General features: G+C 32.3%; 200 protein-coding genes, 2 tRNA genes and 1 pseudogene (2 of these 203 cut by a window edge). 106 read left to right on the forward strand and 97 right to left on the reverse strand.

Annotated features, from left to right (window positions below):
• On the reverse strand, positions 1-1,562 hold the start of the coding sequence (locus tag D1816_RS07980; protein WP_118502096.1) for a M36 family metallopeptidase. 1,675 nt of this gene lie to the left of the window's left edge; 1,562 of the gene's 3,237 nt are visible here — the first part of the coding sequence; the start codon lies at positions 1,560-1,562; its stop codon lies off the left edge, out of view.
• Between the two features lie 658 nt (positions 1,563-2,220).
• On the opposite strand from D1816_RS07980, the gene D1816_RS07985 reads away from it, so the two are divergent.
• The 4 genes from D1816_RS07985 (at position 2,221) to D1816_RS08000 (ending at position 5,055) form a co-directional block, all read left to right on the forward strand.
• Positions 2,221-2,958 (forward strand): superoxide dismutase, encoded by a 738-nt coding sequence (locus D1816_RS07985; RefSeq protein WP_232517432.1) that lies wholly within the window; start codon positions 2,221-2,223, stop codon positions 2,956-2,958.
• Between the two features lie 87 nt (positions 2,959-3,045).
• Positions 3,046-3,612, forward strand: a complete 567-nt coding sequence (locus tag D1816_RS07990; RefSeq protein WP_118502098.1) for a superoxide dismutase family protein — start codon at positions 3,046-3,048, stop codon at positions 3,610-3,612.
• Between the two features lie 104 nt (positions 3,613-3,716).
• Positions 3,717-4,247 (forward strand): RNA polymerase sigma factor, encoded by a 531-nt coding sequence (locus D1816_RS07995; protein ID WP_066318404.1) that lies wholly within the window; start codon positions 3,717-3,719, stop codon positions 4,245-4,247.
• Between the two features lie 7 nt (positions 4,248-4,254).
• Positions 4,255-5,055, forward strand: coding sequence for an anti-sigma factor domain-containing protein (locus D1816_RS08000; protein WP_066318405.1), 801 nt, complete (start codon positions 4,255-4,257; stop codon positions 5,053-5,055).
• A gap of 132 nt (positions 5,056-5,187) precedes the next feature.
• On the opposite strand, the gene D1816_RS08005 is transcribed toward D1816_RS08000, so the two are convergent.
• The 6 genes from D1816_RS08005 to D1816_RS26195 all read right to left on the reverse strand — a co-directional run bounded on the left by D1816_RS08005 (position 5,188) and on the right by D1816_RS26195 (position 10,982).
• Positions 5,188-6,345 carry a hypothetical protein gene (locus tag D1816_RS08005; protein WP_118502100.1) on the reverse strand — a complete coding sequence of 386 codons (1,158 nt, stop codon included), beginning with the start codon at positions 6,343-6,345 and terminating at the stop codon, positions 5,188-5,190.
• 244 nt (positions 6,346-6,589) lie between these two features.
• Positions 6,590-7,075: a hypothetical protein gene (locus tag D1816_RS08010; RefSeq protein WP_118502102.1), complete on the reverse strand. Its 486-nt coding sequence runs from the start codon at positions 7,073-7,075 to the stop codon at positions 6,590-6,592.
• Between the two features lie 184 nt (positions 7,076-7,259).
• Complete coding sequence (locus tag D1816_RS08015) at positions 7,260-8,282, reverse strand: TonB-dependent receptor (protein WP_147405033.1); 1,023 nt, start codon at positions 8,280-8,282, stop codon at positions 7,260-7,262.
• 14 nt (positions 8,283-8,296) lie between these two features.
• The gene (locus D1816_RS08020; protein WP_118502106.1) at positions 8,297-9,586 is read right to left on the reverse strand and encodes a hypothetical protein; all 1,290 of its coding nucleotides are present in this window, start codon (positions 9,584-9,586) and stop codon (positions 8,297-8,299) included.
• A gap of 95 nt (positions 9,587-9,681) precedes the next feature.
• The gene (locus tag D1816_RS26190) at positions 9,682-10,287 is read right to left on the reverse strand and encodes a DUF4331 family protein (RefSeq protein WP_066318412.1); all 606 of its coding nucleotides are present in this window, start codon (positions 10,285-10,287) and stop codon (positions 9,682-9,684) included.
• A 20-nt stretch (positions 10,288-10,307) separates the two neighbouring features.
• Positions 10,308-10,982 carry a DUF4331 family protein gene (locus tag D1816_RS26195; RefSeq protein WP_118506231.1) on the reverse strand — a complete coding sequence of 225 codons (675 nt, stop codon included), beginning with the start codon at positions 10,980-10,982 and terminating at the stop codon, positions 10,308-10,310.
• 225 nt (positions 10,983-11,207) lie between these two features.
• On the opposite strand from D1816_RS26195, the gene D1816_RS08035 reads away from it, so the two are divergent.
• A complete protein-coding gene (locus D1816_RS08035) occupies positions 11,208-12,392 on the forward strand; it encodes an LETM1-related biofilm-associated protein (RefSeq protein WP_118502109.1) in 1,185 nt (394 codons plus the stop codon).
• A gap of 5 nt (positions 12,393-12,397) precedes the next feature.
• Here D1816_RS08035 and D1816_RS08040 read toward each other — a convergent pair whose 3' ends face one another.
• Together D1816_RS08040 and D1816_RS08045 are read right to left on the reverse strand one after the other, a co-directional pair.
• Complete coding sequence (locus D1816_RS08040; RefSeq protein WP_118502111.1) at positions 12,398-13,021, reverse strand: hypothetical protein; 624 nt, start codon at positions 13,019-13,021, stop codon at positions 12,398-12,400.
• A 4-nt stretch (positions 13,022-13,025) separates the two neighbouring features.
• Positions 13,026-13,520 carry an RNA polymerase sigma factor gene (locus D1816_RS08045; protein ID WP_066318420.1) on the reverse strand — a complete coding sequence of 165 codons (495 nt, stop codon included), beginning with the start codon at positions 13,518-13,520 and terminating at the stop codon, positions 13,026-13,028.
• 211 nt (positions 13,521-13,731) lie between these two features.
• On the opposite strand from D1816_RS08045, the gene D1816_RS08050 reads away from it, so the two are divergent.
• A complete protein-coding gene (locus D1816_RS08050) occupies positions 13,732-15,027 on the forward strand; it encodes an NAD(P)/FAD-dependent oxidoreductase (protein ID WP_118502113.1) in 1,296 nt (431 codons plus the stop codon).
• 8 nt (positions 15,028-15,035) lie between these two features.
• Here the strand turns inward: D1816_RS08050 and D1816_RS08055 are convergent, their stop codons facing one another.
• The gene (locus D1816_RS08055; protein ID WP_118502115.1) at positions 15,036-15,872 is read right to left on the reverse strand and encodes a GLPGLI family protein; all 837 of its coding nucleotides are present in this window, start codon (positions 15,870-15,872) and stop codon (positions 15,036-15,038) included.
• Between the two features lie 99 nt (positions 15,873-15,971).
• On the reverse strand, positions 15,972-16,784 hold the full coding sequence (locus tag D1816_RS08060) for a GLPGLI family protein (RefSeq protein WP_158597714.1): 813 nt from the start codon (positions 16,782-16,784) through the stop codon (positions 15,972-15,974).
• A gap of 205 nt (positions 16,785-16,989) precedes the next feature.
• Between D1816_RS08060 and D1816_RS08065 the strand changes: the two genes are divergently transcribed.
• The 8 genes from D1816_RS08065 to D1816_RS08100 all read left to right on the forward strand — a co-directional run bounded on the left by D1816_RS08065 (position 16,990) and on the right by D1816_RS08100 (position 23,511).
• Positions 16,990-19,143 (forward strand): TonB-dependent receptor, encoded by a 2,154-nt coding sequence (locus D1816_RS08065; RefSeq protein ID WP_118502119.1) that lies wholly within the window; start codon positions 16,990-16,992, stop codon positions 19,141-19,143.
• An 18-nt stretch (positions 19,144-19,161) separates the two neighbouring features.
• On the forward strand, positions 19,162-19,584 hold the full coding sequence (locus D1816_RS08070) for a DUF2141 domain-containing protein (protein ID WP_082832565.1): 423 nt from the start codon (positions 19,162-19,164) through the stop codon (positions 19,582-19,584).
• A 138-nt stretch (positions 19,585-19,722) separates the two neighbouring features.
• Entirely contained in the window at positions 19,723-20,346 is a 624-nt protein-coding gene (locus D1816_RS08075) for a M48 family metallopeptidase (RefSeq protein ID WP_118502121.1), read from the forward strand.
• A gap of 35 nt (positions 20,347-20,381) precedes the next feature.
• Positions 20,382-21,746, forward strand: coding sequence for a 2TM domain-containing protein (locus tag D1816_RS08080; protein ID WP_066318431.1), 1,365 nt, complete (start codon positions 20,382-20,384; stop codon positions 21,744-21,746).
• Positions 21,739-22,056, forward strand: a complete 318-nt coding sequence (locus D1816_RS08085) for a 2TM domain-containing protein (RefSeq protein WP_066318433.1) — start codon at positions 21,739-21,741, stop codon at positions 22,054-22,056. The genes D1816_RS08080 and D1816_RS08085 overlap by 8 nt, the downstream gene beginning before the upstream one ends.
• 17 nt (positions 22,057-22,073) lie before the next feature.
• Positions 22,074-22,373 carry a 2TM domain-containing protein gene (locus D1816_RS08090; protein WP_066318435.1) on the forward strand — a complete coding sequence of 100 codons (300 nt, stop codon included), beginning with the start codon at positions 22,074-22,076 and terminating at the stop codon, positions 22,371-22,373.
• A gap of 18 nt (positions 22,374-22,391) precedes the next feature.
• Positions 22,392-22,706, forward strand: a complete 315-nt coding sequence (locus D1816_RS08095; RefSeq protein ID WP_066318442.1) for a 2TM domain-containing protein — start codon at positions 22,392-22,394, stop codon at positions 22,704-22,706.
• A 49-nt stretch (positions 22,707-22,755) separates the two neighbouring features.
• A complete protein-coding gene (locus D1816_RS08100; protein ID WP_066318443.1) occupies positions 22,756-23,511 on the forward strand; it encodes a LytTR family DNA-binding domain-containing protein in 756 nt (251 codons plus the stop codon).
• A gap of 80 nt (positions 23,512-23,591) precedes the next feature.
• On the opposite strand, the gene D1816_RS08105 is transcribed toward D1816_RS08100, so the two are convergent.
• The 3 genes from D1816_RS08105 to D1816_RS08115 all read right to left on the reverse strand — a co-directional run bounded on the left by D1816_RS08105 (position 23,592) and on the right by D1816_RS08115 (position 27,055).
• Positions 23,592-24,974 carry a beta-propeller fold lactonase family protein gene (locus D1816_RS08105; protein WP_066318444.1) on the reverse strand — a complete coding sequence of 461 codons (1,383 nt, stop codon included), beginning with the start codon at positions 24,972-24,974 and terminating at the stop codon, positions 23,592-23,594.
• 430 nt (positions 24,975-25,404) lie between these two features.
• Positions 25,405-26,208: a 1-acyl-sn-glycerol-3-phosphate acyltransferase gene (locus D1816_RS08110; protein WP_066318445.1), complete on the reverse strand. Its 804-nt coding sequence runs from the start codon at positions 26,206-26,208 to the stop codon at positions 25,405-25,407.
• Positions 26,209-26,455: 247 nt separating this feature from the next.
• Entirely contained in the window at positions 26,456-27,055 is a 600-nt protein-coding gene (locus D1816_RS08115) for a CoA pyrophosphatase (RefSeq protein ID WP_232517433.1), read from the reverse strand.
• A 38-nt stretch (positions 27,056-27,093) separates the two neighbouring features.
• On the opposite strand from D1816_RS08115, the gene D1816_RS08120 reads away from it, so the two are divergent.
• Entirely contained in the window at positions 27,094-27,843 is a 750-nt protein-coding gene (locus tag D1816_RS08120; RefSeq protein ID WP_118506232.1) for a peptidylprolyl isomerase, read from the forward strand.
• A 58-nt stretch (positions 27,844-27,901) separates the two neighbouring features.
• Here D1816_RS08120 and D1816_RS25600 read toward each other — a convergent pair whose 3' ends face one another.
• Positions 27,902-28,063, reverse strand: a complete 162-nt coding sequence (locus D1816_RS25600) for a hypothetical protein (protein ID WP_158597713.1) — start codon at positions 28,061-28,063, stop codon at positions 27,902-27,904.
• A gap of 106 nt (positions 28,064-28,169) precedes the next feature.
• On the reverse strand, positions 28,170-28,895 hold the full coding sequence (locus D1816_RS08125; RefSeq protein WP_066318455.1) for an RDD family protein: 726 nt from the start codon (positions 28,893-28,895) through the stop codon (positions 28,170-28,172).
• 40 nt (positions 28,896-28,935) lie between these two features.
• Between D1816_RS08125 and D1816_RS08130 the strand changes: the two genes are divergently transcribed.
• From D1816_RS08130 to D1816_RS08155, 6 genes are read left to right on the forward strand one after another with little or no spacing between them, the layout of a single operon-like run.
• Positions 28,936-29,919 (forward strand): stage II sporulation protein M, encoded by a 984-nt coding sequence (locus tag D1816_RS08130; protein ID WP_118502123.1) that lies wholly within the window; start codon positions 28,936-28,938, stop codon positions 29,917-29,919.
• Positions 29,885-30,808: a glycerophosphoryl diester phosphodiesterase membrane domain-containing protein gene (locus tag D1816_RS08135; protein WP_118502125.1), complete on the forward strand. Its 924-nt coding sequence runs from the start codon at positions 29,885-29,887 to the stop codon at positions 30,806-30,808. Before D1816_RS08130 ends, D1816_RS08135 begins: the two co-directional genes overlap by 35 nt.
• Positions 30,801-31,535 carry a hypothetical protein gene (locus tag D1816_RS08140; RefSeq protein ID WP_118502127.1) on the forward strand — a complete coding sequence of 245 codons (735 nt, stop codon included), beginning with the start codon at positions 30,801-30,803 and terminating at the stop codon, positions 31,533-31,535. Before D1816_RS08135 ends, D1816_RS08140 begins: the two co-directional genes overlap by 8 nt.
• Positions 31,528-32,715 carry a DUF4350 domain-containing protein gene (locus tag D1816_RS08145; protein ID WP_118502129.1) on the forward strand — a complete coding sequence of 396 codons (1,188 nt, stop codon included), beginning with the start codon at positions 31,528-31,530 and terminating at the stop codon, positions 32,713-32,715. The genes D1816_RS08140 and D1816_RS08145 overlap by 8 nt, the downstream gene beginning before the upstream one ends.
• A 3-nt stretch (positions 32,716-32,718) precedes the next feature.
• Positions 32,719-33,711 carry a MoxR family ATPase gene (locus D1816_RS08150; RefSeq protein ID WP_066318467.1) on the forward strand — a complete coding sequence of 331 codons (993 nt, stop codon included), beginning with the start codon at positions 32,719-32,721 and terminating at the stop codon, positions 33,709-33,711.
• Positions 33,711-35,045: a DUF58 domain-containing protein gene (locus D1816_RS08155; protein WP_118502131.1), complete on the forward strand. Its 1,335-nt coding sequence runs from the start codon at positions 33,711-33,713 to the stop codon at positions 35,043-35,045. Before D1816_RS08150 ends, D1816_RS08155 begins: the two co-directional genes overlap by 1 nt.
• Before the next feature lie 76 nt (positions 35,046-35,121).
• On the opposite strand, the gene D1816_RS08160 is transcribed toward D1816_RS08155, so the two are convergent.
• The gene (locus tag D1816_RS08160) at positions 35,122-35,874 is read right to left on the reverse strand and encodes a polysaccharide lyase family 7 protein (RefSeq protein WP_118502133.1); all 753 of its coding nucleotides are present in this window, start codon (positions 35,872-35,874) and stop codon (positions 35,122-35,124) included.
• Positions 35,875-36,118: 244 nt separating this feature from the next.
• On the opposite strand from D1816_RS08160, the gene D1816_RS08165 reads away from it, so the two are divergent.
• The 3 genes from D1816_RS08165 (at position 36,119) to D1816_RS08175 (ending at position 38,550) form a co-directional block, all read left to right on the forward strand.
• On the forward strand, positions 36,119-36,652 hold the full coding sequence (locus D1816_RS08165) for a GNAT family N-acetyltransferase (protein WP_066318472.1): 534 nt from the start codon (positions 36,119-36,121) through the stop codon (positions 36,650-36,652).
• Positions 36,653-37,095: 443 nt separating this feature from the next.
• Positions 37,096-37,923, forward strand: coding sequence for a M57 family metalloprotease (locus D1816_RS08170; protein WP_082832566.1), 828 nt, complete (start codon positions 37,096-37,098; stop codon positions 37,921-37,923).
• 204 nt (positions 37,924-38,127) lie between these two features.
• Positions 38,128-38,550, forward strand: coding sequence for a DUF2141 domain-containing protein (locus D1816_RS08175; protein ID WP_066318473.1), 423 nt, complete (start codon positions 38,128-38,130; stop codon positions 38,548-38,550).
• A 100-nt stretch (positions 38,551-38,650) separates the two neighbouring features.
• Here D1816_RS08175 and D1816_RS08180 read toward each other — a convergent pair whose 3' ends face one another.
• Positions 38,651-40,153 carry a TlpA disulfide reductase family protein gene (locus D1816_RS08180; protein WP_118502135.1) on the reverse strand — a complete coding sequence of 501 codons (1,503 nt, stop codon included), beginning with the start codon at positions 40,151-40,153 and terminating at the stop codon, positions 38,651-38,653.
• Between the two features lie 531 nt (positions 40,154-40,684).
• Here D1816_RS08180 and D1816_RS08185 point away from each other — a divergent pair.
• The gene (locus D1816_RS08185; RefSeq protein WP_118502138.1) at positions 40,685-41,488 is read left to right on the forward strand and encodes a hypothetical protein; all 804 of its coding nucleotides are present in this window, start codon (positions 40,685-40,687) and stop codon (positions 41,486-41,488) included.
• 265 nt (positions 41,489-41,753) lie between these two features.
• Here the strand turns inward: D1816_RS08185 and D1816_RS08190 are convergent, their stop codons facing one another.
• From D1816_RS08190 to D1816_RS08200, 3 genes are all read right to left on the reverse strand, one after another.
• On the reverse strand, positions 41,754-42,323 hold the full coding sequence (locus D1816_RS08190) for a redoxin domain-containing protein (protein WP_118502140.1): 570 nt from the start codon (positions 42,321-42,323) through the stop codon (positions 41,754-41,756).
• A 113-nt stretch (positions 42,324-42,436) separates the two neighbouring features.
• A complete protein-coding gene (locus D1816_RS08195) occupies positions 42,437-43,489 on the reverse strand; it encodes a hypothetical protein (RefSeq protein WP_118502142.1) in 1,053 nt (350 codons plus the stop codon).
• 336 nt (positions 43,490-43,825) lie between these two features.
• Positions 43,826-44,479 carry a hypothetical protein gene (locus D1816_RS08200; RefSeq protein ID WP_118502144.1) on the reverse strand — a complete coding sequence of 218 codons (654 nt, stop codon included), beginning with the start codon at positions 44,477-44,479 and terminating at the stop codon, positions 43,826-43,828.
• A gap of 293 nt (positions 44,480-44,772) precedes the next feature.
• Here D1816_RS08200 and D1816_RS08205 point away from each other — a divergent pair, with 293 nt between their 5' ends.
• The gene (locus D1816_RS08205; protein ID WP_066318486.1) at positions 44,773-45,717 is read left to right on the forward strand and encodes a LysR substrate-binding domain-containing protein; all 945 of its coding nucleotides are present in this window, start codon (positions 44,773-44,775) and stop codon (positions 45,715-45,717) included.
• 94 nt (positions 45,718-45,811) lie between these two features.
• Here D1816_RS08205 and D1816_RS08210 read toward each other — a convergent pair whose 3' ends face one another.
• The 3 genes from D1816_RS08210 to D1816_RS08220 all read right to left on the reverse strand — a co-directional run bounded on the left by D1816_RS08210 (position 45,812) and on the right by D1816_RS08220 (position 47,505).
• Positions 45,812-46,009, reverse strand: coding sequence for a hypothetical protein (locus D1816_RS08210; protein ID WP_118502146.1), 198 nt, complete (start codon positions 46,007-46,009; stop codon positions 45,812-45,814).
• Positions 46,010-46,143: 134 nt separating this feature from the next.
• Positions 46,144-46,944 (reverse strand): TIGR00266 family protein, encoded by an 801-nt coding sequence (locus D1816_RS08215; RefSeq protein WP_066318491.1) that lies wholly within the window; start codon positions 46,942-46,944, stop codon positions 46,144-46,146.
• 105 nt (positions 46,945-47,049) lie between these two features.
• Positions 47,050-47,505 (reverse strand): DUF4442 domain-containing protein, encoded by a 456-nt coding sequence (locus tag D1816_RS08220; protein WP_066318496.1) that lies wholly within the window; start codon positions 47,503-47,505, stop codon positions 47,050-47,052.
• A gap of 155 nt (positions 47,506-47,660) precedes the next feature.
• Between D1816_RS08220 and D1816_RS08225 the strand changes: the two genes are divergently transcribed.
• From D1816_RS08225 to D1816_RS08250, 6 genes are all read left to right on the forward strand, one after another.
• Positions 47,661-48,113, forward strand: coding sequence for a DUF4870 domain-containing protein (locus D1816_RS08225; protein ID WP_118502148.1), 453 nt, complete (start codon positions 47,661-47,663; stop codon positions 48,111-48,113).
• A gap of 30 nt (positions 48,114-48,143) precedes the next feature.
• Positions 48,144-48,677 carry a hypothetical protein gene (locus tag D1816_RS08230; RefSeq protein WP_066318501.1) on the forward strand — a complete coding sequence of 178 codons (534 nt, stop codon included), beginning with the start codon at positions 48,144-48,146 and terminating at the stop codon, positions 48,675-48,677.
• 52 nt (positions 48,678-48,729) lie between these two features.
• Positions 48,730-49,065, forward strand: a complete 336-nt coding sequence (locus D1816_RS08235) for a PadR family transcriptional regulator (protein ID WP_066318509.1) — start codon at positions 48,730-48,732, stop codon at positions 49,063-49,065.
• Position 49,066: 1 nt separating this feature from the next.
• The gene (locus D1816_RS08240) at positions 49,067-50,815 is read left to right on the forward strand and encodes a PspC domain-containing protein (protein ID WP_118502150.1); all 1,749 of its coding nucleotides are present in this window, start codon (positions 49,067-49,069) and stop codon (positions 50,813-50,815) included.
• Between the two features lie 45 nt (positions 50,816-50,860).
• Positions 50,861-51,580, forward strand: a complete 720-nt coding sequence (locus D1816_RS08245; protein ID WP_118502152.1) for a head GIN domain-containing protein — start codon at positions 50,861-50,863, stop codon at positions 51,578-51,580.
• Positions 51,581-51,754: 174 nt separating this feature from the next.
• Positions 51,755-52,552, forward strand: a complete 798-nt coding sequence (locus D1816_RS08250) for a DUF4440 domain-containing protein (RefSeq protein ID WP_066318518.1) — start codon at positions 51,755-51,757, stop codon at positions 52,550-52,552.
• A gap of 84 nt (positions 52,553-52,636) precedes the next feature.
• On the opposite strand, the gene D1816_RS08255 is transcribed toward D1816_RS08250, so the two are convergent.
• Positions 52,637-53,389, reverse strand: coding sequence for a DUF5995 family protein (locus tag D1816_RS08255; RefSeq protein ID WP_233565234.1), 753 nt, complete (start codon positions 53,387-53,389; stop codon positions 52,637-52,639).
• A 232-nt stretch (positions 53,390-53,621) separates the two neighbouring features.
• Between D1816_RS08255 and D1816_RS08260 the strand changes: the two genes are divergently transcribed.
• Positions 53,622-54,485, forward strand: coding sequence for a GIN domain-containing protein (locus D1816_RS08260; RefSeq protein WP_082832567.1), 864 nt, complete (start codon positions 53,622-53,624; stop codon positions 54,483-54,485).
• Positions 54,486-54,740: 255 nt separating this feature from the next.
• Entirely contained in the window at positions 54,741-55,580 is an 840-nt protein-coding gene (locus D1816_RS08265) for a T9SS type A sorting domain-containing protein (RefSeq protein WP_118502156.1), read from the forward strand.
• A 76-nt stretch (positions 55,581-55,656) separates the two neighbouring features.
• Here D1816_RS08265 and trxB read toward each other — a convergent pair whose 3' ends face one another.
• Positions 55,657-56,625 (reverse strand): thioredoxin-disulfide reductase, encoded by a 969-nt coding sequence (trxB, locus tag D1816_RS08270; protein WP_066318526.1) that lies wholly within the window; start codon positions 56,623-56,625, stop codon positions 55,657-55,659.
• Positions 56,626-56,786: 161 nt separating this feature from the next.
• Here trxB and D1816_RS08275 point away from each other — a divergent pair, with 161 nt between their 5' ends.
• Both D1816_RS08275 and D1816_RS08280 read left to right on the forward strand, forming a co-directional pair.
• Positions 56,787-57,398 (forward strand): trimeric intracellular cation channel family protein, encoded by a 612-nt coding sequence (locus D1816_RS08275; RefSeq protein ID WP_066318528.1) that lies wholly within the window; start codon positions 56,787-56,789, stop codon positions 57,396-57,398.
• Positions 57,399-57,437: 39 nt separating this feature from the next.
• Positions 57,438-57,848: a hypothetical protein gene (locus tag D1816_RS08280; protein WP_118502158.1), complete on the forward strand. Its 411-nt coding sequence runs from the start codon at positions 57,438-57,440 to the stop codon at positions 57,846-57,848.
• Positions 57,849-57,927: 79 nt separating this feature from the next.
• On the opposite strand, the gene D1816_RS08285 is transcribed toward D1816_RS08280, so the two are convergent.
• A complete protein-coding gene (locus tag D1816_RS08285; RefSeq protein ID WP_118502160.1) occupies positions 57,928-58,449 on the reverse strand; it encodes a fasciclin domain-containing protein in 522 nt (173 codons plus the stop codon).
• Positions 58,450-58,550: 101 nt separating this feature from the next.
• Here D1816_RS08285 and D1816_RS08290 point away from each other — a divergent pair, with 101 nt between their 5' ends.
• The 13 genes from D1816_RS08290 to D1816_RS08350 all read left to right on the forward strand — a co-directional run bounded on the left by D1816_RS08290 (position 58,551) and on the right by D1816_RS08350 (position 70,163).
• Positions 58,551-59,126: an RNA polymerase sigma factor gene (locus tag D1816_RS08290; RefSeq protein ID WP_232517435.1), complete on the forward strand. Its 576-nt coding sequence runs from the start codon at positions 58,551-58,553 to the stop codon at positions 59,124-59,126.
• Positions 59,099-59,914 carry an anti-sigma factor gene (locus D1816_RS08295; protein WP_118502162.1) on the forward strand — a complete coding sequence of 272 codons (816 nt, stop codon included), beginning with the start codon at positions 59,099-59,101 and terminating at the stop codon, positions 59,912-59,914. The genes D1816_RS08290 and D1816_RS08295 overlap by 28 nt, the downstream gene beginning before the upstream one ends.
• A gap of 72 nt (positions 59,915-59,986) precedes the next feature.
• A complete protein-coding gene (locus tag D1816_RS08300; RefSeq protein ID WP_118502164.1) occupies positions 59,987-60,511 on the forward strand; it encodes a hypothetical protein in 525 nt (174 codons plus the stop codon).
• Between the two features lies 1 nt (position 60,512).
• On the forward strand, positions 60,513-60,965 hold the full coding sequence (locus D1816_RS08305) for a GNAT family N-acetyltransferase (protein WP_118502166.1): 453 nt from the start codon (positions 60,513-60,515) through the stop codon (positions 60,963-60,965).
• A gap of 78 nt (positions 60,966-61,043) precedes the next feature.
• Positions 61,044-61,976 (forward strand): PD40 domain-containing protein, encoded by a 933-nt coding sequence (locus tag D1816_RS08310; RefSeq protein WP_118502168.1) that lies wholly within the window; start codon positions 61,044-61,046, stop codon positions 61,974-61,976.
• Positions 61,977-62,069: 93 nt separating this feature from the next.
• Positions 62,070-62,450: a hypothetical protein gene (locus D1816_RS08315; protein WP_147405032.1), complete on the forward strand. Its 381-nt coding sequence runs from the start codon at positions 62,070-62,072 to the stop codon at positions 62,448-62,450.
• Between the two features lie 168 nt (positions 62,451-62,618).
• A complete protein-coding gene (locus D1816_RS08320; RefSeq protein ID WP_118502170.1) occupies positions 62,619-63,638 on the forward strand; it encodes a transporter in 1,020 nt (339 codons plus the stop codon).
• 53 nt (positions 63,639-63,691) lie between these two features.
• Positions 63,692-65,833 (forward strand): TonB-dependent receptor, encoded by a 2,142-nt coding sequence (locus tag D1816_RS08325; protein ID WP_118502172.1) that lies wholly within the window; start codon positions 63,692-63,694, stop codon positions 65,831-65,833.
• A gap of 54 nt (positions 65,834-65,887) precedes the next feature.
• Positions 65,888-67,150 (forward strand): PepSY domain-containing protein, encoded by a 1,263-nt coding sequence (locus tag D1816_RS08330; protein ID WP_118502174.1) that lies wholly within the window; start codon positions 65,888-65,890, stop codon positions 67,148-67,150.
• Positions 67,151-67,160: 10 nt separating this feature from the next.
• On the forward strand, positions 67,161-67,901 hold the full coding sequence (locus D1816_RS08335) for a PepSY domain-containing protein (RefSeq protein ID WP_199729934.1): 741 nt from the start codon (positions 67,161-67,163) through the stop codon (positions 67,899-67,901).
• Between the two features lie 231 nt (positions 67,902-68,132).
• Positions 68,133-68,558 carry a hypothetical protein gene (locus tag D1816_RS08340; RefSeq protein ID WP_082832568.1) on the forward strand — a complete coding sequence of 142 codons (426 nt, stop codon included), beginning with the start codon at positions 68,133-68,135 and terminating at the stop codon, positions 68,556-68,558.
• Positions 68,559-68,629: 71 nt separating this feature from the next.
• Positions 68,630-69,457, forward strand: coding sequence for an OmpA family protein (locus D1816_RS08345; protein WP_066318567.1), 828 nt, complete (start codon positions 68,630-68,632; stop codon positions 69,455-69,457).
• A 259-nt stretch (positions 69,458-69,716) separates the two neighbouring features.
• Positions 69,717-70,163, forward strand: coding sequence for a hypothetical protein (locus D1816_RS08350; protein WP_066318568.1), 447 nt, complete (start codon positions 69,717-69,719; stop codon positions 70,161-70,163).
• 145 nt (positions 70,164-70,308) lie between these two features.
• Here the strand turns inward: D1816_RS08350 and D1816_RS08355 are convergent, their stop codons facing one another.
• The 3 genes from D1816_RS08355 to dinB all read right to left on the reverse strand — a co-directional run bounded on the left by D1816_RS08355 (position 70,309) and on the right by dinB (position 75,015).
• A complete protein-coding gene (locus D1816_RS08355; RefSeq protein ID WP_066318570.1) occupies positions 70,309-70,566 on the reverse strand; it encodes a hypothetical protein in 258 nt (85 codons plus the stop codon).
• A gap of 176 nt (positions 70,567-70,742) precedes the next feature.
• A complete protein-coding gene (locus D1816_RS08360) occupies positions 70,743-73,769 on the reverse strand; it encodes a DNA polymerase III subunit alpha (RefSeq protein ID WP_118502176.1) in 3,027 nt (1,008 codons plus the stop codon).
• A 25-nt stretch (positions 73,770-73,794) separates the two neighbouring features.
• The gene (dinB, locus tag D1816_RS08365) at positions 73,795-75,015 is read right to left on the reverse strand and encodes a DNA polymerase IV (protein ID WP_118502178.1); all 1,221 of its coding nucleotides are present in this window, start codon (positions 75,013-75,015) and stop codon (positions 73,795-73,797) included.
• A gap of 545 nt (positions 75,016-75,560) precedes the next feature.
• Here dinB and katG point away from each other — a divergent pair.
• The 3 genes from katG to D1816_RS08380 all read left to right on the forward strand — a co-directional run bounded on the left by katG (position 75,561) and on the right by D1816_RS08380 (position 79,835).
• Positions 75,561-77,762: a catalase/peroxidase HPI gene (katG, locus tag D1816_RS08370; RefSeq protein WP_118502180.1), complete on the forward strand. Its 2,202-nt coding sequence runs from the start codon at positions 75,561-75,563 to the stop codon at positions 77,760-77,762.
• Positions 77,763-78,056: 294 nt separating this feature from the next.
• Positions 78,057-78,962: a M57 family metalloprotease gene (locus tag D1816_RS08375; protein ID WP_066318579.1), complete on the forward strand. Its 906-nt coding sequence runs from the start codon at positions 78,057-78,059 to the stop codon at positions 78,960-78,962.
• 426 nt (positions 78,963-79,388) lie between these two features.
• Positions 79,389-79,835, forward strand: a complete 447-nt coding sequence (locus D1816_RS08380; RefSeq protein WP_066318582.1) for an avidin/streptavidin family protein — start codon at positions 79,389-79,391, stop codon at positions 79,833-79,835.
• A gap of 192 nt (positions 79,836-80,027) precedes the next feature.
• Here D1816_RS08380 and D1816_RS08385 read toward each other — a convergent pair whose 3' ends face one another.
• From D1816_RS08385 to D1816_RS08415, 7 genes are all read right to left on the reverse strand, one after another.
• Entirely contained in the window at positions 80,028-80,849 is an 822-nt protein-coding gene (locus D1816_RS08385; protein WP_118502182.1) for an alpha/beta fold hydrolase, read from the reverse strand.
• 86 nt (positions 80,850-80,935) lie between these two features.
• Entirely contained in the window at positions 80,936-81,628 is a 693-nt protein-coding gene (locus D1816_RS08390) for a LytTR family DNA-binding domain-containing protein (RefSeq protein ID WP_118502184.1), read from the reverse strand.
• A complete protein-coding gene (locus D1816_RS08395; RefSeq protein WP_118502186.1) occupies positions 81,625-83,355 on the reverse strand; it encodes a histidine kinase in 1,731 nt (576 codons plus the stop codon). Before D1816_RS08395 ends, D1816_RS08390 begins: the two co-directional genes overlap by 4 nt.
• Before the next feature lie 124 nt (positions 83,356-83,479).
• Entirely contained in the window at positions 83,480-84,916 is a 1,437-nt protein-coding gene (locus tag D1816_RS08400; RefSeq protein WP_118502188.1) for an SBBP repeat-containing protein, read from the reverse strand.
• Positions 84,917-85,015: 99 nt separating this feature from the next.
• On the reverse strand, positions 85,016-85,393 hold the full coding sequence (locus D1816_RS08405; RefSeq protein ID WP_118502191.1) for a hypothetical protein: 378 nt from the start codon (positions 85,391-85,393) through the stop codon (positions 85,016-85,018).
• 82 nt (positions 85,394-85,475) lie between these two features.
• Entirely contained in the window at positions 85,476-86,009 is a 534-nt protein-coding gene (locus D1816_RS08410; protein ID WP_118502193.1) for a hypothetical protein, read from the reverse strand.
• A gap of 442 nt (positions 86,010-86,451) precedes the next feature.
• Positions 86,452-87,042 carry a hypothetical protein gene (locus tag D1816_RS08415; RefSeq protein ID WP_118502195.1) on the reverse strand — a complete coding sequence of 197 codons (591 nt, stop codon included), beginning with the start codon at positions 87,040-87,042 and terminating at the stop codon, positions 86,452-86,454.
• Positions 87,043-87,297: 255 nt separating this feature from the next.
• Here D1816_RS08415 and D1816_RS26200 point away from each other — a divergent pair, with 255 nt between their 5' ends.
• Positions 87,298-87,423, forward strand: coding sequence for a hypothetical protein (locus tag D1816_RS26200; RefSeq protein WP_255420556.1), 126 nt, complete (start codon positions 87,298-87,300; stop codon positions 87,421-87,423).
• Positions 87,424-87,462: 39 nt separating this feature from the next.
• Here D1816_RS26200 and D1816_RS08420 read toward each other — a convergent pair.
• From D1816_RS08420 to D1816_RS08440, 6 genes are all read right to left on the reverse strand, one after another.
• Positions 87,463-87,537 (reverse strand) — tRNA-Pro (locus D1816_RS08420).
• A 215-nt stretch (positions 87,538-87,752) separates the two neighbouring features.
• A complete protein-coding gene (locus D1816_RS08425; protein WP_066318590.1) occupies positions 87,753-87,959 on the reverse strand; it encodes a hypothetical protein in 207 nt (68 codons plus the stop codon).
• A 54-nt stretch (positions 87,960-88,013) separates the two neighbouring features.
• Entirely contained in the window at positions 88,014-88,163 is a 150-nt protein-coding gene (locus tag D1816_RS25605; protein WP_157766198.1) for a hypothetical protein, read from the reverse strand.
• 166 nt (positions 88,164-88,329) lie between these two features.
• Entirely contained in the window at positions 88,330-90,003 is a 1,674-nt protein-coding gene (locus D1816_RS08430) for a T9SS type A sorting domain-containing protein (RefSeq protein ID WP_147405031.1), read from the reverse strand.
• A gap of 185 nt (positions 90,004-90,188) precedes the next feature.
• Complete coding sequence (locus D1816_RS08435; protein WP_066318592.1) at positions 90,189-91,211, reverse strand: cytochrome d ubiquinol oxidase subunit II; 1,023 nt, start codon at positions 91,209-91,211, stop codon at positions 90,189-90,191.
• 2 nt (positions 91,212-91,213) lie between these two features.
• On the reverse strand, positions 91,214-92,515 hold the full coding sequence (locus D1816_RS08440; RefSeq protein ID WP_118502199.1) for a cytochrome ubiquinol oxidase subunit I: 1,302 nt from the start codon (positions 92,513-92,515) through the stop codon (positions 91,214-91,216).
• Positions 92,516-92,871: 356 nt separating this feature from the next.
• Between D1816_RS08440 and D1816_RS08445 the strand changes: the two genes are divergently transcribed.
• The 6 genes and pseudogenes from D1816_RS08445 (at position 92,872) to D1816_RS08465 (ending at position 97,257) form a co-directional block, all read left to right on the forward strand.
• Positions 92,872-93,624, forward strand: coding sequence for a hypothetical protein (locus tag D1816_RS08445; protein WP_066318596.1), 753 nt, complete (start codon positions 92,872-92,874; stop codon positions 93,622-93,624).
• Between the two features lie 101 nt (positions 93,625-93,725).
• A complete protein-coding gene (locus tag D1816_RS08450) occupies positions 93,726-94,451 on the forward strand; it encodes a hypothetical protein (protein ID WP_118502201.1) in 726 nt (241 codons plus the stop codon).
• A 123-nt stretch (positions 94,452-94,574) separates the two neighbouring features.
• Positions 94,575-95,822 (forward strand): hypothetical protein, encoded by a 1,248-nt coding sequence (locus D1816_RS08455; RefSeq protein WP_118502203.1) that lies wholly within the window; start codon positions 94,575-94,577, stop codon positions 95,820-95,822.
• Between the two features lie 263 nt (positions 95,823-96,085).
• Positions 96,086-96,163, forward strand: a pseudogene (locus D1816_RS26270) (hypothetical protein); the annotation flags it as partial.
• Positions 96,164-96,628, forward strand: coding sequence for a sensor histidine kinase (locus D1816_RS08460; RefSeq protein ID WP_118506235.1), 465 nt, complete (start codon positions 96,164-96,166; stop codon positions 96,626-96,628).
• Positions 96,625-97,257 (forward strand): response regulator transcription factor, encoded by a 633-nt coding sequence (locus tag D1816_RS08465; RefSeq protein WP_118502205.1) that lies wholly within the window; start codon positions 96,625-96,627, stop codon positions 97,255-97,257. Before D1816_RS08460 ends, D1816_RS08465 begins: the two co-directional genes overlap by 4 nt.
• Before the next feature lie 74 nt (positions 97,258-97,331).
• Here D1816_RS08465 and D1816_RS08470 read toward each other — a convergent pair whose 3' ends face one another.
• On the reverse strand, positions 97,332-100,649 hold the full coding sequence (locus D1816_RS08470; RefSeq protein WP_158597711.1) for a starch-binding protein: 3,318 nt from the start codon (positions 100,647-100,649) through the stop codon (positions 97,332-97,334).
• Between the two features lie 426 nt (positions 100,650-101,075).
• On the opposite strand from D1816_RS08470, the gene D1816_RS08475 reads away from it, so the two are divergent.
• From D1816_RS08475 to D1816_RS08495, 5 genes are all read left to right on the forward strand, one after another.
• The gene (locus tag D1816_RS08475) at positions 101,076-101,432 is read left to right on the forward strand and encodes a hypothetical protein (protein WP_066318602.1); all 357 of its coding nucleotides are present in this window, start codon (positions 101,076-101,078) and stop codon (positions 101,430-101,432) included.
• Positions 101,433-101,552: 120 nt separating this feature from the next.
• A tRNA-Pro gene (locus D1816_RS08480) sits at positions 101,553-101,627 on the forward strand.
• A 340-nt stretch (positions 101,628-101,967) separates the two neighbouring features.
• Positions 101,968-102,354 carry a type VI secretion system tube protein TssD gene (tssD, locus tag D1816_RS08485; RefSeq protein WP_118502209.1) on the forward strand — a complete coding sequence of 129 codons (387 nt, stop codon included), beginning with the start codon at positions 101,968-101,970 and terminating at the stop codon, positions 102,352-102,354.
• Between the two features lie 228 nt (positions 102,355-102,582).
• Entirely contained in the window at positions 102,583-103,035 is a 453-nt protein-coding gene (locus D1816_RS08490) for a hypothetical protein (protein ID WP_066318818.1), read from the forward strand.
• 20 nt (positions 103,036-103,055) lie between these two features.
• Positions 103,056-104,408, forward strand: a complete 1,353-nt coding sequence (locus tag D1816_RS08495; RefSeq protein ID WP_118502211.1) for a DUF5458 family protein — start codon at positions 103,056-103,058, stop codon at positions 104,406-104,408.
• Between the two features lie 350 nt (positions 104,409-104,758).
• Here the strand turns inward: D1816_RS08495 and D1816_RS08500 are convergent, their stop codons facing one another.
• Entirely contained in the window at positions 104,759-106,087 is a 1,329-nt protein-coding gene (locus tag D1816_RS08500; RefSeq protein ID WP_118502213.1) for a type VI secretion system contractile sheath protein TssC, read from the reverse strand.
• Between the two features lie 11 nt (positions 106,088-106,098).
• The gene (locus D1816_RS08505) at positions 106,099-106,527 is read right to left on the reverse strand and encodes a hypothetical protein (RefSeq protein ID WP_066318827.1); all 429 of its coding nucleotides are present in this window, start codon (positions 106,525-106,527) and stop codon (positions 106,099-106,101) included.
• 355 nt (positions 106,528-106,882) lie between these two features.
• On the opposite strand from D1816_RS08505, the gene D1816_RS08510 reads away from it, so the two are divergent.
• The 11 genes from D1816_RS08510 (at position 106,883) to D1816_RS08560 (ending at position 124,632) form a co-directional block, all read left to right on the forward strand.
• On the forward strand, positions 106,883-109,330 hold the full coding sequence (locus D1816_RS08510) for an AAA family ATPase (RefSeq protein WP_118502215.1): 2,448 nt from the start codon (positions 106,883-106,885) through the stop codon (positions 109,328-109,330).
• A gap of 569 nt (positions 109,331-109,899) precedes the next feature.
• Positions 109,900-111,741, forward strand: a complete 1,842-nt coding sequence (locus D1816_RS08515) for a type VI secretion system Vgr family protein (RefSeq protein ID WP_118502217.1) — start codon at positions 109,900-109,902, stop codon at positions 111,739-111,741.
• Between the two features lie 24 nt (positions 111,742-111,765).
• Positions 111,766-112,611, forward strand: coding sequence for a hypothetical protein (locus D1816_RS08520; RefSeq protein ID WP_118502219.1), 846 nt, complete (start codon positions 111,766-111,768; stop codon positions 112,609-112,611).
• A gap of 5 nt (positions 112,612-112,616) precedes the next feature.
• Positions 112,617-114,455: a polymorphic toxin type 15 domain-containing protein gene (locus D1816_RS08525; protein WP_118502222.1), complete on the forward strand. Its 1,839-nt coding sequence runs from the start codon at positions 112,617-112,619 to the stop codon at positions 114,453-114,455.
• A 31-nt stretch (positions 114,456-114,486) separates the two neighbouring features.
• Positions 114,487-115,041 (forward strand): T6SS immunity protein Tdi1 domain-containing protein, encoded by a 555-nt coding sequence (locus tag D1816_RS08530; protein ID WP_118502224.1) that lies wholly within the window; start codon positions 114,487-114,489, stop codon positions 115,039-115,041.
• A 54-nt stretch (positions 115,042-115,095) separates the two neighbouring features.
• On the forward strand, positions 115,096-115,695 hold the full coding sequence (locus D1816_RS08535; RefSeq protein ID WP_118502227.1) for a hypothetical protein: 600 nt from the start codon (positions 115,096-115,098) through the stop codon (positions 115,693-115,695).
• Positions 115,696-116,018: 323 nt separating this feature from the next.
• Positions 116,019-119,153, forward strand: coding sequence for a carboxypeptidase regulatory-like domain-containing protein (locus tag D1816_RS08540; RefSeq protein WP_118502232.1), 3,135 nt, complete (start codon positions 116,019-116,021; stop codon positions 119,151-119,153).
• A gap of 27 nt (positions 119,154-119,180) precedes the next feature.
• A complete protein-coding gene (locus tag D1816_RS08545) occupies positions 119,181-121,271 on the forward strand; it encodes a DUF5689 domain-containing protein (protein ID WP_118502234.1) in 2,091 nt (696 codons plus the stop codon).
• An 83-nt stretch (positions 121,272-121,354) separates the two neighbouring features.
• Positions 121,355-122,059 (forward strand): type VI secretion system tube protein TssD, encoded by a 705-nt coding sequence (gene tssD / locus D1816_RS08550; RefSeq protein ID WP_118502236.1) that lies wholly within the window; start codon positions 121,355-121,357, stop codon positions 122,057-122,059.
• 3 nt (positions 122,060-122,062) lie between these two features.
• Positions 122,063-123,763, forward strand: a complete 1,701-nt coding sequence (locus tag D1816_RS08555) for a LysM peptidoglycan-binding domain-containing protein (protein WP_118502238.1) — start codon at positions 122,063-122,065, stop codon at positions 123,761-123,763.
• Between the two features lie 11 nt (positions 123,764-123,774).
• On the forward strand, positions 123,775-124,632 hold the full coding sequence (locus tag D1816_RS08560) for a hypothetical protein (RefSeq protein ID WP_118502240.1): 858 nt from the start codon (positions 123,775-123,777) through the stop codon (positions 124,630-124,632).
• A 56-nt stretch (positions 124,633-124,688) separates the two neighbouring features.
• On the opposite strand, the gene D1816_RS08565 is transcribed toward D1816_RS08560, so the two are convergent.
• The 26 genes from D1816_RS08565 to D1816_RS08685 all read right to left on the reverse strand — a co-directional run bounded on the left by D1816_RS08565 (position 124,689) and on the right by D1816_RS08685 (position 151,430).
• Positions 124,689-125,783 (reverse strand): hypothetical protein, encoded by a 1,095-nt coding sequence (locus D1816_RS08565; protein WP_118502242.1) that lies wholly within the window; start codon positions 125,781-125,783, stop codon positions 124,689-124,691.
• A 17-nt stretch (positions 125,784-125,800) separates the two neighbouring features.
• Positions 125,801-128,467, reverse strand: coding sequence for an OmpA family protein (locus tag D1816_RS08570; RefSeq protein WP_118502244.1), 2,667 nt, complete (start codon positions 128,465-128,467; stop codon positions 125,801-125,803).
• Positions 128,468-128,473: 6 nt separating this feature from the next.
• Positions 128,474-128,968 (reverse strand): DUF4280 domain-containing protein, encoded by a 495-nt coding sequence (locus tag D1816_RS08575; protein ID WP_066318860.1) that lies wholly within the window; start codon positions 128,966-128,968, stop codon positions 128,474-128,476.
• Positions 128,969-128,980: 12 nt separating this feature from the next.
• Entirely contained in the window at positions 128,981-130,159 is a 1,179-nt protein-coding gene (locus D1816_RS08580; RefSeq protein WP_118502246.1) for a LysM domain-containing protein, read from the reverse strand.
• Positions 130,160-130,173: 14 nt separating this feature from the next.
• Positions 130,174-130,872 carry a hypothetical protein gene (locus D1816_RS08585; RefSeq protein ID WP_118502248.1) on the reverse strand — a complete coding sequence of 233 codons (699 nt, stop codon included), beginning with the start codon at positions 130,870-130,872 and terminating at the stop codon, positions 130,174-130,176.
• A 9-nt stretch (positions 130,873-130,881) separates the two neighbouring features.
• Complete coding sequence (locus D1816_RS08590) at positions 130,882-131,571, reverse strand: DKNYY domain-containing protein (RefSeq protein ID WP_118502250.1); 690 nt, start codon at positions 131,569-131,571, stop codon at positions 130,882-130,884.
• A complete protein-coding gene (locus D1816_RS08595) occupies positions 131,550-132,623 on the reverse strand; it encodes a hypothetical protein (RefSeq protein ID WP_118502253.1) in 1,074 nt (357 codons plus the stop codon). The genes D1816_RS08590 and D1816_RS08595 overlap by 22 nt, the downstream gene beginning before the upstream one ends.
• A gap of 52 nt (positions 132,624-132,675) precedes the next feature.
• A complete protein-coding gene (locus tag D1816_RS08600) occupies positions 132,676-133,083 on the reverse strand; it encodes a hypothetical protein (protein ID WP_118502255.1) in 408 nt (135 codons plus the stop codon).
• Positions 133,084-133,121: 38 nt separating this feature from the next.
• Positions 133,122-133,673, reverse strand: a complete 552-nt coding sequence (locus D1816_RS08605) for a hypothetical protein (RefSeq protein WP_118502257.1) — start codon at positions 133,671-133,673, stop codon at positions 133,122-133,124.
• An 18-nt stretch (positions 133,674-133,691) separates the two neighbouring features.
• Entirely contained in the window at positions 133,692-134,729 is a 1,038-nt protein-coding gene (locus D1816_RS08610) for a hypothetical protein (protein ID WP_066318877.1), read from the reverse strand.
• On the reverse strand, positions 134,716-134,886 hold the full coding sequence (locus tag D1816_RS25610; protein WP_157766204.1) for a hypothetical protein: 171 nt from the start codon (positions 134,884-134,886) through the stop codon (positions 134,716-134,718). Before D1816_RS25610 ends, D1816_RS08610 begins: the two co-directional genes overlap by 14 nt.
• A gap of 3 nt (positions 134,887-134,889) precedes the next feature.
• On the reverse strand, positions 134,890-136,719 hold the full coding sequence (locus tag D1816_RS08615; protein ID WP_066318879.1) for a type VI secretion system Vgr family protein: 1,830 nt from the start codon (positions 136,717-136,719) through the stop codon (positions 134,890-134,892).
• A 129-nt stretch (positions 136,720-136,848) separates the two neighbouring features.
• Entirely contained in the window at positions 136,849-137,625 is a 777-nt protein-coding gene (locus tag D1816_RS08620) for a hypothetical protein (RefSeq protein WP_066318886.1), read from the reverse strand.
• Positions 137,622-138,338: a hypothetical protein gene (locus tag D1816_RS08625; protein ID WP_118502259.1), complete on the reverse strand. Its 717-nt coding sequence runs from the start codon at positions 138,336-138,338 to the stop codon at positions 137,622-137,624. Before D1816_RS08625 ends, D1816_RS08620 begins: the two co-directional genes overlap by 4 nt.
• A 12-nt stretch (positions 138,339-138,350) precedes the next feature.
• Entirely contained in the window at positions 138,351-138,746 is a 396-nt protein-coding gene (gene tssD / locus D1816_RS08630) for a type VI secretion system tube protein TssD (RefSeq protein ID WP_066318893.1), read from the reverse strand.
• A 38-nt stretch (positions 138,747-138,784) separates the two neighbouring features.
• Complete coding sequence (locus tag D1816_RS08635) at positions 138,785-139,648, reverse strand: TssN family type VI secretion system protein (protein WP_066318894.1); 864 nt, start codon at positions 139,646-139,648, stop codon at positions 138,785-138,787.
• 20 nt (positions 139,649-139,668) lie between these two features.
• Positions 139,669-140,577: a hypothetical protein gene (locus D1816_RS08640; protein ID WP_118502264.1), complete on the reverse strand. Its 909-nt coding sequence runs from the start codon at positions 140,575-140,577 to the stop codon at positions 139,669-139,671.
• A gap of 26 nt (positions 140,578-140,603) precedes the next feature.
• The gene (locus D1816_RS08645) at positions 140,604-141,185 is read right to left on the reverse strand and encodes a C40 family peptidase (RefSeq protein ID WP_066318898.1); all 582 of its coding nucleotides are present in this window, start codon (positions 141,183-141,185) and stop codon (positions 140,604-140,606) included.
• Positions 141,186-141,767: 582 nt separating this feature from the next.
• Positions 141,768-142,355: a C40 family peptidase gene (locus D1816_RS08650; protein WP_157766205.1), complete on the reverse strand. Its 588-nt coding sequence runs from the start codon at positions 142,353-142,355 to the stop codon at positions 141,768-141,770.
• A gap of 170 nt (positions 142,356-142,525) precedes the next feature.
• Positions 142,526-143,044, reverse strand: coding sequence for a type VI secretion system transmembrane protein TssO (locus tag D1816_RS08655; RefSeq protein WP_066318901.1), 519 nt, complete (start codon positions 143,042-143,044; stop codon positions 142,526-142,528).
• Between the two features lie 38 nt (positions 143,045-143,082).
• A complete protein-coding gene (locus D1816_RS08660; protein WP_118502266.1) occupies positions 143,083-144,243 on the reverse strand; it encodes a hypothetical protein in 1,161 nt (386 codons plus the stop codon).
• A complete protein-coding gene (locus D1816_RS08665) occupies positions 144,233-145,252 on the reverse strand; it encodes a PKD domain-containing protein (protein ID WP_118502268.1) in 1,020 nt (339 codons plus the stop codon). The genes D1816_RS08660 and D1816_RS08665 overlap by 11 nt, the downstream gene beginning before the upstream one ends.
• Before the next feature lie 11 nt (positions 145,253-145,263).
• The gene (locus tag D1816_RS08670; RefSeq protein WP_118502270.1) at positions 145,264-147,105 is read right to left on the reverse strand and encodes a type VI secretion system baseplate subunit TssF; all 1,842 of its coding nucleotides are present in this window, start codon (positions 147,103-147,105) and stop codon (positions 145,264-145,266) included.
• Positions 147,106-147,109: 4 nt separating this feature from the next.
• Positions 147,110-147,541 (reverse strand): GPW/gp25 family protein, encoded by a 432-nt coding sequence (locus D1816_RS08675; protein ID WP_066319006.1) that lies wholly within the window; start codon positions 147,539-147,541, stop codon positions 147,110-147,112.
• A gap of 226 nt (positions 147,542-147,767) precedes the next feature.
• Positions 147,768-150,080, reverse strand: a complete 2,313-nt coding sequence (locus D1816_RS08680; RefSeq protein WP_233565233.1) for a S41 family peptidase — start codon at positions 150,078-150,080, stop codon at positions 147,768-147,770.
• A gap of 123 nt (positions 150,081-150,203) precedes the next feature.
• Positions 150,204-151,430, reverse strand: coding sequence for an AraC family transcriptional regulator (locus tag D1816_RS08685; RefSeq protein WP_118502274.1), 1,227 nt, complete (start codon positions 151,428-151,430; stop codon positions 150,204-150,206).
• A 169-nt stretch (positions 151,431-151,599) separates the two neighbouring features.
• On the opposite strand from D1816_RS08685, the gene D1816_RS08690 reads away from it, so the two are divergent.
• Positions 151,600-153,216, forward strand: coding sequence for a T9SS type A sorting domain-containing protein (locus tag D1816_RS08690; protein WP_118502276.1), 1,617 nt, complete (start codon positions 151,600-151,602; stop codon positions 153,214-153,216).
• A gap of 120 nt (positions 153,217-153,336) precedes the next feature.
• Here the strand turns inward: D1816_RS08690 and D1816_RS08695 are convergent, their stop codons facing one another.
• The 3 genes from D1816_RS08695 to D1816_RS08705 all read right to left on the reverse strand — a co-directional run bounded on the left by D1816_RS08695 (position 153,337) and on the right by D1816_RS08705 (position 161,498).
• Entirely contained in the window at positions 153,337-154,056 is a 720-nt protein-coding gene (locus tag D1816_RS08695) for a hypothetical protein (protein ID WP_118502278.1), read from the reverse strand.
• A 3-nt stretch (positions 154,057-154,059) separates the two neighbouring features.
• On the reverse strand, positions 154,060-158,043 hold the full coding sequence (locus tag D1816_RS08700) for a carbohydrate-binding protein (protein WP_118502279.1): 3,984 nt from the start codon (positions 158,041-158,043) through the stop codon (positions 154,060-154,062).
• Positions 158,044-158,531: 488 nt separating this feature from the next.
• Positions 158,532-161,498 (reverse strand): carbohydrate-binding protein, encoded by a 2,967-nt coding sequence (locus D1816_RS08705; protein WP_118502281.1) that lies wholly within the window; start codon positions 161,496-161,498, stop codon positions 158,532-158,534.
• 290 nt (positions 161,499-161,788) lie between these two features.
• Between D1816_RS08705 and D1816_RS08710 the strand changes: the two genes are divergently transcribed.
• Both D1816_RS08710 and D1816_RS08715 read left to right on the forward strand, forming a co-directional pair.
• On the forward strand, positions 161,789-162,010 hold the full coding sequence (locus tag D1816_RS08710) for a hypothetical protein (RefSeq protein WP_066318930.1): 222 nt from the start codon (positions 161,789-161,791) through the stop codon (positions 162,008-162,010).
• A gap of 91 nt (positions 162,011-162,101) precedes the next feature.
• Positions 162,102-162,539, forward strand: a complete 438-nt coding sequence (locus tag D1816_RS08715; protein ID WP_066318933.1) for a hypothetical protein — start codon at positions 162,102-162,104, stop codon at positions 162,537-162,539.
• 14 nt (positions 162,540-162,553) lie between these two features.
• On the opposite strand, the gene D1816_RS08720 is transcribed toward D1816_RS08715, so the two are convergent.
• The 9 genes from D1816_RS08720 to D1816_RS25615 form a co-directional block, all read right to left on the reverse strand.
• Positions 162,554-179,221: a gliding motility-associated C-terminal domain-containing protein gene (locus D1816_RS08720; RefSeq protein WP_118502283.1), complete on the reverse strand. Its 16,668-nt coding sequence runs from the start codon at positions 179,219-179,221 to the stop codon at positions 162,554-162,556.
• A 984-nt stretch (positions 179,222-180,205) separates the two neighbouring features.
• Entirely contained in the window at positions 180,206-180,385 is a 180-nt protein-coding gene (locus D1816_RS08725) for a hypothetical protein (protein ID WP_066319662.1), read from the reverse strand.
• 316 nt (positions 180,386-180,701) lie between these two features.
• Complete coding sequence (locus tag D1816_RS08730) at positions 180,702-181,535, reverse strand: mechanosensitive ion channel family protein (RefSeq protein ID WP_118502285.1); 834 nt, start codon at positions 181,533-181,535, stop codon at positions 180,702-180,704.
• A gap of 95 nt (positions 181,536-181,630) precedes the next feature.
• Positions 181,631-182,791: a DUF3095 family protein gene (locus D1816_RS08735; RefSeq protein ID WP_118502287.1), complete on the reverse strand. Its 1,161-nt coding sequence runs from the start codon at positions 182,789-182,791 to the stop codon at positions 181,631-181,633.
• Positions 182,792-183,101: 310 nt separating this feature from the next.
• A complete protein-coding gene (locus D1816_RS08740; protein WP_082832608.1) occupies positions 183,102-183,779 on the reverse strand; it encodes a LytTR family DNA-binding domain-containing protein in 678 nt (225 codons plus the stop codon).
• Entirely contained in the window at positions 183,776-184,801 is a 1,026-nt protein-coding gene (locus D1816_RS08745) for a sensor histidine kinase (protein ID WP_118502289.1), read from the reverse strand. Before D1816_RS08745 ends, D1816_RS08740 begins: the two co-directional genes overlap by 4 nt.
• A 23-nt stretch (positions 184,802-184,824) precedes the next feature.
• Positions 184,825-185,517: a hypothetical protein gene (locus D1816_RS08750; RefSeq protein ID WP_147405127.1), complete on the reverse strand. Its 693-nt coding sequence runs from the start codon at positions 185,515-185,517 to the stop codon at positions 184,825-184,827.
• Positions 185,518-185,548: 31 nt separating this feature from the next.
• Positions 185,549-187,876, reverse strand: coding sequence for a TonB-dependent receptor domain-containing protein (locus D1816_RS08755; RefSeq protein ID WP_118502293.1), 2,328 nt, complete (start codon positions 187,874-187,876; stop codon positions 185,549-185,551).
• A gap of 297 nt (positions 187,877-188,173) precedes the next feature.
• Entirely contained in the window at positions 188,174-188,323 is a 150-nt protein-coding gene (locus D1816_RS25615; protein WP_157766219.1) for a hypothetical protein, read from the reverse strand.
• A gap of 297 nt (positions 188,324-188,620) precedes the next feature.
• Between D1816_RS25615 and D1816_RS08760 the strand changes: the two genes are divergently transcribed.
• The 19 genes from D1816_RS08760 (at position 188,621) to D1816_RS08850 (ending at position 207,936) form a co-directional block, all read left to right on the forward strand.
• A complete protein-coding gene (locus D1816_RS08760) occupies positions 188,621-190,903 on the forward strand; it encodes a TonB-dependent receptor domain-containing protein (RefSeq protein ID WP_147405080.1) in 2,283 nt (760 codons plus the stop codon).
• Positions 190,904-190,945: 42 nt separating this feature from the next.
• The gene (locus D1816_RS08765) at positions 190,946-192,058 is read left to right on the forward strand and encodes a PQQ-dependent sugar dehydrogenase (RefSeq protein WP_118502297.1); all 1,113 of its coding nucleotides are present in this window, start codon (positions 190,946-190,948) and stop codon (positions 192,056-192,058) included.
• A complete protein-coding gene (locus tag D1816_RS08770) occupies positions 192,059-192,526 on the forward strand; it encodes a cytochrome c (protein ID WP_118502299.1) in 468 nt (155 codons plus the stop codon).
• 237 nt (positions 192,527-192,763) lie between these two features.
• Positions 192,764-193,582, forward strand: a complete 819-nt coding sequence (locus tag D1816_RS08775) for a hypothetical protein (protein WP_118502301.1) — start codon at positions 192,764-192,766, stop codon at positions 193,580-193,582.
• Positions 193,583-193,715: 133 nt separating this feature from the next.
• The gene (locus D1816_RS08780) at positions 193,716-194,798 is read left to right on the forward strand and encodes an anhydro-N-acetylmuramic acid kinase (protein WP_118502303.1); all 1,083 of its coding nucleotides are present in this window, start codon (positions 193,716-193,718) and stop codon (positions 194,796-194,798) included.
• A gap of 86 nt (positions 194,799-194,884) precedes the next feature.
• Positions 194,885-195,493 carry a uridine kinase gene (gene udk, locus D1816_RS08785; protein WP_066319636.1) on the forward strand — a complete coding sequence of 203 codons (609 nt, stop codon included), beginning with the start codon at positions 194,885-194,887 and terminating at the stop codon, positions 195,491-195,493.
• A 148-nt stretch (positions 195,494-195,641) separates the two neighbouring features.
• Complete coding sequence (locus D1816_RS08790; protein WP_232517453.1) at positions 195,642-195,890, forward strand: septum formation initiator family protein; 249 nt, start codon at positions 195,642-195,644, stop codon at positions 195,888-195,890.
• Positions 195,883-197,247 carry a methylmalonyl-CoA mutase subunit beta gene (locus tag D1816_RS08795; protein ID WP_118506236.1) on the forward strand — a complete coding sequence of 455 codons (1,365 nt, stop codon included), beginning with the start codon at positions 195,883-195,885 and terminating at the stop codon, positions 197,245-197,247. The genes D1816_RS08790 and D1816_RS08795 overlap by 8 nt, the downstream gene beginning before the upstream one ends.
• Positions 197,248-197,334: 87 nt before the next feature.
• On the forward strand, positions 197,335-197,961 hold the full coding sequence (locus tag D1816_RS08800) for a hypothetical protein (protein ID WP_147405081.1): 627 nt from the start codon (positions 197,335-197,337) through the stop codon (positions 197,959-197,961).
• Between the two features lie 122 nt (positions 197,962-198,083).
• Positions 198,084-200,216: a methylmalonyl-CoA mutase gene (gene scpA, locus D1816_RS08805; protein WP_118502305.1), complete on the forward strand. Its 2,133-nt coding sequence runs from the start codon at positions 198,084-198,086 to the stop codon at positions 200,214-200,216.
• 73 nt (positions 200,217-200,289) lie between these two features.
• On the forward strand, positions 200,290-201,171 hold the full coding sequence (locus D1816_RS08810; RefSeq protein ID WP_118502307.1) for an SDR family oxidoreductase: 882 nt from the start codon (positions 200,290-200,292) through the stop codon (positions 201,169-201,171).
• Positions 201,172-201,312: 141 nt separating this feature from the next.
• On the forward strand, positions 201,313-202,077 hold the full coding sequence (locus tag D1816_RS08815) for a ParA family protein (protein ID WP_066319620.1): 765 nt from the start codon (positions 201,313-201,315) through the stop codon (positions 202,075-202,077).
• A gap of 6 nt (positions 202,078-202,083) precedes the next feature.
• Positions 202,084-202,992 (forward strand): ParB/RepB/Spo0J family partition protein, encoded by a 909-nt coding sequence (locus D1816_RS08820; RefSeq protein WP_118502309.1) that lies wholly within the window; start codon positions 202,084-202,086, stop codon positions 202,990-202,992.
• A complete protein-coding gene (locus tag D1816_RS08825; protein WP_240338686.1) occupies positions 202,982-203,620 on the forward strand; it encodes a DUF5683 domain-containing protein in 639 nt (212 codons plus the stop codon). The genes D1816_RS08820 and D1816_RS08825 overlap by 11 nt, the downstream gene beginning before the upstream one ends.
• Positions 203,621-203,650: 30 nt before the next feature.
• Complete coding sequence (gene dapB, locus D1816_RS08830; RefSeq protein ID WP_066319617.1) at positions 203,651-204,355, forward strand: 4-hydroxy-tetrahydrodipicolinate reductase; 705 nt, start codon at positions 203,651-203,653, stop codon at positions 204,353-204,355.
• Between the two features lie 51 nt (positions 204,356-204,406).
• Entirely contained in the window at positions 204,407-205,978 is a 1,572-nt protein-coding gene (lepB, locus tag D1816_RS08835; RefSeq protein WP_118502311.1) for a signal peptidase I, read from the forward strand.
• A 36-nt stretch (positions 205,979-206,014) separates the two neighbouring features.
• Positions 206,015-206,638, forward strand: coding sequence for a WbqC family protein (locus tag D1816_RS08840; protein WP_118502313.1), 624 nt, complete (start codon positions 206,015-206,017; stop codon positions 206,636-206,638).
• Complete coding sequence (locus D1816_RS08845) at positions 206,638-206,946, forward strand: DUF6122 family protein (protein WP_118502315.1); 309 nt, start codon at positions 206,638-206,640, stop codon at positions 206,944-206,946. The genes D1816_RS08840 and D1816_RS08845 overlap by 1 nt, the downstream gene beginning before the upstream one ends.
• A 228-nt stretch (positions 206,947-207,174) precedes the next feature.
• Positions 207,175-207,936 carry a M949_RS01915 family surface polysaccharide biosynthesis protein gene (locus tag D1816_RS08850; protein WP_118502317.1) on the forward strand — a complete coding sequence of 254 codons (762 nt, stop codon included), beginning with the start codon at positions 207,175-207,177 and terminating at the stop codon, positions 207,934-207,936.
• Between the two features lie 14 nt (positions 207,937-207,950).
• Here D1816_RS08850 and D1816_RS08855 read toward each other — a convergent pair whose 3' ends face one another.
• The 7 genes from D1816_RS08855 to D1816_RS08885 all read right to left on the reverse strand — a co-directional run bounded on the left by D1816_RS08855 (position 207,951) and on the right by D1816_RS08885 (position 214,265).
• The gene (locus D1816_RS08855; RefSeq protein WP_066319597.1) at positions 207,951-208,970 is read right to left on the reverse strand and encodes an endonuclease/exonuclease/phosphatase family protein; all 1,020 of its coding nucleotides are present in this window, start codon (positions 208,968-208,970) and stop codon (positions 207,951-207,953) included.
• A gap of 10 nt (positions 208,971-208,980) precedes the next feature.
• Complete coding sequence (locus tag D1816_RS08860; protein WP_118502319.1) at positions 208,981-209,877, reverse strand: rhomboid family intramembrane serine protease; 897 nt, start codon at positions 209,875-209,877, stop codon at positions 208,981-208,983.
• A gap of 1 nt (position 209,878) precedes the next feature.
• The gene (locus D1816_RS08865) at positions 209,879-210,631 is read right to left on the reverse strand and encodes a rhomboid family intramembrane serine protease (RefSeq protein ID WP_118502321.1); all 753 of its coding nucleotides are present in this window, start codon (positions 210,629-210,631) and stop codon (positions 209,879-209,881) included.
• Positions 210,632-210,638: 7 nt separating this feature from the next.
• Positions 210,639-212,519, reverse strand: a complete 1,881-nt coding sequence (mutL, locus tag D1816_RS08870; RefSeq protein WP_118502323.1) for a DNA mismatch repair endonuclease MutL — start codon at positions 212,517-212,519, stop codon at positions 210,639-210,641.
• Positions 212,519-212,860, reverse strand: coding sequence for a riboflavin synthase subunit beta (locus D1816_RS08875; RefSeq protein WP_317041854.1), 342 nt, complete (start codon positions 212,858-212,860; stop codon positions 212,519-212,521). The genes mutL and D1816_RS08875 overlap by 1 nt, the downstream gene beginning before the upstream one ends.
• A gap of 72 nt (positions 212,861-212,932) precedes the next feature.
• Positions 212,933-213,436, reverse strand: coding sequence for a 6,7-dimethyl-8-ribityllumazine synthase (gene ribH, locus D1816_RS08880; protein ID WP_118502325.1), 504 nt, complete (start codon positions 213,434-213,436; stop codon positions 212,933-212,935).
• A 55-nt stretch (positions 213,437-213,491) separates the two neighbouring features.
• Positions 213,492-214,265, reverse strand: coding sequence for a tol-pal system YbgF family protein (locus D1816_RS08885; RefSeq protein ID WP_066319587.1), 774 nt, complete (start codon positions 214,263-214,265; stop codon positions 213,492-213,494).
• A 136-nt stretch (positions 214,266-214,401) separates the two neighbouring features.
• On the opposite strand from D1816_RS08885, the gene D1816_RS08890 reads away from it, so the two are divergent.
• Genes D1816_RS08890 through D1816_RS08900 form a run of 3 tightly spaced genes read left to right on the forward strand, consistent with a single transcriptional unit; the run spans position 214,402 to position 216,247 of the window.
• Complete coding sequence (locus tag D1816_RS08890) at positions 214,402-215,508, forward strand: DNA replication/repair protein RecF (protein ID WP_066319586.1); 1,107 nt, start codon at positions 214,402-214,404, stop codon at positions 215,506-215,508.
• A complete protein-coding gene (locus D1816_RS08895) occupies positions 215,505-215,951 on the forward strand; it encodes a lipocalin family protein (RefSeq protein WP_118502328.1) in 447 nt (148 codons plus the stop codon). Before D1816_RS08890 ends, D1816_RS08895 begins: the two co-directional genes overlap by 4 nt.
• Positions 215,951-216,247, forward strand: coding sequence for a DUF721 domain-containing protein (locus tag D1816_RS08900; protein WP_066319581.1), 297 nt, complete (start codon positions 215,951-215,953; stop codon positions 216,245-216,247). The genes D1816_RS08895 and D1816_RS08900 overlap by 1 nt, the downstream gene beginning before the upstream one ends.
• 107 nt (positions 216,248-216,354) lie before the next feature.
• Here D1816_RS08900 and D1816_RS08905 read toward each other — a convergent pair whose 3' ends face one another.
• The 3 genes from D1816_RS08905 to D1816_RS08915 form a co-directional block, all read right to left on the reverse strand.
• The gene (locus D1816_RS08905; RefSeq protein WP_147405082.1) at positions 216,355-217,794 is read right to left on the reverse strand and encodes a hypothetical protein; all 1,440 of its coding nucleotides are present in this window, start codon (positions 217,792-217,794) and stop codon (positions 216,355-216,357) included.
• A gap of 214 nt (positions 217,795-218,008) precedes the next feature.
• Entirely contained in the window at positions 218,009-219,415 is a 1,407-nt protein-coding gene (locus tag D1816_RS08910) for a hypothetical protein (RefSeq protein ID WP_118502332.1), read from the reverse strand.
• 397 nt (positions 219,416-219,812) lie between these two features.
• Positions 219,813-220,985: a hypothetical protein gene (locus D1816_RS08915; RefSeq protein ID WP_118502334.1), complete on the reverse strand. Its 1,173-nt coding sequence runs from the start codon at positions 220,983-220,985 to the stop codon at positions 219,813-219,815.
• Positions 220,986-221,161: 176 nt separating this feature from the next.
• Between D1816_RS08915 and D1816_RS08920 the strand changes: the two genes are divergently transcribed.
• From D1816_RS08920 to D1816_RS08930, 3 genes are all read left to right on the forward strand, one after another.
• Positions 221,162-221,683 (forward strand): RNA polymerase sigma factor, encoded by a 522-nt coding sequence (locus D1816_RS08920; RefSeq protein ID WP_066319572.1) that lies wholly within the window; start codon positions 221,162-221,164, stop codon positions 221,681-221,683.
• Between the two features lie 109 nt (positions 221,684-221,792).
• Positions 221,793-222,698, forward strand: a complete 906-nt coding sequence (locus D1816_RS08925) for a FecR family protein (RefSeq protein WP_066319571.1) — start codon at positions 221,793-221,795, stop codon at positions 222,696-222,698.
• A gap of 4 nt (positions 222,699-222,702) precedes the next feature.
• Complete coding sequence (locus tag D1816_RS08930) at positions 222,703-225,255, forward strand: FecR domain-containing protein (protein ID WP_118502336.1); 2,553 nt, start codon at positions 222,703-222,705, stop codon at positions 225,253-225,255.
• 74 nt (positions 225,256-225,329) lie between these two features.
• On the opposite strand, the gene D1816_RS08935 is transcribed toward D1816_RS08930, so the two are convergent.
• Together D1816_RS08935 and D1816_RS08940 are read right to left on the reverse strand one after the other, a co-directional pair.
• Positions 225,330-225,749: a nucleoside-diphosphate kinase gene (locus D1816_RS08935; RefSeq protein ID WP_066319568.1), complete on the reverse strand. Its 420-nt coding sequence runs from the start codon at positions 225,747-225,749 to the stop codon at positions 225,330-225,332.
• Positions 225,750-225,918: 169 nt separating this feature from the next.
• Positions 225,919-226,953 (reverse strand): alkaline phosphatase D family protein, encoded by a 1,035-nt coding sequence (locus D1816_RS08940; protein ID WP_118502338.1) that lies wholly within the window; start codon positions 226,951-226,953, stop codon positions 225,919-225,921.
• A gap of 151 nt (positions 226,954-227,104) precedes the next feature.
• Between D1816_RS08940 and D1816_RS08945 the strand changes: the two genes are divergently transcribed.
• The 3 genes from D1816_RS08945 to D1816_RS08955 are packed head-to-tail and all read left to right on the forward strand — an operon-like array spanning position 227,105 to position 229,809.
• Positions 227,105-228,112 (forward strand): bifunctional oligoribonuclease/PAP phosphatase NrnA, encoded by a 1,008-nt coding sequence (locus D1816_RS08945; protein WP_118502340.1) that lies wholly within the window; start codon positions 227,105-227,107, stop codon positions 228,110-228,112.
• Positions 228,109-228,660, forward strand: a complete 552-nt coding sequence (gene gldI, locus D1816_RS08950) for a gliding motility-associated peptidyl-prolyl isomerase GldI (RefSeq protein WP_066319560.1) — start codon at positions 228,109-228,111, stop codon at positions 228,658-228,660. The genes D1816_RS08945 and gldI overlap by 4 nt, the downstream gene beginning before the upstream one ends.
• 12 nt (positions 228,661-228,672) lie before the next feature.
• A complete protein-coding gene (locus D1816_RS08955; RefSeq protein ID WP_066319558.1) occupies positions 228,673-229,809 on the forward strand; it encodes a peptidylprolyl isomerase in 1,137 nt (378 codons plus the stop codon).
• 87 nt (positions 229,810-229,896) lie between these two features.
• On the opposite strand, the gene D1816_RS08960 is transcribed toward D1816_RS08955, so the two are convergent.
• Positions 229,897-230,686, reverse strand: partial view of an aminoacyl-histidine dipeptidase gene (locus D1816_RS08960; RefSeq protein WP_118502342.1) — the 3' portion only. Its footprint extends 671 nt past the window's final position; the window shows 790 of its 1,461 coding nt (coding positions 672-1,461); its start codon lies off the right edge, out of view; it ends in the stop codon at positions 229,897-229,899.

Below are 230,686 nucleotides of genomic sequence, written 5' to 3' on the forward strand. Positions count from 1 at the left end.
CCTATATCTGCATAATCTGTATTATTAATAGATCTGTTTGTAGAATATCTTGTAGGACGAATTCCTGCTCCATCAACTGGTTGCCCTAAAACGTAAGGTCCAACTCCTCTACCATCGGTTCCTCTATCTCCTGCTTTCATAGTAAGCATTAATCCGAACCAATCAGACCATCCTTCTCCCATTTGCTCAGATCCACCAAGTGTATTAGAATTTCTACCACCTACTAATCTTGTAGAAATACCATGACCATATTCATGCGCAATTATAATATTATCGAAACTTCCGTCTCTTCCTGGGTTTGTTCTATTCCATAGGAACATTTGCATTCTTGGATTACTTCCATCAGGTGGTGTACCAAAATTAGCATTATTTGTTCCGCTTCCATCTTGTGCATCAGCATTTACAGAATCACTTCCTGATCCACCATTACCGTAGTTATTTTCTTGAAAATTACCACTAGCTTCATCAAAACCATACTGATACCATACATCATGCATAATATTGTTCCAGTAAAATAAGTTGGTAATTGAAGCATCTCTATAATTACTTGGTGCCTGGTTTAAATTTACTGGGAAACTAAAATCTAAACTACTGCCTCCACTTGGTGAAAAACCTGTTCCGTTATTTCCATTACTATCATCTTGAGCCCAAACATTATTACCTCTAGTAATAGTAAACTCTGCTCCTGCACTACCATTTGTATCATGCCATCCAAATGGCGAAGCTGTTGTATTTGCAGGATCTGTTACTATAGATCTATTTCCTTCATCAGGACTTCCTAATGGCATTGCATAAACGTTATATGAATCTGGTGCCAATGCCGCTGTAGCCGCTTTAGTTAAAGGACCTATTTTATTAGCATCAATTAGTACTGATTCGTTATGGTCGTGAGATTCATGACCAGGTGCATCAAAGTTACAAGAGATTACCCAGTTGTTTTCATGAAGTATTTCATTAGTAGAAATATCAACATAACTATCCCACCAGTTTTCTCCTCCTTTTTCATATAAGTTTACATTCCAAGCAAGGCGTAACTCATTATTATGATATACATAAACCTGCTTAGCTGTAATTGCTTTTTCATCTTCTGTTATCCCAGAATTTTTAAATTCAAAAACATCATTTCCGTTTTTTTGGATAACTGCTTTTGAAAGACTTTTTGGTTGAGCAAGATTATGCATTCTTGCCACAACTCCAATTGCCGTTTCTGGTGTACTAGAAGATTTAGCCGCTACTACTTTAGAAGCTGCATCTTGAACAAATTGATTTATTGCATAAGTAACTTGTCCATTTTCTACAGAAACTTTATATGTTCCGTTTACAATTGGTGTTCCATTAAGGTACTGTGTAATATAAGCATGAACTAAACCTGGTTTTAAGGATGATGCTGTACTTGTGATTTTAAATTCTGAATAATCATTAGTAGTTGAAGATTTTGCATCGTTAGCTGCGGCAGCTTCTGCTTTGAAATGGTTAAGGACAGCTGTTTCTATGTCCTGTTGTGCAAAAAGTGTTTGTCCGATTAAAAGAATTAATACGGCAAACGAGTAGACTTTTTTCATAAAAATTAGTATTTGAGTTTGTGTATAACAAAATTAAAGAAAATCTAATGATATTTAACAATCACTGAGAAAGACGTATTAAATTACCATAAATTAACACATACATTGAACTTTTTTTATTAATGTTGTTAAAAAAACAACAACGAGTCTAAAAATACCTATTAACTACTACCAACACTGGGCTAACTCAAATAATCAAATCCATAATATTCAGAATGAGGTATTTAAAATAATAATTATCCCTTTTTTGTATTACGGTAAACCTGTCGAATTAAATTTTAAAAAAAATTTAACTAACGTTAGTTCAGGGTATAAAAAAACTTGAATTTGATTAACAAAAAGAAATAAAGTTTAAACAAGATATTCAGAAATTCATATCCGTAAATATTACACTTATTTAAGAAAGGTAACAATCAAAAAGTTTAGGCGAATACGTTATCTTATAGACTAAAAAACAATCATAAATTCTTACGTTAAGATCAACCAATTTTTTTAGTTATTAAACAATCTAAAGAAAATATCAATCAATAATAAGAATAGAACTATCTAAAAAAAGAACTTGCAATCAAATATATTATAAACTTTAAATAAGATTTTTTAATCTTTGATGTTCTTTAATATAATATGTATTTTTAAATATCACTAAATCTCTTAAATAATGGACAAACGTAAATTTCTTAAAACTACAATAATCGCATCAACAGGTATGGCCGCCGTTCCTTCGATGGTTTTATCGTCATGTACATCTACAAAAAAAGAAGAAAATAAAAGCGAAACTGTACCCGTGGTTGCTGAAAAAGCTTCATCTGTATTTACACTACCTAAATTGAGTTATGGATATGATGCTTTTCCAGATACTATAGATGCAATGACAATGGAGATTCATCATTCAAAACATCATCAAGGTTATGTTAACAAATTAAACAAAGCACTTGAAGAAAGCGCTAATACAAGTAAAGATATTACCGATATATTAAGAGGTAAAAACCTTTCTGCAGGAGTAAGAAATAATGGTGGCGGACATTTTAATCATTCTTTATACTGGGATATTTTAACCCCTGGAGGAAGCATGTCTGACGCCTTTAAGGAACTTATTATTAAAAACTTTAATTCTATAGAAGCCTTTAAAGGTGAACTTGCAAATGCAGGTAAGAAAAGATTTGGATCTGGATGGGCATGGTTATGTCAAGATACAGATAAAAAGTTATTCATTACCTCAACAGCAAATCAAGATAATCCTTTAATGACAGTTGCCGAAAAACAAGGACACCCAATTCTAGGAATTGATGTTTGGGAACACGCATACTATTTAAAATATCAAAATAAAAGAGGTGATTACCTCAATAATATTATAAATATAATAAACTGGCAAAAAGTAGAAAGTAGAATTCTGTAAGTCCTTATTTAGGTAATTAATACCGATTTAAGATATAAAATAATTAAATTGCATGTAAAAAGTAATATTTATAAGCAATATTGGATTATGAAAATCGTAAAATTAATATCATTTATCTTTTTAACCCTTATTTTAGGTTGCAAAGGAGAGAATAAAAAGGAAGTTACTAATCAAGAGACTGATATCAAAAAGTCGAATACAATTGAAAAGATAGAAATCAATTTAACATCTAAAAGTAATAGTAATGTTACTGGTAAAATTTCTTTTATTGAAGAAGAAGGATTAGTAAATATGGTAGCAGAATTAACAGGACTTAGTGAAGGTGAACATGCTATCCATATTCATGAAAAGGCAGATTGTTCGTCTCCCGATGGTAAATCAACTGGTGGACATTGGAATCCTTCATTAAAACCTCATGGTAAATGGGGAGCTAAAGAAGGTTATCACGCTGGCGATATTGGAAATTTTAACGCCGATGAACATGGTCATGGAGTAATCAATTTTTCTACTAACGAATGGTGTATTGGTTGTGACGACGATAAAAAGAATATCCTTGGCAAAGCTATTATTGTTCATCAAGGCACAGATGATTTTACTTCTCAACCTTCTGGCGCTGCAGGAAGTAGAGTAAGTTGTGGAGGAATAATCCAGTAATCTATTCTTTTTACTAAAAAATATAAAGAGGTTGCTTTTTACAACCTCTTTTTTGTTTTCTTAAACGAAAACAGTATCTTCCCAATCTATTGTAGATAAACCGAATGCAACCCACAGCACTAATCATAGCTTTACAGAATAAAGATCAAAATGCTTTTAAAAGTATATATGATATGTACTCTGAAAATGTATATGGTATTATTAATACTATTTTGAAAGACGATACTCTTTCTGAAGAAGTACTGCAGGATGTATTTATAAAAATTTGGAATAAAGCTCCTTTATATTCCGAAAAAAAAGGTCGGTTCTTTACTTGGATTCTTAATATAGCACGAAATGCTGCTATTGATAAAACAAGATCTAAAAGTTATAAAAACACAACACAAAACCTTACCGTCGATTCTTTCGTAGATATACTAGAAGACAAAACTAACTTTGTTAGTAAAATTGATAGTATTGGGATCAAAAAATATATTCAATCTTTAGAACCGATTTGTAAAAAAGTAATTGATCTTTTATTTTTTAAAGGATTTACTCAAAAAGAAACGGCTGAAGAATTGGATATTCCTCTGGGGACGGTTAAGACGAGAAATAGAATTTGTATTGATAAACTAAAAAAAACATTGGAAGTATAGGCTATACATGGATATTAAAGCATACATATCATCTGGTATTTTAGAATTATATGTCTATGGTTCTCTTTCTGAAAAAGAGAACGAAGAGGTATATAAGATATTGCAAGAATATCCTGAAGCTGTTGAAGAAGTTGAGCGTATTGAAAAAACACTGCAACAATTATCAAGTGTTATGGCTTCTCCTAATGTAAATTCTTTATACCATAAAATTGAGTCACAACTAGAAGAATCAACAGATAAAAACACTGTTATACCAATTAATCGTTCATCAAAAAATTGGGCTGCATATATTGGTTGGGCTGCATCTGTTGCTTTATTAATTGGATTATTTATTCAATTTAATAAAAATCAAAAATTGCAACAGCAAGTTGTAACTAATCAAATAGAACAAAACTTACTTGAAGGTAAAATAAATGTAGCTGAAGAGGATCTTTCTAAGGTAAAGTCCCTATTAAATGTATTACGAAACAAAGATATTATACAAATACCTTTAAAAGCACAGCAGGTTGACCCTAGTGCTTATGCAGCCGTATATTGGGATAAAGAAAAACAAGTGACATATATAGATGTTGCTGGATTACCTACTCCTCCACCTGGCAAAGTATACCAAGTATGGTCATTAAAATTAGACCCTCTTACACCAACTAGTCTTGGAGTTTTAAATAACTTCTCTGAAGATGATCAAAAAATCTTTAGTCTTAAAAACACCAATGCATCGGAAGCATTTGGTATTACCTTAGAACCCGAAGGTGGTAGTGAATCGCCTACTTTAGAACAATTATATACCTTAGGAATAATTGATTCTTAAATCTTTTTACGTTTACTAAACTTAGAAATACATTTTAATTTTAATAAAAAAAAACAGAAGCAAGATTTATATTCTTACCTCTGTTTTAGTTTTTAGTATCTATGTTTTAAGGAAACTTTTCCTTTGTTTGTTTTAGTTACTTACCTCTGTAATTTTAGCTTCACTATTCATATAGATATTTGTACCGGTAAGCTTATCGATTTCAAAACTATATGTTGTTGTTGGAGTATCAAATTGCTGAGAAACATTATTTGGAGTTGTAAATCTAAAAGCTCCGTAGTTAAAGCTCAATTCACACATTTCATACCCAGCATCTAACTCATACTTGATCCTTAATTTTGTTTCACTAATAGAAGATACATTAATACGCCCTACCTCGGTACTATTACTTATATCACAACCATTAGGATTGGTTAAAATCTCGATATTAAAACCTCTTTCTCCTTGACCTGCTATAAAGCCATATGCTAAAAAAGTATTGAAAACGTCATTTTCACATATACCGCAAGCATCATGATATCCATACGCCTGAATACACTCAGCTTCGCATTTTTGAACACAGTATTCAAAAGATCTCACCCAATCTTTATAATAAAAACATCCTGAATAATAAGAATAATAATACTCTTGAGTCAAGTTTTTGTTATACGCAAAAGCAGAATAAAGACAATTACTATCTTTATCATAAACTTTAGAGTATGCTACGATCTCAAAACAATCTAAATTGATTGAAGATAATGGTATTACATAAGTAGCTTTTTTTGTTCCTCCGAAATAGTAAGGAAAGGCTTTGAAGTTAAATTTCCATAATTTTGGAAAACCATTAGAATAGAAAGGTATATTTCCTTTTTCCCCAATATATAGGTATACCTTTTTCATAAACTTATTCTTGTCTGCTTTAAAAGTAAGGTATAGATTTTCATCATCATTAGATACAATAACTTTACCTACTTTTTTCTTGTTTTGCCCAACTAATAAAGGCATCACTTTAGATTCTTTACATCTTAGATTTTTAACATCACTCTGCGATAATTCAGAAGGTTTAAGTAATGTATAATCATAATTCCAGTATCCTTTTTGATTAGTTTCAGTAAGTAATGGAGCTTCCTCTTCTTCTGCTCTTTTTTCATCACCTTCTAACCCTTGAGAACCATCATTTTCTACAAAATCCGGTTCGGCAACAACGCTTTCTGGTTGTTGTTCTGTAATATCACTTTCGTCTTTACTACAAGAAGAAAAAGCTAAAAACAAAGCGATTAAACAATAATGTAATATGTAATTTTGTTTCATAATAAAAAATTAAAAAGTTTAAATTGTTTCCCTAAAAGTTCAGCAAAATTAAAAAAAATTAGGACTTGAAAAATATTTCATCTTATTTCATAGTAAATAAAATAGTGGATAACATCTTTAAACTTCAAGTTGTACTCAACATCGCTTCAGACAAACACTAACTGTTTTTAAACATTTTCTTGAAAAACTAAAGTTTACTTAAATAATTATTTGATTTTTAACAAAATAGCACCATAAAACACTTTTAATGTGTTTCTATTTTAATCGGAATTTTCCCCAATTTATACGTGTCAAAAATTTCAATAATTTCTTTATTGTTTATAAGTTTTACATCAATTTGTTTTAAAACTTCTTCTTCAGACATCATAGATCTCATTAAGATCAGTTTAAATCCTTCTTTTCGTTTTTCTAATTGATCATCTCCTCTATTTTTTGAAGAAAACTCTTTATATGAATCGGCCATAGCTAACCAAATTTCAATTTCATTATCTGGATGTTGATCTCGTTTAAAATTTGTTATTGTTTGTTCTAAAGAAACCGGATATACTTCTCTAAATGTTTCATGAATTCTTTTTATGCTTCCCAACTGCTTTTCTGTCAATTTTTCGTGTACTACAGATTCCGGAGTTAATTTTTCGATTTCAATATTTTGATACTCCGAATTTCCTTGTTTTGTATTTTGACAAGCTATTAAAAGGAATATGGAAACTATAAACAACAAACTTTTCATTGTATACTTTTTTTAAATTAGTGTACATCTAAAATAGTAATTGCTAAGTTCGAACTTATTTTAGTGATTATTAGTACAACCATAAATAAATATTCATAAAACGAAAAGCTTGTTCACCCTATTATGAACAAGCTTTTAACAAACATCAAAAAATAAAACTCAAAATTATTATATTAAAATACCTTTAAAAACTATAGGTTATTTGCGCCTCTATTAAAAATGGCCTGTCTTGAAGTATATACGTTTCATCTGTAGTCTCTAATGCATCTGTTAACCTTGCCGAAGTAGCAACTAATGGATCTTCCCATTTGGTATTAAAAACATTCTCTAAAGTAACTCCAAACTTTATAGCTTTGATGGTATACTCTAATGTAATATCATTAACCAGATATTTATTGGTATTTTGATTATCTATAGCACTAATATTGTCAAAATATCTATATCGCAATCCTCCTGAAAAATTCTTATAGTTTTCTATCATTATTCCTCCTTCTATACTTAATTCATTTACAAAAGAAGGTTTATTATTCTCTAACCCAACAATACCTCTAGCAAAAATCATTTTAGAATCAATAGATAACCATTTATTTAGTTGATATGAAGCATTAAAATCTATCCCCAATCTTTGATCATCTAATTCTAAATTTGCAACATCCTGATCATCAATATATGTGTATCCATTATTTAAATTAAAATACCAAACATTAGCACCTATCAAAATTTGATGAGAAAGCACTCTGGTTACTCCTAACTCTAATCCATATGATCTTGCTATTGTATTAGTAGTTGTGGCTACATTGTTATGACTATATAATCCTAACCCTGAGTTTAGAGATATCGCAAAGTATTCACCTGGCATAAAAACTATATTAGTTTTAGGTAAAATGATCATATTAGATGAGTACTCTGTATCAAAATCATTTTCAACATATTCAAAATAATCTACTTGCAACTTTGGAATAATATTAAGTTTTTTATTTCTAGAGTTATTATTGTTTAACTCGATTGTATTGGTTCTAAAACCTAATATGTTAGTATTTACAATATCAAATGGTCTTTTTTCAAATTTATTAGCATATAACTCAATTTGGAAATCATGAAAAATATCTACAGGTATTTCTAGGTTATGTTTTTCTTCTGTTATCATCTGGGCATATCCCAATCCAGATGTAAAAAACAACATTAGTAGTATACGAAACTTTTTCATCAGACCTTCTTTTTTTAGAGTTTTGCTATTTTCTGAGATAAAACAGGTCCCAACTCGTAAGCGCTTTCTATTAATTCTTTTTTGATTGTATTTACTTTATTTTGAAATCCATTTGTTTTGTAAATTTCAGCGATGTGATACTGCGTTTCAGGTTCAAATGTTTTACCAATAATAAATTTTTCTGCTATCTCTAAAGCTTTTTCATGTTCTCCTTTTAAATTCAAAATATGTGCTTTTAAATCGTAAGACTGTGGAGTGGGTCTGTTATCAATTTCTTCTTCGGCTATTTCTAAAGCCTTATTAAAATCTTGATATTCCTCTGCCAAAAGCATTGCATTGTATGTATTATACATTTTACCATATCTCTTATCAGCAATTGCATATTTATACCCTATAAGATTTCCTTTTTTTGTTAAATGATCTTTTTGAAATTCTGCAATTTCAGCTTTTAATAAAAAGTAATCTGGACTTTGATACGACTCTGTAACAGCATCTATAATTCTTAAAGCTTCTTGTGGATTATGTTCATATGAATAAATGATCCAAGCAATACCCTTCATTGCATAGGCGTTAGATGGATCAATTTCTAATGTTTTTAGATAATAATCATATGAATCCTTAATTCTACCAGCATGACCATAGTAATCAGCAAGGTTTGTGTATGACCATAGCATTAATCCTTTCTTGTTACTCTGCTCTGCGATTGTTTTAGCTTTTTCCATATTGCGTATCGTTGCGTCCAGATCACCTTTGTAATCGTTCCATTTAGCTAACCGAATTAAAAAGTTATACTTACTTTGATCGGCTATTTCTTCTAAGTATTTTTTAGCTTCATTGTATTGACCTAACTCCATAGAAACATCAAACAGTACCATTTTTGCCGATGCATTTGGATTTAGAATATAAGCACCTTGAGCAGCATTTTTTGCTTCTTTAAATCGATGTTGTGAAATGTAATTTCTAGCTAATGCTAGTAAGTATCCTTCTTTTTTGATGGCAGCTACTTTTACAGATTTAACCAATACCTGCTCTGCTTGCTTTAAAAATTGAATATTTCCAGTTGACTGAAACATCTCAGAATATACACCAGCTACTGCAATCATCGCCGGTAATTGTATACTATCTGTTTTTATTTTTGTGTTCCAAAAATTTAATTTCTTATTTGTTTCATCAATATTTTGGTGATTATTGTGCGATAAATATTTAACATAATCATTTGAATTTGTAACTACTTGACTCGGTTCTTGGCATGAAGTTGTAATTGCCACAAGTAATACGATGCAGATATAATATATAGGTTTCATTTGTTTTGTTTTTTGAAGTTACATTTACCCCTGCCACTTAATAGCGTACATTTTGCAAAATCCGTAAAATGACAGAAGGCAAGTATTTTATTAATTTATAAACTATGAGGAGCTTCTAAATAAGGAAATACGTTTAACGGTGTTTCTCCAGCACTACTCACACCATCGGTGACTAAGATTGGTAAGTCTGGTGTACCATCATTATCAATATCCTGTCCATTAAATCGATCTCCATTTTGACCACCAAATATTAGTATTAAAGAAATATCAATAACATCATCGGTTAATCTTCTACCTGTCAAAATATTAGTTCCATCAAAATATGTAGTTGGCGCTCCCGGAGCTACCTGTAATACATCAGAAGCTAATATTGTTGTTAGCGTTGTGGCATCTAATCCTAAAATGTTATTTTCATACTCAACACCAAATGCCGCGTGTAAAGCTACCGCCTGATCTAAAAATAAGGGTTGAAATTTTGCTCCTTGTTCTGAAGGAACTGTGATATTAAAATCATCCTTAATTGATGAACTTCCACTTAATACAGTATTGATACCTGGTCTCCCCATTTGATCTTCTTGTTCAAAAGTGCCACTAAAATCTAAAGGTTCAGGTCCTGTTGTATTATCGTCGTTTCCGCAACTCATTAAACTTGTTAGTAAAACAAATACTGCTATTATATTTTTTAATTTATTAAGTTTCATAATCTATATTTTTATTTTTATTATTGTTTTCTTTTAGCCTCTACCCAAGCATTAAACACCTCTACTCCTGTTCCTGCAGGATGACTAAATGTCCCTCCTAGTAAAGAATTAGGTACTTCTACAACAATAGACAGCACATTTGTTTGGTCAAAATCATCATTCCCAGGATTATTAAATCCGCTTGGTGCCATACCACCTATTACCTGATTAAATTGACTAAAATCAAAAAAGAACGGATCTTCTCGCAATCCCGCGAAATAAGAAATTCCATTATCAGAAGAAGTAGTTGCATTTGCACCAGAACTGATAGCAACTTCGCCTAAGTATTGAGTTTGATCATTAATTGTACTATTTAAACCAGTGGCAGAAGGTTGATAAGGTCCAAAAAAGTACATAACTCCATTTCTTGGTATAGCCTGAATTATAAGATCTTCTACGAGATCACCATTATTATCTATGTTTATTTCAACCAATACATTTTCGTCAAATGTAGCATCATTACCCGCAGGCGCTAAAGAGCTTTGTACGTTTGCTACAAAAACTGTATTATCAGGATTTGCAGCCTCAAAAGCATAAAAATCTGTGATATCTGCAGTAGTTCCCGAAACTGCTGGAGCATCTAGATGATCAGCTGCTGTTAAGACTACCCCAATACAAAGCAGTCCTCCAATAATAAATAAGTTTGTTTTTTTAATCCGTTTCATTTTTTTAATTTTAAAGTTTACAGCAATATCTACGAGAAGAAATATCTAATGGTTTTTATTTGATTGTTAAATATTTGTTAACACAAATTCTTTCTAAAATTTATACCTTGAAACTTAGTTAAATGAGAAGTAACCAAATCCCCAACGATATGTAAACAAATTTTCGGTAAAGCATTTGATGAAATAAAACTAACTTTGTAACAAACAGTATCGCCTATGAATCCATCAACTCTAGGTTGGATTGATAAATTTCTACGAGAACAGGAAGAGAACAAAATACTCTATTCTATATCTCTTGATAGGTTGTATCTAGATTTAAAAAAAGCAGGATTTATTTATGGTACTTCGATTGAGACTATATTACCGCATAATCCTAGTATTACATACTCTGAAGAAGAGCGTACTAAAATCAATTTGTTTACTGCATTAATTGTTACGTACCACGATACTATAGAAAATGGAAGTAAAGACGATTGTATTGATGCACTGATTCATTTTTACGGTTTTTTAGATACCAAAAAATCATTATTTTCATTTGTTAACGCACTTACAACTAGTAAAAGTGAAAAACTAGAAAAAATCATTCATACTAGAATTCAAACCAATGAATCTATTTTCAAGAAAAACTTTAGCCATTTACTCACTAATGCATTACTTTTTATTGATATTCTAGCTTTTGAACATTATCTGATTCATGATAAAGATCCTATAGAATATGCTGCTAAGTTAGAAGAAACCCTAACAAACACTGTTTTTTTAGCCTTAAATTCTAAAGAAAAAAAAGATGACTATGATGAATTATTGGTAAAGTTATTTGCTTCTTCTGTTCGATATACTAGTGTTTCGACAGAAGAAGAAGCCAGTTTTGATCATATAGACCTTGATGAGTATACCGATGATTTAGAGAAAAGGTATATTCTTGATCTTACTTGTCTCGCGGTGTGGAATGATATAAAATTAGATAAAGGAGAGCAGGACTTTATTTCTGCACTGGGAGCAGAACTTACTTTACCCAATAGTCTGGTTCTAGACTCTCTTAAGGATGTATATACTTTTATAGAAAATCATAAAGAGAATATTACATTTTTTAATTATTCACATCCAGCGTTACATTTCTATCAACAGACTTCAAGAACAGTAAGTGTTTTGATTCTTAGAAATAAAAAACGTCTTATAAAAGAAATTTCTGAAAGTAAAGACCTTATGATTTTATTAGGTCAATCTGCTATGAGAGACTTATCTAAAGAAGAAAAAAAACAAGTAAAGCAGCAATTGCTTGATATTTGCAAAACGATTCCTTCTTTAGCAATATTTATATTACCGGGGGGTAGTCTTTTGCTTCCTTTATTAGTAAAGTTTATTCCTCAATTACTACCCTCTGCATTTAACGAGAATAAATAGTCTTTTTACAATTCTAGTTTTTCAAGTTCATTGTAGTTATTTTTAAGTCTACGCGTTAAGATGCCATAAATCAATCTATAGAATAAGGCTATAAACGCAATTGCAACTGCCATAACAAAGATTGTAATTGCTATTACTAAGAAAACTGGTATATCTTCATCTGCAGACTGTTGTGAATATGTATCTGTGAAAAAGGTTAAATACCCTACTATACTCATTGTAGTAATGACAAGAAAACTAATATTTACCCAAATATAATGTCTAACCGTCTTGCGTGTTTTTAAAATATTTTGCATTAATATTTTAGCAGAATCTGTTGTTTTAATCCTTTTATAATTGAGATAAAATCGAATGATAAAATAAATTAAAATAGAATAGGATAACACTGTTGAAACGATAGAAAACCCTTCTAGTCCTTGAACTTCTAAACCATCATATTTGCCACTAAGTCTTACGGCAATGTCAATTGAAGCCCACAATAAAAATTCTAATACGCTAATAACAAAAATCCATTTCACGATTGAAGAAGATTTTTTCAATATCATTTGATAAATTTCTTCAAACGATAACCTAGGAAGGGCGGCTTCTTGCTTCTGCCAGTCTTTTTTTAATAATTCTAATTCATCCATGGGGTTATGGGTTTAATATTTTTTTCAATTTTGTCTTAACTCTATTCATTTTCACTCTAGCATTTACCTCGCTTATACCCATAGTATCAGCGATTTCTTTATATGATTTATCTTCTAAATACAAAAAAACCAAAGCTTTTTCTATATCATTAAGCTGTTTTACAGCAGCATACATTAATTTTAATTGTTGCTCTACTTCATCATCGTACTCTTCTGCCTTAATTCTAAAATTCATCGTATCAATATCCGTCGTCTTAAGACTTCTTTTTGATCTACGATATAATGTAATAGCCGTATTTAAAGCCACTCTATACATCCAGGTACTAAATTTAGCATCTCCTCTAAACTTTGGATAAGCTTTCCAGAGCTGAATTGTAATTTCCTGAAACAGGTCATTATGCGAATCCTGATCACTGGTGTAAATTCGGCAAACCTTATGAACAATATTCTGATTTTGCTCAAGGTTCGTTACAAAACTATGTTCTAATTCTTTATTCACTTTAGTTAGTTACATCTTATTGGTAGTTCAAAAAACAAATATGTTACAATCAAAACTAAAATTTATTATTCTACTATATTTTTCTTCATTAACAAAAAAAATAACTACTTCAAATAATACTATAATTTAATATATAAAAACAACCTTTTTTTAGGGTATATAACTTTATCATTTTACCTTTGTCTGAGATGAATAGCATAAAAATATATAGATGAATATTCCTTTCACTAATTTACCCAGATTAGTAATTATTGGTGGTGGTTTTGCCGGAGTTGCCTTAGCAAGAAAAATGATAAAAGAAGATGTGCAGCTTGTTGTTATAGACCGACATAATTATCATACCTTTCAACCTTTACTTTATCAAGTATCTACTGCATCTCTAGAACCCGATTCAATAGCCTATCCTTTACGTAAAATAGTTAAAAGAGGTAAGAATACTTATTTTAGAATGACCGAGGTAGAATCTATCGAACCCGAAACGAAAAGAATACATACATCTATAGGGTCTATTAGTTATGATTATTTAGTAATCGCTACCGGAGCACGCACAAATTTCTTTGGTAACACCAATATTGAGAATAATGCAATGCGCATGAAAAACCTACCGCAAGCATTAAATTTACGTAGTTTGATGCTTGAAAACCTTGAGCAAGCTGTTATTACTACTGATCCGGAAAAAAGAAAAGAATTATTAAGTTTTGTTTTAGCAGGTGCTGGTCCTACAGGAGTAGAATTGGCAGGTGGTATTGCCGAATTAAAACTAAATGTATTACCAAAAGACTATCCGGACATGGACTTTAGTGCAATGGAAATTCATTTGATAGAAGGTGCTAGTCGTGTATTACCACCTATGAGTGAGCATGCTTCAAATAAAGCTTCAAAATTTTTATCAAAACTTGGGGTACATATTCATCTAAACACCCAAGTAACTAATTATGAAAATAACTTGGTTAGCACCAATACTGATGTAACGTTAAAAACTGCCACCTTTATTTGGTCTGCTGGAGTTACCGGAGCTCCTGTTCAAGGAATTAATGCTTCTTCTATAATTCCTAGGGCTAATCGATACAAAGTAAATGAGTTTAATCAAATAGAAGGTTATGATGATGTTTATGCGTTGGGTGATATTGCCTTAATGGAAACCAAAGACTATCCTAAAGGGCATCCTATGGTCGCACAACCTGCTATACAACAAGGAAGTCATCTCGCCAAAAACCTAAAACGCCATTTTAAAAATAAACCGATGACTCCCTTTAAATATTTTGATAAGGGATCTATGGCTACTATAGGTCGTAATAAAGCAGTCGTCGATTTAGGAAAATTTCGATTTGGTGGTTTTTTCGCTTGGTTTGTGTGGATGTTTATTCACTTATGGTTTTTGGTAGGTTTTAGAAATCGTTTTGTTACTTTCTTTAATTGGACCTATAATTACATCAACTATGATAAAGCAGCTCGATTAATCGTGAGGCCTTTTAAGAATAAAGACTATAGTCGAAAGAGAGTTTAGTGATAAAATCAATTATCTTCAAAAAATAATTTCGACGGTAAATCTATAAACTCTTGTCGAGAGACTTTATCTCCTTCAGATGGAGGAATTATTGGTATGGAATCTGATAAATAAGAAATTCTATCAAACTCAACATGCTTTTTTCCTTCTTTCAATTCTAAAATAAGCCCTGGTAATCCCCAATATCCCATTGGCCCCTCATTTTTATCTATCATTTTGGTATACCATGCCTCAATTAGTGTATCTTGTTTTTGCAATGTAGCCTTGTAACAGACATATTTACCTATTTTTTTTCTGTCTTTAGTAAGAACCCAATTGGGTTTTATAATTGCTTCTTCTATTAAAAATGATCTTCTTCGAAAATCAAACACATACGCTCGAATAGCACTGGTTTTATTCATTCGATCCAAATCTTTATAAACTATTTCAGAATTATAAAAATTAATAATAAACTTCTTTATAACCTCTCCTGAGCTGGTAGTAACTTGTTTAGATATTGTATCATTCTGCACTTTTTCCTGTGGATAATACAAGGATCTGTTTTTGTCGATTCTTAAAACTGTAGTGAATCTATATTCTGGTATATCTTCTAAAACAAAATCATATTTCTTATATTCTTCCATCTTTTTTCTTATGGAGTCAAAACTTCTTCTTGCCTCTACATATAATGAGTCAGGATCATTTTCTGGTAAAGCCATTTCACTTAGTTCTACCCTTCCCATATACATAGAATTCTTCTTTTTTGATTTTGCGGGAACCCTTTTTTCTTTATAAAATACAGTTAATTGTTGCGCATTCGAAGATAATGCTACTAAGGCAATAATTAGTGGTAGTATTTTTTTCATGATTTAATTGATGATGAATAATTATGAATTGGTTGATGCATATAAAATCTTCTGTGGAATTTAAAAAAATAGATAGTTACTTTAAATTTATAATCTGGTTTAGTTTTCCATAAACTGTAACATAGGTAAATCATCGATATGATCTCTTGTCACTTTTTCTCCAACACTTGGTGGTTTTACTATAAAACCATCTAGATCGAACACAACTTTATCCAATAAAATATGTGTGGATCCATTTTTGATTTCTAAGATAAGTCCCGGCAACCCCCAAAAACCTATTGGGCCAGATTTTATGGGAATATCTTCGGTATACCATACTTCTATTAGTTTTTGATAAAGCTCTGTATCACGAGAAGTTATATATTCATGTGCTTCATTAGGGTTTTCTAGAACTGCTTTTTTACAAGAGTATCTTCCGATTGTTTTTTTTTCATTTTTAAAAATCCACTTTTGAGAAACCAGTTTCTCCTCGACTAAAAAATCCTTACCGTACGCATGCTCTGTAGACACTTTTAACTTAGCATCCAAATCCATAAAAGTAATTGTATGATCCCTTTGAGCAACTTCTCTAGAAATCACAGTCTTGCCTTTTTCACCATATGCAATAGAACTATTTATAGTATCGTCCCATATTTTTTTTTGCGGATAATGAATAGATTTTTGTCCTTTAATTCTTAAAACACTAATATATTTAAATAACGAAAACTCCTTTTCATGTTCTTTGGCTTTTTCTTGCATTAGAGTACTCAATTCTTCACCCCCAATAGCTTTGATTCTATATTGGCTATGTCTAAGCTTCTGGTAGTCCGACTTTCTTTTTTCCTTATAAAACACTGTTATTTCTTGCCCTACACCGACAAATGACATCAATAAAAAAAACAACAATGAATTGATTTTTAGAGCTTTAACCATGACCATCTATCTAACTTTTATTTTGAACTAAAAAATTAGTTAAATATACCGTCTTTTCAACTAAAGGCTTAGTTAAAATTAATTTTTATTTCACAAACCCACTTTTGCAATCCATCCATGTTTTTCTACAATTCGGTATATTTCAATTTCTGTTCTTCTTCATTTACAAGACTTTTGACTCATCAATCAATACAAATTCATATCGATGAGACGAACATTAACTTTAGCTTTTACCCTATTTACATTGCTTTCAAATGCGCAAACAACTATAACAGGAAACGTAATTGATCCTTCTGGAACGCCAATTCAAGGAGCTAATATTTACCTAGATGGCACATATGATGGTGCTTCTTCTGATGAAAATGGATCATTTTCATTTGCCACTACAGAAACAGGAATTCAAACATTAATTATCTCCTTTCTTTCATTTGAAACATTTTACTTGACAACAGAGCTTACCAAAATGTCTCCTTTAGCAATCACTCTAAAAGAAGATGTTAATTCGTTAGGAAGTGTAATCCTAAATGCTGGAACATTTGCTGCAGGAGATAATAGTAAGGCATCTGTTCTTACTCCTTTAGATATTGTAACTACTGCCGGTTCCAACGGTGATTATATTGCAGCCCTACAAACATTACCAGGAACATCTAATGTAGCCGAAGATGGTCGACTTTTTGTTCGAGGTGGAGATGCCAATGAAACCAACGTTTATATTGATGGGTTACGGGTTTTTCAACCATTTTCGGCAACTGCTAATAACATTCCTACTCGCGGACGTTTTTCTTCGTTTCTTTTTGAAGGAACCAATTTTTCAACCGGAGGTTACTCTGCAGAGTACGGAGATGCGCTCTCTAGTGTTTTACTACTAAATACAATTGATGAACCTGATCAGGAAAAAACAGATCTTCAATTTATCAATGTTGGCCTAGGTCTTGGTAACACACAAAAATGGAAAAAAAACTCACTAAGTGTTAATGCATTCTACGTCAATTTAAAACCATATCAAGATATTATTGAGCAGCGTGTAGATTGGATAAAACCATTTGAATCTTTAACCGGTGAAGCTGTATACAGACATCATTTTAAATCTGGTACACTAAAGGTTTATGGAGGACTTACTTATACTGATTTTAAACTTATACAAGAAGATATTAATACTCCCGAAGGGATCAACCTTAATCTTAAAAATCGTAATTTATATCTAAATACGTCATACAAGGGATCTTTAGGTAATGATTGGACAATAACAGCAGGAACAAGCTTTGCTAATGATCATAATGACATCTTATTTGTCACTACAGATGTAACTAATAATGAAAATAGTTTTCATGGGAAATTAAAGTTAAGAAAACGGTTTAGTAATAGGTTTAAACTAAATTTTGGTGCAGAACAATTTTTAACTTCTTTCTCTGAAGAAACAGAAAATCCTGATTTTGGTGCTTTTCAAACATCTTACGATAATAATAGTACAGCTCTTTACACCGAAGCCAATATATTTTTTAGCAAAAAACTGGCACTACAAACCGGTATTAGAGGAGTTCATAATACATTATTAAAGTATACAAAAATTTCGCCAAGAGCCTCCTTAGCCTATAAAACCACATCCAAATCACAAGTATCATTAGCTTATGGCGACTTTTATCAAGCTCCACAGCAAGAAGTCCTAAAATACAATTTTGATTTAGAACCTGAAAAATCATCGCATTATATCTTAAACTATTTATATCAAAACAATGGAAGAACTTTTAGAGCAGAAGGGTATTATAAATCGTACGACGGACTTATTAAATACGATACAAACTCTCCTATGTTTAATAGCGTATTTAATAACAATGGAGATGGTTATGCCACCGGTATCGACATCTTTTGGCGTGATAACAAGTCAATAAAAGATCTTGATTACTGGGTAAGTTACTCATATCTGGACACAAAAAGAGATTATAGAAATTATCCGGATCGTGCTACACCAAATTTTGCCGCGAAACATAACCTTTCACTTGTTACAAAATATTGGATTGGTGATTGGAAATCTTTGTTAAGCACAACATACAACTTTGGTTCGGGCAGACCATATAATAATCCAAATGAAACTCTCTTTCAAAATCAAAAAACAAGAACGTTTAACACACTCAATTTTAGTTGGGCCTATTTAATAAGTCAACAGAAAATTCTTTATTTCTCTGTTTCCAACGCTCTCGGCTTTGATAATGTTTTTAACTATCAATACGCTAATACTCCTGACTCTAATGGAACTTTTTCAAGAAAAGCGATTAGACCAACGGCAGATCGGTTTTTTATTCTGGGCTTCTTCTGGACTATAAGCGATAACAAAACAGATAATCAATTAGATAATTTATAACCTTAAAATTAAACAAATATGAAAACCAGAACACTAATTTTTCTTCTTACTGTCTTAGTAAGTTTTCAAACAATTACAGCTCAAAAATCAAAAAGCAATATTGCAGTTACCATCACTAATATAGACTCTGCTGATGGCACTATAAAAGTTGGTTTATACAAACAAAAAGAGAATTTTCTAAAACAACCATATAAGGCGCTTAGTATTAAAGCAAAAAAGGGAAAGGTACACGTAGTATTTGAAAACATACAACAGGGAGAATATGCAATTTCTTTATATCATGATGAAGACGACAATCAAAAACTAAATACAATTATAGGTATCCCAACAGAACCTTATGGAACAAGTAACAATGCTAAAGGTAAGTTTGGACCTCCAAAATGGGAAGATGCTAAATTTACATTATCTGACAAAAATGTAGAACAATCGATACAATTATAACAGTGTAATAGTAACTATTTTGATAAACCGTAGCATAATTACAGTTCATCTAAAAAAAAATACACTTCGGTCAGAAATACTATAAGACTCGCATCTTATACATGATCTTTATACTATAAAACTAAAACAAAACTAATTATGAAAACAATATTAATCCTTCTAACGTTTTTTACGTTTACAACAATGACCTCACAAAATTCCTATGAAAAAGGAATGTCAAAGGCTTTTGAATTATGGGGAAGTCAAAAACCGGATGAAGCAATTAACCTTTTTGAACGTATTGCCAAGGCAGAAAAAGAAAATTGGATTCCATATTATTACGCAGCACAAGTTCATATCATAACTACCTTTGGAATTAAGGATGCAGAAGAAATAGAGTCTCGGTTAAAAAAGGGGCAAGATTTTCTAAACGAAGCCAGAACATTCTCAAAAGATAATGCAGAAATTTTAATTATGGAAGCCATGCTAAATACTGCTTATGTAGCCTACAATCCATCAGTTTATGGTATGACACATTCTGCCAAAGTTGAAGAATTATATCAAAGAGCTAAAAAGTTGGATCCCGAGAACCCGAGAGCTACTTTAAATCACGCAGAATGGAAAATGGGAAGCGCCAAATTTTGGGGTAAAGACCCTAAAGCCTTTTGTCCCGAAGTAGAAAAAGCTATCTTGTACTTTGAAAAAGAAGCAAATAACAATATCCCTTTTTATCCGAAATGGGGTATGGATCAAGTGACTAGAATTCAGCAGAATTGCAAATAGAAAATAACATTTAAGACAAATACCCAATAAATTACATGAATGTAGGTATCCTAAAATTAGCGAAAATAAGTATCATTATTGCCATAATTATAGATCTGGTATTTATCTTATTTAGAATAGGTACACCTATAACTTGGTTAGGGGAACTAGAAAACTTATCAATACATTTTATGTTTTCTTTTGCATTAACCTCTGTAAATGGCTATTTCTTTTATTTTTTGGATCGTTGGTATACATGGGAAAAACACCCGAAAAAAAAATTATGGTATGGCGCCATAGGATCCATTATACTAACAATGATAACCTTAGCAATAGTACGACTACTATTAATCGTAGGTATTTATGGAAAACCTTTTAATAAGTTTATAAAAGATGAAAAATTAGATTTTTACATTATAGGATTTGTCATCACATTGGTTGCATCACTTTTTTTTCATGCATTTTACTTCTTTAAAGAGTTACAAAAGCAAAAAATTACAGAGCAAAAAATAATTGCGGGTACCGCTTCTGCAAAGTTTGCCGCTTTAAAAAATCAATTAGACCCACACTTTTTGTTTAATAGCCTAAATGTGCTAACCTCTCTTATCGAAGAAAATCCAAGGATGGCACAGAAGTTTACTACTTCATTATCCAAAGTATATCGCTATGTATTAGAGCAAAAAGACAAAGAGTTGGTAACGGTAGATGAAGAATTAAAATTTGCAAGAACGTATATGACATTAATACAATTACGATTTGAGGACAGTATTGTATTTGACATACCCGACAAAGCCACTAATGCTGATGCTAAAGTAGTACCATTGTCACTTCAAATTTTACTAGAAAATACGGTAAAACACAATGTCGTAATGCCAGAGAGACCTTTGCACATTAAGATCTACGAAAAAGATAATTTTTTAGTGGTAGAAAACAACCTTCAACCTAAAGAAGTTATCAAACAAAGTAGTGGTGTGGGATTAGGAAATGTAATGCAGCGATACGCATTACTCACTAAAAGAAAATTTTCAGTATACAAAACGGAAGATGCCTTTATAGCAGAACTTCCCATATTAACTAAAAAAATAAAATTCGCAGATATGCAAGTTTCACAGACCATACAAGATATAGAAATGGCAAAAAGTTTAAAATATGAACGTGCCAAAGAACAAGTTAAAAAAATGAAAGAATTTTATGGAAACCTGATAGCATTTTGTATTGTTATTCCATTCTTGGCTTTCTTGAATTATTATACAACTAGCTTTAGATTTCCATGGGTACTATTTCCTATTGCAGGATGGGGAATTGGATTAGTATTTCATTATGCTGAAGCCTATGACAGACACCCCATTTTTGGAAAAGATTGGGAAAAGAGAAAAATAAAGAAATATATGGACGAATCTAAAAACTTTTATAATGAATAATTTAGAAGAAAAACGCGTATATGAATCTGCCAAGAAAAGATTAAAAGAAGAAAAAGGTTTTTATGTACATGTTGGTGTATATATTACAATTAACATAGTTAGTTTCATCTTTTTTATGACTGCGTTTGATACTGATTTTCCTTGGGTATTTTGGGTTAATGCACTTAGACCCTTATTATGGGGACTAGGATTGTTAGGTCATGGTCTTTGGACGTTTAGAAGAAATATTAAGTGGTTTAAGAACTCAATATATAGTAAACAATGGGAAGAGCGCAAGATTAAAGAACTCATGAAAGATGAAGATTTTTAACTTTTAAAGCTATTACAATGGAAAACTTTGAACAACAACGATACGAAAAAGCCAAAAAAAGAGTAGAAAGAGAAAAAGGCTTTTATACACACTTTACAATCTATTTAGCAATTAACCTGATATTACTAATTATTAATTCTAATTTTTTGAATGAAGGATTTAGTAATTTCTCACAATGGTGGTTATACATTACACCAATATCATGGGGAATAGGCCTATTGTTTCACGGGCTATCAGTTTTTGCTAAAACCCCTATATTTAATAAAAAGTGGGAAGAAAAAAAGATTAAAGAGTTAATGGATAAAGATGAGTTTTAAACTTTAAAACATGAGGTTATGAGAAATTTTGAAGAACAAAAACGATATGAGCGTGCTAAAGATCGCGTAATAGAAATAAAGAAATTTTATAATAATTTGATTTCTTATATATTAATAATTGGTTTTTTAGCAGGAGTAAATTATTATTCAAGCGGAGAAAACTGGGATCACCCTTGGTTTCTCTGGGCTGCACTGGGTTGGGGAATTGGTCTAACTATTCATGCCATAAAAGCTTTTAGAGTTAATCCTATGTTTAATAAAGATTGGGAAGAACGTAAGATTAGAAAATATATGGAAGAAGAACAAGATAATCAAAAACAACTTTGGGAATAAAACAAACCAAACCATTACTTAATTTAATAAAAACAATGCATATATACTTATGAATGTAATCATCATAGAAGACGAAAAACCAGCCGCAAGACGTCTTAACAGAATGCTTGGTGATCTTAATATTAATGTACACACCATGCTACATTCTGTACAAGAAGCTATAACATGGTTTAATACCAACAAACATCCAGATCTTATATTTCTAGATATTCAATTAAGTGATGGATTATCTTTTGAAATCTTTGACGTGATTAGTATTAAAAGTTCGATCATATTTACAACAGCCTATGATGAGTATGCGCTAAAAGCATTCAAACTAAATAGCATCGATTACCTACTTAAACCTATAGACGATGAAGAATTAGAAGCTGCGGTTATTAAATACAAGGAACAAACCCCTCAAAAACAACAAATACAGGTAGATTTTGAGGATATCAAAAAACTACTGGTTAACCCTATGGATCGTACTTATAAAAGACGATTTACAGCAAGAGTTGGACAACATCTAAAAATATTCTCTGTAGAAGATATAGAGTGTTTTTATTCTGAAAACAAAGGGACATACCTACATACCAATGATAATCGAAATTATCTAATTGACACTACTTTAGAAGCATTGGATGAAGAGTTAAATCCGCAACAGTTTTTTAGAGTTAGTCGAAAATTTTATATCAATATCAATGCTATAAAAGACATTATTTCTTATACTAATTCTAGGTTACAAATAAAACTTAATAGCTTTAATGAACAGGAAGTAATTGTAGCCCGAGAGCGTGTTAAAGATTTTAAAGCCTGGTTAGAGTAAAAATAAAAACCAAGAGGAAAAACAGCACCTCTTGGTTTTTTTGGAAAAATAATTGTTTGCGTAATTCTAACAATTCATTTTTATATAGCGACGATACCTTGAGTATTGGTATCTGGAAGATTCCCTGATTCTTCTCCAATAAACTCTAAACTTTGTCCATTAACTCTGTAGATTCCTATAGTTCCATCTAATCCAAATAATTGGTATAGAAACTGTCCGTCGTCAGAAATCCACATGTCGATCCATCCATCGGTTCTTGCAAAAGCATCCGGTCCGTTATCTGCTCCACCTGTTCCTGTTCCAACAGCAGCAGTTTGATCGATTAACTCTACTACTCCATTATCAAAACTGTATGATGCTAGACCTGCTTCGATTGCATTCGACACAAAAAATGTATTGCCATCTGAAGTAAAATCTAACCAACAAGCGGTTCTTCCTGTATTACCTTCTCCTGATCTTACATCTAAAGTGATTGGTGATAAACTACCATCTCCCTGAATTTGCCATGTAGATACTGATCCATCTTGTAAAGCAGGAAATGCCGGAGGTGTACCATCTGGTTGAAATTCTCTTGCTTCTGTAACTACTACATAGTTATTTCCTACGATTTGAAACCCAATTGCCGAAGGAAGGTTTCTTCCTTCTGTATTGCCTCTTAATGTAGACGTTGCAGCAGCCACTTGGTTTGCTGATAACGTCCCATCTCCATTTACAGCATAAACTACAATCTCATCTTCACTACCAGAAGCTAATGCTGCTGCTCCAGAATTAATAGAAGCTACCACTAACCAATTCCCATCAGGAGAAAACTGAACTGCAGAAGGTCTGTTTGCTAAATTTCTTGTTGATCCTGCTATTGCAGATAAAGATCCGTCTTCTAATAACCAAAATCCTGTTACTGTTCCTTGCTGTTCTGGTTCACCACCCGCTAAAAACTCTTGACGAGTAATATTAGATACATATACTATTCCCTTTACTCCATTTGCACTTCTTGCTGAGTAAGCAATACTATTTGGCCCTACTGCTCCCGTTGCTACAGGATCTCCAGCTTGTTCTAGAGAAAAATCATCCTGAATATTAAAAGAAGTTATGGTGTTACTACCTGCGTTTACCGCTAGTAAATTTTTATTATCATCTGTTTTGGTAAGCGCATATGCCGAAATAAGTGGATCTAATCCTTCTCCTCCATCATAATCACCTCCATTTCCACCAGTAAACACAGGCCCTATTGGGGTTAAAGTTCCATCTGCATTTCTACCGTAAGAAATAATTGTATTAGGCCCTTGTATATTTGTTCCTGCAACCTGTCCATCACCATTTGTCATAGCATATACTGCTCCAACAAAATCATCATTGTCTCCACCACCATCGCCTCCTCCTCCTGGGAAATCATCATCTTTACAAGAAGTATATGTGAATGCTACTGCCAAAAGTGTAAACAGACTTAGTCTTAAATTTTTCATTTTCTTTTTTTTTGAGTTTTACGTTACTGTTTAGAATACCCAATAAGTTAATTTGTATACCATTTTTAAATGTTTTCTAAAGAAAACGTTCAAAACTTATAAAGTACTTTACACATTTCTAATTTGGCCAAATAAGATATGAAGATCAAGAATGTGTGAATTTTACTATTTAGTTTTCTTGACTAAGAGTTGGTACGTAGGTTAAAGAACAACTTACAACAAAAAAATGTTATATAAATTTTAAGAAAGAATAATAAAGAACAAGAAACATAGCTAAACCATTAGATATTAAATATTTAACTCGAATAATAAAATTCTAAAGAAATCATGATTCACCACAACATTTGTGATAAAATTAACTTTTCTATAACTAAATTGTAACAGTAATTATGTTTTGCAAATGTTAGCTATCTAACAAAAAAACAGTGGATTAGTATTCCCACTGTCTCTTTTTGTTTAGTTCTTCTTCAGCTTCTAATTCTTCCTGAGGAATTACTTTTAGGAAAGATGAATGTTGTTCGATTGCAAATTCTAATTTATTAACGATATCATCAATAGAATCATTTTCGTAATCAATATCTAAAGGTTCTTTGATCACCATTGATTGTAATATTCCACGTTTTTTTATTCGAATACCTTTTTTATCAAAAGATCTTCTAAAACCATCTATCACAATAGGAATTACAACTGGTTTATATTTTCTTATAATATGTGCTGTCCCTTTTCTAATGGGTTTAAAAGGCTTTGTAGTACCTTGAGGAAAAGTAATAACCCAACCGTCTTCTAAAGCTCTTGAAATATTGGTAATATCACTCATTTTTACTTGGCGGTTGATTTCTTTTCCTTTCTCTCTCCAAGTACGTTCTACAGTAATTGCACCTGCATAAGCCAAAATTCTTGCTAAAAGCCCTGCCTGCATAGTTTCTTTTGCAGCTACATAATACAAGTTCATTTTAGGCTGCCATAAATATCCCACGTTTTTAATAGAATCTGTACGACCGCTTAAACTAGCATTAAAAACATGAAACATAGCTACTACATCTGCAAAATAAGTTTGATGATTTGACACAAATAATACTCCACGCTCAGGAAGATCTTTAATAATTTCACTTCCTTCTATCTGAAGCTCATTAAAACCACGATAACGCCTATGCGTCATGGTTCCCATAATTCGGATGAGCCATTTTTTTAAAAATAATATATGTCCAAAAGGATTTCTCTTAAACAATCCCATAAATAAATTTAATTTGTCACTTATATATACAAAACAAGTAAACTTAATGCTTGCACAATTTGTGCATAGTTAAGGTTTTTAATAAAAAAACATTCGTGTTTTTAAATCTTTTTTTTAAAACCGAATCTCTAGACAACCTGTAACAACCTGAATAATAAATATTTTAGCATTCATTTTTAACATCCAAGAAAATTCTTCTGGAATGTGAAGAAGGTTTTAAACGAACTAATATAGTAAAGATACAAAATCATTGCACTATGGTCGTATTCAAAAACACTTTAAGTTCACTTAACATCATTGCTGTTGCACCCCAAACGACATAATTATTTAGCGTAAAAGATGGTACTTCGATGTTCTTTGCATAGGATGTGGTAAGAATTTGTGATGTTACATTATCATCATTTAGTAAATCTGTCAATTTTACTTCTATCACATCCGCCACTTCTTCTTTTTGTAATATAAAATTTGGTCTCTGCTCTACAACACCTATGAATGGAAATACCCAAAAATTAGAAGGAGGTATATATACTTTGGTTAACGCCTTTAAAACGTCTACATCATTTCTAGGAATGCCTATCTCCTCTTCTGTTTCTCTTAAAGCAGTCTCTGTATAATTTAAATCAAAAGGTTCTACTTTTCCTCCTGGTAAGGCTATTTGTCCTGAATGGACTCCTTCATATTTAGGTCTTAAAATTAAGGCTATATATGTTTCTGTTTCTTTTGGATAAAAAAGCATCATTACTGCTGCTTTCCTAGGGTTTCTTTCTTCTATATTAAAATTATTTAACTCCTTCATACGTAACTCTGGCGCCATAATAAAATGAGAAGATTCTCCCGGTACTGACATTTTCTTTATTTTTGGAATTAATTTTTTAAATGTTTCAAATGTCATTTACTCGATCTATTTTTTTATTAGCAATCTGTCTTCTGGTATTCTCTAATTGTGAAGATACACAATCTAAAAAAAATAAACAGGAAACAAAAAAAAATGAAACTAACGAATCTAAAGGCACTACTCCTAAAAAACAACATCAAGAAAAAGGAAAGAGTACTGATAATCAAATAGCAGAATCAGAAAAAGAACCGTTTAGACTTACTAATAAAAATCTAAAAGAATTTATGATTAACTATGGAAAAGAGAATCCTGAAACCATGGTTAGAATCAAAACTAAATATGGAGATATTGACATCCAGCTTTATAACAAAACTCCTATTCATAGGGCTAATTTTATTTATCTAGTAAAAGAGAAATACTTTGATGAAACTTTTTTTTACCGGGTAGCAAAAGGATTTGTTATCCAAGGTGGTAATAGTGATCGACAGCAAATGGCCAATAAACGATTTGAAATTGGAGATTACACTATACCTCAAGAGCCTGTTAAAGGGTTAACTCATAACCGTGGGGCAGTAGCTTTATCAAAACAATGGGTAGATAACCCTTCTAACCGCTCCACTCCTTTCGAATTTTTTATTGTTATTGCAAAAAAAGGAGCGCATCATCTTGATGGAGAGCACACTATTTTTGGAAAAGTTATAAAAGGAATGAATGTAGCTGATAAAATATCTAATGTTCCTGTAGATGGCAGTGAGTGGCCCAAACAAAACATATTTATAAAAGCTGAAATTTTAAAATAATTAAGATATTTAGAACTATTAAAAAAAGAAAAAGCGGACCGAAGTCCGCTTATACTATTTAACATGGAGAAGCTATAGTTTCGCATTGGCATGTATTTCTTGTTCCTACATACCATTTTACTCTATCCTTATACGGTCCCATAGGATGCGCTAAACCTCCTTTTAACTTTGCGATTGCCGTTTTGTTTAATGCTAAGTTTTTAAAATTCTTTTTCTTCATGATATAAAAATTTATGATTTATACCCTTATATCAATCAAAAGAAAAATTGTTACCCAAAAATTACAATAAAATCAATTTACTGTATGTATTGTCTACAGTAGTATCTTAAATCTTTTGCGTGTAGTAATTAAAATCTTTTAAAACAACATCTAAAAATTGTTTATCATATAGCTCTGATTTTACATCAAGAACTTCTTCTACTTTATTTCGCAATTCGGTCATCGTTCTAAAGTCGTTAGACTTTACGGCAATGCGATATGTTTCTTTAATAAGGCGAACATCCTTATCCGACAATTTAGTTACATTCAAAAATTTAGGCTGGTATTCTTCTTCTACATCTTCCAAAATAGTATGTGAAATCTTAACTTTTTGCTTTGTACTAATAACAACCGTACCTGCTGCTGCATCCCCTACTCGTTGATGCTTGTTAGAAAACAAAATACTTAAAACGCCTATAGATGCAAAAAACATCCAAATATCAACTAATCTCAACATCCACCTTATCATATAATTACTCCAATGCGCTGGTAATCCATCAACCCGAACCACTCTTGTTTTAACAATCATTTTACCTACTGTTCTACCATTAAAAATAATATGCATATACAATGAATAAAAGGATATTGGCAGAAATAATAATGATTGTATACCAAAGACTGTCCAATTATCACTAAATGCCATACCCAGTAAGCTAGTGGCAAATTCTACAATTAACAAATACAACCATAATATTGCTGCATCTATTAAAAATGAAAGCATTCTTTCTCCTATACCTACAGTTTTGTATGCTAGGTTTACATTTTGAGTAGTATTGATCGCTAAATTTGCCATTTACAAGTAAGTGATTATCTTTATCCCTAAAATTCGATAGATGCGGGAAGCAGCTTTTGTGAAGCAAAATAAGGAAAAATGGGTAGCTTTTGAAAAAGCTATAACAGAAAATTTAAAGATTAGTCCAGATCATCTTGCTGATTATTACATACAGCTAACTAATGATCTATCTTATGCCCAGACCTATTATCCAGATAGTAAGACACTTTTATACCTTAATTCTTTAGCATCGCAAGCACATCAAAAAATATATCGTAACAAAAAAGAAAACAAGAATAGAGTCGTATCCTTCTGGAAAACTGAATTCCCTTTATTTTTTTATCAGCATCAAAAAACATTATTCTACACCTTCATTATTTTTGGCGTTGCATGTTGCATAGGCATAATTTCTGCTCTTAATGATGCTTCTTTTTTACGATTGATATTAGGTGATGCTTATGTAAATGAAACATTAAGTAATATCGAAAAAGGCGATCCTACAGGAATTTATAAAAGTGGTAGTATGGTAGGATCATTTTTAGGAATTACTATCAATAATATTAGAGTAGCCTTTCTGGCTTATGCCTTTGGTGTTATAACTTCTATCGGAACTGCATATATACTTTTTAGTAACGGAATAATGCTAGGAGCCTTTATGACTTTTTTCTATAACGAAGGACTACTTTTTGAAGCTTCTAAATCTGTTTGGCTTCATGGAACAATAGAAATCTCGGTAATTGTAATAGCAGGTTGTGCTGGACTTGTGATGGGTAATAGTATTCTGTTTCCGAAGACATTCTCTAGAAGAGTTTCTTTTATGAAAGGTGCTAAAGATGGGTTAAAAATTGTAGTAAGTACAATACCCTTTTTTATTATTGCAGGATTTATTGAAGGATTTATTACAAGATATTCTAATATGCCCGTATGGCTAGCAATGTTTATTATTTTTAGTTCATTAGGACTCATTATTTTTTATTACATTATATATCCAATACTTTTAAATAAAGCGAATGAACGACAACTATATAGAATTAAAACAGCGTAGAGATCTTGGAGAAATTATTTCTACCTATTTTGATTTTCTTAAGCAAAATATAAAAAGCTTTACAAATGTATTTATAGCCTACAATGGTATATTTATTTTCTTACTATTAGGTGCAAGTTATCTCATGGTAACAGGTTTTATTGGTGTTTTTAGTAGCGAATCCGGTTTTGGTAATTCAACAGAAACAGAATCTAATTTGCTTATTGGACTTGGGTTTATACTTTTCTTTATGGTTTTTATAGCCGTAGCTGCATTAAATTACAGTCTGGCATCTTCATATATTATAAGTTATAATAAAGAAAAAAAAATCATTGATAACAGAAAAGATGTTTGGTCAATAGTGGTTAATAATTTAGGGCGAATCATCTTATTTATTCTTTTGCTAATTGTTATCTATATCGCATATAGTATTGTCAATTTTATTATCAGTATCATTCCTGTACTTGGATTCTTTGCCAGTGTTGTATTAAGTCTTGGGATATCATCATGGTTGGGGATATCATTTATGGTGATGCTATCTGAAAATAAAAGCCCAGGAGACGCATTAGGAGAAGGATGGGATTTGGTAAAAGACAATTTTTGGAAATGTATTGGCAGTAACTTTGTTTTAGGAATTCTTGTCGGAATATTAATACTGTTAATCCTCACAATCCCAGGTTTTATCGTTGGCATCTATACATATCACATTGTAGAAAATGGATTTGATTTTGAAAACTCTATTGTTGCTAAAATCATATTTACCTTTGGTCTCTGTGCTTTACTCGTTGTAATGGCCTACTCGCAATCTCTATCACAGCTTGTTAATGGTGTGCTTTACTTCTCTTTACATGAAGAAAAATATAATATTCACACTCGTGAGAAAATAGATCAAATTGGAGCTGGTGAATAAAAAATTATACTACATATTCTGTTTAGTTTGTATAACTCAAATTAGTTATTCATTTCCTGAGACTCAAGATTCGCTTGTTGTTTCAATTGATACTAGTTCATTAACTATCGATGATTTTTCTGATCATCTTAATGAGAAATATAATGGAGATGAATTTAACTATGATACCGTAGAAGGTGAGGCTCAAAACTTTCTAGCCAGAGCTATTGATTGGTTATTTAATGGTATACGCGATATCTTTGGAATAAATGTAAACCCAGAAGTAGCAAAATTAATTGAAAACATTATCTATTTTTTATTAATTGGAGCAGCTATCTATTTTGTAATACGTGTACTTACTGGTAAAGATGCCGTATCATTTTTTAGAAACAAGGATAATATGGTAGCACCAATTAACATTAGTGAAGAACATATCGAAAATATTGACCTTAACGAGCTTATTGCTAACGCTATTTCAGAAAAAGACTATCGCTTAGCCATACGATACATGTATTTAAAAGCATTACAAGATTTATCAATTAATAAAATAATTGATTATCATTTTGAAAAAACGAATACCGATTATTCCAGAGAAATTAGTGATACTACATTAAAAAAGAATTTTAATAGAGTCTCTTATTTATATGATTATATCTGGTATGGCGAATTTGAACTAGACGAAGAAAGGTATTATAGTGCTAAAAAATCATTTGATCAATTACAAACAAAAATGAACAACCTTGGATAAAAAATCAAGAAACATATTACTATTGTTTGGGGTTGCATTATTAACCATCATTATAGTCGAAATTACAAGGCCTAAACCTATAAATTGGAAATCTAGCTACACTTCTGTAGACAAAATTCCTTTTGGTAGTTATATCCTATACAATGAACTCAAGGACTCTAAAAAGGATAAAGCCGTGCATCTAGTTTCTGAAAATCCTTATCAATTTTTAAGTGACTCTAATTACAATCAAAACTCGGCTTATTTATTTGTAAACTCTTCCTTTAATTTTGATAAAAGGTCTTATGAAAAACTTATAGAATTTATCCAACAAGGTAACGATGTCTTTATTGCTGGGCGTTCTTTCGGAAATTTCTTAAAAGATTCTTTAAAAATAGAAACAGATATTGATTATCAAATAACTGAAGAAGAAATCACACCTACTTTCTTTTCAAAATCGTTACAAAAAGATTCATTACCAACATACAAAAAAGGTGTTTACAAAAGTGTTTTTAAGAGTTTTGACACTACAAAAACTACTGTTTTAGGGCATTTTAAAAATGACGAAGAGGCTCTTAACCAAGTAAACTTTATAAAAATCTCAGAAGGAAAAGGTAATTTATTTCTAAATACGCTTCCACAGGCCTTTTCTAATTATTATATGTTAAAAGGTAACGATCATTACGCAGCCACAAGTCTTGCTTTTTTAGAAGATCAATCTGCCATATATTGGGACGATTATCTTAAAGATGGTCGTAAAGTAATCGACTCACCTATGCGATTTGTACTTAATCAGGTACCCTTGCAATGGGCTTATTACTTGTTGATTTTTGGGTTACTCGTATTCGTGATTTTCAGAGGTAAAAGAGAACAACGTATTATTCCTGTTGTAGAACCCTTACAAAACACATCGATAGAGTTTGCTAAGACCATAGGAGATCTTTATTTTCAGCATAAAGATTACAGTGATATCATATCTAAAAAAATCACCTATTTCTTAGAAAAATTAAGGAGTCAATATTATCTAAATACCAATGAGCTAAATGCTGAGTTTATTGATAAATTAGCAGTAAAAAGTAATCACTCACTTGAGGATACGAGACGATTAATTGACTTGATTAACACATTAAAAGGAAGAGCCACTCATAGCGAGGCCGATCTAATCGAATTAAACAAAAGAATTGAAGCATTTATACTATAGATTATGGAAGAAACGAATGAAAACCCTATAGAATTTAACAGTCGAATAGATCTAAAAAATCTGCAAGATGCCGTTCAACAAATCAAAGACGAGTTAAGTAAAGTTATTATCGGTCAGCATGATATGATAGAGCTTTTAATTATCTCTATTCTAGCAGATGGTCATTCTCTAATAGAAGGGGTTCCTGGAGTTGCAAAAACAGTAACTGCCAAATTACTTGCTAAAACAATGCAAGTAGATTTTAGCAGAATTCAATTTACTCCAGATTTAATGCCTAGTGACATTTTAGGGACGTCGATATTTAATGTAAAAACTTCTGAATTCGAGTTTAAAAAAGGTCCAATATTTTCTAATATTATACTAATTGACGAAATTAACCGAGCTCCTGCAAAAACACAAGCCGCAATGTTCGAAGTTATGGCAGAACGCCAAATAACTATAGACGGGATTGAAAATAAAATGCAAGCTCCATTTCTTGTGTTTGCTACACAAAACCCAATAGAACAAGAAGGTACATACGCCTTACCTGAAGCACAATTAGATCGATTTCTTTTTAAAATAAATGTGGGTTATCCATCAGTCGAGGAAGAAGTTAAAATACTTGAAGGGCACCATCACAGAAAAAGTGCCGTGGCTACCGAAATGATTAAACCTATTTTAAACGCAAAACAAATAGCTGAATATCAGGAGATCATTAAAAGTATTATTATAGAAGATAATTTATTAAAATATATTGCCTCTATTGTAAATAACACACGTAATAACGGAAACTTATATCTTGGAGCTTCGCCTAGAGCTTCAATTGCCATTATGAATGCAGCTAAAGCTATGGCTGCTATAAATGGTAGAGATTTTGTTACCCCAGATGACATCAAAAAAGTATCACCTTCTGTACTAAGACATCGAATCATACTAACTCCAGAACGCGAAATGGAAGGGTTTACTGCAGAAAAAGCAGTTATGCAAATTATAGAAACAATCGAAATACCTAGATAGTGAAAGTCTTTTTTAAAAGTTTATACTTAAAAAAAACATTCTTTACCGCATTCTTTTCAATAGCGGTATTATTCATTGTTTCCTATTTTTTTGAAGATCTATTGGGAGTTGCTAAACTATTATTCTATATTCTATTAATACTACTAGTTTTTGATATACTTCTGGTCTACAGAAATAAACTGGGGATACAAGCCAATAGGATTTTACCCGAAAAGCTATCCAATGGTGATCAAAATACGATTACACTTTCGGTAATTAATAGGTACCAATTTAAAAGTAAAGTATCTATAATTGATGAACTACCTATACAATTTCAACAAAGAAATTTTGGGATTACTGCCATATTAAAACCATCGCAAGAGCGAAAATTCACATATACTGTACGCCCTACAGAGCGTGGAGAGTATCATTTTGGAAACCTTAATATTTTTTCTTCCTCCTTAATTGGTTTTATTGCTCGAAAGCAACAATATTCAACAGAGGCTATGGTTCCAAATTACCCCTCTTTTTTGCAGCTTAAAAAATATGAGTTTGTAGCTTTTACAAATAGATTAAAATTATATGGATTAAAAAAAATAAGAAGAATAGGCCATACACTTGAGTTTGAACAAATAAAAGAATATGTATCCGGTGATGATGTACGAAACATCAATTGGAAAGCTACCGCCAAGAGAAACCATTTAATGGTTAATCAATATCAGGACGAGAAATCACAACCTATTTATTCTGTAGTCGATACAGGAAGAGTAATGAAAATGCCATTTAACGAGTTAAGCTTATTAGATTATGCTATTAATGCAACGCTGGTTATTTCTAATATTGCTATTAAAAAACAAGATAAAGCTGGAATGTTTACTTTTTCACGTAAGGTAGAAAACACTGTTGTAGCGCAACGTAGAAAAAGTCAAATGAGTCTAATACTAGAAACTTTGTATAATGTAAATACTGATTTTGCTGAGTCAGACTTTGCAAGGTTATATATTGACATTAAACGAAGTATCACACATCGAAGTTTATTATTACTATATACTAATTTTGAAACATTAGATGCTTTACACAGACAGCTCCCCTATTTACAAGCTATTGCAAAAACACATTTATTAGTTATTATTTTCTTTGAAAATACAGAACTTAAGTCTCTATTAGACATACCGGCAATAACAACGCAACAAATTTTTGAAAAAACAATAGCCGAAAAATTCGTGTACGAAAAGAAAATGATTGTTAATGAACTAAGTAAGCATGGTATACATTCTATTCTTACGGCTCCTGAAGATCTTACTATAAATACAATTAATAAATATTTAGAAATCAAAGCTAGAGGATTGTTATAGACGAATAAACAATCTATAAGTTTAGCAAAATAGAATAATTTATTTTGCTAAACTTATGAAAAGTGAATTCTAAGAATTACCAACTTATATTGGAAATTTTTGAATGTGATTGTCCACTTTTTTGATTGTAAGCACCGGTTTTCCAATAAAATTTACCATCCCAACCATTTTTTTCTACCGTAAAACTAAAGTCTTTATCTCCTCCCTTTATTGTAACAGTACGCTTATTAAAAGTAATTTTAAATGTTCCTGATGTCCCATCTTTTAATCGATGTGTTTTATTCTTAGCACCATTCTTTGTTCGGTAATCAGCTTTAAAATAGCCATTTCCTTTACTATCACCATGGTACTCTATTTTTAAAGCTGGGCCACTACCAATATCATTATGAAGCTGCATAACAGTAAATCCGCTATGTTTTTTACCCTCTCCAACAACTTGAACCTTGGCTTCAAATGTTTTTTTAGCATCTTGACTAAATCCATTTTTATACCTTAATTCAGAACGATTTGACTTACCTTTTGCTTTAAAAACCAAAACATTCTTAGAATCTCTAGAAAAACTAGCGTCATCGTGTGTGATACCTTTAAATTTTTCACTGGGTTTATTCGATTTATCTTTCGCTGGTTTCCCCATCTGTAATTTTGCTTTATCTACTGTCTTTCCTGAGACTTTAGCATTTACAGAAAGTTCACTAGATTCTGGTTCATCAATAGGGTCATCTTTAGAACAAGAAAACGCAAGCAATAAGAATGCGGAAATTAAAAAAAACAAACTCGACCTAAAGAAATTACTGGTTTCATTTTTGATTTTTACATTTTTAATCATCATTATTTAAAAGTTTTAAAAGTTAACATGTCCAATATGAACATATTTACCTCTATAACAAATAACTATGAATCCACCCTATCATAAAACTATACTAAACATTGTTAAACAATCATAAGACGCTAACGGTTGATCTTATGTTAAGTGTCCATTTATGCGACTAAAATCAATTTTTATGATCTAAATCATAATATTCATTAATTTTAAAACCATCAATTAGAAAATACTACAAAATAGATCATCAAAAATGACAAAAAAAACGGATACACAACATATCATACGAGAAGCCAAACCTAATGAATATCAAAAAATTGGAGAACTAATGGTTACTACGTATTCACAGTTAAAAGATTTTCCGAACCAACAAGAAATACCTGAATATTATAAAATGTTGACCAACATTGGTGAATTAACCAAAAAACCCAAGGCTAGGTTACTTGTTTGCGTTTCTTCTACAAATGATATAATGGGCGGTGTTGTATACTTTGGAGACATGCAATATTATGGATCAGGTGGTAGCGCTACTAAAGAAAAACAAGCAGCTGGATTTAGATTACTTGCCGTAAGTCATGATTTTAGAAAAAGAGGAATAGGCAGACTATTGACAAAAGCTTGCATCGAAATTGGAAAAACAGAGAAACAAAAGCAAATAATTATACACTCTACTAAGGCTATGCAAATAGCATGGGATATGTATGAGAAAATGGGCTTTACAAGATCTGAAGATTTAGATTTTACTGTAGACAATCTTATTGTTTTTGGGTTTAGACTTTATCTGTAGGTTTAATTGTTTTCAAAAACATAACCAGCAACCACGTTTTCTAAGTACACTATTTCTATCATTTTTAACCAAAACATTAGAATACCTTGTTAATTTAACAAAATGTAATGTTAATTTTTGTTAGTAGAAGTTAAAATTTTATTGTTAAACCTCAAGTATATTGAATGTAATCACATTCAATTTTAACATTTTTACCGTACATCTTGCAAGACAATCAAATTTGATATTTATAACTACCTAAATAATCTAAAATCAGATATATAATTCTTTTAATGTTTATTAATAAACAAATGCAATTCTATTCTCTTCTATGCTATAACAGTTTTATAAAAAAGGTTTTACCACACCCCAAACCTCCTGTGTTTACTGGAGTTTGTTAAAATTTACTTTTATTTTTTTATATACATTCGCTGCCTTAATACAAACTCTTAATATAAAAAATTATGAAAAAAAATGTTTATTACGGCTTTTTAGGATTAGCTATCGCCGGACTGGTTTCTTGTCAATCAGAACTTGAAGACGGACAGGATAACCAACAAGCATTACGTACTTCTCAAATAGAATCTTTAGGATTTAGTTCTGAAGGAATGTATAATGCTACTATGGAGGGTAAATCAGGTATCGTAGTCGAAGGTGATATATTTTTAGATGATTCTATGATTAGTAATCTTTTAGGTAATGATAAAGGTAGTAATGATGAAATTCAACAAAAACATTATGTTACTCCCAATTTGTTACCCAGAAATAGAGATGTCACTATCGATGTATATTTAGATTCTTCTTACGGGTCTAATATGGTTGCTGCATTTAATGAAGCCCTAAGTCGATATAATGAATTGAACTTAAATGTTACCTTTAGAAGAACTTTTAGAGAACGAGGATCTGATATAGCCATACTTTCAAGAAACATTCCTAATACTCCTCGAGGAGGTACTGTTTTAGGAAGAAGTGCTGGATTTCCTAGAAATAGTAGACCGGCAACACCAATCACTTTAAACTCTCGTATATTTGGTGGTACTAATGTTCCTGCCGACACACCTACTGTAATTGCACATGAAATTGGTCATGCTATTGGTTTCCGTCATACAGATTTTGCCGATCGTTCATTTAGTTGTGGTGGTGACTTTGATGCCGAAGGTAGAAGCGGCGCATTGTTTGTTCCTGGTACTCCTAGAGGTGCAGAAGCAGGTTCTTGGATGCTAGCTTGTAGTAATGGTAGTGATCGCCCATTTACAAGATCAGATAGAACTGCTTTACAGTTTGTTTACTAAAAAGCAAAACCAACATATATAATTTTAAAAAGAGTGGAAATTGTTCCACTCTTTTTTTATGTAACTCCTAATTGTGAATAGTTAATCACATTTCATCCTATTAAAACGACAACTCGGTAGTTTAGATTGGGCAAAAGCTTCGTATTTATAGACATTTGAATCATCAAAATAAAACAAATTCTATACATCAAAACTTAATATATTATGAAAACTATTGCCTTATTAATAGCATTAATGATTTCAAATTTTATTCTTCAAGCTCAAGAAGAAACCAAAGGAATAACTATTACTGTAACCGTACCAAATGTAACTAGTTCTGAAGGTGAAGTACTATTTGGCCTGTATGATGAAAGTACATTTTTAAAAGCCGCTCCTATCCAAGGTGAAAAAAGTAATATTGTAGATGGAGTAGCTACCATCACATTCAAAAACGTCCCTAAAGGAGTATTTGCGATTTCTTGTTTTCATGACAAGAATGGTAATAATAGAATGGATTTTGAAGATAATGGAATGCCTAAAGAAAACTATGGTATATCGAACAACAATATGAGTTATGGTCCCCCAGTATGGCAAGAAGCTAAATTTGAAGTGAATTCTGAAAATTTAGAAATGGAAATTAGAATGTAATATCAATTAAAAAAAGAGGTTGCTTAAAAAAGTAACCTCTTTTTAATTTATGTTGTCAATAAATGTCAATAATGTTCTTTCATAAGAATTTTATTAAAGTTTAGCTTTGTTCTTTTACAATACCTTTACTCACAAAAAGTTTCTTTAATCTCATATCTGAAGGTCTGGGAGCACTACTAGAAACAATATTTCCATCAGGATCTATTAGTATAAATTTTGGAATAGATTTTACAGCATATGATTTTATAAAATTAGAGTCAAAATCATGATCTGCTAAAAGTTGTATACCTCTTAATTGTTCTTTGTTTATATATTTTTTCCAAACATCACGATCTTCGATTTTATCAACCGAAATACTCACAAATTCAATAGTGCTATTTTTATATTCTTCCTCTAATTCTTTCAAATAGGGAATTTCCCTTTTACAAGGTACGCACCAAGTAGCCCAAACATCTATATATACATATTTACCTTTAAAGTCTACAAGACTACTCGTTCCTCCCAAAACATTTTCATAATTTTCAAAAACTGGTGATGGATTACCTACTTCAATCTTTTTTGCTTCTTTAATCACCTGTTCTACAACATTTATATAATTCTTGTCAACACTATTTTTTAGATAAAACTGTCGAAAATTTTCTCGAAATACTCCTGTACTCCCATTTATCCCAGTAATACTAGTTTTATAGAGATAATATTCTCTAAGAGGTGGGTAAGTAAAAGAATCTAAAATGAAAGTTTTATAATAGTATTGATTGGGTAGAAAAAACCTTTTATTTATAGTATCTGCTCTTCTATTTTTACTGGCATAGTGTCTCAACTTATTTTCTATAATGGTATTAAGCACTAAAGATTCTCCAAAAAACAATATAGAATCGTTAATATTAATGTCCTTATCCACTATCGATTTTAAACTATCGATTTTCTTCTTAGGCAATTTATTTCTAAACGTTTCTTTACGAAGACTATCCATTTTTTTTCTAAACTCAGGTTGTCGCATTTCATCTCCTTTTGCTTGACTAATCATGAATTTAGCCTTCTTAAATGCGTCTTGATTAACGCCATAATTATCAGCATATGTTGTAAGTGCTAACACCGGAAATACTTCTAGCTTTTTACGTTCGGCACTAACAAAATTATTATCAAAATCAGAACTATTAAGTAGACGTTTAAGCTCTTCAATTTCTGTATGAATATCTTTTTTGTAATCCTTCAAATTCTTTTTGATAAGGTCATCAAAAGCACTTGAAGTAGTTTGGTATCTATCATAAATCAATTTTGATTTTTGTAAAAAGTTATTTTCTTCGGCACCGATACCATCAAAAAGAACCTTATCCCCTTGAATCTTCATTTTTAGATCAAAACCAGGCGAGATATAAATCACAATATTATTAATCGTGTAATACCCTTTTTTAAGACTATCGGAGCTAATGACAAATTGATTTTCTTTATTTAACAGAACTTCCTTAGAAAAGTTTCCGCGTTTATCAAAATTCACAAAATTTTGATCTATTTTTTCTATTGTACCAGCTATACTAATTTTTTCTTGACTACATGAAATTAAGCCAATAATCAAAACTAAAAACACACTTCTATAAAACATAATTTTTCTTTTTTTTAAGGCGACTAATTTAAACTAAATAATTAGTTTGAACTAATTATTTAGTTTAAAAATATTGTTTACACAAAAATGCACCTCAAAAATCATCACAAACGTCACTATTATCCTCGTTAAAAGTTTTGAGAGTAATTTTAAACTCTTCTAATTTCAAACAATACAACACTACGTTTTCACAAGAACAGAATGTTAAAGAAAATTATCTAACATACATAAGGAGATACAAAATCATGCATGAGCCAACGTATGAACGAGTTATAACATTATAAATGGATAATATTTAATTTAAAAAAATACTTGTATAAAAAAGTAGGGTAAATACGTTTTAAAATGTTTTTAATTAATACAAAAAAACTGTCATGATTACTTTATAATAGAGACTCAATAATAGATATAAACTAAAATAAGATAAAAGAAACTGATCAATCTATCTACTCAAATTACCTTTCAACTCTTAAATTTGCGCGCCAATAAAATTACAACTACACTCTTTTCAACCTAAAAAAACCAGACATTATGAAAACCATAGTTTTTGAATCACAAAAAACTATTCTATTAAGAATTCCTCTTATAGCAATATTGATTTTTAACACCAAAATGCTAGCGCAACAAGAAACCATAAAAACGACTCGAATAGCTAACAAATTAACAAGACTTTATAAAGAAGTGATTGCCAATGATTATCAAGTAAGAGAAACCGAAATTAACAACTTAAAACGCCTTTTAAATACCAATACTGTAAGGTTCTCTAAAAAAGAAACCATATTAATGTCGATCGTATTATCTATTGGTTTAGGTAGTTTGATAGTAGTTTATTTAAGAAAGCGAAAAAAACTAAGAGCTATAAGACATAAAAATAGAAATCAAGAACTTTCCCCTTATAATGAACATATCAAAGCAGAGCAACTTTCTGCTACACTTATTGCTCAAGAAGAAAAGATAAAAAAGTTAGCAGAGTATAATAATGAACTCTTTGAAGTAATAGAAAAGAGCGCACCTCAAGATGTAGAAAAAATAAAACAGGATATTGATCAATTGCTTAGCGATCTCAAAATAGATTCTATAATACCTCATAAAACCGAAAAACCTCAAGAGACAAAGCATAGTAGGCTGTTATATGTGTTAAAACAAAAACATCCAAGTCTTTCTAAGACAGATCTAAAACATTGTCTTTTTATATACATGCAGCTTTCACTAAAAGAAACTGCAGCATTACTTCATGTAACTATTGCAACAGTAAAAAGTGGTAGACATCGAGCAAAAAACAAAATTAATCTCAATCCTAATAGTAAACTAAGAGAATACTTAGATCAAATATGATTAATTTTATTTTTTAATTCTTATTGGTTAAAATATAAAGAGCCACTCATAAATATATACAACCCCCTATTACCCGAAAAATAATAGCATATACATCTAGAGCAACTCTTTACTATACAAACTAATTCTGTTGTGAATTACAATTTTCTAAAGTCTTTTCTTTTTACATTCTTAATAGATAATTTTCGCTTCTTACTATTATAACAGATTGCTTCTAGAAGGATGAGAAAAATAGATTCAAAACAAAATATTTTTAACTTGCCTTTTAAACTTTAAAAACAAAACTTTCTAGGTCTAGCTTTGTATTTATGATCCCTACTCGTACAATATTATTTTTTTCATCTAATAGATAAGTTGTGGGTGTAGATTCGACTTGGTAATCATTGATCACTTTGATAGTCCCCACTAATTGCACAAAACTATACTGATTTTCTTTAGAGTGTTTTTTTAAATCTTCAACAGTAATCCCTTCTTCAATAACAATTACATCAAGATTTGTATATTCTTTCGAAAAATTGTGTAGCTCAGGATAATACTCTTTGCAATAGTTACAGTCTTTAGATCCAAAGACTAAAATTTTTCTTTTTTCGTTAGAAAAATCATTAAGACTAATTATTGCACCTTCTTTATTAAGCAATTCAAAATTTGGTGCTGGTGGTTTATCTATACTGGTTTCTGTATAAACATTATTTGTAAAAGACAGAGATGCAACTTTATCTTCTAGTGTTTCTATTTTTACTAAAGCCGTATCTAAAGAGAACTTCATTATCACCAATAAAATGATACAAGAAATTGTTACAGTAGCCAGAATCCCAGAAATAATATTTGATTTCATGTTTTCTTAGTTAAAAATTAAAGAGCTGTCCTAAGATATTTTAATCCCCCTTTGCCCCAAAAAAGCAAGCACATCCAGAACAACCCTTTAATAAAAGTTGGTTTTATGAAGTTTTATAAATTTCTACAGTTTTCTCTTTTTTTCGAATACCTCCAAAAAGTACTTTTTACCTTATAGGTTTGTTTTGGAATATTTCTAAAATGATTTGGGAAAGCTTTCCAGATACTATTTCTCTCAAAAACGGTTACTGGATCCTTACCAAATGGCTTTACATATGTTACATTAGCATCTCCAAGGATATGTACATCTAGGCTATAATTTCTTTCTTCCTCTCTTTTTTCAGCTATAATTCTAAAATCGCAACGTTTACCCTTAGGTACTACATCTCCATTTTGCCAATTAATAACATCTGTTCTACTTTCTTTTTTAGTTCTTTTTGTGTTGATTCCACTTTCAAAACCTATTTCGGTACCAAAATCAACTCCAGCACCCAAAAATTTAGATGATACTTTAAAAGTTAGTTTTGCATTTACTTTATTGGTAAATTCAAGAGATTCTTCTGTAGATCTTTCATAACTGTACGCTCTACCACTTAGTGTAACAGCTCTATCCCTGCGTCCTCTTTCGTTTATTACTTGTAATGTAAATGGCCCTTGAATGGTACGAACTTTAGCTCCTCTTACTTCTTTTCTTCGTAACTCCCAAGTTGCGGGGTTTTCGCTACCCTTACATTGTGCAAAATATTGTGGGCGATGCGGAAAATTATACCAAGAACATATATTTCTATTTTCATGTCTAAACGTCCAACTCATACCACCTACGAATTGTCTTTGATCTCTTCTCCATTTTGGAGCTTTTGTAGTATATCTTGCCATGGCTTGTTGCTCATCAGAGCCACTCATTCCATTATTATTCAAATCTCTACTAGTCATAACTCTACGAAAATGACTGTTGTTCTTAGCATTATTGAACCTAGTAGCTCTTAATTTTAAATACTCCTCTTCAGAAATTTGATCTCCTGACTTTGTGATGACAAAAGTGTTTTCGGTGTCTAAGGTTGTATCAATAAGAGTCGATTCTGTTGGAAGTGTTTCTTCGGTTTGTTTTTCACAGGATACAATTATTAATATTGCTCCTACTAAACTTATTGGTTTTAAGATTTTCATAATTTTAAGTTTAAAGATTTAATAAATAAAATTAATTATCAAGTTGATCAACGTGACAAATCTATTCTTTAGACAGGAAGAAAAATAAATTTTTGGGTATGCAAAAGGTTGGCAAAAAGTATGCATTTTGCTAGAAAAGGTTGGCAAAAAAAGTTCTTTACGCTAAACAAAAACTTAACTTATGGTTAAACCCTACTACTACTTAAATTAAACTAAACTATTGAAGGAAAATTATTTGAACATATTTTTCACAAGGTGTCTATAAAAAATCTAGTTTATAGTTTAGACGTATATATAATTTGGTAAATCATGGTTGCGAAAGATAGGACTCCAGGACTAGTTCATCATCAGGGATTTAACATGTGATTTAAAATTTGAAACATTATTCTTAAGAATTTTGCTTCGAACTTTGCATCGTATTGTTTGTACTTCTGAAATTTGCATTTGAAGCGTTTTTGCAGTTTTATCTTCAGGTATTTCTAAATATAAAAAAACACAATGCTGTATCTCGGCATCAGAAAAATTTGGATATAAAGGTCGTAATTGGTTTGCTATAATATCATGAAAAGGTAAATAGCTTATTTTTTTTTCTTTAGGTTTAGATTTTAAACTATGCTCATGAAAACCTGTTACCATATCGCAATTTGCTGCCATTTTAGTTTCAAAAAAATGCCCTAACGCTCTTCCTCTTCCTGACTTAATAAATGCAAGTTCTTGTTTTTGTTTTTTCAAAAGTACATCAGCAATTTTATTTTCTAGCTTATACTTTTTTATTTTTTGATCTCTCTTTTTAATTTCTGTAGAACACCATAGAAATAAGCCTAACAAACCTATTACTAGTATTGGTAAAATTATAAAAAACACAAGCTCTGTATTGTGAGAAAGTCCAACTATCTCATAGCTATGATAGTCTCGTTCTTTAGGAAAAGAAAGAGTATTTGATACTCCTTCTAAATCAGATAATATATAATCATTTAAAGTAAGTGACATTTGGATATACGAATTTGTGTTATAGTTTAAGCCTAATTACTTATTATATAACAATCAAATTCGGGTTTACCCTACTCATTAATGGGTAAAATATTCATTACTTTACCATAAGGATTACATTATTTAAACCTTGACAATTAAAACTACTACTATACACTTAATCCAAAATAGTTCCTATTTTAGGTTACAAAAGATTATTTACTTAATAAAATAGATAAAATAAATTTTTACCACAACCTTAATAGTTTTAACTAATAGCTTTATTATTTTTGTGATCCAAAAATAGCACAACTATGACCATAACTCAATTAAAGTATGTATTGGCGGTAGCAGAACATAAAAACTTTACTAAAGCCGCAGAGAAAACTTTTGTAACACAACCTACATTAAGTATGCAGATTCAAAAATTAGAAGATGAATTAGACATTCTTATTTTTGATCGTAGTAAAAAACCAATTGCCCTAACAGAGGTAGGAAGTAAATTAGTGCATCAAGCTCGAAATATTGTAAATGAAAGTGAACGAATTCAAGATATTGTTGATCAACAAAAGGGATTTATTGGAGGTGAGTTTAAACTAGGAGTTATCCCGACGGTAATGCCTACTCTATTACCTATGTTTTTAACTAATTTTATTAAGAAATATCCCAAAGTAAAACTTAAAATAGAAGAACTTCATACAGAAGCTATAGTAGAACGGTTACAAGACGGTCATCTTGATGCGGCAATTGCGGCAACTCCATTAGAAATAGATACAATAAAGGAACGTGTTTTGTATTATGAACCTTTTGTTGGATATGTCCCTACAAATCATAGGCTAAGTAAGAAAAGTAAACTTGACACTGCCGATCTTGATATTGATGATATGTTACTTTTAGAAGATGGTCATTGTTTTAGAGATGGGATTCTTAATTTATGTAAAACAAAAAGAAGTTATGATGAAGATCATTTTCAATTAGAGAGTGGAAGCTTCGAAACCCTGATAAAATTAGCTAATGAAGGATTAGGAATGACATTGCTCCCCTATCTACACACTTTAGATATTAAAAATACAGAAAAAAGCAATCTTCATTACTTTAACGAACCATCTCCTGCAAGAGAAGTAAGCCTTATTTTTAACAAGAGTGAATTGAAAATGCAAATCATAGAGGCTTTACATAACACAATAGCCGGAGTTATAAAAGGTGCTATTACTTTTCAAAATGTAGAAATTATTAGTCCTTTGGCTAAAAACTTATAATAGTTATTCTGAGTCTTGGGTAAAACCTTAAATATATTAGATACTAAAAAACTACAATTATTAAAAAAGCGACTCGAAAGTCGCTTTTTTTATGTTATTGATTTAAATAAATTAAACAAGATTGTAATTCTGGTTGTTTCACTGTTAGTGATTGAATCCAAATCTTTAGTTCTTCAATTTCATGTGGAAGTAATCTGTTTAGTGCTTTCAGTACTTCCTTTGTAAAAAGATTAACATCAAAACTTACTTTTCTAAGGATCGTCTTGGTATAATCAAACATAGCTCTAGCCATATATCAAATAGGGGTTTAAAATGTTAGGTTTAAACAAGTAATTGTAGGAATAAGCTTACTGTTTTTAAAGTTGTTTACCCAAATATAGTGAAACATATCTAGAAAAAAAGTGTTTTAGCGCTTATTTAACATTGCTAAAAACTATTATCGCCATCTAGAAGGTCTCCTAAACCACCTAATATACTACCTTCTCCTTTACTTTTGCCCCCACCTCTTGGAGCTAAAGCTAGTACCCTATTTGCTAATCTACTAAAAGGTAAAGACTGTATATATACTACTCCTGGTCCTGTAAGTGTTGCAAAAAATAAGCCTTCGCCCCCAAAAATGGTATTTTTTATACCACCTACAAATTCGATATCATAGTTTACACCTTTAGAGAATCCTATAATACACCCTGTATCAATTTTTAAGCGTTCTCCTGCTTGTAATTCTTTTCTAGCTGTGGTACCACCTGCATGTACAAATGCCATACCATCACCTTCTAGTTTCTGCATGATAAACCCCTCTCCACCAAATAATCCTCGTCCTAGTTTTCTAGAAAACTCTATGCCAACAGAAACGCCTTTTGCAGCGCATAAAAAAGCATCTTTTTGACAAATAAATTTTCCGCCATAATTAGTTAAATCTATAGGTATTATTTTTCCTGGATATGGTGATGCAAAACTTACTTTCTTTTTTCCTACAACTTCATTGTAAAAGGCTGTCATGAATAAACTTTCTCCTGTTAAAAGCCTCTTCCCCGCTCCAAAGATTTTGCCCATAACACCTTTGTCTTTATTCGAGCCATCTCCAAAAATGGTATCCATTTTAATCCCATCTTCCATCATCATAAAACTACCAGCTTCTGCTATAACCCCTTCTTGTGGATCTAATTCTATTTCCACATATTGCATTTCTTCACCTATAATTTCGTAATCGATTTCGTGTGCTGTCATACTTTTTACTATTTACTATAAATTGATTTATGAATATTTACTTTATGAGTAAACAATACTTCAATTATGTTACACATTCTTAAACGAACCTTATAACTTACTTGATTAATGCTTCACTTTCACTGTCCATTCAAAATTAAAAGTTGATACTACTACTCCCTCTTTATTTGTACCAACTGCTTTCATCCATACAGTCTGTCCTTCTCCAGTCTCAATAGTCTTTTTTATTGCATCTGCCACTAAATGGCCATCGTTGCAGACAAATGTTATTCTACCCGTTGCTTTTTTGGTAAAACTCGCATTATTATTGGCTACTAACATTGATATTTTTTTTCCACTATTACGTATATATCCTGTAACTAGAGCTCCTGTCGTTAATTCTGCGGCCATACCTTGAACTGCCCAGAACATAGAGTTAAAAGGGTTTTGATTTATCCACCTATGCTTTACACTAACAGTACAGTTATCTCTATCAATACTTTTTACACGCACTCCGCATATCCAAGCAGATGGTAATTTTAGAAATAAAAAGGTATTTAACTTACCCGGAGTAATATTCATGATTTTCTAATTTTAGTTATTACAATATAGGCAAAAGAAACAAGCATCAAAATAATTCAAAATCTTAAAATTATGTTAAATTATGGTACTATGTTTTGCATAATACCTTTTTTTAACCATATATTTGCATAAGAAACTATTATATACTTTTAAAAATGTTAGACAACAACCACAAGAATATAGCCACATTTATGCATCTAGGTGCATTTTCAAAGTATTTTATTCCTTTTGGAAATTATATAATTCCAATACTTTTATGGACAACCAATAAGGAAAAATCAAACTTTGTAGATGAGAACGGTAAGGAAGCGATTAACTTTCAATTAAGTATTTTACTATATACCGTAATATTAGGAATGCTCTCTTTTCCATTCTTCATTTTTAATGTATTTGGTGACGCTTCTGTATCTGACCTCTTTCATTTCAATGATTTTTCAATCAATTTATCTGAAGAAGGAGGATTTAGAACATTAATAGGAGCTTCTTTTATAGGTATTATAGCCTTGGTTGGTTTTTTCTTAGAAATCATTTTTATTATTACCGCTGCGTTAAAAGCTAATAAAGGAGAGTCATATAGATATCCTCTTTCTATAAGGTTTATTAAATAATAGTAAAAAAACGAAACACAACATACATAAATGAACCCTTCTATCAACATAACATATATTTTAACAACTCTTTTTGCAGGAGTGGCGTCTTTTTTCTTTCATGAATTAGCGCACTTTGTAACGGGCAGTTTATTAGGATATGAAATGGGTATGACATTAAACTCTGCCTATTTAATAGAAGGAAAGTATTCGACCGTTTGGCACAATCAATTGGTTAGTGCAGCAGGACCAATTTTTACGATATTAACCGGCTTTCTATTTTTTTATATTATCAAAAAAACGAAAAACGTGTATTGGTACCCATTTCTATTTTTTGCCTTTTTATTCAGGTTAATGGCAATGATCGTATCTATAATTAACCCTAATGATGAAGCAAGAATTAGTGAGTGGTTAGGCTTAGGAACGTGGATACTGCCATTATTAGTTAGCTTTACACTATTTTTTCTAGTCATTAAGACATCAAAAGAACAGAAATACTCTGTAAAATTTAATCTCATCAATTATCTTTTAGCATCTGTATGTATTGCAGCTGTTGTATTCTCTGATCAATATTTTTTTAAATAACCATCAAACATCAATCAAAAAATGAACAGTTTAACCTTTAAAAATTAGTTTTATGAAGATCGAAAACACAAAAGCGCAAATGCGCAAAGGTGTTCTGGAATATTGCATACTTTCTATCCTCAAAGACGATGATGCTTATGTAGCTGAAATTTTAGAAACCCTAAAAGATGCAAAGATGCTTGTTGTAGAAGGTACTATATACCCCTTACTTACAAGATTAAAAAATGCAGGATTACTTAGCTATAGATGGGAAGAATCAACATCTGGACCACCACGCAAATATTATGGATTAACAGAAACAGGAAAATTGTTTCTAAAAGAATTAAATACCACTTGGAACGAATTACAAAATGCTGTAAATCTGGTAACCAAACAAAAAAAGAAGTAAAATGAACAAGACAGTTAATATAAATTTAGCAGGTATATTTTTTCACATAGACGAAGATGCGTATCTAAAAATGCAACGCTATCTTGATGCCATAAAACGCTCCTTTACAGATTCGCAGGGTCGAGATGAGATTATTGCTGATATTGAAGCTCGTATAGCAGAATTATTTAATGAAAAAATAAAAGACGAAAAACAAGTCATAGGTGTCAAAGAGGTAGAAGAAGTGATCACCGTAATGGGACAACCCGAAGACTATAGATTAGATGAAGAAATATTTGAAGACGAACCAAGCACAGCTAATCAAACGCCTAAAACATCTAAACAATTATTTAGAGACACAACCAACTCTTATGTAGGAGGTGTAAGTTCTGGACTATCACATTATCTTGGTATAGACCCTATTTGGATTAGATTAGCGTGGATATTATTTACTATTTTTTCTAGTGGTGCTTTTGTCCTTATTTATGTGGCCTTTTGGATATTTGTTCCCGAAGCAAAAACTACATCTGATTTTTTGGCAATGAAGGGTGAAGCCGTAAACATAAGTAATATCGAAAAAAAAATCAAGGAAGGTTTCGATGGAGTGGCTGATACCGTTAAGAATGTAGATTACCAAAAATATAGTAACAAAGTAAAAAGTAGTTCTACAACATTTTTTGATGCACTAGGAGATGTGCTACTCTTTTTACTCAAGATTTTTGTAAAATTTATAGGTATACTACTCATTATAGTATCAGGAATAACATTAATTAGCTTATTTATTGGTCTATTTACAGTAGGAACATTTGGATTCATGGATATGCCATGGGTAGAATATTTTGAAGTAGGTAGCCACCCAGAAGTACCACTATGGTTACTATCGTTACTATCATTTTTTGCTGTAGGAATTCCTTTTTTCTTTTTATTCATTCTTGGACTAAAGATCTTAATCAACAATTTAAAATCTATCGGAACAGCCGCAAAGCTTGGATTATTAGGAGTTTGGATATTTGCAATAATAGGATTAATTATAATAGGCATTAGACAAGCAACACTTGAAGCGTATGATGCCGAAGTAATTACAGAAGAAAAACTGTTACCGATCACGCAAAGCGATACACTTACGATCAAAATGCAAAAGAATAGTCGATATACAAGACATTTACAACACAGGCATGATTACAAAATTAAGAGAGACAATCAAGGGAATCGAGTAATCGTTACTCAAGATATAGAGATATACTTAAAACCATCTAACAGAAATAATAATGTAGGCATTAGTATCGAAAAGAAAGCCGAAGGAAGGTCATATGAAGAAGCCTCTACTAGAGCCGAAGACATTAAATATTCCTACGAAGTAGATGATAAAACTTTATTATTAGACGGTTATGCGATTACAGAGTATGCTAATAAGTATAGAGATCAAGAAGTTAAAGTGATACTAACATTACCCGATGGAGTAACCATTTTTGCAGATGATAATACATCATCTTATAACAACTCCTGGAAGTATGATGATTATATCACTATTGATAATAAAGAAGAAAAGTATTTACAAATAATTAACGGAGAATTAGTATGTGAGAATTGCCCAGATGATGAAAACGAGTGGAAATATAAAGAATCAGATGATGATAGTGTAAATATTAATATCAACACAGATGATTCTGATACTAAACTTAAAATTAATGAAGAAGGAGTGCGACTCAAAAGTGAAGAAGTAGATATTAAAATAGACGAGAACGGAATAGACATCAAAACCGATAATTAAATTAATCAAAAAACGAACAGTTCAATCACATTAAAACACACAATTATGACAACGCTAGCCAAAATTTTAGTAACCTTATGCTTATCATTAGCATGTTGCTCCTGTAATATCACTTTTAATGGTATTAAAGGTGAAGGAGAAGTAGTAAAAAAAGAAATAGTTATTAATCAAGATTTCGAAGCTGTAAAAGCAAGCAGAGGATTAGATGTAATACTTATCAAGAGCCCGGATAAAAAAGTAGTCGTAGAAGCAAATGAAAATCTTCATAAACATATAAAAGTAACTGTAGAAGGAAATACCTTGATTATTACTTCTGACAAGAATATTTATATGGCAGACGAAAAAAATATCTACGTATCTTATGATAAACTAAACAAGGTTCATGTTAACAGTGGCGCAAGTGTTGCTTCTGAAGAAACAGTTGTTCAAAAAGATCTTGATCTAAGTGCTACTAGTGGTGCTGATATAAAATTAAAGATCAAAGCAGAAACTGTTGTTACATCTGTAACTAGTGGTGCTATGATTGGTCTTACAGGAAAAGTAAATAATCATAAAGCTAATGCTACCAGTGGAGCAAATATGCGTGCAGAGGATTTATTAAGTTTAGTAACAGAAGCAAAGGCTACCAGTGGGGCTAATATTAGAATTCATGCAAAAAATGAATTTACCGGAAAAGCCACTAGTGGAGCCAATATTATATACTATGGTAAACCTGAAAAAGTATCCGAGGTGGATAACTCAGGTGGAAATGTAAGAAGACAATAAAACCTAACAACCTAACCAATCAAATTAATCAACCACAACAACTATCCAATCAAAACTAACTGTCTAGAAAGTAACAACTAATCAACCAATCACTTTTTAGGCAGTTTTCTTTTTAATACAACATCAAATCAAAAAAAGACCTCATCAGTCTATATCAATCAAAAAACGAACATTATGATAGCAACTACACAAGCTAAAAACATAATCTTATTATGTTTATTTATAGTATTATCAAATAACCTCCTAATTGCTCAATCACCTTCTAATACAGATACTGACTCTGTAAAAAACACTATTTTAAAACTTGATCAAGAATTCTGGAAATCATATAACACATGTGATATAGAAACTTTTAAAACATTTTTTATACAAGATTTTGAGTTTTATCATGATAAAGGTGGATTAACTGCTGGGTTAGATCATATGATGGAGCTTGTAAAAAGTGGGTTGTGCGGTAGTGAAAACCCTAGAGTCAGAAGAGAAGTTATAGAAGGATCTGTAAATGTATATCCTTTACGAAACTACGGTGCGATTATAAGTGGTGAACATCGTTTTTACATTACAGAAAAAGGAAAAAAAGAAAGATTAACAGAAGTTGCAAAATTCACTCATGTCTGGCAGCACAACGATAAAAAATGGAAAATGACCCGAGTTTTAAGTTATGATCATCAACCTGCTCCACAAAATACCGATAAAAAAGAAATCTCGGTAACTGATGAGATTTTAGCACAATACCTTGGAACGTATCAGGCTCCTAAAACAGGAACTGTAGTTGTATCAAAAAAAGATAATTTATTACAAATTACGGCTGGTAAGATGGAAATGATCGTATATCCTCAATCAAAAAATCTATTTTTTCATAAACAAAGCCCACTTACCTTTGAGTTTGTTAAAGATGCTCAAGACACAACAATCAAATTTATTGTTCGCGAAAACGGAAACATAGCCGAAGAAGCAAAAAAAGTCAAGTAATCAAAATGTAACTATTTTCAGGTTTGAATTTATAGATAAGAAAACAACCTATTTTTATCTATAAATTCAAACCTGAAAATAGTATTATAGATTTAATGTATTAATTTTATCTTTAACAGTCCCACGTTCTCCTAATCTTACAATCATAAGTATTATTTTGACTACCAATCCCGGGGCATCGATTATATTCCCTTTTTTTGCCACCTTATAATCTCGTTCTTTAATAAGTTCTGGAATATTTTCATCTATAGTATTTGCCATTTTTACAGCAAAATCCCACGCACCATCTCTTGCTAATTTCATACTAAAATCCACTAAAAAATCATCTGCCTTTCGTGTTAGTTTTAATATCTTCTTTAAAGTAGGCCAAATTTCTGCTAAATCATTCTCTACTTCGTTAACCAATGATGATAAAATATCATTAATTTTATCAAAATCCCCTTTTAGATCTTCAATAGTACTTGTATTAGAAATCTGGGCAGCAGCAATACCCAAATCAAGGTTAATATGGGCATTAATTCCTACCAATAAATGTTGTAACACAATCGGCCAATACATTTTAGACAATGTAAATGCTTTTGTCCAACTCATCGTTATCTCTTTATCTTCTTGATAAGCAAAATAAGCTTCAAGATACCTGTTCGCAAATATCACATCTAACTTTTCCATTCTTGGGCCATCATCAAAAAAATCATTTTCGATTCCTTCTTTTACTTTGATCGTCACTTTTCTATATAAAGCTGCAAAATATCCCAATGGATTATTATCGGTCTTTGATTGAATAATGATATCTTCTAAAATAACAATAACATCATTTATGGTTTGTGCTGGTATCACGTTACTTATTGGTTTTGGTTTTAATACGTTTATTAAATATACGCTCTTTACTTTTGTTTTTGTACATGTATAATTTTCTAAATATCAAATATGAGATACAAAATCCTTAATTCTCACACTGCGATGCAACTTTAATTAAGTATATAAGTCTTTTTTGAAAAGAAATTTTACAATAAATCATATACTTAAACTTCAAAAAAATTGTTTATTAGCATACAAATCTGATATAAATATGAAAACGTCAATGTTGTTATTAGGTTCTCTTTTATTTATAGGGAATGTTTATAGTCAAAAAGAAAAAATTAAAGGCAATAAAATTGTTAATACAGAAGAAGTAGCTATAGAAGGTTTTCATACTATAGAAATATATGACAATTTTGAAGTCGCTATTGATGAGAGTAGCGATAATCAAGTTCGAATTGAAGCCGACAGCAACCTACACGAACATATACAAGTTACTGTTCAAGATAGTATATTAACTATTACGTCTGATAAAGATTTACGTCGCGCAAAAGCATTAAATATTGAAATTTTTTATGCTTCAGACATAAAGAAGATAACGCTTTATAATAAAGCACATATAAAGTCATTATCCACAATTAATTCTGGCGAATTAACTGTAGAGGCAAATGATAACACCGAAGTTTTTATAACCGCAGATGCGGGCAAATTATCTTGTACTGCAAACGGGAAATCTACAATTGAATTTCATGTGACGGCAAAAGATGTCGTTTATCAGATAAACGATAATGCAGAAGCTAAAGGAATAGTAACTACCGATAATCTGAAAGTCGATTTATATCAAAAAGGATCGGCTAAGCTTGAAGGTACAGTGCAATCCATGTTGCTAAGAGCCGATAATGAAACTGACTTTTATGGTGAAAAATTAAGCAGTACTAAAACCTCTTTAATAGCAGAAGGTTCTAGTGATTGTTATATTTTGGTAAACGAAGAAGTTATCATAGAAGCTACCGATAAGACTGAAGTTTTTATTTTAGGTGAACCTACTACCACTACAATTAAGGCATTCTCAAACGAGGCTACATTATTTAAGAAAAATGTAGATTATGTTCCTAGTAAGCTTAGATTAAACTAAAAACACACTATTAAAATCTTAATAAGACCTCATTTTTCAACCATATAACTTACACATTTATTATTTTTAATCACTTCGTAATTACTAATGAGGTAGTATGAGTTTAATACGCATAGATAGCTCTATACAAATCATTTTCATGCACCATGCATAATCAAAAGTATTAAAAGCATAAACTGATCAAATAATAAGAAATTTTCAGCTCTATAATTTTGTATTTTTAAGATTCTAATTTTAACTCTTAAAACCAAAATCATGAAAAAAATTTCAATCCATTTATTGGTAACATTTTTTATGCTTACTAGTTACAACAATCTGTTTTCTCAGTGCACCAGTTGTTCCTTGAGTGGTCCATCTGAAATAAATTTAAATCAAACCAGAACTTTTTCTACAAGTACATTAAGTGGCGCAAATTATTTTTGGTCAACAACAGGTGGATTAACAATAGTAGGAAGTAATACTTCGTCTTCTGTTTCTGTAAAAGGCACTACCGCAGGTAGTGGTAAAATATGCGTGACCAGATATAAAAATGGATCAGAGCCTTGTTGTTATTGTAGAACAATTAACATTAAACCACCTTGTACTGTCCCATCTGTATCCATAGCTCAAGAACCTTTTGGTTGTCAAGGTGATGTATTAACTTTTAACGCAGTTCTAAACCCGTCAAACGCATCTGGGTCTTATAATTGGAATGTTTCTTCTGGAGGGACTATCATTGGTTCAAACTCAAATAAAACGCTTAATGTACAATCTTCTACCAGTTTCGGGTTTAGTATAAGTTTGACCTTTACATCAACGTGTAACAATACACAGGTTAATGCTTTTACATTAGCTCAATTCTTAGATTGTGGTTTTATTATTTCACCTAATCCATCAAGTGACATGTTAATAGTTCAACCTACTACAGAAAATGATAAAGCAACAAAACCATATTCTGTTGAAGTCATAGATCAAAACGGAGAAGTACAATTAAAGGCAAAAGTTAATAAAGATAATAACCAAATAGACATCAGTAATTTACCAAATGATTTATATTTTGTTAGGGTTGTCATGAATGGAAAGGTCATAAAAACGACTAAATTGATTAAAAAATAACAATTGAAAACCTATTAAAAACAACACCCATCAAGTTTTAAAACCTGATGGGTGTTTTATATTTCTATAATTCTTCTTAAGCAGAAACTTCTTCGCTAGTTTCTATAGTTGCCAAATATCGTTCTGCATCTAGTGCCGCCATACAACCGGTACCAGCAGCAGTAACTGCTTGTCTATATTCTTTATCCTGCACATCACCCGATGCAAATACACCTGGAAGATTCGTTTTAGTAGATTTACCCTCGGTAATAATGTACCCAGTATCATCCATGTCTATCTGTCCTTTAAAAATATCTGTATTTGGTTTATGCCCAATCGCAATAAATAATCCTGTAATCTCAATTTCAGATTTATCTCCAGTTTGATTATTTACCATTCTTAATCCTTCTACAACCTGATCCCCTAAAACTTCATCAACTTCTGTATTATATAATACTTTAAGGTTAGGTGTATTGTTTACTCTATGTTGCATTGCCTTAGACGCTCTCATATAATCTTTACGCACTAGCATAGTCACATTAGAACAAATGTTAGCTAAATACGTTGCTTCCTCAGCTGCAGTATCCCCTGCTCCAACAATAGCAACATCTTGTCCTTTATAGAAAAAACCATCACAAACTGCACAAGCAGAAACACCACCACCTCTTAATTTTTGTTCGCTAGGTAGACCTAAATACTTTGCCGTTGCTCCTGTAGAAATAATAACTGCTTCAGCTTCAATCTGCTTAGCATTATCAACAGTAACTTTATGAACTCCTCCTTCTTCTGTACTAAAATCAACAGCAGTCACCATTCCAATACGTACTTCTGTACCAAAACGTTCTGCTTGTTGTTGTAATTGTACCATCATGGTAGGGCCATCAATTCCTTCAGGATATCCGGGGAAATTATCAACTTCTGTAGTGGTTGTTAATTGTCCTCCTGGTTCCATACCTGTATACATAACAGGTTTAAGATCAGCTCTAGCTGCATATATCGCTGCAGTATATCCTGCAGGTCCCGATCCTATAATAAGGCATTTTATTTTTTCTATTGTATCAGACATATTGGTATCTTTTTGTATGATGTAAAAGTAGCAATTTGATCATAAACCTTACATTAAAGTTATTAAGAATTATTATTACTCTATAAAGTTGAATGATTGTTTTTTTCTTAACACGTAATACTATTAAATTTATACCCAAGAAATTAAGTCATCCCATAATTATGTCGTTTTTTAATGTATTAGATATTTTAGGTACTATAGCTTTTGCCATTTCGGGAGCTTTAAGTGCAATGAATAGAAAGTTAGATCTTTTCGGAATATTTATAATTGCCTTTGTCACCTCTATAGGAGGAGGAACAATACGAGATGTACTAATTGGCAACACTCCTGTATCATGGATGGAAAATACTATAAATTTATATTTAATTGGATGTGTGACCATAGTAGCTATTATATTTAGAAACAAACTAGATTATCTGAAAAAATCGTTATTTTTATTTGACACTATTGGGTTAGGTGTTTTTACAATAATTGGTGTTGAAACTGGAATCATGGCAGGTTTAGAACCTATTGTCTCAATTGCTTTGGGAGCTATGACCGGTTGCTTTGGTGGCGTATTAAGGGACATTTTATGTAATGAAATCCCCGTTATCTTTAGAAAAGAAATATATGCCACAGCTTCTATTGCAGGAGGAGTTTGTTTTATGGTGCTATATACATTAAACATCACTCAAAATAGTATCTATATAATAACAACATTACTTATTATTAGTATTCGGCTATTAGTTGTAAAATATAAAGTGTCATTACCATCATTTACGGTACAAAAATAAAAATGATGTATCATGTGAGTTGGATATTAACAATCTAGTATGGAAGAACATAGACAATTAAATGATTTGGATTTTAAAGAGCAGTTTAAAAATACAATTTTAGACCCAACTCTTTTTTCTCACGAAGCGCATATTAGATTAGCTTGGATTTATATTACAAATTATAATGTAGTTACAGCTTGTGAATTAATTCCTGGGCAGATATTAAATTTTGCAACCAAGCACGGTGATCCTGATAAATTTAATGCCACAGTAACTATTGCTGCAATACATATTGTAGATCATTTTATACAAAAATCAGAATCTTTAAATTTTCAAGATTTCATTGCCGAATTTCCAAGGATTAAATACAACTTTAAAGAGCTTTTAAATTCTCATTATGGCTTTGATATATTTACATCTAAAAAAGCTAAATTAAACTATATTGAACCAGACATATTATCATTTTAACGTAATCTCTTGCCTTAATACCTATAAAAAAGCGCCATTTATAATGACGCTTTTTCAAAATTTCAATTTTGTATTCTAATTATTTAGGCATTACGACATCACTAATCACATGGATTACACCATTTTTTGCCATAACATCAGTTTTTGCAATTTTACTATAGTTACCATTTTGATCTTTTAACCATATTTTACCATCTTTTTCTAAAACCAAAACCTTCGCTCCTCCAAGAGTTTTTAATTCTACTTTGCCTTTACCCTTCTTTAGGGCACTAACCACATCACTAGCAGTGATTTTACCAGCAATTACATGATAGGTAAGTATCGCTGATAATTTTTCCTTGTTTTCAGGTTTTAATAAAGATTTTAATGTTTTTGAGTCAATCTTACCAAAAGCATCATTGGTAGGTGCAAATACTGTAAAAGGTCCTTCACCTTTTAGGGCTGTAACCAAATCAGCAGCTTTTAGGGCTGTAACCAATGTAGAAAAATCATCTACAGATACAGCTACATCAACAATATCCTTATTTGTCTTTTGAGCGGATATAGTTTGTGTAAATACAAATAATATAATAGTCGAAATAATAAAAACTAATTTTTTCATGATATTTATTTTAATTATTAAACAATTTTAAGCGCGCTTTACATATTCATATACACAAGTTTGATACGTTTGGATGAGGTTGGCATATTTTTTTCTTAAATTTGAGTAATCCCACCGATAAAATGCAAGATAATTTAGGGCTCATAAAACGATTACAAAATCAAGATAGCACTGCGCTTTCTAGCATATATGATCAGTATTCTGGAGCTTTGTATGGTGTAATTTTGCGTATCTGTAAAAATGAAGAACAAGCACAAGATTTACTTCAGGAAACATTCTTGAAAATCTGGCAAAAGGCTCATCAATATGATCCTCAAAAGGGGAAATTTTTTACATGGTCCTATCGAATTGCAAAAAATATATCGTTAAATGCGATGAGAAAAACTTCTAAACTCATCCAAAACGAAGATTTAAGTGTATATGAAAATAAAGAAGTTAATGAAAACCAAATAGATATATTACAACTAAATGGTTCATTAAAGCTCTTAGACCCTCATCATCAAAAAGCATTAGAACTTGTTTATTTTAATGGGCTTACTCATCGGGAAGCACACAAAGAAATGGATGTGCCCTTGGGCACCTTTAAATCTTACATTAAACAGGCATTAAAAAAATTGAGAGAGACATATCAAAAAGAACTCTTTTTATTGTGGATAATACTAGAAAAGATGATATGATGGATAGGAATTCTATAAAAGATACAGGAATATTAGAACAGTATTTGCTAGGTGAGCTATCAGATAAACAAATGACTGAAGTCGAAAATATCTTAAAGCAAGATCAAGAATTGCGTGAATATTTTCTGGCTATGGAAGATGATTTTGAAAAATTAGCTATCGAAAATGCTATCCCGCCTCCTATCCATATAAAAAAATCATTATTAACTGCTGTGGCATCACCTAAAACTTTAGATGATTCAGATAAAGTAATCTCTATCAAAACAAAAGATAGACGTTCTATCTACATGACTATAGCTGCCAGTTTCGCTTTATTATTTGCCTTAAGTTCTGGTTGGTTATATAATCAATGGCAAACTACCAGAGACACAATAAAAACTGTTCAAAATCAAACAGTTGATTTTCAAAATCGTATTAACACTCTAGAAAATCAATTAAATGAAACAAATAAATGGTATACAGCAATTAATACTCCTAATACCATACAATTAATATTAAAAGGAAATAAAATATCTCCTAATTCTACTGCTATTACTTATGTAAATCATACAGAAAAGACAGTTATATTAAACGCTAAGGGGTTGGTTAAACTAGATAAGAACAAAACGTATCAGATGTGGGCAGATGTGGATGGAGAAATGATAGACATGGGCATTGTAGCATCTAATCAAGATATGATCGCCATGAAATATATCGATAATGCCGCCTCTATAAATATTACAATAGAACCGGCCGGAGGTAATGATCACCCTACTGTTGAACGTTTAATTTCTAATGTATTTCTATAATTTATAGGTCAACCCCTATAAATACTCACATATTTAGTTTTAATATGTTTTAATTTTTAAATATACTGACTAATGAAAAATATACTTTGTATTCTACTTTACTTTACGATTAGTATTTCTTTACATGCGCAAGAAACTAAAAAATACCTGAAGAAGGTTTCATCATTAGATACTACATTAGCAACATTATATGATGTAATTTCTGGTGAAAAAGGCGAACAACGAAATTGGGAGTTGTTTAAATTTTTATTTGCTCCAGAAGCAAAACTTATCCCTTCAGGAAAAAGTAAAGAAGATATTTTTAAAGTCAGGTATCTATCTCCTGATGAATATATAAATACTTCCGGAAAGTGGCTCTTAGAAAATGGTTTCTTCGAAAAAGAAATACATCGAACCGTAAACACATTTGGAAATATTACTCACGTTTTTAGCACTTATGAATCCTTTAAAAGCAAGACTGATAAAAAACCTTTTATGAGAGGCATTAATAGTATTCAATTATTAAATGACGGCAAACGGTGGTGGGTTGTTAATATTTATTGGACTCAAGAAACCAAAGAAAATCCAATTCCAAAAGAATATTTATTAACTCAATAAAATGAATTTTAGAAAAGCTACTATAGCCGATGTACCTATAATTGTGAAAATGATTGCCGATGATGAATTAGGTAAATCCAGAGAGAACTACAAGAATCCTCTTCCTGAACAATATTTAGAAGCTTTTCGAGCCATCGATATTGATCCCCAACAAGAACTTATTGTTGTAGAAAATCAAAACGCAGAGGTCATCGGTACTTTACAATTAACCTTTATTCGATATTTAACGTATCAAGGAGGGATCAGAGCACAAATTGAAGCCGTTAGAATACGAAAAGATCAAAGAGATAAGGGTATCGGAAAAAAAATGTTTGAATGGGTTATAGCAAGAGCTAAACAAAAAGGCGCCCATTTGTTACAACTCACATCAGACAAAAAACGTCCAGAGGCTATACATTTTTATAAAAAACTAGGCTTTAGATCATCTCATGAAGGCATGAAACTTCATTTCTGAACATAACTTTATAAAAAAATTAATATGTGATTTAGGAAAAACGAGTTAAATTCCGATCGTCATCAATCAAAATAAATCATGAAAATAATTAGTACTAGTTTTTTAATTCTTGTTTCATTATTCTCTCATTGTCAAGAGATTTCTAAAGTTCAACCGTTTTTACCAGAAATCATTTCTAAATTTCCAACAGTTAGAGATATTACGATTTCTCCTTCGCAAGATGAAATTTATTTTACTGCGCAGGGGTATTCAGGAGAGCTTTCTACTATTATAAAAGTTGTAAAAAAAGGGGATCAATGGTCTACTCCAGAAGTAGCTCCTTTTTCTGGTCAATATCGTGACCTTGAAGCTATGTTTTCTCCCGATGGATTAAAATTATATTATGTTTCTACACGCCCATTAGATAATCAAAGCACCGAAGCTAAAGATCACGACATATGGTACATAGAACGATCTAGTAAAACTGCTAAATGGTCTAAACCAAAAAACTTAGGAAGCCCAATTAATACTAAAGACGATGAGTTTTATCCTTCTGTAGCTAAAAATGGTAATTTATATTTTACAAGTACTGCTTCAACTTCTAAAGGAAAGGATGATATTTTTATGAGTAGTAAAAAAAATAATCAATATACAAAACCAGTATCATTAACCAGTACTATTAATTCTGAAGGGTATGAATACAATGCCTATGTTGCTCCAGACGAGTCGTTTCTACTATTTGGAGGCTATAAACGTAATGATGGTTTAGGTAGTGGCGATATATATATATCCTATAAAAATAAAGATGGTGATTGGGAACAAGCCAAAAACTTAACTAAAGAAGTAAACTCGGACAAAATGGATTATTGCCCATTTTACGACATAAAAACGCAAACGCTTTACTTTACCAGTAAACGAACAGCTCTCAAAAAACAACTTAATCAACCTAAGACTATAAAACAACTACTCGAAATGATGAATTCATATGAAAATGGTTTAAGTAGAATATATGCTATTCCCATAAAATTTTAATTGTACCAATAGTTAAGTTTACTAGTACCTTATTTACTTTTTTTGCTTAAAAAACAATCAAAAAATTGTATTTTTGCAGGAAAATAAGACCTCTTGCTAAGATTTCTATTTTCTATATTATTATTTGCCTCTTTTGCTATACGGCCAGCTATTCAACTTAGCACGGTTATGTATTATCAGCTTAATATTAATACTATAGTAGAAAAGTATTGTGTAAATAAAGAAAGACCAAAACTAAATTGTAATGGTAAATGTTATTTAATGAGTCAAATGAAGGCTAAAACGCAGCCAACATCAGAAAACTCAAATGCCATTATGATAACAGAAGCATTTATTCCTTTATTTTTTCAAGAAAATACATTTCAATTAGAAAATGTAATAACCAACTTCATAATTATACACAATTGGAAATTAAAACATTTTAATGTTGCTGAAATTTCTAATACCATAGATCACCCTCCCCAGTACCTATAATTTCTTACCTAATTTTCAAAAATTTACTTTGATCAATTTACAGATTCAAAGCATAACTCAATATAATTACTTTCAAGAACTACACTTCTTGTAGTTACTTGAACTATCAAGTGGTGCTTTTAATATAGTAGAATTACTATCTACTTGATACTATATATCATTAAACTAATGAAGAAATATATTTATGCCCTATTTATAGTGGCTACCCATTTTTTTTACGCACAAGAAGAAAATACTAAATGGACTGGTTCAAGACCAGACGGACATGCTCCCATTTCGGTTATGGGAGATCATACACATGGTAAAGGTGAAGTAATGTTTTCATATCGCTATATGTATATGAACATGGAAGACCTAAATAGAGGTAGTGAAAATGTACCCTTCTCAAATGCATTGCGTCCCAATGATGTATACATGGTAACACCTACAAGTATGCCTATGAATATGCATATGCTAGGAATGATGTATGCACCTAGTGATAAAATTACCTTGGTAGCTATGGTAAATTATCTTTCTAGTGAAATGGATCATATCACTGCTATGGGAGGCACATTTACCACAGAATCCTCTGGATTTGGTGATACAAAAATTTCTGCTCTATATAAATTTTTCAATAAAAACAAGCAGCAATTACACGCTCAGGCTGGTATTTCTATACCTACAGGAAGTATTGATAAAATGGACATTATTCCTGCATCAGCTCCAAACCAAGTCATTCTACCCTACCCTATGCAAATTGGTAGTGGTACATGGGACACAGAACTAGCATTAACGTATTTAAAACAATGGAACATAATTTCATATGGCGCCCAGGCTAGAACTACATTACGCATTGGAGAAAATGATAACGAATATCGTTTAGGTAATAAATACAGTTTTAATAATTGGTTAGCAGTTAAAGCTGCAGACTGGTTAAGTTTTTCTGGACGAGTAGAATTGGGTGCCATCGACAAAATTGAAGGAACTAACCCAGCATTAAACCCAATGATGGTGATTACGGCAGATACTGCTAATTCTGGTATGACCTATGCAAATGCAGGTTTAGGCCTTAATCTTTATGCTTTTAAGGGATCTCTAAAAGATTTACGTCTTGGTTTCGAAGCAGCACTCCCATTATTTCAGAATATGAATGGTGTTCAATTAAGGACTAAAGAAACATTAACACTAGGGCTTCAATACGCCCTATAATCTAAAAAAATAATAAAGTCCATGTTTAAAAGGACTTTTTTACAGCATTTAAAATGAAAAATATATCAGCTTTTGCTATTGCTCTATTCATAGGAGTATATAGTTATGCACAACAATCATATGAAGAAAAAGTAGCGGATAGTGTAGCTCTGGACGAAGTTTTGGTAACCTCGGCAAGCAGAGAAATTCAGAAACGATCCGAAGTTCCTGGATCAATAGCTACACTAAATGCTAAAAGTATTAAAGAAACAAAAGCCTTTGGTATTGATCAATTGGTCAATCAAGTTCCAGGTGTATTTATGTCTACATCAAGAGCAGCAAGTAACGAACAACATTTTATGGCCGTTCGCTCTCCTATCTCAACAAAAGCCTTATTCCTTTATTTAGAAGATGGATTACAAATTCGCCCAACATCTGTATTTAATCATAATGCTTTATTAGAGATGAATGATGTTTCTTTTGGACGTATCGAAGTTTTAAAAGGACCGGCATCCAGCATTTATGGTAGTGAAGCTATCGGAGGAAGTTTTAATTTTATTACTAAAAACCCTACAGAAAAACTAAGTGGTAGTATTGGGTTTCAAACCAATGACTTAGGACTAACCCGTTATGAATTCGAAATTTCAGATCAGGTAAGTGATAAACTTGGTTTTTATCTAGGTGGGCAATACGGGCAAAGAGAAGACGGACTAATAGAGCATAGCGATTATGAAAAATTAGCCGTTACCTTAAAAACAGTATATGAATTCTCTCCAACAATCAAATGGACCACTGTTTTTGATATTGTGGATTATCGCTCTGATATGACAGGCTCATTAAGTGAAAATGATTTTAATGGTGGAAACTTTGAAAGTGACCAAACATTTACAGAAAGAGAAGCTATTTCTTTTAGAGTACGAAGCACAGTAGATAAATTCTGGGATGATACCAACAAAACCTCATTTAACTTTATTGTTAGGGATAATAGAATGGATCAAAACCCATCATACAGAATACGACAATTTCGAAATCAAGGACAATTAACAGGCCTTGGTTCTGGAGAATTAAACTCTAATCGTTTTAAGAGTTTTGTAGGATTAGTACAACATAAATTAGATTTCAGTTTTGCTAACTCCTCTTTAATTCTTGGAGCTACAGCAGATTATTCTCCTCAGGATTATAGTGCCGAAACCCTTGATATTATTGTAGATCCAGATACTGGTAGAAATATTGATTTTACTCTTAACTCTGGAGATTTTATCCTAAACTATGAAGCTAACATCTTTAATTACGCAAGTTTTCTTCAGTATGAAATATCGCCTATTGATGCTTTAAAAGTTACCGCAGCACTTCGATATGATGGTTTTGAATACGATTATAACAATCTCGCCGATGGTATTGTTGGTGTAGATGATGCCGTAGATAATTTTAATAATCTAACTCCTAAATTGGGTGCTAATTATAATTTCAATACTAAAACAGGTATCTACGCTAATTATTCTCAAGGGTTTACACCTCCACAAGTATCAACTCTTTATCGTAATCGAAATGAACTTAGAGGAATAAAGCCCAGCCGTTACAATAATTATGAATTAGGTGGTTATTTTACAGTTCCTTCAAAATTAAAAGTAGATGCCGCTATCTATGTTCTTGAAGGAGAAAACACATTAATAACTTTGCGTGATGAAAACGATCAGTTCTTTAATACAAATGCAGGTAAAACCAGGTCTTATGGTGTAGAATATGGCGTTACCTGGTATCCTACAAAAGAGTTATCCTTAACACATAATGGTAGCTATGCAATGCATCGATATGTTGAGTTTTTTGATAGTGGAATTGATTATTCTGATACCGATAGAGAGACCGCTCCTAACCTTTTAGGAACTTCATTACTAACATACCGCAAAGACTTTGAAAATCATTTTGGTTTTAATGTTACTGCCGAACATGAACTTGTAGGATCTTATAATACTAGTTTTGAAAATCAGATAGATAATCAAGATGGCACTTTTGAAACTGCTGAATATGATGGCCATAGTGTTTTTAATCTAAGAACAACTATTTATTATAAAAGCTTCGAAATATGGGGGCATGCACTCAATGTTTTTGATGAGTTATATGCTGCTAGGGCTTCTTTTAATCGATTTAGAGGAGAAAATAGTTTTACAATCGGAAACCCAAGAGCTTTTCACTTTGGGGCCAAGTATAATTTTTAATAAACAACACTAACCCTACAGGTTTTTATAAACTGTGGGGTTAAAAAAAAGATTATGAAAAAAAACGAAAAACTAAATCAATGGCTTTGGAAATGGCATTTTATAGCAGGACTTATTTCTCTTCCATTTATTATTATACTATCTATTACAGGAGCAGTATATCTTTTTAAAGCAGATTACGAAAAGCCAAAACAACTACAGATTAAAGAAGTAACCATACAAGGAAAACCCATACCGTTACAAAAACAATGGGAAATCGCTAATACCAATGCTCAAAAAAAACCAAACAGTATGGTATTATCAACCTATAAAAATCAGGCAACTCAATTTGTATCTGGACGTTTTGGAGGAAAAAGCAGCCTATATATAAACCCATATTCTGGTGAAGTAACTGGTGCTATTACTGCTAAGAAAACCGATATGTATAAAATTCGAAAATTACACGGGGAATTACTAATGGGATCTTTTGGCACTAAAATCATTGAGTTAATAGCCAGTTGGATGATCGTATTGATCATTACTGGAATATATGTATGGTGGCCTGCGAGAGGATGGAATTTAAAAGGTCTTTTTATTCCGCGAATAAAAGCAGGTAAGAGAACTTTTTTTAGGGATTTTCATGCTATTTCTGGGTTTTGGATTTCTGGTTTATTACTACTCATTTTAGCTGGTGGATTACCTTGGACCGATGTTTTTGGTTCAAACTTCAAACAAGTACAAAAAATGACCAATACAGGATATCCTGTAACATGGGAAGGTCGCCAATTAAAATCTAAACCTAGCGGAGAACCAATGACTTTGGATCAAATGGTTAATACCGCAACAGCATTAAAATTACCCGGAATAGTAACCTTGCATTTCCCCAAACACCCTAAGGCTACTTTTAGCGTATCAAATCTAAATCCATCTGATCTAAACAGTCAAAAAAAAATACATTTCGATCAATATTCTGGTAAACAAATTTTAATCAATGATTGGCAAGATGTTGGTATACTTATGCGAGGTCGTATGTGGGTTATGGCATTTCATCAAGGAGAATTTGGTAACTGGAACTGGTGGTTACTCTTTTTTATTGCCATAACATTGGCTGTAATGAGTATCTCTGCTTTAGCTTCTTACTTACTTCGAAAACGTAAAGGTTCTTTTGGAACTCCAAAAATCCACTCTAGATTTAAAGTTGGATATGGTGTTATAATTGCTATTATGGTTCTTGGTATACTATTTCCTTTATTTGGTATTAGTATAATTGCTTTGCTCATCTTTGAATATGTAAAAAAAGTAAAAAGAAATAAAAGTATAGCAGTACAATCTGCTTAATTAACAATATATGACAATAAAGAAAAGTAGAATCGTACGATTAACCCGAAAATGGCACCGATACCTTGGTGTTATTTTAGGAGTTCAGTTTTTATTATGGACTATTGGTGGGCTATATTTTAGTTGGACAACTATTGATGAAATTCGTGGGGATAATCTAAAAAACGAAGTTCCCATATTATCAAAAGATGTAAATTACATTACTCCTACAAATTTTATCAAACAATATTTTAATAGTAGTGATCGAATAACCTCATTAGAATTAACTACTGTTTTAGAACAACCTGTATATCGTATTACGTTTATTAGAAATCACAAAAAGAGTGTAACTCTAATAGACGCCATTACCGGAAAAATACGAAAACCTTTACAAGAAAAAGAAGCTATTCTTGTTGCCAAGAATACCCTAAATGTAGTTGCAGAAATTAAAGATATAGAATACTTAAAAACAACTGGGAATCATCATGAATATCGTAATCGCCCTTTGCCAGCTTATGCGATTTCATTTCAAGAACCCGCAAATACGACCATATATGTATCTACAGAGTATGGAAATGTACAAACATTTAGAAATAATCAATGGCGCATATTTGATTTCTTATGGATGCTTCATACTATGGATTATCAAGAAAGAGATGATTTTAACAACGTAGTATTAAGAGCATTTTCACTTTTCGGAATTTTTACCATTTTATCAGGATTTGGGCTATACCTACTAACATCAAAAACATTTAATCGTAAAAAATCATAAACAACAAAAAAATAAAACATATGCTAACTTACATTTTAATTATAGCGATTCTATTTTGCGTTTTTCAGATCATCTTACAGAGTTATAAAATGAATCAAATAGGTAAACGATACAAAGAAGTTAAGCAACAACAAGATAAAGAAAAGTAATATCTTTACCTTTTATTAAAAAAACAAAATCTTGGTCTAGTATAGCTGTATTAGACAAATTATTTTTGAAAAAAATATTATTATGAAATTACCTATTATATATACTTTGGTATCCGCAGTAATACTACTAACGTCTTGCAATCAACTCTCTAAAGAAGAACAAGAATTTGATGCAATTATGGAAAATGTAATTATAGTTCACGACGAAGTGATGCCCAAAATGACTGAACTAAGTTCTTTAATCAAGAACTTAGACCCCAAAATTGATACTACTGCTGTAGGAAAATCTCATGCTAAAGCTCAGCAGGATCTTAAAGATTCTTATGATTTTATGATGGAATGGATGAGAGATTTTAGTGAGAAGTTTCCGCATACAGAAGAAAAATTAAGTCCTGAAAAAATGGCTTCACAAATGAATCTACTTAAAAAAGAAGAAATTGAAGTTAAACAATTAAGAGATCAAATTAATACCAGTATTGCTAATGCTAAAAGCTTATTAGAAAAGTGATGACATCCCTTTGTTTTGTTATTTATAAAAAAGTTTTACTTTAGCATCTGCAACAAATCATATCATAACCGATGAAAAAATTTATTTTATTAGCCGCAGTAATGCTTATTTCAACCTCTTCTGTATATAGTCAGAAAAAAAAGGATCTTCTTGATGAAATAAACAAATTAAGAAAAGAATTAAAAACTACAGAGGGTGAATTAAACGACTCACGCAAAAAAGAAAAAGCTACAATAACTCGTGTTGAAACTATGGAAGCACAAGTTAAAGATCTTAAGGAAACAAATGCTTCTCTTTTAGCTAATATGGGAAATTTCACAGAACTTTCTAAAAAGAAAGCTCAAAACCTAGAAACCTCATTAAATAGTCTTCAAGAAAAAGATAAACAGCTTAAAACTATCAATGATGCTATTACCAAAAGTGATTCTACAAAATTAGCTACACTAACTGTTCTTAAAAACGCATTAGGAGATCAAGCGAATGCTATTGCTGTTAAAAACGGAAGTGTTTTAATAACACTAGCTAATACTGTCCTATTTGGTGATAATGATAAAAGCTATGCTGTAAGCGCAAAAGCAAAAGGTATCCTAGGTAAAATAGCAACTGCATTAAATGCGAAACCAGATTTAAAAGTTATTGTTGAAGGTAACAGTAACGCTCTTAATATTAAAGACAAGAGTATCACCGATAACTGGGATCTTAGTGCTAAACAAGCCGCTGCAGTAGTTAGAACTTTACAAAATGATTTTAAAGTAGATCCAAAAAGAATGGAAGTTCTTGGGAAAAGTGAATATGGTTCTCAAAGTATCGAAACTGCAACAAGAATCATTATTGATGCAAAATTTGATGAATTTTATAGTCTTGTAAAAGAGAACATGAAAAACGGGTCTAAAGAATAATAACATAATAAATACATTATATATGAATCCGATCAAAATGATCGGATTTTTTTATTCTCAAAATAACATTTAATCTTATAAACTGACTATACCAACAGTATAACCATAAATACTATACCTTTAAATCAGTAGTGATTAATTTGTTAGTTTTTATAAAATTAAGAGTACGTTTTAAAGCTATCACAAAAGCGGATCAAAACAATCTAATTTCATTTTTTTTTCGTAACTTAATGAAATACAGACCATAAACCTCTCAATCATGAAAACCTTATTATTGATTCTATTCGGGATGTGTTCTTTTCTAACTTTTATACAAAAGAACGATACCCCCTCTACCGAGCCGTATAACCTTGAAGGTGTTTGGGAACTTAAACATCAATTCCTTTATGAAGACAATCAAATAACAGATACCGTTTTTAACCAAAATGGGTATCGCCAGGTAAAAATGTATAGTAAAGGAAAAGTGATGTGGACTCGATTTGATCCTAAAGATAATAACGAATGGTTTGGATATGGCACATATACCATTAAAGGTAATATTCTTGAAGAACGCTTAGAATATGCCTCTGGACCAATGATGAAGATTGTAGATACAACTCAAGTATTTAGGTTTGAAATAGTAATGGGATCTAATTCATATCAACAAATTGATATCGATGAGGAAGGACATCATTCATTAGCCGAAAATTATGATATGATTAAGTAAACTACCCTGGGGCATCTATTAGAAAAATATTTTGATTTAAAGATAAGTCTCTATTAGTAGTTACATCTCGATTATCGAGTAAAAAACAATCTGCAAGTATTATTACGATCAGGATGAAAAAATGAATAGGGCATATATCGTGTCCTTATTCGTTTTTTATATACCATCTAGATCCTTTTCTTATATATTCTAAATTATCTAATTTTATAGATCTTGTTAATTTAAAAGCATCTAAAAATATCGTTTCTATACTAGCTATTGTTTTTGGTTGTTGGTGATTATTGAAAGAAAAAACTCCCTTATTTAATACCAAAACATTATTTCTATGATCTCTGATTTGTATACAATGAGCTACCAGAGCTTTTTGTATATATTCTTTAATCATATTCTCATCAATTTTCATTTTATAATAACTATTTACAATTCTTGTCTTCCCTTTTAATGCAGAAGAGCAAAATTACTAATAGTTATAAATTAAAAGCTGTGGAAACCCATAATTATCAATTTTTTACGATTAAAATCTATAAAACATAGTGTAACTTAGTTTAATAAAGACCTCATCATCTAAATGGTATATTATTATCTTAACAATCTAAATGATTTTACTTGTTCTTCTGGTAATTCTTTACGGTTATAAGTAGTATCAAATCTAGGGTCAGATACATATGGCATGCGTTCTTGTTTCAAAACTTCGATACTTAAAAAATCAAATTCAGAAACTACTTTACCTGTAATACGATAGATTCCTTTTCCTCTAAAAGGGTATCTTTTGGCCACCGGCGGAAAATGTACCGTATCTATCCATTCTCCTTTCTGATCCAAGAATGTTCCAAAAAACATACGATCTCCTTTAGCAGTACCCGTATTTTTAACCGTGACTAAATATCCATAAATCACAATAATTTTGTTTAGATATAATTCTAAATCCGTACTCACCAAATTACTTGTAGTTGGAGATTCCAACAATATAAAAGGGTCATACAGTGTGAAATTTAAGAGCTCTAATTGATCAAAAGCACTTTCTAGCTTTGTAATTGTAAATTTAGGTAGTGTAAAATCTTTACTATGTATTTTAAAAAGTTGCCCTTGAGATTCATTAGCCGCAATATGATTACATTTATAATGAGCTTCCCATAACAAACTTCTTTTATCTTTTCCTAAGGTTCTAAATGCATTTACACGAATAAGAATATCCAATTGCTCTATAGAAAGTGGTACACGCTCCATAAAATCATCAAGCGTTGTAAATAAGCGATGTACTCTAGCATTCATGATTTTTAACATTGTTCGCTTCTCAAGACCTTGTAAATGCTGAAAACCTAAATAAATTTCTTTTTTAATAATCGTAGTATCTATTGAACTTGTATTGATACAAGGAGGATAAATTATTGCACCGTGTATTCGTGCCTCATGCAAATATGTTTCTACGCGATAAAACCCTCCTCCATTATTAATTGTGGCTACCATATATTCTAAAGGATAATAGCATTTTAAAAATAGACTTTGATATGATTCTACTGCATAAGATGCAGAGTGCCCTTTGGCAAAAGCATATCCCGCAAAACTTTCTATCTGGCGCCATACTTCAAAAATTACCTCATCTGCTTCTCCTTTTTCTCTACAGTTGGCTATAAATTTATCTCTTACAGCCTGAAATTCTTCTCGTGAGCGATATTTACCACTCATTCCTCTACGTAATACATCGGCCTCTCCTAAATCAAGTCCTGCATAATGATGTGCTACTTTAATTACATCTTCTTGGTATACCATTACACCATAAGTATCTGGCATAATATCCCACAATACGGGGTGAGCTTGTTTTCTACGTTCAGGATTTTTGTGTCGCAAAATATATTCACGCATCATTCCGCTTTTTGCAACTCCTGGACGTATAATAGAACTTGCAGCTACTAGTGTTAAATAGTCACGTACTCCTAACTTTTTTAATAACATACGCATGGCAGGAGATTCTACATAAAAACATCCAATACACTTAGCCTTCTCGATCATTGCATTGATTTTTGCATCTTTAAAAAAAGGTTTTGCATTATGAATATTAGGTAAGATAACATCTGGGTGGTTTTCTTTAATAATGGCAATAGCATCTTTTATTTTTCCTAGTCCTCGCTGTCCTAATATATCAAACTTATATAGCCCAACATCTTCGGCAATATGCATATCAAATTGAACTGTTGGAAATCCTTTAGGCGGTAAGTGGGTTGCCGAAAAATAATGAATAGGTTTCTCTGAAATAAGAATTCCAGCCGCATGAATACTAATATAATTAGGTTTTCCATGTAAATATTGGGCATACTGAAGGACTAGTTTTGAGAGTTGATCTAGTTTCTGTATATCATATTTACCATCACTTAGCTTATCTATTTCGTGCTTAGGCAATCCAAATACTTTTCCTAATTCTCGTACTGCTCCACTATGTTTAAAAGTTACATAAGCTCCTAATAGTGCCGCTTGTCCTTTATTTCCAAAAGTTTCAAAAATAAAACGTGTTACATCTTCTCGATCCCAGGTAGAAAAATCAATATCAAAATCTGGAGGACTAGCTCTATATAGATTCATAAAACGTTCAAAATATAAATCCAACTCTATGGGATCTACATCTGTAATCTCTAGTAAATAAGCTACAATACTATTGGCTCCGCTCCCCCGACCTACATGATAATAATCTTTAGATTTTGCATATTGAATAATTTTCCAATTAATTAAAAAAAAGCTTACAAAATCTTGTTGTTTAATTAATTTTAGTTCTTTTTTTAAACGTTCTCGTATCTCATGAGTTATATCATTTCCATATCGATTAGGAAGCCCTATTTCACATAATTTAACTAGTTTTTTATAATCTTCATCGACGCTATTAAAAACTGTCTTTAAGTTTTGGTTTTTTCTATTCTCTAAAAAATCAAAACCAATAGTACATTCTTTAAGTAATTGTTCTGTATTTTGTAAAATATGAGGATACTCTCCAAAAGCTTTTCGAATAACCTCTAAGGGGTACATTTTATCTTCTGGACTACCTTGTTGGGATACTGATAATTTACTTAACAATGTATTTGTATCTATCGCACGCAACAACCGATGTGTATTAAAATCTCGTTTATTTCGAAACGTAACCGAATGTAGGACTACTAATTTATGTTTAAACTCACTAAGTTTTGAAAACCGTAATTTATTAATATCATTAAGCCCTACTCCTATATACTCATGAGGTAAAAAGGTAAGCTTATCCAATGCCAATAACTGCTCAAAAGGATAAATTACAATACTGTGCTTAAATGCTGGTGATTCTTCTGGAAAAGCTATACTCTCATGTAAATGTGTAGAGAGAAAAGTATTAAGTTCCTCAAAACCTGCATTATTTTTAGCAAGACAGGTGTAGCATTGTTGAGCATCATTGCGAAAGTCAATCCCTACAATAGGCTTAATATTATATGAAGGAGCTTTTCTGATAAAGTTTAGACATGCAGAGGTAGTATTAATATCTGTTAAAGGAAAACGATCACAACCATACTCTTGAGCCATTGTCAATAGTTCTACTTCTGATATGGTACCATAGCGTAAACTATAGTAAGAATGGTTATTTAGGTACATTTTTTATATTTTATAATATAATTGTTTATTGAGTTCTATGTGCTAGAACAATAGGTGGTTCTCCATTAAAAGGGTTTGTAAAGTTTCCGATAGTACGTGCTCCTTCTCCCATAGTAGCCGCACGCATAATACTTCTATCTCCATAGCGAGTTCGTATGGCATCCATAGCTGTGTATAAGTTTACCGTTTTCTTTTCATCATCAAATAAATTAATTTGATATGTTCCTGTAGTTAAGCTACTATACCGTACTCCTACAAGACGTATTAATAGTCTTCTGCTAAATAGTGTATCAAAAAGCTGCATCACAACAGGTATTAAATGATGATCTGCAGAGGTATAAGGTATTTTAAGTTGTTTTGAATAGGTCTGAAAGTCTGAATATCGAATCTTAACGGTCACGCAAGAAGTAAGTTTTCCTCCGCGTCGTAACTGAAAAGCCAGATTTTCTGCCATAGCTGTAATTGTGGTTTTAAGTGTAGTAATATCGATAGTATCCTGACCATAAGTACGTTCACTAGAAATTGATTTACGCTCATGATATGCTACTATAGGAGTATGATCGATTCCATTAGCTCGTTGCCAGATCATACGGCCGTTCTTACCAAATACCGAAGTCATCATTTCTACAGGCATCTGTTGTACTGCATGAACATTTTTAATCCCCATATTACAGAAAGTACGATAGGTCTTCTCCCCTACCATTGGTATTTTTTTAATTGATAAAGGTGCTAAAAATGCTTTTTCGTAACCTGTATCTACTTTTAATTGATTATTTGGTTTTGCTTCATTAGTAGCAACTTTAGAAACGGTCTTATTCACCGATAGCCCAAAAGAGATGGGCAAGCCTGATTCTCGAGTAATTGTATTACGTAATTCTGAAGCAAACTTATAGCATCCAAAAAAACGATCCATACCTGTAAGATCGGCATAAAATTCATCTACACTAGCTTTTTCTAATACAGGCACTTCACTTTGTAAAATTTCTGTCACTTGTTTAGAAAATTTAGTGTAAGTACCTGCATTACCTCGTATGTAAATAGCATTGGGACAAAGTTGCCTAGCCATTTTCATAGGCATTCCAGAATGCACACCATATGCTCTGGTTTCATAACTAGCCGCACTAACTACTCCTCGGTCTCCAGTTCCACCCACAATGACAGGTTTATTATTTAACCTGCTATCTAAAAGACGTTCACAAGAAACAAAAAAGGTATCTAGATCAAAGTGTACGATGGTAGTATTCATAACGATTCCTTTTTAAGTGTATAAACTTTTATTTCCCTATGTTAAAGATGCCATATGCTCGTACTATCATGAGATACTATTATAAACCAATCAGAAAATATTTTTCCCGGATATTTTCTAAAATCTATGACAGTATTATTTATAGATTTTGAGTTAAACAATTTAGACTTTCCTTAACATTACAAAACTACTATAAAAAAATGAATTAATGGAATTATTCCTAAATTTAGGAATAATTCCATTATCATGATTATTTATAAAACCATAACTATTTCTTAATAGAGGTATCAATAGCAAAATTTTGGTTTGACTGTACGCCAAATCTTTTGTATTTTGTTAGGGATTCTTTGTTTTAATAGAAGGATAATGATCTAGAGAATTGTAAATCAAGTACATATTTACAATTTCCACACCTTATGATAGAGATCATCTATAGTAACCTAATTTAAATATATAACAAATCTATAGAACTAAACATGTATTTCAGTAAGTTTGGTTATATCAAAACGTAAAAATCAATAAACGTCAATAAAATCAATTTAAACATGGATAATCATCACAGTCACCAAGGGGGTGATATAAGCAATTGCCCATTTATGGGAGGTACTCAAAGACAAACAGCTGGGAACGGTACGAGAAATCGTGACTGGTGGCCTAATGAATTAAAGTTAAATATCCTTCGTCAAAATGCTACTAAATCTGATCCTCTAGGAGAAGATTTTGACTATGCAGCTGCATTTAATAGTATTGACTTTGCAGAGCTTAAAAAAGATGTAGTAGAATTAATGACGACATCTCAAGATTGGTGGCCTGCAGATTACGGGCATTACGGTCCTTTTATGGTACGTATGGCTTGGCATAGTGCTGGAACTTATCGTGTTGGTGATGGTAGAGGAGGCGCAGGTTCTGGAACACAACGTTTTGCCCCGTTGAACAGTTGGCCAGATAACGGAAACTTAGATAAAGCACGTTTATTATTATGGCCTGTAAAACAAAAATATGGAAACAAAATCTCGTGGGCAGATTTAATGATTCTTGCGGGTAACTGTGCTATGGAATCTATGGGGTTCAAAACTTTTGGTTTTGCTGGTGGTCGTGAAGATGTTTGGGAGCCAGAACAAGATATTTATTGGGGATCTGAAACAGAATGGTTAGGAAATGAAGAACGTTATGAAGATGGTGATCTAGAAGGACATTTAGGAGCTGTTCATATGGGATTAATATATGTAAACCCAGAAGGACCTAATGGAAACCCTGATCCTGTAAAATCTGGTCAAGATATTAGAGAAACATTTGGTCGTATGGCCATGAATGATGAAGAAACTGTTGCGCTAACCGCTGGTGGGCATACTTTTGGTAAAGCTCATGGGGCAGCTGATCCAGATAAATATGTAGGCGCAGAACCAGCAGGTGCTCCTATTGAAGAAATGAGTACCGGGTGGAAAAACACATTTGGTACAGGAGTTTTAGATGATGCCATTACTAGTGGTCTAGAAGGTGCCTGGACTCCTAATCCTATACAGTGGGATCATGACTATTTTGATGTACTATTAAACTATGATTGGGAATTAACAAAAAGTCCAGCAGGTGCACACCAATGGACACCAACAGCGGCATCTAATGCTAAAATGGCACCAAAAGCCGGAGACGCATCTGGAAAACAAGCATTAATGATGACTACTGCTGATATGGCGCTTAAAGCAGATCCTGCTTATTTAGAAATTTCTAAACGTTTTCATAAAGATCATAAAGCTTTTGAAGATGCTTTTGCTAGAGCTTGGTTTAAATTAACACATCGAGATATGGGACCTAGAGCTTTATATTTAGGACCAGAAGTTCCTAAAGAAGAATTAATCTGGCAAGACCCTATCCCTGCAACAAATAATAAACTAGGTGATGCTGATATTGCTTCATTAAAAAAGATGATTCTTGCTTCTGGACTTACTGTATCACAATTAGTAACTACAGCATGGGCTTCTGCTTCAACTTTTAGAGGTTCTGATAAACGTGGTGGAGCTAATGGTGGTCGAATTCGTTTAGCACCTCAAAAAAATTGGGAAGCTAATAACCCTCAAGAACTTGCTAAAGTATTAGCAATATATGAAGGTATACAAAATGATTTTAACGGTACCGTTTCTATTGCTGATCTAATTGTATTAGGAGGATCTGTAGGAGTTGAACAAGCAGCAAGTAATGCTGGTCATAATGTGAGTGTACCTTTTACCCCTGGAAGAGGTGATGCTACACAAGAACAAACAGATTTAGAATCTTTTGCACATCTTGAACCTAAAGCAGATGGTTTTAGAAATTACTTGCAAAATAATTTAAGCCTAGCAGCAGAAGAATTACTGGTTGATCGTGCACAATTATTAACACTTTCGATACCAGAAATGACAGCTCTTGTTGGAGGATTAAGAGTAATAGGTGCTAATTATGACGGTTCTAATCATGGTGTATTTACCGATAATGTTGGTGCCCTTTCTAATGATTTTTTCGTTAATCTATTAGATTTTGCTACAACATGGGCAGCGACCTCAGATAATGATGCAATATTCGAAGGACGTGATCGTAAAACAGGAATCGTAAAATGGACTGGAACCAGAGCAGATTTAATTTTTGGTTCAAATACCGAACTTAGAGCTGTTGCCGAAGTTTATGGTTCTAATGATGCTAAAGAAAAATTTGTACATGATTTTATTGCAGCATGGACAAAAGTAATGAATCTTGACCGTTTTGATTTGGCATAAATCAAACAGAACAAGATCAACATATAGTTACTGTTTTAAAAAAGGTGGTTCCAATTTGGACCACCTTTTTTATTTTTCATGTTGACTAGTATTAAATAATTTTTACTAGTTTTTATTAGATCAAATTTACCATTAATCGAAACCGAGCTAACCACTAAATTAATTTCAGGAATTTTCAAGTAACACAATATAAATGCACCTTAATGAAAAGAGAATAACACTTCATACATATCACGGTTTTTTATTTTTTGTAAAACTCTAGTTTTAACCAAATTAATTTAAAACCATACTACAATGAAAATCAACTTATTAAAAACTCGCTATTTACTAATGGCAACATCTTTTTTATTAATCCTTAATTCTTGTGAAACAGAGGATACTATAAATCAAGAAGAGATGAATACAACTACTATAGCACTAAACGAAACACAACTTAATGCATTAAAACTAAATGGCATTACTCCCGAAAGTAATATTGTAGAAGAATTTAAAGAGACTATTCTTGGAGAATCTATCGAAGGTTTATTAATATCGGATAACTTTATTTCGTACAAAGAGCTGGACCAGATGATAGAAAACACAGATCAAAAACTATTCTTTAATAAAAGTAGAATAACCTTACCTAAAAAAGGTAAAAGAATGATCACTGTTGGTGTGGTTACTTCGGGTTCGCAAGGTTTAGACAATAAACAACGAAATGCAGCACAAACAGTAATCCATCGTTATAAATCATTAAACTTGAAAAAAATAGATTTTAGAATCTTAATTGGAGTAAATAATTTTGGAAATACACGTCCTGACATCGTTATCATATCTAGTGATAGTTTTACTAGTGGTGGTTTTGATGGTAGAGCAAGATTTCCTGAAAACGGAAACCCAGGAGATCTTATTGGTATTAATACAAGAACACAAGGGTCTAATTGGCCACAATCAGAACTTGTATCTTTAATTATGCATGAACTTGGCCACGCAATAGGGTTTGTACATGCAGATTATAAAACAAGAAGAAGTTGTATTCCTTTTGGTTTAGAAGATGCAGGAGATTTTAGTGATAACCAAGTAGATTTAATCCCTGGTACTAACTCTAGTGGCGATTATATCAATTCTATTATGAGAGCATGTAATTTTTATGCTATCGGTGATTTTACTGCAGAAGATAAAAAAGCTATGAGAAGAGCCTATAACGGACAATCTTTTTAATAGGTACACATTCATACCATTTGTGATCCAAATTAAATAACAAATTTATTAAATGCCCCACTAATTTAATCCAAAATTAGTGGGGCATTATTATTTCATATAGTTAATGATACGAAGAGTTTTATCATCACAATTTTCTACTTCATAATATACAACTTAGACCATAAGTTTCTTAAAATTAAATTTCAATTTAAAAAGCAAAAAAACCAACACCTATAATATGGAAAACGCGTATCACCAAAGTCACTTAAACATCAATAAAATAAGGGTATACCGGTGCAATAAGATGAAATATTTTTAAGGGAATTTTCCCCTAATTTAGTATAAACCTTATGAAACACAAATCAAGTAGCTACAGATAGTTTTATTACGTAAGAAAAATCCAAAACCCGATTTAAAATTAGTAATAATTAAATATCAAGAAAGATGATTGAAAATTTAGATAAAATTGAACAATATATTGATAATACTATCGGAACTGCAATACGAAGCTATAACCCGATGATAAAGTCTGATATCTTTGGCCCGATATATGGTCATTGGGAAAGTGAAGCTGGATCAAAATTATTTTTAGCATCACAAGGAAGCATACTACATGGAAGCTTTACCCGAGAAGGAGGAAGACCTCGCAGATTATTAGGTACCATTGATAATCATCAACCTATAAAAGACAAAGGTTTAGCACTATCGTTTTCTGTCTATTGGCCATCTAACAATGACCCAGAATACAGATCTGTAACTTCGTATACCGGTCAATTTCATCCCACAGAAAATAAAATAACAACGATTTTTTTATTAGCAAACGAAACTATCCCTAGTAAAGATTATGCCTCTGTATTTGTTGGGAACGATGTTTTTACTCGCATAAAATAGATACTATACTACAAAAAAATTGCTATCCTATTATATAGTTAGTATTTACAAATAACCCAAATAGTACGAATTCTTGTAGTGTTCGATCATACAACATTATGTGTGTCTGTTGTATGATTTTAAAAAAAGCCTTAAAAATTATAATTTTTAAGGCTTTTCTACTATTATTTAGAGTAAGTGCTTAGAAAATTTTTAAAGATTTGTTAACTTATACAGTTGTATTATCTCTTTTATCACAAGTTCTGGGCTTTTTTCCCAAATTTTATGATCAGCACCTTTTGCTACCACATAATTATGATTGGACTGGCGACCAAAATCTTGTAAACACTGTACCCAATTTACCTTATCCTCTTCTGTTTTTAGGGTATTGGCATCGGGTAAGTTTTCTGCAACAATTAACGTTAATGGCATCTCATTGGTAATAAATCGTGTAGACATATAGGTTGCGATAGTTGGGAGATTTTGCAATACATAATACAAGCCCACCCTATGTTGTTTTAACATTGCCCAAACATCTGCGGGGAGACTATTTTTATAATCAGAAGCCCACTCTTTTGTCATCAAACATGGTGTTGCTGTATCTATAAAAACCGCTCCGTTTATCTTATTCTTATTTATCTGTGCAAATTCGGATGCATAAAACCCGCCAAACGAATGCGCTACTAAAAAATAACTTTCACCATATCCAAGCTGTTCAAGTATCTTGTCTAAGTTTTTGACCTCTCGTTTAAAGGAAATTTTAGTAGTATCTATTTCACTTTTTCCTAGGCCTGCCCTATCGTATGTTATTAAGGGAGCTCCTGTTGCTTTACTAATGTTTTGTAAAAGGGGTTTCCATACGCTACAATCATTACCATTACCTGCTTCAAAAAGAATGGGTGTGCCCTTACCCTTTATGATTTCAAAATGTAGTTTGTACTTGTCAATGGTAATAAGTGTATCCAAGGTCTGGGATTGACCTTTATTATGAATTAATAGTATTAGCAATAGCAGTAGGTAAACTATTTTTCTCATGATTTTCCTTTTTCAAGGAAGACGATTCATAGGTTGTATTGTTACATTTAAGTTTTTGATAGTATACGGTTGTAACAAGTTTTATATCAATAATTATTTAAGAAGAATTCTTTATACATCGTTCGACTTAATGAAACTATTTTACCACTTGTTAGCTCTAAACTATATTTTCCTCCACCATGTTTAATCACTTTTTTTATTTCGGTTTTTTTAACAATATAAGAACGATGAATTTTAATAAAATTATCAGGAAGTATTTTTATTAGTTTTTCTAAATTTTTGTCATGTAAAAAGGAACCTCCATTTGTAGTATATATTTCAGAATAATTTCCTGAAGCTTTAATAAATTCAATATCTTCAATAGTAATTAAACTAATTACTCCTTTAGATTTAATAGTTAGATACTTTAGTTTTTCACGATATGTACCGTTACCATTTAAAAACCTGTCAACAGCAACTTTGAATCGTTTTTCTAAAATAGGTTTACTTATGAAATCTAAAACACCAAAGTCAAAAGCAACAGATGCTTTTTCTTTGTTTGCTGTAATTATAATTGTTTGAAAGGATGATGACGTAACTAATTTTAATAGTATAAAACCATCTTTGCCATTTAAATTAAGGTCAAGAAAGAGCAAATCATATACTTCCTCAGTAATGCAATACTTTGCGTCTTCTAAAGTATATGATATTCTAACCTTACAGTCAGGTAAATACTTTTTTGTTAAATCGGAAACGCGTTCAGCAACAAGAGTAACGTCTTCTACAATTAAGACTCTCATAAATCATGTTTTATTTCAATAATAGATTCCCAACCATTTTTAATTTTATTCGAATATAGTTTCCATTTTCCTGGATAACATTCTTCTAATCTAGCTTCGACATACTTTAAACCTGTACCAGAAGTATGTGCTAAATTTGTTGTATTTATATTGCTATCATTAAAAAGGTGATACAATATTGAACTTGATGTTTCTTGCTTACTTAATTTAAAATTAGCATTTTGATTACCTGAATATCCATGAGTAATTCCATTTTCTACTAAGGTATGTATAACTATAGGAGGAATCATTTCATTACCATTAATTCCATTTACCTCCATTTTATAATTGGTCTTTTGTTGGATGCTCATAATTCTAAGATGTACTTTACATATTTCAATTTCTTGATTTATCGAAACAAGTTTCTTTTTACTCATCATAGATAATAAATGAAACTCTTCTGATAACGCTTCAATCATTTTATTTGCAATTTCGGGTTCTTTTGATATCAATTGTTGCAATGACATTAAAGAATTTATTATAAAATGTGGTAAAATGCGCTTTTGCAAAAATTGGTATTCAAGACGTTCTAGCTTAAGTTTTGCTTCGTTAAGTGACTTTGTTTTAGATAGTATTCCTTTTGCTGAAATGAAAATCATGACTAGTGCAAAAATAACCACACCAAGACTATCTAATTTATAAACTATAGATGTAATTATAAAATTGCTATGTACAAAATCGTAATCTTCAATAACATTACGATCGTCCAAGTAATTGAGGAAAAATAATACAAATAATGATGATGTAATAATATTTCTATTTTTTTCTCCTTTTAACGAAGTAAGTAAACTTATACTAAAAGGTAACAGGCTGAGAGCGATGACAATATTTATACCCGTCAAAGCAGCAAAAATATAAACTGTTATGAAAGCTAGAATTGAAAGCAAAAGAATTTTCTTTTCATATTTATACTCAAAATATAAGATGAAAAGTAATATAAAATAAGTACCATATTCTAAAACACTTCGAAGAGTATAGCTATGAATAAAAGAAGACGCTGGGACAAAGCCATTCCAATAAAGCACTTCATACCCAACTAACAAACTATTAATTAAAAATAGAATTGTCAAAAAGAGAAATACTTCTTTTCGATCTAATGAAAAATAGAGAACTAGGTTTATAAGTAAGAAGAAAATAAACATGCCCAACAGTAAAATTGGTGCTGTCGTCATCACAGCTGTATGTTTTTGAAATGCTTCTAAACTACCAATAGATAAATCTCTAAAAATGGCACCTGTTTTATTCTTATAGTTCGTAAATTCTATTTCAATTTTGTTATCTCCATCTACCAGATATTCTTTTGGGATTCTTTTTCTTACTAAGTTTTCACCTTCAGTTTTTGCTTGAGATAGGTTTTCAATTATCCCATTTCTAAAAAACAATTTACCGTTTAAATAAAGCGTTGCAGCATTTATATTAGTTCGAAATTCTAACCAGATATCACCATTATTAATAGTCGCTTCAGTAATTTCAAAATCCAGTGTTACATACCACAATCCTTTCTCTTTGCTTACAATATCATAAATACCTATGGCATTCTGTTTATCGGCTAGAAATTGCTTTGTACTATCTTTGTATAGAGTAGCAATATTAAATGTACTTAAATCAATGATACTCCCAGAATATTCGGGAATATCATTGACCGATGTTACATTTAAAAATAAACTTATTATTAAAAATAATTTCAATTTTATTTATGGATTAGGATTCGATTTTCTGATAAAGTTACTTTTTCTATATTTATTTTATAGGATTTTTATTTCGTTTACTTGGGTTGAAACTTTGACACTATGTTACTTAGGAGACCTAGTTCTATTTATATTTTGGAATCATAAAACGAGCAACAACTATATCAAATCGACCGCCTGGAATAAAAGTATCTTGTAACGAGTTTATCGTTGGAAAATCTATTGAACCTGATCCTCCTGAAACTGTTAATGAGCCATCAACTCCCATAGCAATACCTTCAAGAAAATCTCTTCCTTCTCCACCTAATAAAGTGGAATAATGGAGAAATGATCCGCTCGAATCAAGCATTGTAACAAATGCGTCATCACGACCACTAAGTATGGTTTCTTGATGACTAACTATTGGGAAATTTTTGGAAGCTGTATACCCTATAACAAATGCATTTCCTTTCTTATCCACTACAAGGTTTCTAGGGTTATCTGCTTTATCTCCTCCCAAATAAGTAGAATATAAAATCGCTCTCTTTTGTAGATTTAGTCTTGTCACAAAAGCATCTCTAACCCCTCCTAATTCAGATTGAAACGCACCAGTTGTAGTTGGGTAGTCTGATGAGTTTGTAAATCCCAACAAAAATACATCTCCTGAAGGATCAAGATCAATAGCGTAGAGTCTTTCGGTTTCTTTTCCTCCCAAATAAGTAGCAAAATTAATGACTGATCTATTTTGGTCAATTATAGCTAAAAAAGCATCATCTTCTCCTTTGTTTTTGTCTTGGATAGCATTTTTAAGAGGAAAATTTGATGAGTTGGTTGTACCGGCAATATAAAGTTGACCAGCATTATCCAACTTGATTGCATAACCAATATCATCCCCCGATCCGCCTAGATAAGTTGACCTTAACATTTTTCCATTAGAATCAAAGGTTACAACAAATACATCTATTCCGCCAGCCGATTTTGATTGTAAAGCTCCATTAGCGGTAGGGAAGTCACTAGACGCAGTTCGTCCGACAATATGAATTTTACCGTCTTGATCAATGGTGATACCTCTGCCATCTTCATCTTTACTTCCTCCAAGAAAAGTTGACCAAATTACTTTTCCTTCAGGATTAAGTTTAACTACAAAAGCATCACTCTTTCCTCCAAACTTGGGTTGAAACCCGTTCGAATGTATTGGAAAATCAGACGAATATGTAGTGCCAACTGCATAGATGTTACCAATAGAATCTGATACGATACCCTGAACGGCATCCCATTTTGATCCACCAAGATGAGTTAAGTAGTTTACCTCTTTTCCTTTATTGTTTAGTTTTACAACAAAAGCATCCATCCCCCCGCTAAGTGTATATGGGTGTTTATCATCACCAAGTAAACTTACCGAATTTGAGTGACAACCTAAGTAGGTGTTTCCAGTTGGATCAACAGCAACAACATCTGCATCATCGGTTCCAATGTTGCCATAATATGTCGAGTAAAGGATTGAAGGTGACAATTCTTGACTATATAACTCATTTTTTGAAAAAATTAGAATAGTCATTACCGTAATTAATAGTTTCTTCATGATTATGATTTATTTTAAAATCAAAATTAATTACAAAGGTTCTATTTATTTAAGGGTAAATGATGAAGTGCACAAGGGTCGTGTGAATATCACATAAGGTTATTCTATAAAAAAATATAAAAGAGCGATCATAAAAATTATCCCTATTATATACGTCCATATCTTATTAGAATTCTCATTTTTTATGATATGTGAGTTTACTTTTTTCTCTATATTACTTTTTGATTTTTGCCTCTTAGTATTTTTAAAATCAAAGGTGATTTTTTCTCCTTCAATAAATTCTCTCTCAATTATTTTTATAACCGAGTTATCATAATAATCGGGATTCTTTTCCAAATTTTCGATAATTTCTTTAGCATCTTTTAAGCCGATATTCGTAATACTCCTAATGTGAACAATAGTTTGCAGTTTGCTTTTAGCTATTAATTTAATTAAATCTTCTTTAGGAAACTTTTTATCATTTATCTTAATATCCATTTAAATCTTATATTTTGTTACAGACAGTCTCCTCTACCATCAATCATTTCAAACACTGTTTTATAAATAATTATATCTCAAATTACTCATTAACCTTTTTCCATTTTTCCCAATTAGGTGATGTTTTTTGCCATAGAGGTTTAGCTTCTATATTTAATCCATGATTTGGATAAAGAACATACCATGTTGATGACCTATACCTATCCTTATCACCTCCAACTAAGGTGTCTTGCATATAATTTGTCATTATGCTAGTTGTATATCCATTCGTTCCAGCAATACTTGTCCAATGATTCTGCGTTCTAAATCTAATTTTAAGAGAATCTCCATCTATTCGTGGTGCTTGACCTAGTATTGTTTTAATTTGAGCAAATACCTCTTCTCCTTCAAAAATAGTTAAGAAGTCTGCATCTGCAACATGTTCTACCCGATTACTCCCCCAACCTATCCTAATTGGATATCCAAGTCTAACTGCATCAATTAGTTTTGATTTGTCTCCAAAAATTGTTTCTCCATTTTCATCATTCTGAAATACTTTCTGCCATCCGGTGTTGGAATTATCAGGCTTTTGACAAGAACAAAAAAGAAGCAGAATTACACTAAATAATCGAGTCATTTTTTTTCGTTTTAGTTAAGTCTCTTTATAATTATTCTATATCTCTTCTTTTTAAAAATTCAAAAAAGTGATTGAAGTATCAAATTTAATCATTCTTAATCAAATGTTGTCTTGGGTTTTAAGTATAGGTAATGGTGAGTATACACTGTGTCTTAATACAATGTTATTAACTTTCTAAGTTTCATTATCAAACATTTTATTCAACTGCCATTCAGCAACCTTTTGAATCCTTAGGATTCTATTTGCTAATTCAGGATTGTATGAGCTCCTTTTATTATCAAAGCCAATCCAGTCAGGGAAATGAAATTTTGCAAGTTTAAACATTAGTTTATTGAAGTTTTTTGGTCCATAACTTGCTATTTTACTTGAATCTCCAACTATTAAGCAAATACAAACCGAATTGAAAATCTGCCGTAACTGTAATTATAAATTTTATGTTTTTTTAGTAATAGTTTTTGTACTTAACGTCAAATCGACCGTTTCTTATTTTAACTATATTACCTTCTGGATCAACACAGTCAAACCAAAACGTCCCAGATAGAATTTGTTTGTCTTGATCTAGTTTTATGATATTTAACTCTCCAGCAGTTTGATTTGTTGTTGCATAATTAGTCCATCTTCGAAAATCATTCCCATATTCGTTCGTTACAAGGTCTCCAATCGTCTGATAATCGGCGTTTAACACTCCATGCTCTTGATTTCCAAAAGTATAGACTCTTTCTGTTAATGGCATATCCGATAAAATTCGTTCAATCGTAATTGATTGACTTAAAACCTCATTGTCTGCAAAAATTGAAAACCAATATCCGTTTGGCGCATCCAGATTAATGAATACATATTGCGAAGTTAATTCGGGAATAGGGTCATTTAAATTAAATCCACTCTCTCTCGGTAGAAAGTTGACCCCATCGATAGTGCAGCCAAATGTGTTTTTTCCTTCAAAGGTTAATTCTGGCAATGGCGAACTAGTACCGTCATCATCATTAACACAACTTGATAAAACAATAATAAATAGTAAAATCATTTTTCTCATAGTATTTGATTTTTAAAGTTACATTTAACGTTATGCGTAAGAATAGTATGAGATTAAAAACAGTAAGCTTTCAATTAAGTATCTAGTCAAAACTTTTTATTTTGTCAATTATTTTTCTATTCTAAAACCCATTTTTTTAAATTTGGTAGTCGTTTAAAACGAAAAATAATTTTGCGAATTAGCACTTATTTGCTATATACTTCTTTCTTTTTTATTTCTCATCGTGAATATATTTACATTTATGTGAACTTCTTTATGGCAAACCACAATCATGGCTATAGTGAAAGAAGTTTTATCAAAACACAACAAGATTTCTATGTATTACATTTTGATAATCAAAATAATACTATTAGAGAAAAAGAAGAAATAGGAAACGTATAAAAATAAAAAAACTCCCTAGATAAAGGAGTTTTAAAACTGTCGGGTAGAGAGGATTCGAACCTCCGATCTCTGGTCCCCCAGACCAGCACTTTAACCGGACTAAGCTACTACCCGAAATTGGATTGCAAATATAATTTTTTCTCGCTATTTAGTAAAACGCAAAGGTTTCTTTTTTAATTTTTTTATACCTCATCACTATCCCGTCTCTTCTAAAATATACAACCACAAAAAAGCTCCGGAATGCATCCCAGAGCTTTTAATGATATAGGACCATATCCTATAATCTAAAGTAAAAAGACTATCTAACCTTTTAAGATAATCTTTGCATATTAAAATGCAAATGCTGCTAAGTCAGAACATATAAGTTGCGCTGTACATGTTTTTAAATTAAGATGCCAATTACATCCTTCTGGTGGTGCCGCCAAAGGAAATCTACAATCGTTAAGATCGTTCATTGGTAATCTGTCTAATCCCCCTTTTATATCTTTTTGTTGTGCTCTATTTAGTGGTTTCCCTATTTTTTTTAAATCTTTCATAAGTCCTAATTTTAGTAATGTTTATTTTTTGCCCTTAATCTTTACGATATCTTATTAGTGGATATCGTCTGTAGTACCTGTTAATGATCCTAATTTCTCGATAGCTTGTCTTTGTCTTTCGATTTCTGCAATTGCTGCTAATATGGCTAAACCATCGATTCCACCATTAGTTTCTCTTAATTCTTTGTTTGTTAGATTTTTCATTTTGATTGAATTTTAAATAGTACGCTTTGTATTGTTTCTTATTTTAATCTGGGGTAAAACTAGCTCGAAGAAATCTCAAATTCTGAGACAGCATAAAAAAAAGCAGTACGATGTACTGCTTTTATAATATATAAAGTGAATAAAATTAGGTAGTCTACGACTTAAATTATTCTACAAAGATTTTTTTAGTAAAACTTGCGTTAGAGGCGCTATTCGCTATCTGAACAAAATATACTCCTGATGCTACTACCGATAGGTCTATGGTATTGTTTCCTTTATTCATAGCACCTTGAAGAACCTTTTTACCCAAAACTGTAAAAACAATATAATTTAGTGTATCATCACCTATATTAGAAACAAAAAGTTCTCCTTTGGTTGGGTTAGGAAACAAAACAGTTTCTTTATTAGGTTCTTTTACGATCTCGGTATCACAAGCAATCACACCTGCATTAACTTCTGACAACATATTTAGCACTATACAGCCTGTATTTTCTGGATCCAACCAATCGGATAAACGTGTATCACTTGTAGTTCCAAAATCCCATGAAGTAGCAAATCTCCCGTAGTAATCATGTAAATCATTATCATTGGTTGATGCACATGCCGCATCTCCCCCATATAATTGCCCTATTATTCTTCCATTTTGGTCAAATAATGCAGAACCAGAAGATCCTCCTTCGGTAACGCCTTGCTCCCAACCTAGACCAGCATTTGTAATATCCCAAGTTTCTGCTTCTGGTGTAAACCCACCAGCATTTTGTCTTATCTTGGTAACGCCGCTATCATCTCTGCATACTTTCATGATATCACCACTAGGATGGTGTATACCTACCACATATGTTGGCGTATTATCACTCCTATCCCATCCAGCCCATTCTAAATCCCAAGCATTATCTAATCCTCCTGTTATCTCAATTAATTCGAAATCAGATTCTTGGTTTTTTGCCAAAACTTTTGATCCACTAGTTGTATAGTAATTACTAGGACCATTATCTGTACTACTTGTTTCTGTTGCACATACTGTATTGGTGCTTATCCAATTAAACCTGAAAGACCAATTTGCTTCATTTCCGCTACAGTGATTAGCAGTAAGAAGATAAGGAGCTTTATTATTACTCGTATTGTTTATTAAAGTTCCTGTACACCAATCACTCCCATTATTTAATATTAAGGCTACGGATTTTTTAAGTTTATTTTTTAATGGATCAAAATCAGATCCTATTGAACAATTAACATCTAAATTACAATCACCAGAATCGTTTAGTCTTTTTTGATGAGCTTCAAAATTACTTACACTTCTATATCCGTGAATGACAGAACCTATATGAAAGCTACCTAGCCCTTTTACTTTAGCTGGTATATAATATTCGATTGTTATTGTATCTCCGTCGGCAATCCAGGTTCCTAAAGATTTATTTTCATTATTCATCCTACTGGTATAGGCGCCTAAAGTGAAAGATTTATCCTGATTATATAGGTAAACCTCTGCTCCATCTGCCAACTCAAAAGCATCAAAAATAAAATTTAACGTATGAGCTCCAGGAGATTTAATAGTAATTCTCCAAATTTGATCTCCATTAGGTAGTTTTTCTATAACTCCAGAGTTCTTAAGATCTAAATCAACATTAAATTCATGTCCAAATCTAAAAGGTTTAGCACTATTTAAGTCATTTATAGCATCTTCTGCTTGAAGTTTTTTAAGATCAAAAGATGGCATTTCTACTACAGGAATATTTCTATTCAGTTTCATAGAAGAGCTTCTGGGGACTCCGTTTGTAACTTGACCATTAGTAATTAAACACCCAAGTAGGACTGTAACACAAAGAATAATTCTTTTCACAAATATTGATTTAATATTAATTAATCTACGCTAAAGATTTACATTCCAAAAACTACTTGTCCCTTAACAAAACTAGAGAATTAATTCTAAAAACCAACATACTCCAACACCTAAAAAAATGTTTTATAAAACTTAAATTTTCAATATGGTATTATAATCTTACAAAAATATCCAAATCCATACGGCTACTTTCTTTCTAAGATTTTGATCATTTTAAAAGATTTAAGAAGATGAAACAGTCCTGGTAGGATTACTGCACCTCCTATTAATAGAGAAATTCCAAGTACCTTGATTACACTATCAGGGGCAATATTATCTAATAAGCTTATGCTACCAGTGGTGGTTATTATAATATCTGGAAAGTGAGATACCATAGCCGCCAATAAAATTAAAAACACTTGTAATCCTGCAAAAAACCGACTCCAAACTTTATTACCACTATTAATCGTTTTCCATAATGGAAATAATAATAATCCCGAAATAGCCACCAAAATAATAGTCCATGGATTTTTTATAAAATCTTGCACAAAAACATTATCTGAAAAATATCCATAAACAAAAGTTAGTAATCCCACTACAAAAACAACTATTGTAGCTATGGTAGCTTTTCTTACATAGATATTTTCGTTACCCTGCTCTGCTTCTCCTATTAATAGTACGGCTGATAAAAATGCACATAAAGCGGCAAAAAACAATCCAACCAATACACTAAATACATTAAGCCATGAACCAATAAAGGCATCATAAAAAGTTAAACTACTTATATCTGCTTCTAGTGGTATTTCTCCACTAATCAAAGCTCCAAATACAATTCCTAAAAATATTGGAGTAACAAAGCTTGAGATTTTAAACAAGGTGTCATACAATTTTTGTGAATCGTCTATAATCGCATCATAATGTCTAAATACAAAAGCAACGCCACGTAATGTAACTCCTAATAAAACAATAGTAAGAGGTATGTGTAGATAAACAACCAAGACATTGTAATATGCGGGAAAAGCGATCCACAAAATTACGATAAGGATAATAATCCAGATATGATTTGCTTCCCAAACGGGGCCCATAACACGATAAATTGTTTTTTTGGTAATCTTTTGATTTTCTTCTGAAGAAAAAAGTTCTACAATACCTGCTCCATAATCGGCACCTCCCAAAATAACATAGAGATACAACGAAAATATAAGAAAGAATAAAACAACATATAACATACTTAATGATTTGAATGATTTAACACTCTTATTTGTCGTAGCATTAACCAAGTTACTGCAACAGAAAGTGTAAGATAAACAACGATATAGGTATAAAAACTAACCACAATACCTGGCATTGGAGTTACTGCATCTTTTGTTCTCATGATATTATGAATGATCCAAGGTTGTCTACCCACCTCTGTAACGATCCAGCCTGCTTCTAGTGCTATAAATCCCATTGGTGCCAATACCACAAATAATAACCAGTATTTGGTATTAGAGAGCCACTTTTTCTTTTTTAGCGATACAAAATATAATAGCCCCGCTAAGAGTAGCATTGTACCTATCCCAACCATCACCTGAAATGCATAGTGTACCATAGCTACATTAGGCCGTTCATCTTCTGGAAAATCATTAAGTCCCTTTACTTCTGCATCAAAATCTCCAAAAGCTAAAAATGATAACATCCCCGGAAGAGCAATTTTATATTTTACTTCTTGCGTTTTATCATTTACTACTCCTCCAATATACAAAGGAGCTCCTTTTTCAGTATTATAATGTGCCTCCATAGCTGCTAATTTTACTGGCTGCCTTTCTGCAATATCTTTTGCAGAAATATCACCACTAATTGGTTGTAGTATCGCGGCCACAGCTCCAAACGTAATTGCTATTTTAAATGCTTTTTTATGCAGTGCTACTTTTCGATTTTTATATACTTGATATGCATGAATTCCTGCTACGGCAAAACCTGTAGCAGTAAACGCTGCCAAGGTCATGTGAAGTGCCTGAGTAAACCAAGCCGGATTAAGCATCGCCTGCACCGGATCTATATTAAGAAACTCGCCATCGATATAATCAAAACCAGTGGGAGAATTCATCCAACCATTTGCTGCCACAACTAATATCCCCGAAGCAACTCCTGAAACACCTATTATGATCCCCGTTATCCAATGGAAACGTTCTGGTAATTTGCCCCAACCGTAGAGATAAAATCCTAGGGCTATTGCTTCTACAAAAAATGCCGCCCCTTCTAATGAAAAAGGCATTCCTATAATAGGCCCTGCATGTTTCATAAACTCAGGCCACAAAAGTCCTAATTCAAAAGATAGTGCTGTTCCTGAAACAGCACCAGTTACAAAAAATATGGCTACTCCTTTTTGCCATGATTTGGTAAGGGTAAGATATACTTGATCTCGAGTTTTTAACCACTTGTAATGAGATACTACCATAAAAAAAGGCATTACCATACCAATACAAGCAAAAACAATATGAAATATAAGGGTGAATGCCATCTGAAGTCTTGCTGCATCAAGGTTTTCCATAAATTACTTTTTTAAGTCTTTTAATTCTATAAAGGTACTATTAGACATTAGTATAGTAGGTAACATTAGTTACATATGTCTAAAAAAAGATCATTTTCCCGGAAGTTTCTTTTATGTCATAAAGATACGATCTAAACGTGGTTTTTTAAAGAAAAAACAGTGTTGTTTTATAGGCATATCAATAAACTTTTATCGATATGCCTTTTATCGACCTAGGGAAAACCCTAGGTTTTAAACTCTAGGTTTCACCCTTACAAATAAATAATTGATTACCAATAATTTAGCAACAACAAATTTGTACATATAGGATTTCGAAAACCAATTAAAAAAAGTAAATAATCTTAACATTAATAAATATGAAAAATTTTAGAAATCAAAGAATCATAGCATCCTTAATCCTAGGAGTATTATGTATTACTTCTTGTGAAAAGTCAGAAGATGTTATCACAAAAGAAACCATCGAACTTAATGACGAAGGGTTTAGAAGTGAAACCGGTAATAACGATCTAATTTTAGATGTTAAAAATGAAGATGTCCAATATCCCGTATTACATATGAGTTTTGATAAAAGTATTAGCAAAAAAGAGGCAGAATTCCAATGGAATGAAGCTATTAAAGAGTATTTAAAAAAGAATCCGATTAAAAATACTAAAGGATCTGCAAGCGATTGGCATTACTGGATACAAACTGAAACAGGTGATGAACTCTATAATCAAACAGATGGACTGGCTAGAGCAAAAGTTTCATTTAATACAAGTGCCGGGAATCATCATACAAGTTATGTTGATCTAAATAATGGAGATGATCGAAAATCAGGGCAATGGGACTATTATTTTTTTAGAGCCTCAATAGTAGGACAGCTTGTATCTTGGGTAGAAGCAGAACATGCTCATCTAGAACTTACTGGTACTAATGGTTGGGTTGTTAAAAGTTTTTTTGTAAAAATATATCCAGGTGATCAAACTGGATATGCATCTTCAACTCTACAAGACGGTGTATATGGATCGTTTATATTGTCTTCACCTAATATTTGGCTAGATAATGATTATCTAAATACATGGGATAGATATAATACTGGAAACGTTGGTATTGGACGCGTTATCTTTTAATAACAAAACAAAAAAGTGTATCTAATATACCTTTTTTTTAAAGTAAAGAGGTTTCAAAAAAACCTTGTAAAAATAAAAGTACAATCTTAAAACTACATATTATGAAAACAACAATTTTTAAATTATCGACAATAGCACTGGTACTAGTAATAATATCTACTGCTTGTGAAAAACCAGAGGAAATAATCCATGAAGAAACTAACATAATAAATGATGAAGGGTTTAGAAGTAAAACTGAACATCATGATGAAGAATTAAGTGAACAACAAGAGAGTATACTTCCTTTATTGCATATGAGTTTTGACAATAAAATGAATAAAGAAATAACCGAACTTCATTGGAATGAAGCTGTTAAAAACTTTTTTAAAAGAAAAACTATGCAAAATAAAGTAAACGGCACTATAGTATATTTTCAAATATCTACTCAAACGGGTAATCATCCCTATAATAATACAAATGCAATTGTTCAGGCCTCAGTAGATTTTGATCATGATTTTGGAACTTATAATTCTGGGTATTTAACTTTAAATAATCCAAATAATGATAGAGAGTTAGGACAAACAGATCTCTACCTTCTTGGTATTTGTATCCCATATACAGGGCTATCGTGGATCGAGTTAGAACGAGCAAATATAAGATTACAAGGAGAAGATGGATGGTTTATAACTTCTTATAACGTTTCTTTACTTAATAGTAACCAAGTTTTTCCTGCTTCAGGAAGCTCCTTCATTTCTACAACACCAAATACATGGTTAGATAACATTACCAATACGGGCTGGGATTATTACAACACTACGTCTGTAGGCCTAGGTACACTACTTTTATGATTTCAACACAAATAGGAGGATGTCAAATACTTGACATCCTCTTTTAAACAAGAAGAAACATTCATTATAACAAAGATTTGTACCTTTAGATATGAACCTTTATCATTAACCTAACCATTGGTCATGAAACCAATATTACTATATATCTGTTCTCTTCTATTTCCTTATATCTGTACTATATCTGCACAACATAATAATGATATAGATACCTCATCAGTTAAAAAAAGATTAACCTATCAACTGCATGAATCTCTTAACCAAACTAATTTTGAAAACGCATTAAAAATTACCGATAGTCTTGTTGAATACGGCATCCAAAACAACGATAGCTTATTTATAGGGTATGCATACAGCGCAAAGGCAACTATATATAGATTTAAACAAGACCTTTCTACAGCTAAAATGCATCTAAAAAAAAGTATCAAAATCTATAAAAAATACCGTAGGTATAGCCATCTCGTAGAACTAAATACGCAACTCGCAAATACATTAAGAGCAGAAGGAAAATTAGATTCATGTTTTTATGTATTAAATACAAAAACACAACAATATATCTCTGATAGCACATCTAAAAGTAGTTTAAGGTACTTTTATAATGCAAAAGAAGTGGCCTATTCTAACATAGGAAGAATTGACTCTGCCGTATATTATATTTTTAAGCGAATAGCAATTGTTGATACAAATGATTATTATAGACTTGGAACGCCACACTCTACATTAGCCCGAAATTTTTATAAAGTAAACGATCTACAAAAAGCCTTAATACATACAGATAAAGCTTTAGATTATTTTGCTAAGACTAGCTATAATGTAGATCGCACGATTTGTCAAACATATATCCTAAAAGCTTCTATTTTACTAAAACTAAAACGATATAAAGAAGTAGCATCTTATATCTCTAAAACTCAGGGATTACTTAAAAAAAAGGATGTTCCCCGTTATAGAATTCAAATAGAAATTTTAAGCGCTAAGTTATATTGGGAAACAAAACAATTTGAAAAAATCCCTTCTTTAAATACTAATCAAATCGAAAACGAAGAAATACCAAATCATACTTTGTTTGATCTATACCTAACAAAACTTACTCAAGATATTACATTTAAAAACTGGAAAGAAGCCGATATTCATCTAAAAAAACTAAATATTCTCATAGCTACTATAAGTGATTTACATCTTAAACAGTCTTTTTACAAATTATCCTCTATCTATTGGGTCGAAACAAGAGATTTTAAAAAAGGATATGAAGCGCAACACAAATATCTTGAAACAAAAGAAAAGATTACGACTCAACAACAAACCTATATGGCCTATGATCTAGATCAAAAATATCAAGTCACAAAAAAAATAAAGAAATCATACAGCAGAATCTGACGATACAAAAGCAAGAAAATCAGTTATTAAAAACAGAGAAACATCAAACCTATTTAACACTATCTATAGTATCAGCTATACTAGGTTTCTTTTCTTTATTATTTATTTACCAACAGCGACAAAAAATCAAAAACAATGAAATACTAGTATTACAACGTCAACAAGAAATTGTAAAACTAGAATCTTTAATTAATGGAGAAGAAAAAGAGCGTAATCGTATTGCTCAAGATCTGCACGACGGTTTAAATGGTGATTTAGCTGTAATCAAGTACAAAATAACCTCGTTACCATCATTTACATTAAATGATACAGAAAAGACAATTCATAAGGAAACCATAGAGATGCTTGATAACACAGTAGAACAGGTGCGCAGAATCTCACACAACCTATCCCCTGCTTCTTTACAAAACTTTGATTTGATAGAAGCTATACAACAATTTTGTAATACGACAAACAATACAAATCCATTACATATAAATTTTCAATACTTTGGAAACCAACTAATTCTTGAAAAAGAAAAAGAAACGGCCATATATAGAATCATACAAGAACTCGTTCATAATATTATAAAACATGCTAATGCCAGCGAAGCTTTAGTCCAAATTAACAAACATGAAGATTTCGTAAATATTATTATTGAAGATAACGGTAACGGATTTGATCTATCTGCAAAAAGTAATGGAATAGGATTACAGAATGTAAGATCCAGAATCAATTTTCTTAATGCTAATCTAGATATTGTTTCTAACCAAAACGGTAGCACTTTTACCATTGTACTTGACCTCAACAAAATATATAAAGCATGATAACAGTTTCAATTTTAGATGATCATACAATGGTATTAAAGGGATTAGAAATAATGCTCAAGGATACTACCGATATACAATTAATTGCCACTTATACTAAAGGAGAGGAATTGCTAACCAATATCATCAATATGACACCAGATGTAGTACTTCTGGATATTAACCTACCCGATAGTAACGGAATCGAATTATGCAAAGCTATTACTAAACAATATCCCGATCTAGCCGTGATTGGTTTATCAAACTATAATGAAACAGGGTTTATAAAAAATATGATGCGTAACGGTGCCAAAGGATATTTATTAAAAAATACTTCTAAAGAAGAGTTAGAGCTTGCTATCAAAACCGTATACTCTGGTAAAACTTATCTACCCAACAATCTTAAAAATCAATTATTGAATGAAAGTATTGGTATAACCACATCTTCTTTTATTCCTAAACTCACCAGAAGGGAAAAAGAAGTATTGCAATTAATCGCCAAAGAACATACCACTGAAGAAATTGCAAATACACTTTTTGTTACAGTTAAAACTATCGAAGCACATCGTAGTAACTTGATTCAGAAACTAGGTGTACGAAATACTGCCGGGCTAGTTAGAGTAGCTTTTGAAAAAGGATTATTAGTCTAATAATCAATCTATACTACTAAAACACCTACTATGTTATTAATACAATAGTAGGTGTCCTCTATAAACAACAGGTCCTATTTAACCAATTTAACTATTTGCGTACCATTACCAGATAGTACTTTTAAAATGTACATCCCTTTGGGTAAATCAGAAGTATCTACTATAACTGTAGATGCTCTAATAATCTTATTGGGAATTATAGTAGTTCTTTTTCCATTTAATGTATACAGCATAGCACTTACAGGTTTTTTATTTGTATCGCCAAAGAAAGACAATGTTAATGTATCACTAAATGGATTAGTTAAAGGCTTTACCAAATTAATGTCATTACCCGCAGCCACTTTACCATCTGGACATTCCCTCGGACAGGTATCAAACCATCGGTCATCATACCAGCCTGTTGTCGTTCTACACAGGTCATCGGTTTGAGCACCTCCATTATCATTAAACACAATCCCAACTTCAACATTTTGATCTATAGTTATTGAATACCAAGAAGTTCCTGGAATAGGGCTCATTGCTGTACCAGGCCAAGCCGGAGCTCCCGCTATTGGACCATTTATATTTTTATCATATATATAAATAAAAGTACTTCCCCATGTTGGTGGTTTCTTAAAATACACCTTAAATGAAGTATCTATAGTATCAGGACAATCGCCAGAACATATATCTGTCCATTGATTATCATACCAACCATCGCTAGTTCTAAACAAATCATCTGTTTGAGAACCTCCGTTATCGTTAAATACTATTCCAACTTCAACATCTTGATCAATAGTATAAGTATACCAAGGAGTAGAATCTAAAACTGTCATTTGTATTCCTGGCCAGGCAGGAAATCCAGGTAAAGCCGAATTTGTATTCTTATTAAAAAGATAGATATATGCTGTACTCCAAGCATTTGGTTTCTTGAAATTCACCGTATAACTAGATGTGTTTTGGGTTATGGTATATGTTTTAGTAATAACATTAGAACTTCCTACACTATTTATTGCAATTGCATTTACCTTTGTAACACCTGGTGTATTTATAGAAAATGTACCTGTATAAAGAGTACTATTCGCATCAGGTAAAGCGTCTCCTAAAGTGTAAAATATATCTCCAGAATTTGTAGCACTCATAGACACATTTACACTACCAATAACCGTGCTTGAATCAGGAGTTATGGTAAGTTCAGGTTTCCCTGTTGCAATTGGACATTCACTTGAACATGTATCGGTCCATTGGTTATCATACCAACCTTCTTTTATTCTAGTAAGATCATCGGTCTGTTCACCTCCATTATCATTAAACACAATACCTACTTGAAAATTCTGGTTTATCGTATGTGTAAACCAAGGTGTATTCATTATTTCTTCCATAGCGATTCCTGGCCAATCAGGAAATCCAGGTATCGCTGCTCCTGTATTTTGGTTAAACAAATAAATAAAAGCTGAAGACCAACTTGCTGGTTTTTTAAAATATACATCAAAAGGACCACCAAATATATAACCTCTAGTTAGTATTTGAGATTGGTTCCCTTCTGAATCTATAGCGATAGCTCTAATCGTAGTAGTTTCACTAATTCTAAATGGAGTAGTATATAATGTACTAGATGCCGATGGAGTTGATCCATCTTCGGTATAAAATATATCTATTGTCGCACCATCTACTGAAGAAGAAGCTGTCATTGTAACATCAATTGGATTTGTATTAAAACCAGAATCGGGATTTATTGATAAACTTACAGACTCTGTAATACTTAATGGTTTTGCGATTAAAACCAGACCAAAAGCAGTGTCGAAAGTTACATTTCCTCCTGATACTGTTGCGGTTTTTTCAGAAAAATAATCTTGTAGCACTGTACCATCTGGCCACATACCAAAGACATTTAACCCACCTGTAAAATCACCATCAAGTCCGGTATATACAAGTGCTTTATCAGTAATTCCTGATGCATTATATTCCCTCTTAAATGTATAAGGAGTATCCTGTAATTTGGTATGTTTACCTGCGCCCACCGAAACATGTTCTCTTCTAAACTTACCTATTTTCTGGAAATGTTTTAGCGTTAACGCTGCCTTAGAATTTGGATTCCCTAGTTCATTAAAGTTCATATTAGACCGTAATGTAGCATCTCCAAATGCTCCTCCACCAGGAGTTAATGTTCTTGCGGTTTCATCACCATAATAAATTTGTGCCGGTCCGGGAGTAAGTAACAATTTAGTACCTGCTTCAAAAGTTCTAGTACGATTTCTATCAAAAACTTCATTAGTATCATGGTTTGCTAAAAAGTTCATCGCGCTTTTACCATTACCTAACTGATTTTGTAATAAGTTATCATATTTACTAAATATGCTTTCTAAGCCATCATTAGCATTAAATCTAAACTCAAAATTGATAAGATTTTCGAAACCATTATCATAATAGTCTACATTAAACCCATCTCCTGTAAATCTTCTCCCCATGCTAGGAGCCATATAATTAAATATTTCTCCTGTCATCCAAAAATCCAGATCATCTATTTTTTTACTTGGATTGTTATTTTTCCACTTTTTTAAAGCTTTAATACCTTCTTGTTCTAATTCTTTCCAAACAAATTCTTCTACATGTTTAACAGTATCTACTCTAAACCCATCTACTCCATATTCTTCTACATAATCTGTAAGCCATTTTATAATATAATATCTCGGAGCTCTTGGATACCCCGTACTATTGAAAAAATCATTTAACTCTGCCTCTTCCTGTTGTTTTCTACCCTCTTGATCCCATTTATTAAGCAACCAACTTGGAACCGAAACATTAGCATTAGATTCTGTTCTGATATCTGGTAAATTATCTACTAACTCACAAGGAATATTACCTCCAGGACCTTGAAAATTGCAAGTAGGTTCTCGTCGTACCCATTCATTAGGCCATGATTCATCACTAGAATTATCAGGTCCAACATGGTTTAAAACAACATCCATAATTATGCGAATGCCATGATCATGAGCTTTATCTACAAAGGTTTTAAAGAGCGCATCTGTTCCTAAATTACGATCTATAGTTGTCCAATCTTTTGCCCAATAACCATGAAAAGCATATCCTGCTCCGCCAATAGAACCATGTATATTTTCGTAAGGAGGTGTTACCCAAAGTGCATTAACTCCCAGGTCATCAAAATATCCGCTGTCAATCTTATTAATCAAACCTTGAAGATCTCCTCCTTCGTAATTTCTTAGTGGTGGACCATTTCTCTGTCTACCATAAGAAAAATCATTAGAAGTATCACCATTTTCAAATCGATCTGTTAAAACAAAATAGACTGTAGCGTTCTCCCAAACAAAGGGAATATCCCTATTTGATTGAGCCAAAGTAATTTTAGGTAGACATAAAACAAGTACAAGCCCTAAATAGAATAATTTTTTCATGACATATTTTAATTTGTTGGTTAAATAAGTAAACATTTGATAATCTGTTTTTTAAAAACACTAAAACGTTGTAATAAAGGTTTCAAAAAAAAATGATCTTTTAGTTAAAAACAGTTTGTCTATTTTTCACGCAAACGTTTGAGTGTTAATAAATAATTAATAATTACGTTAAAACCTTACGACATTTATAATAAAAATGATATAAAAATATTAATATGAAAAACTTTGTTTGAAATTATAAAGTCATTACTATTCACGTCAAAAAAATTATAATATGACAATTTAGTTAGCATATAAATTTTAATTTTTAAGGAAAAATTGACATGAATTAAGGCAAAAACTACATTTTAATAACAGCATTCCTTGCGCATCTTTGTACCCATAAATGATTCAAACTAAAAATTAATCTAAAAATTTAAAGAACCTATGGAAAATACAATCGAAAAAAATCTGAAACACGTTCACGAATTATTATCTAAAGGAGCTTTTATAGAAGCTATGGATACTTATCTTCATGATGATGTAGAATTAGTTGAAGCCAATGATGCTCCAAAAAAAGGAAAAGCATTTAATTTAAAATTCGAGCAAGATTTTATAGATAATCAGTTACAAGATTTTGTAAGATATGATGTTAAAAACTACGCCATTAATGGTAATCATTCTTTTTATGATGCTGTGATGGAATTAAAGTTAAAAGATGGAAGCACTATGCTTTCTGAACAAACAGTAGTTACAGAATGGAAAGATGGAAAAATTTATAGAGAACGATACTATCACGCATAGAAACACTTATTTCTAAGTCATTACAGACCTTCGAAAAATATATTCATTTATTATTCTAATTAGTTATGAAAATTAAATGATTTACTTATATTTGCACCCTCAAAAGGAAAACCTACACTTCGGGGTGTAGCGTAGCCCGGTTATCGCGCCGCGTTTGGGACGCGGAGGTCGCAGGTTCGAATCCTGCCACCCCGACTAAATAGAACCGTTTATTATCATATGATATAAACGGTTTTTTTGATTCTGAATCTTTAGACATTGTAAAAGTATTATTAATCTTTACTAATTTTTTAACTACTTGTTAAATACAATCACTCCTACAAGTACGAATTTAGAAGTCTAAATAAATTTACAGTAACAAAAGTGTGTTTTTAATCGTGATTTCACTGTCTTTTATCTAAAATAAAGAGGTCGCAATATTAAATATAACTTGTTGGTTTTGATGCATTAAACTTTTTAAGTAAGTTTGTTATTGGCATTGTTGCCGTTATATAATTTTTAATCTGGTAGTATTTACCACAAAAACAAATTTATTATGTCTTTTAAAGCTAAATTAAAAGTAGGAGGTCAAGAGTACAACGTATTAAGTTGTACCTATGCCCTAAATCAAGAAACTGATGCAACAGGGAGACCTTCATCTGTAACACGTGGAGGTAAAATAGATCTTGTTATAGAATCTAGTGATGGTACTGAAATGTTCGAATGGCAATGTAGCAGTTTTGAACGTAAAGATGGCTCTATCACTTTTACAAAAAGGGATAACGATGCAACCCTTAAAACAATTAATTTCACCGAAGGATACCTAGTAAAGTTTAAAGAACAATTTGATTCTACTGGATCAAACCCTTTAACAACAAGCTTTTGTATTTCTGCAAGAGAAATCGAATCTGGACAAGGTAAACACATAAATGAGTGGAAATAATTATCAATCATTCTTTTGATAATTTTGATCTATCTGTAAATTTTTAACATTTATAATAATTTAAAAATATACAACTCAAGATCAATCTAATTAGTTTGATTTTGAGTAACAGATAATTCTCATAAAGAGGGTGTTTGAATTTTTCAATCACCCTCTTTTATGTTTTTTCAATAGTTTTGGATATATTAGCAGTATACTCGAAACTCAATAATCTTAAATTTTAAACATATGGCATCAAATAACGTAGGTATTGGTGGAAATGTATTGGATAACGATGCTAGTGAAGCATTAAATGAAATACCTCAAAATAGAACACTTGTAGCCGGGAAACTAACTCCAAATACTCCTATTAAACCAGAAGCAATAGAAGGTTTACGAACTGTTGATGAAGTTTTTGATCATTTTTCTCCTGAGTTAAATCTTCAATTTGAAGATAAAGAAGGTGGTAGTGTTAATGAAACAATTCAATTTGATAATCTTGGAAGTTTCGGAAAAAAAGGAATCACTCAAAAAAGTGATTTTCTAAAAGGCCTTGAAATTGAAAGTGAACAATACAAAAAAATCATAAAGCAACTTAAAACGAATAAAGTACTTAAGCAGGCATTACAAGATAAGGATGCAAAAGAATCATTGGTCACCACATTAGAAATGTTGATCGCTGAACTTAGTGCTGCTAAATAATTTTATATCCGTAGTTATATATGGCAAACACAGAAAAAAGTCAGGAAAATTTACAGGAAAGATCGTATCTAGAAAGGATTAAAGAAAAATCAGATGCTCTAGCTAAATATGGAGGATTTGATCTTTTAGAATCTGCTATAGATGATGTTCAAAATTTAAACCCTGAGCGAAAAGCTAGGAGAAAAATTTTTCTTACTGAAAATAACAAAAAGCAAGACAGAAGTGATCTGCTTAAAGTTTTGGAATTATGGAAAGACACACTTAAAAGTGATGGGGATGTCTTAGATATGATAGAAAAAGCAGAAGATAGTGCTCAACAATCCAAGACTGTATTAAAGAAAAATCTAAAGATTGCATTAGATGAAACGAGAGAATTAGAATCTTCGTACAGATCTGTAGCTCTTTTTTATAAAAATACCGACATCGCTGCTATTAAGAATGTGACTATTGTTAATGCAGAACTCGAACAATTAGCAGATTTAGATAACACCCGCTTTTTCGATTATATAAGAGAAGAAATTGTTTCAAAATATGATCGTTTAGATTTAAGAGATAACTACTCTCTTTTGGTTATCCCAGGATATCTGGGATCGAAATCGGTAGTCGATAAATGGGGTAAAATGGCCTATGGAAATAAACTAACCTTAGTAACCGATTTTGCACACTTAGATGAGCCCGATGATGTTATGGAAATGTTTGAAAGTGCAAATCTAGCTAGTGGTGATGCGTATCTCTCTAATACTATTATGACTTGTAATTGGTTAGTAGGAAGAGAAAAAGAAGAAGAATTAGGTGAAGATGAAAGTCTGTATGTACCGCCATCAGGCGCACTTGCAGGAACGCTTTACAAAACATTAATGTCTCAAGTCGCTGCAGGTAAAAAACATGGTGGTCTAAGCGAGGTTGATGCTGTTAGATTTGATCTTAAAAAGAGTGAAATTGCAACACTAGAAGGACTTGGTCTAGTACCTATGGTTAATGAGTACGGTAAGGTTATGGCTTTTTCTGCCAAAACTCTTTTTAATGGTGATAATATAGGACTACAAACCTACTCTGTGGTACGTGTATTTGACTATATATCTAAAGTACTTATGGACTTTCTAAATAGAAGAGCTTTTGAGAACTTTAATACAACAACTAAAAATGAAATATTAAAACAAATTATAAAATTTTTAGATGGTGTAACTGGTCCTGGTAAACTTATAGAGAACTTTGATATTAAAAGGTTTGCTCAAGATGATATTGAAAAAGATAAAATCCATGTTGATATTCGCTTAAAGCCCTATTTTCCTGCTAAAAACTTTTTGATACGTATGGACGGTCAAAAAGGAGATGAAGGTACCGAATGGGACACAGATTACGAAGAACAATAGTAAAATGCAACTATTTTTTGGCGTAAAAAACGCCGTTAAATGACATTTTACATTATTTTATAGAAAAACCACTATAACCTATTTAATGTTTTCAAAAAGAAAACGAAACTGGTTATAGTGGTTTTTTCATATTGTATATTAACCTTAAAACCTATCTCAAATAACAAATTAAAATAGACATACTATACTATAAAGATTGATTATTAAGATTACTTTTAGTCACTACTAAAATTATATTCTTTCAAGCTAAAACTCTTTTAAAGTGTAGTAAATAAACATCTTTTAATTTCACATATTTCATCTGTCTTACTCTTATACTACAGGCTTATTTACTATACTAGAAAATATTATTAAGAACTTTGAAAATAAAAAGACTCCCAAACATTTCCTTCCCCACCTACTTTTCCATCCATACGTATCAAAAAGTTTTTAGCAGGAAAATAAGGTTCCATGTGTACATCTAGATGAATACGTCTTTTATCCTCGGTATCGCGTTCTAGTCTTTTTATTGAAAAACTCTCTATAAGCTTATCCGGCCCCGTATTATTATCTAGAAACTTCACTATTTCATTCATGATTTCTCTTCTAGTTTGCGTATTGAAATTTTCAAAAGTCCTCCTATTTAGATAGTCCATAAGTACTTTGGATACATAATCAAATACACGTACCACAGAATACGTTTGCAAACCAAGATTATCGCCGTTAAAAAGAGTTTTGGCAGAGAAGGCTATAATTTCTCCATTTTCATAAAACATAGGAATCAGTCCTAAACGCTCTAATACTGCTAAATCATTCTTTTTTAAGGCAAATCGAACACCATCTACACGATTTAACACTCCAAATTTATTTCCAGCCGATGCTTGTGATATTTGAGCACTATAAATTTTACCTGCCAAAGAAGTAGAAGGAGGAATATATAAATCATCACTCTCATTAATATTATCATATTTACTTCTTCCTACCAGCCAATTACAAGTCATAATAGTATTGGATAAAAATACATCTGATTTTATATGATTTGCAGATTCAAAAAACTCAACAATGTCATCAGGTGTATCAAGATGCTCAAAATCTGTAATTAGAAGAACTTTATTATTATGCACCATTCCTGACCACTTCTCCAAAACTTTATTATCCCCTAAGTACCCAGGTATAACCAAAAGAGAGTAATTTTCTCGTAAATCGAGACGATCATAAGCAGAATTAATTTCATTTTCAACTGCTTCAAAATAAGAGGTATCGTCTAAATCTTTAATTTGGTCCAGATCCGCATTAAGAATCGTAAGGTTATGAACTTCTTTTTCCTTAGCATTGTCATAAAATAATGCCGTTGACGTATATGATTTTTCGAGATCTCTTATAGATGTTGCGGTTATCTCAAGGTTTTTATTATAATTAACCGAAACATCCGTCATTCTACCAGATATATAATTCAAAACCTCTGATACACTCTTATTGTTTTCAAGAGCTTCTTCCCAAAGATCTAGAATAACCAGAAGATCTTCTCTAGAAGCTTTATTAGCAATAGAATTTAGAAAATTAGCCTTAATCTTCTTTTGACTTGGTCTAATCGAAGATAATTCTGGAATAATCATCTCCAAAAAATCAAAATCTATCACATTAGATTTCGGGGTTTCTACACCTTCAATATTTATATTATTTGAGATTTTATTATGCATTATAAGTTGTACTAGCTAGCGTCTTTAATTTCCTTTTTTAACTCCTTAATCATCTTCAATAAAGTTGTTTTTGATTCTGTATCTTCTATTATTTCGCCAAGAGATTCTTGTTTTTTAAAGGTATTAGCTATATTAAAATATGCTGTTTTTTTATATTCTAATCTTTTAAGATATTCACTTCGTTTTGCTATTTTCTGTATATCAAAATCACCAAGACTTTTAAATGCTATTGTCTCGCCAACCATATTTCCATCGATACCTTCAAAAAGAACATTTACATTAGGCTTAAAATATTTAAATACCGCTTCTATATCCTTAAGTTGATAAGTCATCTCTGGTCTTAAGGGTGACACATCGGTCAACTTCTCTATTAACAATGTTCTATTTGGAGGGACTTCCTGAACTCCTTCTTTATTTTTAGAATCAAAATTGATTGCCATGCTTTACTACTTTAATATTCTCTAAATATAATTGATTTGACCTAATAAAAATCCGTTATCTATAAAATATCTATCAACATATTTTAGTCGATTATTATTGTAAACGAATGAATTACCTAAGTTACTAAGCAATCTATTTTTACTTTGAAATGTACATGTAGAACTGAAATCAATTCACTATTTTTAGTGGCAAAAAAGTTTTTTCATTTAAAAACAAGTTAAATCTCATCTCAAAGATTTAAAAATCAAATGACTAAAACAAAAACGTATGGTTAATTTAGTAACAATCAAATAACTAAATTGTTTCCATATCATAAAAGTAGAAATTAATTTATTGATTCACACACCATCCACAATGCAAGAAATAGATAAAGCATTACATATTGCTACGCAAATTGCCACTGAATATCAACATGAAAATTATGGAGCTGCTCATCTCATAAAATCTGTTTTACATAAAGACTTTGCACTAATGCGTTTCTTATTTAATAATGACATAGATGTTCATTTTATTGATGAATGGGCAGATGTTCATTTAGAAAGTTATCCAAAGCGATCGCATCACCATAAAGATATCACTGCCGATACTTATGCAAATACTATTTTAGAAGAGGCTGAGGATGTAAAGTTAAAACTTAATAAGGACGAAGTAGATTTGTTATGCATTTTTATTGCTGCTATTACTCCAGGTGTGGGGTTTAGTTTTGATCAATTAAAATCTCTTCCGGTTTCGCATTCGCAATTAACCGCAACTCTTAGTAGTCAAAAACCTGTATCGAAACTTAAGAATTCAAAAAATGAAAATTCCTCATTAGGAAATGAAAATTTAAGTAAGTTCACAACGAATAAAGTTACAGAGGCTACAGAAGGTAAATATGATTTTATTATCGGTAGAGATCGGGAATTAAAACAGATTTCTGAAATCTTAAACCGAAAGTCAAAACCCCATGTCATTATATTAGGTGAATCAGGTGTTGGAAAGACTGCACTTATAGAATACTTTTCTGCCGCTATACATAATAAAAATATTGTGAGTAGTCTTCAAGAAGCTTCTATTTTTGAAATTAATACCGCTTCATTATTATCTGGAGCCTCTTATAAAGGTGAAATTGAAGATCGAATACAAAATATCTTTAAAGAAGCTAGAGCCTATGAAAAGCCTATTATCTTTATTGATGATTTTCATACGCTTCTCGAAGATAAATCTTCTAATAAAAGTATAGCCAATAGCATTAAATCTGAACTTAATGCAGGTGCTGTTACACTAATCGCAGCAACTACCTCTGAAAATTACAGAAAATTAATTGCTGTAGACGGCGCTTTGGAAAGAAGAATGGAAGCCATTCATATCGAAGAACCTAATGATGAGTTAGCCTATAGGATTTTAAAAAATAATGCTGAGATTTATACAGAGCATCATGACCTTTCAATTTCAGAAGAAGCCATAAAGGAAACAATACGGTTATCTAAACGCTATCTTAAAGAAAAAAGTCTTCCAGATTCGGCAATAGACTTAATCGATAGAACAATGTCTGCTATCAAAGTATCTCAACAATCGTTACCCGGCGATATCGAAGCACTAAAAAAAGAGTTTGAAAGCTTACAAGTGGGATCTGAAAAAAAATCTACAGAACAATTAATTGAAGAAATAGATTGGTTCTTTATATCATTAACCAATAAAATAAGTCCAATTGTATTGGATCAATATCTAGACGAAAACCCTCTTGATCATAAAAGCTTAGATAAAAAGAAAGAAAGTATTATTGCCGTATTAAAAAAGATTAAAATACATGCCGAAAAAGATAAAAATGAAGTAACTGAAGAAGATCTTGCCGCTATGGTATCAACTATAACTGGGATTCCAGCAGGAAAAGTACAGACTCAAGAAAGAGAGCGTTTGCTTGAAATGGAAGATACCTTAAGAAAACGAGTGATCGGACAAGATATCGCAATCAAAACAGTTGCTGATGCTATAGTTGAATCAAGATCTGGATTATCCAAACCCGGACAACCCATAGGTTCTTTCTTTTTCTCTGGTCCAACAGGAACAGGAAAAACTGAACTTGCAAAATCGTTAGCAGAATTTTTGTTTAATGATGAACATGCAATTATACGCTTTGATATGTCAGAGTTTAAAGAAGAACATTCTGCTGCATTATTATATGGCGCGCCTCCGGGTTATGTAGGGTATGAAGAAGGTGGTGTACTGGTAAACAAAATAAGAGAAAAACCATATTCGATTGTTCTTTTTGATGAAATCGAAAAAGCGCATCAGTCAGTTTTTGATGTTTTCTTACAGATATTAGACGAAGGAAAACTAAATGACCGTCTCGGAAAAGAAGGGGATTTTTCTAATGCTGTGATTTTATTTACTTCTAATATTGGTTCTGACTTCATTTCAAAGACTATGGAAAAAGGAGAAGTACCAACATCTAATCAACTTACCGAGATTATGGCCGATTATTTCCGTCCTGAATTCCTGGGGCGTATTACAGAGATTGTTCCATTTGCCCCTATTTCTGAAAAAATAGCTGTTTCTATATTTAACCTTCATTTAAAGAAAGAATTACTTAATATGGCAGAACGTCTAGGCATAACCTTAAGTATAGATGAAGAAACAAGAAAACATCTTGCGCTTAATGGATTTTCTCCAACATATGGTGTTCGCCCGTTAAAAGGAGTAATACGAAACCAATTAAAAAGACCACTAGCTAAAATGATTATTTCTGATGCTATTAAACCACCACAGACAGTACAAGTAAAACTTAAAAATGAAACGATAACTTTCGTTCCCGAAGACTAGTATGCCAATAAAGTATTTGCTAATTTATAATTTGTTTTTTCTAAGTACACACATAACAACGTATACTTGAAAGAAAAAACCGATTGATTATGATAAAATACAACAAATCATGTTTTAGTTTTTTTACACACTACAAACACCTAATAAACAAATAAGTATATTAAATTAAGGTTGCTTAAATTTATAAATATCAAGAACATTACCTTGTAACACATTACCCTTTTTTGTAAATTTAAAAAGCAAAAGTAAATCCTCTAATCAAGGATTTATTTTTGTTTTATATCTATAATTTTAAAAAGTAATATGGTGATGTTGCGGCAAACTCAATATACATACTCTATAGAAAAGTTCAGACGATATCTTATTCTATAGCTGTCTAAAAAGAGATAATAATATTAATAATTTACCAAAAAGTTGAATACTACTTATATCATACCTACGTTTATTTTAACAGAAGGTTCTGGGTATAAACAGATAAAGTGTTCTATATTCATATAATCATTTCAAGTATATTGGGAATTACAACGCATACGGAAGACATTTTTCTTAATTTTTAAGCATCTTTATATATGGCTACAAATACAAACGTACAAATCTATATAGGAAATAAATCTATACCTGTATTTAAAAGCTTAGTACTAAATCAAGAAATAGATGCGCATCATGATTTTGAACTCATCTGCAGAAAAGACGTTTTAGAAAATACTACTTCAGAATTTTCTGGTGAAAGCATTAATTTTCTCGGAGAAATTTTCTTGTTACAAATTGAATCCGTCAATGGGTTTTCTGACAATGAAATCTTAGAATTTAAAGGTATTGTAACCTCTATAAATACCGTAAAAGGATTTTATCAAAAAACAGGAGATCTAATACACATTCTAGGAAAAAGTTCTAGTATTATTACCGATGATGGTCCACATTACGCATCTCATCAAGAGATTGATCTTTCTGAAATTTTAGAAAAAACTTTTCAAGGATATAATCAAAAGGCATTACAATTTCAATTTTCGCCAAAAAAATTAGCTCCAATACACTATAGTGTACAGCAAGAAGAAAGTTCTTTTGAATATGCAAGTAGATTGGCAGCTCAGCATGGAGAATGGTTTTACTATAATGGGACTCAATTAATTTTCGGAAAACCAGAACAAAAAGATCCAGTTACCCTAAAATACGGTTATGATCTCTTAGAATTATCAACGCATTTAGAAACGATCCCTAACAGCTTCAAATATTTCACTAATGACTATTTAAATGACACTTTTCACGAGGTCAAAACAAAAGAAATAACTTCTAACATTAAGGGTTTAAATACTATCGTTAGCAAAAAAAGTGCGCAATTATATCATAAAGAAACACAGGTTTTTGTGCGGGCTCATGATGACCCCCAAATGAAATCAAGAATTGATGAGCAAGTATATCAACAAAAGCAAGCTGCCGAGATCAATCAAGTAAAAGTAAAAGGAAGAAGTAGTAACCCGGCTATTCATATCGGTAGTATCGTACAGATAGAGGGAGAAGTATCCTCTTACGGTAATTACAGAATTACTAAAGTAACGCATACTTGTAAAGAAAATGGTAGGTATGAAAACATATTCGAAGGAGTTACAGCCAGTATAGATGCATACCCAAAGACCTCGTTAGAGGCATTTCCTAAAAGCAAATCACAAACAGCAGTGGTTGTAGACAATGTTGACCCAGAAGGAATGGGGCGTGTAAAAATTCAATATGCATGGCAAAAAGAATCAGGAGAAACGTCTCCTTGGATACGACAGGCGAGTCTTGCAGGAGGACCAGGACAAGGAATGTACTTTGTGCCAGAAAAAGGAGATGAAGTTATTGTAGGCCATGAAGGAGGAAATGCAGAATCACCTATTGTACAAGGAAGTGTAACCAACGCGTCATCTGTACCAGAGAGTTTTAAAAGTGGTAACAACCATTTAAAAGCTATAAAAACAAGAAGTGGAAATCAAGTAACGCTTAATGATGCCGATGGAAGTGTCACTATAGCCGACCCTAGTGGTAATACTATAATTATGGGAGGTAATGGAGAGATTACTATCAATGCCCCTAATAAGATTACCTTCTCCTCTACCAATATTGCGATTGAAGCTAGTAATAATGTTACTGTTAATGCAGGAAGTAATATTGATGCGAGTGCAAGTAGTAATATGAGTATAAGCGCAGGGAGTAATTTTAGTGCAAAAGGAGGTTCTAAAGCTTCTTTAAAAGGGAAAACAACTTCTATATCAGGTAAACGGATTTCTATTACAGCTTCGATAATGGCAAATATACAAGCTGGAGCTGCATTAACTTTAGCTGGATTAACGATAGGTATAGCGGCTGCGGCTGCGGCTAAGGTTTTTGGACGAAAAGTGTTTATAAACGGTGATAGAGTAGAAATTAATAAGTAATTAGCTTTTTAATCGTATGCTAATATGGTAGTACAAGAAAAGGTTTTAAAAGACCGAAATAGAAATACAGTTTTTTATGACATTGAAACTTCTACTTCTGTCAAGTCCTTAGAAGAAATTAGAGAAAATACATTAAACTCTAAAGTTTCTAAACGCTTTATTGATAAGAATGATTTTGGCTACTTATATGAAGTCAATATTCTTAAAAAAAGTCAATCGAACAATCAAGGTTTTAATGAGATGGAAGAGTATTTATCTAGGCTTCAAAAAAACTTATTGATTTATACCAATGATACTGGGTCAATTACATCAATACCCAATATAGGCGAAATAAGAGAACTCTGGGAAGATTGTAAATTCGAATTTAAGAAAGAATTTAAAAATATTCATGATATTCATAATATCGTCGAAAGGATGGATAATATAATGAAATCAAAGAGAGGTTTTCTAGAGGTTTTTTTGCAGTCAGAGATTGGAACACTACTTTTTCCTGGGTTCTATTCAAGGACACTCCAAAACGACAAAGCATTACTTCAACGAAAATTTTTTCAAAATTTCTTTGGTGCATACACCTTACCAATTTTATTGGAAACTCAGATAATCATGCCCGATAATATTAAAAATAAACTAATAAAAGTAGTTAGAACAGGTTCTATTGAATGGCAATTTTTTGAAGAAGAGGAGGTGAAATCTTTTTTTAGAGAAATTTTAGAAGATTATCCTTATATAAATAGGTTCGATGCTTTTTATTCCGAATTATATGATATTAATAATAAACATCAAATTACTAATGCTCTTCAACTCTTATATGTTAAAGTAGGTGATATTTATTCTATTGACAGAAAAACCACTATGATCTTACAAGAATAACGACTATGGGTATAAAGAAAACCGTTCCAAAAAACATTAAGTTAACTTGTCAATTTGGGAATACGAAAGCTTCATTAATAGTAGACAACCCTAAAACCACGATCAAAGGATTAGATCTTGGTACAGAGGCCGATATGAATATCACAAGTTTTGGTACATGTAGTCGTCCTGGTATGGCACCTTGTCCTTGCGTGCCAGAACCAAAGACGTGGGTTAATTTATCAGACCCAAGTATAGTTTGTTCAGGTAAACGATTATTAACACATGAAAGTGAACTTTTTTGTGCCAAAGGACCTATTTTTATAAGTATAGATCTTACACCTCCTAATGAATCTCATGATAAACCTAATGCAGTAGACAATTTAAAAAGTAAATGGAATAGTTTTACTGATAAACTTACTGCTCCTATAGAAAATGCAAGCAAAGCAGTATCCGATAAAGTTTCAGGTGCATTTGACGCAGTTAAAGAAAAAAGTGGTGAATTACTTGATTCTGCCCGCTTAGCAACTACGGATCTAATGGAGGACACTGCTGAATTTGCCGGTAAAGTTTCAGATGCATATGTCGAAAACGTTCATATACCTCTTGGGGACCATATGGGTAAAATGGGTGAAGGAGGAAAAGCAATGGCCGAGGATTTTGTAAATTTTGCAGATAGAAATGGTTGGGGAAATGGAGCTGAAGCAATTGTAGATGCTGGTGCTAATCTAAGAACTGTAGGATATTATTTTGCCGAAAGTGCAGCAGATACAGTAATAGGAGTTAAAGATTTAGCTGTAGGGGTTGTAAAAACAACCGCACACTATGGTCTTAATCCTGAAGACATCATTACCGATGCAAAATCAGGAGCGCAATTTGTAATGCATAATGGAAAAAAAGTAATGGTAGAGTCCTATCGACGATCTGCTATGAATGCTGCCTTGAATAACGAAGATTGGCAAGCCGCAATGAACCATGATGCAGAACTTTTGGGGTTAGCAAAAGATGGTGTTGTTAATTGGTTCAAAAATGCTACCGCCGAGGATTATCAAAAGTTAGCCGGTAAAGGTGCCTTTACACTATTAACAATGTTTGGTGGTGCTGGAGGAGCTAAAATAGCACAAGCCAAACAAAAATATGATGCTGCAAAAGCAACAATGGCTAATGTTGACAATACGGCAGAGATTGGATCTAATGCTTTAAATGCTGCAAAAAATGTTGGACAAAAAAAAGGTAATGGAGATACAGTATTAAAGGGAAGTCAAAAAACACCAGAACAAATCAATGCAGAAAAGCAGAAGATATTAGATAAAAATGAAAAAGAGCAAAAAGAAAAATTAGCAGCTGTTAAACGGATGAAACAAATAAAAGCTGAACCTTTTAATCGTAATGCAAAACATGATCCCGTAGAATTTGAAAGACAGCTTAAAGGTCAAGAAGAAGGTATGAACAAATTGACTGTTGATGAATTTATTAAAAACAGAGATGCTTATCTCGAAAGAGCTAAAAACGGTAAAACAGGAAGATCAACAGAAGGTAGCGCAGCTCAAGAACGTTATAGAGAACAAGCGCGTCAAGAAAAAATAAAGGAATATAGAAGCCAAGGGTATACCAAGTCAGAAGCGAAAAAAAGTGCTGATAAGTATATGTCTGATAAAGACGCTCTGCACGACCCTGACCAAGTTGCAGGTGGTTTTGGACACAACGTTACGGGCATGGGACATAGCGGCGTAAACCGAAGCCTAGGAAAACAATGGAGCACAAGAATCGACCCTATTGATAAAGAGATAAGAAAACAGGCCAAGAATATGACACAAGCCGAACGGGAATCTACCTATTTAAATATAGTTTTACCCGGGGGGTAATAGATAAATTAGTAATTTTAGAAAAAAAACAATGTTAGATTTACTCTTAGAAAAATATCCCGAGTACACCATTATACAAAAACCAGAATCAGATTTTATTGCAAAATATAAAGAGACGCTACCAGAAAAAATATTACAATTGTGGTCGAACTATGGCTTTGGCAATTATATGAATGGTTATCTTAAAGTAGTCAATCCAGAAGAATATGAATCAACATTACTAGACTCATATAACCCTGTATACAAAAGCTCTACAGTATTGTTTGCTACAGGAATGGGAGATTTAATTGTATGGGAAAACGATTATCTTGTGCTAATTAATTATAGATATAATAAATCAAAAGCCATAGAATCGGGATTTAATTATTTTTTAGATGATTTATTGGATAATGAATCTCTAGAGGAAGATTTATTATGGAAACCATTTGAAGAAGCAAGAGAAAGATTAGGTCCACTCGCATATGACGAATGTTATGGTTATGTTCCCTTATTAGCTTTAGGTGGCGCAGAAAAAGCCGAAAATATGCAAAAAGTAAAAATAAAAGAGCATATTGCTATTATTAGTCAATTAGCGGGCAAAATATAATAGTAAAAAAATAAAATCAACAGTAACGAATGGCGAATAGAAGCATATAAAAAAATGAAAACCTATTATAACGATACACTTAGAAAAGTAACTTTTGAAAATAAATCAGTAGATGTCTTAGGTGCTACAGATTATTTTAAGGTATTATCAGATCATAAGGAATCATATATAGGTTTTATTGATGTATATGATGATGTTACTATTTTTAAATGGATTTCGAAAGATAAGTGGTTGATTGATCATCCTGTAGTTCCTGAAACATTGCATCGTCAACGATATGCCACTGCAACAGAGTGTATAGTTTTTATAGAAAAAGTCTATAAAGAATATGATGTTTCAGGTTTTAATGGGTTTGAAGAAGTGCCTGTAGAAGAATTTACTCTTGACGAAATGTTAGTTTTTAAAGCAGAGGATGAAGCCTTATTACGAGAAGAAGAGCTGCCTACAGAAATGTCTCCTATTTCTGAACCAATTAAACAACAAAAACAATTCTCTACTCAACCCAAGAAAAATCAAAAACAATCTTTTGTTATCGGTAAACAACTAGGATCTAAAAAAAGCCCCTCGTCTCCCACTCCTATTGACTCTAAACCGATACATGCTAATTCAAAAAAAACAAAACCGTCTGATGATACTAGTTTTTTTCAGCTTTAGAATTCTTTCTTTTAATGATTTATTGCCCTAATCAAAATAAATTATAACAATTTAATCAGTTTTATGTATTAAAATAGCGTATTGTAACGTTTATAAAGTTCAGGGAATTACTTTTTAAACATTAAAACATTTTTATGAGCATCAAAAGCATTTATTATAATGATTTTTATATATTTAACCCCGTTTTTGGAAACCACTATTCTACCCTACTAGTTTTTAAAAAAAGCGTATACCAGCGTTGTGAGCTCGTATACTAATTACAACTATTTTAAGTCAATTAATTTTCACTTATTTGATTCACACAAAATAAAAAAAGCACTTAAATGACAAGATTTTTTTACTCACTTTTATGTATTAGTATTTTTTGTTCAGGTTGGTCTCAGAATGCTTCCGTAAAAGGAAATGTAATCGATAGCAAAACCAGAGAACCTGTTGCAGATGCACTCGTAATGATTGAAGGTACCGAGACACTTCAAAAAACCAATGTTCTGGGGGAGTTTTTACTAGATGAAAATGTTCCGATAGATAAAATAGCAATAACCATTACAAAAGATGGGTATAAGCTAAGAAGATTTAAGGTTCAAATTGTAGAGAATAAAGCTGCAACTATAAAGGATATAAATCTATTTCTTGAAAAACCAGGGGCTTCTAAAAAAGGGAAAAAAGAAAAAATAACATTCTCTGGCACGGCACTTACAGGAATTATTACAGATAGACAATCAGGAGAAGTAATCTCTGAAGCACGAGTAAGTATTGTAGGAACTTTTAAGACTACAAAAACAGATAGTGAAGGACGTTTTGCATTTGCTAGTAATGTACCTCCTGGGCCAAGATTGATTGAAGTCTCTAAAGATGGGTATGGCTCTAAAACTTATGATGTATTTATTGCCAATGGAAAAGTAGCAAATATCGATGGGATAACTTTAGGTAACGATATATATGATATTGAGAACTTACAAATCAACACCTTTTCTGAAGACCAATTACTAGCAGAAAATGAAGCGATTCGCAACGGTTCAAGATTTTATCAATCGTCTAATGATATCTTCTTAAAAACAGCTGCATACCAGTTTAGTTCATCTTTTTTTAATGTTAGAGGACAAGACGCTTCTTCTGGAGAAGTTCTTATTAACGGTGTTTCGTATAACAATGTTTTTGATGGTGCTCCAGAATGGAATACCCTAGGCGGATTAGAAGAAGTTACTCAAAATACAATGCTAAACTATGGATTAACGGCATCAAAATATGCCATTGGTGGAACTTTAGGAAGTCTAAACATTAACACTAGAGCTTCTCAATATCGTAAAGGTGGGAAATTATCATATTTTTCTTCAAATAGACGTTTCTCACATGGCGTAAATGCTACATATGCCACCGGAATGACAGAAAAAGGATATGCAATTGCAGTTTCTGCAACAAAACGAACAGCTTTTGATGAAGGTTATTTTGATGGTACTCCTTATGATTCTAATTCGTTTTTCATTAGTGCAGAAAACAAAATAGATGGAAGTAACACCATTAATTTTACTGCATTTTTTACACCAACCGAACGAAGCGGAAGATCTGCAAACACTCGTGAAGTTTTTGGGCTTAAAGGTAATAGGTACAATAGCTTTTGGGGATTACAGAGTGGAGAGATTAGAAATGCCAGAAAACAAAACGTATCACAACCTCTTTTAATGTTAAGTCATTATTTAAATGCAGGAACCAATCTAAAATTATCAACAAACCTGGCTTATAGTTTTGGTACTAAAAGAAGAAGTCGTATCGATTTTCAAGGAGCAAATATAAATAATACAGGCGCTATTATTCCTTCTCCTGGCATAAACCCGGATCCAACACTTATTTCAAGATTACCGAGTTTTTTCCTTCTTGATGCTGATAATCCAGATTTTGAAGGCGCTTTTACTGCGAGAGAAAATTTTCAAAATGACGGACAAATTGATTGGTTCAACCTTTTTGACACTAATAGAAATAGTGGTTTAGAAAACGCTATCTACGCATTATACGAGGATGTTCAAAAACAATCTAATCTCACCATTAATACTATTGCCAATATTACTGTTAATCAAGAATTAACCATAAACGGTACATTAAGATATTCGCGACATACACTGAATAATTTTGCCGAAATTAAAAGTCTATTGGGCGGTCAAGGATATCTGGATGTAAACACTTCAGAAGGAACAGGAAATAGTATACAGTCGGATTTACAAAATATTAATCGAATTGTAAGAGAAGATGATGAATTTAGATACAACTATGACCTCAACAAAAGTACTTTTCAATCTTTTGTACAAGGAGTATATAAAACAGAACAGTTTAGTGGTTTTCTAGGCGTAGATGTATCTTACTCTAAAAATCAAAGAGAAGGGAAATTTCAAAATGGTGCCTCTCCTAATTTATCTTTAGGGCCTGGTGAAAATTATAATTTTTTAGACCTGGGAGTAAAAGGAGGATTAACGTATAAGATAAACCCTATACAAAAAGTAAGTTTATCTGGACTATATACATCAAACGCCCCAGAATTAAATACTATATTTCTTAATGCAAGAGAAAGTGATAACCCAAGAATGCTTCAGGGGTCTATTGCCAACAATGATTTAGTAATAGGGTCTGAACTTATTGACATTAATAAAGCTAATACCATAGCCATTGAAGGTCGATATGAATTTAACAACTCTTTTCTAAAGGCAAACGTTTCGGCATTCTATACCACAGTATCCGATGCTAGTACAAATAATTTGTTTGAAGGAAACACCATTAACACTACTTCTTCATCATCTATCCAAGAAGTACTAACAGGTATTGATACAAGGTCTATGGGTGTCGAGGTAGGAATACTTTATAAGGTACTGCAAACATTAAGTGTAAAAGGTGCGGTTGCCATTGGTGACTATACGTATACAAACAACCCGCAATTACAATATGTAATTTCAGAAACTAATGTTGTTGATTTAGGCGAAACTTTTTTAGAAGGACTTAATTTTAATAATGCCCCTTCCAATGTTTATTCCTTAGGATTTGAATATCGAGCCCCTGATCAATGGTGGTTTGATGCAACTGCTAATTATTTTTCTAATCAATACATTGCTATTAACCCATATTTTAGAACACAAGACTTCTTTTTGGATACTGATGGTATTGTCTTTGAAAATTTTGATACTGAAAGTGCTAAATCACTCTTAAAACAACAACAACTTGATGATTACCTAATGATTAATTTATCCGGTGGAAAAAACTGGGATATTAATGATAATGGTACTTATATCGGTTTTAAGCTAGGTATAAACAATATATTAGGAGAAAATCACGATATAAGAGGATATGAACCTACAGGACAGTTAAAATACAATACTCGCTTAGAAGATTCGCAACGTGAACGACCAATATATGGAAATCGATTTTGGAAAGGATACGGAGCCACATACTTCGCTAACATTTATTTTAGATTTTAAAAACACACAAATAAAAAACGCTTCATTATGAATAAATATTTTTTAAAACTCTTACCTCTACTAGGTATTCTGATCATTACCGTATTTTCGTGTAAAAATGATGAGGATATAACCATCCCAGATACTGGTATTGTGACACCACCGGATCTAGAACCTAATGTTGACCTAACTTTTGTAAAAAACCTGGACGACGGAACAATTATTGATTTTAACACCGTTCAAAACAATGGTGAACTTATTACTTCAGGTTTTATAATCTCTAGTGATGTTGCTGATAATATTAATAACCAAATATACATACAAGATAAGGCTGACAATGCAGAGAGCGGTGTTGTAATAGACGTTGCTTTAAACGATATTTATCTCACTCATGCGATCGGGAGAAATATTATCCTTAAGCTTAATGGCTTGGGAATGCAAAAAATTGACAATGCATTACACATAGGAGTATTAGAAAATGGAACCCTAAGTCCTATGGACAGTGATGATTTTAAAGAATTTGTTTTTCGTACTAGCACATTAGAAACTATCGTACCTAAAAAGTTAACTATTAATGAAATTCTACAAGCATCAGAATCAACAGATGAAGATGATGATATCTCTACTATCTTAGTAAGTATTGATGAAGTACAGATAGTAAATGATGAACTAAGTTCTTCCTATGCTAATCCAGATAATAATGAGACAGTATTAAGAACGCTTATAGGTTGTACTGATAATAAAAACATAGTACTACAAAATAGTGGTTTATCTAATTTTAAAGCCCTTCCCTTCCCTACTGAAAAAGGAACAATAACAGGAATTCTTACTAAGGATGTCTTAACCATCAGAGATACCGATGATGTAAACTTCACAGAATCTCGTTGCGGTACTGGGCTAGAAACTACAACAAACATAACTATTGCTGATGTTGTTGCAGAAGCAGATGGAACTAATCTTGTAAAATTTGATGATGTTACTTTTGCTACTGTACAATCTGGAGATGATCCGGTATTTACTGGTTATGCCATTTCTAGTGATGCAGAAAAGAATATTGTTAATGAGTTATACTTACAAGCAAGTCCAGAAAATCCAGATGCTGGAATTATAATTGACTTTGCTGCGGTTAATCTTTTTGAAACGTATCCTATTGGGCAAAAAGTAAGTGTAAACCTAAGCGGATTAGGGATGCAAATGGTAAATGGTAATTTACATATTGGAAAACTGAATACTGCAGAGGATGCTATAGAGCCAATTACACCATCTCAAACTACTTTTAATGAAGTAGTTGCTCCGTCAGATGATCCAGCGTTTACAATAGTTCCTACTACAGTTACTATAGAACAAATTGAAGCTGGCACTTTTATCCCACTTACATTAGTACAACTAGTAGATATGCAAATCGCAGCCGATAATCAAGGACAAACTTTTGACGGTGATAAAGAATTACTTAATTGTACTACCAAAACAAAAGTTACGCTAAGAAATAATGCTACTGCCAATTTTGCATCAGAAACATTACCAAATCAACAAGGGGTTGTTACAGCTATTATTGCTCAAGACCCAAGTATACCTTACTTGGTGATAAGAGAAACGACAGACCTTAACTTCACTGCGGCTCTTTGTCAAGAAAAAGAAATTTTGATCGATGAAGATTTTCAAGGCATAGATACGGGAGATATCGGATTTGATATCGCACTAGATGGATGGGTAAATGCCAATAGTAATTCTAACATTTTTATTAGATGGACAAGTAATAACAATAGTGATAATATTTTTGCTGAAATCCTAAATGGAGGTCCCACAGATCAATATAATGCTTGGTTGATTACTCCAGAACTTACTATAGTAACCGAAAGAACACTTACGCTTTCGTTTGACATTAATGTTAATGATAGAAATAGTGACAATCTAGAAGTACTTATTGTAGGACTAAATGGTAATGTTATCACCGAACAAACTATTATAAATGATATTGTTCCCCAAAACAATACAAGCGGATTTACTCCTATTGAGACAACTATTACCATACCCGATGGTCAAGATACCTTTAGAATAGGGTTTAGATACAGAAAAAGTTCTGGAACTCCTTCTACAACCGAATATCAGATTGATAATCTTAAGATCGTAGAGCAGTAAAGTACTGATACAAATCTCCCCCATGTGTAAACTTGGGGGAGACTTGTTATAACCATCAACCTATGTATAAAACCAACATCTAAATGTCTTTTAAAGCAGTACTCTATATCGAAAATCAAGAACGTATACTCATTAACAGTGAGTTGGTCTATTCTCAATTGGCAGATATTAATGGTAGACCCACACAATTACCAATGGGTGAGCCACTACATCTTGTATTTCCTTCTAATGCACAAGACGAGCTGTTTTATGAATATATGTTTGCACCAAATCGTATGTGTAAAGGTTATATTCGTGTTTTTAAACGTGATGGCTTGCAAAAAGATTTTGATATTGAATTTGCTAACGCACATATTATTGGATTAAAAGAACACTTTTCATCTACTGGCAAGGAACCAATGAGCATGGCACTTACAATTTCTTACGGAATTAGTAGAGTTAAAGGAGTTATTCATGAAAAAAAATGGAATCCTAGTAATCCGTTTAAAATATCCAGTGCTACTCCAATACAACGAAAAACAACACTAGAACCTACTGTAGAAGATGGATATTTTACAACACTAAAAGGAGATAGAATTCCTAAAAGTGAGTTAAAAACAGGTATCGAAGTGTATTATGTGCTAGAGACTCAAAATGCTATAGGAGAATTTATAGACCTTGACCTTGCTGATGCCGAAAATGATTTTAAATATAATGGTGAGATAGTACCTAATGATGTTCTAGAAGATCTACAAATTACCGGCAATAGCCAAAAAATAAAATTAGAAGTAATCAGACAACAAAACTAAGCTATGCCTATTGTAAGTTTTAAAAAGTATCCTCATGTTACCCTAACTACTCCTCCATTAAAAATCTTACGGCCCAAGATTAACAATGCTTATTTTGCAGAAGCCAAAATCGAAGATGTAGAAGTAACTAGTACTACAAAAAAGAAACCCGAAATTTATACCGTTAAAAGTGGTGATACGCTAGGTAAAATTGCTACAAAAAAAGGAGTTACTATAGCCGACATTATAAATAGTGATACGCAAATTACTGAAGCTAATAAAAATGATATCACCATAGGGCAAAAAATTACTTTACCCACTAATGTTGCCTCTAAAGAGACTAAACAAAAAATCACTTTCACTAAAACTAATACAGGTACTATAGGCAGTGATCTATACGTTATTGTAGAAACAGAAGATTTTCAAGGTTACAATGTGAGTATTAATATCAAACAAGGTAAAGAAAAAGGGATCGAGGAGCAAGACAAAGCAATCATGCTTAAAGATGATCAGGGTGCATATAATACCAAAGTCATTACTGCTGTTGGTGGGATGTGTGACACCGAGTATACCAACAAAGATGACTTTGCCGATATGGCTATTTTTAAAATAGTAATTGATAGTAGTGATGATACCAAGAAAAAAGCATGGACTGATGCATTAGAAAAAGCTAAAGATAAAAAAACATCCTTATATATTCTGGCAGATGCCCATACTCTCGATGGTCAAGAAGAAATGAATATTAATTACTTTGGCGATACCGAAGAAGGCGAAATACGAGGCGAAAAAATAACAAATCGTTGGTTAGATGTAGATGGAAGTTGGTTTGAGGTGAAGAATGGGTGTAAATTTCCAATAACGCCTGAGCAATTATTAGAAATTTTTCCTGAGTCTACAAAAAATAGAAGAGAAGAAGTAGCTAAAGCTATTAACACATACAGTGATGAATTTGAAATCCATAATCTTGATCGAATGTCACATTTTCTTGGTCAAATAGGAACAGAGACTGGACAGCTAAAAGCTTTACAAGAAAATTATAATTATTCTGCAAAAAATATTTATAATACTTTTTTGAGAAATGTATTAGTTGATCATCCTACAAAAGATGATAAATATACATTCAAATATCATGACCTTATTGATGGATATGATGTAACTTTAGAATGCGAATATGATAATCCAACAACTAGTAGTCAAAAAAGATATGGTCACAAAAGAGATGCAAATGATCCTATTGAAGTTACAAGGGTCTTATTAAACGGAAAATATGTTGCTTCATGGGATTATAACTCATTTAAAGATTTGTATACTATAAAATCTTCCTATACACAAAGTAAAACACTATTTGATTATGTCTATGGCTGTAGAATGAATAATGGCAAAAAGTCTACAGAAGATGGTTCTGATTATTTTGGGGTTGGTTTTATACATCTTACAGGTAAAGAAAAATATAAAGCATTAGATGATAAATGGAAAGAATTATACCCCAATGACCCAAAGGATTTTATGGGGGATGATATCTCCTTGTTAAAAACAAATGTGGATGTGGCAATTAAAGCCTCTATGATCATCTGGGGGCATGTTCAAAATGGGACTAACAGTAAAGCAGATCAAGGCAATAATGATTCAGCAATAAAGAAGGTTACCAAGGATGTAAATGGAGGTTATAATGGATTAGCTATGCGAAAACAATTTACTAAAAAAGCATATGAAGTTCTAGATTAAAAAAGATTCAAATGAAAAATATCACTTATCTTAAAATTATTTTTTTTTCCCTAACATTATTCTCTTTCTCTTGTAAACAGAATAATTCTAGCGATCAAGAGAATGAAGAACCTGTTACTAAAGTCATAAAAGAAAATATAAGTCAGGTAACACAAAAAGAACCTAAAACAACTATCACAGATTTTCAAGGGATCTGGGAAAGTTTTTCTTATTATTTAGAACATGAATCAGAATTTAAAGACTTTAATAAGAATAAATATTATAAAGTAATTAAGGGGAAAGAAACCTTAAATATTACTTTAATAGATGGTAACAAGGATAGCTTAGAAATTTACAGAGGGTATTTAGGTTTTTGGGATTCTTTTGACTCAACTCTATTGTCTAGCGAAAACTCTTTAAAAGAAAATCTAAACGAGTCTGGAAAATTTTTAGTTCGTTTTAAAAAAGGCTTAAAGGAATATAATAAAGAAGATGTTGAAACAAGTACAAACTTTAGTAGGTATTTTGAAATTACCGAAGTTTTTGATGATGATTTTAATTATGATAAAGAACCTGAGAAATTTAGTTTTAAAACCTTATCCGGAATACCCGAACATATTTTTAGCGCTTTAAAAAAGAAATCAAAAGATGGAGTAAACTATATTGAAGAATACAATATAAAACAGTACTCTTCAAAAATTAAAGTTATTACTGAAAAAACGTTTTTTCATAATGAAAAGTCTAAAAACTCTAAAAGGAAGGCTTTTCTTGTAAAAAATGATATTGCTTATCTTGAAGAAGAATTTGATGATTGGGTAAAAGTATATTTTGATGGTAAAATTATATCATCAGGCTATTTAAAACGTGCTGATATTGAAATTTTGAAATAACCAAAAGCTATTGTAGCTTTTGGTTATTTCAAAATATACTTTCTTTCTTTATTATTTTAAATAACCGTAAACCCATCTCCTTTTTCCTTACGTTGAAAACGGAAATCAAGAAATATAACATCTTTAGGGTCTTTCTTATTTTTTAATCGTATCACTCCTTCACTATCAGCTTTGTGTAAAAACATCACCAATTTGCCATAGGCTTGGTATTCTAATTTAAAAGTTTCAAAAAACAATGGTTCTACTTCATAATCTTCATTAGTCAAAAGGTTTACAAACTCCTTTTCTCGTTTTGGTTTCTCATCTTCTTTATATAGTAAACAGGTTGTGATCAATTCTTCTCTTTCCTTAACTAATTCTAAATATCCCGCTACATCTCTTTCTTTAATGATCGTATGTACTTTTTTGTAGGCATTAAACAACTCATTCTCAAGATCTTCTTCTTTATCCTCGAACTCCTCTTTAAGATTAACAGATGCTCTCCAACCGACTATATCAAAAGGAACCTCGGCAGTAAAGGTACTACGCCATTCATAAACCGGTAACCCCTCTAATGGTGCTGGTTCTTTGGGTTCATATTTACCGTCAAGAGCTACTTGATCTGCATAATCATATTCAGAAATCCATTGCTCATCACTTTGACTAAGCTCTATCCCATTATTCCCATTCATTTTTTCATTATATCGTTTGGTTCTTAGATCTCTATTAAGAAAATAATAAAATTCTAATCCCATATAACCTTCTTTTGCAGGGAAAACTTGCAATCCATGCCTAGGATACATTAACACCCGTACTTCATGCTCACCACTAGTTAATAGTAATTGATTCATATCATGTGCTCCCGTGGCACCTCCTCCTCCTTTGGTTATTGGCCCCATTAACTTGAATAAAGAAACATCATTAACAAATACTTCATATTGACAATTTTTACTTCTTAAATAAATACGATTGGTACGATGTTCTGTAATAGTCGTATCGCTTGGTATAGGAAATATCTTTTCCTGGGTTATATTATTCTGCATGGTTGTTCTGTTTTTCCAAAAAGGTTCTTGTTGTTGTATTCTGGCTTTTATATCTTTTGATGGGCTTTGTTTACACGAAATAAACACCAGTACAGTGTATAACATTATCCATCTTGCAATATGTTTCATTTTATATATATAAAAATTTATAGTATGTATATTTTATCTGTTTTTAAGGGTTCTGGTTTCAAAAAAGGCTCTTCTTTATTGCCAAACTCAACATAACGCTTAAATCCTCCTACAGTTGCTTCTGCTTTAAAGGTGAAAATTAGTCCTGAAAAACCAACTTCGGGCTCAGCATATAATCCTTTATCATCTGCATCAACCTTTACTTTAGCAGCAAAATGGGCATCTGCCTTTGCTTCTGCTCTTAACTCAAGTTTTACTTCCATAATTCGATATTCATAAGTTACTGCAAAATGAATTTCTGCCGTAACTTCTATTCCCATCTTAGCTCCTAAATCTAACACACCACCTTCAATTCCGGACAAACTATTAATTTTTAAAGCCTGAAAGTCAAAAGTCAATTCTCCATAAAATTTAGCTTCAAACGTCATTCCGCCATTTGCTAAACCAAGAACTACATCTGCACCCGCAATCATAGCCCTAATAGCAGGATGCATACGACCAGCAATAGCCAGCAGATCCAGAGTAAAGCTTGCGCCTATTAATGGTGCCGCTTTAAACTTTAGTACTCCAACAGTCGCTACCTTAGTTTGATGCGGGGCTTTACCCTGTTCTAAAAACCACTCGATATTTGCATTTAATGCCGGTGCCTTGACCTCAAACATAAAAGGAGGACGAGAAGCCATACCTTTTGCTCTTCCACCTAACGTATCTTTAACTTTATCTGCCATCTCCTTGTATTTTACCATGGCATTGATAACAGTTCTTAGTTTTTCTGCAAACTCAGTACTTATTTCTACATTTTGTTTGTCTTCATTCCATTTTGCATCAAGTTTTAACCCAAATTTACTAAGCATCTCCGGACTGTTCTGCATCCTTCTACTTTCAATACCAGATGCAGTGGCTCTAGATTGTGCTTGCCTCATTTCACGTCGTATGGTCTGTACATTGCTATCCATAGGATTACTCCTACTATACTCAGGTAAATTAGCATGTGTATATGCTGCCGCATGTGAAAAATTAAATGATAATTGAAAATTCCATTTAATATCAGGATAAGCTTTTAGAAGTATGGCAGCATCATTCTTATCAGAATAATACCTACAGCTATGAATATGAACTTTATAGACAGCGGCAGAATCCATTTTTCTTTCTGCAGTTCCCACTTTAATCAAATTCCATTTTGGCCAAATATACTGTATGGGGCCCGGATTTGCCGCAGATAATGTAGATTGTATTGGAAATTGTAATGATGCTCCAGAGCCTTCAAATTTCCTTGCATCTGGAGATTTGATCATGATTTTGTTTTCATGCTTATCATCTTCTCTATAACAATCTGTTGTATCTAATTTTATCGTATCAAGAGTAATCATTTTATCACTACTTGGTGCTATTGTTTCAAACACAACAGGGTTTGCACCATGTCCAGCAAAAGAAAACGAAATATCGACTCTACGAGAGTTTACATACTCTGGATCATTTTTTCGACTAATATCATCAGGACTCTCTGCATTTAATTCTCCTAATCCTAAACTTATAATTCTACCCGCTTCAAGTCCTCCTTGTACAAAAAAGTCTTTGACTGCATCACTACGACCTTGTGATAATTCTTGATTAATTTCTATGCTACCTATGGCACAGGCATAACCCTTCATAGTAATTTGGGTACCTCTATTATCTAACAAAAACCCTAAAACATTATTGACAATATCTTCTGCTGCAGGATTAATACTAGCATCATTAAAATCAAACAACACGCTACGTGTTATGTCTTCTGTAGTAGTACTAGGATTCTCAAGAATTTGACCATCTTTAAAAACAGGTATCGCATCAGTAGTTGTTTTTCCATCTTTAACAACTGGGATTGTGATTTGAATTTCTTCAAACTTACACGGTTCAAAACGTTCTGCATTAACTTCTGGTTGATAAATTTTGGTAGGCGTAATATTGGTAGAGGGTTCTGCTACATTACGAGCCATTTCCTTATCTATTCTTAAATAACGTGCGTGTACATCATCGTCATGCTCATCAAACACAAGGTTTCCCCCTCCATCTTTTACTTGTATATAAAATTCTTGTTGATCTCTCCAACTAGACACTTTAGCCATCCACTCATTGGTGTTTCCTATAAAATACAGTGCTTCTCCGTTGACTACTCGTATATTTTGTTTACCTCCTATAAGTTGATCATATCCTAATTGTCTACTATAGATCTCTATCGATACTGTTCCACCATTAAGTCCTTCGGTATCTAACCACAAATACACTTTGTTCCCATATTTTATTGGGTTTTTTCTAATATCACTTCCTTCTGGTTCTGCTCGCCACTCACTTTTTTTAATTAATGGCTTAGTATACCCATTAACATATATCTTATCACTGATACTATCAGCTCTTAAAATATCAGAAGTACTGGCTTCAATAACATAGGAATATGGCCCACACAACTTTTTTTTCATGGTATACCCAAATGTACGTCCTGGCCTTCTCGAATCTATTGCCGTTGGAACTACTCTAAGAAACCAATACAATTGCTGATTTAATGCTTCTTCTGCAGTTGCATCTGACCATTCTACAACTCCAAAGGTTACCTCCTCATCTGGTTTTACAGTAACAGAATTTTCGGTAATGTTATAACAGGAATCAGTTCCTCCTATTACACTAATTTTATTTACGTTTGCTGCCATTGTATATTATTTTGCTCTTACCGTTATACCTTCGCTTGATTGTTCTGGGTTTCCTATATCGGCTGGATTGACCATAGGATTAAGTTGTGCTTGCGTATCTTCATCTGCGTTATCCATATTTTGTTGACTTGGTTGTGCTATTTGCCCATGATTTGAAATCTTTACACATGGTGCTCCTGCAATGGCACAAGTAGCTTTACTATCTTCTGTAATAATGTTTCCTCCATTTTTTAAAATCACATTTTCATAAAAACCTGTCCATTGTGTAATTGCGGGTTGACAAGGTTTATAACTACTTCCTGTGGGTTGTAGTTTACATTGTCCAAAAGTTTTATTTTGAAAAGGTTGTCCTAATTCTAAGGTAGTACCAATTAGTTTTTGGCTGCCATCTTTATCATTAGCATATTCATATTGGTGAGAATCCACCTTTAAGGTATCCGGAACAAAACCAAATTGACACTCGCAAAGTGCTCCTTGTACTACAACATGTTTTTCACTCATAATTTATATGTTTTATGAAAATAATGACTTCCAAAATGATTTCTTTTTATCGTCGTTTTGATTTTCTTCTTCGATAAAATCAGATTTTTTGTTATTATTTATGTTTGGTTGGTTATCTAGCATTGATACACTTATAGATACAGATTTAGGAATATCTAAATCTAAATTACAATTAACATAAGCCGATTGTATGCTATGTGTATATGGCTCTAGAAAATACAACGCTCTATATTGTCCTTTTGTTGATTCATTACGTTTTGTAAACGAAGGGAAATTAGCTTTATTTCTAAAATCAGCTTTGCTTCTTTTATCAAAACACTTTCCTTTCATTTCTATTTTTATACGTTTATTTTGAATGAATTCTATTGCTTTTTGATCTACTTCATATTGCACTGGTTTCGTATTAGGCACAATAGGAAACTCAACTGCATTTTTTATTCCGGATTTGGTATTATACGATTTGTAAATTACATTAAAATATGTAGCAAATAACCAATCATTTTTAAGAGATTTTAATAAATAATCTTTAGTTAGTAATGATGCCTCAAAGAGCTGAAAATATTTTTCTGCAATTTCTCCTTTGTAATATTCTATTTTTTTGGTTTTTTGCTCTCTCCATCTAGTCAAAATCTCTTCGTAATTATAAATATCAGTAATCAAACGATTAGCATCAACTTTTAAAATTATCGGATACAATACGGCTGTACAACTTAGTGCTAATTCGTCTGCAATCAAATCTGGTTCTTGATCATTTATAAATGTTTTTGAGAAACGATCGATGGTAACATATCTATTATTTTCTTGATCTACTGGATGAAAATGGATACTAACCTTATAACTTATTGTTGTAGCCTCATTACTTCCTGATTGTATTGTTTTTAATATCCCGTAATAAACCTTCTCATCTTTAACCTCGTAATGCAGTCTTCCTCCAAAGGAAACGCTTAATAATTTTGGATCTGCTTCATTTTCGTTCAACCAAACTTCTTTTCCATTTTTTACTCCATATCCTTTTGGAGGTAAAATAATTTCTAATAAAAAATCTGGTAACCTAGTATCTATTTGATCATAGCTATTGGCTTTTTTATTATGATATTCTTTTAATTCTTTAATATCAAGACCATTTTCTTCAGCAATAGACTCTAAAGTATCTTCGTGTTTAACCTTATATGTTCTATAGATTGTGTTCAAGATGGTTATATTATTTATTCTAGATTTTTAAAATATTTGTTTATTATAGAGTCTCTACTATTAATCTTTATACTTTCAAAATTTTCTTTAAAGTCTTTTGGAGATAGTGCTTCACACATAGAATATACTTTCGTAGAATCTATACCTAATGGTATCCCATTTACTTTAATAACCTTAAACGTGGAGACAAAATCAGTTTTAATTTCTTTACCATTTCTAATACAATATATTTTATTTCCATCACTCAAATATTCGTTAGTATCATCTAATATTTTTGAATTTCCCGAATTTAAATCTAGTACTCTTACCGAGGGTATGTAGGCATCATTAGAAATGTAATAGATATTGCTTTTATCTTTATAAAGTGTATGATCCAAAATTGGTTTATACGATTTTATATCTATTATTTGATCAATTGGTTTTTTTAATATTGCGTCATAAAGGAATACACCTTTTACTACCTTTTTAATCTTGTTATCGACTAGCTTTGACTCATAATAATTTGCCCCTAAATATGTATTATTTTTATAAGAGTATAGATTATTTTGAATATTCTTTACTTCATTAGCCGGCAGTATTTTTGAGTTAGATGTATCATCACTTTCAATAAAAAAAATAGCTGTTTGGTTAGATAGATTCATGCAATTACCCGAAAAGAATAACATTCCTAATAAACTAACTATTACAAATTTGTTTTTTAATTGCTGTATCATCTATTTATATCATTTTTTAGAAGAAAAGTAACGTTTCTTCAACTCTTCCTTATTATCCCAAAAAAACTTTGTATCAAATTGTTTAAAATTCATTATTAATTGTCCAGAATACAAATGGTTTTTGTCCATTCCTATAGTGCTCTCCCATTCAGAATTAGATTTACTAACATTTACAGTCTCAAAAGTATCTAAATCAACACCTTTCAGTTCTTCTCCATACCAATATATCTTATCTTTTATTTGTACATAAGCTCCTCCCAAAATTGTATACTCATCACTATTCGCTACTTTATAAAATTTTGGCTTAGAATACAAATATTGGTATACATAGATATTCTTTTTATCCTTAAAATAAGTCAAAATAGGATTGCTTCTATAATATTCGTTATTTATTTTATCTTTTTCATCATTGTATAAAACATCAAAACTACTAGGGTCAATTACATCAGATATTTTTTTACTTTTATCATCATTTATATCATATATATAAGAATAAAAAACAGAATCATTTTTTATGTAATATTCTTCTTCTTGACTATTTGACAATTTATTATAATTAGGCATCTTGAAAAGAAATGCTCCCAAAGTATCATGAACAATAAAACTTTTATTCTTAATAGCATCCTTTTTTTGTCCTACACAAGAAGGTAAGGTTAAAACTATAAGGATGAATAAAATTACTTTTTTTGTATTTTCCATAATTGAGTTTCTGTTGAGTCCCAATGTTGGGTTGATTTTCTTCTATACCTGTTCAAACAAGTATTTGCAAATGTCCAACTAGTTTGTTTCCTAACTCCTTCTCCTATTTCTTCTAGCACTCCTTGAGAAGAAGTTAAACCATGTTGATCGTAAATTTTGTATTCTGCACTGCAAGGGTCCCTATAATCAATAACTAATAATAGTGTATGAAAGCCATTCGTGATACTAAAATAATACACATGAAACCCTGGTTTATCTTTTATATCAGAAATAAAACTATCATAAAAAGCCTGCTTATCTTCATCAGATAAAGTTATTATACTATAACGTACTGTTAAATAATTTGCTCGCGCCTCAGCTTCGTCTTTTGAGTTATTAATTTGTTCTCTTTCTGTATGATTAATAGCATACTTATTATATGACCAACTTGTTTTTACAAAACCAGAAGATTTTATTGCGTTTCCACGATCAATAGCCGTTAAACCTGAAAAACTAATACCACTTACTTGTGCATGTGTTCCTCTTTCTACTGAGTAAAAATCAGTGGTATTATTTAACAATTCGGACAATCCTCTTTCAGCAGCTTGCATACAATAATTTTCGTCATATTCTGAATGAGTGCCTTGATCTGCAAATGGTTTTATATATTCATTTTCCTGAACTAATCTAGTATTTTCTGCTTCTGTAAAAACATCTTTTCCTCTTTGTTTTGAAACTACCTTTACTCTTCCTGTTTCTTTACCATTCATCTTTGTAGTGATAAAAAAATCTCCTTCACTTTTGGCGGTAATATTTGTCAAGATAACGTCTCCTCGTTCTACACTCCATGAAGATGTGGTTAATTCCATTTCTTCTTCAGAATATTCAAACGTTAAATCATATGATGTTTCAAATTTAAGCCAACCTCCCGCTTCTCCTTGTATTTTAAGACGTGCTAACATTCGTTCATTTGGATACACTATTATTTCTGTGATTTTATCACATTCGAAAATAATACATGGTATTCTATCAATTTCTGTTACTTCTCCAAACTGAACATTGCACTCTGCCATTGCTTACAATACTTATACTGTTATATGAATTTTTATTTTGTTATTAATAGAATTATTTACTTTCAATCATCACTAAAATCTCATCTTTTTTTGATTTATAAAAAACAGTGTCATTTCTTATCTGTTTAGTATAAGTTTCAAATTGCTTTGTATCATTAAAAAGTGTATCTATTTTATATTGGTTTAATAACAAAGTATCATTTCTTAAATCCTCTATTGTATATTCTAAAAAACCTTCTGATCTATTTTCTAAAACTATCTGTAATCGTTTATTTTTATAAAAACTGTGTGTTTTTATATTTATTCTTCCAAAAGGTGACTGTATAAATCCATTAGGGTTGTACATATAGTCTTCTGATACAAGATGGCCTTTTATTATTTCCGCATTATTAATAGACTCATAACTATAAAAAGTTATACTAATAAGAACGAGGATGTATAATTTTATTTGGATTCTCATCTCCTTCACATTTTCTAAGCTCAATTAATATGTAATTGTCATTTCATTAATTTCTTTGTTTTCAAAATATTAACCACATATTCTTCCATTTTTTCTGTCATTTGCCCTAAAAAAAGACACGGATCTTTTTCTATTTCTTCCTCAAATACTTTCTCGCAACCTTCTTTTTTAAGTTTTATATTCTTCGTGTTTAAGCTAATTGAAATATTCTGTATGATTAAATCATTAGCATAGAAGTTAATAATCACATCGGTATTTGTATCGAGTGCATAAGAATTAGTGAATTTCTTTTTAATAATTTTAAAAAGTTTACAAGTTTCATTTTTAGTTAAAATTGCTTCTCCTATTTTTTTAGAAAGAGTCTTTTCATTATCATCTAATGCACTTAGATTAGTAGTAGTCTGTGGATTCATTAGAGCATCAGATAGCGAAGACTTTGGCATACTAGATGTTTTATCTGAAACTTTGTAATAAGAAATAATAGCTTTATCAAACCCTTCGTTTTTGAAAAAACTTAAATCAGAAAATTGTTGTGCACAAACCTGAGATAAAATCGAAAATAAAAATATAGTAGTTAAAACCTTTTTCATTATTTAATATATCTGATTTTAAGGGTTCATATCAATAAAACCTTGGATTGTTGTTTTATCGTAAAGTCCATAATCACCTGCGTCAACAGTAACATTTAGATGATTTTTATAAAAATTCACATTCTGCATCGTATTTGAACTAATTACAAAAGAAGGTGTAATTTCTGCATATGTAGCTGGGAGAGCGGCATATACATTAATACCTGCTCTGTAGGCTAAAAACGCAGCATATACACCATTAAACTCTTTAGCTGCGAGAAGTTTTATTTCCTTAAAAGTTAAATCTATTTTTGATGTAACATTAAAACTTTTTCCCAATCTATCATTTAATATTCCAACCAAGTCAAGGGACTCTCCACTTGACGTTACAAAGTTAAAATGATCAGGAGGGTAGCTAAAAACAACATCATCCTCAATCAAACTACTACTGTAATTAGAGTTTCTTCGTATTCTTGAGAATAAAGCATTAGCCGCTATAGGGAAACTACAACCCCAAATTTTTAAATAACCAATTGAATTCATTGCTATTGTAAAATTACTACTTACACTAGTTGTATCATCTATTCGCATGTCTATATCAACGGCTCCTGTAGAATAAGTATTAGCTAAAATTGGTCCATTCCAATAGGCATGCGAAAAAATATGCATTTCCATCAAAGATTTTGGATGAGTTGTTCCAATTTCAAGAACTACATCATAAATTGTATTTTTGGTTATGTAATTAGTTTTTCCTAAATCGTCAAAAGTATGATGACTTGGATAATTGGATTTTGTTATTTCGTCGTATTGAGTAACAGTCTCAGTAACTGCACCTTCATCTTTTTCAATTTTGGTAATTGTTCCTGGTAATATATCTATAACATAAATGATTTGAATTTCTAAATCATTAGCTAATCCATCAATTCTTTTTTTTTCATCTAAAGCATAACTATTAAATGACCATATATCATGATAATCTAATCCAGAAACCAAAACATAATGTTTTACTGGTTTTTTGACCACTTGCTCTCTGTCAAAATTTTCAACTTGCCCAAAAACAACATTATGCCCCGCCATTACCGATCACTTTTTTATTACTACTTAAGTTTATATCACCACTTAAGGCATCAACAATGACCTTGTTTGCATTTTTATACAGCTTACCTCCTACTACTGCATTATAGCTATCATTAACTATTACTTTATAATTTTTTGCTTGTCTTGTAATAGCCATATCCTAAAATAATTTACTTTTCTCTGTACTATTAATATTTACAGTTTTTGAACTTTGTAATGTCATATTTTCTTCTGCACTAAATATAGACACCTCTTTAGCGTATTCATCTGAGGTTCCTGATTGTCTGCTATAATCCTCATCTACAATATCATTTCTGGTATCCGACATTTCGGTCATATCACCTGCTGCATTAAGGAGCATATCTTTATTTGCCACAACAGATACATTTTCACCCGCCGTTTCGCTCAAGTTTGCTCCCGCACTTACTGATATATTTTTACCTGCTGTAATATTTATATTTTCTCCTGCATTAATATTAATGTTTTTTAACGCATTAATAGTAATCGTTTCTCCTACTGTATCTATAGTAAAATGATTTCCTTTTTTGTCTGTAATGGTAATAAATTCTCCTCCATCGGCATCATTCATTTCGATTGTATGTCCGCTACGTGTGCGTATAGCTTTGATATCATTTACATTTGTTTTAAAGCTTCCTGCACTGGCATTACCATGATATAAACTTCCCATCATATAAGGACGTTCTGCATTTGCCCCTTCAAAACCTACCAATACTTCTTCACCTAATTCAGGAATAAAATGAAACCCCTTATCACCTCCACCATGCGGTGTTACAACTCTAATCCATGGTGTTGTATTACCTGTAGATTGTTGCCACGGAAATTGTACTTTTACTCTTGCCAGTCCATCTGGATCTGCATTATCTGTTACTATAGCTGTTTGGGTATCACTCTTTGGAATCGCCTCAAAATTAGTATCCGGAAATACATCCATATCAGCACTTACTGCTTCAAAACTATTATGGTATTGCCCATTTTCGTTATTATGGTGACACACCTTAATAACCCTATATCGTCCATGGTTGGCTTGGTCTCCTTTTATGTTAATAATACTACCTATATTAACTCCTGGATTATCGCTATTTCCTTTAAGACGTACTTGTTGTGACTCTACAGCTTTTTTCTGTTGTTCTACATGCGTATCCATTCGTTGTTTGAGCTGTGGATCATTAAAACCATTAATCCAAACATTGGTTTCCTTGGCATATAATCTCTTACTACGTTCGCTTACAAAACCATTAAATCCATTTACTCCAGTAGCAACTTCGGAGGTTCTTTTCTCATGCTTCTCATCGGTGAGATAGTCATTCGTAAAGTAGTTGAACTTATTTGGTAACGGTATCAAATCCAGAGAAAAGCTCTGTAAATCGTGACCATAGGTCAAAACAATATCTTCTCCGTCTTCTGGGCTACCAAATACTATTTTTTTACCATCATAATATAACCACTCGCTATATTGCATTGCTAACCTACTCGCATACTGCCAGTTACTTTCTTTATGTTGTACGGAGTAATGTATAGTACTTGTATTTTGCGGGCTTATTGTTGTACTTAATTTTGAAGTATCATAACCTTCCAACGTATCTGATAAAATGTCTGATAAAGACTTGTCCAGATGTGAGCTATAATGTGGGCCGTCATCACATAAAACTGTTGGACTCTCGGCTTTTACGATGACAATATGCTCACTATTCGCTCCTTTTTTATTTGCGACCGAAGTAACAACTCCTTTAAATTCTAGCTCTTTATATCCAGAAAATTCACTTAAAGAAGCCACTTGTATTGTTAGCACCTCGCCTAAGTAATTTTTGGTAGTACTTGATAATTCACCTCCTAAATTTTCGAGAACATCAGTCCTACACTCTAATTGCAGGAAATGATGTGCATTAATCCCTTGATCTAAAACAAAACGTTTAAAAGACGTAATAGGAGTGTTTCCTATAAAAATCTGTGTGTGTGATTGTAATGCCATAGGTCTATTATTATTTTATAAATCTACGTTCTTTGTAGATTAACGTTATTGTTTATTCTGCTACTCTTAAAAACCCCATCTCTTTATCTTTTTAGTATTCTAAGGACGTGATCTCTTTTTTTCGTCTTTTCAGTTAGTCTTTACAAATGTTCCATTTTTATAAACTAATTTTTTGTATTTACCAGTTGTTTTCATGACACCAGTATCTTCTCCTTCATGAACTAATGGCGTAAGTTCAGGGTAAAACAATTCTTTAGTAACCGAATCAAACTTCAAATTTAGCGTGTCCCTTCTTCCTATATTAGTATAAAATCCTTTGGAATTTTCAAAGCAGTCTGAGCAAATTCCTTGAGATTTATTATTAAAATGAATCACATGAGATGACAAAAGCCTACTAGATGCACAAACTAATTGCGTATTAAGTGTTATATACGCCTTATCGTTTAGTTTATGAACCTTATATGGGTATGCTCCGTTATCTTCTGAGAACTCAATATTTTCTTTACCAACAAAGTAATTTACATATAAACTATCTTCATACTTATATCTGTAAAAAGATTTGTATGAATGGTGACAGCCATTGTCTAATATCTCCCATGAAATTAAAATGAGCTTATTATCCTCTGATTTAACTGTAAAGAAATCATTTTCATTTAGTGCATTAAATAGTTCGTTATTTAAGTACTGTGAATTTTCTAAAATTTCTATTAATTTTTTTTCAAAAGTAAAAAGTGTATGACCTCCTTCTTTATGTTGTGCTCTCTTTTGTTTATAATCGTCATGAAGTTTTCTTAAAATAAGAACATCTTCATTAAGGTTCAAAGTATGAGGTAATACACTCTTTTTTGTAGTACAGAAATTTACCCCAGTAAAAAGTATCATAAATAAAACGAGCGCACTTTTCATTTTGAAAAAATATTATAATGTTGAATATACCTCCAAGCCGCTATTCTTTCTAGAGCTTTAGTTCTTATTTTAGTTCTATCGGACGTTTTCAAATAGAAAATATCATAACTTTTTAACTCTTTTATCCTCTGAAATGCTAATTCAGGTCTTTGATAATAAAAATAGATCCAAAAACCCCATTCATCCTCTGTTGGTTTTATATATTTTAATTTTTTCCAATCTTTTTCAAATCGGTCAGCTCTTTGCTTTAAAACCGCTGCCATGGCCCATATAGCGCTTTCTAAGTTTTTAAAATTAGCACTATAAACTGTTTCTTTACCAAAAGCTTCATCACGTACTTCTTTAACGCTTTCAAATTCATCACCTTCATTATACGTTTTAGGTAAATATCTTTTTAAGTTTGGCCATTCTTGAGGATCTCCAAAAAAATCTAAACCAAGATTTTGAAAACCACTCATTTTTTTATCTGTAATTACTTTCCCGTTTTTATAGTTATTTAAATCACTTAAATAAATCCATCCTAGACCCTCTCCAGCAGCTATAGTAAATAAATATGAAGGAGGTAAATCTACATCTTTTGCTATTTTCTCTATTATCTCAACTACAGGGGCTTCCTTAGGTTCATCGGCATAACCTCCCCAAGCATTTACATAAACATCATATATCTCTTGTATTTCCTTTTTCCGCTCAAGTTTAGATTTTACCTTACCCATATTGCTATAGTTTTAAGCTATCTCTGGCCAATTATTTTTAAAAACTGTTCCTTTAATTTTCATTTCTTTTGCAGAAATTAATAATTGTGTCTGCATAGGTTGAGAGTTCTCTGCATTGAAACGTTCTTTATAGTTCAAACAATAAGCATCTTTAAATTCTACCTTTTTAAGGCTTGCCATATTCTCTCTTTTAAAAAAGGTAATTGTACCACTTTTGGTCATGTTCGGTGAAACCATCCATTCAAGAAAATCAACTCTTCCTGTAGATTCAATTAAAATTTTAATTTGCCCTCCTCTTGGATTTTCAGCAGGGCGTCCATTATAATCAGCACCTTGAGTGAATTCAAATGTACAATCTAGTACATTCATTTCAATTTCTTCTATGCTCAGTTTCGATAAAAATGACATGATCTATAGCTTTTTAATTAAAATATTATTTTCAATAATTAAGATTTTACACGTTGCACAACGATATTATTATCTTCTCTTATTTTATTCCATTGCACAGTTTTATTAGCATCAATATGTCTAATAGAATTCCACCAACGTGGTTTAAAGTAAAAAATCCAACCTGTTACGCTTCCATCTTTTTCTAAAATATCTATTTTATCCTCGGGATGTAACTCATTATAATCATCTACAAAAAAGTAGAAAAGTCTACCAAACTCCATCTCTTCCGGTGCCTTAACTTTAAAACGGCTAATTTCTTTGTCTCCATATTTTTTCTCAAACTGAAAACTAATGACTAGTGGATTATTAAGTTCACTACTTTTAGGTTCTTTAATATCTTTATTTATAGGGTAAAACCATTTTTTATAAACAGGAACTGGTATTAACGCTGCAAATTCATACATTTTTAATGTTAGTAATGGAATTATAAAAGTAAGACCAGCACTGGCATATAGAAACACGAACGGTTCCCTAAAGCGACCTACAACATACACAAAGGCAAGCAAAGCAATACCTACAAAAACTAAGGTACATACTACTTCTCCGAAAAAATCAGATTTCGTTTCCGAGAGTTCTTTAAAATATGTTCTTAAGACAAAAATGTGTCCAATACCTAATATAAAGAAAATCAATTCTGTTCCTACATAACTATTTAAAGGAGAATCATTAAGTATTTTATCATAGTTTAATAACCCTGTTAATGCAAATAGCACCAAGAGTATGATTATATAAATAATAGCTTGTACTTTATTCTTAGAAAAAGTTTTACGCACTTTTGAAACCAAAAGCATTAGTAAAGAGCTTACCAAAAATAAGATGATACTTAATTTAAAAATATTACCACTTAATAAACTTGTCATAGCAATTATTATATTTTTATTTATAACTGGGTAGACATACCCAAAAATGATCCTTTTGTTTGATCAATTATAAATCCTTCTTTTTTATTAACTTCAAAATTAGTTTCGATTTCAAACTCTACTGGAATGAAATATTTGTAAAAAACCAATACAAAATCAAGCAGGCCTTGTTTTTGTAAAAATTTTTGAATTTCATTTTTATCATTCGGCATTATGGTAACAACTAATAATGGTTGTTGTATTCTTAATTTTTCTTGATGTAAAACAAAGTCTACTCCTAATCGGTTGTCAGAAAAAGCATTTGTTTTTATTATTCTAGTTCTAAATGTTTTTTTAAAACGAATATTCGTTTCCAATATTTTCTCTAGTCCTAAAAAAGTTAATTCCAAATTTCCTGAAATTTGGTGCGCATACGGAAGTAAGCGTATTAATTTAGATGCATATTTCTTTGGTATTGACGAGTCAATTTTCCAAAAATCTAATAAAAATTTATCTTTTAAACTGGTAAAGTTTTGCTCTATAGCTTTCTCATTTTTTTCTATTTTCACTCTTTGATGAAATAATTCATTTTCTATTGGTGAAAATAAAAGCCGTGCATCTGTTTCTTCTTTTTTTTGTTGTTTTCTAAAAGAAGGATATGAACTACTATCTGATGTAGGCGTATGAAAAACACCTTCAGGAAGAAGGTCGTATATTCCATTTCTAGCTAAATTAAACTGCAGTAAATCTTTATGCTTTTTAGGATGCACCAATTTTATATCGGTTACATCTCTTCTATATGATCTATTGAATGTGCTTTGATTTGAAATTACTATATCCTCTTCAGAAACAGAAGTTTTTTCTTCTATTTCCGACACTAAAACTTCTGCTTTTAAATCATAAAAAGCATTGTTTAGTTCTTCATGTATATCGTAAATTTCATTCTTCATTTAACTTCTTTATATTTTCGAGGTATTTATAAATCCACTCTTTTTCCTCCTGCTACAAAATATTTAGACCAATGTGGATCATTAATATTACTTACTTTCACTCCTGACGAGCCAACTTTTCCTTTATAAGAAGTCGAATGCACGAACTTATTATTTTTCAAAAATATACCTACATGGCTTATTTTCACTTCATTTTTACTCTGAAAAAAAACAAAATCCCCTTCTTGTAAAAACTCTTTACCTCTAAATCTTTTAATAGCTCTAGATTCAAACTGTTTTTCTGCTGTTCGTTCTATATATTTATCAAATACTTCTGTATATAGTAACTGAGTAAAAGATGAACAATCAATACCATCACTAGTCTCTCCTCCTAACCTATACGGTGTATTAATCCATTTATCAATAAAATGATAAAGCTCTACATTTTGTAAAGAATCTGGTTTAATATTAAGTAATTTACCATATTTAATCTGCACTGGCAATAATGATTTTTCTACCTTAACATCATCATAAACGACCACAATATCATCTACTGAAGATTTTGAACCTCCACAACTTGTAAAAATGAAAATTAACGATACGACTCCCACTAATAACCTTATACTCATTTTTAAAAAAAATTAAACTATTATAAAAAAACGTTTCTTGATATTTTACATTAAACTATCCAACCAATTGATAGATTTAATAAAACATTATTTCTTAATCTTTTAAGAAATTAAATATCAAAAAAGTAATTTTAAAATTATATTTCACAAAAACACAGAAAAAAACTTAGAAAAAGCTTATCAAGCATTTATTCTAATTTTCTTTAAGCAAAACCAATGTTTTAATACAACCTCTCCTTATTACTTAAAAAGAGTTAGAATCACTAGTGTTTGCGCACGTCAATAATCTAAAATTACATGTGGGGATAGAAATGTACAAATCAAAAATACGAATTTCTATTTTATATACAATAGCCTCTTATTGAGTTATTTCAATTAACATAAAAATTAAGTTTTTTTTTAGAGTTATTAATCTACATCCCTACAAAAGGCGAGATATTTAACTTAATTTTCACATTATCAAAAATGAAGATAATTTCTAAAAAGAAAAGACCTTAATCTTATAAGATTAAGGTCTTTTCTTTTTATGTGTTTAAAACTATGAATCTACAGAAATTTCTATCTAATCATAGCCTGAATTTTTTACATATCTAATCGCTTTCCTCCTGCTACGAAACGCTTTGTCCAATAAGGTGAATCTAAATTACTTATTTTAACACCTCTTGCTCCGCTTTCACCTTTATAGTATGTGGCATGAACAAAATTATTGTTTTTAAGAAATACTCCTACATGATTAATTTTTGCTTTGTTCTCGGCTTGAAAAAATATAAAATCTCCTTCCTGTAAAAATTCCTTACCTCTAAATTTCCTTATAGACCCCGATTCAAATTGTTTCTCTGCAGTACGTTCTATATATTTATCAAATACCTTGGTATACAATAGTTGTGTGAAAGATGAAGCGTCTATTCCATCTTTGGTTTCTCCTCCTGATTTGTATGGAGTATTTATCCAATCATCTATAAAAGTATAAAGCTTTACATTTTGTAAAGAATCTGGTTTAATATTTAACAACTTACCATATTTAATTTGAACTGGTAATAATGCTATTTTTGGAACAATTGAATCATAAGTTACTACAATATCACTATCCTGAGTGGGTTTTACTCCTTTACAATTTACTGATGTTACTATTACTAATACCAACATCAATCCTAATAAGCGTGTAATCATAATATTTTGTGTGCTAAACATATACGGCTTTAGGTAATATCTAAAGCCATTTTAATCTTTATTTTTAATTCTAAAACTTTTTAAAAATACAAATTTATACTTTATCCAAAGCAAACAAATATTATTTGATAAAAACCCTACCGAAAAGTTTATTTCAGATTCTAGTTTTTCTAACGGCGTCGATTTGAGGTAATTCTTAAGATTTGTAAATCTCTTTCTGTTTCCTTGAGTTTTTGTTCGGTTTTTTCTAACTGAATTTTACATTCTTCGATATTCTTTTTATCGTTTTTTCTAGAATACAACTCTTCTTTTGTTTCTTTGATTTTAAGGAATGCTTTTACAACATTTGTATACATATCATATCGATATGTTGAATCTTTTCTTGGAATTGACTCTTGCATTCTCGATAACTTACCATTTAATTGAGAACCTAAAAAAGATACATTTTGCCCAGGAATATCAAGAGAATCGAGCATGTTCTTTATAACCTTGATTTCACTTGCAAAACCTTCTTGGAATTTGACTTCTTGTTCTGCTATTTTTACTCGTTCTCTTAGTAATTCTATTTCTTTTTGTGGCACTCGATAATTAAAAAAAACAGTAACCATTATAGTCGCTGTTACTAAAACAAATAGAAGTATAAATTTTATAAAGCTAGATCGACGTTCTTTTGTGTTTTTTGGTTTCATAAAAAGTATTATCTTTTTTTAAAATATGAAAGGTTATTTTATACTGGTCCGTCAAAAAATCGACGGCGTTTCTTTATAGGTTTTTCTATATTCTTGTCTTCTTTTACGAACACATCTGCCATATTTTTTTTACCTATATATTCCAGTTCACTTAATTTTTTAAACAAGGTATTCATAAGCATTGTAAATTCTGATGCTTTTTGAATTGATGTACTAATATCGATATGAATATATTCTAAATTAATAACTTCTTGTAAAACATTTTCAAACTCCCCCTGATTGGTACCACACCATTCTGTAAGGTAATTTAGAAATTCTTCTTTACCAGCATTAATATGAACATCAAGACTTCCTTTTATTATTCTTGCTAAATTCATAACTTTTAAAATCATTTCTACCGGAGGCTCATATTTATCTTTAATACGATATTCTGAAATAATTCCTTTTAAGTATACTAAAACATCATTAGACAATATCAGCGCCATTTTTGCCAAATCATTGTTTTGCTTATTCTGATAAATCTTCTGAACGATATGAGTATTATACAATTCCATTGCATTAAAGAAAGCTCCTATCTCGGTAAAAGTATAACGTAATTCTGGATGGCTTTGTATTGATGTACAAGGAGGAATAAAATCATCTACTAAAATCAACTGATTATTCTCTAGAATCACTTTTCCCACAGTAATAGAATTATACCCCACTTCATTTACATTCATTGCACTTTCTGGCACGAGTGAAATATTATATTCTGATATTACATAAGGTTTTCTTGCAGGTTCTTCATCAGGATCTGCAAAACCAATAGCAACTCTATTATATGGATTAACTGATACTACAATATACCATAAACTGTGCTCTTGATCAATATTAAATCTATTTTGAATAATGTAACCAGATTGTTCTAAATAAGCATTTACGGCTTCATTGATTATGATTTGCCCACCTCCTAAGGTAACGGCAAAACACTTATTTAAAACTACAACAAGTGTTTCTTGTCCGTCCATAGATACCGAGAGATTTACAGGCTGCTCGTTATTGCTCTGATCCGGTAATAGTCCAAAATTATTTTGATGAATATAATTACTATTAATCATCATAAGTTGCTGAAGCATGGAGTTCTCTAAATCTATAAAATGATCTTTATTGATTTTCATTCCATCTGCCCAATGCACTCTATATTTATGTTCAAATCCCATCTTTTATCTTTTTTAGCAAACTCTTTTTTGTAATAACACTCATGTTTTGGATGCAATTAGATCCTTCATTTCTAAAAATAGTTAGTTGCAATATCTTGGTTCTTTTTCTTTGTATTTTATAACAAAACTTTAAAAAAGTTGTGCTTTCGCCGTTAACAAGTATTGGCTTATTAATTTCATCACAGAAATAATCCATAAACTCTTTTACGTCTGCTTGTTTTTTTGAGAGTAAAACTAATTTTTGTTTAAAAGCCGATTCGCTTATATATGGTGCTTTCTTTAATTTATCTTTATTTTTTTGATCTTTATCACGTTCATACTCTATAGTATCCCACATTGCTATTTCTATTTCACCTCCTCTAGTAGTCCTAATTTCTTCTTCTTCTACTTTAGCATATACTTTTATTATTTTATTGGCTATATGAGTCGTATCTTTATTTATAATTAAAGAAATTGTCCTTGGCCCAGGCTCACCCTCGTAAGTATAAGAGGCTTTTTGTGTAGTTGCATCTGCTTCTGCATTATCACCAAATCGCCACTCCCAACTGTATGCTCTTTTTGTACTATCAACTACTGTTAATAGTTGTCCAATTTCAATACTTTCAGGAATATGATCTAGATTAGGAATTTTACTAGGATCTCTTATTATTTTCTTTGCTCGTATTGTTATTTTCTTTATTGTTTCACAACTATTGTTAACTTTTAATTTAACAACATATTCTCCAGGAGTTTTATAATTATGAACTACTTCTTTTTCATTTGAAATCAAAGTACTATCTCCTAAATCCCAATCCCATTCTTCTGCTTTTTCTGTAAGATCAGTAAATCTAATAAATTCTCCAACGCGATATTCTTTCCCTTTTATATCCATCATAACGCTTTCGCAAGGAAAATCAGCATAAAATCTATATGCCAATGCAGTAGAAGAAATTAAAAATATTATTACCAATAAGTAAATAACATTTTTATCTATATACGTTGTCAAACTTTCATTTTTATTTGCTTCCATTTGTACTCGGATTATTCGTATTCATCTTTGATAACAATCTTAAAAGGAAAAATATTAACTGCCTGTTTTTTTAAGGTGGTTAATAAATTCACATTCATATATTCCCACTCATATGGGTACAAATTTACATCTTTACTAGGTGTCATAATAATTTCTATACATTGTATTAAACCTTTATTAAGTGAAATACTTGTAGTAAAACCTTTTTTAACCTCTACTTTTTCAATATTCTTGCCATATAATTCGTAACATACCGCCTTAATATCTTCTTCTGTTACTATTTTATTTTTTGTTAAAGATATTCTCCTATACGCTTGTAAACGTTCTTCCATAGTAAGATTACTACTCCCTCCAAAACTTGAAGTAACTAAATAGCTACTTTTAGACTTTAAATTTGAACCTTTATAAATATCTAGATTTTTACCCGACTTGATATGATTGGCGTCTTCTCCGTTAGTTGTCCAATAGGTTAATGAAATACTTTCATTTTTTGAAAATGGATTGAGATACACATAATTCTTGTATACTGAATCATCTGATATTTCCTCTATTTTTTTTTCTAACAGCGCTATTGTTTGATTTAATGAATTAAGGTTGTTCTGTAAAAACTCATGATTAAAAAAGGTAAAAGCGGCACTCTCATCTTTTAACAATTCTAAAAGATTTATAATATACTGTCGGGCTTCTCTAGAGTCTAGTTTACCAACATTAGAATTTCTAATAGAATAACTTCCTTTATATCCATTATCATTATTCATATGCTCTAACTTGTAGCTCTCTCCGTTAGAGTTTTCTATAGATTTTATTTCTAAAAAAGGATCTTCAGAAAGTACCGGAATAATATTTATGAAATTCTTTAATTGGTACGTCAAATTATTAGACTTTCGATTAAGTACAGGAAAAGTATTAATGGAGCAAAATAATTGTTCTAAAGACTTTACTCCTAGAACACTTGAAAATTTTATTTTTATCCATTTTAAATCTTCTTCTATGTCTATATCATTTTGAGCTTTTTTAAGCTCATGTATTTCTGGAAAATCTGGGAAATCGCTAATTTTCTTTTGAGACTGAATTGTTACAAAATGTTTTTTATAAAATTCATTTACTTCAACACATATATTATTAGTCTTGCTAGCGGTTCCATTAAAAATAGCATCAAGATCAATTTGATCTATCTCATTGCTATTATAATATCCATCAATAACTTCTAGTTTTTGTTCTCCCACATACCACGATGCATTGCGCAAATGATGATAAAAAAGTTCACCATCTGTAATTCCTAAATATTCAAAATAGAACGACACATCTTTAATATCAACATTTTTATGATCAGCCTCTATTCCTAAATATAAAGTATCATTTTCTAGGGTTAATTTATTATCAAAAATTTGAGCAAGTTCTTTGGTCTTTTTCTCTGGAAATGAAAAGATTTTATTACTGGTAATTAAAGATTTCACTCTAGCATCAACGAGCTTGGTCTTTTGAGTCGGCGAAAAGAAAATATTCTTTTGCTTTCCTGATTTACTTTCAACTTGTCTTTCTTTATAATATAATTGGTTCTCTGTAGAAATGATTGTCTCAGGTTCTATTGATTCGCAGTACGCTATTCCGTGTGCTGGCTTAGTCGTATATGCAGTAAGAGGAGTCATTAATTGAATGAGTCTTTCTGTAATGCGAATATGTGAATCATCAATTTCTCCTGAAAGTTTTTCTAACTCTGAGGCACAAGCTGAAAGCAGAAGAGATATTAATGGGTCAAAAGAATCACCTATCTCATTAACAGGAACATCCCAAAGGCTAGCCGCCTTTTTCATCATACGATTCTTTATATACTCTTTTGTATTCTTACTCATGTTTTTAATAGGATAATGGGGCTATATAAAAGTATTCATTATAATTAAAGTCTTCATTAGTTTTTCGCACAACCCCCTTAATCAATACATATACTCGTTTTTTAATTCGACTCTTTTTCTGTTTATTATGAATTTCTTCTTGTTCTATATCAACCTGTATCTCAATTCCCATAAGTCTTTTTTCATATTGTTTTATAGACTTTACTAGAGAGTCAGAGATAATCACCCTTAGTTTATTATCAGAAGCAATATTATTAAAATCGACATTCCAAATAGCACATCCAAAAAAAGAGTCAAAACTACATTCACCAAACCGTGTTGTCATTATAAGATGAATATAATTAGCAATAGAATCTTGAATACTACAAGTATCAATAGGCTTATTTTTAATAAGAGAAATTGAATTTAATGGAAGAGTATAATATTTATATTGCATTTTCATTTAGATATAACAAATACATTATCAAAAAGATATTATTTGCCGATAATATAAAACACTAATTATTTAAGAAAAGCAATATAAAACTATTTTCTAAAATCAACTAAATCAAAACTTACAATCAATGAAATTTAATTTAATTTTATAGTTTTTGTGCTATTATCTAAAATAGTAATGTATAAAGTTCTTGACCTTCTTTTATGAAAACATAGATCAATGCTATTTATCTTGTTTTAATCAAATTTAAAATTGCATTTAACTCTGTATCGATATTATTCAAATAATCCTGTGGATTTTTATCAATTTCAATATCTGGTTTTACACCGCCATCAATAGCTATTGTTCCTGTTGGCACATACATATTTATCACAGGAATATCTAACTCTATTTTAGTATTTGGTAATCGTAAAAAGAACATATAACTTCCATTTGTACCCAATTGATTACCTCCAGTTTCCTGACCTACTAAAGTTATATTATCCATTTGTTTTGCATACATAGCCATTAGGTGTGTTGCAGAGCTGTTTGAAGCATCTATCATTAAAAAAACTTTACCTTGATAACCATTTTTTTTAGGTTTCATTGTGGTTTCTGCTAAAGAATATTTTTGCTTTAAAAAATATCTACCCTTTTTTTGTGATGCTATTTTACCATTGAAATTATATGGAAATTCATCCCAAGTATTCATGTAATTTCTAAATTTGGGAGGGATTTTTAGATAACGTACCGAAGATTGCATCGCATTTACTTTAAATGGCTTTTGTATAACGCGTTCTAAGAGATATTGACCAACAATTCCTTGTCCTCCTTCATTACCACGAATATCAATAATAAAATTTGAAATCGACTTTTTATTTAATTGTTCAAATACATTATCAATAAAATCTTTCCAATCAAATTCATTACGGTGTACAGCAAAGGATTTTATAGATAGCTTTGCCGTTTGATTATTAATGATTTCAAAATTCCATCCATCTCTTAAAGATGTATTTATTTTTCCGTAACGTGCTATAAGCTCCTTAGTTCTATTAGTTTTAGATGTAGCTTTAACTGTAGTCTTTATTTCTCTACCTGTATTTGTGTCTTTTAATACAAGTTCGAATTCTTTTTTGCTTCCAAATTCTATTGAATAAAAAATATCAAACATAGAAAACTTTTCTTCTCCTGTGACAGTTAATCTTTCTAGTTTTTTTTCATAATTATTACCATCTGATGTAACATATGCTGCTAATTTTGACAGTATTTGGTTAGTAGTCACATTATTTATACGTATAATTTCTAAACCTTTCTTTACTTTTAAGTTTTCGGAAGCATTCTTATCAATAAACAAACGATTTTCTATTCTATTAAAAGTAAAGGGAATTTTATCACGTTGGTAAAAATTCACTTTTTCCATAAGTCCACCTTGATTCCAAGGATTTGTAAATGTATGACTACATTTAATTTTTGCAGCAAACTTAGATATCTCGCCATAAGAATTAGTTAGTGTTGGCTTGCTTTTTATTGCCATTTCTAGACTTTTAAAATCCTTTTGTAACGCTAAAGAATCCCTATATTTATATAGATTAGGATGTACGTACTGAATAATCTCTTTTAAGATAGCTATATCCTCATCGATTTGCGCTTCTGTATAGATTAATTTATTAATTTGCTGTTGATTATAACAGGTAAACTCATTGTAAATATAATTTTGCACTACGGGTTCATTTTTAAACCAAAGCACTCTGGCATCTGAGCCTTTCAGTTCCATATCGCCATTAACTAAAAACTTAAATTTCACATTATTTTTTGAAGTCTTAAAATGTATCGAGGTTTCATACACACCATCTCCATCATTATCATTAAGCGTATAATCTTTAATTTGAGACAATGGCTTTACATTGCCCCTTACTGTAACTGTTTTTACATCTTGTATTTTTTTAGTGTCTAGCCTTAAGGTCACTATCCTTTCTTGTGCTGTACCTGTAAAAATTGTTAATCCTATTAGAACATGAATAATAGTTTTTTCTTTACTCTTAATTTTAGTAATTGTTGTAGTTAACAACCTATCATTCTTAAGTTTTCTAGCTATAACATAATCAAGTCCTAATCTACCAGATCCCATAATTAAACAGTAAAGAGCAACCCAAAGAAACCCTATCGCTGGTAACATTGCCCATAAACCATTATGCCACTGTTGAAAGAAAATAGCAACAAGCATAGTACACATTATAAAAAAAGAAGAAACTCTAGTTTTAAATCCAAATACCAAGAATAATGCTCCTATGGTTTCTGAAGCTGCTGCTAACCATGCAAAAAGTAAAGGAAAAGTAGCAAAAATACCTCCAAATTTAGACACATCCTCAACAAACCAATCAGACACTTGAAAAAGAGTAAGATTAGATGCTACTGGTGACCACGGCACACCAAATTTTGAGGCTCCAAAATCAAACGCTAGAATAAGACCACAAAATATTCTAGGTATTGTAATGATTATATCATTTAATAGATTTGATTGTGTATTTGTTTTTGTAAGTTTTTCTAATAAAAATCTCATAATATATGTTTTTGTCATTTGATAGTTCAAAAGTCGTGAGAACATATATTTAAGACGCTTCAAATCGTACTGATAGGGTATCACCCACGATTTGAGACGTGTCATTTTATTAAAAAAATAGACTTATACCTGTGTTTTTAGGTATTCTGAAGGAGACTTATTCGTCATCTTTTTAAATGCCCTATTAAAGGTAGCTTTACTATTAAAACCGCATTCATATGCAATTCCAAGAAGAGATAATTGTTTATGATGACCTTGGGCTAATTTGGTTTTAAATTCTTCTACTCTATATGCATTAATAAAATCGTTGAATTTTAAATTAAATCCTTTATTAATTGTTTCAGAAAGTTCTTCTCTTGAAATGGTTATCTTTTTAGAGAGACCTATTAAAGTTAAATCAGGTTCTAAAAAAGGTTTATGTGTTGCAAAGTACTCCTCAATAAACTCTTTTCTTGTTTTTAATTTATTAGATAATTCTATATTCGTTTGAACTATATTATCTTTTTTAATCTCGAGTTTATTTTCTTCTTTTAAGAAAGAACCTATTTCTACCCCCATTAATTGTGTCAAATCAGTATAATACCCTTTAATGCCAACATAAATTATCACTAAACCGGATAAAAGATAATACCACCATTCTTGAATCCAACTAAGGTTTACAATAGTTGAATTTACAACCGTTTGAACACTATTGTATACATAAAGAATCGTATAAGCTATCAAAAAATTATATAACCAATTAAGCTCTATTTTATACGTATTAGAGAAAAAATGATTTATTTTTTCTTTGTAATTATACAGTAATTGAAAAGAAAGAACTAGATAAATCAACATTTGAAACATTGATAAAAGTCCAACTATAGGATCTAAAAATTTCCATTGAAAATTAACAACTAAATACCCGTTTTGAGCAGCACTAAATCCAGGTAGATTTGCATCATAAACTAATATGATAGTTTTAATTATTATCAACAATATAATAGGTATAAAATGTAATAAATGTTTCTTACTAAACACCTTTTTAGGATTAGTTATGGATACAAAGTAGAAATATATCAATGGGGCCAATGCCAATGATAAGTTTATAAGATAGTAGTTAATCTTTGTGTTTTTAAAAGTATCATACCACCCAAGAAAACCAATTGTATACGTAGTTTGATGATAACACGTCAAAAATAAAATAAGCGCTAAAAATAAATCCGAAACATTTCTTTTTCTATAATATCTATTCAATAAAAAAAATGTAAAAGCTACTCCTTGTATAGAAAGCAATAACAATGGTGTACTATAAATATTAAAATCCGGAAACATTAAATTATTTTCTATCAATTTAATGTATAAAATTAACATTTAGAAATAAATACTATCACCTCCTGCATATTATTAAAGATAATTAGAGTATTAACTAACTAATCGCCTTTGTCCAGTTTTTGTCTAGTTGTTTCATCATGATTTACATAGACAATTTGTTAAGTTAGAAACTTAGATCAGTCAGAAACTAACTTAAACACAAATAATCATGAAAACAAAGCAATTATTTAAAATGCTAATGTTATTACCTCTATTTACAGGTACATTTGCACAAGACTGGAAAAATGTCCCTATTCCAGCAAATCCAGGAACTGGTAAAGTATGGCAAATTCAAAACCAACATTCTGACGATTTTAATTACAACGGAAAAAATGCTACATTTAATTCCAAATGGTTAGATAACCATAGAGCAGGATGGTCTGGTCCAGGCGAAACACAATTTAGTGCTAATCATTCAGCTGTTACTGGTGGAAATTTACAAATCAAAGCAGGTAGAGTTACTAATATTCAAGGAAAAACCACATTTTGCGGTCATGTTACTACCAAAACCCCTGTTATTTATCCTGTATTTACAGAAGTTAGAATGAAATGTAGTGGTATTAACCTTTCGTCTAATTTTTGGTTATTAAGTGCTGATGATGTAAACGAAATTGATGTCACTGAAACCTATGGAGCTGAAGATTTTGCTGGTAGAAGAATGGCTACTAATTATCACATATTTCAAAGAAGTCCATTCTTAGATTTGGCTAATTCTCCAAAAAGTTATGCCTCTAATGGCAATGTACCTTTAAAAAATGACTACCATAGGTTTGGACTTTATTGGAAAAGTGCTACTGAGTTTGATTTCTACTTTGACGGGGTTTTAGTACGAACTTTGAATAGATCTAATGATCTAAAAGATCCCAGAAATCGTTTTTTTGATCAGGCTATGCACTTGATATTAAACACAGAGTTACACAGTTGGAAGTCTAATGCTGGAATCCGACCTTCAAATACAGAGTTGAATAATAACGCTATCAATACATTATATTTCGATTGGATTCGTACATATAAGCCTATTGTTGATACTACTAACGATGTTACAATTCCTGATGGTGTATATTATATAAAAAAAGCCAGCTCAAATATCTACTTGAAAGCTACTGCTGCTCTAGGAAATACCATAAGTATTAATAATAATACTGAACAAGCTACACAATGGAAATTTACCAAAGTAGGGAATAGCGAATACTCTATAAATTCTGTAGCGTATCCACAAGGAAGACTGGAAGTACCTTTTGGTAAAAAAGGAAGAGGAGTTAAAATTGCTACAACGAACTGGACTGGTTCTGCAAGTCATATTATTTGGAAAGCCGAAAAAGTAGGTAATAATTATATCTTTATCCCAAAGCATGATCCATTACATGCATTAGATATCTGGGAAGGTAATAGCATCGTTCATACCTGGAACAAGAACCCTGGTAACAGTAACCAAGTAATCTCCTTGATCCCAGTAAATAAGATCTCTAACCAAGAGAATACTATACCCCAAAACCTTATTACTAATCACGAGCATACTTCTAGAAATCAAATTACTGTTACAAAAGATAATTCCATCTCAAAAGCTTTGACAATTTTTCCCAATCCAGTAAAGAATATGCTGTATCTAAAAGAAACCCCAAAAGAAACGACTCAGCTTCGGGTAACAAATCTAAAGGGTAAATCAGAAATCATAAAGAAGACCAACACTAATACTCTAGACGTATCCCAATTAAATCCGGGTGTTTATGTTCTTAAAATTACCACACCTTCAGGTGAACAAGAGGTAAAATTTGTCAAGGAATAACTTGATGAATTCGTATATTTAGTACATTCAAAGACCTCATAAAAACATTAAAGTTTATGAGGTCTTTTTTTATTATAATTATTATGTATAATTTTTATTCTTATATCAAAATCGAGAATATTAAAGTGTTTTAAATGAAAAGGCTTGGGACTCTGTCTCATTCCCGAATGTATCTTTGGTTACTACTTTCCAATAATATGTAGTAGCCATGTTAACCGTATTAGGAATTTGTATACTTAAACCTGTAGTAGGTAATAATGTCTCTGTTTCATTTTCTATAAATGTTTTACTTGTGCTAAGGTGTACTGTATAACTCTCAATATCATCTTCATTATTTATGAGCTCGCTTTTTTCCCATTCCAAAAGAACACCCACAATGGTTGTAAGTTCTATTTTATCTTCTGGAGCTATTAGTTTTACAGGAAGTGGAGCAAAGTTTGTTTCACCTTTAGCCGAGTTATAAAAAGTCCATTCATCACTTACTTCTTTTTTTGTTCCTCGAATAGAAGTTACTGTCCAAGAATAATTCGTGTCTTGTTTAAGTGTTATTTCACCTTCATTAGTTGTAAACGTCTTTTTTTCTACTGAGTTCGGTATTACGCTTGTATTTGTATATGTAACTTCATATGAAGTTGCATTTGGAGCGTTGCTCCATCTAAAGATAACATTACTATCTGTAGAGTTTTCTAAAAAAACACCTGTTGTACATTCTTTACCATTATCAGGAAAGATTAAAGAAACTTTTTCAGGACTTACTTCGTTATCACCATCATCGCTATTACTACAAGAAAGTGGTGTTAAAACGGCTAATGCAATATATATGTATTTAAGAATTTTCATGATTTACTTTTTTACGACCTTATTAACTTTATTAATATTCTCACCTTTAACAGCTATAAAATAGATACCACTTTCAAGAGTAGTAACATCTATTTTAATATTAGAAGAAATACTAGATTCTTTAACTTGCTTAACAACTTTTCCTAATACATTGTAGAACGTTATTAAAACAGGTTCTTCTGTATTTGTCAGAGTAATATTCAAAGTACTTTCAACAGGATTTGGATATATCTCTAATTCGTTTGGATTAATTACTATTTTACTTTTATGAATCCCTTGACAGTCTTTATCTGTTTTTACTATCAAAATATTTTCTCCATAAGCTAAATTTACTGTAAATCTATTATCAGAAGTAAAATAGGTTTTGTCATTTAGATCAATCTGGTAAGAATCTCCTCCTTCTAATGAAAGTGATACTTGTTTAGTATTTTGTAATACTCTGGTATTTACTTTCAATAAATCAGGTGTTTTCACCTCTACTGATATACGTTGATTAAAGTCCGGAACTTCATCTATTGTAATTTCAATTGCATATTTACCTTCATCTAAATCTTTAAAAGAAACTTCCTTTATAAAATTATTAGTTTCGGTAAAGTTATCTTTAGTCACTTTTGCGACGTAATTTAATTGGTCGTTGATAGCTTGGATAGTAATAGTACCATCATCACTATCCGGGCAACTTTCTCCTGTGACTCTAATTTCAAAATTATTAGTAGGGATTTCTATAGAGGGATTTCCATCTTTCAATACAAAATCAAAGTAATTAATATTAAATAAGAAACCTCCATCTCCAGAATATTCTGCAGTTAAAATCTGTTCTCCAGAAGTTAAATTAACACCCGTAATGGTTTCTGTAACATATGTTTGAAATCCACCTGTACCTCCAAAAGTAATAGCACCTAATTCTGTTGTTCCTATTTTCAATGTTACCGTTCCTCCATTTGTCGCACTGGCTACCCTAACATCAATGTCATATGTTCCTGCAGTTTGTACATCAATATTATAGGTATTACTTGTACCATTTACAATGAATCCAATATTTTCCCCTCCACCTGTATCTTGAGTAGGTTCTGTCATAACACCTCCTGCTTCTGTTGCAAAATCTTCTGCTTCTAATCTTCCTGGAACTTTTATTGCTGTTGGCGGCTCGGGTGGCTCTGGAGCGTCTACTGTAATCACGGCAAAATCACTGTACCTTCCTGCTATTAAAGCTGTAATTTTCACTTGTCCCATCGAAACTCCAGTCACATTACCATTTGCATCTACTGTTGCTATAGAAGGATTACTAGATTCCCATGTAATATCAGACTGACTAAATCCACCTCTTATTATTGTGGCTTGTACTACTTCTATATCTCCTGATTTAATATCCATTTCAAAAGGAGAAACGCTTACTACCCTAGCTTGAGTACCTCCAGCATATGATCCTCGATTGAAACCATTACCTAAGGATACTGTCCATAGCGTGTTTTCATCATGAAGGTCAAATTCTACATCTCTAATTTGTGTATTTAAACCGTCTATATTATTTTTTTTCCAAGTAAGTCCGCGGTCTTCACTAAGATAAATTCCAGGATTTAATTGTAAAAACCCAACAGTGGCGACAAGGACATTGTTATCAAATGGAGAAACATCTATTGAAAAAGTTCTATCATTATCAAAAACACGAGTCCAAGTGGTTCCAAAATCATCTGTATACCAAATTCCTCCCGTTATAGTTTCATTAAAAACGGCTCTATGTCCGCTAGTAATATATAATCTATTTGTACTATCAAAAACCATTCTATTAACACCTGTTACTCCAGAAGCTACATCAATCTTTGTCCAATTTAATCCTCTATTATTTGTAAAATACAACCCTCCTTGAGCTACAGGTGAGGAATTAGACCCTTGACTAAAAGATTGTCTTTGAGCTGCAGCGAAATAAGACGCATTAGTTTGGTCTCTAGGATCTATTTTGATATCATTTATCCTAACATCTGCAGGCAATCCATTATTTCTAGGAGTAAAAGTTTTACCTCCATCGTCAGAAAAATAGAAACCTCCCTCTTTGGTAACGTCTCTATTTTCTTTATCTGTAATCCCAAAAAACATAATATCTGGATTTTTAGGATCAATAGTTAAAGATTGTGTTCTCATTTCTGTTTCTGCTGGTGTTGCCAATCCCCAATCCGAAAATGTTTCTCCACCATCGATAGAACGCTCTATTCTTTCTTTATTTGCTTGTCTATATGAGGTTGTAAAAATAATATTCTTGTTTAATGGATGAGTTACCGCAGAACTTATAGTCTCATTAGAAGTTTTTATTTGTCTTGCTGCCTGTCGACCATCTGTGCCATCATCTGTAAGCAACCACAATCTATGTTCTCCTGATCCCATAAGAGGTCTATCTGGTCCTAATCGTTTATCTTGAAATATTGTTTCCCCTGGCAAGTTACTATCACCGCGTCCCATGATATTGCCAGCGGCAGTATAATCCTCATCTACCTGATTAAATGTTTCCCCTTTATCTGTACTTAATAGGGTATTATGCCCCGCAATAATCATAACATCTCCACGACTATTTACAGCACAATATCGTAAGGATCGTAAAGGATAATTTAAACCAAATTGCTGAATAAATGGTTCATGTCCCATAACCATATTATCATTAAAAGGATTACCTCTTGACTCCCAATATGCTCTGTCGTTTTCCCATGCGGGACCAAATTCTCTTGCTATATTGATCCATTTTTGTCCTCCGTTACTGGTACCCCATAATCTTCCTGGAACAATTGAATTCTGTATTTGAGCATCTGCAAATCCAACATACAACGCATCTGGTCTACTTGGATCTACATTTAGTGAATTAAAATATTGTAATACGTTAGTTGGAATTATTGGGTAAGTAGATTGAGCCGCGGCCAAACTAATCCCAAACCAATTGGCGATATATTGATAATAGTTTCGAGGTACACCGCCCGTTAATTGATTTACATCGATATAAAGATCTCCTGTAATATCTGTAAATGTAGCGCCTTCATCTTCTGTTTTATAAATACCTCCTGTATTTATAGTAGTATTTCCTGATGGGAAATAACGAACTTGGTCGATTAAATATAAAATAAACTTATTTGAACTAGCGTCATAATAAAAATCCATATCTACAATGGTATTATTTGGTAATTTACCTTCGCCTACATTTAACCAAGTATTTCCTCCATCATTAGATCTATAGAGCCCATCAATTGAAGCTGCAAATATTTGCTGATTGTTTGAAGGGTTTACTATAATTCTACAAAACTGCGCTGATGCATTAATTCCATTAGTAAATTCAGTCCAGCTTGCACCTGCATCTGTCGTTTTATAAATTTTACCTTCATAGGTAACATTGTTAAAACCTCTATTTGTTCTACCTCTTGGATTTGCCGCAGTTACATCACTTTGTGTTGTAAAACGTTGTTCACCTCTAATATGACCACCTTCGCCAACGTACCAAGTATTTGCGTTGGTAGGGTCTATAGCTATTGCAGATACCTTAGAAAGAAATCCTAATCGATCAGAACCATCTGTATCATTATCATACCAAGGTGCATTGGGTACAATGCTCCAGTTTCTTCCCATATCATTGGTCACCCATAATTGAGACCTTTCAATGGCTAGACCAAAATTTTCATTGCTTTCAGAAAAATATAAATCACGTAATCTTTCAAATTCTCCATTACCATCCTTATCTTTTATATTGAACCAACTTTGACCATTATTCTCTGATTGCCATGCTACGAATAAATCAGGTATTGTAACGACAACATCTGGTTTTGTTGGGTGATATCTCAAGAAATCCGAAAAACCAGCATTTCCTGGTCCAAATTGCTTCCATTCTATATCGTTTTCAGAAGGGACTCTCTCTGTTTTTAATCTTTGAAAATAGGCTTGATCTAATTGTGCATTAACTAAAATGGGCAGTAGTAACAATACAAATTTTAAGTATATTTTTTTTAGTACCATTGATAATTATTTTTGTTTGGACATTATTCTTGTCTTGCGCAATTGCACATATAATTTAAAAAAGTAATATCAGCAGAATGAATAATTCCTTACTTTCAAAATTTAAGACTAGATTTATTATTGATAAAGTTTGAAATTTAACCAATTAACCATGCTAATCTCCTTGAAACAACTAGACAAAAACTGGACAAAGTGAATTATTATTTTGAAAAAAACGAACTACGGGTTTATTTTCTTAAAAAGAAACTACAATTAGTTTAATTAGTACAACGTATTATAAATTTATCTATTACCTCGTATGAAGAATGCACATTCGAATGCTATTTTACAAAACACAAATCCTTTCCTGAGATTATTATTTAATAAATAAAAATATTCTTATCAAGAATCAAAAGTTTGTTATTGATTTTCATTTAAACAGAACAGCAAAACATTTTAGATATGTTTTGCTGTTCTGTTTAATCTATCTCTAAATCTAATTAATTAGATTATTTTATAATTTCAAAAGCAAGAATACCTTTTATACTTAACTTGGATCCTTTACCAGCCGTAAGGCTATTTTGATTATCCTCATTTACCTGTAATAAACCACTGTTATGAGCTTTTAATGTAAATTGTATTTCTCCTATTTTTTGCCAGGTAAATTTTTCCCAATCTTGAGGTTCACCACTATGTGATGCGATAACAGGAATACCGTCTTGATTTAATCGTGCAGAAAAAAGTTTATTCGTAGCCATAGATTTTATAGCTACAACGTTTCCACTTACACTCAATACAGTAAAACGTTCTTTTTCTCCTATTGCATCTGCTGTAGCAGCAATATTTTCTCCTTGCACAGATAAATACTTTCCTACGCCAGATTTTATCGCCATAATTTGACCTAATGGTATTCCTATCTTTTTACCTTTAGCTATATCTCTTAAACGTCTTGCTCGATCTTTAGGAGTTTCGGTACTTCCTCCAGAAGCCTTGGGTACTGCTGCACTAACACTACCACTTTTTTCTAAAGGATGTGCTTTTTTACTAGAAGGAACATCATCACTAGAAAAACGCAGCCAATTTAAGTTATATAGATTTTTTCCTTTTCCTTTAAAAAGACAATATATATCTTTTATTCCTTCTGCTTTTCCTGTTATGGGAGCAGAAACTAGTTTCCATTTTTTCCACCCACCAGTATTTGGTATTTTAATACTTGCCAATACAGGACCTGTAAGGGAATCTATACGAATTTCTAATATTCCTTCTTGGGATACACCACTACTTGCAAGAGCTTTCATGGTTTTTAATTTTCCTTTTCCGAAATCAACACCTGCGTACTTCAACCATCCACCGTCATTAATATATCCTACTTGGTTTCCAGAAGGCTGATCCCCTTCTACCGGAGTAACACGAGCATTATCAATACCACTATGTTTATCTATCTGTATTATATCTCCCGCTTTAACAATTGGATTTTGTTTTTTATTAGCAACAGGAACTTTCTTTGTTTTTGTGGTTGAGATATTGGTATTTGTATATCCCTTTTCTAATGGGTGGGCTTCAAGACTACTAGGTACTGAACTTGACGTGAAACGAATCCAATTTATATTGTATAGATTAGCACCGTCTCCTTTAAAAGTACAAACAATATCTTTTACTCCATTGGTTTGCTCTGTAAACGGAACACTTATTAATTTCCATTTGTTCCAACCTCCTGTATTTTCAATATCCATAGAGGCTAGAATAGGACCATCTTTAGCATCCAAACGCAACTCCAAAGTTCCTCCACGTTCTCCGGCTGATACCATGGCTTTAAAGTCTTTTAAATTACCTTCTCCAAAGTCAACGCGATCGTATTTAATCCACCCTTTATCATCTATATGCCCAACCTGAAACCCTTTTGGTTGTGGTTTCTGTGTTGGACTGATTCGTGCATTTTCAATACCATTATGTTCATCAATCTGAATAACTTCTCCAATTTTAGCAATTCCCTCTCCTCTTTTCTTAGGAATTCTCAATAATTCTTCTTCCGTTAATTTATTTTTTACAGATGGTTTTGGAGCTTCTTGTAATTCGTAAGCTAAAGTGTTATTACTTTCTGGAACATCCCCTGCAGAAAACTTAATCCAGTTTACATTAAAAAGATAAGAATCTTTTCCTTTAAATACACAAACAATGTCCTTAACCCCTTGCGTTGTTCCTGTAAATTTACCTGTAAAAGTTTTCCACGTATTCCAGCTACCTGTATTTTCTATAGTTACTGAAGCCAGTAAAGGTCCATCTTGATTACCAGTCCTAAGTTCTAGTACGCCACCACTATTTTCACTAGAGGCACGTACTCTTAACTCTTGTAAGGATCCATCTCCAAAATTAACACGATCAAATTTAACCCATCCATTATTTTCTATATAGTCAAGTTGAAAACCTCGAGGTTGATTTCCTTGAACAATAGATACTTTAGCTTTTTCAATACCATTATGCCTATCTATTTGGATAATATCTCCTGCTTTAGGAGTTCCAACACCTCGTAACGTAGGTTTCACAGGAATTATAGTTCCGTCTTCGTTAAATTCCATTTTATCCACGCACATAGAACGTAATCTATTATTATCACTAATAGACCAATCATGATAGAATAAATACCACTGACTTTTATATTCTACAAACGAATGATGATTAGTTCCATTTCCGATATTTTCCATAGCTACGCCCTTATACTCAAAAGGACCGATCGGGTTATCGGCAATCGCATATTCTATCTGATAATTATTATCACCTATTCTGGCATAGGTAAAATAATAAATATCATTACGCTTAAATAGAAAAGAAGCTTCTCGATATCCTTTATAAACAATACCTTCTACATCTTTGGCCTTATCCTTGATTTCAATCATATTATCTTTAAGTTCTACTACTTTAAGAGCTCCTTTACCATTACCGCCTCCATAATACAAATATGCCTTACCATCATCATCTACAAATAATCCAGGATCAATCCCTTGTATACCTTTAATATAATGACTCACTTGTTTAAAAGGTCCTGTTGGACTTTTAGAAGTTGCAACTCCAATGCGCCTAAATGCACTTTTATCTGCAGGAACACCAGGATAATAGTAGTAATATGTACCATCTTTATAAATACAATCTGGGGCCCACATACCATATTGATCTTTTCCTCCCCATGGTACTTCATTTTGATCCATGATTACTCCATGGTCTTTCCAATTCACCATATCCTCTGTAGAGAACATGTGGTAATCTGGCATACAAAACCCATTAGAGCCTTGTAATTCATTGCACACATCAACGTCATGAGATGGGTACACATAAAGTTTACCATCAAAAACACGTGCCGTTGGATCGGCTGTATACATATGTGTTACTATTGGATTTTGTGCTATTGCAATATTGATAAAAATCATAAAGCATATCACAGGAGAAAACATTTTAAAAAAGAAGTTATTCGGTAATTTCATATGCGCTTTTTTTTGTAAAAATAATATCTTTCAAAGCATACTTTTGAAATGAATATGCTAATCTATATCATAAATGGTTAATAATACTCATCTATAATTAAATAAGAATATATATAAAGTTAGTCTTTTTTTAAAGTAATATTGAATTCAAAAAAATATTTATCAGCTTTAAATAACATAGATTTTTTAACCTCTAGAAATCAAAAAACACATAAACATTAGTTAATTTTGTTTAATCATTTTTAATAAAAGATAAACATTTTATATCTTTATAAAAAAATTAAGTAGTTATGGAGTTAATATTGGAAGCAATAGAGTTTGAAAAAAGAAAAATGAGTAATATGAGTACGAGTGATCGGGTATCTGCATCAAGAGAAGCTAAATCGCTTATATTACGGATTAATGAAATCTACAAGCAATCAAAAGATTCAAATCTTATGGATTTGATGAAACGTCTTACAGAAAAGAAAAGAAAAATTGAAAAAAGACTTAAAGGAACACCTTTGGTTTGATACGATAAAATATCATATTTATCAAAATAGTTTTGATAAAGCTTTTACATTAAATTATATCTCATAATTTTAAAAAAACGTATAGTCTTAAATGATTTTAGAAACTACCTATACAGATAAAAAAACTGATAAAATCATAAACGAGCTTGTTGGTAAACGTTTTTCATTTTTTCAAATTGTAAAAATGAAAGGTATTGGTTCTAAAAGAATGATTATAGATCAGGTCAGCCCTAATTTAAATACTTATATAAATTCGGTATCAGACTTGAGTTATGCTAATATAGAATTGCGACCAGGGGGAATACTTTTAGCCATCAATAAGGGTTTAAGAAATTTCACTTGGGTGATACCATACTATCAGTTTTATATGTACAAAACAAATGGTATAAGTATTCATGCCCAAGGGAAATTTGTTCACTTTAAAAAGAATCAAACCCATAAAGAAAATACTTCCTTTTTTGAAAAACTACATCAACTTAAAGTAGCATATGACCTAAGATTTCCACATATTGATTCTATTGATATATAGACATCTACAATATCCTATCTATTTATATAAATATATCCTGTTTCTTGTTTTAAAAAGTTATTACTGTTTATGTATTCTATAACATAATAATATGTTCCTACGGGTAATTCATTATTTTTTGAAATGGTAGTTCGTCCGTTACTAAATCCTTTAAAAAATTCTGATCCAGGTTGCTCATAACTATCTTCTTCAAATACTACAACCCCCCATCTATTATATATCCTTAAAGTATTAGTAGGAAAATCACTTAACCCAATAATTCGAAATTCATCATTCATTCCATCTCCGTTAGGACTTATACCAGTGAAAATGGCTAAATCATCTTTTATTGGAATACGAGTGATTGTTTCATCTTCTGGATCTCCATCATCATCAAGATCTATATCTGTAGTATCAGATCTATCATCTGATAAATCAATCACATCATTACCATTTAAATCTTGCCCAATAACCATTGCTTGATTAGAAACTGTACCTCGAACAATATCATCTTCTGTTAGTTCATATTGCCCCGTAAAAGCCGTTGTGTTTTCTTCTCCTGCGACTAAATCGATTGGGCCTCCAATTATTCTAATACCAGGTAAGGGATCTGAAAGAATTATATTTGTAATATCGATATTTCCAGTATTCTCTACTGTAAAAGTATATCGAATTTCATCCCCTGCATTTGGAAGATCGTCATTATTTGCATCAACGTATATTCCCGTTTTTCTTAAATCTAAATTTGCAATACTAGCATTAATCACGGTAATTGTTATTGTAGCATCATCACAAACAACAGGTTCTGCTATACTACATAATGTATAAGTAATACTGTAATTACCAGATGGAGTATTAGGTAAGACCAGTACTTCTCCTGTTAAAACATCAAGACTAACATTATCGTTTGGATTAGTATCTACTATCGAAGTAATTTCAACATCTACTCCTAACATAACACTATTACCATTAAGGAGATCATTATCATCTACTACATTAATAGAGTTCCCACCTATATCTCCAGTTACACTAACATTATCATCATTAGCAATTACAACATTATTTAATACTTCTACGTTAAAAGTACATGTAATTGCATTTCCCGCTCCATCTACCACTTCGAATGTATTTGTTGTTATTCCTATCGGAAAAGCTGAACCAGATGGTAAACCTGCTATTTGATTTATAGTGATTACTGAGCAATTATCTGTACCTATAGGAGAAGCATATGTAATTACTGCTGTAGATAATCCTGAATCAACATTCTGTGTGATATCTTCTGGACATGTTATTATTGGATCAATCGTATCATTAATGGTAATGATCTGAGTAACATTGATGCTGTTCCCTGCTCCATCCGTAACACTATAGGTTCGGGTGATCTCTTCTGGATTACTGTTCCCATCACTCACATCACTTACAAAAGCTACCGTAGCCGTACCACAATTGTCTGCCTCATCTGTGACTACTGCGATATCTGGCGCTGGTGCACTACATTGGGCATTGATTGCTGCGGGATTACTGGCAGTAGGATCAGTCGTATCATTAATGGTAATGGTTTGCGTAACATTGATACTGTTTCCTGCTCCATCCGTAACACTATAGGTTCGGGTGATCTCTTCTGGATTACTGTTCCCATCACTCACATCATTCACAAAAGCAACCGTAGCCGTACCACAGTTATCCGCCTCATCAGTCACTACTGTCACATCGGGTGTAGGTGCACTACATTGTGTATTGATTGCTGTGGGATTACTGGCAGTAGGGTTGGTTGTATCATTAATGGTAATGATCTGAGTCACATTGATACTGTTCCCTGCGCCATCCGTAACACTATAGGTTCGAGTGATCTCTTCTGGATTACTGTTCCCATCACTCACATCACTTACAAAAGCTACTGTAGCCGTACCACAATTGTCTGCCTCATCAGTCACTACAGTCACATCGGGTGCGGGTGCAGCACATTGTGCATTGATTGCTGCCGGATTACTAGCGGTAGGGTTGGTTGTATCATTAATGGTAATGGTTTGAGTTACATTGATACTGTTCCCAGCGCCATCCGTAACACTATAGGTTCGGATGATCTCTTCCGGATTACTGTTTCCATCACTCACATCACTGACAAAAGCTACTGTAGCCGCACCACAGTTATCCGCCTCATCAGTAACTACAGTCACATCGGGTGCGGGTGCACTACATTGGGCATTGATTGCTGCCGGATTACTAGCGGTAGGATCAGTTGTATCATTAATGGTAATGGTTTGGGTAACATTGATGCTGTTCCCTGCTCCATCGGTAACACTATAGGTTCGGGTGATCTCTTCCGGATTGCTGTTCCCATCACTCACATCACTTACAAAAGCTACTGTAGCCGTACCACAATTGTCTGCCTCATCAGTCACTACAGTCACATCGGGTGTAGGTGCACTACATTGTGTATTGATTGCTGTGGGATTACTAGCGGTAGGGTTGGTTGTATCATTAATGGTAATGGTTTGAGTTACATTGATACTGTTCCCAGCGCCATCCGTAACACTATAGGTTCGGATGATCTCTTCTGGATTACTGTTTCCATCACTCACATCACTGACAAAAGCTACTGTAGCCGCACCACAGTTATCCGCCTCATCAGTAACTACAGTCACATCGGGTGCGGGTGCACTACATTGGGCATTGATTGCTGCCGGATTACTAGCGGTAGGATCAGTTGTATCATTAATGGTAATAGTTTGGGTAACATTGATACTGTTCCCTGCGCCATCCGTAACACTATAGGTTCGGGTGATCTCTTCTGGATTACTGTTCCCATCACTCACATCACTGACAAAAGCTACTGTAGGCGTACCACAATTGTCTGCCTCATCAGTCACTACAGTAATATCAGGTGCAGGTGCACTACATTGTGCATTGATTGCTGCGGGATTACTAGCGGTAGGGTTGGTTGTATCATTAATGGTAATGATCTGAGTCACATTGATACTGTTCCCTGCGCCATCCGTAACACTATAAGTTCGGGTGATCTCTTCCGGATTACTGTTCCCATCACTCACATCACTGACAAAAGCAACCGTAGCCGTACCACAATTGTCTGCCTCATCAGTCACTACAGTCACATCGGGTGCAGGTGCAGTACATTGGGCATTGATTGCTGCCGGATTACTAGCGGTAGGATCAGTTGTATCATTAATGGTAATGGTTTGGGTAACATTGATGCTGTTCCCAGCGCCATCCGTAACACTATAGGTTCGGGTGATCTCTTCTGGATTACTGTTCCCATCACTCACATCACTGACAAAAGCAACCGTAGCCGTACCACAGTTATCTGCTTCATCAGTCACTACAGTCACATCGGGTGCAGGTGCAGCACATTGTGCATTGATTGCTGCGGGATTACTAGCGGTAGGATCAGTCGTATCATTAATGGTAATGGTTTGGGTAACATTGATACTGTTCCCTGCGCCATCCGTAACACTATAGGTTCGGGTGATCTCTTCTGGATTACTGTTCCCATCACTCACATCACTGACAAATGCAATCGTAGCCGTACCACAGTTATCTGCCTCATCAGTAACTACAGTCACATCGGGTGCGGGTGCAGCACATTGTGCATTGATTGCTGTGGGATTACTAGCGGTAGGATCAGTTGTATCATTAATGGTAATGGTTTGGGTAACATTGATGCTGTTCCCTGCGCCATCGGTAACACTATAGGTTCTGGTAATCTCTTCTGGATTACTGTTCCCATCACTCACATCACTCACAAAAGCAACCGTAGCCGTACCACAATTATCTGCCTCATCAGTCACTACTGTCACATCAGGTGTAGGTGCAGCACATTGTGCAGTAATCGGTGATGGATTACTAGCGGTAGGATCAGTTGTATCATTAATGGTAATGGTTTGGGTAACATTGATACTGTTCCCTGCGCCATCCGTAACACTATAGGTTCGGGTGATAACTCCTAGACTAGTATTTACATCACTGACAAAAGCAACCGTAGGCGTACCACAGTTATCTGCTTCATCTGTGACGACAGTCACATCGGGTACAGGAGCACTACACTGTTCATTGATTGCTGCCGGATTACTAGCAGTAGGATTAGTTGTATCATTAATGGTAATAGTTTGGGTAACATTGATGCTGTTTCCTGCTCCATCGGTAACACTATAGGTTCGGATGATCTCTTCCGGATTGCTGTTCCCATCACTCACATCACTGACAAAAGCAACCGTAGCCGTACCACAATTGTCCGCCTCATCAGTCACTACAGTCACATCGGGTGTAGGTGCAGCACATTGTGCATTGATTGCTGCGGGATTACTCGCTGTAGGGTTGGTTGTATCGTTGATGGTAATGACCTGAGTAACATTGATGCTGTTTCCTGCTCCATCGGTAACACTATAAGTTCGGGTGATCTCTTCTGGATTACTGTTCCCATCACTCACATCACTTACAAATGCAACCGTAGGGGTACCACAGTTATCTGCCTCATCAGTCACTACTGTCACATCGGGTGCAGGTGCAGCACATTGTACATTGATTGCTGCGGGATTACTAGCGGTAGGGTTGGTTGTATCATTAATGGTAATGATCTGAGTCACATTGATGCTGTTCCCTGCGGCATCCGTAACACTATAGGTTCGGGTGATCTCTTCCGGATTGCTGTTCCCATCACTCACATCACTGACAAAAGCTACTGTAGTCGTACCACAGTTATCTGCCTCATCAGTCACTACTGTCACATCAGGTGTAGGTGCAGCACATTGTGCATTGATTGCTGCCGGATTACTCGCGGTAGGATCAGTTGTATCATTAATGGTAATGATCTGAGTAACATTGATGCTGTTCCCTGCGCCATCCGTAACACTATAGGTTCGGGTGATCTCTTCTGGATTGCTATTCCCATCACTCACATCACTGACAAAAGCTACTGTAGCCGTACCACAGTTATCTGCCTCATCAGTCACTACAGTCACATCTGGTGTAGGTGCAGCACATTGTGCATTGATTGCTGCCGGATTACTCGCGGTAGGATCAGTTGTATCATTAATGGTAATGATCTGAGTAACATTGATGCTGTTCCCAGCGCCATCGGTAACACTATAGGTTCGGGTGATCTCTTCTGGATTGCTATTCCCATCACTCACATCACTGACAAAAGCTACTGTAGCCGTACCACAGTTATCTGCCTCATCAGTCACTACAGTCACATCTGGTGTAGGTGCAGCACATTGTGCATTGATTGCTGCGGGATTACTAGCTGTAGGGTTGGTTGTATCATTAATGGTAATGATCTGAGTAACATTGATGCTGTTCCCTGCGGCATCCGTAACACTATAGGTTCGGGTGATCTCTTCTGGATTACTATTCCCATCACTCACATCACTGACAAAAGCTACTGTAGCCGTACCACAATTGTCTGCCTCATCAGTCACTACTGTCACATCGGGTGTAGGTGCACTACATTGGGCACTAATCGGGGATGGATTACTAGCGGTAGGGTTGGTTGTATCATTAATGGTAATGGTTTGGGTAACATTGATACTATTCCCTGCGCCATCGGTAACACTATAGGTTCGGGTAATCTCTTCTGGATTACTGTTCCCATCACTCACATCACTTACAAAAGCAACCGTAGCCGTACCACAATTGTCTGCCTCATCAGTAACTACAGTCACATCGGGTGCAGGTGCACTACATTGTACATTGATTGCTGCGGGATTACTAGCGGTAGGATCAGTTGTATCATTAATGGTAATGGTTTGGGTAACATTGATACTGTTCCCTGCGCCATCGGTAACACTATAGGTTCGGGTGATCTCTTCTGGATTACTGTTCCCATCACTCACATCATTCACAAAAGCAACCGTAGCCGTACCACAATTGTCTGCCTCATCAGTCACTACAGTAATATCAGGTGCAGGTGCAGCACATTGTGCAGTAATTGCTGCCGGATTACTAGCGGTAGGATCAGTCGTATCATTAATGGTAATGGTTTGGGTAACATTGATGCTGTTCCCAGCGCCATCGGTAACACTATAGGTTCGGGTGATCTCTTCTGGATTACTGTTCCCATCACTCACATCATTCACAAAAGCAACCGTAGCCGTACCACAATTGTCTGCCTCATCTGTGACTACTGTAATATCTGGCGCTGGTGAACTACACTGTGTACTAATCGGGGATGGATTACTAGCAGTAGGATCAGTTGTATCATTAATGGTAATAGTTTGGGTAACATTGATGCTGTTTCCTGCTCCATCGGTAACACTATAGGTTCGGGTAATCTCTTCTGGATTACTGTTCCCATCACTCACATCACTGACAAAAGCAACCGTAGCCGTACCACAGTTATCTGCCTCATCAGTCACTACTGTCACATCGGGTGTAGGTGCAGCACATTGTACATTGATTGCTGCGGGATTACTAGCGGTAGGGTTGGTTGTATCATTAATGGTAATAGTTTGGGTAACATTGATACTGTTCCCAGCGCCATCGGTAACACTATAGGTTCGGGTGATCTCTTCTGGATTACTGTTCCCATCACTCACATCACTGACAAAAGCAACCGTAGCCGTACCACAGTTATCTGCCTCATCAGTCACTACAGTCACATCGGGTGCAGGTGCAGCACATTGTACAGTAATTGCTGCGGGATTACTAGCCGTAGGGTTGGTTGTATCATTAATGGTAATGGTTTGGGTCACATTGATGCTGTTTCCTGCGCCATCGGTAACACTATAGGTTCGGGTGATCTCTTCCGGATTACTGTTCCCATCACTCACATCACTTACAAAAGCTACTGTAGCCGTACCACAGTTATCTGCCTCATCAGTCACTACTGTCACATCAGGTGCAGGTGCACTACATTGGGCAGTAATCGGTGATGGATTACTAGCGGTAGGATCAGTTGTATCATTAATGGTAATGGTTTGGGTAACATTGATACTGTTCCCTGCGCCATCGGTAACACTATAGGTTCGGGTGATCTCTTCCGGATTACTGTTCCCATCACTCACATCACTGACAAAAGCTACTGTAGGGGTACCACAATTGTCTGCCTCATCTGTGACTACTGTGATATCTGGCGCTGGTGCACTACACTGTGCACTAATCGGGGATGGATTACTAGCAGTAGGATCAGTCGTATCATTAATGGTAATGATTTGGGTAACATTGATACTGTTCCCTGCGCCATCGGTAACACTATAGGTTCGGGTGATCTCTTCTGGATTACTGTTCCCATCACTCACATCATTCACAAAAGCAACCGTAGCCGTACCACAATTGTCTGCCTCATCAGTCACTACAGTCACATCGGGTGTAGGTGCAGCACATTGTGCATTGATTGCTGCCGGATTACTAGCGGTAGGATCAGTTGTATCATTAATGGTAATGATCTGAGTAACATTGATGCTGTTCCCTGCGACATCCGTAACACTATAGGTTCGGGCGATCTCTTCTGGATTACTGTTCCCATCACTCACATCACTGACAAAAGCTACCGTAGCCGTACCACAATTGTCTGCCTCATCAGTCACTACAGTCACATCGGGTGCAGGAGCACTACATTGCGCATTGATTGCTGCGGGATTACTCGCTGTAGGGTTGGTTGTATCATTAATGGTAATGATCTGAGTCACATTGATGCTGTTCCCTGCGCCATCGGTAACACTATAGGTTCGGGTGATCTCTTCCGGATTACTGTTCCCATCACTCACATCATTCACAAAAGCAACCGTAGCCGTACCACAATTGTCTGCCTCATCAGTCACTACAGTCACATCGGGTGTAGGTGCAGCACATTGTGCATTGATTGCTGCGGGATTACTAGCGGTAGGATCAGTCGTATCATTAATGGTAATGATCTGAGTCACATTGATACTGTTCCCTGCGCCATCCGTAACACTATAGGTTCGGATAATCTCTTCCGGATTACTGTTCCCATCACTCACATCACTGACAAAAGCTACTGTAGCCGTACCACAGTTATCTGCCTCATCAGTCACTACAGTCACATCGGGTGCGGGTGCAGCACATTGTGCATTGATTGCTGTGGGATTACTAGCGGTAGGATCAGTTGTATCATTAATGGTAATGATCTGAGTAACATTGATGCTGTTCCCTGCGCCATCGGTAACACTATAGGTTCTGGTAATCTCTTCTGGATTGCTGTTCCCATCACTCACATCACTGACAAATGCAACCGTAGGGGTACCACAATTGTCTGCCTCATCAGTCACTACAGTCACATCGGGTGCAGGTGCACTACATTGTACATTGATTGCTGCCGGATTACTAGCGGTAGGATCAGTTGTATCATTAATGGTAATGGTTTGGGTAACATTGATACTGTTCCCTGCACCATCCGTAACACTATAGGTTCTAGTGATCTCTTCCGGATTGCTGTTCCCATCACTTACATCACTGACAAAAGCAACCGTAGGGGTACCACAATTGTCTGCCTCATCAGTCACTACAGTCACATCGGGTGCAGGTGCAGCACATTGCGCATTGATTGCTGTGGGATTACTAGCGGTAGGATCAGTTGTATCATTAATGGTAATGATCTGAGTAACATTGATGCTGTTCCCTGCTCCATCCGTAACACTATAGGTTCGGGTGATCTCTTCTGGATTACTGTTCCCATCACTCACATCATTGACAAAAGCTACCGTAGCCGTACCACAATTGTCTGCCTCATCTGTGACTACTGCGATATCTGGCGCTGGTGCACTACATTGGGCATTGATTGCTGCGGGATTACTGGCAGTAGGATCAGTCGTATCATTAATGGTAATGGTTTGCGTAACATTGATACTGTTTCCTGCTCCATCCGTAACACTATAGGTTCGGGTGATCTCTTCCGGATTACTGTTCCCATCACTCACATCACTTACAAAAGCTACTGTAGCCGTACCACAGTTATCCGCCTCATCAGTCACTACTGTCACATCGGGTGTAGGTGCACTACATTGTGTATTGATTGCTGTGGGATTACTGGCAGTAGGGTTGGTTGTATCATTAATGGTAATGATCTGAGTAACATTGATACTGTTCCCTGCGCCATCCGTAACACTATAGGTTCGGGTGATCTCTTCTGGATTACTGTTCCCATCACTCACATCACTTACAAAAGCTACTGTAGCCGTACCACAATTGTCTGCCTCATCAGTCACTACAGTCACATCGGGTGTAGGTGCAGCACATTGTGCATTGATTGCTGCCGGATTACTCGCTGTAGGGTTGGTTGTATCATTAATGGTAATGGTTTGAGTTACATTGATACTGTTCCCTGCGCCATCCGTAACACTATAGGTTCGGATAATCTCTTCCGGATTACTGTTCCCATCACTCACATCACTTACAAATGCAACCGTAGGGGTACCACAATTATCTGCCTCATCAGTCACTACAGTCACATCGGGTGCAGGTGCAGCACATTGCGCATTGATTGCTGTGGGATTACTAGCGGTAGGATCAGTTGTATCATTAATGGTAATGATCTGAGTAACATTGATGCTGTTCCCTGCTCCATCCGTAACACTATAGGTTCGGGTGATCTCTTCTGGATTACTGTTCCCATCACTCACATCATTGACAAAAGCTACCGTAGCCGTACCACAATTGTCTGCCTCATCTGTGACTACTGCGATATCTGGCGCTGGTGCACTACATTGGGCATTGATTGCTGCGGGATTACTGGCAGTAGGATCAGTCGTATCATTAATGGTAATGGTTTGCGTAACATTGATACTGTTTCCTGCTCCATCCGTAACACTATAGGTTCGGGTGATCTCTTCCGGATTACTGTTCCCATCACTCACATCACTTACAAAAGCTACTGTAGCCGTACCACAGTTATCCGCCTCATCAGTCACTACTGTCACATCGGGTGTAGGTGCACTACATTGTGTATTGATTGCTGTGGGATTACTGGCAGTAGGGTTGGTTGTATCATTAATGGTAATGATCTGAGTAACATTGATACTGTTCCCTGCGCCATCCGTAACACTATAGGTTCGGGTGATCTCTTCTGGATTACTGTTCCCATCACTCACATCACTTACAAAAGCTACTGTAGCCGTACCACAATTGTCTGCCTCATCAGTCACTACAGTCACATCGGGTGTAGGTGCAGCACATTGTGCATTGATTGCTGCCGGATTACTCGCTGTAGGGTTGGTTGTATCATTAATGGTAATGGTTTGAGTTACATTGATACTGTTCCCAGCGCCATCCGTAACACTATAGGTTCGGATGATCTCTTCTGGATTACTGTTTCCATCACTCACATCACTGACAAAAGCTACTGTAGCCGCACCACAGTTATCCGCCTCATCAGTCACTACAGTCACATCGGGTGCGGGTGCACTACATTGGGCATTGATTGCTGCCGGATTACTAGCGGTAGGATCAGTTGTATCATTAATGGTAATAGTTTGGGTAACATTGATACTGTTCCCTGCGCCATCCGTAACACTATAGGTTCGGGTGATCTCTTCTGGATTACTGTTCCCATCACTCACATCACTGACAAAAGCTACTGTAGGCGTACCACAATTGTCTGCCTCATCAGTCACTACAGTAATATCAGGTGCAGGTGCACTACATTGTGCATTGATTGCTGCGGGATTACTAGCGGTAGGATCAGTCGTATCATTAATGGTAATGGTTTGGGTAACATTGATACTGTTCCCTGCGCCATCCGTAACACTATAGGTTCGGGTGATCTCTTCTGGATTACTGTTCCCATCACTCACATCACTGACAAATGCAATCGTAGCCGTACCACAGTTATCTGCCTCATCAGTAACTACAGTCACATCGGGTGCGGGTGCAGCACATTGTGCATTGATTGCTGTGGGATTACTAGCGGTAGGATCAGTTGTATCATTAATGGTAATGGTTTGGGTAACATTGATGCTGTTCCCTGCGCCATCGGTAACACTATAGGTTCTGGTAATCTCTTCTGGATTACTGTTCCCATCACTCACATCACTCACAAAAGCAACCGTAGCCGTACCACAATTATCTGCCTCATCAGTCACTACAGTAATATCAGGTGCAGGTGCAGCACATTGTGCAGTAATTGCTGCCGGATTACTAGCGGTAGGATCAGTCGTATCATTAATGGTAATGGTTTGGGTAACATTGATGCTGTTCCCAGCGCCATCGGTAACACTATAGGTTCGGGTGATCTCTTCTGGATTACTGTTCCCATCACTCACATCATTCACAAAAGCAACCGTAGCCGTACCACAGTTATCTGCCTCATCAGTAACTACAGTCACATCGGGTGTAGGTGCAGCACATTGTGCATTGATTGCTGCGGGATTACTAGCAGTAGGGTTGGTTGTATCATTAATGGTAATGGTTTGGGTAACATTGATGCTGTTCCCTGCGCCATCCGTAACACTATAGGTTCGGGTGATCTCTTCCGGATTACTGTTCCCATCACTCACATCACTTACAAAAGCAACCGTAGGCGTACCACAATTGTCTGCCTCATCTGTGACTACTGTAATATCTGGCGCTGGTGAACTACACTGTGTACTAATCGGGGATGGATTACTAGCAGTAGGATTAGTTGTATCATTAATGGTAATAGTTTGGGTAACATTGATGCTGTTTCCTGCTCCATCGGTAACACTATAGGTTCGGATGATCTCTTCCGGATTGCTGTTCCCATCACTCACATCACTGACAAAAGCAACCGTAGCCGTACCACAATTGTCCGCCTCATCAGTCACTACAGTCACATCGGGTGTAGGTGCAGCACATTGTGCATTGATTGCTGCGGGATTACTCGCTGTAGGGTTGGTTGTATCGTTGATGGTAATGACCTGAGTAACATTGATGCTGTTTCCTGCTCCATCGGTAACACTATAAGTTCGGGTGATCTCTTCTGGATTACTGTTCCCATCACTCACATCACTTACAAATGCAACCGTAGGGGTACCACAGTTATCTGCCTCATCAGTCACTACTGTCACATCGGGTGCAGGTGCAGCACATTGTACATTGATTGCTGCGGGATTACTAGCGGTAGGGTTGGTTGTATCATTAATGGTAATGATCTGAGTCACATTGATGCTGTTCCCAGCGCCATCCGTAACACTATAGGTTCGGGTGATCTCTTCCGGGTTACTGTTCCCATCACTCACATCACTGACAAAAGCTACTGTAGGGGTACCACAATTGTCTGCCTCATCTGTGACTACTGTAATATCTGGCGCTGGTGAACTACACTGTGCACTAATCGGTGATGGATTACTAGCGGTAGGATCAGTTGTATCATTAATGGTAATGGTTTGGGTAACATTGATGCTGTTCCCAGCGCCATCCGTAACACTATAGGTTCGGGTGATCTCTTCTGGATTACTGTTCCCATCACTCACATCACTGACAAATGCAATCGTAGCCGTACCACAGTTATCTGCCTCATCAGTAACTACAGTCACATCGGGTGTAGGTGCACTACATTGGGCACTAATCGGGGATGGATTACTAGCGGTAGGGTTGGTTGTATCATTAATTGTAATGGTTTGGGTAACATTGATGCTGTTTCCTGCGGCATCCGTAACACTATAGGTTCGGGTAATCTCTTCTGGATTACTGTTCCCATCACTCACATCACTTACAAATGCAACCGTAGCCGTACCACAGTTATCTGCCTCATCAGTCACTACTGTCACATCGGGTGCGGGTGCACTACATTGCGCATTGATTGCTGTGGGATTACTAGCGGTAGGATCAGTTGTATCATTAATGGTAATGGTTTGGGTCACATTGATACTATTCCCTGCGGCATCCGTAACACTATAGGTTCGGGTGATCTCTTCTGGATTGCTGTTCCCATCACTCACATCACTTACAAAAGCTACTGTAGGGGTACCACAATTGTCTGCTTCATCAGTGACTACAGTAATATCAGGTACAGGTGCACTACATTGTGCACTAATCGGGGATGGATTACTAGCGGTAGGATCAGTTGTATCATTAATGGTAATGGTTTGGGTCACATTGATACTGTTCCCTGCGCCATCCGTAACACTATAGGTTCGGGTAATCTCTTCTGGATTACTGTTCCCATCACTCACATCACTGACAAAAGCTACTGTAGGGGTACCACAATTATCTGCCTCATCAGTCACTACAGTCACATCGGGTGTAGGTGCAGCACATTGTGCATTGATTGCTGCGGGATTACTCGCTGTAGGGTTGGTTGTATCATTAATTGTAATGGTTTGAGTTACATTGATGCTGTTCCCTGCGGCATCCGTAACACTATAGGTTCGGGTGATCTCTTCTGGATTGCTGTTCCCATCACTCACATCACTTACAAATGCAACCGTAGCCGTACCACAGTTATCTGCCTCATCAGTCACTACTGTCACATCGGGTGCGGGTGCACTACATTGCGCATTGATTGCTGTGGGATTACTAGCGGTAGGATCAGTTGTATCATTAATGGTAATGGTTTGGGTCACATTGATACTATTCCCTGCGGCATCCGTAACACTATAGGTTCGGGTGATCTCTTCTGGATTGCTGTTCCCATCACTCACATCACTTACAAAAGCTACTGTAGGGGTACCACAATTGTCTGCTTCATCAGTGACTACAGTAATATCAGGTACAGGTGCACTACATTGTGCAGTAATTGCTGCGGGATTACTCGCTGTAGGATCAGTAATGTCTTCAACTGTAAGCTCTACTTCGTTAGAGGTAAGGATAGTACATAGATATGAGGAACTAGAAACTACAACTCTATATCTATTACCATTAGCAGCTGTAGTAGCATTAGTAATAGTTAATGTACCTGTTGTTACTGTACTGTGTATTCCTGTATTAGTTAAATTATCCCAAGTAGCTCCATTAAATAATTGCCACTGATATGTATTTGCATTCGAAGTTATAACTGTAAATGTAGTATTAGTATTTGGACAAATACTTGAATTAGAAGGTTGCGTTGTAATTGATGGTGCTGTACCGGGAGTAGTGACGTTGACATTTGTTCCCGTATATCCATCGCTTCCTGAAGTAACAATTCCATTTCCGTTAACCGTAAGCCCACTACCAAATGTACCATTCCCTAAAAGTCCATTGTTATCACCATCAGTAAATCCAGCTTCAATAACATCATTACAACCATCATTATCACTATCTAATTCTAAAAAATTATCGTTACTATCAGTATCACTATCAGCAACTGTATAATTTATAACACCACTATCCTCACCTCCAGGTGCTTGAACAGCATCAGGGATTCCATCTGTTCCTACTGAACCAGATACTACCCCATTAATATGTGTTTGATTATGACCTGCTTCAACCGCATCATAAATACCATCATTATCTGAATCTAAATCCAAATGATTAGGAATGCCATCTTGGTCTTGATCAAAAGTATTATCTAAACTATCACATATACCATCAGCATTTCCGTCCATACAAGAAGGTGCTCCTCCACTACCATTATTATTGGCATCCTCATAATTTAGTATTCCATCATTGTCTGCATCTGCTGAAGGATCAACCCCCAATTCATTCTCTAAGATATCGGTGATACCATCATTATCATCATCTTGATCAACCTCATCAGGACTATTATCATTATCTGTATCTAATGTTCCTGTAATTGTTATTATTAAATCTGCAGTAGCTGTATTTAAAACACCATCTATTATTGTATAAGGTGTAGTATCTATTAATGTAGCTCCTACAGCAAGAGCTACAACTGCAGGATTAGTTTGATCTAACACATAGGTATATGAACCATCTGCATTAATAGTCAAAAAACCATAGTCGGTAGGTATAGCATTTCCTATATTTACTGGATCACCGTCAACTGAAAATAAAGACACGACGCTATCGCCTTGCCAAAATATATCTGAGACTCCGGCTATTTGCCCTCCAGGATCAGCATCTGTGGCATTGGGACCATAGTTATAAGAAATTACCAATTGATCAATAGGGGCTTGAAATGCTACATTAATATTACCTGTTGCATCTGCCTCGACCGCTGTACCTGTTCCATAGTATGTATCAGCGCCTGCTTCTACTATTCCCCCTGTTCTAATAAAATTGTAATTTACTGGTGTTGGAGAGCCTCCTGAAAAACCTTGAATTGTTATTTGATCTTGCCAAGCAGTTCCCTGTGAATAATCAATATCTGTTACTAAAAAACCGACATTAAAGACTTCTTGATCAAAATCTATTACTAATTGTGTATCTGACACTGGATTTGTTGCGGGATCAATATTAAATAACAAATATCCTGTATGCCCTCCATTCGTTAGGGTATTTTGAGAGGTTTGATTAAACGCATTACCTGCTCCACTTGGATCTAATGAAGTAAAATCTAAATCTACTCCATTAATAGTTCTTGTTAAACCGGTCACCGTAGCACCATTAGCAAATTCGTTTTCCCAAATTAACCTAGATAGTGGTCTGTCTACTAAATCTTGGCCATTAATTCCATCACCTTCTATTACATTGCCTGTTGCTGTATTAACAACTCCAACACTAACATTATTGGCATCATTTATTGCTATTGGGGGATCATCCACCCCGTCTATCGTAATTGTTAAGATACCATAGTCAATTCTACCTGTTAAATCTTCTACTGTATACGCAATAATATCGTCTAAAGATGTAGTACTTGTTAGCCCAGCCACTGCAGGACTACTTGTATTCACCGTATAAGAATACGAACCATCTGATTGAATAGTTATAGAACCATATAAAGTAGTATATGTAGTACCCACAGCAGCTGGAAATACATTTACTTCTGATACAGATAATACTTCTCCTGGTGTACTGTCTATATCATTGGTAAGAATATTTCCTGTAATTGCTACAACTGCATCGGCATCTACATTATCGGCATCATCAACTGCTACAGGGTTATGTCTCCAAACTCTAATAAATGTATTTGCGCTTCCTGTAGCTCCACCACTATCTGTTATAGTAACGGTAACAGTTCTGACCCCTTCTGTATACGAGTTATTTAAATCTCCATAAAATAATGTGGCCATAAAGTTTTCAAACACCGTATTAGGAATCGGCAATCCATTAGCTTCAGTAATTGTAAAATTAGTACCTCCCGTTTGAGCAAATGTTAATACAGTACTACCAAAAGTATAATTTACAGCTTTATCAGCACCATTAAAAAAGTAAAAATTAGTGCCATTAAATGGGGGTATTGCAAATAATTCCTGCGGATCTATTGTACCTGCTATACTTATAGTTGCGCTAGCAATATTACCATCGTCTGATGTAACCGATTCATTTTGAGAAACTCTATAAACTAAACCATTAGTAGGTTGAACAAAAAAACTATAATCATTACCAACAGTGTTTCCGTCTAAATCAATAGTTGGTGCAGCTAAAAATGCTCTTGTTCGACTTTTAAAAGAAGACCTAGAAATGCCATTATCATGTATATAATTAGGAAAAAATAGATTTGCTCCACCGGCATCGATTTGTTCGTTAAGATATAGTGATTTTGGATCATCTATTCCTTGAATTTTGGTATCTATGTTTTGCGCATAGGATAGTTTTGGATAAAAAAAGAGGCTTAAAAATAAGATTACCAAAAGTATAGAGTTCCTAGTATTATATCTTGGACTTACATTTTTTCTTCTTTTAAATGGCGGGGTATATTTATTTTTATTTACTATTTCTAGGTGTCGCATATTTGCACTTTTAAAAAGATGATCGTTTTACTTTATTCAATTTATTTTGACGCTGCTAATGCGAGTTAATAGAATCCCAGAGAGAATCGATTAATTATGCTATAACTAGTAATTTCAGTTAATACATTGCCCTTAGAAACTGAAGCATAGTTTAGATCTGATAGTATTCGAAAATTGTAGATTTTTTTTTGTCGATCACAACACTTTTTAAAAAAGTATTGGATTAATACTAATTTGTACTCTAGTAATGATAAAAGTTTTTTAATCCCAAATCGTACATGTTTTTTTCGGGATACTAATTGACATACCTTCTTAGTTGAACATAAGAAGATATCATAATCCTCTCCTACAAAAGTTGGAGAATAGAAGATATAGTTAACCATAAGCAGGTAATTTAGATTGCTATTTTTGTTCTATTACATACGCTATACAGAGTACATAATTCATAACATTTTGACGTGCATTCTTTCTTAATCAATACTACCTGAACAGCATAAAATTTTATATAAAAAATTATAAAAGACATTCACTTCTAAAGGGTAATTAGAAAGTTTAAAATGTTTTTTTACTGTTTCTAAAGTCTTATTGACCAAGCATACCTGTTAATATTCTTTATTTACCTAAATTTATACATAATAGACTGATAATCCATACTTTAAAACATCAAAATAGCTACGGAAATACCGCAAACTAAAATTATTAGCTTTTTCTTTATAATTTTCTTTACTTTTTTGAATGCTTTTTTATCCCTTTTTGCTCAAATGAAATACTGACCTTAATAGCTCTTATATTTTATAGTTCCAAAAAAACGCGCATTTATATGAAGTACAACTATTTTGATTTTTATCACTAATCAGGTTAAGATGTGAGAGACTTGTTTTACTAATTAAGTTTGCCTTTGTTCTAGAAATATATGCTCATAAAAAAGGCCTTTCGATTAGGAAAGACCTTTAATAAATAAGTTATTATTTAAACTTATATATTTTAACCATCGGTATTGTCATCATTCGTTACACAAGTACATTGCCCAGTAAAAATATTTGCCTGAATAGTACCTGAGCAAGAATCGCTGCAAGAGGCCATAACGTAATCTCCACCGTGAATAGTTTTTTGCGCACTTTTGTTTAATGTTTTTACTCCTGTTAGGTTTAATAAATTTTTCATGATTTAAAACTTTTTTAAAAATAATTTATTCTTGAACATTTAAAGACACTCAAGATGTACGTCTATTAAATAAGCCTGAAAAATTAATATGTGCGATTATGTGTGTGTGGGGAACAGGAGTTATGACGCCTCCTTTTGAAATTCATTCAAACTTACTGTATATTAGAGCGTTACACAAAAAATAATTATGGCTTTACCTCAATTAACATTTTTTTAACATTTAAAATGTGCTAAATAGATAAGCAGACTTAAAATAAAATTTTAAAATCAGTGGATCTAATTATTTGAAACGGAATAACCTTTTTCAATCTTTATTTTAAGACATTTCTTTTGAATATAAATGCACGTCTCTTTGTGGAAAAGGTAAAGAAATACCTCCAGCTTCCAGTTTCTTTTTGGCTTCTTCAATTGTATAGAAATGAATTGCCCAAAAGTCATCGTTGGATGCCCAGTATCTCAATTGTAATGTAACGGCACTATCTCCTAACTCTGTAACAATTACTTCTGGAGTTGGTTCTTGCATAACCAATTCTTGACCATTGATAAGGTCCAAAAGGATTTGTTTTGCTTCTAATATATTACTGTCATATGATATTCCTATGTCTATCTTATCACGTCTAATACCTTCTGAAGAGTAGTTAACAATATTATCATTGGATAACTTACCGTTAGGAATAATTGCCAATTGATTACCAAAAGTGGTGAGTTTAGTTGTAAATATCGAAATCTCTTTTACCGTTCCTGATATTCCTTGAGCTTCAATAAAATCACCAATTTTAAAAGGTTTAAAAAACAAAATCAAAACACCGCCTGCAAAATTCGCCAAAGACCCTTGTAGAGCTAAACCTACTGCTAAGCCAGCAGCTCCCAGAATAGCAACTAATGAAGATGTCTGAACTCCTAATTGAGTGATCACTAAAATTAACAATAAGATTTTAAGTCCTATGTTAATAATTTCATATAGGAAATTCTCTAAAGTTTCATCATAATCTTTCTTCTGAAAAAACTTACGTAGTCCCTTACTAAAAATCCTGATTACCCACATGCCAATAAATAGAATTAGAATTGCAGAAATCAATCCAGGTACAAAATTCCATATCCATTCTATAAACTGTTCCCAATTTTCTTTGGTAAGCCCTAATTTTTCCATCTTTTAGTTTTTAGTATTTACAACGCAAGTATATTGTTTTAACAACAATATTATTTCAAAATTAATATGATTTTTATACAAATATAAATCAAGGGTCAAGCGTTTAAAATTTTTGATTTAAATATTTTAGCTGCAGAAGTATATCCCCCATCTGTGCCATCTATGAAGTGAATGTGTTTATCTTTTCTATCTTCTACATAACAAGACATTACACAACCATGAGTGGTGTGAATCCCATAGGTTATTTTACCATTTGACTCTAACCCATTTAAAAAAGAAACTAATTGATTTATTTGCTTTTCTTCGCCAGATATAACCGTATTTATTGTTCCATCTATCATTAAAGTATCAGACAATTGGATAATCTTGTATATATATTCTTTTCCGCTTTTAAAATATTGAAAATACAATTTACCTATACTAGTAATAGACCAGTTTTTAAGCATATAACCAATATTATACTTTCCGATTCTGGCGTACATTTCTTTTTTAATTTTTGAAAAGGTATTATCTAATCTTAATTTTCTTTTAGAAACTGGTTTTCTTTTATCAATATCCCCAAAGATTACATCTATTTTTGTGATAATCTGTTCGTAAACTTTACTTTGTATATCGTCTTCTTTACAATTTATTAAAAGGCATATTACTTTTTGTGTGTTCTTAGGTGGCGCTATTTCATCCCATCTACACTCCATCCCTTCTAGGTTTGCCAAATCACTATTTACTGTGTCCTTTTTAAAAGAGTTTAATGATTCTTGTTTAATAACTTCTTCAGCATACTTAAGGCCATTTCCTAATACAATAGGAATTGTAAGGTATCTATTTAATCTAATTTTACTAATTGTTAATTTTTGATTGTTGGCAAAGATATCTTTCACTTGCATGCCTCCTACTCTAAGATCTAAACCTAAAGTTTCTTTAACGTGTTGCTTGTGACCATTTAATATCTCTAACAATCTTAATTGCATTGTACCAGGAACTAGAAATGTAGCACCATCTCCTCCGAAGAAATATGGGATTTTAACCGATTTATGTTCTTTTATATGATTTAATACAGCAACAATACTTCCTGTAGCGGCTAAGTTGACGTCATTATGCAATCCATTTATTATTGCTTCTGAAGAATTTTTGATATCTGTGATTATAACATGCCAATCTTCTGGTACTTTAGTAAAAAGCGTTTCGTCTGCTAAAAGGTCTCTTAGTTGTATTTTATTCGCTACAAGGTTTTTATAAAAAAAAACAGTAGATTTCATATCTTTAAATATTTCAAAATTGAATGCCGAATCTATATTAATTCCAACTAAATGGTTTTACTATTTTTTCTACTTCAAAAAGTGTTTTGCAATGCACAAAAGATACTGAATTTATTCTTACACGAACAGTGTCAAAAATCACAAAGAATTCTGAGTTTACGTAAAAACTCTGAAGATAAACCTAATATGCTCTTTTTCAATAAATATAAAACTAAAACATAGATTATATTGGGTTATAAAAACTTGAAAACTTACTCTGGGATTAGCTGTAGAAAGTTTACGCTATCAATTTCCAATACTATTACAAATGTTATTGCCTAATATATTTTAACAAACCATCTTTATATGTTTTACCAATAGGTAACTTATGATAACCAATAAAAACTTGATTTCCTGAAAGTTTTTCAATCTTATCCAAGTTGATTATATAGGATCTATGTATTCTAATAAAATTATGATGAATTAATTTGTCTTCCCAATTTCTTAGACTATCTAAAACAAGAATATCCTTATCTTTTGTTATTACATTTACATAATCTACTTCGGCTTTAAAAAACAGAATAGTGTTAACATTTACCTTGTATATTGTCTTATCGGTATATAAAAAAAAGTGTTTTGGGCTTTCTTGTCTAGTAGAATTAACTTTATCCTGAACTCTATTAACGGCTTTAAAAAAACGTTCATGCGAGAACGGTTTTACTAAATAATCAACTACAGCCTCTTCAAAAGCTTCTACTGCATAATCAGGAAACGCAGTTGTAATGATTACATGCGGTGGATTTACTAGCGTTCTTAGAAAAGATAATCCGTTTAATTCTGGTAATTGAATATCTAAAAACAGGAAATCTGCTGCTTCTAATTCTTTTAATTTGATATCTAATCCACTCTCATATATTCCTAAGCAATTTACAAAAGGAGTTTTATCAATATATGTTTTTAAAACCTCTTGGGCACTATATTCATCTTCTAGAATTATACAATTTATCATATAGCTATGCTTAACATTACTTTAAATAGCGCTTCACTTTCTTCTATACTCAATTTGTATTGATCTGGATACAACAACTGTAGTCTATTTTGAGTATTCTTGATTCCTATCCCACTCTCTTCCCAATTTGTTTCTATTTCTTTTTGTGCATCTAGACGAGGATTCTCGCAATAAAAAGAAAAATCGTTATCCTTAATTTTTAGTTTTATTTTAATTGTATGTTTCTTTCCTTTTAAAACACTGGTATATTTAAAGGCATTTTCTACAAAGGGAATAAGCAACAAAGGCGCTATTTGTTTTTTAGGGTTATCAATATCCTCAGAAAATATGACTTCTATTTTATTCGTTAATCGTTCTTTTTGTAAACTAATATAATCTTTTAAATGCTCGATCTCTTGATAGATTGTAACTCTTTCTTTTTGTCCTTCATGTAATACATATCTAAAATTGTTTGAGAGTTTTAAAATCAAATCAGGGGCTTTATCATCTTTTTTTAGTGTATTTGCATAGATTGTATTAAGCGTATTAAATAAAAAATGTGGATTCACTTGTGCTTTTAAAGCTTTAAGTTCGGCCCGTTCTTTTTCTTGCTTTACCATATCTAGCTCTAATTGTTTGGCATACATTTTCTTTATTGAATATACTGTAAAAAACACTAAACTAAATGACAAATACGTTACCAAACTTGATAAAATAGTTCTCCAACGGTGATGTTCATGACCTTCTTCATTATGAAAAGTAGCATCTGCATAATAATGAATTAATGCGTTACCAATAAATATGAGAAAAATCAAAGGAATATATTTTTTTTTGTTTTTTAATGGCAAGAACCATAAATACACCACGTATGATGGGACCATATAAAAAAACAATGCATTAAATTCATGAGCAAAACTCATAGAGTATCCTCCTTCTCTTCCAAAATATTTTATATATGGAAAAAAGAATACCATACTCCAAAAAACCAGATGGATTATTGGCTCTATCTTTTTAGTTTTTAGATATAAAGGGTCGTAACTCATAAAACAGCTCTAAGATATCAATTTTATTTATGGGAAATCACAAGATCTTTTATTGCAGCTTTAGCCAAAATTGTATCAGTATCACTATTCGTCCCGCTAATTCTAAAAAGTACATGTCCACCTTTAAGAGGATCAGTATCTGTTTGCTCAAAAACAATATCACCATTAAGAGAAAACCAAACTCTATCTTTTACTCTCCCTATCTCAACAGAAACCCATTGATAGGGAGCTGTAATATTGTCTTCTTTTCTAATATGAAAACCTCGCTCTAAAGATGTAATATTTTTATAGAAAAAAGGAGTGTATCCATGTGACTTATTATTAAAAGTCAAATTATAATGATTCATCGCACTACGCCATTTCCAAATATCTTCTGGCTTGGCATTTTTTGCAGGAAATGTAAGTGTTGTGTCATTTTGACTATCAGAAGCAGAAAACAATGTTATTAAAACTGACGAGTCTGACATTGCTTTAATTTTATATTTCAAGATAATATCGCCTTCATAATTTATCGGGCTTACCACAAAAAAACCATCTGAATCATTAATTTCTTCAAAAACAAATTCTTCGTTTTTAATAGAGGTTTTACCTTTTCCTAAGGTTGTCCATTCAGAAAGTTGTTGAGGGTTTATTTTTTCTTCAGTAAAAGTAGTTGAATTACATGCAAGCATATTGCATGCTATTAACATCAACCCAAAATATGATTTTAAAGACATGGTTTATTTGATTAAGATTAGTATTAATTTTTTAATTATTCCCATCATTATGTCTATACTTTCTCTTCTTTCTATTTCTAGTTTTGTTTTTGTTTTTAGAAAGGACATAGTTAAGGCTACATAAAAAACCTAGAGTTTGTGATTGAAACTTCCAGATTGTACGTTGTTCAAAATCTCTAGTTCTAGTTGTTCGTTTCATTAAATTATTATCTAGAACATCAATTACTCTAAGGTTAGCAGTGAATTTATTTTGTAGAAATTTAGCTCTAACTCCCCAGTCTATTCGATGCCTGGGTTCTATAAAATTAAAAGGGTTTTGTCTTTTCGGAGTATGCCTATAGGTTATATCTGTACTAATTGACTTAGTGATCTTAAAGGTGTTTTTTAACTGGAGATTAGAAGAATATAACTCATCCCAAGTAACAATATCATTATCTTCTGTTTTTGTAAAGTAATAGTTTCCTGTAAATTGAGTATTCCATGAGTTTAGAAGTTTAATTTGCATGGTAGATTCTATTCCGAAAGAATGATTGATCCCTTTATTTTGAAATGAGATTACTTGTATGTTATTATCTTCGATATCATTTACCCATAGAATAATATTTTTTCTATATCTATAAAAGGTAGTAGCAGACCAATTAAAGCTTTTTTTATTTTTATGATAACTTATTTCTAGATTATCACTTGATTCTGGTTCAAGTCTGGAGTTTCCTTCGAATCTAAAAAAAGGATTTCCTAATTGAAATGGGTTTACATGATGCAAATTAGGTCTTGAAATTCGTCTACTATAACCAATACTAAACGTATTATTTTGATTGAATTTATATGCAGCATGAATCGATGGAAAAAGATTTGAAAAACGAAGATCTGTTATCTCAGAGTTTATAGTATTTGTAGAATTTGAAGTAAAATACTCATATCGTAATCCAAGTTGCCAATCAATTTTTTTTAGTGTGAATTTTGTAAGTCCATATATCCCAAAAAGTTCCTCGCTATACTTAAATGTATCAAAAGTCTCATCTGTAGTATCTAATCTAATATATCGTTGATTTTGAATATCACTACTATTAAAAGATCCTCCAGCTTCAAACTGCAACGTTTGAGTTATAGGCAAAGAATAATCTAATGATAAAGCATGAATTTTATTATTTTCATTAATTTCTTGATCAAATATGAATACCCTATCTTCAAAATCCGAAGCTGGATATTCATTTTTATTATCATTAAGATTAAAATCTAATTCTAAAAAATGGTTTTCCTTTTCAAATTTCTTTCGATAATTAGCATTGAAAACATAAGTAGTATGAGAATGTTCAGCATTTCTGGTATATGTAAAATCATCTCTATTGGAGACATCAAAATATTGGGAAGTATTATAAAAACTATGATAGTCGTCTGTATAATCTAACCCCACAGAAAGCTCGTTGTTATCGTTTATAAAATAATCTACTCCGCCTGCAAGTTTTCGTGTTAAACCATTAAAGTCATAAGGAGTAAAGATATTTTGAGTATCTCCGTTATTAAAAACTCTATTAATTGTCTGTTTACTATCCATTTCTCTGCCAGACTGTGATCCTGTAAAACTTAAGTTTACTTTTGAAAAATTATGATTACCTGTTACTCCATAACCATATCGTTTTGTTCCAAATGAGCTATTCAGACTAAGGTTTGTTCCTTTGTTTGTGTTACTTTTTAAAATGATGTTAATGACTCCGGTTAGACCGTCTGCTTGATACTTTGCCGATGGAGACGTAATAATCTCTACACTTTTGATAGTTGACGAGGGTATTTGTTCCAACAATTCTACAGCATTAAGTGCAGAGGGTTTTCCATTAATCAGAATCCTAACATTATCATTACCACGTAATGAGATACTTCCTGTACCTAAATCAGTTTGTATATCCGGAATTTGGTCAAAAGCTTCAAGTGCATTGGTTCCTGATTGTTGAATGTCTGTACCTAGATTAATAATTTTTCTATCAATTTTTAACTGCGTGGTTGTTCGTTCTGCTTGTATAACCACTTCGTCCAAATCACTAACTATGGTACGAAGGTTAAAAAGCAGATTTACAGGATTATCAAGTGCAGTATATTGTATAATTTCTGTTTTATATCCAATAAATGTAACTTCAAAATATGTAAACAACTTATCCGTTGTAAACTCAAACTGACCTTGATTATTGGTAGATGTACCATCAACTAATTCTTGATTAGCATTGTAAACTGCAATCGTTGCAAAAGGAATAACTTCTTGAGTTAGGGCATCTACAACACTTCCTTTGTAAGTTGTTGCTTCTTGACTGACAAGATAACAGGGGACTATCAAAAAGAATACTATAAAAATTACTGTTCGCGTCATTTTTTGAATTTGATACTTCAAAATTGATACGAATAGACTTCTTAAAAAATATTAATCTGTGAAAGCATTATTTTCATCTGTTAACGTTATTTAAAAAAAGTGATTCCAACCAAAATAAAATAATGACAAGTAAAAAGCCAATCATAATTATGATTGGCTTTTTAGTGAACTCACATCAAAAAAATGATGCATCCTTAATTGATCAACTACTTTAAGTTAGCTTGAAATAACATCACAGTCAATAACTTTGTTTTAGTGCTCGTGGCAACTTGTATTATATATTTAATAGAATAAATCCTAGTACGCCGCTATACAAGGGACACCAGTTTTGGCATCACTACTCGCACTTCCTCCTAAAATTTTATTTTTTTCATTATTAGTAAGAGATACAATTTTTGTTTTACTCAACCTTAGTTTATTTAAAGTTTTTTTTTCTATAGATTTCATAATTTTTGTTTTAAATTCAATTAAACATACTTTGTTATAAACTCAAAAAGAAATAAGTTTTCTTAAGAATCTCGTTTTTCGCTTTTCTAAAATTAATTAAAACATAAGGTAAATTGCAAGCATCTGTGGTTGGCATTTATAAATCTGGTGTTTAAATTTATAAATGTAACGCGTCTAAAAATGTGTATTATTAACAAGTGTTATTAAAGTCATAAAAAAATCAATAAATCGTCAATACAATCATGTTTTTTAAAACCAATTGTCTTTTGTTTACGATATTTGAAAGAAAAAAAAGTCTTGAAAAAAACACTCTCATTTTTAATCCTCATCCTAAATTTATCTTTATACTCTCAAAATACAATTACCATAACAGTAGTCGATAGTGTAAACAACTTACCCATAAAAAATGTTACAATTACTAATATTGATTCGCAAGTAAAAAGTTACACCAATACGAATGGAGCATCTATTTTGACCTCTTTTGGTATTTTTGACATTTCAAAAATTGGCTATAAAACCCAACGTTCTGAAATTAACAACACACAAAACATTACCATAAAGCTTGAGGCAGATACAACTACTTTAGACGAGGTAACAATCAACAATTTCTCGCTCCCTCTTCAATATAAAAATGCTACAGATGCAGTTGCAATAGTTAACTCTAAAGAAATTAACAGAGGCAATACTCTGGAGTTACACCCAATTTTAAACAAGGTGCCAGGTGTTTTTATGCAAAGTGGTACATTAAACACTAATAGAATATCCATACGAGGAATTGGCGCCCGAAATTTATTTGGTACTGCTAATATAAGAGCATATTTTGAAGATATTCCATTAACAGATGGTAATGGTGAATCTTCTATCGAAGACCTTGAACTTGCTGCTTTATCTAGTATCGAAATTCACAAAGGGCCTTCATCTAGTAGTTACGGTGTAGGTTTAGGAGGTACTATTTTATTAACACCACAATATGCCAATGCCAACACTACAGAAGGATCAATAGGAACAACAGTAGGAAGTTATGGTCTGATCAGAGTACTCGCTAAGGCCTCTGTTAGTGGGGAACGTTCTAATATCAAAATAGTTTATAGTAACAATCATTCAGATGGGTATCGCAATAATAATACGTATGACCGAAATACTTTCACAGCAACTTCTAGTGTTTACTTAGGAAAAAAAGATGCTTTATCTATTTTTGGAAGTGTAGTAAATCTTAAAGCGGGTATTCCTAGTTCTTTAAACCAAGAAGATTTTAATAATTCACCTAGACAAGCGGCTTTTACTTGGGGGCAAGCTCAAGGATTCGAAGATGTAGATTATGGGATCGCAGGCGTAACCTGGAAACATAATTACACTACAAAAGTATCTCAAAACACAAGTGTTTTTACTGCACTTAGAAAAAACTATGAACCTAGACCATTTAATATTTTAGAAGAAAAATCTAATAATTTTGGTATCCGTACCAGAATATTAGGAGAACACAAACTAGCTAGAAAAACTATAAACTGGACCTTAGGAGCAGAACTTTTTTATGAATCCTATAATAGCAAAACATTTGATAATTTATATCAAGATTTTCCGATTGGTACTGGAAGCGTACAAGGTGATCTTCTTTCAGATCTTGATGAAAAAAGATATTATTACAACTTTTTTGGAGAAACCAACTTAAGCATTAATCAAAAATTAAGGTTTAATTTAGGAGTACATCTTAACCAAACTAATTTTGATATTGATGATCTATTTTTATCTGATGGAGAAAATAGTTCAGGTGAATTTGATTTTGACCCTATACTTTCTCCTAAAATAGGGGTGAATTACGCAATGAATACAAATATCACTTTATTTGGAAATATCGCTCATGGATTCTCTACTCCTACCGCATCTGAAACACTACTCCCTGATGGATTATTTAACGCAGATATTAAACCAGAAATAGGCTGGAATTATGAGGTAGGTGCACGATATAAGTTATTAAATGGTAAGTTATACGGATCCTTATCGTTATATACACTAAGAATTGAAGACCTTTTGGTAGCGCGTAGAACAGTAGATGATAATTTCTTTGCTATCAATGCAGGTAAAACAACTCATAATGGTCTTGAAGCAGAAATTAACTATACTTTACATACTTTTAAATCTTCTCAACTTAATTTCTTTATTAATGGATCTATTTATGATTATACATTTAAAGATTTTATAGATCTTGATAATGATTTCTCTGGCAATGACCTAACGGGTGTACCTTCTGAAGTTATAAATCTAGGAATTGATCTCTATGCTGATAAAGGGTTTTACGGAAACTTAAACTTACAAACTGTGGGTGAAATCCCAGTCAATGATGCCAATTCTGTTCTAAATGATGGTTATGAATTATTACATGGAAAAATTGGTTTTAGAAATGCAATAGGAAAACACTTTTTTTATGATTTTTCTGTAGGCGCTAATAATCTTTTGGATACGAAATACGCTTCACAAATTCAAATAAACGCCAGAGGTTTTGGTGGTAATGCCCCCAGATACTTTTATCCTGGTTTACCTTTTAATATCTATGGTGGGATTAACATAAAATATAGACTCTAAAAATATTTTCTTTGTATTTTTCTGCGATAAATAAAATCATCCATGAAATTCTTATCTTTTTTAATACTTTTAATCACAGTATTTTCGGCTTGCGCACAGCAAAAAGAAAATGATATTCTTATAGAAGCAGACCCTAAAAACTATACTACAGAACTAATAGTTCCTGAATTACAAATCCCATGGGGAATGACCTGGTTACCTGATGGCAGTATGCTTATTACTGAAAAAAGCGGAACGTTAATTCATTTTAAAAACAAGATCAAAACAACAATCTCTAATGTTCCAGAAGTTTATAATCGTAATCAAGGAGGTCTATTAGATATAGAATTACACCCGAAGTATCAAGAAAACGGATGGATTTACATGGCATACTCTTCTAAAAAAGGTACCGAAAAAGGTGGAAATACAGCTATTATTAGAGCAAAACTTGAAAAAAATCAATTAACAAATATTGAAGAATTATACAAAGGCACCCCTAATACAACCAAAGGTCACCATTTTGGTTCTAGACTAGAATTTGATACCCAAGGATACCTTTATTTTTCTATTGGAGATCGAGGAAATAGAGATGTTAATCCACAAGATATAACCAAAGATGGCGGAAAGATATATCGTTTACATGATGATGGCAGCATCCCAAAAGACAATCCGTTTGTAGATAAGAAAGGTGCTAAAAAAGCAGTTTTTTCGTATGGGCACCGTAATCCACAAGGAATGGCAATACATCCAGACGGTACAATTTGGGTTCATGAGCATGGACCAAGAGGCGGTGATGAAATTAACCCTATTAAAAAAGGTCTTAATTATGGATGGCCTACAATTACTTATGGTATTAATTATAGCGGAACTTCTATCACCGACATAACAAAAAAAGAAGGAATGCAACAACCCTTATATTACTGGGTTCCTTCAATTGCCCCCAGTGGTATGGATTTTGTAACTAGTGATATCTATCCCGACTGGAAAAATGACTTAGTAGTAGGATCATTAAAATTTCAATATTTAGAATTACTTGAATTAACTAATAATAAAGTTACGTCTAGAAAAAAACTACTGGATGGTATGGGAAGAGTACGTAACGTAAGACAAGGGCCTGATGGCTTCATATATGTTGCAATAGAAAATAAAGGTATCGTAAAAATAATTCCAAATTAGATGAAAAAACATATCAAAAGATTCTTAGTATTAGAAGTTTTAGTACTAATAGTTAGTATTTCTATTACTGCACAAAAAAGTGAAATTAGCACATTATCAACTTCGTTGTATTTAAAATCAGAAATTCAGGATGCAAAACTTACAGAAAGTATTGCTCGTGGTAAAGAGGTATATAGTGATTTTTGTATGCAATGCCATTTACCAGATGGAAAAGGAACTCCAAAAGTATTCCCTCCACTCGCCGGATCTAATTGGCTTATCGAAAAACGAAAAGAAAGTATTCATTCTGTAAAATATGGACTAAATGGTCCCATAACTGTAAACGGAGTTGCCTATAATAGTGCAATGACACCTCTAGGTCTTGAAGATGAGGAAATTGCTGATGTAATGAATTACATTATGAATAATTGGGGAAATACTCAAAAAAATATGGTTACCATTGAAGAAGTTACTGCAATAAAAAAGTAAGCTACGCGCTAATTATTTTTTATTAAAACATCTTTTTATCTCCTAATAAAATTGATTTTCTTAACTTTATACCTATTCAAGACCATAATAGTCGCCCCTCTTCTATTTGTGTTGATAAACACTTACTATATGGTATAACAATAACCAAATAGGTTACGTTAACACTATGTAATGTGATTAATATAATTCATTACATCGCACATTTTGTTTGGCTTTTACTAATTAATACTCAATCATATGAAATCCTTTTCATTTACTATAGTATTTCTTTTGATATACCATATTCATGCACAACAAAACGAAAGGAATTTTGTAAAAATAGAAGAATCCAATAATAATGGAGGAGTATCGCAATTTGTTGCTCCAAAATCAACTATTGGCTCTAAAATATATAAGTTTAAATACAGATCTGAATCTTATAAAGGCACAAGACTAGAAATAACATCAAAATTAAGAGCTCTAAAAAACGATTCAAAATTTGCTGGTATTCCTTCAGAAATAAAAACAGTACTTAATGAGCTTTTTAAAAACACAAAACATCAAGCGATCCCAAGACTATATAAAAAAAATGCGATCATCTTTCTTGACGCACTATACAGCTATGAAGAGTTTGTTATTGCCTATGACAATTCGTTGCACGAAGTTGTAGGAAAAATAAAAACTGATATGCGTTATATTGATTTTAAATTTGAAAGACAATTCACAAAGGCAAAAGTAAAATTAGATCGTGTTATAAAAGAGAATCCAGAAAGCACTAAAGAAATCGATAGGCTTGAAAAAGATGCTCGTAATAGTTTGATTAAATTGATAAGTCACAGATGGATGAAGAAAAAATTTGAAACCTACAAAGGTATTGATATTGTAAAAAAACCAGATGAGCTTATCAAAGAATTTAAGGAAACTGAAGCTATGAATGCATTTAATTTATTTCAAGAAAAAGAAATTGAAAAAATGTCTCCTTATCTTGAAAATCAAATAATCGACTTTTTTTATAAAAAATCCATCCCCGAAATACATCCAGATCAATTAGAATTGAATTATATCGACAAAATATAGAACAAGCTAGGTTCTCTAAAATAGTTTTGATGATGCATTCAATACTAAAATAATACAGAAGAAGACTCCTTTGACACCAGATCTTTCGTTCATATTTCTTCTTCAAAAAAAATTATAACCCTACTTCTACAATTTGAAAAATTCAAAAACATACAAAGTAATAGGTCTTATGTCTGGTACATCTCTTGATGGTTTAGACATCGCCTATTGCCATTTCAAAAAAGAAAACACGATTTGGCACTATTCTATCGAGAAAGCTATTTCAATAGAGTATACAAAAGAATTTAAAGAAAAATTAAAAAGCACTGTACATCTTGAAGCATCAGCATTATTGACTTTCAATAATGAATATGGCATTTGGTTAGGTAAACAGGTCGACAATTTCATCACCACGCATAATTTAAGTGTTGATTTTATTGCTAGTCATGGTCATACTGTTTTTCATCAACCTGAAATTGGGTTAACTTATCAAATAGGTTCCGGACAACATATTGCCAATAGTAGCGGTCAAAAAGTAATTTGTGATTTTAGAGTAAACGATGTCTCCTATAAAGGGCAGGGTGCCCCATTGGTTCCTATCGGAGACCTACATTTATTTAATGAATATGATTTTTGCCTAAATTTAGGTGGTATTAGTAATGTTTCTTTTAGTAACAATCATAAAAGAATAGCCTATGATATTTCTCCTGTGAATATGCTTCTTAACTATATCTGCTCTAAAATAAACCTAGAGTACGATAAAGGCGGACAATTGGCTAAAACCGGACAAATAAATGTTTTATTATTAGAACGCCTTAATACATTAGAATATTATGATCTAAAAGCCCCAAAATCATTAGGTTATGAATGGTTTACCCAAAAAGTAATTCCTATAATTGACAACCCATCTGATACTATCGAAAATTTACTACATACTGCTGTTCATCATATAGCCACTCAAATTACAAATGACATCAAAAAAACCAAAAAAAATAGCTCAAAAGTATTAGTTACAGGTGGTGGTGCCAAAAATGATTTTCTAATAGAAGTTTTAACTCAGAAACTTAAGCCTTTTGCAACCATTATTATTCCTGAAGACAAAATTATTGACTTTAAAGAAGCTTTAATTTTTGCGTTTATGGGAGTATTACGAGAAAGAAAAGAAATAAATTGTTTACAATCCGTTACGGGTGCAACAAAAGATTCATCTTCTGGAGTAATCTATGAACCTTTGTAGTATGTGTTTCTAATAAAAGGAAAAACTCTAGAAACAAAACTTTGAAACTCAAAAACAATCTCTAAATTTGCCAAAAATAAAAAGAAATGCTAATTATTGGTATTGCCGGAGGTACTGGCTGTGGAAAAACAACAGTCGTTAATCAAATTGTTAATGAATTACCAGAAAATGAGGTTTGCGTAATTTCTCAAGATTCATATTATAAAGATACAAGTCATCTCACGTATGATGAGAGAACAAAAATTAATTTTGATCACCCTCAATCCATTGATTTTGATTTATTAGCAGAACACCTTTCTAAACTAAGAAACGGAGAAACTATACAACAACCTGTATATTCTTTTGTTGAACATAATCGTACAGGAGAAACCATAAGTACATCTCCTAGTAAAGTAATTATAGTCGAAGGTATTTTGATTCTGACCAATCCTGAAATTCGAGATATTTTTGATATCAAAATATATGTGCATACCGATAGCGATGAAAGATTAATTAGAAGACTTAAAAGAGATATTGCAGAACGTGGGCGAGATATTGACGAAGTATTAGATAGGTATCAAAATACACTAAAACCTATGCATCAGCAATTCATCGATCCTACTAAAGAATTTGCAGATCTTATTATACCAAATAATCACTACAATAATGTAGCTGTTGATATTGTACGCACAATAATAAAAGAACGCTTGAATTAACTTTTGTACCTTTACATAAAACATTATCTCTCTTAGATTGAAGCTAAAAAGTTATTTACAGAAACTAAAAAACAAACCGGCTCTCATACCGATATTTGCTATATTTTTTAATAAATATGTGCTCATCATTTTGCTTTTTGTAATATGGATGCTGTTTTTGGACACCAATTCCTGGTTGATTCATAAAGAACTGGATCAAGAAATTCAAGAGCTAGAAGACAACAAAAAGTATTATATCAAAGAAATCATTAAAGATCAGAAAGATATTAAAGTACTAAAAGATAGTAGTGAATTAGAAAAATTTGCTCGAGAAGAGTATTTTATGAAGCGCGACAATGAAGAAATTTACATTATAGAATACGAAGATAGTGTACCTAAAAACAAAAAAAATGACTAAATCCTTATTTGAAAGTTTTGATGAGGTTTCTGCAAAACAATGGAAACAAAAAATTCAATTTGATCTAAAAGGTGCTGATTATAATGAAGCCTTAATATTTAAATCCCTAGAAGGTATAGATGTTAAACCTTTTTATAATCAAGAAGATATAGCTAATATTGCTGATATCGAAAATCCCTCTTCTTGGAGAAATGCTATAAAAATATATGTTGAAAAAGCTTCTTTAGGAAATCAACAAGGGCTTAACAGAGTAAATAAGGGTGCAGAAAGTGTGTTTTTCGTAATTCAAGAAGAAGACATTGACCCAGACATACTATTACAAAATTTTTCTACTGAGATACCAATTTATATCCAAACAGAATTCTTATCCACTACCTATGCCAGACAATTAGATGTTATTGCTAAAACAAGCGGCTTAAGTATTTATCTTTTAAATGATAACATACATCAATTAGCTAGCACAGGAAATTGGTTCCAAAATTTAAATAGCGATTTTTCTGCAGTAGAAGAAATTGCTAAACAATCCAATACTTTAAAGAGTACGATCAGCGTTGACCTTAGTTTATATCAAAATGCCGGCGCTACGATGGTTCAACAATTAGCCTATTCTTTAGCACATGCCAATGAGTATTTAAACTTTTTCAATACTAAAAATTTTAATTCCCTAGAGAATAACGAAATAGTATTTAAAGTTTCTGTTGGTGGTAATTATTTTTTTGAGATAGCTAAAATAAGAGCACTTAGACTTCTTTGGAGTTCATTATCTTCAGAATATAACGTTTTAGATTCTTGCCACATATTAGCTTTTCCTTCCCATCGTAATAAAACTATTTTAGATTATAATGTGAATATGTTGCGTACAACGACAGAATGTATGAGTGCAATATTAGGAGGTGCCGATACTATTCATAATCTACCTTATGATGACATTTATAATTTAGAAAATGATTTTGGCACAAGAATTTCAATTAACCAATTACTAATTCTTAAAAATGAAAGCTATTTTGATTTGGTAAATAATCCTGCTTCTGGATCTTATTACATTGAAACATTAACAAATCAATTAGCAGAAGAAGCGTTACTTTTATTTAAAAATCTAGAAAAAGGAGGCGGTTTTTTAAATCAGCTAAAATCAGGTAACATTCAAAAAAAATTAAAAGAAAGCGCCAAAAAAGAGCAAGAATTATTTGATAATAGTGAAATCGTACTGACTGGATCTAACAAATATCAAAACACTGAAGAAATACTTCCTGTATTCCAAAAACAAGTATTTCTTTCTAAAAATGTAAGAAAAACACTACTCGAACCCATAATAAAGAGTAGATTAAGTGAGATTATCGAGAAAAAATCACAATAAAACGTTAATATTTAAGAACTTATTGTTAACTTTGTTATATAATTAAAATTTTATAGCCTATACACTAACATTACTAAATCTAAATTAATGCCCCTTAAGATTAGATCTAGGATCATCGTCATTTGTTTGATAATATCCTCGCAACTGAATTATGCCCAAACCAAAAATTTCTGCCTTAGCGTAGATGAAACTGGTATTATTGAAAAGGCATATAAATCATTTGAAAATGATTTATTTACCTATTACAAATTTGGGAATGACTCTATAAAGACATATAGAACTTTTTTAGCAGAAGTTGCTAGTTTATCATTAGACTTAAGAAAGCTTCCGTCGACTAATTCAATTCAGTTAGCAAGAGAGTTTAAGAAAATTGCAAATAATAAAAATTCTCTTTGGATAAAATTAAGCGAATACGAGAATCAAGAAGCTACAAAGAAATCTGGTCCTTCTACTTCTGGTAAAAATCAAGAAGAAGTTTTAATTTTTAATTACAGAGGAGGCTTTATACAATGCTTAAAAAACACAAGTGACAGTGACGACTTCAAAGACATTGTAAATACTTTAGAAGAAGATGGAAATGTTAGTACTTCATTAATCTCACAAAGAATATACTATATACCAGATAAAGAGTTTTGCGCAATCGAAATCAAAAACTTTATCGCCTTTGACGTATATTACTCCATCTTAATGGTTATCGAAAAAGCGTTTGGATAGTTTTTTATGATATTCATATTAAAAACAGCAAATAGAATCCATTTTTTGAATAAAAATCATTTCTAAAACCTTAATTTTATAGCCTTGTTAATTTAACATGATTTAAAGTGAAGCTTTAAGTAATGAATAGAAAAGACATTCAAGGGATAGAATTACCCAAAAAATCAAAAGTCCACAGTACTCAAAAAAGTTCTGTTTTTACTACTTCCGAAGGAATAGCTATTAATTCATCTTATAATCAGGATGATATTAAAGATTTAGAACACATTAATTTCTCGGCAGGGCTACCTCCTTATTTAAGAGGCCCATACTCAACAATGTATGTTCGAAGACCCTGGACAATACGGCAATATGCTGGTTTTTCTACTGCAGAAGAAAGTAATGCCTTTTATCGCAGAAATTTAGCTGCAGGTCAAAAAGGACTTTCTGTTGCCTTTGATTTGGCAACTCATAGAGGATATGATAGTGATCATGAAAGAGTATTTGGAGATGTAGGAATGGCAGGAGTTGCCATTGATACTGTAGAAGACATGAAAGTACTTTTTGATCAGATCCCTCTAGATAAAATGTCTGTCTCTATGACAATGAATGGTGCTGTATTGCCTATTATGGCATTTTATATCGTAGCTGCAGAAGAGCAGGGTGTTTCAAAAAACCTTCTGTCTGGAACTATTCAAAATGATATTTTAAAGGAGTTCATGGTACGTAATACCTATGTATACCCTCCTACTCCATCTATGCGCATTATCGGAGATATCTTTAAGTATTGCTCTAAGAATATGCCTAAATTTAATCCCATCAGTATTTCCGGATATCATATGCAAGAGGCCGGCGCTACTTGTGATATAGAACTGGCATATACTTTAGCAGATGGCTTAGAATATGTAAGAAAAGGAATAGAAGCCGGTATGGATGTTGATGCTTTTGCTCCAAGATTATCCTTTTTCTGGGCCATAGGGATGAATCACTTTATGGAAATTGCAAAAATGAGAGCCGCCAGAATGCTTTGGGCAAAATTAATTAAACAGTTTAATCCGCAAAATCCTAAATCCTTAATGCTACGAACGCATTGTCAGACAAGTGGATGGAGTTTAACCGCACAAGACCCTTTTAATAATGTTGCTCGTACATGTATAGAAGCTAGTGCTGCAGCTTTTGGAGGTACCCAAAGTTTACATACTAATGCCTTAGATGAGGCCATAGCGTTACCTACAGATTTTTCTGCCAGAATAGCAAGAAATACTCAAATATATTTACAAGAAGAAACGCAAATAACTAAAACTGTTGACCCATGGGCAGGAAGCTATTATGTAGAATCTTTGACTAATGATATTGCCCAAAAAGCATGGGAACTTATTCAAGAAGTTGAAGAATTAGGTGGAATGACTAAAGCTATCGAAGCTGGTATTCCTAAAATGAGAATCGAAGAGGCTGCCGCTCGCAAACAAGCCAGGATAGATAGCGAACAAGATGTTATTATAGGCGTTAATAGATACGCTTTAGAAGAAGAAGAGGCTATTAGTACTTTAAAAGTTGATAATAATGCCGTTCGATCGCAACAAATAGCAGGTTTAGAAAAAGTAAAAGCATCAAGAGATAATGACGCTGTTCAAAACGCCCTAGAAAACCTTACAAAAGCTGCAGTTAATGAAGACCAAAATTTACTAGAGTTAGCCGTAGAAGCTGCTAAATTAAGAGCAACTTTAGGTGAAATCAGTGATGCCCTAGAAAAAGAATTTGGAAGACATAAAGCGCAAATAAAAACATTTACAGGTGTGTATGCTAAAGAAATAAAAAATGATGAATCTTTCGAAAATGCTAGGAAGCTAGCCAATAAATTTGCCGAATTAGAAGGTCGTAGACCAAGAATTATGATTGCCAAAATGGGGCAAGACGGTCACGATCGTGGTGCAAAAGTTGTAGCAACAAGCTATGCCGATGTTGGATTTGATGTAGATATTGGACCACTGTTTCAAACTCCATCTGAAGCCGCAAAACAAGCTGTAGAAAATGATGTACATATCGTAGGAGTCTCCTCTCTTGCAGGAGGACACAAAACACTTGTACCTCAAATTGTGGCAGAGCTTAAAAAATATGGTCGAGAAGATATTATGGTTATAGTAGGAGGAGTAATTCCTCCTGATGATTATGAATACTTATTTGAAGCCGGAGCAGTAGCTATATTTGGACCTGGAACAAAAATTAGTGATGCAGCAATTACAATTTTAGAAATTTTAATCTCAACCTTTGAATAAAAAATACTATGCACGCATAGTATATATAAAGTATTAATTGTAACTTTCACCAAATATTGACAATCATTCACTTATGAGTTATACAGACAAAATGCTTCGCGATGGGGCTCTAGAAGGAAAAAATATAGTTGTTACCGGTGGCGGTAGCGGTTTAGGAAAATCAATGACAAAATATTTCCTTGAACTCGGGGCTAAAGTAGCCATAACATCCAGGAATCTGGAAAAATTACAAAACACTGCGAAAGAACTCGAAGCAGAAACAGGAGGTACCTGCTTAGCTGTGCAATGTGATGTAAGAGAATATGATCAGGTTGAAGCAATGAGAAATAAGGTTATTGAAACTTTTGGTACCGTAGATGTACTACTTAACAATGCAGCAGGAAACTTCATCTCCCCTACAGAACGATTATCACATCGCGCTTTTGATATTATTATTGATATTGTATTAAAAGGAACTAAAAATTGTACGCTAGCTTTCGGAAAACACTGGATAGATACGAAATACACTAATACTTCTGTACTTAACATAGTTACTACCTATGCATGGACAGGTTCTGCATATGTTGTTCCGAGTGCTACTGCAAAAGCTGGTGTTCTGGCAATGACAAGATCCTTAGCTGTTGAATGGGCAAAATACGGTATGCGTTTTAATGCTATTGCTCCAGGTCCTTTTCCTACCAAAGGTGCTTGGGATAGATTAGTACCTGGTGACTTGGCTGAAAAACTCGATTTCGCCAAAAGAGTACCATTAAGCCGTACAGGTGAACATCAAGAACTTGCAAACCTTGCCGCTTATCTAGTATCCGATTTTTCAGCCTATGTAAACGGAGAAGTAATTACAATAGATGGTGGTGAGTGGATCAAAGGAGCTGGACAATTTAACCTGCTAGAACAAGTACCCGAAGAAATGTGGGATCAATTGGAAGCAATGATACGTGCTAAGAAAAATAAATAACTATTTATTAACAATTCATAAAGTACACTAGACCATTCCTAAAGGGGGATGGTCTTTTTTAATTTCAACTGTTAACATTTTTCATTTTTATAATATATAATTAATTGTATTTTTATCGCTTGTAAATCCAAATCTTCCCCTATGGGTAAAATAATAGCAATTGCCAATCAAAAAGGTGGTGTAGGTAAAACTACTACCTCAGTTAATTTAGCAGCTTCTTTAGGTGTTCTAGAGAAAAAAGTATTACTTATCGATGCAGATCCGCAAGCAAATGCAACTTCGGGACTGGGATTAGATGTTGATACCATAGAGAAAGGTACATACCAAATTCTGGAACATACAGTAAAAGCAGAAGATGCAATTCTGGAAACTAGTGCCCCTAATGTAGATATTATTCCTGCACATATTGATTTAGTTGCAATTGAGATTGAACTTGTAGATAAAGATTCTAGAGAGTATATGCTAAAAAAAGCAATGGACAATCTAGTATCTAAATACGATTACATTCTTATTGACTGTGCTCCTTCTCTAGGATTGTTAACACTTAATGCTCTAACAGCAGCTAATTCTGTTATTATTCCTATACAATGTGAGTATTTTGCATTAGAAGGATTAGGAAAACTATTGAATACTATTAAAAGTGTACAAAAAATACATAATAAAGAATTAGATATAGAAGGATTATTACTTACAATGTATGATTCTCGATTAAGATTATCAAATCAGGTAGTAGAAGAAGTACAAAAGCATTTTAGCGAAATGGTTTTTAAAACCATTATACAAAGAAATATAAGATTAAGTGAAGCTCCTAGCTATGGTGAGAGTATAATTAATTATGACGCCGCTAGTAAAGGAGCTAGTAATTACTTAAGTTTGGCTCACGAAATTATTAAGAAAAATAGTTAAGGATTCATGGCGAAGGCAACAAAAAAACAAGCATTAGGAAGAGGTTTATCAGCACTTTTAAAAGATCCCGAAAATGATATAAAATCGGTTGAAGATAAAAATGCAGATAAAGTAGTGGGTAATATTATCGAATTAGAACTCGAGAGTATAGATGTTAACCCATTTCAACCACGTACTAGTTTTAATGATGAAACTCTTAGAGAACTTGCAACCTCGATAAAAGAAGTTGGCGTTATCCAGCCCATAACGGTTAGGAAATTAGATTTTAACAACTTTCAATTAGTCAGCGGAGAAAGACGATTTCGTGCATCTAAATTAGCCGGATTAAAGACAATTCCTGCCTATATCCGTATTGCTAACGACCAAGAGTCTTTAACAATGGCTTTGGTAGAAAACATCCAAAGACAAGATTTAGATCCGATCGAAATTGCATTATCTTATCAAAGACTTATTGACGAAATTAGCTTAACACAAGAGCAGCTAAGTGATCGCGTAGGTAAAAAAAGATCAACTATAGCCAATTATCTTAGATTATTAAAATTAGATCCAATAGTACAAACAGGAATGCGTGATGGATTTATATCTATGGGGCATGGACGTGCACTTGTTAATGTCGACGACCAACAACAACAGCTTGAAATATATGAGAAAATTATAGGAAATTCTCTATCTGTGCGTAACACTGAGAGTTTAGTACGGTCTTTAAATAACAAAACTGAAATTTCTGATACCGGAAAACCCGAAAGTTCAACTGCTCCAAAATATATTTTAAAAGGAGTTAAAGAATTTTCTGAGTATTTTGGTGCTAAAATTGATGTAAAAGTGACTAGTAAAGGAAGTGGTAAGCTTATTATACCATTTTCTTCGGAAGAAGATTTTAAACGTATTAAGAAACTCATCGATAGTGAAAATTAAATGTTGCTATATCATCCTATTTTTTATACTTTTTTCATTTCAAAGTATACATTCACAGGAAAATGACGAATTAAAGGTCACCACCGAGGAAGTGGCTGTAAAAAAGAAAAAAAGAAAGAGAAAAAAAGAAAAGAAAAGAAATAAGGTTCGCCCATATGAACCATTAGCACCAGCTAGAGCAGCATTTTACTCTGCAGTACTTCCTGGTTTAGGACAGATTTATAATGGAAAAGGATTGTACTGGAGATTACCAGCAGTTTACGGAGCAATTGGAACAGGCATTTATTTCTACATTCAGAATAACAATAGATATAATGAATTTAGAGACATCTATAAACGTAGACTAGCAGGGTTTACAGATGATCGATTTATAGATCAAACTACAGGAGAAATATTAGTTTCTAATGATCAATTAATTGATGTACAAGATCGATTTAGACGTGAACAAGAATTATCATTACTTTTAACTGTAGCGGCATATCTTTTAAATATTGTAGACGCAAACGTAACCGCGCATTTACAACAATATAACATTACAGATGATTTATCTTTTAAACCTAAAGTAAACTTCGAAGAATTTAATTCTACTGGACTTAACTATGGAGTTTCGTTAAATTATAGTTTTTAAAAGAATATATTAGACAATAACCACCAAAACATGAAAATTGCACTATTAGGTTATGGCAAAATGGGTAAAACCATAGAAAAAATTGCTACAGAAAGAGGCCATACCATTATACTTAAAGTAGATAAAGACGATAACGATTATGACCTTTCAGAAGTCGATGTTGCTATAGATTTTAGTATCCCCTCTGCTGCCGTACAAAATATTACTAATTGTTTTAATACCAATACTCCAGTTATTTCAGGTACTACTGGATGGCTAGATCAATATGAAAATATGGTTGCACTGTGTAATGAAAAAAAAGGTGCATTTATTTATGCCTCTAATTATAGCCTGGGAGTTAATCTTTTCTTTGAGCTCAATAAAAAATTAGCCAAAATGATGAATCCTTTGGATACTTATGGGATCACTATGGAGGAAATTCATCATACTCAAAAATTAGATGCCCCAAGTGGCACTGCTATTACTCTTGCAGAAGGAATTATTGAAAATAGTAACAAGAGTGCATGGGAATTAGATAATGGAAATGCAAATGGCAATACAATTCCTATTACTGCAAAAAGAATAGAAAATGTTCCAGGTACGCACACCGTTTCATACACTTCTGAAGTAGATGATATAGAAATTAAGCATACTGCACATAACAGAAACGGATTTGCATTAGGAGCCGTTGTTGCCGCAGAATGGATAAAAGACAAAACTGGTGTTTTTAACATGAAAGATGTTTTAGGGCTCTAAAAGTGTAACACTTTACGAATAAAAAATACTTATACTACAAAATACAATAAGATGACACTTACAGAATGGTTTATTTTTTTCCTGATAGTACAGGTAATTCATTTTTTAGGAACATGGAAGTTATATGTAAAGGCCGGTAGAAAAGCTTGGGAGGCTCTTGTACCTGTATATAATGCTGTGATCTTAATGAAAATCATAAATCGACCATGGTGGTGGGTAATTTTACTTTTCATCCCAGTAATTAATGTCATTATGTTACCTGTTCTTTGGGTAGAAACTATTAGGAGTTTTGGTCAAAACACTACAAAAGATACTATTCTTGTTGTGGTAACACTTGGATTCTATATTTTTTACGTAAACTACATGTTAGATGTAAAATATATTGAAGATAGAGACCTTAAACCTACAACAGCTAGCGGAGAGTGGACGAGTTCTATTTTATTTGCAGTAGTAGCCGCTACTATTGTGCATACCTATTTTATGCAACCTTATACGATACCAACAGGATCTCTAGAAAGAACATTATTAGTAGGTGATTTTTTGTTTGTAAGCAAATTTCATTATGGAGCACGAACTCCTATGACGGCAGTTTCATTTCCGATGGTGCATGATACTATTCCTGTTGTCAGAAAAAAATCGTATTTAAGCAAACCGCAGTACCCATATTTTAGACTTCCTGGATTTCAGAAAGTAAAACGTAATGATATTGTAGTATTTAGTTGGCCAGTAGATACAGTAAGTAAATTTAGAGATCAATCAAATCTAGGTCACTACAAACCCATAGATAAAAAATCAAATTATGTTAAACGTTGTGTCGGAGTACCAGGCGATTCATTAGCGGTAATTGATGGTTATGTGCATATTAACGGGCAAAAAAATCAATTACCAGATCGTGCACAAGTACAGTTTTCTTATGAAGGAACTGTAAAGAACAGAAATTTTAATCCACAAAACCTGTACAATCGTTATAAAATAAAGCCAAATGAGTTTGGATTCGTTAGTAATACAGAGTTTCGAGCGGCGGGAATGACTAATGATGCTGCTAAACAGTTTAAAAACCATCCAAACGTATCTAGTATACAACGAAGTATCAGTCCGAAAGGCCAAAAAGAATTTGGAATTTTCCCTAACAATGGAAAAGTAAATTGGAACAGAGACAATTTTGGAGCAATCTATATTCCTGAAGCCGGGAAAACAGTAAAAATGGATCTTAAGAGCTTTTCTTTGTACAGAAGAATTATTGAAGTGTACGAAGGTTCAGAACTAGGAATAGATAATAAATTATCTGTAAACGGCACCCAAATATTACTTAACGGAAAACCAATAGATAGTTATACTTTTAAACAAGATTACTACTGGATGATGGGTGATAATCGCCATAATAGTGAAGACAGTCGTGCATGGGGGTATGTGCCCGCAAATCACATTGTAGGTAAACCTGTATTTGTATGGTTTAGCTGGGATACAAATGCCAAAGGATTATTTAATAAAATTAGATGGGAACGTATGTTTACTACAGTAGGTGGTAGCGGAAAAAGTGTTTCTTATTTCAAATATTTCTTAATTCTTTTGATAGGTTGGATTATTTATGGTCAATATCGCAAAAGAAAGAAAAATGCTTAGTAAAGCATATTGTTATCTAAAATTTGATTTCTAAAATTGAAGACTACTCTACTTCACCCAATGTATTTCGGATCTATAGCGCAGTTTGTGGCTATAGCACAAGCTGAAAATGTTGTTTTTGAGAATGAAGATAATTTTCAAAAACAAACGTATAGAAACCGAACTTATATTTATGGAGCTAACGGAAAACTATTATTAACAGTACCTATAAAGCATTCTGGTAAAGAAATCAGGCAGCACTATAAAGATATCCGCATCGAAAACGATTTTGAATGGCAACAATTACATTGGAAATCTTTAGAAACGGCTTATAGAACCTCTCCCTTTTTTGAATATTATGAAGATGAACTCGTTTCTCTTTTTCAAAAAAAGAAAGAATTTCTTTTAGATTTTAATTATGAATGTATGCAGATTCTTTTTGATTGCCTACAATTAGATATTTCATTTTCTAAAACAAAAAGCTATCACAAAAATCCCGAAAATCTTATTGATCAGCGACAACTTGTAAATGCACGAAGAGAAAATGAATATCCTTTAGAGTCGTACATTCAAGTTTTTTCAGAAAAATATGGTTTTCTATCTAATCTGTCGATTCTTGATTTATTATTTAATGAAGGAACCAACGCTTTGACTTATCTGGAGCATCAAGTTATTTTTTAATGGTTCGACCCATACTGCATTACGGATTACATCTTGCGATACCTTTGGTGATAGCCCTCTTATTATTTCCAAAACAATGGAAAAAAGTATACTTTATTTTTATAGGAGCTATGCTTATTGATTTAGATCACCTACTAGCCCATCCTATTTTTGATCCCAATCGCTGTAGCGTAGGATTTCACCCTTTACATAGTTATTATGCCATCTCTATCTATTGTATATCGTTGTTTTTCAAAAAAATCAGAATAGTTGGTATAGCCCTTCTGTGGCATATAGTTGTAGATCAGGTCGACTGTTGGATGATGTAACAAATTGTCAACTTAAATTAGTAACAAATCAAACGTTTTGACAACACAATTCACAATAAGTCAACGTTATTTCAAACACAAGTTTATCAAGTATTGAGTAATTTTAAAAACCCAATCACCGTAATTTCAGATTTCAATAAAGGTTATATTCAGCATATTTAGGAAATATTGATTACATTTAGTATTCAACTAATATTACTAAGTCTATTTTTAATCAATTTTTTATCTATGAATAAACTTATACTTTCTGTTTTAATTCTAGCGTTATTTTCTTGCGGAAAACAATCCAAAGAACCTAAAAAAGAAGAACAACAACCTATTTCTATTATCGATCTTAAAAGAAATGACCCCATTACGATCAATCCAGAACTAATACATAAACTTTCAAAAAAAGAGATCACTAAAACCTTTACAAAAAGAATAAAAAAAAAGGTAGGGGCCGAGTTTGAAATTTATCAAGCCTATTCTTACAATGATCAATCAGAACAATACTACTTACTCTTATTAGAAGATTTCAAAGGAATAAGTGAGGAAAATGATACTTTGAATAATCGAATACAGGCACTTAGACTAAGTTATAAAGATAAGCAGTTCAAAAAAAAATCTTCTATTAAGGATGATATAGATCAAGATTGGGAAACTTCAATCGATTTTTGGAACAATTACACCGAATTATCAGACATAGACAATGACGGCTTGACTGATCTTATATTGGTTTATGGTACCAAAGGACAAGATGGATACGTAGATGGTCGAGTTAAGATCATGATATATCATAATAAAAAAAGAGTAACTATAAGACATCAAAACAGTGGTTCTAGTGATGGGCGACTAACCAAAATAAACAGTAAATTTTATACCTTACCTGTAGAGATTCAAAAAGCAGTAAAAGAAAAGATTCAAAAAATGATCAAAAACAAACATGCTGCTTTTGCTGGAGATTGGGAAAAAGAAATGTCAAAAGAAGCTACTAGGCTAGAAGAGAAATAATATTTCGATCAAACCTAATTCAATCGCATTTTTGTACTAATTGGATAATGATCAGAAAAATTCACATTAAAATTCTCAAACATTAACACTTCATAATCTTCAGGGATTAAGATAAAGTCTATACGTACAGGAAAAAGTTTAAATTCAAACGTTTTGCCAAATCCTTTTCCTGCAATCTTAAACGTGTCTTGCAAATTTTCTGAGGTAACCTTATTGTAGACATAAGAATAAGCAGTATTGTTAAAATCACCCATCACTATATTTTTGTATGGTGATTTTTGCATATGTGCTAGTAGTATTTCCATTTGTTCTTGTTGTTTCACAAAAGAAATTTGTATTCTCTTTACTAGCTTTTGAGAAGCTTCTTTTGTTAACCCATCGGTTTTTGGATTTATTTTATGAGATTGTAGATGTACATTATACACTCTCACGGTATCCGTATGAATTACGATATCGGTATAGATCGTATTATTAGCAGTTTTCTTAAAATGCAATGAGCCTTTTTTTATAATCGGAAATTTTGAAAAAACCGCCAACGCTAACTCTCCGTTATCGTTATTAAAATCTTGATATTTATAGGGGTATTGATCAAAATTAATATCAGGATTATTATAAAACTCCTGCGCACAAAATATATCTGGATTTTCTTTATGTACTAATTTCGAAATGTCTTGGGGTATGCTTTCTGAAGGTATCCAATCAAAACGGTTAAAGCTATGTACATTATAACTCATTAATGATATTGTATTATCGGCTTCATCGGTAGACTTACCTCTTATTTTATACAGTGATGAAACGTGTGATACTCCTATAATTAAAACAACAAGAGAAAGAATTCCTTTTTTATTTAACAGAATAAGCCAATATAATAAGAATAGCACATTTATTACAATAAGAATAGGCACTGCCAAGCTTAAAACAGATAATAACGAAAAAGTTTTAGGAGAAACATAAGGCAACAAGTACGATAGCAACAAGGCAAAAGCTGCTATAGAATTCATCACAAAGACGATCTTATTGATTATTTTCCTCATGTTTGCTTACTTACTCCTTTCCTGCCTTAAACAAAAAGTCTTTTTCCTCTTTGGTTAAGCTTTCATAACCACTTTTACTAATTTTATCAAGTATAGCATCGATTTTTCCTTGGTTTGGGTTTTTTATTTTACTTCCTGAAGATGTAGTTCTTTTAGAAGATGCTGCGTAGGTTTTTGATTTATGTACTGTTTTTAAAGGACTTTTCTTTTTAGGTTTAAATAAATTAGCAAATCCATCCATGAGCTTTTCAAACCAAGCACCTATATCATTTCCTTTTTTAAGTTGTGTAGCATAAATGAACCCAAATAATGCACCGCCAATATGCGCGATCATACCTCCTGCATTTCCTGTTTCTGGAGATTGATTTGGTAATTGTATCAAATCCATAAGCACCATAAAAACACCAATTTGCCATAGTTTCACATTAAAAAAGATAACTCTTACCTCTGCATTAGGCGTATACGTCGCAATAAAGATTACTATTGCTAACACCGCAGCTGATGCTCCTATAATGTAGCCTGGTCTCGCATTTAACACTGGTAAAAAATTATATGCCAAAACAAAAAGTATACCTCCACAAACGGCACCTAATAAATAGATTGTAAGAAATCGTTTTTCTGTAAACAAATTAAGTACAAACTGTCCGAACCAATATAACAAAAGCATGTTCCAGAAAATATGCCAAAATCCAAAATGAAGAAAACTATAGGTTACTACACCCCAAATTTGTAAAATCAGAGCATTAAACTCTGTTGGCAACACAAACCATCCCATTAAATCATCGGGACGCATCTGTAAACCCCATCCACCCAAAGTGGCAAATAAGAATAATGCTGCATTGATAACAATTAGCTTAATAATAATATTAGCTGTCTTAAACTGATATGTCAAATTATTAGTTGCCATACTAATTCCAACGATGTTGATTAAACGAATTTTTTTTCCAGTACCACATGGTAATAAAACCAATAACGGCACCACCAATATGCGCCCAATGAGCTACGTTTGAAGGTCCTAAAAGTGCTTGACCTGTAATTCCTGAATATAAATCCAAAAGAAAATACCCCCCTATAAGATACTTTGCTTTTATAGGAATAGGTATAAACATGATATACAACGGTAAATTAGGATATAACACGGCAAATGCTGCTAAAACACCAAAAATAGCACCTGAAGCTCCAACCATTGGAGTTGCGTATGCTCCAATCATTTTTTCTGTAACATCTCTGGGAATTTCTGGATAAACATTATACTGTCCCGCCGCGATAGTCTCTTGAATAAAAGTAATAACCTCAGAGGATGAAAAACCAGCTTCTATATACGCTTGATAGCCTGGATTAAATTGAAAATAAGTAAACAAAATCTGAAACCCAACAGCTCCTAGCCCAGAGAAAAAATAAATAAAAAGAAATTTATTTTTGCCTATCGAGTTTTCGAGATGACTTCCAAACATAAATAAAGCAAACATGTTAAAGAATATATGACTAATACCGCCATGCATAAACATATGTGTCACAATTTGCCATACCTGAAAATTATCATTTTTAGGGAACCATAAAGCAAACCATTCATAAGCATTATCTCCTAGACTCGTTGAGCCTACAAAAAATATAATATTAATAATTAATAATACCTTTACTGTATCTGTAATTCTCCCCATATAGTACTTAAAATTTCTTATCTATTTCATCTACTGTTAACGTGATGAAAGTTGGCTTATTATCTGGTGTTATTGTAGGCTCTGTACAAGCAAAAAGACTATTAGCCATATATCTTTGCTGCTCCGGGACTAATTCTACCCCTGATCGCACAGCAATACTTTTAGACATGGACTTTGCCAATAGATCTGTCTGAGAAAAACCACTATCAGGAACTTCATTTTCTAAATCACTTAACAACTGCTCTAATAAAGTAGCTACTTCTTTCTCTGTTACTACCGAAGGTATAGCTGTTATTTCAATTTCTCCTAAATCAAGCTTTCCAAATATAAACCCAGTGTTCTCTAACTGTTCTTTTACGGTTTCAAGTAGTGTTATTTCAGTTTTAGAAAAAGATAACACTAACGGAAACAACAATTGCTGACTAACAGCACTTGCCATTGTAATACTTTTTAGTAATTCTTCGTATACAATTCTTTGATGTGCACGATTTTGATTAATGATCACCATACCACTTTTAATAGTCGTAACTATATATTTTTTACGAAGTTGGTATGTTGTATGATGTTCTAAATCTTTTTTATCATCAGTTTCGAATAATGAACCCGTTTGCTCTTCACTTTCAAACTCTACTGTAGAAAACGATGTTTGTTTCACATCGTTAGATGATACTTCGGATTCTAACCCTGTATATAAGTTTTCCCAACTACCAGGTGTTTCTTTTTTAAACGCACTATAATTCTTTTGCGTATTACTAGTAGCCGTAGTTCGTTGTTTTTCTTCTTTAAAAGGATTAAAATTTCTGTCTACTTCAATAGTTGGAGCCTGTGCTATTTTACTCTTATACTCATAAGGTGTATCCATAGAAGCGTCTCTATTAAAATCTAATACTGGCGCTACATTAAATTGACCTAAACTATGTTTAATTGTAGAACGTAACATCGCATAAAGCGCATGCTCGTCTTCAAATTTTATTTCTGTTTTAGTGGGATGAATATTAATATCTATAGATTTAGGATCTACTTCTAGATAAATAAAATAACTTGGATGTGCTTTATCTTTTAGCAAACCTTCAAAAGCCGCTGTTACAGCATGATTTAGATACGCACTTTTAATAAATCTATTATTTACAAAGAAAAACTGTTCGCCTCTTGATCTTTTGGCGTACTCAGGTTTACCCACAAAACCATGAATAGTAACAAGATCAGTCTCCTCTTCAATCGGAACTAATTTTTCATTAGTCTTTCCTCCGAAAATATTTACAATACGTTGTCTATCATTAGATACTGGTAAATTAAAAACTTCACTACCATTATGATACATATCAAACCGAATACCGGGATGTGCCATGGTAACTCGATGAAATTCATCTATAATATGACGTAATTCTACTGCATTAGATTTTAAAAAATTTCTTCTGGCGGGTATATTATAAAACAAGTTTTTAACACTTATCGAAGTGCCTTTAGGATTTACACAAGCCTCCTGGGATAGTACTTTACTTCCTTCTATTTTAATTTCTGTACCAACCTCATCTTGCTCCTGTTTTGTCTTTAAATCTACGTGGGCAATTGCTGCTATTGAGGCTAAAGCTTCTCCTCTAAATCCTTTTGTATTTAATTCAAAAAGGTCTTCGGCAGTTTTAATTTTTGAAGTAGCATGTCTCTCAAAACTAAGTCGAGCATCGGTTACACTCATTCCAACACCATCATCAATAACTTGAATTAAAGTTTTACCGGCCTCTTTAATAATTAACTTGATATATCCAGCTTTGGCATCAATTGCATTTTCTAACAATTCTTTTACTACAGAAGCAGGTCTTTGTACAACCTCTCCGGCAGCAATTTGATTAGCAACGTGATCTGGTAATAATTGTATGATATCCGACATCAAGAAGGGCTAAAGAAAATTGATAAATCAAAATCTATGAAAAATAGGAAAACAAAAAGAAGTATTAGAAAAATCCATAATACGCGCATGTTCACTTTTTTATCTGAATGATGCTTTAATTCATCCCATGCGGTCTCTATCTTATCCTTGAAATTTCCATTTTTTCCAACAGTACTTCGATATTTATCAAACCTTTGTTCCATTTGATATGGACTACCTTCTCCATTATCATCCCAATATCGAGGTGAATAATTGTATTTTTTATTTTTTCTTGTCTTGAAGATTCCCATAATAAACTCAAAGGTACTTAAAAATGTCTTGTTATATGCTTCTTTTAGCATTACAATAACATCAAAATATTAACAACAAGGATTATGCCGTTACCGTTGAAATAAGAATATGACAGCTAATTTTTATTTGTAAAAGGTAGCGTCTTTGCGTAACTGAGCCATCTTAATTGCGGCAATTGCAGCTTCGGTTCCTTTATTACCATGTTTACCACCAGAACGATCAATAGATTGTTGCATTGTATTATCTGTTAATACACAAAAAATAACAGGTATATCCTTAGTAACATTGAGATCTTTAATCCCTTGAGTTACACCTTCACAAACAAAGTCAAAATGCTTAGTTTCACCTTGAATTACAGAACCAACAGCTATAATAGCATCAAGCATATCGAAAGATTCCTGCATTTTTTTACATCCGTAGATTAATTCAAAACTACCTGGAACATTCCACCTAACAATATTTTCTTTTAACGCTCCACAATCAATAAATGCATCAAAAGCGCCTTGAAAAAGTCCTTGTGTTATGGTTTCATTCCATTCTGAAACAACAATCCCAAACCGAAAGTTTTTCGCGTCTGGGATTGTTGTCTTATCGTACTGTGATAAATTTTTATTCTCTGTAGCCATTATGCCATTTTAGGTTTCAGATTTCAAGTTTCTTTACTAAACTTGAAATGTTAGACTATTTGAGCATTGCTTGAGCTTGACCTAAATGCACATCTACCTGATTAGCTTCTACACTTTTAGGGAACTCTTCTTTAATACGCTCTAAGTATGGAGTTGCAACAGCCGGTTTCTTTAAAGACAAAGCTGTAATAGCTGCTTTTAATAAAAACTTTGGAGTTGTATAATCGTTTGTTTTAGCTTTTGCAGCCTTTTCATAATATCCTAATGCTTCTTCTACTTGTCCAAGTTGAGAGAAAGCATCTCCAATACCTCCTAAAGCCAATGGGCCAAGCATTTCATCATCACTTTTAAAATCATCTAAATATGAAATTGCTTCCTGATATTTATTCATATTTAAATATGAAAAACCAGCATAATAATTTGCTAAGTTAGCAGCTTTTGTGCTACCATAGTTTTCAATAATCTCTAGAAAACCATATTTACCTTCACCACCATTAAGTGCTAAATTATATAAAGAATCTCTAAGTGTTGAGTTACCGTTAACAGCATTATCAAAATACTGCTGAGCTTTAAACATTTCATTTGCCGCCTCTTGTTCTTTTGGTTCCTGAATAAATTTCTGAAAACCAAGATATCCTAATATAACAAGTGCTACTACACCTACTGTACCGAGTATATATTTTTGATTGGCAGCAACCCATTCTTCAGTTTTTGAGGCTCCTGCATCTAGGGTGTTAAATACCTCTGCAGTTGTTGAGTTATCTTCGATTTGTTCTACCTCTTCAACTTTGTTTTTTGGTTTGTGTCCGCGTTTCTTATAAGTTGCCATAAGTTTAAGTTAATGAACGGCAAAAATAAAATTTTTATTCATAATTAAAAGCACAAGTATTTATTATTTTTCAATATTTTGCGCAAAAAATTTACGAATTTTACCAAAATTATGATCACTTGATCATCAGCGTTTTATGATTCTAAAATCCCTTTCTTTAATCAATTATAAAAATTTTGAAGCCATCAACTTTGAGTTTGATGACAAGATAAATTGCTTAGTAGGAAATAATGGGGTAGGAAAAACGAACATTTTAGATGCTATTTATCATTTATCCTTCGGAAAAAGTTATTTTAATCCAATTACTAGTCAAAACATCAAACATAATACCGATTTTTTTGTTGTTGATGGGCTTTATCAAAAAGACAATCGTGATGAAAAAGTAATTGTAAGTGCCAAAAGAGGACAAAAAAAAGTGATTAAACGCAATGGAAAAGTTTATGACACGTTTAGCGAGCACATTGGATTTTTACCCTTAGTAATTATCTCACCCGCCGATAGAGACCTTATCACAGAAGGAAGTGATACCAGACGAAAGTTTATTGATGGTGTTATCTCACAAAGTGATCAAACCTATTTATCTATCCTATTAAAATATGCCAAAATTGTATCACAACGCAATGCCTTATTAAAATATTTTGCGGTTAACAACACCTTTGATCCTACTCAATTAGACATTTATAATCAACAATTAAATGAATACGGAAGTAGTATTCATAAAAAAAGAGCTGATTTTTTAGAAATATTTATACCAATATTTATTGATCGATATCATGCCATTAGCTCTGGGAAAGAAAAAGTATCCTTAACCTATCAAAGTAAATTATCTGATACCGATTTGTTAACCTTACTTGAACAAAATCTAGGCAAAGATAGAATGCTACAATATACCAGTGTTGGGGTTCATAAAGACGATCTATCCTTTGAAATAGAAGGATACCCTATTAAAAAATTTGGAAGTCAAGGTCAACAAAAATCATTTCTTATTGCTCTAAAGCTTGCACAATTTGATTTTATAAAAAAACAAAGTAAAGTAAACCCTATATTATTACTTGATGATATTTTTGACAAGCTAGATGAAAAACGTGTAGAACATATTATAAAACTAGTAGATGATCAGATTTTTGGACAGTTATTTATTAGCGATACACATGCAGATCGTACAGAAGGAGTAGTAAAAAAAATATCTCAATCTTACAAGATTATTAAATTAGACCCCACTATAACTACGCAAGAAGAATGAAATCGAAAATAACTTTAAAATCCATACGTCTTAGCTATGTAATGATCCTTATCATTCTTCTACATATTTTTGGTTGTTCTAAACCAAATCCTGATACATTTGCAGATAAAATGAATGGTTATTGGGAAATAGAAAAGGTAACCTTATCCGACGGCACAAAAAAAGAATATAACTTTAATCAAAGTATCGATTTCTTTGAAATAAAAGACAGTATAGGTATTCGTAAAAAGGTACAGCCTAAATTAGATGGTAGTTTTATCATCTCTAAAGATGTCGAAACATTTACTTTAAAAATAGAAGGTGAGCAATTAAAAATTTATTATAAAACTACTTTAACAAACTGGGTAGAAATCATAGAACTTGTAGAAGAAAACAACATGGTTATTAAAAATGAAGCTGGAAATGTTTACTTTTATAAGCGATATCAAAAGATACAATTATAATGGCCAAACGTCATCAAGAACATCAAAGTTTAAGCGAAGTTTTAAAAGATTTTGTGACAAATAATAAACTAGAGAAAGGTCTAGATAAAGTCGCGGTACGTGATGTTTGGGAGAACGTAATGGGACCTGCCATTCACAAATACACTCAAGATATCAAGTTAGATCGTGAAACCTTGTATATACAACTCACTTCTTCTGTGCTTAGAGAAGAACTTAGTTATGGTAAAGAAAAAATTATTGCAAACCTAAATGAAACATTGGGCAAAGAACTTATAAAAAAATTAGTCCTACGGTAGTTTAACTCTCTCTATATATCATATTTCTCAAAAGAAAGATTTCTAAGTTTTAATATAACGTTTTTTAGGTTTAGTTTTTTTAAAGTAAATTTAGCTTGCATCAATCACTAAGGTACAGTAATATCCTCACAAAATAGCGTCCCACTAGTACATCCTTCTATTTCTGTAGTAATACAAACTTGATATGTTGCTCCCGCAGCAAATTCAAAATTAAATACATTATCTCCATCTACTCCTCCATCACTTTCTTGTACCTGCTCATCAATAGTCCATTGATAATTCACATTTTCTATTCCTAGGAAATCTGCAGTAAATGTATAAATTGTAGTATTTGCTTCTTGTTGAAAAGTAAAAGACAACTCTGGACAAACTTCTATCTCTTCACATTTTTCTGTTCCTTGTGGACATTGTGGAGTTTCTGTTCTAATACAAACTTCATGTTTTCCGAAACTAAGTTCTGTAGAATACTTATTATCCCCATTAGGTCCCCCATCTCCTGCTTCTACCACCTCATTATCTACAACCCAATCATAATTAATTTGTTCAAATCCAGGAAACTCTGCAACAAAATCGTATATAAAACTACCTTGTTGTTGCGAGAATGTAAATAAAAGCTCTGGGCAGATAGGCTCTACTATTAATGTATCGCATACCTCTTTACCATTTGGACAATCGGGAGTGACTACTTTGATACAAACATTATATGAACCTGGTATAAGTTCTCGAGTAATTGTAACTATATTTCCGTCTAAGGTAAAATCAGATATTTCTTCTTCATTAATTTTTAAAGATAATACATATCCTGGTTTGGCTTCAAAATTAGTATTAAATTGATATACATTATTAGGCAACTGTTGAATATCAAATCGAATTGCAGGACACCCCACGCACGAGCTTAAAACTTCATAAAATTGAAAATATGTTGAAATAAGAGTACGCTCAAGATTAGGCCCTACTAAAAGAGTTATCGGAAATTTAAAATCTGGTTGATAGTTATTTCCTTGAGACGCAAAAAATTGATCAAAACTTTCTTCATTATCAATTGTAACATCTCTACTATTATTATCTTTTAAAACAATAGGATAATCAAGCTTAAAACACTGTCTAAATAGCTCATTAAAATCATCTCTAAAAGTATCAAATTCACATTCTTTCAACACATCAAATAGTGCATCTTCATTTTGAACTGTAGTTACTATTTCGCTTCCTTTAAATTTAATTTCTATAGGAAATTGAAGTCCTGTAACATTAAAGTTTGTACTTTGACTAGAAAGTACATTAAGTAGTCCCCTAAAGTCATCGACTTTTATAGTTGAAGTGGTATTATATCCTAATGTGATTGGATATTGAAATGTGAAGCACAAATCGTTTTCGTTAATAGTACCGTTTCCTGAATTAAAGTTATTAAGTAAAGATACTATAGCAATGGTTGATGTGATTTCATTATTTTCATTTTCAGGAAATGATCCGTCATCACTAACACATGAACTAATAGTAAATAAAATTATCAGCAAACAACTCTTAAAATATGTAATTAAATTTTTCAATACAGTTTATCTTATACTATTATAACGCTTTACATTTTACAAACCCTACCCTAATATCTTCAATTAATTTCATACTATCAGGCAATTATAAAGAGTGGAATGTATAAAAATTTAATCAGAAACAAAAAAACTTAATATAATCAAAAATAAAATCCCCTAAAAGTATGGCTGCTTTCAGGGGATTTAACCTAATTAATCTAACCTAACAATCTTGTTATTCTATAATAATTTCTTTACAGTATTTTACTCCGTTAGGGCAGTCAGGAGTCTCAGCAATCATACAAACTACATATGTTCCTGGATTGTATCCTTCTAAACTTAATTCATTATCTCTATTATTACCGTTTAAGTTTGATTCTGTTTCTACCACTTCATCATTAATCAACCACTCATATACTTCTACATCTTTTACACTATCAAAATCGGCCACCATTGTATTTCCATTTCTGGTGAACAATAACTCAGGACATTTTGTTGTATCATTTTCTTCAATTACAATTTCTTTACAGAACTCTACTCCATTAGGGCATTCGGGTGTTTCTATACCAAGACATATTTTATATGTTCCTGCTTGTAGGTTTCGTAAAGAAAATTCTCTTCCGTTATCAAGAATGACTTCTTGATCATCAATAACCTGTCCGTTAAGAGTCCACACATAATCACGTTGTTCTCCGCTTCTTTCGTATAAAGAATCACCATCTCTACTAAACTCTATATTAGGACAATCACCATCAATTCTAATTTCTTTACAATACGTTACTCCTTCTTCACAATCAGGTGTTGTAACTTTTAAACATATTTTATATTCGCCGGGAGCAAATTGATACAGTAAAGTTCTATTTCCATTTTGTTGATCTGTAGAATTTTCGATCAAGTCATTATTTACATACCACATTAATTCACTTACTTCATCAACCCCTTCTACATTTGCTTCAAAAACATAGGTGTTAGCACTTCCTGCTTCCATTTCTTTTGAAAAAGACACTTCTGGACACGCCTGATTTACTTCGGCAACTTCTATTACCTTACAGTAAGATGTACCGTTAGCACAATCTGGTGTTTCAGCTTTAATACACACTTCATATCTTCCTGGCTCTTTAAAATCCCATATCAAGTAATTATCTTCGTTTGGAGACGAATCTTCTACAAATTCATCATTAATAAACCAGCCATAATTTATTTCGTTAACCCCTCTAAAATCAGCAATAAATTTATATTGAGAAGGACGTTCATATTGTCTTGATTCAAAGAAAAGATCTGGACATGGATCAGTCTCATCTCTTTCTACTTCAATATCTGTACACACTTGTATCGGACAATCTTCACTAGCCACTTTTACACAAATTGTATGCTTACCAGCCTCGAATCTGTAATCTAAAATTTGACCAGCAAGATCATTAAGATTACCTGTATCAACATCTTCTCCATCTACAGACCATGTAAACCTAAGATCTTTTACTTCATCTAATTGTGCTGCAAAACGATAAACCGCGCTTCCAGTTTCGTTTTCTACATTTATTTTAATTTCTGGACACTGTTCAAAGTTTTCATTTTCTTCGCATGAAGTAAATCCTAATACAAGCGTAAGAATCAATAAAAACCAGTTAGTAAGTTTTTTCATCATATAATAATTTAGGGTTATTCATTTTTTATTAAAGAGAAAACATAATCTCTCTTGTATATGAAACGCAATACAGGGAAATCACCCTACCCCTTTTTCATAAAAAAAACACAAAAACAACATTAAAAAACTAATAATCAAATATTTAAATAACAGAACAAAATCACAAAAAAACTTAATACGTAAAATAGTATCCTATTACAATCTTGTATTGATGAGACCATTTTTTTGAGAAAAACATTCTAAAACCATAAAAAAAGAATATCATTTTTATACAAATCAAAAGTTGATTTTAAAACAAAAAATAAGGTCGCATAAATAAATATGCGACCTTATTCATCGATCTATATAAATTTTAACAACTACAATATATAGATCATGAAGTAAACCCTTAAGATTATTGCTTATAATTTACTTGAACACATTTCTCTAATACTCCACAAGTTTGTGAAACTGACTTATAACAAATCTCATATGTTCCATCTTGAGTAACATGATCTTTAAGTCTTGCCACTCTCGGTGTGATCGGTGTAATTACGTTTCCGTCTAAAGTCCAAACTACAGAATCAGGATCAATATCTGTAATTGTAGGTTTATTAACACCTACAACCTTATCTCTAGAATTAATTAAATCAAACTTAGTACAGTCTATTTGTTGTGGCTCTGGAACTACAACATCTACACAAAACTCTACACCATTTGGACAATCAGCAGTTTCTGCTTTGATACAAACACTATATGTACCAGGGTTATATCCACTTAAATCGAATGAATCGTCACGATCTTGGTTTTGTAAATCTTCAATTTCTACTGATTGACCATCTACAAACCATTCATAAACCCCTAATTGATCAATTCCTGAGAAATTTGCAAACAAAATTGTTCCTTCTACAATAAACTTTAATTCTGGACAAGATTCGTTGCTATTGTCATTTTTAACCTCTATGTCTTTACAAAATGGTTCAGCTTGTGTACATGTTGGGCTTTCTGAAATCAAACAAATCGTATACATTCCTGGCTTCAAGTCTTTTAATGAAAATTTATTATCTCCTTGAAAATCTACCCCTTCGTTTTCAATAATAGTCTCATTATCCAATTGCTCTCCTGTAACTTGCCATGCATAAAAAGCAATAGTTTCTACCCCTTCAAAGTTCGCTATTAAATAATCTCCATCTTGTTCATATTTAAGTGTAGGACAAGATTCACCTGTTGTTGTATCCTCAATTACTATTTCTTTACAAAACTCTGTTCCTTGCCCACAATCAGGCGTTTCTGCTTTAATACAAACGTTATATGTTCCAGGGTTATAGTCCTTCAAACTTAACATATTGTCTCTCTGATTATCATTAAGGATACTTTCAGTTTCGACCAATTGATCGTCTACAAACCACTCGTATACTTCTAAATCTTTTAGACCTTCAAAATCGGCTATTAAGTTCTCACCGTCTTGCTTAAAAGATAATTTTGGGCATTCAGAATTTTCGTCTGGCGTATCGATATCTTCTTCACAAGAAGCAAACCCCAAGATTAATGTAAAAAGATACACCCATAAAAATTTCTTATTATTCATTTTAAATTGTTTTAATTAATGTTTTTTTTTGAATTCGTGAATTGGTTTCTTTTGTTATAACAATTGTAAAACGCCTTATCTTAACAATACCCCACCTCTATTTATTTTTTTTTCATTTTATATTTTTCTTCCCAAGAAAAAAATATAGATTTGAAAAATTAATTTTTATACCCTAAATGCCTAATAACAAAAAATCTACATGTGATGAAAGAGCTTTTGATGAATTTTTCAAAAGCCATTCAAAGCTTTTAAGAAATTATGTCTATTATAAGTTTGGTGATTTGCAACAGGCAGAAGACATTGTCCAAGATGCATTTATTAAATTATGGCATAATTGCTCTAAAGTACCTCTTGACAAAGCCAAAAGCTATGTATATACTATAGCTACAAACCTTGGAATTAGCGATACAAGGCATCAAAAAGTACGTTTTAAGTATAAAGATTATATAACACAACGCAAATCAGATGTTAATAATGAATCTCCTGAGTTTATAGCACTCGAAAAAGAATATATGGAGACTCTTAAGAATGCAATTGCAGAATTACCTGAACGACAAAGAGAAGTTTTTCTCTTAAGCAGAATCGATAAAAAAACATATAGAGAAATTGCAGAGTTATCTAATGTATCTGTAAAAGCAATTGAAAAATTAATGCATAAAGCATTAGTAACATTAAGAAAAAAAATAGGAAACATCTAAGATAAATAGGTGTTAAAACACCCTTTTTCAGTATTATTAAATAAAAAAAACAGAAAAAGAGGTAGGGTAATTATAAAATCAAACGTTTATATTATATAGAGCTTGAATTATGCTAGACGATAAAAAAGACGACATATTCTTATCACGTTGGGCTAACGGAGAACTTTCTGAAGATGAACTTCTTGAGTTTAAAGCCCATCCTGAATACCAGCATTATGAAAAAATTATTGCAGGAGCAGATGCTTTGGACTTAAAAGATTTTGATACTACAAACGCATTATTAGCGATTAAATCAAATCGTAGTACTAAAAAATCCAAGCCAACCATTAAATTATGGCCTTATATGGCTGCCGCAGCTTCGATAGCAATTATTTTTGGATTATTTTTATTTAGTCCTAAAGAATCTTTTACTACTGGTTTTGGAGAAAAACTAACGGTTACATTGCCTGATGGATCAGAAATGATATTAAATGCTAAATCTAATGCCATTTTTGACAAAAATAATTGGGAGGATAGTAGATTAGTTACTTTAGAAGGCGAAGCTTTTTTTAAAGTTAAAAAAGGAAGTAAGTTTACTGTGACCACTAAAAATGGAGAAGTATCTGTTTTAGGAACTCAATTTACTGTAAATTCTCATAAATCATTTTTTGAAGTAAATTGTTTCGAAGGTAAAGTGAGTGTGAGTAACAATAAGTATAATGAGGTTTTGACAGCAGGAAAAGCATATAGAAATTTTGGTATATCCCCAGAAAACTGGAGTTTTAAAAATCAAGAACCTTCATGGTTAACCAACACAAGTTCTTTTAGAAGTATCCCTGTTAAATATCTTTTTGTAGCGCTTGAAAAACAATATGATATCAAAATTAATCAAAATCACAATTTAGATCTTCAATATAAATACACAGGAACTTTTCCTAATGATAATATAAAAGTTGCTCTTAAAACGGTTTTTAGTACCTTAGGCATAAAGTATAGCCTATCACAAGACGGTAAGACTGTCGTACTAGAAAAGTAGTAGCATGATAAGACTTTTATGTGTTTGTCTTTTTTTATGGAGCATATCTGTTTTTTCACAAGAAAGAACAGCTCCCATTGTATTTAAAAATACGGCCTTATCTCAAGTATTACCTGTAGTAGAGAAACACTATGATATTAAATTTTCTTATTTAGATGCATTAATTGATGATAAAAACATCTCTATTACTATACTGTCTAAACAATCTAAAGAAGAAATACTTCAAATATTACAACAAAAAACATCCCTAAAATTTGAGTTTACGGGTAACAATTATGTTACAATAACTAGTTTTAAGAAAAAAGATATAATTTCTGTTTGTGGATATGTTTTAGACGAGTCACAAAAGCCAATTAAAGACATTAGAATTTTCTTAAAAGCTACTCGAACGAATTTGACCACTAACGAAAATGGTTATTTCGAAAATTTAAACGTACCCTACAACTCAGCTATTTTAATTAGTGCTCCAGGATTTAGACAAAGAGTGTTAAATTCAAAGTCATTTTTAGATGAAGAATGTTCAAAAATATACTTAATTAATGTCAAAGAGGAAATTCTCGACGAAGTACTCATTGAAGAATATCTAGCCAAAGGAATCACTCAAAATAAAAAGATAATTCATGTAAACCTAAAGGATATCGAGGTACTTCCTGGACGTACAGAACCAGATATTTTACAAAGTATACAATTAACACCAGGAGTAAACAATCCTAATGAAACAGCAACAGGATTATTTGTAAGAGGAAGTACACCTCACCAAAATTTAATTTTATGGAACGGTATTAAAACCTATAACCAAGGCCATCTTTTTGGGTTACTATCTGCTTTTAACCCTTATGTTGCTAAAGAAGTAGATTTTTCTAAAAGTGGAGTTAGCGCCCGATACGGTGATAGAATCGCAGGTGTTATTGATATTAAATCAGAACAAGAGATTGCAAAAAGCATCACAGGAGGTGCTGGTCTTAATATGATAAATGCAGACGCTGTAATACATACACCAATTATTAAAGACAAGGTATCGCTGCAACTGTCTGGCAGACGGTCTTATACAGATGTACTAGAAACTTTTACCTATAAAAAGTTTTCTGATAGGGTTTTTCAAAATACAAAAATTGCAGAAACCAGTCCATTAATAAATGAAGATAACGACTTCTTTTTTGCCGATTATAACGCCAATATACTTATCCACCCGTCAGAAACTCAAAAAATAGAAATTAACACTATTTATAGTAAAAACGATTTAAACTTTAAAAGAAGTGATGATGTAGATTCGTTTAGCGACGATCTCGTTACAGAAAACGAAGGCTATAATATAAAATGGAAAAGCAAATACGCTGATTACATCTCTCTTGACATCAGTGGGTATTATACTAAATATCGTTTAAATTATGAATTCCAAACCAATAATCTAGGAGTATTTACAGAAATCGAAAGTAAGGATAACATTGTTACAGATTATGGGGCAGAACTACATTTAAATTACAAATTCTCGGATTATCAAAATCTATCTGCTGGTTATCAATACTCTAATAACAACACAAAATATGCATTTGTTACCACTACCCCATCATACGAGCTAATTCTTGATGAAGATGATAGCTTTCTAAATACTCATTCTTTTTATTCTGAATACAAATTTGAAGACCCAAAGAATTTTTATATTTCTCTTGGTCTTCGTTTAAATCATTACACCGAACTAAATCAATCCTTTATAGAACCAAGAATATTTATTCAAAAATATGTTAATCAAAACTTGGAAATTAATACCAGTGCAGAATACCGTAGTCAAGCATCTAGTCAAATTCAAGAATCTGTTATTAGTGATTTAACTTTAGAAAATGAAGTTTGGACGTTAGCTAATGATGATGTGTTTCCTATTATCTCTAGCTATCAATTTACACTTGGAAGCAGTTTCAAAAAAAATAAATGGTATCTTGATATTGATACCTATTATAAAAAAATTAATGATATCACATCGCTTACTGCTGGTTTTATAAACCCTACAAGTAATACATATCAAAATGGGGAAAGTAGTGTTATAGGTTTAGATTTTTTTCTAAAAAAAAGATGGCGAAAGTATAAAACATGGATAAGCTATTCGTACATCAATACCAGAAATAAATTTGAAAACATAAATGATGATAAATTTTTTCCGGGCAACTGGAATATTGAACATACTGTAAAATGGTCACATTTCTATAAACTTAAAAATTTTCAATTTTCCTTAGGTTGGCTTTGGCATACCGGAAAAGCATTTACCAATGCTACAGGACTAGATAGTGCTGGGCAAATTGTAGTTATAGAATTTGATGAAATTAACGGAAACACACTTCCTATATATCATAGATTAGACTTTTCTGCCATATATGATTTTAAAGTCGGAACACGTTCAAATACCAAATATCGACTTGGTTTTTCTATATTAAACCTATATGATAGAAAAAACATTCTGAATAGAGAATTTAGAACAACAAACTCACTAAATAATCAACTTATTAACTCTGATATATTTTCTTTAGGTATTACTCCTAATATTAGTTTCAGAGTTTTTTGGTAAAAACTACAACTTCTTGAAAGTAAAATAGCCTGTTAAAAAACAGGCTATTTATATTATTATATAATGTTCTAAATCTAGAATTGCTCTCTTCCTGAGAAATGAAAAGCTCCTTCTATAGCAGCATTCTCATCACTATCACTACCGTGTACAGCATTTTCACTAATAGAAGTTGCAAACTTTTTACGTATTGTACCTTCTGCTGCCTCTTCAGGATTGGTAGCCCCGATTAATGTTCTAAAATCTTCAACAGCATTTTCTTTCTCTAAAATAGCAGCTACAATTGGACCACTAGTCATATATTCTACTAATTCACCATAAAAAGGACGTTCTTTATGAACCTCATAAAATGCTTTAGCGTCATTTGTTGTTAATTCTGTTAGTTTCATTGCCACAATTCTAAAACCTGAAGCTGTAATTTGCTCAAGGATTGCACCAATATATCCTTTTCTTACCGCATCCGGCTTAAGCATTGTAAAAGTTCTGTTTGTTGCCATCTTATTATTTTTTATTATCTATTTCTTTATTAATTCAGAAATATTTTTAATTATTCTATGGATAAAATATCCTGATTTTAAATTTTTGTGCAAAAGTATATATAAAAGCATCAAAAACAAGAATAATCATAAGAAAGTATGTTTATAAAAGATTATCAGGTTTTAAAAATTAATCTTTAGGATATTGTTTGTTAAACTCTTGCAACAAAATATTGTGATCACCCCGCATCTGCATAGAAACAGTATACGTATCAAAATCAAAATACAATACTCCAAAACTTGGTTTAGCAATTACATTGCCAAGTCTATATTGATTCGATTCACCTTTATAATTAGTATAAGCATGTGTTAATCCACTTGAGGTAAAATCTATTAGTGGATACTTTAACCCATTAACTTTGATTGTAGAAAACTCAGAGATATGCCGATCTCCACTTAGTATGATGGCATTTCTCACTGATTTACTTACCAATAAATGCTTAAGGCGTTCAACTTCATGCGGAAAATTACCCCAGGTTTCGAAACCATGCTCTGAAGATAAAAATTGAATACTGCTTACAATAATAATGAAATCAGAAAAATTATTTTCTAGTTCTTTTTCTAACCATTGCCATTGTTCCTCACCCAGTATAGTACCTTCTTTATTATCGTATGGCACATAACGCCTATCGCTCACATTACTCTTTTTTAATGGGGATCTAAAATATCTTGTATCTAATGTTATTACTTTTATATTGCCTTTATCTATCTCAAAAAGCTGGGAATGATAGACTCCTTTTTGCATTCTTCTTGGGCTATCTTTCGGGATTTCTAAAAAATCCAAAAATAATTGCTGACTCTGTTTTTTTAACTCCCATTCTGCACCTGCATCATTTTTACCATAATCATGATCATCCCATGTCGCCATAATAGGAATTGATTGCTTAATTTTTTGATATGCTATATTGTTATTTTGTATACTATATCCTTCTTGAATTTTTTTAGGATCACTAGAATCTGCATAAATAATATCTCCTCCCCATATAAAAAGATCTGGGTTATGTTTTTGAATTTCTTTCCAAAAAGGTTGAGCTACATTTTGCTTACTACAACTCCCAAAAACAAGACTAAAATCTACGTTTTTTGGTCTCACATTTTTCTCTTGACCAAAATGTATTTGTATTGATAACACATACAAAATTCCTAAAATCATTATTTTTTGCATATTCTTAATTTATATGGTTTAAAATTACGATTTATACTATTACCCTAATATTAAATCAACGGTTATACCATAACATATTTAAGTCTTATGGTTATTGATTTTATTGTTGGTTTTTTGGGGGTTATAGAGCTTTTTGTATATTCGCTGACTTATGGATATTAAAGAAGTAAAAGAGTTATTAAACTCATCTAAAAAAATAATAATTACTGCTCACAAAAACCCGGATGGTGATGCAATAGGATCTAGTCTCGCATTGTATCATTATCTTAATGGGATTGGACATGATGTTACAGTCATCATGCCCAACGAATATCCAGAATTTTTAAAATGGATTCCTGGAGAGCATACTATTATTAAATTTAGTATGGATACTGAAATTGCTACAACAAAAATCCAAGAAGCCGATCTTATCTTTACGTTAGATTATAATCATTTATCAAGGAGTGGGGATATGGAAGAGACTCTTCAAAAGTCTGAAGCTACTTTTATAATGATTGATCACCACCAGCAACCTGATAGTTACCCGACATATATGTACAGTGATACTGATATGAGTTCTACATGTCAGATGATTTATCATTTTATTGAAAAGCTAGAAGACCTTTCTCAAATTACTGCCGAGATCGCCACTTGCATTTATATAGGGATCATGACCGATACAGGATCTTTTAGATTTAGATCTACTACAAGCACAACACATAGAGTTTTAGCTGATTTGATAGATAGAGGAGCTGATAATACAAGTATTCATGAAAGTATTTATGATACGAATACTTTATCTCGTTTACAATTAAAAGGGGTAGCCTTAAAGAATTTAAAAGTCCTACCGGATTATAATACGGCGTATATCACAATGTCCCAAAAAGAATTAGATACTCATAATTTTAAAAAAGGAGATACAGAGGGTTTTGTAAATTTAGGGCTCTCTATCCAAGGAATAAAATTAGCACTTATATTTATTGAAAATAAAAATGAGGGGATTATTAAAATCTCTTTACGTTCTAAAGGTGATTTTTCTGTAAATGAATTTTCGCGAAATCATTTCGAAGGTGGTGGACATCATAATGCCTCTGGTGGTAAAAGTAATCTTTCACTAGCCGATACTGTTGATAAATTTATTAGTATCTTACCGTCTTATAAAAATGCCTTGAATCAATGAGAATACTATTTCACACACTTTGCTTTCTCTTTTTATTCTCTTCTTGCAAAACTCCTGAAGCCAGAAGACCGGTAAATATAAAATCAGGTTCTTTTATTGACGAATCTATTAACCGTAATAAACAACTTGCCTCAAAAGAAGAAGCGAGAATTCAAAAAATTATTGCCCAAGACACTTTGCACGATTATATTACCTCTCAAGGGGGGTTCTGGTATTTTTATACTAAAAAAGATACAACGGCTGTACTCACTCCCAAATTTGGAGATATTGTAAACTTCAATTACAATGTGCAAGATCTAAATGGAAATATAATATACACACAAAAAGAATTAGATACAATCACATATCATATCGATAAACAAGAACTCTTTTTAGGATTAAGAGAAGGTCTAAAGCTTATGAAAGAAGGAGAAACTATAACTTTTTTGTTTCCATCGTATCAAGCATATGGATATTATGGTGATGATCATAAGATTGGCACAAATATTCCGTTAAAGACTAAAGTAACACTTAATAAAATCACACAAGAATCAACAACAAAAAATTAATTAATAACAAAAATGAAAAAACTAAATCTTTTATTCTTAGCCATTATTGCGCTTGCTTTAAATAGTTGTAATGAGAAATACCCAGAATTACAAGATGGTATTTATGCAGAAATCGTAACAAATCAAGGTTCAGCTGTTGCGCAACTTCATTATGATAAAACACCTATGACTGTAGCTAATTTTGTTTCCTTAGCAGAAGGAACGAATAGCATGGTAGATAGTACATATAAAGGAAAAAAATATTACAATGGTATTATTTTCCACAGAGTGATTAAGGACTTCATGATCCAAACAGGAGATCCATTAGGTACTGGTACTGGGGATCCAGGATATAAATTTCCTGATGAGTTCGTAGACTCTCTTTCTCACAAGTCAAAAGGAATTTTATCTATGGCTAATTCTGGCCCAGGAACTAACGGAAGTCAATTCTTCATTACATTAAAAGAAACACCATGGTTGAATGGAAAACATACTGTGTTTGGAGAAATTGTAATGGGACAAGATGTAATCGATAGTATCGGAACTACAAAAACTGCTCCTGGTGATAAACCTGAAAACGAAATTAAAATGTTAGAAGTAAATATCATCAGAAAAGGATCTGATGCTAAAGCTTTTGATACTAATGCAGAGTTTATAGATAAACTTAAAGCTATTGAAGAAGAAAAGGCTGAAAAAGAAAAAATAGCCAAAGAGCAGAGTGCAAAAAGCGCAGCTAGACTAGAAGAGTTTAGAGGTAAAACTACTAAACTAGAAAGTGGATTAGAAATTGCTTTTATTAATCAAGGGGATGGAGAACAGCCTAAGCCTACTGATTATGTAAATATTTTCTACGTTGGATATTTTACAGACGGTAGAGTATTTGATAGTAATAATCCTGAAAAAGCAAAAGAATTAGGGATCTTTAATGAAGATAGAGATAAAAAAGGTGGATATGCACCAATGCCAATGTCTTATTCTCCAGATGCACAGATGATCCCAGGTTTTAAAGAAGGTGTTCAAAAAATGAAAGTAGGTGATAAAGCAATATTATTTATTCCTCCTCATTTAGGATACGGCGAAAGAGGTGTTGGACCAATACCTCCAAATAGTGAATTAATTTTTGAAATTGATTTAGTTGACATTCGAAAGGAAGAAAGTCAAGCTAATTAATATTTTCAAATCAAAATAAACTAAAAATGCAGCATGTTAACATGCTGCATTTTTAGTTTAACTTAAAGTATAACGCTTAAAACACTTTTACTTTTTAGGGATTTCTTTTAGAATTTCTAAAACGAATTTCCAATATTTTTGAGCAGAAGGTATACTTGCTCGTTCATCAGGAGAATGAGCTCCTAAAATTGTCGGTCCAAAAGAAATCATATCCATATTAGGATAATTCTGGCCTAAAATTCCACATTCTAATCCAGCGTGACATGCTGCTACATGTGCTTTTTCTCCATTTAAGGTTTCATATACTCTATCCAAAACTTTAAGAACAGGTGATTGCATATTAGGTGCCCATCCAGGATAATCTCCGCTAGTTGTTACTTCACACCCTGTTAACTCAAAAGTAGCTCTCAATTTATTAACTAAATCTGTTTTTGATGACTCTACACTACTTCTAGTTAAACATTCAATAGTAATTTCTCCTTCGGCTATGGTCACTTTAGCTATATTATTTGAAGTTTCTACCAAATCAGGAATCGACAAGCTCATCGTATACACTCCATTATGAGCAGCATACATTGCCTTTAAAATACCTTCTTGCACTCCTAATTCGAGTACTTTTTTAGGCAACTCTACTTTAGTTATAATAATATCAAGATTACTTTCAACCAAGGAAAGTTCTTCTTTAATAGTTTTAGAAAATACTTTCATCTCATATTCAAAAGCTTCAGATTGTACTGCATCTACAACAACAGTTGCAAAGCTTTCTCTAGGAATTGCATTTCTTAGACTACCACCTCTAATTTCACTTACTTGTAGGCCAAAATTTTCGAATCCATCAAACAGAAGTCTAGTCATAATTTTGTTAGCATTACCTAAA

The organism is Aquimarina sp. AD10 (assembly GCF_003443715.1).
Taxonomy (GTDB): Bacteria; Bacteroidota; Bacteroidia; order Flavobacteriales; family Flavobacteriaceae; genus Aquimarina; species Aquimarina aggregata.

What these genes read in the sequence shown, in the direction of transcription:
- D1816_RS07985 (WP_232517432.1), top strand. Translation starts at nt 2,221, where the DNA reads ATGGACAAACGTAAATTTCTTAAAACTACAATAATCGCATCAACAGGT.
- D1816_RS07990 (WP_118502098.1), top strand. Translation starts at nt 3,046, where the DNA reads ATGAAAATCGTAAAATTAATATCATTTATCTTTTTAACCCTTATTTTA.
- D1816_RS07995 (WP_066318404.1), top strand. Translation starts at nt 3,717, where the DNA reads ATGCAACCCACAGCACTAATCATAGCTTTACAGAATAAAGATCAAAAT.
- D1816_RS08000 (WP_066318405.1), top strand. Translation starts at nt 4,255, where the DNA reads ATGGATATTAAAGCATACATATCATCTGGTATTTTAGAATTATATGTC.
- D1816_RS08005 (WP_118502100.1), bottom strand. Translation starts at nt 6,345, where the DNA reads ATGAAACAAAATTACATATTACATTATTGTTTAATCGCTTTGTTTTTA.
- D1816_RS08010 (WP_118502102.1), bottom strand. Translation starts at nt 7,075, where the DNA reads ATGAAAAGTTTGTTGTTTATAGTTTCCATATTCCTTTTAATAGCTTGT.
- D1816_RS08015 (WP_147405033.1), bottom strand. Translation starts at nt 8,282, where the DNA reads ATGAAAAAGTTTCGTATACTACTAATGTTGTTTTTTACATCTGGATTG.
- D1816_RS08020 (WP_118502106.1), bottom strand. Translation starts at nt 9,586, where the DNA reads ATGAAACCTATATATTATATCTGCATCGTATTACTTGTGGCAATTACA.
- D1816_RS26190 (WP_066318412.1), bottom strand. Translation starts at nt 10,287, where the DNA reads ATGAAACTTAATAAATTAAAAAATATAATAGCAGTATTTGTTTTACTA.
- D1816_RS08035 (WP_118502109.1), top strand. Translation starts at nt 11,208, where the DNA reads ATGAATCCATCAACTCTAGGTTGGATTGATAAATTTCTACGAGAACAG.
- D1816_RS08040 (WP_118502111.1), bottom strand. Translation starts at nt 13,021, where the DNA reads ATGGATGAATTAGAATTATTAAAAAAAGACTGGCAGAAGCAAGAAGCC.
- D1816_RS08050 (WP_118502113.1), top strand. Translation starts at nt 13,732, where the DNA reads ATGAATATTCCTTTCACTAATTTACCCAGATTAGTAATTATTGGTGGT.
- D1816_RS08055 (WP_118502115.1), bottom strand. Translation starts at nt 15,872, where the DNA reads ATGAAAAAAATACTACCACTAATTATTGCCTTAGTAGCATTATCTTCG.
- D1816_RS08060 (WP_158597714.1), bottom strand. Translation starts at nt 16,784, where the DNA reads ATGGTTAAAGCTCTAAAAATCAATTCATTGTTGTTTTTTTTATTGATG.
- D1816_RS08065 (WP_118502119.1), top strand. Translation starts at nt 16,990, where the DNA reads ATGAGACGAACATTAACTTTAGCTTTTACCCTATTTACATTGCTTTCA.
- D1816_RS08070 (WP_082832565.1), top strand. Translation starts at nt 19,162, where the DNA reads ATGAAAACCAGAACACTAATTTTTCTTCTTACTGTCTTAGTAAGTTTT.
- D1816_RS08075 (WP_118502121.1), top strand. Translation starts at nt 19,723, where the DNA reads ATGAAAACAATATTAATCCTTCTAACGTTTTTTACGTTTACAACAATG.
- D1816_RS08080 (WP_066318431.1), top strand. Translation starts at nt 20,382, where the DNA reads ATGAATGTAGGTATCCTAAAATTAGCGAAAATAAGTATCATTATTGCC.
- D1816_RS08085 (WP_066318433.1), top strand. Translation starts at nt 21,739, where the DNA reads ATGAATAATTTAGAAGAAAAACGCGTATATGAATCTGCCAAGAAAAGA.
- D1816_RS08090 (WP_066318435.1), top strand. Translation starts at nt 22,074, where the DNA reads ATGGAAAACTTTGAACAACAACGATACGAAAAAGCCAAAAAAAGAGTA.
- D1816_RS08095 (WP_066318442.1), top strand. Translation starts at nt 22,392, where the DNA reads ATGAGAAATTTTGAAGAACAAAAACGATATGAGCGTGCTAAAGATCGC.
- D1816_RS08100 (WP_066318443.1), top strand. Translation starts at nt 22,756, where the DNA reads ATGAATGTAATCATCATAGAAGACGAAAAACCAGCCGCAAGACGTCTT.
- D1816_RS08105 (WP_066318444.1), bottom strand. Translation starts at nt 24,974, where the DNA reads ATGAAAAATTTAAGACTAAGTCTGTTTACACTTTTGGCAGTAGCATTC.
- D1816_RS08110 (WP_066318445.1), bottom strand. Translation starts at nt 26,208, where the DNA reads ATGGGATTGTTTAAGAGAAATCCTTTTGGACATATATTATTTTTAAAA.
- D1816_RS08115 (WP_232517433.1), bottom strand. Translation starts at nt 27,055, where the DNA reads ATGTCAGTACCGGGAGAATCTTCTCATTTTATTATGGCGCCAGAGTTA.
- D1816_RS08120 (WP_118506232.1), top strand. Translation starts at nt 27,094, where the DNA reads ATGTCATTTACTCGATCTATTTTTTTATTAGCAATCTGTCTTCTGGTA.
- D1816_RS25600 (WP_158597713.1), bottom strand. Translation starts at nt 28,063, where the DNA reads ATGAAGAAAAAGAATTTTAAAAACTTAGCATTAAACAAAACGGCAATC.
- D1816_RS08125 (WP_066318455.1), bottom strand. Translation starts at nt 28,895, where the DNA reads ATGGCAAATTTAGCGATCAATACTACTCAAAATGTAAACCTAGCATAC.
- D1816_RS08130 (WP_118502123.1), top strand. Translation starts at nt 28,936, where the DNA reads ATGCGGGAAGCAGCTTTTGTGAAGCAAAATAAGGAAAAATGGGTAGCT.
- D1816_RS08135 (WP_118502125.1), top strand. Translation starts at nt 29,885, where the DNA reads ATGAACGACAACTATATAGAATTAAAACAGCGTAGAGATCTTGGAGAA.
- D1816_RS08150 (WP_066318467.1), top strand. Translation starts at nt 32,719, where the DNA reads ATGGAAGAAACGAATGAAAACCCTATAGAATTTAACAGTCGAATAGAT.
- D1816_RS08160 (WP_118502133.1), bottom strand. Translation starts at nt 35,874, where the DNA reads ATGATGATTAAAAATGTAAAAATCAAAAATGAAACCAGTAATTTCTTT.
- D1816_RS08165 (WP_066318472.1), top strand. Translation starts at nt 36,119, where the DNA reads ATGACAAAAAAAACGGATACACAACATATCATACGAGAAGCCAAACCT.
- D1816_RS08170 (WP_082832566.1), top strand. Translation starts at nt 37,096, where the DNA reads ATGAAAAAAAATGTTTATTACGGCTTTTTAGGATTAGCTATCGCCGGA.
- D1816_RS08175 (WP_066318473.1), top strand. Translation starts at nt 38,128, where the DNA reads ATGAAAACTATTGCCTTATTAATAGCATTAATGATTTCAAATTTTATT.
- D1816_RS08180 (WP_118502135.1), bottom strand. Translation starts at nt 40,153, where the DNA reads ATGTTTTATAGAAGTGTGTTTTTAGTTTTGATTATTGGCTTAATTTCA.
- D1816_RS08185 (WP_118502138.1), top strand. Translation starts at nt 40,685, where the DNA reads ATGAAAACCATAGTTTTTGAATCACAAAAAACTATTCTATTAAGAATT.
- D1816_RS08190 (WP_118502140.1), bottom strand. Translation starts at nt 42,323, where the DNA reads ATGAAATCAAATATTATTTCTGGGATTCTGGCTACTGTAACAATTTCT.
- D1816_RS08195 (WP_118502142.1), bottom strand. Translation starts at nt 43,489, where the DNA reads ATGAAAATCTTAAAACCAATAAGTTTAGTAGGAGCAATATTAATAATT.
- D1816_RS08200 (WP_118502144.1), bottom strand. Translation starts at nt 44,479, where the DNA reads ATGTCACTTACTTTAAATGATTATATATTATCTGATTTAGAAGGAGTA.
- D1816_RS08205 (WP_066318486.1), top strand. Translation starts at nt 44,773, where the DNA reads ATGACCATAACTCAATTAAAGTATGTATTGGCGGTAGCAGAACATAAA.
- D1816_RS08210 (WP_118502146.1), bottom strand. Translation starts at nt 46,009, where the DNA reads ATGGCTAGAGCTATGTTTGATTATACCAAGACGATCCTTAGAAAAGTA.
- D1816_RS08215 (WP_066318491.1), bottom strand. Translation starts at nt 46,944, where the DNA reads ATGACAGCACACGAAATCGATTACGAAATTATAGGTGAAGAAATGCAA.
- D1816_RS08220 (WP_066318496.1), bottom strand. Translation starts at nt 47,505, where the DNA reads ATGAATATTACTCCGGGTAAGTTAAATACCTTTTTATTTCTAAAATTA.
- D1816_RS08225 (WP_118502148.1), top strand. Translation starts at nt 47,661, where the DNA reads ATGTTAGACAACAACCACAAGAATATAGCCACATTTATGCATCTAGGT.
- D1816_RS08230 (WP_066318501.1), top strand. Translation starts at nt 48,144, where the DNA reads ATGAACCCTTCTATCAACATAACATATATTTTAACAACTCTTTTTGCA.
- D1816_RS08235 (WP_066318509.1), top strand. Translation starts at nt 48,730, where the DNA reads ATGAAGATCGAAAACACAAAAGCGCAAATGCGCAAAGGTGTTCTGGAA.
- D1816_RS08240 (WP_118502150.1), top strand. Translation starts at nt 49,067, where the DNA reads ATGAACAAGACAGTTAATATAAATTTAGCAGGTATATTTTTTCACATA.
- D1816_RS08245 (WP_118502152.1), top strand. Translation starts at nt 50,861, where the DNA reads ATGACAACGCTAGCCAAAATTTTAGTAACCTTATGCTTATCATTAGCA.
- D1816_RS08250 (WP_066318518.1), top strand. Translation starts at nt 51,755, where the DNA reads ATGATAGCAACTACACAAGCTAAAAACATAATCTTATTATGTTTATTT.
- D1816_RS08260 (WP_082832567.1), top strand. Translation starts at nt 53,622, where the DNA reads ATGAAAACGTCAATGTTGTTATTAGGTTCTCTTTTATTTATAGGGAAT.
- D1816_RS08265 (WP_118502156.1), top strand. Translation starts at nt 54,741, where the DNA reads ATGAAAAAAATTTCAATCCATTTATTGGTAACATTTTTTATGCTTACT.
- trxB (WP_066318526.1), bottom strand. Translation starts at nt 56,625, where the DNA reads ATGTCTGATACAATAGAAAAAATAAAATGCCTTATTATAGGATCGGGA.
- D1816_RS08275 (WP_066318528.1), top strand. Translation starts at nt 56,787, where the DNA reads ATGTCGTTTTTTAATGTATTAGATATTTTAGGTACTATAGCTTTTGCC.
- D1816_RS08280 (WP_118502158.1), top strand. Translation starts at nt 57,438, where the DNA reads ATGGAAGAACATAGACAATTAAATGATTTGGATTTTAAAGAGCAGTTT.
- D1816_RS08285 (WP_118502160.1), bottom strand. Translation starts at nt 58,449, where the DNA reads ATGAAAAAATTAGTTTTTATTATTTCGACTATTATATTATTTGTATTT.
- D1816_RS08300 (WP_118502164.1), top strand. Translation starts at nt 59,987, where the DNA reads ATGAAAAATATACTTTGTATTCTACTTTACTTTACGATTAGTATTTCT.
- D1816_RS08305 (WP_118502166.1), top strand. Translation starts at nt 60,513, where the DNA reads ATGAATTTTAGAAAAGCTACTATAGCCGATGTACCTATAATTGTGAAA.
- D1816_RS08310 (WP_118502168.1), top strand. Translation starts at nt 61,044, where the DNA reads ATGAAAATAATTAGTACTAGTTTTTTAATTCTTGTTTCATTATTCTCT.
- D1816_RS08320 (WP_118502170.1), top strand. Translation starts at nt 62,619, where the DNA reads ATGAAGAAATATATTTATGCCCTATTTATAGTGGCTACCCATTTTTTT.
- D1816_RS08325 (WP_118502172.1), top strand. Translation starts at nt 63,692, where the DNA reads ATGAAAAATATATCAGCTTTTGCTATTGCTCTATTCATAGGAGTATAT.
- D1816_RS08330 (WP_118502174.1), top strand. Translation starts at nt 65,888, where the DNA reads ATGAAAAAAAACGAAAAACTAAATCAATGGCTTTGGAAATGGCATTTT.
- D1816_RS08335 (WP_199729934.1), top strand. Translation starts at nt 67,161, where the DNA reads ATGACAATAAAGAAAAGTAGAATCGTACGATTAACCCGAAAATGGCAC.
- D1816_RS08340 (WP_082832568.1), top strand. Translation starts at nt 68,133, where the DNA reads ATGAAATTACCTATTATATATACTTTGGTATCCGCAGTAATACTACTA.
- D1816_RS08345 (WP_066318567.1), top strand. Translation starts at nt 68,630, where the DNA reads ATGAAAAAATTTATTTTATTAGCCGCAGTAATGCTTATTTCAACCTCT.
- D1816_RS08350 (WP_066318568.1), top strand. Translation starts at nt 69,717, where the DNA reads ATGAAAACCTTATTATTGATTCTATTCGGGATGTGTTCTTTTCTAACT.
- D1816_RS08355 (WP_066318570.1), bottom strand. Translation starts at nt 70,566, where the DNA reads ATGAAAATTGATGAGAATATGATTAAAGAATATATACAAAAAGCTCTG.
- D1816_RS08360 (WP_118502176.1), bottom strand. Translation starts at nt 73,769, where the DNA reads ATGTACCTAAATAACCATTCTTACTATAGTTTACGCTATGGTACCATA.
- dinB (WP_118502178.1), bottom strand. Translation starts at nt 75,015, where the DNA reads ATGAATACTACCATCGTACACTTTGATCTAGATACCTTTTTTGTTTCT.
- katG (WP_118502180.1), top strand. Translation starts at nt 75,561, where the DNA reads ATGGATAATCATCACAGTCACCAAGGGGGTGATATAAGCAATTGCCCA.
- D1816_RS08375 (WP_066318579.1), top strand. Translation starts at nt 78,057, where the DNA reads ATGAAAATCAACTTATTAAAAACTCGCTATTTACTAATGGCAACATCT.
- D1816_RS08380 (WP_066318582.1), top strand. Translation starts at nt 79,389, where the DNA reads ATGATTGAAAATTTAGATAAAATTGAACAATATATTGATAATACTATC.
- D1816_RS08385 (WP_118502182.1), bottom strand. Translation starts at nt 80,849, where the DNA reads ATGAGAAAAATAGTTTACCTACTGCTATTGCTAATACTATTAATTCAT.
- D1816_RS08390 (WP_118502184.1), bottom strand. Translation starts at nt 81,628, where the DNA reads ATGAGAGTCTTAATTGTAGAAGACGTTACTCTTGTTGCTGAACGCGTT.
- D1816_RS08400 (WP_118502188.1), bottom strand. Translation starts at nt 84,916, where the DNA reads ATGAAGAAACTATTAATTACGGTAATGACTATTCTAATTTTTTCAAAA.
- D1816_RS08405 (WP_118502191.1), bottom strand. Translation starts at nt 85,393, where the DNA reads ATGGATATTAAGATAAATGATAAAAAGTTTCCTAAAGAAGATTTAATT.
- D1816_RS08410 (WP_118502193.1), bottom strand. Translation starts at nt 86,009, where the DNA reads ATGACTCGATTATTTAGTGTAATTCTGCTTCTTTTTTGTTCTTGTCAA.
- D1816_RS08415 (WP_118502195.1), bottom strand. Translation starts at nt 87,042, where the DNA reads ATGAGAAAAATGATTTTACTATTTATTATTGTTTTATCAAGTTGTGTT.
- D1816_RS26200 (WP_255420556.1), top strand. Translation starts at nt 87,298, where the DNA reads ATGGCAAACCACAATCATGGCTATAGTGAAAGAAGTTTTATCAAAACA.
- D1816_RS08425 (WP_066318590.1), bottom strand. Translation starts at nt 87,959, where the DNA reads ATGAAAGATTTAAAAAAAATAGGGAAACCACTAAATAGAGCACAACAA.
- D1816_RS25605 (WP_157766198.1), bottom strand. Translation starts at nt 88,163, where the DNA reads ATGAAAAATCTAACAAACAAAGAATTAAGAGAAACTAATGGTGGAATC.
- D1816_RS08435 (WP_066318592.1), bottom strand. Translation starts at nt 91,211, where the DNA reads ATGTTATATGTTGTTTTATTCTTTCTTATATTTTCGTTGTATCTCTAT.
- D1816_RS08440 (WP_118502199.1), bottom strand. Translation starts at nt 92,515, where the DNA reads ATGGAAAACCTTGATGCAGCAAGACTTCAGATGGCATTCACCCTTATA.
- D1816_RS08445 (WP_066318596.1), top strand. Translation starts at nt 92,872, where the DNA reads ATGAAAAATTTTAGAAATCAAAGAATCATAGCATCCTTAATCCTAGGA.
- D1816_RS08450 (WP_118502201.1), top strand. Translation starts at nt 93,726, where the DNA reads ATGAAAACAACAATTTTTAAATTATCGACAATAGCACTGGTACTAGTA.
- D1816_RS08455 (WP_118502203.1), top strand. Translation starts at nt 94,575, where the DNA reads ATGAAACCAATATTACTATATATCTGTTCTCTTCTATTTCCTTATATC.
- D1816_RS08460 (WP_118506235.1), top strand. Translation starts at nt 96,164, where the DNA reads ATGCTTGATAACACAGTAGAACAGGTGCGCAGAATCTCACACAACCTA.
- D1816_RS08465 (WP_118502205.1), top strand. Translation starts at nt 96,625, where the DNA reads ATGATAACAGTTTCAATTTTAGATGATCATACAATGGTATTAAAGGGA.
- D1816_RS08470 (WP_158597711.1), bottom strand. Translation starts at nt 100,649, where the DNA reads ATGAAAAAATTATTCTATTTAGGGCTTGTACTTGTTTTATGTCTACCT.
- D1816_RS08475 (WP_066318602.1), top strand. Translation starts at nt 101,076, where the DNA reads ATGGAAAATACAATCGAAAAAAATCTGAAACACGTTCACGAATTATTA.
- tssD (WP_118502209.1), top strand. Translation starts at nt 101,968, where the DNA reads ATGTCTTTTAAAGCTAAATTAAAAGTAGGAGGTCAAGAGTACAACGTA.
- D1816_RS08490 (WP_066318818.1), top strand. Translation starts at nt 102,583, where the DNA reads ATGGCATCAAATAACGTAGGTATTGGTGGAAATGTATTGGATAACGAT.
- D1816_RS08495 (WP_118502211.1), top strand. Translation starts at nt 103,056, where the DNA reads ATGGCAAACACAGAAAAAAGTCAGGAAAATTTACAGGAAAGATCGTAT.
- D1816_RS08500 (WP_118502213.1), bottom strand. Translation starts at nt 106,087, where the DNA reads ATGCATAATAAAATCTCAAATAATATAAATATTGAAGGTGTAGAAACC.
- D1816_RS08505 (WP_066318827.1), bottom strand. Translation starts at nt 106,527, where the DNA reads ATGGCAATCAATTTTGATTCTAAAAATAAAGAAGGAGTTCAGGAAGTC.
- D1816_RS08510 (WP_118502215.1), top strand. Translation starts at nt 106,883, where the DNA reads ATGCAAGAAATAGATAAAGCATTACATATTGCTACGCAAATTGCCACT.
- D1816_RS08515 (WP_118502217.1), top strand. Translation starts at nt 109,900, where the DNA reads ATGGCTACAAATACAAACGTACAAATCTATATAGGAAATAAATCTATA.
- D1816_RS08520 (WP_118502219.1), top strand. Translation starts at nt 111,766, where the DNA reads ATGGTAGTACAAGAAAAGGTTTTAAAAGACCGAAATAGAAATACAGTT.
- D1816_RS08525 (WP_118502222.1), top strand. Translation starts at nt 112,617, where the DNA reads ATGGGTATAAAGAAAACCGTTCCAAAAAACATTAAGTTAACTTGTCAA.
- D1816_RS08530 (WP_118502224.1), top strand. Translation starts at nt 114,487, where the DNA reads ATGTTAGATTTACTCTTAGAAAAATATCCCGAGTACACCATTATACAA.
- D1816_RS08535 (WP_118502227.1), top strand. Translation starts at nt 115,096, where the DNA reads ATGAAAACCTATTATAACGATACACTTAGAAAAGTAACTTTTGAAAAT.
- D1816_RS08540 (WP_118502232.1), top strand. Translation starts at nt 116,019, where the DNA reads ATGACAAGATTTTTTTACTCACTTTTATGTATTAGTATTTTTTGTTCA.
- D1816_RS08545 (WP_118502234.1), top strand. Translation starts at nt 119,181, where the DNA reads ATGAATAAATATTTTTTAAAACTCTTACCTCTACTAGGTATTCTGATC.
- tssD (WP_118502236.1), top strand. Translation starts at nt 121,355, where the DNA reads ATGTCTTTTAAAGCAGTACTCTATATCGAAAATCAAGAACGTATACTC.
- D1816_RS08555 (WP_118502238.1), top strand. Translation starts at nt 122,063, where the DNA reads ATGCCTATTGTAAGTTTTAAAAAGTATCCTCATGTTACCCTAACTACT.
- D1816_RS08560 (WP_118502240.1), top strand. Translation starts at nt 123,775, where the DNA reads ATGAAAAATATCACTTATCTTAAAATTATTTTTTTTTCCCTAACATTA.
- D1816_RS08565 (WP_118502242.1), bottom strand. Translation starts at nt 125,783, where the DNA reads ATGAAACATATTGCAAGATGGATAATGTTATACACTGTACTGGTGTTT.
- D1816_RS08570 (WP_118502244.1), bottom strand. Translation starts at nt 128,467, where the DNA reads ATGGCAGCAAACGTAAATAAAATTAGTGTAATAGGAGGAACTGATTCC.
- D1816_RS08575 (WP_066318860.1), bottom strand. Translation starts at nt 128,968, where the DNA reads ATGAGTGAAAAACATGTTGTAGTACAAGGAGCACTTTGCGAGTGTCAA.
- D1816_RS08585 (WP_118502248.1), bottom strand. Translation starts at nt 130,872, where the DNA reads ATGATACAGCAATTAAAAAACAAATTTGTAATAGTTAGTTTATTAGGA.
- D1816_RS08590 (WP_118502250.1), bottom strand. Translation starts at nt 131,571, where the DNA reads ATGGAAAATACAAAAAAAGTAATTTTATTCATCCTTATAGTTTTAACC.
- D1816_RS08595 (WP_118502253.1), bottom strand. Translation starts at nt 132,623, where the DNA reads ATGGCAGAGTGCAATGTTCAGTTTGGAGAAGTAACAGAAATTGATAGA.
- D1816_RS08600 (WP_118502255.1), bottom strand. Translation starts at nt 133,083, where the DNA reads ATGAGAATCCAAATAAAATTATACATCCTCGTTCTTATTAGTATAACT.
- D1816_RS08605 (WP_118502257.1), bottom strand. Translation starts at nt 133,673, where the DNA reads ATGAAAAAGGTTTTAACTACTATATTTTTATTTTCGATTTTATCTCAG.
- D1816_RS08610 (WP_066318877.1), bottom strand. Translation starts at nt 134,729, where the DNA reads ATGGCGGGGCATAATGTTGTTTTTGGGCAAGTTGAAAATTTTGACAGA.
- D1816_RS25610 (WP_157766204.1), bottom strand. Translation starts at nt 134,886, where the DNA reads ATGGCTATTACAAGACAAGCAAAAAATTATAAAGTAATAGTTAATGAT.
- D1816_RS08615 (WP_066318879.1), bottom strand. Translation starts at nt 136,719, where the DNA reads ATGGCATTACAATCACACACACAGATTTTTATAGGAAACACTCCTATT.
- D1816_RS08620 (WP_066318886.1), bottom strand. Translation starts at nt 137,625, where the DNA reads ATGAAAAGTGCGCTCGTTTTATTTATGATACTTTTTACTGGGGTAAAT.
- D1816_RS08625 (WP_118502259.1), bottom strand. Translation starts at nt 138,338, where the DNA reads ATGGGTAAGGTAAAATCTAAACTTGAGCGGAAAAAGGAAATACAAGAG.
- tssD (WP_066318893.1), bottom strand. Translation starts at nt 138,746, where the DNA reads ATGTCATTTTTATCGAAACTGAGCATAGAAGAAATTGAAATGAATGTA.
- D1816_RS08635 (WP_066318894.1), bottom strand. Translation starts at nt 139,648, where the DNA reads ATGACAAGTTTATTAAGTGGTAATATTTTTAAATTAAGTATCATCTTA.
- D1816_RS08640 (WP_118502264.1), bottom strand. Translation starts at nt 140,577, where the DNA reads ATGAAGAATGAAATTTACGATATACATGAAGAACTAAACAATGCTTTT.
- D1816_RS08645 (WP_066318898.1), bottom strand. Translation starts at nt 141,185, where the DNA reads ATGAGTATAAGGTTATTAGTGGGAGTCGTATCGTTAATTTTCATTTTT.
- D1816_RS08650 (WP_157766205.1), bottom strand. Translation starts at nt 142,355, where the DNA reads ATGATTACACGCTTATTAGGATTGATGTTGGTATTAGTAATAGTAACA.
- D1816_RS08655 (WP_066318901.1), bottom strand. Translation starts at nt 143,044, where the DNA reads ATGAAACCAAAAAACACAAAAGAACGTCGATCTAGCTTTATAAAATTT.
- D1816_RS08660 (WP_118502266.1), bottom strand. Translation starts at nt 144,243, where the DNA reads ATGGGATTTGAACATAAATATAGAGTGCATTGGGCAGATGGAATGAAA.
- D1816_RS08665 (WP_118502268.1), bottom strand. Translation starts at nt 145,252, where the DNA reads ATGGAAGCAAATAAAAATGAAAGTTTGACAACGTATATAGATAAAAAT.
- D1816_RS08670 (WP_118502270.1), bottom strand. Translation starts at nt 147,105, where the DNA reads ATGAGTAAGAATACAAAAGAGTATATAAAGAATCGTATGATGAAAAAG.
- D1816_RS08675 (WP_066319006.1), bottom strand. Translation starts at nt 147,541, where the DNA reads ATGCAATATAAATATTATACTCTTCCATTAAATTCAATTTCTCTTATT.
- D1816_RS08680 (WP_233565233.1), bottom strand. Translation starts at nt 150,080, where the DNA reads ATGAGATTTTTATTAGAAAAACTTACAAAAACAAATACACAATCAAAT.
- D1816_RS08685 (WP_118502274.1), bottom strand. Translation starts at nt 151,430, where the DNA reads ATGTTAATTTTATACATTAAATTGATAGAAAATAATTTAATGTTTCCG.
- D1816_RS08690 (WP_118502276.1), top strand. Translation starts at nt 151,600, where the DNA reads ATGAAAACAAAGCAATTATTTAAAATGCTAATGTTATTACCTCTATTT.
- D1816_RS08695 (WP_118502278.1), bottom strand. Translation starts at nt 154,056, where the DNA reads ATGAAAATTCTTAAATACATATATATTGCATTAGCCGTTTTAACACCA.
- D1816_RS08700 (WP_118502279.1), bottom strand. Translation starts at nt 158,043, where the DNA reads ATGGTACTAAAAAAAATATACTTAAAATTTGTATTGTTACTACTGCCC.
- D1816_RS08705 (WP_118502281.1), bottom strand. Translation starts at nt 161,498, where the DNA reads ATGAAATTACCGAATAACTTCTTTTTTAAAATGTTTTCTCCTGTGATA.
- D1816_RS08710 (WP_066318930.1), top strand. Translation starts at nt 161,789, where the DNA reads ATGGAGTTAATATTGGAAGCAATAGAGTTTGAAAAAAGAAAAATGAGT.
- D1816_RS08715 (WP_066318933.1), top strand. Translation starts at nt 162,102, where the DNA reads ATGATTTTAGAAACTACCTATACAGATAAAAAAACTGATAAAATCATA.
- D1816_RS08720 (WP_118502283.1), bottom strand. Translation starts at nt 179,221, where the DNA reads ATGCGACACCTAGAAATAGTAAATAAAAATAAATATACCCCGCCATTT.
- D1816_RS08725 (WP_066319662.1), bottom strand. Translation starts at nt 180,385, where the DNA reads ATGAAAAATTTATTAAACCTAACAGGAGTAAAAACATTAAACAAAAGT.
- D1816_RS08730 (WP_118502285.1), bottom strand. Translation starts at nt 181,535, where the DNA reads ATGGAAAAATTAGGGCTTACCAAAGAAAATTGGGAACAGTTTATAGAA.
- D1816_RS08735 (WP_118502287.1), bottom strand. Translation starts at nt 182,791, where the DNA reads ATGAAATCTACTGTTTTTTTTTATAAAAACCTTGTAGCGAATAAAATA.
- D1816_RS08740 (WP_082832608.1), bottom strand. Translation starts at nt 183,779, where the DNA reads ATGATAAATTGTATAATTCTAGAAGATGAATATAGTGCCCAAGAGGTT.
- D1816_RS08745 (WP_118502289.1), bottom strand. Translation starts at nt 184,801, where the DNA reads ATGAGTTACGACCCTTTATATCTAAAAACTAAAAAGATAGAGCCAATA.
- D1816_RS08750 (WP_147405127.1), bottom strand. Translation starts at nt 185,517, where the DNA reads ATGTCTTTAAAATCATATTTTGGGTTGATGTTAATAGCATGCAATATG.
- D1816_RS08755 (WP_118502293.1), bottom strand. Translation starts at nt 187,876, where the DNA reads ATGACGCGAACAGTAATTTTTATAGTATTCTTTTTGATAGTCCCCTGT.
- D1816_RS25615 (WP_157766219.1), bottom strand. Translation starts at nt 188,323, where the DNA reads ATGAAATCTATAGAAAAAAAAACTTTAAATAAACTAAGGTTGAGTAAA.
- D1816_RS08765 (WP_118502297.1), top strand. Translation starts at nt 190,946, where the DNA reads ATGAAATTCTTATCTTTTTTAATACTTTTAATCACAGTATTTTCGGCT.
- D1816_RS08770 (WP_118502299.1), top strand. Translation starts at nt 192,059, where the DNA reads ATGAAAAAACATATCAAAAGATTCTTAGTATTAGAAGTTTTAGTACTA.
- D1816_RS08775 (WP_118502301.1), top strand. Translation starts at nt 192,764, where the DNA reads ATGAAATCCTTTTCATTTACTATAGTATTTCTTTTGATATACCATATT.
- udk (WP_066319636.1), top strand. Translation starts at nt 194,885, where the DNA reads ATGCTAATTATTGGTATTGCCGGAGGTACTGGCTGTGGAAAAACAACA.
- D1816_RS08790 (WP_232517453.1), top strand. Translation starts at nt 195,642, where the DNA reads ATGCTGTTTTTGGACACCAATTCCTGGTTGATTCATAAAGAACTGGAT.
- D1816_RS08795 (WP_118506236.1), top strand. Translation starts at nt 195,883, where the DNA reads ATGACTAAATCCTTATTTGAAAGTTTTGATGAGGTTTCTGCAAAACAA.
- D1816_RS08800 (WP_147405081.1), top strand. Translation starts at nt 197,335, where the DNA reads ATGCCCCTTAAGATTAGATCTAGGATCATCGTCATTTGTTTGATAATA.
- scpA (WP_118502305.1), top strand. Translation starts at nt 198,084, where the DNA reads ATGAATAGAAAAGACATTCAAGGGATAGAATTACCCAAAAAATCAAAA.
- D1816_RS08810 (WP_118502307.1), top strand. Translation starts at nt 200,290, where the DNA reads ATGAGTTATACAGACAAAATGCTTCGCGATGGGGCTCTAGAAGGAAAA.
- D1816_RS08815 (WP_066319620.1), top strand. Translation starts at nt 201,313, where the DNA reads ATGGGTAAAATAATAGCAATTGCCAATCAAAAAGGTGGTGTAGGTAAA.
- D1816_RS08820 (WP_118502309.1), top strand. Translation starts at nt 202,084, where the DNA reads ATGGCGAAGGCAACAAAAAAACAAGCATTAGGAAGAGGTTTATCAGCA.
- dapB (WP_066319617.1), top strand. Translation starts at nt 203,651, where the DNA reads ATGAAAATTGCACTATTAGGTTATGGCAAAATGGGTAAAACCATAGAA.
- lepB (WP_118502311.1), top strand. Translation starts at nt 204,407, where the DNA reads ATGACACTTACAGAATGGTTTATTTTTTTCCTGATAGTACAGGTAATT.
- D1816_RS08845 (WP_118502315.1), top strand. Translation starts at nt 206,638, where the DNA reads ATGGTTCGACCCATACTGCATTACGGATTACATCTTGCGATACCTTTG.
- D1816_RS08850 (WP_118502317.1), top strand. Translation starts at nt 207,175, where the DNA reads ATGAATAAACTTATACTTTCTGTTTTAATTCTAGCGTTATTTTCTTGC.
- D1816_RS08855 (WP_066319597.1), bottom strand. Translation starts at nt 208,970, where the DNA reads ATGAGGAAAATAATCAATAAGATCGTCTTTGTGATGAATTCTATAGCA.
- D1816_RS08860 (WP_118502319.1), bottom strand. Translation starts at nt 209,877, where the DNA reads ATGGCAACTAATAATTTGACATATCAGTTTAAGACAGCTAATATTATT.
- D1816_RS08865 (WP_118502321.1), bottom strand. Translation starts at nt 210,631, where the DNA reads ATGGGGAGAATTACAGATACAGTAAAGGTATTATTAATTATTAATATT.
- mutL (WP_118502323.1), bottom strand. Translation starts at nt 212,519, where the DNA reads ATGTCGGATATCATACAATTATTACCAGATCACGTTGCTAATCAAATT.
- D1816_RS08875 (WP_317041854.1), bottom strand. Translation starts at nt 212,860, where the DNA reads ATGCTAAAAGAAGCATATAACAAGACATTTTTAAGTACCTTTGAGTTT.
- ribH (WP_118502325.1), bottom strand. Translation starts at nt 213,436, where the DNA reads ATGGCTACAGAGAATAAAAATTTATCACAGTACGATAAGACAACAATC.
- D1816_RS08885 (WP_066319587.1), bottom strand. Translation starts at nt 214,265, where the DNA reads ATGGCAACTTATAAGAAACGCGGACACAAACCAAAAAACAAAGTTGAA.
- D1816_RS08890 (WP_066319586.1), top strand. Translation starts at nt 214,402, where the DNA reads ATGATTCTAAAATCCCTTTCTTTAATCAATTATAAAAATTTTGAAGCC.
- D1816_RS08895 (WP_118502328.1), top strand. Translation starts at nt 215,505, where the DNA reads ATGAAATCGAAAATAACTTTAAAATCCATACGTCTTAGCTATGTAATG.
- D1816_RS08900 (WP_066319581.1), top strand. Translation starts at nt 215,951, where the DNA reads ATGGCCAAACGTCATCAAGAACATCAAAGTTTAAGCGAAGTTTTAAAA.
- D1816_RS08910 (WP_118502332.1), bottom strand. Translation starts at nt 219,415, where the DNA reads ATGAAAAAACTTACTAACTGGTTTTTATTGATTCTTACGCTTGTATTA.
- D1816_RS08915 (WP_118502334.1), bottom strand. Translation starts at nt 220,985, where the DNA reads ATGAATAATAAGAAATTTTTATGGGTGTATCTTTTTACATTAATCTTG.
- D1816_RS08920 (WP_066319572.1), top strand. Translation starts at nt 221,162, where the DNA reads ATGCCTAATAACAAAAAATCTACATGTGATGAAAGAGCTTTTGATGAA.
- D1816_RS08925 (WP_066319571.1), top strand. Translation starts at nt 221,793, where the DNA reads ATGCTAGACGATAAAAAAGACGACATATTCTTATCACGTTGGGCTAAC.
- D1816_RS08930 (WP_118502336.1), top strand. Translation starts at nt 222,703, where the DNA reads ATGATAAGACTTTTATGTGTTTGTCTTTTTTTATGGAGCATATCTGTT.
- D1816_RS08935 (WP_066319568.1), bottom strand. Translation starts at nt 225,749, where the DNA reads ATGGCAACAAACAGAACTTTTACAATGCTTAAGCCGGATGCGGTAAGA.
- D1816_RS08940 (WP_118502338.1), bottom strand. Translation starts at nt 226,953, where the DNA reads ATGCAAAAAATAATGATTTTAGGAATTTTGTATGTGTTATCAATACAA.
- D1816_RS08945 (WP_118502340.1), top strand. Translation starts at nt 227,105, where the DNA reads ATGGATATTAAAGAAGTAAAAGAGTTATTAAACTCATCTAAAAAAATA.
- gldI (WP_066319560.1), top strand. Translation starts at nt 228,109, where the DNA reads ATGAGAATACTATTTCACACACTTTGCTTTCTCTTTTTATTCTCTTCT.
- D1816_RS08955 (WP_066319558.1), top strand. Translation starts at nt 228,673, where the DNA reads ATGAAAAAACTAAATCTTTTATTCTTAGCCATTATTGCGCTTGCTTTA.